General features: G+C 72.3%; 182 protein-coding genes, 2 tRNA genes and 2 pseudogenes (2 of these 186 only partly in view). 79 read left to right on the forward strand and 107 right to left on the reverse strand.

Features of this window, described 5'->3' with window-relative positions:
- Positions 1-182, reverse strand: partial view of an XRE family transcriptional regulator gene (locus ACLJQE_RS28750; RefSeq protein WP_410642542.1) — the beginning only. Its footprint begins 253 nt before the window's first position; only the first 182 of its 435 coding nucleotides appear in the window; it begins with the start codon at positions 180-182; the stop codon falls past the left edge of the window.
- A gap of 352 nt (positions 183-534) precedes the next feature.
- Between ACLJQE_RS28750 and ACLJQE_RS28755 the strand changes: the two genes are divergently transcribed.
- Positions 535-1,647 carry a DUF4037 domain-containing protein gene (locus tag ACLJQE_RS28755; protein WP_410642543.1) on the forward strand — a complete coding sequence of 371 codons (1,113 nt, stop codon included), beginning with the start codon at positions 535-537 and terminating at the stop codon, positions 1,645-1,647.
- A gap of 39 nt (positions 1,648-1,686) precedes the next feature.
- Here ACLJQE_RS28755 and ACLJQE_RS28760 read toward each other — a convergent pair whose 3' ends face one another.
- From ACLJQE_RS28760 to ACLJQE_RS28810, 11 genes are all read right to left on the reverse strand, one after another.
- The gene (locus tag ACLJQE_RS28760) at positions 1,687-4,911 is read right to left on the reverse strand and encodes a TIM-barrel domain-containing protein (RefSeq protein ID WP_410642544.1); all 3,225 of its coding nucleotides are present in this window, start codon (positions 4,909-4,911) and stop codon (positions 1,687-1,689) included.
- Positions 4,912-5,054: 143 nt separating this feature from the next.
- On the reverse strand, positions 5,055-5,381 hold the full coding sequence (locus ACLJQE_RS28765) for a hypothetical protein (protein WP_410642545.1): 327 nt from the start codon (positions 5,379-5,381) through the stop codon (positions 5,055-5,057).
- A gap of 556 nt (positions 5,382-5,937) precedes the next feature.
- On the reverse strand, positions 5,938-7,296 hold the full coding sequence (locus ACLJQE_RS28770; RefSeq protein ID WP_410642828.1) for a rhamnulokinase: 1,359 nt from the start codon (positions 7,294-7,296) through the stop codon (positions 5,938-5,940).
- Positions 7,297-7,340: 44 nt separating this feature from the next.
- A complete protein-coding gene (locus tag ACLJQE_RS28775) occupies positions 7,341-8,762 on the reverse strand; it encodes an arabinose isomerase (RefSeq protein ID WP_410642546.1) in 1,422 nt (473 codons plus the stop codon).
- A 16-nt stretch (positions 8,763-8,778) separates the two neighbouring features.
- On the reverse strand, positions 8,779-10,809 hold the full coding sequence (locus tag ACLJQE_RS28780) for a bifunctional aldolase/short-chain dehydrogenase (protein WP_410642547.1): 2,031 nt from the start codon (positions 10,807-10,809) through the stop codon (positions 8,779-8,781).
- A 2-nt stretch (positions 10,810-10,811) separates the two neighbouring features.
- Complete coding sequence (gene rhaI, locus ACLJQE_RS28785; protein WP_410642548.1) at positions 10,812-11,987, reverse strand: L-rhamnose isomerase; 1,176 nt, start codon at positions 11,985-11,987, stop codon at positions 10,812-10,814.
- The gene (locus ACLJQE_RS28790; protein ID WP_410642549.1) at positions 11,984-12,328 is read right to left on the reverse strand and encodes an L-rhamnose mutarotase; all 345 of its coding nucleotides are present in this window, start codon (positions 12,326-12,328) and stop codon (positions 11,984-11,986) included. Before ACLJQE_RS28790 ends, rhaI begins: the two co-directional genes overlap by 4 nt.
- Before the next feature lie 89 nt (positions 12,329-12,417).
- Positions 12,418-13,479, reverse strand: coding sequence for a rhamnose ABC transporter substrate-binding protein (gene rhaS, locus ACLJQE_RS28795; protein WP_410642550.1), 1,062 nt, complete (start codon positions 13,477-13,479; stop codon positions 12,418-12,420).
- A gap of 108 nt (positions 13,480-13,587) precedes the next feature.
- Positions 13,588-14,583 carry an ABC transporter permease gene (locus tag ACLJQE_RS28800; protein WP_410642551.1) on the reverse strand — a complete coding sequence of 332 codons (996 nt, stop codon included), beginning with the start codon at positions 14,581-14,583 and terminating at the stop codon, positions 13,588-13,590.
- Positions 14,576-15,616, reverse strand: coding sequence for an ABC transporter permease (locus ACLJQE_RS28805; RefSeq protein ID WP_410642553.1), 1,041 nt, complete (start codon positions 15,614-15,616; stop codon positions 14,576-14,578). The genes ACLJQE_RS28800 and ACLJQE_RS28805 overlap by 8 nt, the downstream gene beginning before the upstream one ends.
- Entirely contained in the window at positions 15,613-17,130 is a 1,518-nt protein-coding gene (locus ACLJQE_RS28810) for a sugar ABC transporter ATP-binding protein (protein ID WP_410642554.1), read from the reverse strand. The genes ACLJQE_RS28805 and ACLJQE_RS28810 overlap by 4 nt, the downstream gene beginning before the upstream one ends.
- A 162-nt stretch (positions 17,131-17,292) precedes the next feature.
- Between ACLJQE_RS28810 and ACLJQE_RS28815 the strand changes: the two genes are divergently transcribed.
- Positions 17,293-18,351: a LacI family DNA-binding transcriptional regulator gene (locus ACLJQE_RS28815; RefSeq protein ID WP_410642555.1), complete on the forward strand. Its 1,059-nt coding sequence runs from the start codon at positions 17,293-17,295 to the stop codon at positions 18,349-18,351.
- 112 nt (positions 18,352-18,463) lie between these two features.
- Here ACLJQE_RS28815 and ACLJQE_RS28820 read toward each other — a convergent pair whose 3' ends face one another.
- Entirely contained in the window at positions 18,464-18,826 is a 363-nt protein-coding gene (locus ACLJQE_RS28820; protein WP_410642556.1) for a DUF488 domain-containing protein, read from the reverse strand.
- 341 nt (positions 18,827-19,167) lie between these two features.
- Here ACLJQE_RS28820 and ACLJQE_RS28825 point away from each other — a divergent pair, with 341 nt between their 5' ends.
- Positions 19,168-22,149 (forward strand): BTAD domain-containing putative transcriptional regulator, encoded by a 2,982-nt coding sequence (locus ACLJQE_RS28825; protein ID WP_410642557.1) that lies wholly within the window; start codon positions 19,168-19,170, stop codon positions 22,147-22,149.
- 3 nt (positions 22,150-22,152) lie between these two features.
- On the opposite strand, the gene ACLJQE_RS28830 is transcribed toward ACLJQE_RS28825, so the two are convergent.
- Both ACLJQE_RS28830 and ACLJQE_RS28835 read right to left on the reverse strand, forming a co-directional pair.
- Positions 22,153-23,358: a phospholipase D-like domain-containing protein gene (locus tag ACLJQE_RS28830; RefSeq protein WP_410642558.1), complete on the reverse strand. Its 1,206-nt coding sequence runs from the start codon at positions 23,356-23,358 to the stop codon at positions 22,153-22,155.
- A gap of 185 nt (positions 23,359-23,543) precedes the next feature.
- Positions 23,544-23,900 carry an MmcQ/YjbR family DNA-binding protein gene (locus ACLJQE_RS28835; RefSeq protein ID WP_410642559.1) on the reverse strand — a complete coding sequence of 119 codons (357 nt, stop codon included), beginning with the start codon at positions 23,898-23,900 and terminating at the stop codon, positions 23,544-23,546.
- A gap of 55 nt (positions 23,901-23,955) precedes the next feature.
- Between ACLJQE_RS28835 and ACLJQE_RS28840 the strand changes: the two genes are divergently transcribed.
- A complete protein-coding gene (locus ACLJQE_RS28840; protein WP_410642560.1) occupies positions 23,956-24,732 on the forward strand; it encodes a fructosamine kinase family protein in 777 nt (258 codons plus the stop codon).
- On the opposite strand, the gene ACLJQE_RS28845 is transcribed toward ACLJQE_RS28840, so the two are convergent.
- Positions 24,729-25,397, reverse strand: coding sequence for an HNH endonuclease family protein (locus tag ACLJQE_RS28845; protein WP_410642561.1), 669 nt, complete (start codon positions 25,395-25,397; stop codon positions 24,729-24,731). The two genes, ACLJQE_RS28840 and ACLJQE_RS28845, sit on opposite strands and share 4 nt — an antisense overlap.
- 94 nt (positions 25,398-25,491) lie before the next feature.
- Complete coding sequence (locus tag ACLJQE_RS28850; protein WP_410642562.1) at positions 25,492-26,358, reverse strand: hypothetical protein; 867 nt, start codon at positions 26,356-26,358, stop codon at positions 25,492-25,494.
- 147 nt (positions 26,359-26,505) lie between these two features.
- On the opposite strand from ACLJQE_RS28850, the gene ACLJQE_RS28855 reads away from it, so the two are divergent.
- Both ACLJQE_RS28855 and ACLJQE_RS28860 read left to right on the forward strand, forming a co-directional pair.
- Complete coding sequence (locus tag ACLJQE_RS28855; RefSeq protein ID WP_410642563.1) at positions 26,506-27,348, forward strand: urea carboxylase-associated family protein; 843 nt, start codon at positions 26,506-26,508, stop codon at positions 27,346-27,348.
- Positions 27,349-27,574: 226 nt separating this feature from the next.
- Complete coding sequence (locus ACLJQE_RS28860; protein ID WP_410642564.1) at positions 27,575-28,672, forward strand: calcium:proton antiporter; 1,098 nt, start codon at positions 27,575-27,577, stop codon at positions 28,670-28,672.
- Here the strand turns inward: ACLJQE_RS28860 and ACLJQE_RS28865 are convergent.
- On the reverse strand, positions 28,662-31,058 hold the full coding sequence (locus ACLJQE_RS28865) for a SpoIIE family protein phosphatase (RefSeq protein ID WP_410642565.1): 2,397 nt from the start codon (positions 31,056-31,058) through the stop codon (positions 28,662-28,664). The two genes, ACLJQE_RS28860 and ACLJQE_RS28865, sit on opposite strands and share 11 nt — an antisense overlap.
- Positions 31,055-35,605, reverse strand: coding sequence for a HAMP domain-containing protein (locus ACLJQE_RS28870; RefSeq protein ID WP_410642830.1), 4,551 nt, complete (start codon positions 35,603-35,605; stop codon positions 31,055-31,057). The genes ACLJQE_RS28865 and ACLJQE_RS28870 overlap by 4 nt, the downstream gene beginning before the upstream one ends.
- Positions 35,606-36,106: 501 nt before the next feature.
- On the opposite strand from ACLJQE_RS28870, the gene ACLJQE_RS28875 reads away from it, so the two are divergent.
- Entirely contained in the window at positions 36,107-36,565 is a 459-nt protein-coding gene (locus tag ACLJQE_RS28875) for a MarR family winged helix-turn-helix transcriptional regulator (RefSeq protein ID WP_410642566.1), read from the forward strand.
- Between the two features lie 88 nt (positions 36,566-36,653).
- A complete protein-coding gene (locus ACLJQE_RS28880) occupies positions 36,654-36,950 on the forward strand; it encodes a DUF1330 domain-containing protein (RefSeq protein WP_410642568.1) in 297 nt (98 codons plus the stop codon).
- Between the two features lie 53 nt (positions 36,951-37,003).
- Here the strand turns inward: ACLJQE_RS28880 and ACLJQE_RS28885 are convergent, their stop codons facing one another.
- Positions 37,004-38,857: a S9 family peptidase gene (locus ACLJQE_RS28885; protein ID WP_410642570.1), complete on the reverse strand. Its 1,854-nt coding sequence runs from the start codon at positions 38,855-38,857 to the stop codon at positions 37,004-37,006.
- A gap of 13 nt (positions 38,858-38,870) precedes the next feature.
- Positions 38,871-39,290, reverse strand: coding sequence for a DUF6292 family protein (locus ACLJQE_RS28890; protein WP_410642572.1), 420 nt, complete (start codon positions 39,288-39,290; stop codon positions 38,871-38,873).
- Between the two features lie 307 nt (positions 39,291-39,597).
- Here ACLJQE_RS28890 and ACLJQE_RS28895 point away from each other — a divergent pair, with 307 nt between their 5' ends.
- The 7 genes from ACLJQE_RS28895 to ACLJQE_RS28925 all read left to right on the forward strand — a co-directional run bounded on the left by ACLJQE_RS28895 (position 39,598) and on the right by ACLJQE_RS28925 (position 45,524).
- Positions 39,598-40,035 carry a DUF6292 family protein gene (locus ACLJQE_RS28895; RefSeq protein WP_410642574.1) on the forward strand — a complete coding sequence of 146 codons (438 nt, stop codon included), beginning with the start codon at positions 39,598-39,600 and terminating at the stop codon, positions 40,033-40,035.
- Positions 40,036-40,246: 211 nt separating this feature from the next.
- Complete coding sequence (locus ACLJQE_RS28900; RefSeq protein WP_410642576.1) at positions 40,247-40,570, forward strand: hypothetical protein; 324 nt, start codon at positions 40,247-40,249, stop codon at positions 40,568-40,570.
- 113 nt (positions 40,571-40,683) lie between these two features.
- On the forward strand, positions 40,684-42,090 hold the full coding sequence (locus ACLJQE_RS28905) for an FAD-binding oxidoreductase (protein ID WP_410642577.1): 1,407 nt from the start codon (positions 40,684-40,686) through the stop codon (positions 42,088-42,090).
- Positions 42,072-43,367, forward strand: a complete 1,296-nt coding sequence (locus tag ACLJQE_RS28910; RefSeq protein ID WP_410642579.1) for a class I SAM-dependent methyltransferase — start codon at positions 42,072-42,074, stop codon at positions 43,365-43,367. Before ACLJQE_RS28905 ends, ACLJQE_RS28910 begins: the two co-directional genes overlap by 19 nt.
- A gap of 99 nt (positions 43,368-43,466) precedes the next feature.
- Complete coding sequence (locus tag ACLJQE_RS28915; protein WP_093947269.1) at positions 43,467-43,670, forward strand: cold-shock protein; 204 nt, start codon at positions 43,467-43,469, stop codon at positions 43,668-43,670.
- A 286-nt stretch (positions 43,671-43,956) separates the two neighbouring features.
- Positions 43,957-44,895 carry an acyl-CoA desaturase gene (locus ACLJQE_RS28920; RefSeq protein ID WP_410642581.1) on the forward strand — a complete coding sequence of 313 codons (939 nt, stop codon included), beginning with the start codon at positions 43,957-43,959 and terminating at the stop codon, positions 44,893-44,895.
- A gap of 86 nt (positions 44,896-44,981) precedes the next feature.
- The gene (locus ACLJQE_RS28925) at positions 44,982-45,524 is read left to right on the forward strand and encodes a polysaccharide deacetylase family protein (protein WP_410642583.1); all 543 of its coding nucleotides are present in this window, start codon (positions 44,982-44,984) and stop codon (positions 45,522-45,524) included.
- On the opposite strand, the gene ACLJQE_RS28930 is transcribed toward ACLJQE_RS28925, so the two are convergent.
- Entirely contained in the window at positions 45,514-46,479 is a 966-nt protein-coding gene (locus ACLJQE_RS28930) for an endo-1,4-beta-xylanase (protein WP_410642585.1), read from the reverse strand. The genes ACLJQE_RS28925 and ACLJQE_RS28930 overlap by 11 nt on opposite strands.
- A 131-nt stretch (positions 46,480-46,610) precedes the next feature.
- Between ACLJQE_RS28930 and ACLJQE_RS28935 the strand changes: the two genes are divergently transcribed.
- On the forward strand, positions 46,611-47,681 hold the full coding sequence (locus ACLJQE_RS28935; protein ID WP_410642586.1) for a LacI family DNA-binding transcriptional regulator: 1,071 nt from the start codon (positions 46,611-46,613) through the stop codon (positions 47,679-47,681).
- Between the two features lie 71 nt (positions 47,682-47,752).
- Here the strand turns inward: ACLJQE_RS28935 and ACLJQE_RS28940 are convergent, their stop codons facing one another.
- From ACLJQE_RS28940 to ACLJQE_RS28955, 4 genes are read right to left on the reverse strand one after another with little or no spacing between them, the layout of a single operon-like run.
- Entirely contained in the window at positions 47,753-50,812 is a 3,060-nt protein-coding gene (locus ACLJQE_RS28940; RefSeq protein WP_410642588.1) for a glycosyl hydrolase 115 family protein, read from the reverse strand.
- A gap of 15 nt (positions 50,813-50,827) precedes the next feature.
- Positions 50,828-51,652: a carbohydrate ABC transporter permease gene (locus ACLJQE_RS28945; protein ID WP_410642590.1), complete on the reverse strand. Its 825-nt coding sequence runs from the start codon at positions 51,650-51,652 to the stop codon at positions 50,828-50,830.
- Positions 51,652-52,620, reverse strand: coding sequence for a carbohydrate ABC transporter permease (locus tag ACLJQE_RS28950; RefSeq protein ID WP_410642592.1), 969 nt, complete (start codon positions 52,618-52,620; stop codon positions 51,652-51,654). Before ACLJQE_RS28950 ends, ACLJQE_RS28945 begins: the two co-directional genes overlap by 1 nt.
- On the reverse strand, positions 52,617-53,912 hold the full coding sequence (locus tag ACLJQE_RS28955) for an extracellular solute-binding protein (protein WP_410642593.1): 1,296 nt from the start codon (positions 53,910-53,912) through the stop codon (positions 52,617-52,619). Before ACLJQE_RS28955 ends, ACLJQE_RS28950 begins: the two co-directional genes overlap by 4 nt.
- Before the next feature lie 134 nt (positions 53,913-54,046).
- Here ACLJQE_RS28955 and ACLJQE_RS28960 point away from each other — a divergent pair, with 134 nt between their 5' ends.
- From ACLJQE_RS28960 to ACLJQE_RS28975, 4 genes are all read left to right on the forward strand, one after another.
- A complete protein-coding gene (locus tag ACLJQE_RS28960) occupies positions 54,047-55,057 on the forward strand; it encodes a LacI family DNA-binding transcriptional regulator (protein ID WP_410642594.1) in 1,011 nt (336 codons plus the stop codon).
- Between the two features lie 47 nt (positions 55,058-55,104).
- Complete coding sequence (locus tag ACLJQE_RS28965; RefSeq protein WP_410642595.1) at positions 55,105-57,402, forward strand: beta-glucosidase family protein; 2,298 nt, start codon at positions 55,105-55,107, stop codon at positions 57,400-57,402.
- Positions 57,399-58,628: an SGNH/GDSL hydrolase family protein gene (locus ACLJQE_RS28970; RefSeq protein WP_410642596.1), complete on the forward strand. Its 1,230-nt coding sequence runs from the start codon at positions 57,399-57,401 to the stop codon at positions 58,626-58,628. Before ACLJQE_RS28965 ends, ACLJQE_RS28970 begins: the two co-directional genes overlap by 4 nt.
- A 218-nt stretch (positions 58,629-58,846) precedes the next feature.
- Positions 58,847-59,584 (forward strand): Asp23/Gls24 family envelope stress response protein, encoded by a 738-nt coding sequence (locus ACLJQE_RS28975; RefSeq protein ID WP_410642597.1) that lies wholly within the window; start codon positions 58,847-58,849, stop codon positions 59,582-59,584.
- 83 nt (positions 59,585-59,667) lie between these two features.
- Here ACLJQE_RS28975 and ACLJQE_RS28980 read toward each other — a convergent pair whose 3' ends face one another.
- The 4 genes from ACLJQE_RS28980 to ACLJQE_RS28995 are packed head-to-tail and all read right to left on the reverse strand — an operon-like array spanning position 59,668 to position 65,827.
- A complete protein-coding gene (locus ACLJQE_RS28980; RefSeq protein ID WP_410642598.1) occupies positions 59,668-62,778 on the reverse strand; it encodes a helicase HerA domain-containing protein in 3,111 nt (1,036 codons plus the stop codon).
- Positions 62,778-63,443, reverse strand: coding sequence for a hypothetical protein (locus ACLJQE_RS28985; RefSeq protein WP_410642599.1), 666 nt, complete (start codon positions 63,441-63,443; stop codon positions 62,778-62,780). Before ACLJQE_RS28985 ends, ACLJQE_RS28980 begins: the two co-directional genes overlap by 1 nt.
- Positions 63,440-65,071 carry a KGGVGR-motif variant AAA ATPase gene (locus ACLJQE_RS28990; protein WP_410642601.1) on the reverse strand — a complete coding sequence of 544 codons (1,632 nt, stop codon included), beginning with the start codon at positions 65,069-65,071 and terminating at the stop codon, positions 63,440-63,442. The genes ACLJQE_RS28985 and ACLJQE_RS28990 overlap by 4 nt, the downstream gene beginning before the upstream one ends.
- 3 nt (positions 65,072-65,074) lie before the next feature.
- The gene (locus ACLJQE_RS28995; RefSeq protein ID WP_410642602.1) at positions 65,075-65,827 is read right to left on the reverse strand and encodes a TIR domain-containing protein; all 753 of its coding nucleotides are present in this window, start codon (positions 65,825-65,827) and stop codon (positions 65,075-65,077) included.
- A gap of 81 nt (positions 65,828-65,908) precedes the next feature.
- Here ACLJQE_RS28995 and ACLJQE_RS29000 point away from each other — a divergent pair, with 81 nt between their 5' ends.
- Positions 65,909-66,883, forward strand: coding sequence for an SEFIR domain-containing protein (locus ACLJQE_RS29000; RefSeq protein ID WP_410642603.1), 975 nt, complete (start codon positions 65,909-65,911; stop codon positions 66,881-66,883).
- A 141-nt stretch (positions 66,884-67,024) separates the two neighbouring features.
- On the opposite strand, the gene ACLJQE_RS29005 is transcribed toward ACLJQE_RS29000, so the two are convergent.
- Positions 67,025-67,612, reverse strand: a complete 588-nt coding sequence (locus ACLJQE_RS29005) for a TetR/AcrR family transcriptional regulator (protein WP_410642604.1) — start codon at positions 67,610-67,612, stop codon at positions 67,025-67,027.
- Positions 67,613-67,696: 84 nt separating this feature from the next.
- Between ACLJQE_RS29005 and ACLJQE_RS29010 the strand changes: the two genes are divergently transcribed.
- From ACLJQE_RS29010 to ACLJQE_RS29040, 7 genes are all read left to right on the forward strand, one after another.
- Positions 67,697-69,001 carry a cytochrome P450 gene (locus ACLJQE_RS29010; RefSeq protein ID WP_410642605.1) on the forward strand — a complete coding sequence of 435 codons (1,305 nt, stop codon included), beginning with the start codon at positions 67,697-67,699 and terminating at the stop codon, positions 68,999-69,001.
- The gene (locus ACLJQE_RS29015) at positions 68,998-69,888 is read left to right on the forward strand and encodes an alpha/beta fold hydrolase (RefSeq protein ID WP_410642606.1); all 891 of its coding nucleotides are present in this window, start codon (positions 68,998-69,000) and stop codon (positions 69,886-69,888) included. Before ACLJQE_RS29010 ends, ACLJQE_RS29015 begins: the two co-directional genes overlap by 4 nt.
- The gene (locus tag ACLJQE_RS29020; RefSeq protein ID WP_410642608.1) at positions 69,872-70,714 is read left to right on the forward strand and encodes an SDR family NAD(P)-dependent oxidoreductase; all 843 of its coding nucleotides are present in this window, start codon (positions 69,872-69,874) and stop codon (positions 70,712-70,714) included. The genes ACLJQE_RS29015 and ACLJQE_RS29020 overlap by 17 nt, the downstream gene beginning before the upstream one ends.
- 1 nt (position 70,715) lies before the next feature.
- Positions 70,716-72,194 (forward strand): flavin-containing monooxygenase, encoded by a 1,479-nt coding sequence (locus ACLJQE_RS29025; protein WP_410642609.1) that lies wholly within the window; start codon positions 70,716-70,718, stop codon positions 72,192-72,194.
- Positions 72,195-72,227: 33 nt separating this feature from the next.
- Complete coding sequence (locus ACLJQE_RS29030) at positions 72,228-73,094, forward strand: NAD(+)/NADH kinase (RefSeq protein WP_410642610.1); 867 nt, start codon at positions 72,228-72,230, stop codon at positions 73,092-73,094.
- 110 nt (positions 73,095-73,204) lie between these two features.
- On the forward strand, positions 73,205-73,903 hold the full coding sequence (locus ACLJQE_RS29035) for a DUF998 domain-containing protein (RefSeq protein ID WP_410642611.1): 699 nt from the start codon (positions 73,205-73,207) through the stop codon (positions 73,901-73,903).
- Between the two features lie 232 nt (positions 73,904-74,135).
- Positions 74,136-75,125, forward strand: coding sequence for a YdcF family protein (locus ACLJQE_RS29040; RefSeq protein WP_410642612.1), 990 nt, complete (start codon positions 74,136-74,138; stop codon positions 75,123-75,125).
- Between the two features lie 2 nt (positions 75,126-75,127).
- Here ACLJQE_RS29040 and ACLJQE_RS29045 read toward each other — a convergent pair whose 3' ends face one another.
- The 3 genes from ACLJQE_RS29045 to ACLJQE_RS29055 form a co-directional block, all read right to left on the reverse strand.
- Positions 75,128-76,342, reverse strand: coding sequence for a glycosyltransferase (locus ACLJQE_RS29045; protein WP_410642613.1), 1,215 nt, complete (start codon positions 76,340-76,342; stop codon positions 75,128-75,130).
- Between the two features lie 88 nt (positions 76,343-76,430).
- Complete coding sequence (locus tag ACLJQE_RS29050) at positions 76,431-77,261, reverse strand: SDR family NAD(P)-dependent oxidoreductase (protein ID WP_410642614.1); 831 nt, start codon at positions 77,259-77,261, stop codon at positions 76,431-76,433.
- Positions 77,258-78,262 (reverse strand): alpha/beta hydrolase, encoded by a 1,005-nt coding sequence (locus ACLJQE_RS29055; RefSeq protein ID WP_410642615.1) that lies wholly within the window; start codon positions 78,260-78,262, stop codon positions 77,258-77,260. Before ACLJQE_RS29055 ends, ACLJQE_RS29050 begins: the two co-directional genes overlap by 4 nt.
- A 387-nt stretch (positions 78,263-78,649) precedes the next feature.
- Here ACLJQE_RS29055 and ACLJQE_RS29060 point away from each other — a divergent pair, with 387 nt between their 5' ends.
- The 4 genes from ACLJQE_RS29060 to ACLJQE_RS29075 are packed head-to-tail and all read left to right on the forward strand — an operon-like array spanning position 78,650 to position 87,335.
- The gene (locus ACLJQE_RS29060; RefSeq protein WP_410642616.1) at positions 78,650-79,330 is read left to right on the forward strand and encodes a hypothetical protein; all 681 of its coding nucleotides are present in this window, start codon (positions 78,650-78,652) and stop codon (positions 79,328-79,330) included.
- A gap of 18 nt (positions 79,331-79,348) precedes the next feature.
- A complete protein-coding gene (locus ACLJQE_RS29065; RefSeq protein ID WP_410642617.1) occupies positions 79,349-81,076 on the forward strand; it encodes a fatty acyl-AMP ligase in 1,728 nt (575 codons plus the stop codon).
- Positions 81,073-85,875: a beta-ketoacyl synthase N-terminal-like domain-containing protein gene (locus tag ACLJQE_RS29070; RefSeq protein WP_410642618.1), complete on the forward strand. Its 4,803-nt coding sequence runs from the start codon at positions 81,073-81,075 to the stop codon at positions 85,873-85,875. The genes ACLJQE_RS29065 and ACLJQE_RS29070 overlap by 4 nt, the downstream gene beginning before the upstream one ends.
- Positions 85,866-87,335 carry an MFS transporter gene (locus tag ACLJQE_RS29075; RefSeq protein WP_410642619.1) on the forward strand — a complete coding sequence of 490 codons (1,470 nt, stop codon included), beginning with the start codon at positions 85,866-85,868 and terminating at the stop codon, positions 87,333-87,335. Before ACLJQE_RS29070 ends, ACLJQE_RS29075 begins: the two co-directional genes overlap by 10 nt.
- A 21-nt stretch (positions 87,336-87,356) precedes the next feature.
- Here the strand turns inward: ACLJQE_RS29075 and ACLJQE_RS29080 are convergent, their stop codons facing one another.
- A complete protein-coding gene (locus ACLJQE_RS29080) occupies positions 87,357-87,809 on the reverse strand; it encodes an SRPBCC family protein (protein WP_410642620.1) in 453 nt (150 codons plus the stop codon).
- 104 nt (positions 87,810-87,913) lie between these two features.
- Here ACLJQE_RS29080 and ACLJQE_RS29085 point away from each other — a divergent pair, with 104 nt between their 5' ends.
- Positions 87,914-88,348: a DUF4383 domain-containing protein gene (locus ACLJQE_RS29085; protein ID WP_410642621.1), complete on the forward strand. Its 435-nt coding sequence runs from the start codon at positions 87,914-87,916 to the stop codon at positions 88,346-88,348.
- Here the strand turns inward: ACLJQE_RS29085 and ACLJQE_RS29090 are convergent.
- Entirely contained in the window at positions 88,299-89,528 is a 1,230-nt protein-coding gene (locus ACLJQE_RS29090; protein WP_410642622.1) for a glycosyltransferase 87 family protein, read from the reverse strand. The genes ACLJQE_RS29085 and ACLJQE_RS29090 overlap by 50 nt on opposite strands.
- Before the next feature lie 117 nt (positions 89,529-89,645).
- On the opposite strand from ACLJQE_RS29090, the gene ACLJQE_RS29095 reads away from it, so the two are divergent.
- Positions 89,646-89,864, forward strand: coding sequence for a hypothetical protein (locus tag ACLJQE_RS29095; protein WP_410642623.1), 219 nt, complete (start codon positions 89,646-89,648; stop codon positions 89,862-89,864).
- A 63-nt stretch (positions 89,865-89,927) separates the two neighbouring features.
- The gene (locus tag ACLJQE_RS29100; RefSeq protein WP_410642624.1) at positions 89,928-91,127 is read left to right on the forward strand and encodes a cysteine desulfurase-like protein; all 1,200 of its coding nucleotides are present in this window, start codon (positions 89,928-89,930) and stop codon (positions 91,125-91,127) included.
- A 137-nt stretch (positions 91,128-91,264) separates the two neighbouring features.
- Here ACLJQE_RS29100 and fusA read toward each other — a convergent pair whose 3' ends face one another.
- The 5 genes from fusA to ACLJQE_RS29125 form a co-directional block, all read right to left on the reverse strand.
- Entirely contained in the window at positions 91,265-93,214 is a 1,950-nt protein-coding gene (gene fusA, locus ACLJQE_RS29105) for an elongation factor G (RefSeq protein ID WP_410642625.1), read from the reverse strand.
- Positions 93,215-93,661: 447 nt separating this feature from the next.
- Positions 93,662-93,871: an MbtH family protein gene (locus ACLJQE_RS29110; RefSeq protein ID WP_410642627.1), complete on the reverse strand. Its 210-nt coding sequence runs from the start codon at positions 93,869-93,871 to the stop codon at positions 93,662-93,664.
- A gap of 11 nt (positions 93,872-93,882) precedes the next feature.
- Entirely contained in the window at positions 93,883-94,911 is a 1,029-nt protein-coding gene (locus ACLJQE_RS29115; protein ID WP_410642629.1) for an ABC transporter substrate-binding protein, read from the reverse strand.
- A 67-nt stretch (positions 94,912-94,978) separates the two neighbouring features.
- Positions 94,979-95,392, reverse strand: coding sequence for an aspartate 1-decarboxylase (gene panD / locus ACLJQE_RS29120; protein ID WP_410642631.1), 414 nt, complete (start codon positions 95,390-95,392; stop codon positions 94,979-94,981).
- A gap of 2 nt (positions 95,393-95,394) precedes the next feature.
- Positions 95,395-113,535, reverse strand: coding sequence for an amino acid adenylation domain-containing protein (locus tag ACLJQE_RS29125; RefSeq protein WP_410642633.1), 18,141 nt, complete (start codon positions 113,533-113,535; stop codon positions 95,395-95,397).
- Between the two features lie 154 nt (positions 113,536-113,689).
- On the opposite strand from ACLJQE_RS29125, the gene ACLJQE_RS29130 reads away from it, so the two are divergent.
- From ACLJQE_RS29130 to ACLJQE_RS29145, 4 genes are all read left to right on the forward strand, one after another.
- Positions 113,690-114,727, forward strand: coding sequence for a FecCD family ABC transporter permease (locus ACLJQE_RS29130; RefSeq protein ID WP_410642635.1), 1,038 nt, complete (start codon positions 113,690-113,692; stop codon positions 114,725-114,727).
- Entirely contained in the window at positions 114,727-115,785 is a 1,059-nt protein-coding gene (locus tag ACLJQE_RS29135) for a FecCD family ABC transporter permease (protein ID WP_410642637.1), read from the forward strand. The genes ACLJQE_RS29130 and ACLJQE_RS29135 overlap by 1 nt, the downstream gene beginning before the upstream one ends.
- A 4-nt stretch (positions 115,786-115,789) precedes the next feature.
- Positions 115,790-116,593, forward strand: a complete 804-nt coding sequence (locus ACLJQE_RS29140; RefSeq protein WP_410642639.1) for an ABC transporter ATP-binding protein — start codon at positions 115,790-115,792, stop codon at positions 116,591-116,593.
- A 79-nt stretch (positions 116,594-116,672) separates the two neighbouring features.
- On the forward strand, positions 116,673-117,158 hold the full coding sequence (locus ACLJQE_RS29145) for a DinB family protein (RefSeq protein ID WP_410642641.1): 486 nt from the start codon (positions 116,673-116,675) through the stop codon (positions 117,156-117,158).
- Here ACLJQE_RS29145 and ACLJQE_RS29150 read toward each other — a convergent pair.
- Positions 117,145-118,446 (reverse strand): lysine N(6)-hydroxylase/L-ornithine N(5)-oxygenase family protein, encoded by a 1,302-nt coding sequence (locus ACLJQE_RS29150; RefSeq protein ID WP_410642642.1) that lies wholly within the window; start codon positions 118,444-118,446, stop codon positions 117,145-117,147. The genes ACLJQE_RS29145 and ACLJQE_RS29150 overlap by 14 nt on opposite strands.
- A 114-nt stretch (positions 118,447-118,560) precedes the next feature.
- Here ACLJQE_RS29150 and ACLJQE_RS29155 point away from each other — a divergent pair, with 114 nt between their 5' ends.
- Positions 118,561-119,505 (forward strand): methionyl-tRNA formyltransferase, encoded by a 945-nt coding sequence (locus tag ACLJQE_RS29155; protein ID WP_410642644.1) that lies wholly within the window; start codon positions 118,561-118,563, stop codon positions 119,503-119,505.
- A 128-nt stretch (positions 119,506-119,633) separates the two neighbouring features.
- On the opposite strand, the gene ACLJQE_RS29160 is transcribed toward ACLJQE_RS29155, so the two are convergent.
- Complete coding sequence (locus ACLJQE_RS29160; protein WP_410642646.1) at positions 119,634-121,271, reverse strand: ABC-F family ATP-binding cassette domain-containing protein; 1,638 nt, start codon at positions 121,269-121,271, stop codon at positions 119,634-119,636.
- Between the two features lie 146 nt (positions 121,272-121,417).
- On the opposite strand from ACLJQE_RS29160, the gene ACLJQE_RS29165 reads away from it, so the two are divergent.
- From ACLJQE_RS29165 to ACLJQE_RS29180, 4 genes are all read left to right on the forward strand, one after another.
- On the forward strand, positions 121,418-122,329 hold the full coding sequence (locus ACLJQE_RS29165) for a PaaX family transcriptional regulator C-terminal domain-containing protein (protein WP_410642648.1): 912 nt from the start codon (positions 121,418-121,420) through the stop codon (positions 122,327-122,329).
- Between the two features lie 2 nt (positions 122,330-122,331).
- The gene (locus tag ACLJQE_RS29170; RefSeq protein WP_410642650.1) at positions 122,332-123,111 is read left to right on the forward strand and encodes an enoyl-CoA hydratase/isomerase family protein; all 780 of its coding nucleotides are present in this window, start codon (positions 122,332-122,334) and stop codon (positions 123,109-123,111) included.
- Between the two features lie 189 nt (positions 123,112-123,300).
- Entirely contained in the window at positions 123,301-124,464 is a 1,164-nt protein-coding gene (locus tag ACLJQE_RS29175) for an alginate lyase family protein (RefSeq protein ID WP_410642652.1), read from the forward strand.
- A gap of 118 nt (positions 124,465-124,582) precedes the next feature.
- A tRNA-Pro gene (locus tag ACLJQE_RS29180) sits at positions 124,583-124,656 on the forward strand.
- Positions 124,657-124,773: 117 nt separating this feature from the next.
- On the opposite strand, the gene ACLJQE_RS29185 is transcribed toward ACLJQE_RS29180, so the two are convergent.
- The 16 genes from ACLJQE_RS29185 to ACLJQE_RS29260 all read right to left on the reverse strand — a co-directional run bounded on the left by ACLJQE_RS29185 (position 124,774) and on the right by ACLJQE_RS29260 (position 133,236).
- Positions 124,774-125,979 (reverse strand): tyrosine-type recombinase/integrase, encoded by a 1,206-nt coding sequence (locus ACLJQE_RS29185; protein ID WP_410642654.1) that lies wholly within the window; start codon positions 125,977-125,979, stop codon positions 124,774-124,776.
- Positions 125,979-126,155: a helix-turn-helix transcriptional regulator gene (locus ACLJQE_RS29190; RefSeq protein ID WP_410642656.1), complete on the reverse strand. Its 177-nt coding sequence runs from the start codon at positions 126,153-126,155 to the stop codon at positions 125,979-125,981. The genes ACLJQE_RS29185 and ACLJQE_RS29190 overlap by 1 nt, the downstream gene beginning before the upstream one ends.
- Positions 126,148-127,497: a replication initiator gene (locus tag ACLJQE_RS29195; RefSeq protein WP_410642658.1), complete on the reverse strand. Its 1,350-nt coding sequence runs from the start codon at positions 127,495-127,497 to the stop codon at positions 126,148-126,150. Before ACLJQE_RS29195 ends, ACLJQE_RS29190 begins: the two co-directional genes overlap by 8 nt.
- Before the next feature lie 101 nt (positions 127,498-127,598).
- Complete coding sequence (locus tag ACLJQE_RS29200) at positions 127,599-127,817, reverse strand: hypothetical protein (protein ID WP_410642660.1); 219 nt, start codon at positions 127,815-127,817, stop codon at positions 127,599-127,601.
- Positions 127,818-127,836: 19 nt separating this feature from the next.
- Positions 127,837-128,505, reverse strand: a complete 669-nt coding sequence (locus tag ACLJQE_RS29205; protein WP_410642662.1) for a DUF2637 domain-containing protein — start codon at positions 128,503-128,505, stop codon at positions 127,837-127,839.
- Positions 128,506-128,522: 17 nt separating this feature from the next.
- A complete protein-coding gene (locus tag ACLJQE_RS29210; protein WP_410642663.1) occupies positions 128,523-128,936 on the reverse strand; it encodes a hypothetical protein in 414 nt (137 codons plus the stop codon).
- On the reverse strand, positions 128,933-129,154 hold the full coding sequence (locus tag ACLJQE_RS29215; RefSeq protein WP_410642665.1) for a hypothetical protein: 222 nt from the start codon (positions 129,152-129,154) through the stop codon (positions 128,933-128,935). Before ACLJQE_RS29215 ends, ACLJQE_RS29210 begins: the two co-directional genes overlap by 4 nt.
- 2 nt (positions 129,155-129,156) lie before the next feature.
- Positions 129,157-129,507 carry a hypothetical protein gene (locus tag ACLJQE_RS29220; RefSeq protein ID WP_410642667.1) on the reverse strand — a complete coding sequence of 117 codons (351 nt, stop codon included), beginning with the start codon at positions 129,505-129,507 and terminating at the stop codon, positions 129,157-129,159.
- Positions 129,504-129,872 (reverse strand): hypothetical protein, encoded by a 369-nt coding sequence (locus ACLJQE_RS29225; protein WP_410642669.1) that lies wholly within the window; start codon positions 129,870-129,872, stop codon positions 129,504-129,506. The genes ACLJQE_RS29220 and ACLJQE_RS29225 overlap by 4 nt, the downstream gene beginning before the upstream one ends.
- Positions 129,872-131,239 carry an FtsK/SpoIIIE domain-containing protein gene (locus tag ACLJQE_RS29230; RefSeq protein ID WP_410642671.1) on the reverse strand — a complete coding sequence of 456 codons (1,368 nt, stop codon included), beginning with the start codon at positions 131,237-131,239 and terminating at the stop codon, positions 129,872-129,874. The genes ACLJQE_RS29225 and ACLJQE_RS29230 overlap by 1 nt, the downstream gene beginning before the upstream one ends.
- Positions 131,240-131,338: 99 nt before the next feature.
- The gene (locus ACLJQE_RS29235; RefSeq protein ID WP_410642672.1) at positions 131,339-131,521 is read right to left on the reverse strand and encodes a hypothetical protein; all 183 of its coding nucleotides are present in this window, start codon (positions 131,519-131,521) and stop codon (positions 131,339-131,341) included.
- A 1-nt stretch (position 131,522) separates the two neighbouring features.
- Entirely contained in the window at positions 131,523-131,786 is a 264-nt protein-coding gene (locus tag ACLJQE_RS29240; RefSeq protein ID WP_410642673.1) for a hypothetical protein, read from the reverse strand.
- Between the two features lies 1 nt (position 131,787).
- Positions 131,788-131,961: a hypothetical protein gene (locus ACLJQE_RS29245; protein WP_410642674.1), complete on the reverse strand. Its 174-nt coding sequence runs from the start codon at positions 131,959-131,961 to the stop codon at positions 131,788-131,790.
- 6 nt (positions 131,962-131,967) lie between these two features.
- Entirely contained in the window at positions 131,968-132,135 is a 168-nt protein-coding gene (locus tag ACLJQE_RS29250) for a hypothetical protein (RefSeq protein ID WP_410642675.1), read from the reverse strand.
- Between the two features lies 1 nt (position 132,136).
- Positions 132,137-132,301, reverse strand: a complete 165-nt coding sequence (locus ACLJQE_RS29255; protein ID WP_410642676.1) for a hypothetical protein — start codon at positions 132,299-132,301, stop codon at positions 132,137-132,139.
- Positions 132,302-132,858: 557 nt separating this feature from the next.
- The gene (locus tag ACLJQE_RS29260; RefSeq protein ID WP_410642677.1) at positions 132,859-133,236 is read right to left on the reverse strand and encodes a hypothetical protein; all 378 of its coding nucleotides are present in this window, start codon (positions 133,234-133,236) and stop codon (positions 132,859-132,861) included.
- A 140-nt stretch (positions 133,237-133,376) separates the two neighbouring features.
- On the opposite strand from ACLJQE_RS29260, the gene ACLJQE_RS29265 reads away from it, so the two are divergent.
- A complete protein-coding gene (locus ACLJQE_RS29265) occupies positions 133,377-134,141 on the forward strand; it encodes a GntR family transcriptional regulator (protein ID WP_410642679.1) in 765 nt (254 codons plus the stop codon).
- Positions 134,142-134,157: 16 nt separating this feature from the next.
- Positions 134,158-134,823, forward strand: a complete 666-nt coding sequence (locus ACLJQE_RS29270) for a YdcF family protein (RefSeq protein ID WP_410642680.1) — start codon at positions 134,158-134,160, stop codon at positions 134,821-134,823.
- Between the two features lie 832 nt (positions 134,824-135,655).
- Here the strand turns inward: ACLJQE_RS29270 and ACLJQE_RS29275 are convergent.
- Genes ACLJQE_RS29275 through ACLJQE_RS29290 form a run of 4 tightly spaced genes read right to left on the reverse strand, consistent with a single transcriptional unit; the run spans position 135,656 to position 139,428 of the window.
- Positions 135,656-136,309, reverse strand: coding sequence for a hypothetical protein (locus ACLJQE_RS29275; protein ID WP_410642681.1), 654 nt, complete (start codon positions 136,307-136,309; stop codon positions 135,656-135,658).
- A 36-nt stretch (positions 136,310-136,345) separates the two neighbouring features.
- Positions 136,346-137,785, reverse strand: coding sequence for an alpha/beta hydrolase (locus ACLJQE_RS29280; RefSeq protein WP_410642682.1), 1,440 nt, complete (start codon positions 137,783-137,785; stop codon positions 136,346-136,348).
- A 26-nt stretch (positions 137,786-137,811) separates the two neighbouring features.
- A complete protein-coding gene (locus ACLJQE_RS29285) occupies positions 137,812-138,531 on the reverse strand; it encodes an ABC transporter permease (protein WP_410642683.1) in 720 nt (239 codons plus the stop codon).
- A 12-nt stretch (positions 138,532-138,543) separates the two neighbouring features.
- The gene (locus tag ACLJQE_RS29290; RefSeq protein ID WP_410642684.1) at positions 138,544-139,428 is read right to left on the reverse strand and encodes an ABC transporter ATP-binding protein; all 885 of its coding nucleotides are present in this window, start codon (positions 139,426-139,428) and stop codon (positions 138,544-138,546) included.
- Positions 139,429-139,585: 157 nt separating this feature from the next.
- On the opposite strand from ACLJQE_RS29290, the gene ACLJQE_RS29295 reads away from it, so the two are divergent.
- Positions 139,586-140,707, forward strand: coding sequence for a sensor histidine kinase (locus ACLJQE_RS29295; RefSeq protein ID WP_410642685.1), 1,122 nt, complete (start codon positions 139,586-139,588; stop codon positions 140,705-140,707).
- A complete protein-coding gene (locus ACLJQE_RS29300) occupies positions 140,704-141,306 on the forward strand; it encodes a response regulator (RefSeq protein ID WP_410642686.1) in 603 nt (200 codons plus the stop codon). Before ACLJQE_RS29295 ends, ACLJQE_RS29300 begins: the two co-directional genes overlap by 4 nt.
- Positions 141,307-141,447: 141 nt before the next feature.
- Here ACLJQE_RS29300 and ACLJQE_RS29305 read toward each other — a convergent pair whose 3' ends face one another.
- Positions 141,448-142,491 (reverse strand): LacI family DNA-binding transcriptional regulator, encoded by a 1,044-nt coding sequence (locus ACLJQE_RS29305; RefSeq protein ID WP_410642687.1) that lies wholly within the window; start codon positions 142,489-142,491, stop codon positions 141,448-141,450.
- 177 nt (positions 142,492-142,668) lie between these two features.
- Between ACLJQE_RS29305 and ACLJQE_RS29310 the strand changes: the two genes are divergently transcribed.
- The 7 genes and pseudogenes from ACLJQE_RS29310 to ACLJQE_RS29340 form a co-directional block, all read left to right on the forward strand.
- Complete coding sequence (locus tag ACLJQE_RS29310) at positions 142,669-143,967, forward strand: ABC transporter substrate-binding protein (RefSeq protein WP_410642688.1); 1,299 nt, start codon at positions 142,669-142,671, stop codon at positions 143,965-143,967.
- Between the two features lie 33 nt (positions 143,968-144,000).
- A complete protein-coding gene (locus ACLJQE_RS29315; RefSeq protein WP_410642689.1) occupies positions 144,001-144,945 on the forward strand; it encodes a carbohydrate ABC transporter permease in 945 nt (314 codons plus the stop codon).
- Positions 144,929-145,822: a carbohydrate ABC transporter permease gene (locus tag ACLJQE_RS29320; RefSeq protein ID WP_410642690.1), complete on the forward strand. Its 894-nt coding sequence runs from the start codon at positions 144,929-144,931 to the stop codon at positions 145,820-145,822. The genes ACLJQE_RS29315 and ACLJQE_RS29320 overlap by 17 nt, the downstream gene beginning before the upstream one ends.
- A 39-nt stretch (positions 145,823-145,861) precedes the next feature.
- On the forward strand, positions 145,862-147,499 hold the full coding sequence (locus tag ACLJQE_RS29325) for a GH39 family glycosyl hydrolase (protein ID WP_410642691.1): 1,638 nt from the start codon (positions 145,862-145,864) through the stop codon (positions 147,497-147,499).
- A gap of 28 nt (positions 147,500-147,527) precedes the next feature.
- The gene (locus tag ACLJQE_RS29330; protein ID WP_410642692.1) at positions 147,528-149,015 is read left to right on the forward strand and encodes an alpha-N-arabinofuranosidase; all 1,488 of its coding nucleotides are present in this window, start codon (positions 147,528-147,530) and stop codon (positions 149,013-149,015) included.
- Positions 149,016-149,241: 226 nt separating this feature from the next.
- A complete protein-coding gene (locus ACLJQE_RS29335) occupies positions 149,242-150,831 on the forward strand; it encodes an ATP-binding cassette domain-containing protein (protein WP_410642693.1) in 1,590 nt (529 codons plus the stop codon).
- Positions 150,832-151,132: 301 nt separating this feature from the next.
- Positions 151,133-151,759 (forward strand): annotated as a pseudogene (locus ACLJQE_RS29340) (SDR family oxidoreductase); the annotation flags it as partial.
- 145 nt (positions 151,760-151,904) lie between these two features.
- Here the strand turns inward: ACLJQE_RS29340 and ACLJQE_RS29345 are convergent.
- Positions 151,905-152,654 (reverse strand): DUF899 domain-containing protein, encoded by a 750-nt coding sequence (locus ACLJQE_RS29345; protein WP_410642694.1) that lies wholly within the window; start codon positions 152,652-152,654, stop codon positions 151,905-151,907.
- Positions 152,655-152,832: 178 nt separating this feature from the next.
- Between ACLJQE_RS29345 and ACLJQE_RS29350 the strand changes: the two genes are divergently transcribed.
- On the forward strand, positions 152,833-153,591 hold the full coding sequence (locus tag ACLJQE_RS29350; protein ID WP_410642695.1) for a GAF and ANTAR domain-containing protein: 759 nt from the start codon (positions 152,833-152,835) through the stop codon (positions 153,589-153,591).
- 96 nt (positions 153,592-153,687) lie between these two features.
- The gene (locus ACLJQE_RS29355; RefSeq protein ID WP_410642696.1) at positions 153,688-154,116 is read left to right on the forward strand and encodes an ATP-binding protein; all 429 of its coding nucleotides are present in this window, start codon (positions 153,688-153,690) and stop codon (positions 154,114-154,116) included.
- A gap of 27 nt (positions 154,117-154,143) precedes the next feature.
- On the opposite strand, the gene ACLJQE_RS29360 is transcribed toward ACLJQE_RS29355, so the two are convergent.
- Both ACLJQE_RS29360 and ACLJQE_RS29365 read right to left on the reverse strand, forming a co-directional pair.
- Positions 154,144-154,542 (reverse strand): hypothetical protein, encoded by a 399-nt coding sequence (locus ACLJQE_RS29360; RefSeq protein WP_410642831.1) that lies wholly within the window; start codon positions 154,540-154,542, stop codon positions 154,144-154,146.
- A 56-nt stretch (positions 154,543-154,598) separates the two neighbouring features.
- Positions 154,599-155,846, reverse strand: a complete 1,248-nt coding sequence (locus ACLJQE_RS29365) for a GDSL-type esterase/lipase family protein (protein WP_410642697.1) — start codon at positions 155,844-155,846, stop codon at positions 154,599-154,601.
- A gap of 118 nt (positions 155,847-155,964) precedes the next feature.
- On the opposite strand from ACLJQE_RS29365, the gene ACLJQE_RS29370 reads away from it, so the two are divergent.
- Entirely contained in the window at positions 155,965-156,204 is a 240-nt protein-coding gene (locus ACLJQE_RS29370; protein WP_410642698.1) for a hypothetical protein, read from the forward strand.
- Here the strand turns inward: ACLJQE_RS29370 and ACLJQE_RS29375 are convergent.
- The 3 genes from ACLJQE_RS29375 to ACLJQE_RS29385 form a co-directional block, all read right to left on the reverse strand.
- The gene (locus tag ACLJQE_RS29375; protein WP_410642699.1) at positions 156,201-156,989 is read right to left on the reverse strand and encodes a GH25 family lysozyme; all 789 of its coding nucleotides are present in this window, start codon (positions 156,987-156,989) and stop codon (positions 156,201-156,203) included. The genes ACLJQE_RS29370 and ACLJQE_RS29375 overlap by 4 nt on opposite strands.
- Positions 156,990-157,081: 92 nt before the next feature.
- Entirely contained in the window at positions 157,082-158,512 is a 1,431-nt protein-coding gene (locus ACLJQE_RS29380) for a radical SAM protein (protein WP_410642700.1), read from the reverse strand.
- Positions 158,512-161,097 (reverse strand): glycosyltransferase, encoded by a 2,586-nt coding sequence (locus ACLJQE_RS29385; protein ID WP_410642701.1) that lies wholly within the window; start codon positions 161,095-161,097, stop codon positions 158,512-158,514. The genes ACLJQE_RS29380 and ACLJQE_RS29385 overlap by 1 nt, the downstream gene beginning before the upstream one ends.
- 120 nt (positions 161,098-161,217) lie before the next feature.
- Here ACLJQE_RS29385 and ACLJQE_RS29390 point away from each other — a divergent pair, with 120 nt between their 5' ends.
- The 4 genes from ACLJQE_RS29390 to ACLJQE_RS29405 all read left to right on the forward strand — a co-directional run bounded on the left by ACLJQE_RS29390 (position 161,218) and on the right by ACLJQE_RS29405 (position 164,752).
- The gene (locus ACLJQE_RS29390) at positions 161,218-162,312 is read left to right on the forward strand and encodes a sensor histidine kinase (protein ID WP_410642703.1); all 1,095 of its coding nucleotides are present in this window, start codon (positions 161,218-161,220) and stop codon (positions 162,310-162,312) included.
- Positions 162,309-162,968: a response regulator gene (locus tag ACLJQE_RS29395; protein ID WP_410642704.1), complete on the forward strand. Its 660-nt coding sequence runs from the start codon at positions 162,309-162,311 to the stop codon at positions 162,966-162,968. The genes ACLJQE_RS29390 and ACLJQE_RS29395 overlap by 4 nt, the downstream gene beginning before the upstream one ends.
- Before the next feature lie 78 nt (positions 162,969-163,046).
- The gene (locus ACLJQE_RS29400) at positions 163,047-163,436 is read left to right on the forward strand and encodes a hypothetical protein (protein WP_410642705.1); all 390 of its coding nucleotides are present in this window, start codon (positions 163,047-163,049) and stop codon (positions 163,434-163,436) included.
- Positions 163,437-163,438: 2 nt separating this feature from the next.
- On the forward strand, positions 163,439-164,752 hold the full coding sequence (locus ACLJQE_RS29405; protein WP_410642706.1) for a DJ-1/PfpI family protein: 1,314 nt from the start codon (positions 163,439-163,441) through the stop codon (positions 164,750-164,752).
- On the opposite strand, the gene ACLJQE_RS29410 is transcribed toward ACLJQE_RS29405, so the two are convergent.
- Together ACLJQE_RS29410 and ACLJQE_RS29415 are read right to left on the reverse strand one after the other, a co-directional pair.
- Positions 164,736-166,049, reverse strand: coding sequence for a cytochrome P450 (locus tag ACLJQE_RS29410; protein WP_410642707.1), 1,314 nt, complete (start codon positions 166,047-166,049; stop codon positions 164,736-164,738). The genes ACLJQE_RS29405 and ACLJQE_RS29410 overlap by 17 nt on opposite strands.
- A gap of 39 nt (positions 166,050-166,088) precedes the next feature.
- Positions 166,089-166,559 carry a hypothetical protein gene (locus ACLJQE_RS29415; protein ID WP_410642708.1) on the reverse strand — a complete coding sequence of 157 codons (471 nt, stop codon included), beginning with the start codon at positions 166,557-166,559 and terminating at the stop codon, positions 166,089-166,091.
- Between the two features lie 55 nt (positions 166,560-166,614).
- On the opposite strand from ACLJQE_RS29415, the gene ACLJQE_RS29420 reads away from it, so the two are divergent.
- From ACLJQE_RS29420 to ACLJQE_RS29430, 3 genes are all read left to right on the forward strand, one after another.
- Complete coding sequence (locus tag ACLJQE_RS29420) at positions 166,615-167,880, forward strand: cation:proton antiporter (protein WP_410642833.1); 1,266 nt, start codon at positions 166,615-166,617, stop codon at positions 167,878-167,880.
- An 87-nt stretch (positions 167,881-167,967) separates the two neighbouring features.
- Positions 167,968-168,150 (forward strand): CsbD family protein, encoded by a 183-nt coding sequence (locus tag ACLJQE_RS29425; protein ID WP_308670772.1) that lies wholly within the window; start codon positions 167,968-167,970, stop codon positions 168,148-168,150.
- A gap of 89 nt (positions 168,151-168,239) precedes the next feature.
- Entirely contained in the window at positions 168,240-169,118 is an 879-nt protein-coding gene (locus ACLJQE_RS29430; RefSeq protein WP_410642709.1) for an alpha/beta fold hydrolase, read from the forward strand.
- A 20-nt stretch (positions 169,119-169,138) separates the two neighbouring features.
- Here the strand turns inward: ACLJQE_RS29430 and selB are convergent, their stop codons facing one another.
- The 3 genes from selB to ACLJQE_RS29445 all read right to left on the reverse strand — a co-directional run bounded on the left by selB (position 169,139) and on the right by ACLJQE_RS29445 (position 172,231).
- Positions 169,139-170,863, reverse strand: coding sequence for a selenocysteine-specific translation elongation factor (selB, locus tag ACLJQE_RS29435; RefSeq protein WP_410642710.1), 1,725 nt, complete (start codon positions 170,861-170,863; stop codon positions 169,139-169,141).
- Positions 170,854-172,137 carry an L-seryl-tRNA(Sec) selenium transferase gene (gene selA, locus ACLJQE_RS29440; protein WP_410642711.1) on the reverse strand — a complete coding sequence of 428 codons (1,284 nt, stop codon included), beginning with the start codon at positions 172,135-172,137 and terminating at the stop codon, positions 170,854-170,856. Before selA ends, selB begins: the two co-directional genes overlap by 10 nt.
- Positions 172,137-172,231 (reverse strand) — tRNA-Sec (locus tag ACLJQE_RS29445). Before ACLJQE_RS29445 ends, selA begins: the two co-directional genes overlap by 1 nt.
- A 54-nt stretch (positions 172,232-172,285) precedes the next feature.
- On the opposite strand from ACLJQE_RS29445, the gene selD reads away from it, so the two are divergent.
- Together selD and ACLJQE_RS29455 are read left to right on the forward strand one after the other, a co-directional pair.
- On the forward strand, positions 172,286-173,278 hold the full coding sequence (gene selD, locus ACLJQE_RS29450) for a selenide, water dikinase SelD (protein WP_410642712.1): 993 nt from the start codon (positions 172,286-172,288) through the stop codon (positions 173,276-173,278).
- Between the two features lie 58 nt (positions 173,279-173,336).
- Positions 173,337-173,549, forward strand: coding sequence for a DUF2795 domain-containing protein (locus ACLJQE_RS29455; RefSeq protein WP_410642713.1), 213 nt, complete (start codon positions 173,337-173,339; stop codon positions 173,547-173,549).
- On the opposite strand, the gene ACLJQE_RS29460 is transcribed toward ACLJQE_RS29455, so the two are convergent.
- Positions 173,546-173,836, reverse strand: a complete 291-nt coding sequence (locus ACLJQE_RS29460; RefSeq protein ID WP_410642714.1) for a hypothetical protein — start codon at positions 173,834-173,836, stop codon at positions 173,546-173,548. The genes ACLJQE_RS29455 and ACLJQE_RS29460 overlap by 4 nt on opposite strands.
- Before the next feature lie 52 nt (positions 173,837-173,888).
- Here ACLJQE_RS29460 and ACLJQE_RS29465 point away from each other — a divergent pair, with 52 nt between their 5' ends.
- Positions 173,889-174,455, forward strand: a complete 567-nt coding sequence (locus ACLJQE_RS29465; RefSeq protein WP_410642715.1) for a cysteine hydrolase family protein — start codon at positions 173,889-173,891, stop codon at positions 174,453-174,455.
- A gap of 22 nt (positions 174,456-174,477) precedes the next feature.
- Here ACLJQE_RS29465 and ACLJQE_RS29470 read toward each other — a convergent pair whose 3' ends face one another.
- From ACLJQE_RS29470 to ACLJQE_RS29480, 3 genes and pseudogenes are all read right to left on the reverse strand, one after another.
- The gene (locus ACLJQE_RS29470; protein WP_410642716.1) at positions 174,478-174,807 is read right to left on the reverse strand and encodes an antibiotic biosynthesis monooxygenase family protein; all 330 of its coding nucleotides are present in this window, start codon (positions 174,805-174,807) and stop codon (positions 174,478-174,480) included.
- A 44-nt stretch (positions 174,808-174,851) separates the two neighbouring features.
- Positions 174,852-175,746 (reverse strand): annotated as a pseudogene (locus ACLJQE_RS29475) (serine hydrolase).
- Positions 175,747-176,092: 346 nt separating this feature from the next.
- Complete coding sequence (locus ACLJQE_RS29480) at positions 176,093-176,962, reverse strand: LysR family transcriptional regulator (protein ID WP_410642717.1); 870 nt, start codon at positions 176,960-176,962, stop codon at positions 176,093-176,095.
- A 54-nt stretch (positions 176,963-177,016) separates the two neighbouring features.
- On the opposite strand from ACLJQE_RS29480, the gene bla reads away from it, so the two are divergent.
- Positions 177,017-177,982: a class A beta-lactamase gene (bla, locus tag ACLJQE_RS29485; protein WP_410642718.1), complete on the forward strand. Its 966-nt coding sequence runs from the start codon at positions 177,017-177,019 to the stop codon at positions 177,980-177,982.
- A gap of 207 nt (positions 177,983-178,189) precedes the next feature.
- Here the strand turns inward: bla and ACLJQE_RS29490 are convergent, their stop codons facing one another.
- The 10 genes from ACLJQE_RS29490 to ACLJQE_RS29535 form a co-directional block, all read right to left on the reverse strand.
- Positions 178,190-179,122, reverse strand: coding sequence for a TauD/TfdA family dioxygenase (locus tag ACLJQE_RS29490; RefSeq protein ID WP_410642719.1), 933 nt, complete (start codon positions 179,120-179,122; stop codon positions 178,190-178,192).
- On the reverse strand, positions 179,119-180,390 hold the full coding sequence (locus tag ACLJQE_RS29495; RefSeq protein ID WP_410642720.1) for an ATP-grasp domain-containing protein: 1,272 nt from the start codon (positions 180,388-180,390) through the stop codon (positions 179,119-179,121). Before ACLJQE_RS29495 ends, ACLJQE_RS29490 begins: the two co-directional genes overlap by 4 nt.
- Complete coding sequence (locus tag ACLJQE_RS29500; RefSeq protein ID WP_410642722.1) at positions 180,387-181,649, reverse strand: ATP-grasp domain-containing protein; 1,263 nt, start codon at positions 181,647-181,649, stop codon at positions 180,387-180,389. Before ACLJQE_RS29500 ends, ACLJQE_RS29495 begins: the two co-directional genes overlap by 4 nt.
- Positions 181,650-181,722: 73 nt before the next feature.
- Complete coding sequence (locus ACLJQE_RS29505; protein WP_410642723.1) at positions 181,723-187,140, reverse strand: amino acid adenylation domain-containing protein; 5,418 nt, start codon at positions 187,138-187,140, stop codon at positions 181,723-181,725.
- The gene (locus ACLJQE_RS29510; RefSeq protein WP_410642724.1) at positions 187,137-190,142 is read right to left on the reverse strand and encodes a non-ribosomal peptide synthetase; all 3,006 of its coding nucleotides are present in this window, start codon (positions 190,140-190,142) and stop codon (positions 187,137-187,139) included. Before ACLJQE_RS29510 ends, ACLJQE_RS29505 begins: the two co-directional genes overlap by 4 nt.
- Positions 190,143-190,152: 10 nt before the next feature.
- Positions 190,153-195,456: an SDR family NAD(P)-dependent oxidoreductase gene (locus ACLJQE_RS29515; RefSeq protein WP_410642725.1), complete on the reverse strand. Its 5,304-nt coding sequence runs from the start codon at positions 195,454-195,456 to the stop codon at positions 190,153-190,155.
- Positions 195,453-198,986, reverse strand: a complete 3,534-nt coding sequence (locus tag ACLJQE_RS29520; RefSeq protein WP_410642727.1) for an amino acid adenylation domain-containing protein — start codon at positions 198,984-198,986, stop codon at positions 195,453-195,455. Before ACLJQE_RS29520 ends, ACLJQE_RS29515 begins: the two co-directional genes overlap by 4 nt.
- 57 nt (positions 198,987-199,043) lie before the next feature.
- Positions 199,044-202,502, reverse strand: a complete 3,459-nt coding sequence (locus ACLJQE_RS29525; RefSeq protein ID WP_410642728.1) for an AMP-binding protein — start codon at positions 202,500-202,502, stop codon at positions 199,044-199,046.
- Between the two features lie 483 nt (positions 202,503-202,985).
- Positions 202,986-203,234, reverse strand: a complete 249-nt coding sequence (locus tag ACLJQE_RS29530) for a hypothetical protein (protein WP_410642729.1) — start codon at positions 203,232-203,234, stop codon at positions 202,986-202,988.
- Positions 203,235-203,319: 85 nt separating this feature from the next.
- Positions 203,320-204,585 carry a PucR family transcriptional regulator gene (locus ACLJQE_RS29535; protein WP_410642730.1) on the reverse strand — a complete coding sequence of 422 codons (1,266 nt, stop codon included), beginning with the start codon at positions 204,583-204,585 and terminating at the stop codon, positions 203,320-203,322.
- A 487-nt stretch (positions 204,586-205,072) separates the two neighbouring features.
- On the opposite strand from ACLJQE_RS29535, the gene ACLJQE_RS29540 reads away from it, so the two are divergent.
- Positions 205,073-205,498: a DoxX family protein gene (locus ACLJQE_RS29540; protein WP_410642731.1), complete on the forward strand. Its 426-nt coding sequence runs from the start codon at positions 205,073-205,075 to the stop codon at positions 205,496-205,498.
- Here ACLJQE_RS29540 and ACLJQE_RS29545 read toward each other — a convergent pair.
- Positions 205,495-206,013 carry a VOC family protein gene (locus tag ACLJQE_RS29545; RefSeq protein ID WP_410642732.1) on the reverse strand — a complete coding sequence of 173 codons (519 nt, stop codon included), beginning with the start codon at positions 206,011-206,013 and terminating at the stop codon, positions 205,495-205,497. The genes ACLJQE_RS29540 and ACLJQE_RS29545 overlap by 4 nt on opposite strands.
- 339 nt (positions 206,014-206,352) lie before the next feature.
- Here ACLJQE_RS29545 and ACLJQE_RS29550 point away from each other — a divergent pair, with 339 nt between their 5' ends.
- Positions 206,353-207,222: an alpha/beta fold hydrolase gene (locus tag ACLJQE_RS29550; protein WP_410642733.1), complete on the forward strand. Its 870-nt coding sequence runs from the start codon at positions 206,353-206,355 to the stop codon at positions 207,220-207,222.
- Between the two features lie 4 nt (positions 207,223-207,226).
- A complete protein-coding gene (locus ACLJQE_RS29555; RefSeq protein WP_410642734.1) occupies positions 207,227-207,820 on the forward strand; it encodes a TetR/AcrR family transcriptional regulator in 594 nt (197 codons plus the stop codon).
- Positions 207,821-207,834: 14 nt separating this feature from the next.
- Here ACLJQE_RS29555 and ACLJQE_RS29560 read toward each other — a convergent pair whose 3' ends face one another.
- The 5 genes from ACLJQE_RS29560 to ACLJQE_RS29580 all read right to left on the reverse strand — a co-directional run bounded on the left by ACLJQE_RS29560 (position 207,835) and on the right by ACLJQE_RS29580 (position 212,604).
- Positions 207,835-208,959, reverse strand: a complete 1,125-nt coding sequence (locus ACLJQE_RS29560) for a S1 family peptidase (RefSeq protein ID WP_410642735.1) — start codon at positions 208,957-208,959, stop codon at positions 207,835-207,837.
- Positions 208,960-209,363: 404 nt separating this feature from the next.
- A complete protein-coding gene (locus ACLJQE_RS29565; RefSeq protein WP_410642834.1) occupies positions 209,364-209,693 on the reverse strand; it encodes a hypothetical protein in 330 nt (109 codons plus the stop codon).
- Positions 209,694-209,909: 216 nt separating this feature from the next.
- Positions 209,910-211,625, reverse strand: coding sequence for a sulfatase (locus tag ACLJQE_RS29570; protein ID WP_410642737.1), 1,716 nt, complete (start codon positions 211,623-211,625; stop codon positions 209,910-209,912).
- Positions 211,626-211,739: 114 nt separating this feature from the next.
- On the reverse strand, positions 211,740-212,135 hold the full coding sequence (locus tag ACLJQE_RS29575) for a PPOX class F420-dependent oxidoreductase (protein ID WP_410642738.1): 396 nt from the start codon (positions 212,133-212,135) through the stop codon (positions 211,740-211,742).
- Between the two features lie 43 nt (positions 212,136-212,178).
- Positions 212,179-212,604 carry an NmrA family NAD(P)-binding protein gene (locus ACLJQE_RS29580; RefSeq protein WP_410642835.1) on the reverse strand — a complete coding sequence of 142 codons (426 nt, stop codon included), beginning with the start codon at positions 212,602-212,604 and terminating at the stop codon, positions 212,179-212,181.
- A gap of 200 nt (positions 212,605-212,804) precedes the next feature.
- Between ACLJQE_RS29580 and ACLJQE_RS29585 the strand changes: the two genes are divergently transcribed.
- The 3 genes from ACLJQE_RS29585 to ACLJQE_RS29595 all read left to right on the forward strand — a co-directional run bounded on the left by ACLJQE_RS29585 (position 212,805) and on the right by ACLJQE_RS29595 (position 214,940).
- Positions 212,805-212,999 (forward strand): antitoxin, encoded by a 195-nt coding sequence (locus ACLJQE_RS29585; protein ID WP_410642739.1) that lies wholly within the window; start codon positions 212,805-212,807, stop codon positions 212,997-212,999.
- Positions 213,000-213,074: 75 nt separating this feature from the next.
- Positions 213,075-214,241 (forward strand): VanZ family protein, encoded by a 1,167-nt coding sequence (locus ACLJQE_RS29590; RefSeq protein WP_410642740.1) that lies wholly within the window; start codon positions 213,075-213,077, stop codon positions 214,239-214,241.
- A 300-nt stretch (positions 214,242-214,541) separates the two neighbouring features.
- Complete coding sequence (locus tag ACLJQE_RS29595; RefSeq protein ID WP_410642741.1) at positions 214,542-214,940, forward strand: ATP-binding protein; 399 nt, start codon at positions 214,542-214,544, stop codon at positions 214,938-214,940.
- Between the two features lie 450 nt (positions 214,941-215,390).
- Here ACLJQE_RS29595 and ACLJQE_RS29600 read toward each other — a convergent pair whose 3' ends face one another.
- Positions 215,391-215,549: a hypothetical protein gene (locus tag ACLJQE_RS29600; protein WP_410642742.1), complete on the reverse strand. Its 159-nt coding sequence runs from the start codon at positions 215,547-215,549 to the stop codon at positions 215,391-215,393.
- Between the two features lie 9 nt (positions 215,550-215,558).
- Here ACLJQE_RS29600 and ACLJQE_RS29605 point away from each other — a divergent pair, with 9 nt between their 5' ends.
- Positions 215,559-216,605 (forward strand): hypothetical protein, encoded by a 1,047-nt coding sequence (locus ACLJQE_RS29605; protein WP_410642743.1) that lies wholly within the window; start codon positions 215,559-215,561, stop codon positions 216,603-216,605.
- 5 nt (positions 216,606-216,610) lie between these two features.
- Here the strand turns inward: ACLJQE_RS29605 and ACLJQE_RS29610 are convergent, their stop codons facing one another.
- On the reverse strand, positions 216,611-218,674 hold the full coding sequence (locus tag ACLJQE_RS29610) for an MMPL family transporter (RefSeq protein ID WP_410642744.1): 2,064 nt from the start codon (positions 218,672-218,674) through the stop codon (positions 216,611-216,613).
- 84 nt (positions 218,675-218,758) lie between these two features.
- Here ACLJQE_RS29610 and ACLJQE_RS29615 point away from each other — a divergent pair, with 84 nt between their 5' ends.
- Entirely contained in the window at positions 218,759-219,208 is a 450-nt protein-coding gene (locus ACLJQE_RS29615) for a MarR family winged helix-turn-helix transcriptional regulator (RefSeq protein ID WP_410642745.1), read from the forward strand.
- Between the two features lie 266 nt (positions 219,209-219,474).
- Here the strand turns inward: ACLJQE_RS29615 and ACLJQE_RS29620 are convergent, their stop codons facing one another.
- The 8 genes from ACLJQE_RS29620 to ACLJQE_RS29655 form a co-directional block, all read right to left on the reverse strand.
- On the reverse strand, positions 219,475-220,101 hold the full coding sequence (locus tag ACLJQE_RS29620) for a DUF4360 domain-containing protein (RefSeq protein ID WP_410642746.1): 627 nt from the start codon (positions 220,099-220,101) through the stop codon (positions 219,475-219,477).
- Between the two features lie 182 nt (positions 220,102-220,283).
- Positions 220,284-221,156 (reverse strand): spermidine synthase, encoded by an 873-nt coding sequence (locus ACLJQE_RS29625; protein WP_410642747.1) that lies wholly within the window; start codon positions 221,154-221,156, stop codon positions 220,284-220,286.
- On the reverse strand, positions 221,156-221,515 hold the full coding sequence (speD, locus tag ACLJQE_RS29630; protein ID WP_091311046.1) for an adenosylmethionine decarboxylase: 360 nt from the start codon (positions 221,513-221,515) through the stop codon (positions 221,156-221,158). The genes ACLJQE_RS29625 and speD overlap by 1 nt, the downstream gene beginning before the upstream one ends.
- A complete protein-coding gene (locus tag ACLJQE_RS29635) occupies positions 221,508-222,656 on the reverse strand; it encodes a type III PLP-dependent enzyme (RefSeq protein WP_410642748.1) in 1,149 nt (382 codons plus the stop codon). Before ACLJQE_RS29635 ends, speD begins: the two co-directional genes overlap by 8 nt.
- A gap of 72 nt (positions 222,657-222,728) precedes the next feature.
- Entirely contained in the window at positions 222,729-223,205 is a 477-nt protein-coding gene (locus ACLJQE_RS29640; protein ID WP_410642749.1) for an MSMEG_6728 family protein, read from the reverse strand.
- 135 nt (positions 223,206-223,340) lie between these two features.
- Positions 223,341-223,646, reverse strand: a complete 306-nt coding sequence (locus tag ACLJQE_RS29645; RefSeq protein WP_410614937.1) for a DUF1883 domain-containing protein — start codon at positions 223,644-223,646, stop codon at positions 223,341-223,343.
- Between the two features lie 104 nt (positions 223,647-223,750).
- The gene (locus tag ACLJQE_RS29650) at positions 223,751-224,953 is read right to left on the reverse strand and encodes a hypothetical protein (protein WP_410642750.1); all 1,203 of its coding nucleotides are present in this window, start codon (positions 224,951-224,953) and stop codon (positions 223,751-223,753) included.
- Between the two features lie 190 nt (positions 224,954-225,143).
- Entirely contained in the window at positions 225,144-225,632 is a 489-nt protein-coding gene (locus ACLJQE_RS29655; protein ID WP_410642751.1) for a MarR family winged helix-turn-helix transcriptional regulator, read from the reverse strand.
- A gap of 28 nt (positions 225,633-225,660) precedes the next feature.
- Between ACLJQE_RS29655 and ACLJQE_RS29660 the strand changes: the two genes are divergently transcribed.
- On the forward strand, positions 225,661-227,106 hold the full coding sequence (locus ACLJQE_RS29660; RefSeq protein WP_410642752.1) for a phenylacetate--CoA ligase family protein: 1,446 nt from the start codon (positions 225,661-225,663) through the stop codon (positions 227,104-227,106).
- Here the strand turns inward: ACLJQE_RS29660 and ACLJQE_RS29665 are convergent.
- The gene (locus ACLJQE_RS29665) at positions 227,103-229,673 is read right to left on the reverse strand and encodes a hypothetical protein (RefSeq protein WP_410642753.1); all 2,571 of its coding nucleotides are present in this window, start codon (positions 229,671-229,673) and stop codon (positions 227,103-227,105) included. The two genes, ACLJQE_RS29660 and ACLJQE_RS29665, sit on opposite strands and share 4 nt — an antisense overlap.
- 337 nt (positions 229,674-230,010) lie before the next feature.
- On the opposite strand from ACLJQE_RS29665, the gene ACLJQE_RS29670 reads away from it, so the two are divergent.
- Positions 230,011-230,403 (forward strand): STAS domain-containing protein, encoded by a 393-nt coding sequence (locus ACLJQE_RS29670; protein WP_410642754.1) that lies wholly within the window; start codon positions 230,011-230,013, stop codon positions 230,401-230,403.
- Positions 230,404-230,407: 4 nt separating this feature from the next.
- On the opposite strand, the gene ACLJQE_RS29675 is transcribed toward ACLJQE_RS29670, so the two are convergent.
- Positions 230,408-230,686: the 3' portion of a response regulator transcription factor gene (locus tag ACLJQE_RS29675; RefSeq protein ID WP_410642755.1), read on the reverse strand. It continues 102 nt past the right edge of the window; the window shows 279 of its 381 coding nt (coding positions 103-381); its start codon lies beyond the right edge, outside the window; the stop codon is at positions 230,408-230,410.

Below are 230,686 nucleotides of genomic sequence, written 5' to 3' on the forward strand. Positions count from 1 at the left end.
CGCTTCGGATCCTTCCGCGCGCCCACGGCCAGCTGCTGGACGTGGGTCGCCGACATCGAGACGCCGGTCTGCTCGGCGACGCCGTGCGCGATCTCCCGGTACGAGTACGGCTTGCGGTCGGGCGGGTGCACGGTCGCGATCAGGTGCGCCAGCCGTTCGGCGAAACTGCGCTCTTCGCTCACCACACACCACCTGCAGCCATGAAACGTGACATCGGACAGCCTAGCTGTTCCGAAAACTTGACACACCCTGTGCCGGAAAGACTACGATACCCCTATCCGGTGTTTCGGAAACGTGACACCGGCCCGGGGTGGCGCAGCGGCCCACGGGTGACTCACGTGGCCGCTGGGGGTGGCCACGCGCCTAACCCGCCCGCCGCGCCGCCCCTTCTCATCCTTGCGCCGGATGGCGGATTCCCCGGCGTGAACGGCCGCCGGGCCCGGTGAATCGCGGCGCGAGTCCCGGTCCGCCTCACCACGACGCCCCGCGATATCCGGTCGCGTCGTTCGCCGCCGACGGGGCACCATGCCGTTCATGGCCACCTCGTTCATCCCCGGCTTGGAGCTGTCACGCCGCCTCTACGAGGAGGCGGTACACCCGCTGATCCGCGCGCGGTTCGGGGACCTGCCCCACGCGGCCGCCCGGATCGGCACCGGCTCGGAAGTCCTCGGGTTCGACACCGCCCGCTCCGCCGATCACGAATGGGGGCCGCGCCTGCAGTTGTTCCTGAGCCGCCACGACGCCGGCCGGCACGCCCAGGACATCGTCTCGGCGCTGAGCGACGAGCTTCCCAAGACGTTCCACGGATTTCCCACGAACTTCGCCCCCACCGAGAACGAGCACGTGCGCCGGATGGAAGTCACCGCCGGGCCGGTCTTCCACCGCGTCGACGTGGCGAGCCTCGACGGGTGGCTCACCGATCACCTGGGATTCGATCCACGCGACGTCGTCACCCCATTCGACTGGCTTGCCACCCCGACCCAGACCCTGGCCGAATTCACCGGCGGCGCGGTCTTTCACGACCGGACCGGTGAACTCACCGCCGCTCGTTCCCGGCTCGCCTGGTACCCGGAGCCGGTCTGGCGCTACGTCCTGGCCTGCCAATGGCAGCGGATCGCCCAGGAAGAGGCCTTCGCAGGACGCTGCGGAGAGGTCGGCGACGAACTCGGCTCGGCCGTCGTCTCCGCACGTCTCGTGCGCGACCTCATGCGGCTGAGCCTGCTGCTGCACCGCCGCTATCCGCCCTACGGCAAGTGGCTCGGCAGCGCCTTCGCCCGGCTCCCGTTCGCAGCCACGGTGACTCCGGCACTCACCGGCGCGCTCGCCGCCACCACGTGGCGGGACCGGGAAGCTCACCTTGCCACGGCCTACTCGGCCGTCGCCGGGCTGCACAACCGGCTCGGGCTCACCGAGCCGCTCGACCCCGGCACCCGCCCCTACCACGACCGGCCGTTCCAGGTCCTGCGCGCCGAGCGATTCAGTCAGGCGCTTCTCGCCGGCATCAGCGACCCCCGGCTTCGCGGGCTGCCGCCGACCGGCGCCATCGACCAGTTCGCCGACAACACCGATCTGCTCGGCGACCGCGCGGCAACTCGTGCCGTGACCGCGGCGACGTGTTGCCGTCCGTCTGTCCACGGACCTGGCTGAGCGGAGCCGGGGCGACGCCCCGGCTCCGCCCGCCGGAGCTCAGTACGTGACCGTCACCGGTGCCCGTCCCGGGTGGGCCGGCGCCGTCACCGTCAACGTCTTCGTCGCCGCGTCCCACTTCCACGCCGTCGGCGGTGCCCAGCCGTTGCCGATCTTCACCCGGCTCGGAGCCGCCGCCACGCCGAGGAACTTCACCGTCCACTCGCGAGGCGCCACCCGGAACGAGCCCTGCGCAGGCGCCACCGTCACCGTGTGCGCCCCGAAGCGCTCGTTGTAGGTGATCTTCGTCGACGACGAACGCGACGACGACACGCCGTTGTCCTCGTACAGGGAGAACGTCCCCGAGCCACCCGGCGCCACCGTCACGGTCACCCGGTTCAGCGGGTTCTGGACGTCGTTGGTGACGTCGGCCGTCCGCGTGGCCGTGATGCCGCCCGCGCGGAGGAACACCGGCATCGTGCCCAGGTCGGACGTGACCTGCTGCGTCGTCCCGCCCGCGTACGTCTTGCCCGTGAAGTAGTCCGTCCACTGGCCGGGCGGGAACCAGACCGACGTCGTCGCCGACGTGCCCGGGGACGTCACCGGCGCCACCAGCAGGTCCGGCCCGTAGAAGTACTCGCTCTGGGCCGCCGCGTACGCGCCCGGCTCCTCCGGGTACTCCAGGTACGTCGGGCGCACCACCGGCACGCCGGTCGTCGCGGCTTCCTGTGCCAGCGTGTAGGTGTAGGGAACCAGGTTCTCGCGCAGGTTCAGGAACTTCGTCGCCGACGCCTTCGCCGCGTCGCCGTACTGCCAGGGCAGCCGGTCGCCGTGGTTGCTGTGCAGGCGGTCGATCGGCTGGAACGTGCCCAGCTGCACCCACCGCGCGTACAGGTCGTCCGGCAGCTTGGACGTCTGACGCTGCTGGCCGCCGGAGGTGTAGGTCTCGCTGCCGGGCAGGCCCGTCGTGTCGTTGTGGCCGCCGATGTCGTGGCTGATCGCCGACATGCCCGTCGCCGCCGACTCCGCCGGCGTCACGCCGACCTCCATGCGCAGTGTTCCCCACGTCGAGGACGTGTCACCGGTGAAGTGCAGCGTGCTGCGCTTGTCCGCCCACGGCCCGGTCGCCAGCCCCGTCGGGCCGCCGTAGCCGCCCGCCTGCAGCGACCCGTACGCCCGGGAGATGACGAACCCGCGGCCGGTCGCGGGTGCGGCGAGGTCGGCGTACTGCTGGTTGATCCAGGCGTCCGGGGTCACGCCGGGCAGGCTCGAGCGCGAGGCGTCACAACACCAGTCGAGCCACCAGAAGTCGTTGCCCTGGCGCATCATCCCGGCGTGCAGGTCGAGGTAGGCCTTGAGCTGGTCCGGGTCGCCCCAGTCGAAGACGTAGCAGTCGGTGCCGCAGCCGGACTTGACCAGCTTGCCCTTCGCCGTCGCCTGGGCACGGGCGAACTGCGGGTCCGAACCCATGATGCTGGGGTGGATGTTGAGGTTGTTGTGCAGGCCCTGGGCCTTCGACCAGGCGAAGAAGCCGGCCGGGTCGGGGAACTTGGCCGTGTCGACCTGCCAGCCGTTCCAGGTGTCCGGTGCCTTGAAGTCGGTGTCGGTCACCAGGACGTCCAGCGGGACGCCTTCGCTGCGGAACCGGGGCAGGATCGTGTCGCGGTAGTCGGCCGCGGTGCGGTCGATGTACTCGGAGTACCAGACGCCGTAGGCCCAGCGCGGCAGCAGCTGCGGCGGCCCGGTCAGGGTCGCCAGGTCGCGCAGGCCCGTCTTGTAGTCGTGGCCGAAGGCGAAGAGGTAGCCGTCCTGGTAGGGGTTTCCGCCGTGGGACGGCCGCTGCGTCACCGCGCGGGTCCGCGTGTCGTACAGCGCCGAGGGGGTGTCGTCGAGCAGGTACCAGCCGTCCTGGTGCAGGAGCCCTTCGGTCATCGACGGTGTGCCGTTGTCGCCGTTGACGCCGTCCAGGCCACGCCGGTAGCCGCCGAGCGCGAGGTGCGGCGACGGGGCGGTGCCCCCGGCCGGGGTGACGGCGACGGTGTCGACGTTGACGTGGCAGCTGGTGTCCTCGGGGCAGGCGAGGACGACGTCGTTCGTGCCTGCCTTGAGGTCGACCGGCACGGACGCGCTCTTCCAGGCGTCCCAGCCGTCGGTGACCGGGAGGCTCAGCGTGCGGGTGACGCCGTTCGCGGTGACCGCGGCAGTGCGCGTTTCGTGCCGGCCGTCGCCGCCGGTGCCGTTGGCGTACCGGACGTGCAGCAGGTAGGTGCCGTCGGCCGGGACGTCCGCCACGCGGTGGGTCAGCGTCGAGCCGCGGTTGAGCTCGGCGACGAATCCTCGCCCGGCGTACCCGGTGTGGTCGGCCGCCACGACGGCGGACCCGGTGCGGAGCCCGGCTTCCGCCTCGCAGCTCACCCCGGCCGGGCAGCCGGTGAACGCGCGCGCCGAAGCCGGCGGGAACGGCGCACCGGCGGCCAGGACGGCCAGTGCGTCGAGGTTGACGTTGCCGGAGTCGGCCGCGGTCCGTTCGACGCGGACGTTGTGGCGTCCGGCGCCGAGGGTGACCGGGACCGAGGCCAGGGCCCAGGCGTTCCAGTCGGCCGTCACGGGCAGCGTGAGCTTGTGCGCCGCGCCGCCGTCGACCGAGACGCTCAGGGTGCGCGTGACGTGCTGGTTGTCGCCGCCTTGTCCGTTGGCGTAGCGGGCGGTCAGCGAGTACGTCCCCGCGGTGGGCGCGAGGACGTCCGCCGTCACCGAGTTGCCGGTGCTTTCGAAGCCGGCGAGGAAGCCTTCGCCGGTGTAACCGGAGTGGTCGGTGGCGACGCCGAGCCCGTCGGTCGTGAGGTCTTCGGCTTCGCACAGCGAACCGGTCGCGCAGGTCAGGTGGCGCCAAGGGGCCGCCGGCACCGGGGTCGCCCCGGCGGTCGTGCGGAGCTGGAGGTTGCCGCCGTCGAACGGGCCGGAGTTCAGCCGGTAGGTCAGCGTCGCCGCGCTCGTCCGGATGGTCAGCACGCCACCGGAAACCGTGCTCGTGTACGGCGTCGGCGTGAACGCACCGCGGCCGACGGCGTTGAAGGTGGCGGCGTCGGTGAACCGGCCGTCGCCCGCGTATTCGGTGCGGATCAGGGTCGGGGACAGCACCTGGAAGCGGGCGTTCCCGGCGGTGACGGCCTGGCGCACGGGCCCGGCCACGGCGGGCGTCGCGACGGTCACCGCCGCGACGGCACTCCCGGCGACGACGAGCGCACAGGCCCGCCGGATGGTTCTCGCTGTTCTGGTCCGCACGGCGGAACTCCGTTCCGGTGAAGGGGACTCGGCGGCGTTACAACGTTGGAAATCTGAGCACAGCGGATCGGCTGATGTCCAGACCACTGAGCGGACCTGTCCCGGACAGATCAGCGGCCGGTCGGCCACCGGGTGGCCGGCTCTCACGCCGAGTGCCCGCCGGGCCCGCGATCGTCGCGACCCGTTGGCAGCCGCGCGAGACGAGCCTGTCCGCCGCGAGCCGGGCGCCGTCCTGGTGGGCGACGTCGACGTAGCAGACCGGCGCCGGGCGGGCCGGCCACGAGAACAGTGCCGTGGGGGGCGCCCGCGCCGGTCAGCAGGTGCGGGAGCGGGTCCTCCGGGTGCAGGGAAATCAGCAGCACCCCGCTCACCTGCTCCTGGCGCAGCTCCGGCACCAGCTTTTCGCGCTCTTCGTCGCTGTCGACGAGCATCAGCAGCGGGTGCAGCCCCTGCGGGCGCAGGTGCGCCACCACGCCTTCGGCGAGCCGGCCGTGACCGCAGCGGGGGTGCGCTCACCGCGATCACGGTGAAGAGCACCCTGGCGCGGCAGGCGCTGACCGACGTCCGCGCGGCGGTGTCGGGCTACCGCGAGGTCACGCTGGCCGACGAGCTCGCCCGTGGCCGCGAGCTGCTGTGCGCGTGCGGGGGTCGCCGCGGACCTGTCGACGGCCACCGACGTCGTGGGCCCGGCCCACCAGGAACTCTTCGGGTGGGTGGTGCGCGAAGGGCTCACCAACGTGGCCCGGCACGCGCGGGCGACGCGGTGTGCGGTGACGCTCTCGGCGTCCACGGTGGAGGTCGTCGACGACGGCGTCGGCGGGGCGGCGAACGGCGGTCCCGGGCTGGCCGGGTCGCGCGTCGTTCGTCGACGCTCGCCACACCGGCCGAAGGCAGCGGCTCAGAGCGCCCCAATGTGGCCTTCGGTGCGCTCAACGCACCCAATGTGGCCTTCGGTGCGCTCAACGCAACCAAGGCCACCTTGGGGCGCTCGGGCCGCTGTCGACGAATCTTGGGTTGCCAGGACCTTCAGTCGCGCAAGCGGGCCTCCGCGGCCGCCCAGTCGGCGGTCCCCGACGGCTCGTAGCGGCGGATCTCCTGCGTCTCGCGCACCAACGCCCGCATTGCCGCCAGGTCCGGCAGGTCCTCCCCCAGCGCACGGGCCTGGACCAGCACGTTCCCCAGCGCCGCCGCTTCGACCGGGCCCGCCAGGACCGGGACTCCGCAGGCGTCCGCCGTCGACTGGCACAGCAGCTCGTTGCGGGCGCCGCCGCCCACCAGGTGGATCACCTCGACCTTCCGGCGCGTCAAGCGGGATGCAGAGTGGATCGCCCGGCGGTGGGCCAGTGCCAGGCTGTCCACGATGCAGCGGACCACCGCCGCGCGGTCGGACGGCGGGCGCTGGCCGGTGGCCCGGCAGGCCGCCGCGAGCCGGGCCGGCATGTCGCCCGGGGGCAGGAACGAAGGGGCGTCGATGTCCACCACCGCCGCCAAGGCCGGCGACGAAGCCGCGGCGGCCAGCAGCCCGGGCAGGTCCGATGTGGACCACGTGCGGAGCGTCTCCGACAGCACCCACAGGCCCATCACGTTGCGCAGGAACCGGATGGTGCCGTCGACGCCGCCCTCGTTCGTGAAGTTCGCCGCCAGTGCCTCGTCGCTCAGCTCCGGCGCCGTCAGTTCCAGGCCGGCCAGCGACCACGTGCCCGCCGAGATGTACGCGAAGTTGGTACCCGGGGACGCGGGCACCGCGACCACCGCCGACGCGGTGTCGTGGGACCCGACCGCCACCACCGGCAGGCCGGCCAGTTCGTCCGCCGTGCCCACCACCGTGCCGGGGTCGCGCAGCGGCGGCAGCAGCCGCGGCGGGATCCCGACCCGCGAAGCGAGCGAGGTGGCCCACGTCCGCTCGCGGACGTCGTACAGCTGCGTGGTCGACGCGTTCGTGCGCTCGGCCCCGATCGACCCCGTGAGCCAGTGGTTCAGCAGGTCCGGGATGAGCAGCATCGTCGACGCCGCGTCGAGCCGATCGCCTTCGGACACCAGCTGGTACAGCGTGTTGAACGGCAGCTGCTGCAGGCCCGTCACGTCGTAGAGCTCACGCGCGGAGACAACCGCAGCCACCGAAGCCGGCACGCCGTCGGTGCGCGAGTCGCGGTAGCAGACGGGGTTCCCGAGCAGCGCGCCGCGGTCGTCCAGCAGCCCGTAGTCGACGGCCCAGGAGTCGATGCCGACGCCGTCCAGGCGCCCGGCGTCCCGGATCCCCGCCAGGGTCTCGCGGTACAGCCCCAGGATGTCCCAGTACAGCGACGGCCCGGCGCGGACGCCGCCGTTCGGGAAGCGCCGCACCTCCTCGACGGTCAGCAGCGACGGCCCGGCCGTCCCGGCCATCACCCGCCCGCTGGACGCGCCGAGGTCGACGGCCGCGACTCGCTTCACGGACGCACCACCGTCAGTTCCAGGCCGAGCAGGTCCGCGACGGCCGTCAGCTCGGCGACGCGGTGGCCGGTGCCGAGCGCCCAGTGGTGCGCGATGCCGCTCGCGGACCAGGCGTCGGTCCACTCCCCCGGGTCGCAGCCGAAGTCGACGCGGGAGGTCGTGTTGCCGATCCGCAGCAGCGGCCCCGGCACGACCGTGCCTTCCGACGCGATGAGCGTGAACGTCCCGTCGCGGCGCTGGCCGAGCCCGCACAGCGTCACCGGCCCGTGCTTGACGTCGAACTCCACCGACACCCCCCAGCCGCGCTTGCCGTGGTAGACGCCCAGGCCGCGCAGCAGCGGCTTGCGGGCACTGATCCCGAGGTGCGCCGGGCCGTCGTGGCCCATCTCGACCACACGATCGCGGAAGTTCAGCGCCTGCAGCTCGGTGAACGAGCCGCCGGCGCCGAGCCGGTCCATGACCAGCATGGCCAGTGACGTCCGCAGCTCGTACTCGCCGACCGCCGGGATGCCGCGCGCGGTGAGCAGGGACGCGCCGAGGATGAACCCGGCGCCGACGCGTTCGTGGGTCTCCCCGTCGAGGCCGCGGTGGTAGTAGGCCAGCGAGTCGAGCGAGAAGTCGTCGACGAGCCGGTCGAGGGCCACCGAGACCCGGGCACCCCACGCGAAGTCTTCGTCCACAACGGACTCGTCCACAGTGAACACTTCGCGGGCCAGCGCGACGCGTGCGCCGGTTTCGTCGTCGGTGACCTTCTCCACGCGCACCCGCAGGTCATCGACCTCCAGGATTTCGACGTGCCCGCCGAGCTGGGCCGAGACCAGCGTCGGGTCGGTGGCGACGTCCATCATGCCCGGGTAGAGGTGCCCGAGCAGGCCGTGCCGCCCGTGCCGCAGCGCCGCCCGGACGCCCGCGGCCTTGATCCACCGTTCGATCCGCGTCCACGCCCGCGGGTCCTCCAGGTACCCGGACACCGAGCGGAACTCGACGCCGAGGCGGCGGAAGGCGTTGGCCATCTCCGGCAGCGGGCAGGCACCGCAGTAGGCCAGCCACGCGCCGGTGTCGAAGGACTCGTGGTCCATCGCCTCGGTGGGCTGCAGGTTCAGCAGCAGCACCGGCGCGCCCGAGCGCTGCGCGACCGGGGCCAGCATGCTCGACGTCAGGTACGTCGTGAGGAAGCCGATGATCAGGTCGCACCCGGCCACCCGCAGTTTCTCGGCCGCGGCCGCGCCTTCGTGGGCGTCCGAGACGAACCCCGCGTCGACCACCTCACAGTCCATGGTGGACAGCCGCTCGGTGACGCGCCGGGCCGAAGCCTGCAGCTGGGGCAGCAGCGAAGGGAACTGCGGCCAGTACGCCCCGAGCCCACCGGAAACCAGGCCGACGCGGGTGCGCCGCGGGGTGATGCGATCCAAAGTCATCGGTTTCCTCCGGAACTCAGCGCAGGAACGCGGCCGCCACCCCGGCGTCCACCGGTACGTGCAGGCCGGTGGTGTGGGTGAGCTCGCCGCCGGTCAGCGCGAACACCGCCGCCGCCACGTGCTCGGGCAGCACTTCGCGCTTGAGGATGGTCCGCTGGGCGTAGAACTCGCCGAGCTTCGCCTCCTCGACGCCGTAGACGGCGGCCCGCTGGGCGCCCCAGCCGCCGGCGAAGATGCCGGAGCCCTGGACGACGCCGTCGGGGTTGACGCCGTTGACCCGGATGCCGTGCGCGCCGAGCTCGGCGGCCAGCAACCGGACCTGGTGGGCCTGGTCGGCCTTCGCGGCACCGTAGGCGACGTTGTTGGGGCCCGCGAACACCGAGTTCTTCGACGAGATGTAGACGATGTCGCCGCCGATGCCCTGCGCCACCATGGCTTTCGCCGCGGCCTGCGAGACCAGGAACGACCCCTTGGCCATCACGTCGTGCTGCAGGTCCCAGTCGCGTTCGGTCGTCTCCAGCAGCGGCTTCGAGATGGACAGCCCGGCGTTGTTGACGACGAGGTCGATGCCGCCGAAGGCGAGCACGGTGGCGTCGACCGCGGCCCGCACGGCGTCGGGGTGGGTGACGTCGGCGAGGAACGAGATCGCCTTGTCGGCGTTCCCGATTCCGGCGGCCACCTCGGCGGCGGCGTCGAGGTTCAGGTCGGCGATGGCGACGCAGGCACCCTCGGCGGCGAGCCGCTGCGCGATGGCCTTGCCGATGCCGGAGCCCGCCCCGGTGACCAGGGCGATCCGCCCGGCCAGCGGCTTGGGCTTCGGCATCCGCTGCAGCTTCGCCTCTTCCAGCGACCAGTACTCGATCCGGAACTTCTCGCTTTCCGGGATGGGCGCGTAGGTGGACACCGCCTCGGCGCCGCGCATCACGTTGATCGCGTTGACGTAGAACTCGCCCGCCACCCGCGCGGTCTGCTTGTCCTTGCCGAAGGAGAACATCCCGACCCCGGGCACCAGGACGATCGCCGGGTCGGCCCCGCGCATCGCCGGCGAACCGGCCTCGGCGTGCCGCTCGTAGTAGGCGCGGTATTCGTCGCGGTACTCCGCGTGCAGTTCCTTCAGCCGCGCGACGACGTCCTCGAGGGGCGCGGTCGCGGGCAGGTCCACGACCAGGGGCCGCACCTTCGTGCGCAGGAAGTGGTCCGGGCACGACGTGCCCAGCGCGGCGAGCGGCGCGAGCTTCTCGCGGGACAGGAACTCCAGCACGACGTCACTGTCGGTGTAGTGGCCGATCTGCCGCTGGTCGGTCGAGGCCAGCCCGCGGATCACCGGCGCCAAAGCGGCCGCCCGCGCCCGGCGCTCGGCCGCGGGCAGCGCCTCGAACCCCGGGACGACCGGCCCGAACGGCTCCGGAGCACCCCGGGACGCGAGGAACTCTTCGGCGGTCCGGATGATCTCCAGGGAGTTCCGCTCGCACTCGTCGGAGGTCGCGCCCCACGCGGTGATGCCGTGCCCGCCGAGGATCACGCCGATGGCCTGCGGGTTCGCCGCCTTGACCGCGGCGATGTCGAGGCCGAGCTGGAACCCGGGCCGCCGCCAGTCGACCCACGCGACGCGGTCGCCGAAGCATTCCTTGGTCAGTCCCGGCCCGTCGGCCGCCGTGGCCAGCGCGATGCCGGAGTCGGGGTGCAGGTGGTCGACGTGCGGAGCCTCGACGAGACCGTGCATCGCGGTGTCGATCGACGGTGCCGCCCCGCCTCGCCCGTGCAGGCAGTAGTCGAACGCGGCGACCATCTCGTCCTCACGCTCGACACCCGGGTAGACCTCGACCAGCGAACGCAGCCGGTCCAGCCGCAGCACCGCCAGCCCCGCCTCGGTGAGCGTGCCGAGGTCTCCGCCGGACCCCTTGACCCACAGCACGTCGGTGGGCGAGCCGGTGACCGGGTCGGTCACCGAACCCTTGGCCGAGGTGTTGCCGCCGGCGTAGTTGGTGTTGCGCGGGTCGGCCCCGAGCGCGTTGCTGCGCGCGATGAGCTGCTCCGGCACGGTCATCCTCATGCTCCCCATCCGGCCTGCGTGCCACCGGCCCGCTCGGCCACGATCTTTTCCTGGTACCCGCTGCGGTGGTAGGCCGCGATCGGGTCCGGGTCGAGCCCGGCTTCCGTGCGCAGCTCGGCCAGCAGCGGCCGGACGTCGGTGTTGTAGGCGTCCATCAGCACGGCGTTCGCCTCGAGGACGTGGCCCGCCTGCTGGGCGGCCCGCAGCGCGGCACGGTCGACGAGCAGGGCCTTGGCGGTGGCTTCCTGGACGTTCATCACCGACCGGATGATCGCCGGGATCTTCGCCTCGATGTTGTGGCACTGGTCGAGCATGAACGCGATCCCGTACGACGGGTCCAGCGCGTCGGCGCGGACGATCTCGTACATGATCCGGAACAGCTGGAACGGGTCCGCCGCCCCGACCATCAGGTCGTCGTCGGCGTAGAACCGCGAGTTGAAGTCGAACGCGCCCAGCTTCCCGGCCCGCAGCAGGAACGCCACGATGAACTCGATGTTCGTCCCGGGGGCGTGGTGGCCGGTGTCGATGCACACCGTCGCCCGCTCCCCCAGCTCGATGCAGTGGGCGTAGGACGTGCCCCAGTCCGGGACGTCGGTGGCGTAGAACGCGGGCTCGAACAGCTTGTACTCCAGCAGCATCCGCTGGTCCGGGCCCAGCCGGTCGTAGGTCTCCTTCAGCGCGGCCGCCAGGCGGTCCTGCCGGTCGCGGATGTCGTCCTGACCGGGGTAGTTGATCCCGTCGGAGAACCACAGCTTCAGGTCCCGCGACCCGGTCGCGGCCATGATGCCGATGGCTTCCAGGAGGTGGTCGGTCGCCTTGCGGCGGATGCCCGGGTCCGGGTTGGTCACCGAACCGAGCTTGTAGTCCTCGTCCTGGAAGACGTTGGTGTTGATCGCACCGATCTCGACCCCGAGGTCCCGCGCGTACGCGGTCAGGGCGCCGTAGTCGTCGACCTTGTCCCACGGGATGTGCAGCGCCACGCTCGGCGCGACCCCGGTGAGCTCGTGCACCACGGCGGCGTCGGCGATCTTCTCCTCGGGCGTGCGCGGCACCCCCGGTTGCGGGAACACCTTGAACCGGGTGCCCGAATTCGCATACGCCCACGACGGCGTCTCGATGCGCTGGGCCCGCAAGGCCTGCTTCACGGCCGTCAAGTCGCCCACGGCGATCACTGTCCTTCCGCGACGGTGGGGGGTTCGAGGTGGAAGACCTCGGGCACGAGCTGGAAGCCCTCGTCGGGCGGCCCGCCGTCGAGGCCGGTGAAGAACTCCGCCATCTCCGCCTGCCAGCGGGTGTTGACGTCGGTCTTCGCCATCGCGGCCTGCGCGGCGGCGAGGTCGTCCGCCTCGACGTAGCCGATCAGCAGGCCGTCCTCGCGCAGGAAGAGCGAGTAGTTGCGCCAGCCGGTGTCGTGCAGGGCCTGCCGCATCTCCGGCCAGACGGCGCGGTGACGCTCGGCGTACTCGGCCGCCCGGTCCGGCTTGACCTGCAGGCAGAAGCAGTATCGGGGCACAGTCCGTCCTTGGTGGAACCCGGCCGGGCCGCCCGTCGCGACCCGGCCGGGAGTCTTGAAAGTTGACCGGTCCTGAAAGTTGAACAGTCTCAGAAGTTGAACTTGTCGATGTTGTTCGCGTCGAACGTCGTCGGCGGGCCGAGCACGATCTCGCCGTTCTCGCCGATCGTGTAGTCGCCGAGCTTGCCCGCCTTGAACTTCTCGCCCGGCTTGCCGGTGATCTGGCCGGACTTGAGCGCGACGCCGGCGTAGGCGGCGAGGTAGCCGATGTCGGCCGGGTTCCACAGCGCGAACTGCTTCACCGTGCCGTCCTTGACGAAGGCGCGCATCTGGTTCGGCGTGCCCAGCCCGGTCACCGCGACCTTGCCCTTGTAGCTCGACGAGCTGACGTACCGCGCGGCGGCCGCGATGCCGACCGTGGTCGGCGAAACGATCACCTTGAGGTTCGGGAACGACTGCAGCAGGCCCTGCGCCTCCTGGAACGACTTCTGGTCGTCGTCGTTGCCGTAGGCGATCTTCACCAGCTTCAGGCCCGCGTACTCCGGCTTGGCCAGCTCCTTCTTGAGCACCTCGATCCAGGCGTTCTGGTTGGTGGCGTTCGGCGTCGCGGACAGGACCGCGATCTCGCCCGACCCGCCGGACAGGTCCTTCGCCTGCTTGGCCAGCGCCTCGCCGATGCCCTGCGTGGTGGCCTGGTTGATGAAGACGTCCCGGCAGTCCTTGGCGGCGTCGGAGTCGAACGCGACGACCTTGATGCCGGCGCTGCGGGCCTGGTTGAGCGACGGGCACACCGCGTTCGGGTCGTTCGCGGCGATGCCGATGACGTCCTGCTGCTGCTGGATCAGCGTGTTGATGTAGCTGACCTGCGACGACGCGCTGGCGTCGTTCGGCCCGACCAGCTTGTACTCGCCCTTCAGCTCACCGAGGGCCTCCTTGCCGCCGCTGACCTCGATGTCGCTGTAGGGGTTGTTGAGCTGCTTGGGCAGGAACGCCATCTTGACGCCCTCCTTCGCCGCAGCGTTCGGGTCCGCCGCGGCGGTGGACTGCTGGGCGCCCGATCCGGCGTTGTCGTTCTTGGTCGTACCGCCACAGGCGGCCAGGACCAGCACCAGCCCGGCCGAGACTGCGCCGGTGAGGAACCGTCGGGACATCTTCGTCACCTTTCCGAGTTACCAATCTGACCGAAAGTAGGCGGACGCTGTCCGCAGCCAATCCGCACGAAGCAACGGTTTACGCCGTGACTGCCGTCGGATTGGTAACTAATGGCGCAGTACCGCTTGCCGACGGCGACGCACTGCCGTGCGGGCCGAAGTCACGATGTTGGGGAGCAGGACCGACACGATCAGGAGCACGCCGGTCACGATGTTGAGCGCCTCGTTCGAGACGTCCTGCAGGCGCAGGGCGTTCTGCAGCGAAGCCAGCAGGACCACCCCGGCGAGCACGCCGGGCAGCGTGCCCTTGCCGCCGAAGATGGACACGCCGCCGAGCAGCACGGCGGCCACGACGGCCAGTTCGAGCCCGAACCCGTTGTCGGCACGGGCGCTGGAGTACCGCAGCGTCCACAGCACCCCCGCGAGGCCGGCGACCGCGCCGCTCACGACGTACAGCCAGAACTTGAGCCGCCCGGTGCGGATGCCGGCGAACCGGGCCGCCTGCTCGCCCGCCCCGGCCGCGAAGACGCCGCGGCCGATCGGCGTCGCGTGGAGCACGACACCGAAGATCAGGGCGACGACGACCAGCGGGATCAGGACGTTCGGGACCGGGCCGTCGCCGATCGTCCCGGTGACCCAGCTCGTGTAATCGCGCGGGAAGTCGGCGACCGCGCCGTCGCCCAGCACCACGAACGCGAGCCCGCGGTAGAGCGCCAGGGTGCCGATCGTGACGGCCAGCGACGGCAGTTTCAGCACGGTGACGAAGAAGCCGTTCAACGCGCCGAGGACCGCGCCGAGCACGACGCAGAGCGGGATGATCGTCTCGATCGACAGTCCCGCGTCCCACAGCGAGCCCATCACCGCCGACGTCAGCCCGAGCGTGCTCGCCACCGACAGGTCGATCTCGCCGGTGACGATGATGAACGTCATCGGCAGCGCGACCAGCGCGATCGGCAGCAGGTCGAGCAGCAGGAAGGTGAAGTTGCGGCTGGTGCCGAAGTTCTCGACGGCCCCGGAGGCGACGACCAGGACGATCACCGTCACGAGCACGACGGCGGCGTCCCAGCTGAGCAGCCTGCCGAGCCGGTTCCCCTGGTCAGACATGGGAGTCCTTCTTCTTCAGTGCTTTCGCCACGCGGACGGCGACGAGCCGGTCGGCGCCGATGGCGAGCAGGATCAGCGCGCCGACGATCGCCTGCTGCCAGAACTGGTTGATGTCGAGCACGGCCAAGGCGCTGCCGATGACGGTCAGCAGCAGCGCGCCGAGGCCCGCGCCCCAGACCGAGCCGCTGCCGCCGAACACGGCGACCCCGCCGACGACGGCCGCGGCGACGACGTTGAGCTCGTAGCCGGTGCCGGCGGCGGCGTCCACGGTGCCGAACCGGGCCGCGAACAGCACCCCGGCCAGCCCGGCGAGCGCACCGCTGACCAGGAACGCCACGATGGTGTTGCGGCCGACCCGGATACCGGCCAGCTGCGCCGCCTGCGGGCTCGACCCCATCGCGTACAGCTCGCGCCCGGCGCGGTAGCTCCGCAGCACGATCCCGGCGGCGACCAGGACCAGCACCGCGATCACCACCAGCCACGGCACGCCGAGCACCGACGCGGTGCCGAAGTCCAGGAAGGACGCCGGCAGCTTGTCGGCGTTGATCTGACTGCCACCGGCCCAGAAGTAGCTGACGCCGCGGAAGGCGTAGAGCGTGCCGAGCGTGACGACCAGCGCCGGCACCTGGCCGAAGCGCACCAAAGCGCCGTTGACCAGCCCGCACACCGCGCCGACGGCGAGCCCGGCCAGGATGGCGACGAGCACCGGCAGGCCCGGGTTGTCCTTCATCAGCGTGCCCACGGCGAACGCCGACAGGCCGAGCACCGAGCCGACCGACAGGTCGATGTTGCGGGTGATCATCACGATCGCCTGCCCGACGGCGAGCACCGCCAGGATGGCCGTGCCGAGCAGGATGTCGCGGATGCTCTGCCCGGACAGGAACCGGGAGTTCTGCGTCGCGGTGACCGCGACCAGGACGACGAGCGCGAGGATGATCCCGGATTCGCGGGCCCTGAACACGTTCGCGGTCCACGACCGTCCGGAGTGGACGGACGGTGGCCCGGCCACGGGTGCCTCCTTGGTCGCGGTCATGCGGCGGCTCCCTGCCCCATCGCGGCGAACATCACCGAGTCTTCGGTCGCCTCGGCGCGCGGGAGCTCGGCCACGATCCGGCCCTCCCGCATCACCAGCACGCGGTCGGCCATGCCCAGCACCTCCGGCAGCTCCGAGGACACCATCACGACCGCGACGCCCTCGGCGGCCAGCGCGGACATCAGCCGGTGGACCTCGGCCTTCGTGCCGACGTCGATGCCGCGCGTCGGCTCGTCCACGATCAGCACCTTCGGCGCCATCGCCAGCCACTTGGCCAAGACGACCTTCTGCTGGTTCCCGCCCGAGAGCGTGCCGACGGGGTCGCCGAGCCGGCGGTACTTGGTGCGCAGCCGCTCGGTCCAGCGCCGCGCCTCCTGCCGTTCGCTCGCACCGGTCAGGAAGCCGAGTTTCGCCAGCGCCCGCGACCGCGGCAGCGTCACGTTCCGCTCGATCGAGAGATCCATGATCAGGCCCTGCTGGCGCCGGTCCTCGGGAACCAGGGCCACCCCGGCGGCCATCGCGGCCCGCGACGAGTGCGGCTTGAGCTTCTTGCCGCTCACCTTCACGATCCCGGCGTCGCGCTCGTCGACGCCGAAGACGGCCTGGACGACCTCCGAGCGGCCGGACCCGACCAGCCCGGCGAACGCGACGATCTCCCCGGCGCGCACGGAGAAGGAGATGTCGCGGAACACGCCCTCCCGGGCGAGGCCCTCGACCTCCAGCACGACCGCGCCGGGCTCGACGTCCTGCTTGGGGAACAGCGCGTCCAGGTCGCGGCCGACCATGCGCTTCACCATCTCTTCGACGGTGACCTCGTCGATCGCGTCGGTCGAGACGTGCCGTCCGTCGCGCATGATCGTCACGCGCTGGCAGAGCTCGGTGATCTCCTCGAAGCGGTGGGAGATGAACATGATCGCCGCGCCTTCCCGGCGCAGCGTCCCGGCGACGGTGAACAGCCGCTCGACCTCGACCCCGGTCAGGGCGGCGGTCGGCTCGTCCATCACCAGCACCCGCGCGTCGGCGCTGAGCGCCTTGGCGATCTCGACGATCTGCTGGTCGGCGATGGACAGCCCGCGGGCCGGGCGGGCCGGGTCGATCCGGACGCCGAGGCGGGCGAAGAGCCGCTCGGCCTCGGCGCGGATCGCCGCCCGGTCGATCCGGCCGAGGCTCTTGCGCGGGTGGCGGCCCATCACGATGTTCTCTGCGACGCTCAGGTCGGGGAACAGCGTGGGTTCCTGGTAGATGACCGCGATGCCGGCCGCCTTCGCATCGGCGGGTGAGCCGAACTCGATCGCCTCGCCGTCCAGCAGCAGCGTGCCGTCGTCGGGCTTGTGCACCCCGGCCAGCATCTTGACGATCGTGGACTTGCCGGCGCCGTTCTCCCCGACCAGCGCGTGGGCCTCCCCGGCGTGCAGCGCGAAGCTCACGCCGGCGACGGCCGCGACCGCGCCGAACGACTTCGTCACGCCGCGTACCTCCAGCAGAGGAGCCCGGCCGGCGTCCTGCCGCGTCATCGCGACCTCCGGATTGAAAGGTTTCACAAATCTGGTGCGGTGAAGCTACTATGCGACGGAACGAGAAGTCAATGCATCGGCCGAGGCGTGGCCAAATGGCATCTTCACCAGGTCATTCGCGGTGATGTTACGTTTCAACCGTTCTGCTGAAAAGGGGGCCGGATGGTCGTCAGGGAGCCCGGTACCGAGCCGCGCGCGGCCGGTATGAAGGAGGTCGCGGCGGCCGCCGGCGTCTCCCTCGGCACGGTGTCCAACGTGCTCAACCGGCCCGACCGGGTCAGCCCGGCGACCCGGGCCAGGGTCGAGGCCGCGATGGCCGAACTCCGCTTCGTGCGCAACGAATCCGCGCGGCAGCTGCGGGCCGGGCGCAGCCGGGTGCTGGCCTACGTGATGCTCGACGGCAGCAACCCGTTCTTCACCGACGTCGCGGCCGGCATGGAAGACGCCGCGGACGCCGCCGGTGAGGGCGACCTTTCGCTGTTCCTCTGCAACAGCGCGCACCAGCCCTCGCGGGAGGCGGCCTACCTCGGGCGCCTCGAACAGCAGCGCGTCCAGGGCGTCCTCATCACGCCGGTCGACCCGGACGCCCCGCTGCTGGGCGAGATCGCGCGCCGCGGCACACCGGTGGTCGTCGTCGACCGGACCCCCGCGGGCACCACGCACTGCTCGGTCGCGGTCGACGACGTCTACGGCGGCGAGATCGCCGTGCGGCACCTGGTCGAACAGGGCCACGAGCGGATCGCCTTCATCGGCAACCACACGACGGTCGGCCAGGTCCGCGACCGGCGGCTCGGCGCGTTGCAGGCCCTGGAAGCCGCCGGGCTCGGCCCGGACCACCTGGTCGACCTGACGACGCCGGCGCTCACGGTGGCCGACGGCCGCGGCGCCGGCGAGCGGCTGGCGGGGCTGCCGGCGTCGATCCGCCCGACCGCGGCGTTCTGCGCCAACGACCTCGTCGCCCTCGGCCTGCTCCAGACCTGCGCGAACCTCCGCATGAGCGTCCCGGACGACCTGGCGATCGTCGGCTACGACGACATCGAGTTCGCCGCGGCGGCCGCGGTGCCGCTGACCTCGGTCCGCCAGCCCCGGCGGCGCCTGGGCCGCACGGCCGTGGAGCTGCTGCTGGCGGAAGCGACCGAAACCGGCCACGAACACCGCAAGGTCGTGTTCACCCCGGAGCTGGTGGTCCGCGCCTCGACCCTGCGCGGAGCAACCCGCTGATCGTCTGTGCCGGCGGGCTGCCGTGTCGCCCCTCCAATCACGCGAGATGGCTCCCAATCACGCGAGATGGCCCCCCGATCACGCGGGAGGCGACCGGCCCCGGGCCGGTCGCTCACTCTCCGGTGAGCACCGCCGCCAGCACGGCCGCCTGGCTGATCGAGGGGGATCCGCTGGCCGTCAGCAGGGTCACCGGGCCGTCTCCGGCGAGCTCGCGCAACCGTTCCAGCGCCGCCTGCCGCTCGGGTTCGCGCAGCTCGGCGCGGTAGCGCTCGGCGAACTCCGCGAACCGGCCGGGGTCGTGGCCGTACCAGGTGCGCAGCTCGTCGGACGGGGCCAGGCCGCGGTACCAGCCGTCGAGGACCACCGCCGTGCGGGCGGTGCCGCGGGGCCAGAGCCGCTCGACGAGCACGCGGACGCCGTCGGCGGGCCCGGCCGGGTCGGACAGGCGCGCCACCCGGACGACCGTCGGCTGCATGCGCGCATTCTGCGTCGAGCCGGGACGGGCCGCCACCGGAGCGCGGTGGTGGTCACGGTCCGCGACCAGCTCCCGGAGTTACCGCACCCGGCGGAAGCTGCCCCGGGCAGCAACCGCACAAGGGCCACCACGGCGACCGTGGAGGGATCGCCGTGGTGGTCCTACCCCCAGCTCGTGCCGCGCGTGAACCAACGACAGCCGAATCCGCCGGTTTCCCGGCGGCCGAGCCGGCCGCGGACATCGTCGGGGCGTGTCCGCAGCCCCGCCAGGATGGCGGACCGGGCCTGCACCACGCTTGCAGTACGCTTGCACGCCACGATCGGGTGAACGGAGGTGACCGGGTGGAGTTCCGCGTCCTCGGCGCCGTCGAGGCGACCGCGGACGGTGCCCCGGTCGATCTCGGCTCCCGCAAGCAGCGGCTGGTGCTCGCCGTCCTGCTCCTCGAGACCCCGCGCCCGGTCACCCTGGAGAACCTCGTCGACCTGCTCTGGCCCGACGATCCCCCGGCCAGCGCGCGCAACACCGTCCAGGCCCTGGTCTCGCGGCTGCGTGCGGTGTTCCGCGCCGCCGGCGGCCCCGAGCTCGTCACCGAGGGGCACGGGTACGTCCTGCGCGCCGACCCGGCCACGATCGACGCCCACCGCTTCACCGCCCTCGTCCGCCGGGCCCGTGCGGCCGGCGACGAGACCGCCGTCGAGCTGTTCGACGAAGCCCTCGCGCTCTGGCGGGGCGACGCTCTCGCCGGGGCCGCCTCCGCCGACGTCGCCGGCGTCCTGCTCGCCGGGCTCACCGAAGCCCGCTCGAGCGCGCTGGAAGACCGCATCGACGCGCAGCTGCGGCTCGGCCGGGGCCGTGCCGTGCTCGCCGAGCTGACGACGCTGGTCGCCGCGCACCCGTTGCGGCAGCGGTTCGTCGGCCAGCTCATGCTGGCCCTGCACCGCGAGGGCCGCACCGACGCCGCCCTCGCCGCGTTCCGCGGCCTGCGCGCCCGGCTCGTCGCCGAGCTCGGGCTCGACCCGTCGCCGGAGCTGTCCCGGCTCGAAGCCGCGATCCTCGCCGCCGACCCGGCGCTCGACTCGACGCCGGAGCCGGCACCCGAACCGGTGCGGCCGGCCCAGCTGCCCCACGACGTCCGCGGCTTCACCGGCCGCGCCGCCGAGCTGGCCCGGCTCGACGAGCCGGCCGACGCCGGTCCCGGGCCGGACATCCGCGTGGTCACCGGCACCGCGGGTGTCGGGAAGACCGCGCTCGCCGTCCGCTGGGCGCACCGCGTCCGCGACCGGTTCGCCGACGGCCAGCTCTACCTCGACCTGCGCGGGTTCGACCCGGACCACGAGCCGCTCACCCCGGCCGTCGCGGCCGCGCAGCTGCTGCGGGCGCTGGGCACCGACCCACGCGCGATCCCGCCGGACCCGGACGGCCGCACCGCGCTGTGGCGCTCGCTGCTGGCCGACCGGCAGGTGCTCGTCCTGCTCGACAACGCCCGCGACAGCGCCCAGGTGACGCCGCTGCTGCCGCCGTCGGGCACGGTGCTGGTCACCAGCCGCCAGCGGCTCGGCGACCTGATCGCCCGCACCGGCGCGCGGGCGGTGCCGCTGTCCGTGCTGCCCGCCGAGGATTCCCGGCAGCTGCTGGAAACCGTGCTCGGGCCGCCCGCGGTCGCCGCCGAGCCGGCCGCGGCGGCGGAGCTGGCCCGGCTGTGCGGGCACCTCCCGCTGGCGCTGCGGCTGGCCGCGGCGAACCTCGCCGCCGGCGACGTGTCCGGCATCGCCGAGCTGGCCAGGGAACTCGGCGACGGCGATCCCCTCGCCGGGTTCAGCGTCGACGGTGCCGAAGAAAGCGCGGTCACCACGGCGTTCTCCGTGTCGTACCGGGCCTTGCCCGCCGAGCACCGCCTGCTGTTCCGGCGGCTCGCGCTGGTCCCGGGCCAGACGTTCACCGCGACGGCGGCCGCGCGGCTCGCCGCGGTCGCCGAGGGCCGCGCGGGCCGGCAGCTCAAGGCCCTCGCCGCGGCCAACCTCGTCGAACGGCACCTGCCCGGCCGCTACCGCTTCCACGACCTGCTGCGCAGCTACGCGGGCGGGCGGGTCGCGGCCGACGACACCGCCGCCGACGGGGACGCGGCGCGGCGACGGCTGTTCGACCACTACCTCGCGACGGCCGACGCGGCCGGGCGGCTGCTGATCCCCCACTTCCTCCGGCTCCCCCGGCCCGAACCGGAGCAGGTGTTCGAGGGCACCGAGGACGCGCTGGCCTGGCTGGACACGGAGTGGCCGAACCTCGCCGCCGCCGTCGAGCACGCGGCGGACCGCGGCCCGCACGAGTACGCGTGGCACCTGGCCGACGCGCTGCGGGCGTTCTTCCACCACCGCGGCCACCACACGGAGTGGGTCGACACGGCCACGACGGCGCTCACCGCCGCACTGGCCGCCGGGGATCGCCAGGCCCAGGCGGCGATGCGGCTGTCGATCGCGCTCGCCGGGGTCAACAGCGGCCGCTACGCCGAAGCCCGGCAGCACCTGACGACGGTACTGGCCGACGGGCTGGCGGCGGAGTGGCCGGCCGGCCGCGCCGCGGCGCTCAACAACCTCAGCGCCGTGCACCAGCGCCTCGGCGACGCGCACGAGGCGATCGCGTGCGGCCTGGAAGCGTTGCGGCTGTGCGAAGAAGCCGCCATGCCGGGCATCACGATGGCACTGGCCAACCTCGGGTTCGCCTGCGGCCAGATCGGCGACTTCGACGCCGCGCTCGGCCACTTCGGCCGCGCGCTCGAGATCGCCGAACGCGACGGCGCGCGGTTCAGCGTGGCCGTGCTGCTGGTCGACCTCGGGCACGTCCACCGCGACCTCGGGAACGCCGTCGCGGCAGAGTTCTACGAGCGGGCCCTGACGGCCAACCGGGAACTCGGCTACCAGTACGGCGAAGCGGCGGCGTTGTCCGGCCGCGCGGTCATGGAGGCCAGGGCGGGCGACGGCACCCGTGCTCTCGCCGACGCGGGCGAAGCGGTGGAACTGACCCGCCGCATCGGCGACCGCGGCACCGAGGCGTCGGCGCTGGCCGCACTCGGGGAAACCTGTCTCCGGCTGGACCGCGCCGCGGACGCGGCCACGCACCTGACGGCCGCACTGGACATCGCCCGCGAAACGAGCTTCACGTGGTGCGAAGCCGCGGCGCTGACCGGCCTCGCCGAAGCGGCACTCGCCGTGGGTGACGCCGAACTGGCGCGCACCCACGGCGAAGCGGCGGTCAAGCTCGCCGCCCAGGCGGGCTACCGCCCCCTGGAAACCCGGGCGGCACGCACCCTCGCGAGCTCGGCGGGCTGAGCGTCAGCAGGCGGCCGGGGCCGAGCACCTGGCGCGGGCCAGGATGGTGCCGAAGTTGTCCTGGTAGGCTGCGCTGATCCCGGCGTTCTCCACCTTGATCAGGATCTCGTCGTTGTCGCGAAGGGCCGCGCCGGAGATGTTGTGCGAGCCGGTGAAGACGAGCGAACGGCCGGCCTTCTCGCTGTAGTTGCCCGTGTAGAGCATGTACTTCGAGTGCACGGTGATCTCGCGGTCGGTCGCGATCGTGCGGTACCGCTTGAGCGTCACGTTCGCCTTGCCCTTGAGGGCGGCCAGCGCCGCGGTGCCCATGTCGTCGTAGACGATCCGGACCTGGCAGCCCAGCTTGGCGATGCGGACCAGCTCGGTGACGACCGGGGTGCGCGAGTCGGCGATGTTGGCCTGCACGACGTTGAGCGAGCAGCCCGCCTCGTACTTCGTGATGTACTTCAGCAGCTGCGCCCACGTGTCGGTGGCGAACTCCTCCGAAGCACCGCCCTTGGAGTCGGCGCGCGGCGAAAGGTAGCTGGTGACCATGGTGGTCAAGGTCTTGTGGTAGCCGGCGTTGTCGAAGTAGTTGTTGTCCTTCTTCTGCGCCAGCATCTTCTGCACGTGCCCGCGGTAGAAGCCGTACAGGCCGGCGTCGCCGTGGACGAGCAGGGCGTTGTTGAACATGTTGCCCTGCACCGAGGTCAGGTTGTGCGAGCCGATGACGACGACGTCCTTCTTGCCCTCGGTCTCGGAGAACATCCACAGCTTGTCGTGGTTGATCGAGTGCGGGCTGCCGTCGTGGGCGATGCACCCGGTGTTGAGGCCGCCGGTGCCGCAGAAGACCAGCTGGGTGAGCCCGGCGGACTTGAGGATCGGCATCGCGGTGTTGGCCGGGTCGTCGTCCGCGGCGCCGTCGAGCGCGATCCGCACCTTGACGCCGCGGGCCTGCGCCGCCTTGATCGCCTCGGCGAGCGCGGGCCGGGTCCAGCTGAAGAGGGAGATGTGGATCTCCGCGCCGGCCGGGGTGCCGTTGGCCAGCTGGACCAGCCGCGTTTCGATCGAGTGGTCGCGGTCGCCGTTCTCGGGCGGGTTGTTGAAGATCGCTTCCATGCCGGTGGCGTCGGCGGTCACCGCCGACGGCGCCGCGTGCGCGACGCCGCTGCCGGCCAGCGCGAGCAACGCGCCGATGGCCGCGGTGAGCGCCTTGAACTTCGGGGCCATGTCGTCCTCCCTGTCGGAAGGACCACGCTCGCAAGGCGCCGTACAAGATCCGTACACCCGGACGTTGCCGCGCGCACTCCTCACGAGCGCCCCAAGGTGGCCTTGGTTGCGTTCAACGCATCCAAGGTGGCCTTCGGTGCGTTGAACGCACCGAAGGCCACCTTGGGGCGCTTCAGGGACCCGCGTTACGCGCGGGCGATCCTGGTGAAGGGCACTTCCACGGCGAGCTCCTCCGGGGCCGAGAGCCGCCAGGCCTCGTAGAGGAGCTCGGCGAGTTCGTCGGCGTCGATGCCGTCGAGGTGGACCACCACCCAGCCGAAGCCGCCGGCGGTGAACTGCACCTCGAACACGTCCGGGCGTTCCGAGACCAGCGCGAGCTGCTCAGAGACGGTCTGCTTGAGACCGACGGTCCGGGTCCGCGGCCAGAAGTAGCCGAACCGCTTGCCGCGCACGCTGAACGACGAGTAGTCGCGCGCCTCCGCGCGCTGGACCTCCGCCAGCGCGCCGAGCAGCTGGTCGAATTCCCGGACCTGCACCGTCACCGTCGTTCCCCCTTGTTCACGGCGACCACCGTAGCGCGCCGGTACCGTGCGGAACATGAGCGAGTCCGGAGACGTCCGTGAAGCCGTCCTCGACGACGGCCGCGAGGTGGTGGTCAAGCGCGGTCACGCTCCCGGCGCGGCGGCGGCCGAGGCGGCCGGCCTGCGCTGGCTGGCTGCCGCGGGCACGGTGGCGGTGCCCGCGGTGCACCGCCACGACCGGGACCGGCTCGTCCTCGATCGCGTCCCGGCCGGTCGTCCGTCGGCCCCGGCGGCGGAACGGTTCGGCCGCGGGCTGGCCGGCTTGCACGCCGCGGGCGCTCCGGCGTTCGGCGCGCCGCCGCCGGACGGACCCGCGGACGCGTGGATCGGCCGGGCGCCGATGGCGAACGTCCCGGCCGGCGACTGGGCGTCCTGGTACGCCTCCGACCGCGTGCTGCCCTACGTCCGGCTGGCGGTGGACGCGGGGACGTTCGGGCCGTCCGAAGCGACGTTGTTCGAGCGGGCCTGCGCACGGATCCCGGCGTCGGCCGAGCCGCCCGCCCGGCTGCACGGCGACCTCTGGAACGGCAACGTCCTGTGGGACGGGCGCGAGGCGTGGCTGATCGACCCGGCCGCCCACGGCGGGCACCGCGAGACGGACCTGGCGATGCTGCACCTGTTCGGCTGCCCGCACCTCGACCGCGTCATAGCCGCCTACGAAGAGGCGACGCCCCTGGCGGACGGCTGGCGCGACCGGATCGGGCTGCACCAGCTGTTCCCGCTGCTGGTGCACACCGTCCTGTTCGGACAGTCCTACACCGGGCAGGCGGTCGCGGCGGCCCGCTCGTTCTAGCAGCGCTGCAGCATCGACTCCAGCGCCGTCTTCTCCGGCACGGTGATCGTCAGGCCGTAGTTGCGCTTGACGACGATCCAGTCCGTGGCGTAGGCGCACCAGTACGACACCAGCGGCGGCTTCCACGCGTCGGGAGCCTTGTCGCTCTTCTGCACGTTGACGTTGTCGGTGACCGCCCTCAGCTGCGGGCGGACGAGGTCGTTCGCGAACTGCTCACGCCGCTCCCGGGTCCAGCTCTTCGCGCCGCTGATCCAGGCCTGGCCGAGCGGGACCATGTGGTCGATGTCCACATCGGACGCCTTGTGCCAGGTCTCGCCGTCGTAGGGGCTGACCCAGGTACCGGACTTCGCGGCGCACTGCGCATCGGTCTGGACGTCCTTGCCGTCGCGCTTGAGCACCTGCTCCCGGACGTCGCAGTTCGCGTCGACCTTGTCCCAGTGCGGGAACTCGTCGCGGCTGTAGCCGTCCATCGTGCCACGCACGGCGACCTTCAGCGCCGCCAGTTCGCTGCGCGCCTCGGCGGGCGCGACCCGCGGGGCGGCGACCGTGCCGGGCGCCTGCGTCACGGGTCCGGCCCCGGACGCCAGTTCGTCGGCGAGCTTGCACCCGGTGAGGGAGGCACCGGCGAGGACGGCGAGCAGGACAAGCGCTCGGGTGCGCGGCATCGTGAACCCCTTTCACGTCTACCGGGAGGTGCCCAGCGGACGCGCCGGGGAAACGGTGCAGATGGCCTAGCTGACGCGAAAGGATCGTGGCAGCTCAGGAGCCGTGGAAGACCTGGTTGACGAACACCGCGGCGACCACCCCGGCCGCGACGAGCACCGTGAGCACGAAGAGCAGGCCCCAGGGAACCTGCCGGATCGGCCGTTGCCGCGGGAAGACCGCCGATCCCGGCCCGCGCGGCGCCGGGATCCAGGGGCCCGGATCGTCGTCGGCCGCCACGGGCGGCGCGGGGTCGGGCGGCACCGGCACGACGGCGGGCAGTTCGGGCAGCCGGGACGGCGCCGGAAGCCGCGCCGGGAACCCGTCGGCGATCAGCGCCGACCGCGGCGGGGCGAGGTGCGCCAGGGACAGCGCGTAGCAGGCGTCGAGCACGTCGTCGGCCGACCAGACGGTCCGCCACCGGTTGTGCTGGGCGATGATCCGCCGCAGGCCACGGGAGTCGGCGAGGACGACGGCCACGCCGGGGACGGCCGCCGGCTCGGGCCAGTGCAGTGCCGGTGCCGTCGGGCTGCCGGGCGGTTCTGCCCCCGGCGTGTCCGGTTCCCGCGGTCCCGCCGGCGGGACGACCGCGACCAGGCCTGTCACGTGCCGGCCACCCTCGTGCGCGGCGAGCGCGCCTTTCGTCGCCGACACCACCGCGCCGGTCCGGTGCCCGGGACCCGGCCACTCCGCCGGGCCCGGTTCGTGCGCGGCGATCACCACCACTCCGTACCGCGTGAACACCAGCGCGTCGACGGACCGGGGACCCAGCCGGCTGGGCAGCGTGATGCCCGCCAGCGCCAGCCCCGTCAGGTGCTCCGGGCCCGGTCCCCACGATCGCAGCAACGCCACCAGGTGCTCCGCCGCCGGAGGGAGCGGCCGGCCTTCGCCGGTTTGCTGGAGGGCCACGAGCACGCCGGTCACACCTCCCACGACGGTACGGCGAGCATTCCCTCGACGGTAGGAGGCAACCCCACCGCCGCCCCAGCAGCCGAACGAGTGGTCGATCACCACCGTGCGTAGCCGGGGCATCCTGAAGCGGCACCCGCCCACCGACCAGGGAGACCGCCGATGGCTTCACCCCCAGCCGCGTACCAGGGCCGCGCCCTCGACGTCGACCGGCCCTTCTACCGGCGGCTCGCCGGCGAAGCCGGCCGGGAGCTCGTCGAGGCGTTCGAGGTCCCGATCCGTTCGGGACGCGCGTGGCGGGTGCCGCGCGGGCACCTCTGCCGCCTGCGCACCGTCGACGGACCGCAGGTCGGCGACCTCAACCTGTGGCACGCCGACGACCCGCGCGAACGGTTCTGGGCCGCGCGGACCCGCCAGCTGCAGCGCGCCCACGTCAGCACGTTCGACCGGCTGTGGTCGACCCTGCCGTTCCTGCGCCCGCTGGCCACGATCACCGCCGACACCCTCGCCGGCCACGGCGAAGACGGTGACGGCGGCCGCGTCCACGACCTGCTGGGCACCCGCTGCGACCCGTACGTGAACCGGCTGCTCACCGGCGAGGACTTCGACTTCTGCTGCCACTCGAACCTGGTCCGCGCGGTCGCCCCGTTCGGGCTGACCGAGTTCGACGTGCACGATGTCCTCAACGTCTTCCAGTGCACCGGCCTCAACGACGAGGACCGGTACTTCATGAAGGCCAGCCCCGCCCGCCCGGGCGACCACTTCGAGTTCTTCGCCGAGGTCGACCTGCTGTGCGCGTTGTCCACCTGCCCGGGCGGCGACCTGTCGGTGCCGCTGTGGGGCCCGGACGCCCGCGACCCGCTCGAGACGTGCCACCCGATCGGCGTCGAGGTCTTCAGGCCACGGGCGGAGCTCCTCACGGGCTGGACCCCGCCGGAGCGCGCGGCCTACCGCGGCCTGCACGGCGTCCGGCGGCCGGAGTGGACCGGCCATACCGTGCCGTGACGGCGCAAGCGGATGCGGTCCACAATGGACCGCACCTGCTCTCGCTACGGCCGTGGGGTGTTGCGCAGGTTGGCGCGCGCCAGGTCGACCGCCGCTGAGCGAAACCTTCCGGCGGCACGTCCTGGACACCGCACCCGCACTGGTGCCGACCGACCGTCCACAAGGGATGATGTGAGCATCGCCTTACGGGACAGCGCAAGCCGCGATCGTGTGTCAGGGTGGAGGCATGGTCGCCGCGCTGAGATCCTTCCTGCTGTCCTGGACCTCCGTCACCCCGGTGCTCGGCGTGCTCGTGCTCGCGCTCGCCTGGGGCCGCGACCTCGGCCCGGTCTTCGTCGCCGTCGTCGCCGTCGCGCTGGGGGCGACCGTGCTGGCCGCGGTGCACCACGCGGAGGTCGTCGCCCACCGCGTCGGGGAACCGTTCGGCTCACTGGTGCTCGCGGTGGCGGTCACCGTCATCGAGGTCGCGCTGATCGTCACGATGATGGTTTCCGGCGGCCCGGAGGCCGGCTCGCTCGCCCGCGACACGGTGTTCGCCGCCGTCATGATCACGACCAACGGCATCGTCGGCATCTCGCTGCTGGTCGGCGCCCGCCGCTACGGCTCGACGTTGTTCAACTCCGAAGGCAGCGGGGCCGCGCTGGCGACGGTCGCGACGCTGGCCACGCTGAGCCTGGTGCTGCCGGCGTTCACCTCCAGCACCCCCGGGCCGGTGTTCTCCCCCACCCAGCTGACGTTCGCGGCGCTGGCGTCCCTCGCGCTGTACGGGACGTTCGTGCTCACGCAGACGGTGCGCCACCGCGACTTCTTCCTCCCGGTCGCGGCCGACGGCGCGGTCAAGGAGGACGACCACGCCGACCCGCCGTCGAACCGCGCGGCGCTGGGCAGCCTCGCACTGCTGGTCGTGGCGCTGGTCGCGGTGGTCGGGCTGGCGAAGGTGGAGTCGCCGGCGATCGAAGCCGGCGTGCGCGCCGCCGGGTTCCCGCAGTCGTTCGTCGGCGTGGTGATCGCGCTGCTGGTCCTGCTGCCGGAGACCCTCGCCGCGGTCCGCGCGGCCCAGCGCGACCGGATGCAGATCAGCCTCAACCTCGCGTACGGCTCGGCGATCGCGAGCATCGGCCTGACCATCCCGGCGATCGCGCTGGCGTCGGTGTGGCTGCCGGGTCAGCTCCTGCTCGGCCTGGGCTCGACGCAGATCGTCCTGCTGGCCCTGACGGTGGTGGTGAGCGTCCTGACGGTGGTACCGGGCCGCGCAACCCGCCTCCAGGGCGGCGTGCACCTGGTGCTGCTGGCCGGCTTCCTCGTCCTGGCCATCAACCCGTGACCGGGCCCGTCGTCGTGACCTCGATGCCGACGACGCAGGTGTCGTCGTCCGTGTCGGCCGTGCTGTAGGTCAGCAGCCGGTCCAGCTGGTGCTCGAGGCCGCCGTCGTGGCCGTCGACCAAGGTGACCAGGCGGGACACCGAATCCTGGACCGGGCGGTCGCGGCGCTCGATCAGGCCGTCGGTGTAGATCAGCAGGATGTCGCCCTCCGCCAGCTGGATCTCCTCCTCTTCGTAGGTCACGTCGCGGACCGCGCCGAGGAGCGAGCCGCCGATCAGGGGCAACGTCGTCGCCGTGCCGTCGCGGTGGCGGACGATCGGGGGCAGGTGGCCCGCCCGCGCCCACCGGAGCTTCCGGTGGGCCGGGTCGTAGACCGCCGCGACCGCCGTGGCCGTGACGTGGTCGGTCAGGTGGTAGGCCACCAGGTTCAGCCAGGTGAGCAGCTGGGCCGGGCCGGCGCCGGTCGCCGCGAGACCACGCAGGGCGTTGCGCAGGCTCACCATCCCCGTCGCCGCGTCGATGCCGTGGCCGGCCACGTCGCCGACGCACAGCAGGACCTCGCCGGTCGGCAACGCGACCGCGTCGTACCAGTCGCCGCCGACCAGGTGCTCCTTCTCCGCCGGGCGGTAGCGGACCGCCGCGCGCAGGCCCGGCATGTCGATCGGGCCCTTGGCCGGCGGCATGATCGCGTGCTGCAGCTGCAGCGCGAGCCGGTTGCGCTCCCTCGCTTCCTGCTCGGTCTCGGCCAGCCTGTCCCGCGTCGCGGCCAGCGCCACCTCGGTCCAGTGCTGCGACGAAACGTCCTGGTAGGCACCGCGGACCGCGACCAGCGCGCCGCGGCCGTCGACGACCGGCTCGGCGACCACCCGGATGTGCCGGGCGACGCCGTCGGAGCGCTGCAGCCGGAACGCCGTCGACGACGGGCGCTTGTGGTGCAGCACCGCCCGCAGGAACCGGCCGATCGCCGGCGCGTCGTCGGGGTGCGCGTGCTTGGGCAGCTCGTGCAGCGAAAGCGGCGCGGCGTTCGGCGGCAGCCCGTACAACGCGAACAGCTCGGTGTTCCAGGTGATCGCGCCGGTGACGACGTTCTCCTCGAAGCCGCCGATCCGCCCGAGCCGCTGGGCGTGCTGCAGCAGCGCGGCGAGCTTCGCCGCGTCGTCCTGGATGCGCAGGATCAGCAGCACGTTCCCGGCGAAGCGCGTGACGCTGATGTCGGTGAGCACGGTCAGCGGCACCTGGTCGACCAGGGTGGTGAGCGCCATGCTGTCGGCCCGGAACGGCTCGCCGGTGGCGTAGACGCGCTGGATCTTGTCGAGCAGCCCGCTTTCTTCGGCGGCGAGCGGGTACGTCTCCAGCAGCCGGGTGCCGACGATCCGGCTGCGCGGCCGCCCGCCCGGGTCGGCGAACCGGACGTTGGCGTGGTGGATGCGGAAGTCGCTGAGCCGGTCGCCGCCGTCGACGCACGGCGACAGCAGCACGGCCGGGTCGTGCAGGCCGTCGATGAAGTCGGCCAGCTCGCCGAGGAAGTCGCCGGAACCGCCGGCGGCCACCGGCGCGACCACGCCGTCCCACGTGTCGAGGGTGTGCGCGCACAGCTCGGCCAGCGCCTCCAGCTGACGTCGCGGCCGCCCCGGTTCCGCGGGCAGCGGTTCCGGCCAGCACATCTCGACGACGCCGATGATCCGCCCGCCGGTGCCGGTCGGCACCGTCACCCGCCCGCCGGACAGGGTGTGCTGCCCGATCGACGGCAGCCCGCCACCCGCGAGCGCGGGGAGCCAGACGAGGTCGCGTTCGATCAACGCGCTGCGGGCGGGGGTGGCCACGCCGGGCGGGACGTAGCACCAGCGAGCCGCCTCCTCGGCGGAGAAACCGGCCGAACCGGCCAGCGTCAGCGACCCGTCGGGCCCGGCGAGCCACACCGCGACGGCGGTCGCGCCGAGCGGCCGCAGCGCGTGCTCCAAAATGGACTCCGCGACGCGCTGGGTGTCCCCCGCCGCGAGCACGCCGCTTTCGGCCGTCCGCAGCCGCACCGCGACCGACTCTTCGCCTTCGGCACGGGCCAGGAACTCCTGCGTCACTTCGGTGATGCGGTCCTCGGCGGCCTCGCCGACGACGTCCGCGGCGAACTCCAGCAGCGTCATCCCGGCGCGCCCGGCGAGGGACTCGAGCTGCTTCGCCGCGTCCGACGGCGTGCAGTGCAGGCGTTCCATCAGCACGCCCTTGGCCAGCTCGATCAGCCCGCGGCCGTCGGCGACGGCGTGCGCGTGGTCGACCTCGCCGCGCAGGCGGGCGACGGTGTCGGCGAGCCGCGCGAGGTTGGCCGACACGTCGGCGGGCGGGGGCAGCGCCGGCCGGTCGCCACCGGGCGGCCGCTCGTCCCCGATCACGCCGTCACGTGCCGCTTGATGCGGGTGATCAGGTCGTCCGCATCGACCGGTTTCGTGACGTAGTCGGTCGCGCCCGAGGCCAGGCTCTTCTCGCGGTCGCCCGGCATCGCCTTCGCCGTCACCGCGACGATCGGGATCCCGGCGTGCTCCGGCATCGCGCGGATCTTCGCGGTGGCGGTGTAGCCGTCCATCTCCGGCATCATCACGTCCATCAGGATCAGGTCGATGCCGGGGTGCGAAGCGACCGTCTCGACGCCCTTGCGGCCGTCCTCGGCGTGCAGCACGTGCATCCCGTGCAGTTCCAGGATCCCGGTCAGCGCGTAGACGTTGCGCGGGTCGTCGTCGACGATCAGCACCGTCCGCCCGGCCAGCGTGGTGTCGACGTCGGCCGCGGGCACCGGCGTGGCCGGCTCGTCCGGGCGGACCAGCGGCAGCACGGCGCCGGGCTCCTCCGCCGACAGGTGCAGCGCGATCCGCTCGCGCAGTTCGTCCAGCCCGGACAGCACCTCCAGCGACGGCACGTCCGCGCGGGACTGCACCAGCTGTTCGAGCTCGCCGTCGAGCCGGCGGCTGTTGTGCGCGAGCACCGGGACCAGCCGCAGTGCGCTGTCGCCCTGCATCGCGTCGAGGAAGGTGAACGCGGTCCGGTCCGGCAGGTCCAGGTCGAGCACCACGCAGTGGTAAGCGTCGTTGGCGAGCGCAGCGGCCGCCTCCTCCGTGCCGACCGCCGTCACGACCACGACGTCGGCGGGCGAGAGGCCGATGTCCCGGCTGTCGGCCAGGTCCGCCGCCGCGCTTTCGGCGACGAGCGTCAACAGCCCGTGCTGGCGTTCCTCGACGACCAGCAGCCGCCGGTGCGTCCGCGGTCCGGCCGCCGGGAGGGCGGCACCGGGCTCGGTCGTCGCGACGGCGGTGCCGGGGTGGTCTCCCGCGGGCAGCTGCGCGAAGTCCGGGCGCGCGACCGGCAGCGCGAAGGTGAAGGTGCTGCCCTCGCCGAGCGTGCTCTCGGCGGTGATCGCGCCGCCCAGCAGCTGGGCGATCTCGCGGCTGATCGACAGGCCGAGCCCGGTGCCGCCGTACTTGCGGCTGGTCGTGCCGTCGGCCTGCTGGAACGCGCCGAAGATCGATTCGAGCTGGTGCTCGGCGATCCCGATGCCGGTGTCGGTGACCCGGAACGCGACGGCGGGCCCGTGCACGCGCAGCGGCCGCGGCAGGGTTTCCGCGTCCACCGGCTGGATGTGCAGCTCGATCCCGCCGACCTCGGTGAACTTGACCGCGTTGGACAGCAGGTTGCGCAGCACCTGCCGCAGCCGCGAGTCGTCGGTGAGCAGTTCGGACGGCGAGCCGGGGGCCACGGTGATCCGGAAGTCCAGGTTGCGCTGCGAGGTCATCGGCCGGAACGTCGCCTCGACGTAGTCGATGAGCTGGCGCAGCGACACCTGCTCCGGGGTGACGTCCATCTTCCCGGCCTCGACCTTCGACAGGTCGAGGATGTCGTTGATCAGCTGCAGCAGGTCCGAGCCCGCGGAGTGGATGATGCCCGCGTATTCGACCTGCTTCGCGGTGAGGTTGCGGGTCGGGTTCTGCGCGAGCAGCTGGGCGAGGATCAGCAGGCTGTTGAGCGGGGTGCGCAGCTCGTGGCTCATGTTGGCCAGGAACTCCGACTTGTACTTCGACGCGATCGTCAGCTGCTGGGCGCGCGCCTCCAGCTCCTGGCGCGCCTGCTCGATCTCGAGGTTCTTCGTCTCGATGTCGCGGTTCTGCGTGACCAGCAGCGCCGCCTTCTCCTCCAGCTCGGCGTTCGAGGACTGGAGTTCTTCCTGCCGCGCCTGCAGTTCCTCCGAACGGGCCTGCAGTTCCGCGGTCAGCCGCTGCGACTCGCCGAGCAGCTCGTCGGTGCGGGCGTTGGCGACGATGTTGTTGACGTTGACGCCGATCTGTTCCATCAGCAGCTCGAGGAACGCCCGGTGCACCGGGGTGAAGCCGTGCACCGAAGCCAGCTCGATGACGCCGAGCACCTGGTCCTCGACCATGATCGGCAGCACGATCAGGCTGGCCGGCGTGGTGCTGCCGAGGCTGGAGGAAATCGTCGCGTAGCCCGGCGGCACGTCGTCGACCGCGATCGCGCGCCGGCTGCGGGCGGCCTGCCCGACCAGCGACTGGCCGACCCGGAACCGGGCCACCGGGCCGTCCCCGTCGTCCGGGTGGCCGTAGGCGCCGACCAGCCGCAGTTCGGGGACTTCGGCGGTGTCGTCGGCCAGGTAGAACGCCCCGTACTGGGCGTTGACCAGCGGGACCAGCTCGTCCATCACCGCGGCCGCGACGACCGCGAGGTCGCGGCGGCCCTGCATCAGCCCGGTGATCGTGGCCAGGTTCGACTTCAGCCAGTCCTGCTCCTGGTTCGCCCGCGTCGTCTCGCGCAGCGACTCCACCATCGAGTTGATGTTGTCCTTCAGCTCGGCGACCTCGCCGGAGGCGTCGACGGTGATCGAGCGGGTCAGGTCGCCCTCGGCGACCGCGCTGGTCACCTCGGCGATCGCTCGGACCTGCCGGGTGAGGTTCCCGGCCAGCTCGTTGACGTTCTCGGTCAGCCGCTTCCAGGTGCCCGACACGCCCTCGACCTCGGCCTGGCCGCCGAGGCGTCCTTCGCTGCCGACCTCGCGCGCGACGCGCGTGACCTCCGCGGCGAACGCCGAGAGCTGGTCGACCATCGTGTTGATCGTCGTCTTGAGCTCGAGGATCTCGCCGCGGGCGTCGACGTCGATCTTGCGGGTCAGGTCGCCCTGCGCGACGGCAGTGGTCACCTGGGCGATGTTGCGGACCTGCCCGGTGAGGTTGTTCGCCATCGAGTTGACGTTGTCGGTGAGGTCCTTCCACGTGCCGGCCACGTTCGGCACCCGCGCCTGGCCGCCGAGCATGCCCTCGGTGCCCACCTCGCGGGCAACCCGGGTGACCTCGTCCGCGAACGCCGACAGCGTGTCGACCATCGTGTTGATGACGTCGGCCAGTGCCGCGACCTCGCCCTTGGCCTCGACGGTGATCTTGCCCGACAGGTCACCGCGCGCGACCGCCGTCGCGACCTGCGCGATCGAGCGCACCTGGCCGGTCAGGTTGGACGCCATGACGTTGACGTTGTCGGTGAGGTTCTTCCACGTCCCGGACACGCCGCGGACGGTCGCCTGGCCGCCGAGGTTGCCCTCGGTGCCGACCTCGCGCGCCACCCGGGTGACCTCGTCCGCGAACGCGGACAGCTGATCCACCATCGTGTTGATGGTGTCCTTCAGTTCGAGGATCTCGCCGCGGGCGTCGACGCGGATCTTCTGGGACAGGTCGCCGCGGGCGACCGCGGTGGTGACCTGGGCGATCGAGCGGACCTGCGCGGTGAGGTTGTCGGCCATGACGTTGACCGACTCGGTGAGGTCCTTCCAGGTGCCGGAGACCCCCTTGACGTCGGCCTGGCCGCCCAGCCGGCCCTCCGTGCCCACCTCGCGGGCCACTCTCGTGACTTCGTCGGCGAACGCGGACAGCTGATCCACCATCGTGTTCAGCGTGTCCTTGAGCTCCAGGACCTCGCCGCGGGCGGTCACGTTGATCTTCTGCGAGAGATCGCCCTTGGCCACCGCGGTGGCGACCTGGGCGATGTTGCGGACCTGGTCGGTCAGGTTGCCCGCCATGAAGTTCACCGAATCGGTGAGGTCGCGCCAGGTGCCGGAGACCCCCTTCACGTCGGCCTGGCCGCCCAGCCGACCCTCCGTGCCCACTTCGCGCGCCACCCGGGTGACCTCGTCCGCGAAGGACGACAGCTGGTCCACCATCGTGTTGATCGTGCTCTTGAGCTCGAGGATCTCACCCCGGGCGTCGACCGTGATCTTCTGCGAAAGATCGCCCTTCGCGACCGCCGTGGTCACCTGGGCGACGTTGCGGACCTGGTCGGTCAGGTTGCCCGCCATGAAGTTCACCGAATCGGTGAGGTCGCGCCACACGCCGCCGACGCCGGGCACCTGGGCCTGGCCGCCGAGGCGGCCTTCGCTGCCCACTTCGCGCGCCACCCGGGTGACCTCGTCCGCGAACGAGGACAGCTGGTCCACCATCGTGTTGACGGTGTCCTTCAGTTCGAGGATTTCCCCGCGGGCGTCGACGTCGATCTTCTGCGACAGGTCGCCCTTGGCCACCGCGGTCGCCACCTGGGCGATGTCGCGGACCTGGGTGGTCAGGTTGCCGGCCATCGCGTTCACCGAGTCGGTGAGGTCCTTCCAGGTGCCGGACACGCCGGGGACCTTCGCCTGCCCGCCCAGCTGCCCTTCGCTGCCGACCTCCCGCGCGACGCGGGTGACCTCGGAGGTGAACAGCGAGAGCTGGTCGGCCATGCCGTTGAACACCGTGGCGATCTCGCCGAGCAGGCCGTCGGCCCCGCCCGGCAGCCGGATGCCGAAGTCGCCGTCGCGGACGGCGGTGAGGCCGGCCAGCAGCCGGCGCAGCTCCTGCTCCCCGGCCTCGCCCACGCCCGAAGCGTCCGCTCCCGCACCCGGGCGCGTCCCTTCGACCATTGCCCCACTCATCCGTCACCTGTTTCTCGTTCGCCGGCACCGCGGTGCTGTCCCACCGTGTGCACATCGGATGGCTCAGCATAGTGCAGCTGCACTATGCTGAGCGGCAACGGTTGAGCAACCAGCCGCGCCGGTGTCCACGTGCGCTCCCAGGCGGTGCTCGAAAGCCTTTCCTTCTCTCCCAGGCCATCCGGCCACATTGACCCGTTCGGCTGAATGCCGCGCCGGGGTTCGGCGGCCTGCGCCCCGGCGCCGTCGCCGCGCTTCGCCGCGCCCGAATCAGGTGTCCGATGTAGACACTCCACTGTGGAATCAACGACACGCGGGGAACAAACGGCGTGCGGGCACGCCCACGGAACCGAGCCGGCAGACAGGACCACCGCCCTCCCGCAACGGCCCGGCAAGATCATCGCGCTCCACCTCAACACTGGCCCAGCACCGGCAACCCCGGTCTATCGGGAGATGCATAAAGAGTTCATATAAACCTGCTATGCTTCACGAGTGAGTCGCCGAGACGCCGCGCACGGCGCTTCCGAAGCCATCGGGTCAGTCCTCTACGGTCTGGCCACCAGGGCGGTGAGACGCCTTCCCCGCGACATGAGCCTGACGTCCGCCACCACCTTGGCCACTCTGGACAAGACCGGCCCGCGACGGATCACCGATCTGGCGGTGGCCGAGGGCGTCACCCAGCCCGCGATGACCGTCCTGGTCCGGGTGATGGAGGAATCCGGGCTGGTCGAGCGGAAGGGTGATCCGTCCGACAAGCGGGTCACGCTGGTGTGCCTGACCGAGGCCGGCACGTCGTACGTCCGGACGCGACGCCAGGCGGGCGTCGACGCGTACGCGCGGTTGATCGACGAACTCACCGGCGACGAGATCGAGGCCTTGACAGCAGCCCTTCCGGCGCTGCTGCATTTGGCGGAGCTCGAAAGCCGTGCCCGAGAGGGGTCGGACCGGTGACCGCGGCCCAGGCTCACGACCGGGCCGAACATCGCCATGTTCGCCGGCGGAAATGCCCGCCGGCACTCATCCCAACACTGGAGGTTCCATGCCCAAGGGCTACTGGGTCAGCGTCTACCCCACCATCACGGACCCTGAAGGGCTTGATGTCTACAACGCACTGGCCGGCCTGGCCGTCAAGGCCGCAGGCGGGCGGGTGCTCGCCGGCATCGGCAGCCGGATCGTCGCACACGAAGCCGGAATCGCCGAGCGCGTCGTCCTGATCGAGTTCGACAGCTTCGAACAGGCGGCCGCCGCATACGAGAGTGCGGCCTACCAGAAGGCACTGGCCGCGCTCCCCGACGGCTTCGAGCGCGACTTCCGCATCATCGAAGGCCTCGGCTGACGATCGAGGCTCCGACCGACGGCTTCTCGTTCACCGGCGAGGCGGAGTTCAAGTCAGGCGAGCAGGCGTGAGAACCAGGCTCGGGTCCGGTGCAGGAAGTCGACCTGGTGGCCGCGTTCGAGGATCGAGTGGCCCTCCCGCGGGTAGACGACGAACTCGTGTTCCCGGTCCCCGAGGGCGTGGTGCAGGAGCTCGGCCTGCGAGAGCGGGACGTTCGTGTCGTCCTCGCCGTGGAGGATGAGGACGGGGGTGGCGATCCGGTCCGCGTGGGTGATCGGGCTGTTCTCCCGGCCGCCGAGGGCGAGGTCGAACCGGCCCCACTCCCCGGTCGCGGCGAGCAGGGGCCAGTCGACCACGCCCGCGGAGACGACGGCCGCCTTGAAGCGGTCCGTCTGGGTGACGGCCCAAGCGGCCATGAAGCCGCCGTGGCTCCCGCCGCCGATCCCGAGCCGGTTCCCGTCGGCGACGCCCGCCTCGACGAGCAGGTCGATCCCGGTGAGCAGGTCGGTGAACTCCGGGCCGCCGACGTCCCCGGCGACGCTCACCGCGAAAGCGTGACCGTGGCCGAGGCCGCCGCGCGGGTTCGGGAGGAACACCGCGAACCCGGCCGCGGCCAGCCACTGGCCGCAGCGGAACCAGCCGACCTGGGCCCGGTCGGCCCAGCGGTCTTTCGGGCCGCCGTGGACCACGGTGACCAGCGGGAAGGGCCCGTCCGCGCGGGTCTGGCCGGGCGGGAGGATCAGGAGGCCGTCGAGCTCCAGGCCGTCTTCGGCGCGGTAGGACAGACGTTCCTGGGTGCCCCATCGGACCCCGCTCAGCTGCCGTTCGCCCAACCGGGTGAGCGAACCGCCGGCTGGTCCACAGTGGACGGCTTCGGGCTCGGTGGCGGTGCTGCCGACGACGGCGATCCGGCCACCGCACGCGTTCAGGTACTGCAGGCTGCCGGTCGCGCCGTGGAGTTCGGTGAAGGTGCCGGTGGCGGGGTCGAGGCGCCGGATCGTCGTGTCGAGCCCTTCGGCGAACAAGGCCAGCAGCGCGCCGTCACCGGACCCGGCCAGGCCTACCGGGCAGACGCTCATCCCGGCGGTGAGGTTGCGGTGGTCGCCGGCGTCGAAGATGGCGTCGCCGCCGATCGGGCCGGGCGGCGTGATGCCGAGGTAGGCCAAGCGCCAGCCGGTTTCGTCGCGCCACCAGGTGAGCGACTCGGCCTCCAACGCCGGGACGCCGAGATCCTGCCGGGCACCGGTGGCGGGGTCGACGAAATGGAGGCCGGGTTCGAAGAGCCCGGGCTCCAGATCGGCGACGGACCAGGTGAGCACGGCGAGGGTTCCGCCATCCGGCCGCACGGCGGCTTCGACGACGTGCCGGGGACCGAAGTCGCCGAGGGGACGGACAGCGCGAGTTCGCGGGTCGAGCAGCCAGAGCCGATCGGGCCGGGCGACCGTGTCCCAGGTGGGTGTCTCGGCCCCGGCCGGCCGGACCACCCGGACCCGGGGATCGGCCGCCGTTTCCTTCTCCTCCGCCGCGACGAGCACCACCGCACCGAGGTCCGGCATCAGCACGTAGGCGCTGACGCCCGCGTTCCGGTCCGTCAGCTGTTCCGGCGCGCCACCCTCCCGGTCCACCCGGTGCAGCTGCGCGGTCCCGCGATCAGCACGGTCGGAAAGGAAGTACACCCACGCGGAATCGGCCGACCACCTCGGCTCCTCGTCCTCCGCCGCAGCGGGGGCGAGCTCCCGAGGCGGTTCACTCCCGTCCGCGGGCCCCACCCACAGCCCGCTCTCCGGATGCTCCCCGGCACGAGCCGCCGGCGCGCCAACGAACACGACCCACCGGCCATCGGGCGACAACCGCGGCGTCCGCGGCACCATCCGGTCGACCACGGCCTCCGCCGTCAGTTCCCCCATGTCCCCCAGTCTGTCAGACGGGCACCATGGCCAGCAGGCGCTCGTGGTCACCCGCTTCGCGCAGGACCGGGGCCTCCAGCGTGCCCGCGTCCGGGTCGTCCGCACGGACCGCCGCCAGGAAGCGGACCACCGCGCGGGGTCCCGGGAGGACCTCGCCACCCAGGTAGGTCAGGACCGTCGTCGCCTCGCCGTTGACGTCTTCGATCGCCGCTCCCCAGCCGTGGACTTCGTCCCAGACCAGGGCCAGGTCGTGGCCGGGGAAGCGGGACAGGCGCCAGTCGAGCGCGATGTAGGCCGCCGCGGGGGTGCCCACGTCGAGCGTGCAGGACTCCAGTCCCACGCCCACCGCCCGGGCCACCGCTCCCACATAACCGCGCAACCCCCGCTCGAACGAGAACTCCGTGTCGCGCCCGAAGTCGATCAGAATGCTCAACGCCGCCTCGCTTTCCCCAACCCGCCGCGGGATCCTCCGCGGTCCGGGAAGCGGATACCCCGCCGGCACGCTGCTCAATCCCGGCGAACCGGACAGCGCCCCAATGTGGCCTTCGGTGCGTCCAACGCACCCAATGTGGCCTTCGGTGCGTTGAACGCACCCAAGGCCACCTTGGGGCGCTTGGGAGCCGGGGCTAGCTGGGGCACGTCGTCCGGAGAGATGTCGTCTATCCGGCGACATCCTGCTTGTCATCCTTTCGATGACATGTTAGAACGGAAGCACCCGACAGAGAAAGGCATCCGACCCCGTGACCGCATCGATCGAACTCCCGACCGGTTACCAGCACCCCGCCGTCCCCGCGCTGCTCGGCTACCTCCGCGACGTCACCGCCGAGCTCGGCATCGGCCTCGAGTCCTGCACCCTCGACCACGACGGCCCGGTCTCGGCCTACGTCGCCCTCGACACCCGGCTGCCGCACTACCCCGACCGCGACGTGGCCCTGCTGTGGGACGAAGAACGCGGCTGGGCCGCGGCGATCGAGACGCACTCCGGCGAGGACCTGATCGTCCTGCGCTACCTCGGCGGCCGCACGATCGCCCCGCCGCCGCTCCGGGTCGCGCGGTTCGTGACCGCGCTGCACGAAGACGACCACTCCGTGGGACGGCCCGACCCGGTGAAACTCCGGACCGCGGGCGACGCCGCCGAGCTCGCCGCGCTGCTGCGCCGGCCGTCCGTCGCCCGATGACGGCGCCGCTGCCCCTGCCCGAGAGCTTCGCGCTGACCTTCCGCGGCTACGACCGCGAGCAGGTCGACGAGCGGATCGACGAGCTGCTCGCCGAGATCCGCCTGCTCACCACCGACCGCGACGCGGCCGTCGCCGAGGCCGGGCACCTGGCGCGGCAGCTCGAACGGGCCCGCGCCGACCAGGCCGAGCTGAGTGCCCGCACCGACCGGCTGTGCCGCACCCCGCCGACCCGGCCGCCGTCGGCGACCGCGTCCGGCACCTGCTCGAACTGGCGCACGCGGAAGCCGACGGGATCGTCGCGGCCGCCCGGGAGCGGGCCGCCGCGATCGTCCGGGACGCGGAGGAAGCCGCGGACCGGCGCTCCGCCGACGCCCGTGCCCAGGCCTACCGGATCGTCGACGACGCCCGGCGCCGCGCCGACCGGCTGGCCGCGATCGAGCGGCGCACCGCCGACCGGCTGCGGCGGATCGACGCCTTCCTGGCCGACGCGGAATCGCTCCTGGACGAGCAGACCCCGCTGCGCGCCGTCGCCTGACACGCCGCCGCGGGGGGTCCGCCCGGCCCGTTCGCCATTCTCGAAGACGGGAATGAGTCTTTTCACGGCTCTCGACGAGCCACCCGGGCCCCCGGTGAGGCAGGATCAAGGGCGTGACCATCGATCAGGCCGGGGTGCCCGAAGCCCGTCCGGGCCCGGCGTTCCCCGAGCACGAAGCCCGCGTCGACGCCCTGAGACGACAGCTCGCCGCGATCAGCGGCGAAGCGACCGTCCGGCTCGCCAAACGAACGTCGAACCTCTTCCGCTCCCGCGCCGCGGCGAAGCACCCGGGACTCGACGTCTCCGGGTTCAGCCACGTCCTGCGCGTCGACCCGGAGACCCGCACCGCCGACGTCGAAGGCATGGTCACCTACGAGCAGCTCGTCGACGCCACGCTGCCGCACGGCCTGATGCCCCTGGTCGTGCCGCAGCTGAAGACGATCACCCTCGGCGGTGCGGTGACCGGCCTCGGCATCGAGTCCTCGTCGTTCCGCAACGGCATGCCGCACGAATCGGTGCTCGAACTGGAGGTGCTCACCGGGGACGGCCGGATCGTCGTCGCCACGCCGGACAACGAGCACCGCGACCTGTTCCGCGGCTTCCCCAACTCCTACGGCACGCTCGGCTACGCCCTGCGGCTGCGGATCCACCTGGAGCCGGTGAAGCCGTTCGTGAAGCTGCGCCACGTCCGGCACCACGACCGCGGGAAGTTCTTCGAGGCGCTCGGCGAGATCTGCGCGAAGAGCGAGCACGACGGCGAGCGGGTCGATTTCGTCGACGGCACCGTCTTCGGCCCGGACGAGCTGTACCTGACGCTCGGGACGTTCACCGACACCGCGCCCGCGACGAGCGACTACACCTGGCTGGACATCTACTACCGCTCCATCCAGCGCCGCGAAACCGACCACCTGACCGTCCGGGACTACCTCTGGCGCTGGGACACCGACTGGTTCTGGTGCTCGCGCGCGTTCGGCGTCCAGCACCGGCTGCCCCGGCTGCTGCTCGGCCGCCGGTTCCTGCGGTCCTCGGTGTACTGGAAGGCCGTCGCGCTCGACCGCCGGTTCCGGATCGCCGAGCGGCTGCTGAAACTCCGGCGCCTGCCGCCGGAGGAGACGATCGTGCAGGACATCGAGGTCCCGGTCGGCCGCGCCGCGGAGTTCCTCGAGTTCTTCGAACGGGAGATCCCGATCAGTCCCGTCTGGGTCTGCCCGCTGCGCCAGCGGCCCGGCGGCGTCCGCTGGCCGCTGTACGAACTGGACCCCGAAGAGCTGTACGTCAACTTCGGGTTCTGGTCGTCCGTGCCCCTCGACCCCGGCGAGCGCGACGGCGTGCACAACCGGATGATCGAGGCCGAAGTCACCCGCCTCGGCGGGCACAAATCGCTCTACTCGGACAGCTTCTACACCGAGGACGAGTTCTGGCGGCTCTACAACGGTGACACCTACCGGGAGCTCAAGCGAGCTTACGACCCTCGCGAGCGCCTGCTCGGCCTCTACGAGAAATGCGTCCGCCGTCGGTGAAAGGAACGAACGTGACCCAGGAAAACATCACCGTCGGCGCGGTCTTCGAACGGCTGCTCGGCCCCCGCGCCGAAGTCTCGATCACCGCCTACGACGGCAGCCGCAGCGGCCCGGCCGACGCGCCGGTGGGCATCGAGGTGCGCTCGCCACTGGCGCTGGACTACCTGATGTCCTCGCCCGGCGACCTCGGCCTCGCCCGCGCGTACGTCGCCGGCGCCCTCGACGTCACCGGCGACCTCTACACGGCGCTGCGCGCGCTGTCGACGCAGGTCGACCAGCTGACCCCGGCCGACCGGCTGTGGTTGCTGCGCAAGCTCGGCCCGCGCCACCTCCGGGTGGTCAAGCCGCCCGCCGAGGAACACCCGAGCCGGTTCCGGCGCGGGATGACGGCGCTGCGGCACTCGAAGGAGCGTGACAGCGAGGCCATCGCCAGCCACTACGACGTGTCCAACCGGTTCTACGAGCTGGTCCTCGGCCCGTCGATGGCCTACACGTGCGCGGTGTTCCCGCACGAAGGCGCCTCGCTGGAGGAGGCGCAGGCGCACAAGTTCGACCTGGTCTGCAAGAAGCTCGGCCTCAAGCCGGGCATGCGGCTGCTCGACGTCGGCTGCGGCTGGGGCGGCATGGTCGCGCACGCCGTCCGGCACTACGGCGTCGAGGCCATCGGCGTCACGCTCTCCCGCGAGCAGGCCCAGTGGGCGCAGAAGAACATCGTCGCGCTCGGGATCGCCGACCGCGCCGAGATCCGCCACCAGGACTACCGGGACGTCGCCGAGACCGGGTTCGACGCGATCTCGTCGATCGGCCTGACCGAGCACATCGGGGCCCGCAACGTCCCCGGCTACTTCCGGTTCCTGGCCGGCAAGCTCAAGGCACACGGTCGGCTGCTCAACCACTGCATCACCAACCCGGACACGACCGTCGCGCACCGCTCGCGCGGGTTCATCGACCGCTACGTCTTCCCGGACGGCGAGCTCGAGGCCCCCGGCGAGCTGATGACGGCCATGCACGACGCCGGCCTGGAGGTGCGGCACGCGGAGAACTTCCGCGAGCACTACGCGAAGACGCTGGCCGGGTGGTGCGCCAACCTCGACGAACACTGGGACGAAGCCGTCGCCGAGGCCGGCGCCGGGCGCAGCCGGGTGTGGGCCCTGTACCTGGCGGCCTGCCGGCTCGCCTTCGAACGCCGCGAGATCGAACTGCACCACATCCTGGGCGTCCGGACCGACAGCGAGGGCGGGATGAGCATGCCGTTGCGCCCCGATTGGGGAATTTGACCACCGGGTCTGGCCTCCGCGGCCCGGCAATGGAAGGATGTACCCGAGACCGGGTGTCGAACGGGGCGCCCAGGCTCACTACAAAGAGTAGGTATTGGTATGGCTCAGGGCAGTGTCAAGTGGTTCAACGGCGAAAAGGGCTTCGGCTTCATCGCGCAGGACGGCGGGGGTCCGGACGTGTTCGTCCACTACTCCGAGATCCAGGGCAGCGGCTTCAAGTCGCTTGACGAGGGTCAGCGCGTGGAGTTCGAAATCGGCCAGGGCCAGAAGGGCCCCCAGGCCCAGCGCGTCAACGTCATCTGAGCCACGAGGCACCCTAAGGCCCTCGCCCCTCACCAGGGGCGGGGGCCTTACTCGTCCGGTCACACGGCGGGTTCACCGCAATCGGGTAACCTGGGTGGAGTCGAGAGCACCTCGGATGCCGGCGTCCCGCCGGTCTCACTCTCGCCCCGTGACCCTCGAGGCAGATCACCGGCAGGAGCGGTGACGCACCCCGGGTCACCCGCAGACCGTTCACCGCCGGGTGTGTCCGCTCCCCGGCGTCCCGCGAGGCTCAGTCCGGCGCGGCGAAGACTCGAAACGAGATTGCATGACCACCTCCACCCCGGTCAAACCCGCGCGTCCGGCACCGAAGCCCGTGCTCGACGGCAAGCAGACGATCCCCGAGCTCATCACGATCCGCACGTTCCTGCTCGTCCCGTTCCTCGCGCTGGCCGTCGCCATCCCGGTGTTCTGGGGCTGGGGCATCGGCTGGGTCGACCTCGCGATCGGCGGCGCCTTCTTCGTGGTGTCGACGCTCGGGATCACCGTCGGCTACCACCGCTACTTCACCCACGGCTCGTTCCGCGCGAAGCGGGCCCTGCGGATCGCGCTGGCCATCGCCGGCGGCCTCGCGGCACAGGGCCCGGTGATCGGCTGGGTCGCCGACCACCGCCGCCACCACGCCTTTTCCGACCGGGACGGCGACCCGCACTCGCCGTGGCTGTTCGGCACGTCCCCGGTGGCGCTGGCCCGCGGCTTCTGGCACGCCCACATGGGCTGGCTCTTCGGCCGCGACAAGACCAACGTCGACCGGTTCGCCCCGGACCTGGCCGCCGACCGCGACCTGCGCGTCATCGACCGGCTCTTCCCGGTGTGGGTGCTGGTGAGCCTGCTGCTCCCGCCGCTGCTCGGCGGCCTGATCACGCTCTCGTGGTGGGGCGCGCTGACCGCGTTCCTGTGGGCCGGCCTGGCACGCATCTCGTTCCAGCACCACGTGACGTGGTCGGTCAACTCGATCTGCCACATGATCGGCGAACGCCCGTTCGCCAGCCGCGACAAGTCCGCGAACTTCTGGCCGCTGGCCATCCTGTCGATGGGCGAGTCCTGGCACAACACCCACCACGCCGACCCGACGTCGGCCCGCCACGGCGTGCTGCGGGGCCAGCTCGACATCTCCGCCCGGGTGATCTGGGTGTTCGAGAAGCTCGGCTGGGCGTGGAACGTCCGCTGGCCGACGGCCAAGCGGATCGCGGCGATGACCCGCTGATCCTCTGATCCGCTGAGCCGCCGGCCCGCGGCGAAACAGGCCGAAAGTCCTTGCCGCCGCGCCCGTGGCCGGGTGATCTTGGAGCGATGGACACGGTCGCGCTGACCTTCGACGACGGCCCGTACCCCGAGACGACGCCCGCGCTGCTGGCCGCTCTCGGCAGCACGCGTGCAACGTTCTTCCTGTGGGGCGAGCACGCCGCGGCCCACCCGGACCTGGTCCGGGCGATCGCCGCGGCGGGGCACGCGATCGGCAACCACACGTGGAGCCACCCGCACCTGACCACGCTGCCGTCGGCCGGCCGTGACCAGGAGGTCCGGCGCACGCAGGACCTCCTGACCCGGTTGACCGGGCTCCGGCCGGCCCTGTTCCGGCCGCCCTACGGCGACACGGACGCCTCGGTCGCCCGGACGCTGGCGGCGCACGGGCTGACCGAGGTGCTGTGGAGCGTCGACACCCGCGACTGGGCGGGCTGCTCCGCGGACGAGATCGTCGCGGCGGCCGCGGAGGTGCAGCCGGGCGGCATCGTGCTGATGCACGAAGGCCGCCCGGCCACCCTGGACGCGGTCCCCCGCATCCTCGCCGCGCTCGCCGAGCGCGGACTGCGCCCCGGTCCGATCAGGGGTTGAGCCGGAAGTACGCCGGCTTCGGGCGCAGGTTCTCGTCGAAGAGGCAGGCCGCGCCTTCGCCGGGGAAGACGTCCGGCACCCACGAGTGCCGGTCCGTGAAGCCCCACGTCGTGAACTCGACGCACTTGCGGACGGCGTGGCAGCCGTCCCACAGCTGCCCGAAGTAATCGGCCTGGGTGGCGAGCTTGGCGGCGTCGGGCGGGGTCGGGATCCGGACGTCCGCTTCGGTGATCGCCACGTCCACGCCGAGCTTGGCGAACCGGGCGAGGTTTTCGCGGTACTGGCCCGGGAACCCGTACTGGGTCGACAGGTGCGCCTGGACGCCGACGCCGCCGATCGGCACGCCCTGCCGGCGCAGCGTCTTCACCAGGTCGTACACCGCGTCGCTCTTCGGGTTGATCCCCTCGATGTTGTAGTCGTTGATGTACAGCTTCGCCGCCGGGTCGGCCGCGTGCGCCCAGCGGAAGACGTCGGCGACGAAGCCGTCGCCGAGCTTCTGCCGGAAGACCGTGTCACGCCGGGTGCCGTCCTCGTTGAAGATCTCGTTGACGACGTCCCAGGCCCGGATCTTTCCCTTGTACCGCTTGACCTCCGTGGTGACGTGGTCGCGCAGGACCCGGCGGAGCTCGTCGGCGGGCAGCGCGGCGACCCAGTCCGGGAGCTGGGAGTGCCAGACCAGCGTGTGCCCGCGGATGGTCTTGTGGTGCTTCTGCGCGTACATGACGATCGCGTCCGCGCCGGACCAGTCGTACTGGCCGCGGACGGCTTCGATCGTGCCCCACTTCATCTCGTTCTCGGGCGTCACGTTGTCGAATTCCCGGGTGAGCACCGCCCGGTAATCGGTTTCCGAGGCCAGGTACTCCGCGGCCACCGCACTGCCTACGTAACGGTTCGTGGTGTATTGCAGCGGCACCGACGCCGAAGCCGCGGGCGCCTGCCATACGGCAATACCCATGACAGCCGCGACCGCCAACAGGACACGTTTCTTAGGAATTCTTCCCAGCATCTTCATCCTCCGCGAGACAATGGTGCTCCGAAACTTTCCAACCGTTTCAAATCAGGTTTCGATGACCTAGAATCTCCTTCATGACAACGAAGTCTGACGAGCTCGAACCCACCGAGACCCGGGTGACCATCGCCCGGATCGCCGCCGAGACCGGTGTCTCCGTTCCGACAGTTTCGAAAGTCCTGAACGGCCGCCCCGACGTCGCCGAAAGCACGCGAGCCCGCGTCGAAGCGGTCATCGGAAAATACGGGTACCGGCGCCGCGCCGACGAACGTTCCCGCCGTTCCCGGCTGCTGGAACTGATGTTCCACGAACTTGAAAGCACGTGGGCCCTCGAAATCATCCGTGGGGTGGAGTGCGTCGCCCGCGAAAACGGAATGGCGGTCGTGCTGGCGGAATCTTCGGGCCGGCACACCCCGGGGCAGAGCTGGCTGGAGAGCGTCCTCGCCCGGCGGCCCGTCGGCATCGTTTCGGTGTGCTCGGACTTCACCGGCGGGCAGCTGGCGAAGCTCCGGGCCCGGGACATCCCGCTGGTCGTGGTCGACCCGGCCGGCGCCCCGGGGCCGGAGACGCCCTCGATCGGGGCCACGAACTGGCAGGGCGGGCTGACGGCCACCCGGCACCTCGTGGAGCTGGGTCACCGCCGGATCGCGATGATCGGCGGGCCGGAAGGGGTGCTGTGCAGCCGGGCCCGGATCGACGGGTACCGCACGGCGCTGGAGACGGCCGGGCTGGCGTTCGACCCGGCGCTGGTGCGCCGCGGCGACTTCCACGTCCGGGCCGGCTACCGCGAACTGGCTTCACTGCTCACCCTCCCCGACCGGCCGACGGCGGTCTTCGCCGGCAGCGACCTGCAGGCACTCGGTGTGTACGAGGCGGCGCGCGACGCGGGGCTGCGCATCCCGGACGACCTCTCGGTGGTGGGCTTCGACGACCTGCCGATCGCCCGCTGGCTGACCCCGGAGCTGACGACGGTCCGCCAGCCCCTGCAGGAGATGGCGGCCGCCGGCGCCCGGCTGGCGATTTCGCTGGCCCGCGGGGTGGCCCCGGAGAGCCACCGCCTCGAGCTGGCGACCAGCCTGGTGGTCCGCCACAGCACGGCGGCACCGGCTCACCGGGGCTACCGGGTGCTGACCGGCGGAGCGAGGTAAGGCACAGGTTCGGGGCCGACCCACGGCCGGCGGGCGCGGCGCCGGCACGAGGGGCCGGCCCGGCCCACCCCTCACCACGGCCACCGCAGGCTTTCCGGCGGGCCCAGGTAGCTCGCCCGCAGCCCACCGGTGTCGATCACCAGCTTCTGCACGATCACCGCCGGATCGACCATCCAGAACTTCAGCACGTGCGGCCCCGGCGCCCCGATCACGTGCCGCGTCGCGGTCAGGTTCACGTTGTCCGAAGTGGTCCGCTCCCACTGGCGGTTCATGGACGTGTCGTCGGCCCCCGTCGCCTTGGTGATGTTCACGACCTGCGGATCCGCGTCGTCGAACGAGACCGCGTACCGCAGCCCGTCGCCCGAGAGCACGTTGCTGCGCGGGGACAGGTACGCCCACACCGTCACCGGCCCGGTCGTGAACAGCGTCATCCGGTACTCCAGGCGTGGCCCCGTTCCCGGTGCGCGGCTGCCCGCCGTCACCGGGAACGGGGTCATCCCCGCGCCGGTCCGTCCGATGTCCGGGATGCGCCGCCACCCGATCCCGGCCGCGGCGACGTTCGCGCTGCAGTGCTCGGCCTCCATCGACACGTACCCGCCGGCCTCGACGAAGCCGCGCCGCCACGAAGGCGGCAGCCGGGGGTTGCGCACCACCGCGTCCACCACCACCGAACCACCCGCGCCCGACACCGTGATCGGGACCGTCGTGGTGCCCTTCGGAGCCCGGGCCCAGTCGATCCGGACGGTCATCCGCAGCTCCTCGGTCACCCGGCCGCCGCGTGGCTCGACCAGCACCCACGGTGCTCCGGTGGAGACCGTGCAGCGGAACGGTTCCCGGCCGCGGTTGAAGACGTCGACGTACTGCGGCGGCGCGCTCTGGTACGGGCTGAACTCCGGCAGCACCGGCCGGCCTCCGGCTGCGGGCCACCACTGCTCGGAGCCGTCGACGGCGACGCCGAGGGAAGCCGCGGACGGCAGCTCGATCCGTTTCACCGCCGGGAAGATCACGTCCGGCAGGGCGACGTTGTCCTTCTCCGGTTGCTGCCACGGTGCGTTCGGGCCGTAGCGCTCGACATCGCCGTAGCCGATGTGCGGCTGGGTCTGGAACCCCTTCCACTTGCCGCCCGCGATGCCGGTGTTGTACTTCTCCGCCAGCGCCAGGTCGTCGGCGAACCGGGCCTCCGTGACGGCGGCCAGCGCGTTCGCCGATGCGCGGCCCTGTGCCGCGTAGTGCAGGTTGGTGAACTCGGCCCGCCGCAGCGCGTACAGGTTCGCCGTCGCCTGGGTCGCGTACTGCACCAGCTCGTAGAAGGCGTCGCGGTACGCGGCCGGGATCCGCGCCTCGATCTTCGCCGCCCGGGCCGCCAGGTCCTGCCACTCCTGGGTGACCGTGTCCAGCTCGCGGTAGTTGACCAGGCTGAACGGCGTCATCTGGTCGTCGTAGGAGATCGCCGCGGCGGTGGCCGGGTCCTTCGCCGGGTCGACGGTGATCCGCCGGTTCAGCAGTTCCGGCTTGCGCCGCGACTGCAGGCGCCCGTAGTCGTGCAGGACGCCCGCGATCGCCGCGGCGGTGGCCGCGCCGAAGTTCGTCTCGGCGAACTGACGCTCCCACGCGGACAGCCGCTCCATCGGCAGGGCCGTGGGATCCCAGGCGTAGTCGAGGAAGAACTGCAGCGGCAGCTCGTTGCCCTTCATGTCCCCGACGTTGGCCACCCACAGCCGGTCGTTGCCGTAGGCGAAGGTCTGGTGCAGCTGTTCCCAGGTGTTGGCCAGCAGTGCGGTGTCGACCCACTTGTAGTTGCGGCCGCCGCCGACGTAGTCGAAGTGGTAGTACAGCCCGTAGCCGCCGGGGTGCGGCGGCAGCGCCAGGTCGGGCATCTTGCGGATGTTGCCCCAGTTGTCGTCGGTGAACACGACGATGACGTCCTCCGGCGGGCGCAGGCCCTTCGCCCAGTACCGCTGGACTTCCTTGTACAGCGTCCAGACCTGCGGCACCGTGGTCAGGTCCCGGCCGGTCTCGCGGGCGAGGATCTCGCGTTCGGTGGCGATGATCTCGCGCATCAGCTCGATGCCGTCGCCGTCGGGCAGGCTGACGTCGCCGTTGCCGCGCATGCCGAGCGTGACGACGCCTTCGAAGTCCTCGCGGACCATCCGGCGGATCCCGTCGGTCCAGTAGGCCTTGATCGCCTCGCCGTTGCGGCGGAAGCTCCACTCCCCCGTGCCGCCGTACGGGTCGTGCCCCGGGGTGGTGATGTTCCCGGCCGCGTCGCGGACCGCGGGCACCGCGTGCCGGTTCCACTCCTCGATCCCGCGCATCATCGGGGCCTCGTGCGAGGTGCCCATGACGATGCCGTACTCCTTCGCCGTGGCGTGGTTGAGCGGGTCGTCCTCGGCGAACGCGCGCCCCCACACGGCCGGCCACAGGTAGTTGGCCCGCAGCCGGAGCATGGTCTCGAAGACCTTGGCGAAGAACAGGTGGTTGAAGCCGTTCGGGAAACCGGGCGCCTTGCCGGGCCCGAAGTAGGCCGGAGCCCAGGTGCCGAGCGCCGGGTTCTCGTCGTTGATGAAGAAGCCGCGGTACTTCACGTGCGGGGTGCCGAGGCTGAACCGCTCGCGCGGCAGGTGCAGTTCGGTGCTGCGCCGCGGCGGCACGTCCGCCCACCAGTACCAGGGCGAGACGCCGATGCGCCGGGAGACCTCGTAGACGCCGTAGATCACCCCGCGCTGGTCACTGCCGGTGAGCACCAGGCGGCCGTCGACGACCTGGCTCAGCGACGTCTCCCACTGGCCGGCGATCCCGGTGACGTCGAGCTTGCCCGCCGCGACCAGGTCGTCGACCAGCCGGCTGTGGCCGAGGGTGCCGACCAGCACCACCGGTCCGTGGGCGGGAACGACGTCGAACGACACCGCGGGCCGCACGCCGGTGACGCGTTCGACGTCGGCGGCCAGGTCGCCCACGACCCGCCGGACGCCGGGGAAGTCACCCGAACCGACCACGATGGTCGCGGCCTTTCCCCGCGACACCAACGGGAATCCGGTCCCGGCTTCGGCCAGGCCCGGTAGGGCGACGGACCCCGCCCCGGCCAGGGCGAGCAGTTGCAGGAAGGCACGACGGTGGACCTCGGACGGCACGGCAGACCTCCTGAGTCAGCCCTTCACGGATCCGGTCAGCCCGCCGACGATGCGTCGTTCGGCGAGCACGAAGAACGCGAGCGCCGGGATCGCCGACAAGGCGGTGAACGCGAGCACCCGGGCGGTGTCCTGGGAAAACTGGGACTGGAACATCGCGACGCCGAGCGGGAGCGTGAAGTTCCCGGAGTCGTTGAACACCAGCAGCGGCAGCAGGTAGGCGTTCCAGCTGGTGACGAAGGCCAGCACGGCGACCGTGGTCAGCGCGGGCGTCGAGAGCGGCAGCAGGATCCGCCAGAAGAACCCCAGCCTGGTGGTGCCGTCGAGCACGGCGGCGTCCTCGATCTCGCCGGGGATCGCGTGCATGAACGGGCGCAGGATCACGATCGTCACCGGCAGCGAGAACGCCGCCTCCGGGATCGCCACGCCCCAGAAGCTCTCGAGCAGGCCCAGCTGGCGCAGCCACAGGTACAGCGGCAGCGTCGCCACGCCGAGCGGGAACAGCAGGCCGAGGGTGAACAGCGTGTAGAACGCCTCCCGGCCCTTGAACTGGTAGCGCGAGAGCGCATACCCCGCCATCGAGCCGAGCCCGACCGCGAGCGCCGTGGCGATCACGGCGATCAGCGCGCTGTTGCCGAGGAACGTCCAGAACGCGCTCGATCCGAGCACCGAGGCGTAGTTGTCCAGCACCCACGGTCCCGGCAGCCCGGCCGGGTCGGTGTTGATCTGCGCGTTGGTGCGGAACCCGCCGAGCGCCACGAACAGCAGCGGCACGACGGTCACGCCGACCACCGCGATCGCCGCGAGGTAGCCCATCGACAGGCCGAACTTGCCCGAGCGCATCAGCCCACCATCCTGGTCAGGGCCCCCTGGGTGTCGCGGCGGAGCGCGAACCGCTGGTACAGCAGGGCGAACACGAAGCAGATGACGAACAGGATCACCGCCACGGCGGAGCCGAACCCGAACTCGTAGCGCTTGAAGCCGTGGTCGATCAGGTAGGTCGCCATCGTCGTCGACGCGTTCGCCGGGCCGCCCATGGTCATGATCCAGACGACGTCGAACAGCTGGAGCGAACCGATCACCGACAGGAAGATCCAGATCCGGATGGTCGGCCCGAGCAGCGGCAGCACCACGTGCCGGGTGGTCTGCCACGCCGAAGCACCGTCGAGCGCCGCGGCTTCGCGCAGTTCGGCCGGCACGCCCTGCAGCCCGGCGAGCAGCAGGATGATGCCGAACCCGATGTACTTCCAGGTGATCACCGCGAACAGCGTGTAGAGCACGATGCCAGGGTCGGCCAGCCACTGCTGGACCAGCCCGCCGAGCCCGGCGGCCCGGAGCGTCTGGTCGGCGAACCCGTTGGGCTGCAGCATGAGCGCCCAGATCACCGCGGTGATCGCCTCGGAGAGCACGTACGGCGCGAACACCAGTGCCCGCAGCACCGCGCGTCCCCGCAGCTTCCGGTTGAGCAGCAGCGCCAGCCCGATCGACAGCGGCAGCTGCACCGCGATCGACAGGCCGGCGATGATCAGGTTGTGCCCGATGGCGCCCTGGAACACCTCGCCGGCGAAGGCGTCGGCGTAGTTGTCGAAGCCGACGAAGTCGTCCAGCGGCCCGAAGCCGTTCCACTCGAACAGGCTGTAGAACGCGGCGATCCCGATCGGCACCAGGACGAACCCGGCGAACAGCAGCAGAGCCGGCCCGAGCAGCAGTGCCAGCTCGAGCCGCTTCCGCAGCCCGGGCCGGTGGGCCCGGGTCCGGACCGCCGGTGCAGGCGGCCGCGCCGCCGCCCGCACCGGAGACGTCGTGGTCACTTGTTGCCCGCCGCGGCCTGGTTGACGGCGGCCACGATGCCTTCGGGGGTGCCCTGGCCGGCGAACATGTTGGCCACCGCGTCGTTCAGCGCGGCGCCGACCGCCGTCGGGAACGCCCGGTCGAAGTACATCTGCAGGTACGGCGCCTTCGTGCCGTAGTCGTAGACCTGCCGGAGCGTCTCGGTCTTCAGCGACTTCGCGGCCACGATGTTCACGGGCAGGCCGGTCCCCTGCGCGGCGAGCTGCGTCTGCACCGGCTCGCTGACCAGGTACTGCAGGAAGTCCACGCACGCCTTCGACGCGCGGGTGGTGCAGGCGAAGCCGTCACCGCCGCCGAGCACCGCGTTCGGGTCGCCTTGACCTCCCGCCACGGTCGGGAACGGGAACCAGCCGACCTTGGATTCCAGGTCCTTGTCCTCGGTCAGCGACGACATCGTGCCGGGCTCCCAGTCGCCCTGCAGCTCCATCGCGGCCTTGCCGTTGGCGAGCAGACCGGCGGAGCTGCCCGCGCCCTGCTGGGCGGGCGTGCCCGCGAACCCGGTCTGGAACGGCTGCGTGGCGAGGAAGTTCTTGAGGTCCTGCCCGGCCCTCGTCCAGCACGGGTCCTCGAGCTTGACCGCCTTCACCGACTGCTTGAGCACGTCGATCGAGCATTCGCGGATGGCGAAGTAGTTGAAGTAGAAGGCATCCGGCCAGCGGTCCTTGCCGCCGACGGAGATCGGCGCGATGCCCTTGGCCTTCAGCTGGCCGACGGCGGCGTTCAGCTCGTCCATGGTCTTCGGCGGGGTGGTGATCCCCGCCTGCTGGAACAGGTCCTTGCGGTACCAGAACCCGACGGTGTGCTGCGCGAACGGCACGCCGTACTGCTTGTCGTCGACCTTCCAGTTCTCGCCGAACTTGCCGGTGGCCTGCTCGATCCACGGCTTCGTGGCGTCGGTGATGTCGGCGACCTTGCCCGAGGTGATCTGCGAGGCCAGGTCACCCGCGCCCCAGGACTGGTAGACGTCCGGCGGCTCGGCCGACTGCAGGGCGAGCGGGACCTTCGTGCTGAAGTCCTCGTTCTGCAGCGGCTGGGCCTTGATCGTGACGTCGGGGTGCGCCTTCTGGTAGTCGGCGACGACCTGCGCCCAGATCGACTTGATGGGATCGGTGGTGCCGTTGTGCCACCAGGTCAAGGTGACCGGTCCGCTCGGCTGAGCGGGGGGTTCGCTCCCCCCGCTGCACGCCGACAGCGCGAGCGGGACGAGGGCCGCCATGGCGGCGAGAACGGTGATGCGGCGTTTCCCAAACATCGTGGGTCCACTCCTGACGACTTCGGCCGAGTTGGACGGGGCGGCTCAGCGCCCGGGTTGGCGAAGAGTCTGCTCCCGGGACAAATGGGATGTCAATCGTTGTCGATAACGTTTTCTATGGCTAGTCTGAGCCGATGCAGCCCAGTTCCAGGGTGACCATCCGTGACGTCGCCGCCCGGGCCGGCGTCTCGGTGGCCACGGTTTCGAAGGTGATCAACGATCGCTACGGCGTCTCCGCCGCAACGCTCGCGCGGGTCCGCGCCGTGATCGAAGAACTCGGTTACGAAGCGAGCCTGGTGGCGCAAAGCCTGAGAAACCACCGGACGAACGTCATCGGCATCCTGGTCGCCGACCTCGAACCGTTCTCGACCGAGCTGCTCAAGGGCGCGGCCGACGCCATTCGCGGCAGCGGCTTCGAACTCGTCGTCTACTCCGCGGGCGGACGCACCGGAGACCCGGTGGGCTGGGAAAAGCGCTACCTTTCCCGGCTGAGCGGCACCCTCGTCGACGGCGCCGTGCTGGTCACCCCCGCGGTCTCCCTGGAAGCCGTGCCGGGCACGCCGGTCGTGGCGGTCGACCCGCACACCGGGCCGTCGCACCTGCCGACCATCGACTCCGACAACCTGCGCGGCGCGCAGCTGGCCACCGAGCACCTGCTGGAGCTGGGGCACCGGCGGATCGCGTTCCTCTCCGGCCGGCCCGACCTGCAGTCGGCCGAGCTGCGGAAGACGGGGTACCTGCGGGCGCTGACCGCCGCGGGCATCACGCCGGACGAAGACCTGATCCGGATCGGTGCCTACGACCCGGAGGTCTCCGCGGCCTCGGCGCACGCCCTGCTGACCAGCCAGGACCGGCCGACCGCGGTGTTCGCCGCGAACGACATCTCGGCCATCGCGACCGTGAGCGCGGCCCGCGAACTCGGGCTGGCCGTGCCCGACGACCTTTCCGTGGTGGGCTTCGACAACGTGCCCGAGTCGGCGCTCTGCCGCCCGCCACTGACCACTGTGGACCAGCCGATCCGCGAGATGGGGCACCGGGCCATCCGCATGCTCATCGCGCTGATCAACGGCGACGAAGTCGAGCGGACCCACGTCACGCTCGACACCGGCCTGGTGGTGCGCCACTCCACCCGCGCCCTCCCCTGAATCGTTTCCCCTCCTCATCTCCTCCCCCAGACGAAGGGCGGACAGCCTTGACCACGCAGCCCACCACGGCCGGAGAGCCGTGGCGCGACCCCGCCGCGGACCCGGGCGAACGCGTCCGGGCCCTGATGGCCCGGATGACCCTGCGCGAGAAGCTCGCCCAGCTCTACGGAGTCTGGGTCGGCATCGACTCCGGCGGCGAAATGGCGCCGCACCAGCACGACTTCGTGGACGCGGCGGTCGATTTCGACGACCTGGTCCGGCACGGCATCGGGCAGCTGACCCGCGCGTTCGGCACCCGGCCGGTCGACCCGGTGATCGGGGCGCACAGCCTCGCCCGCACCCAGCGGCAGATCGTCGCCAGCAGCCGGTTCGGCATTCCCGCCGTGGTGCACGAAGAATGCCTGACCGGGCTGGCCGCGTGGCAGGCGACGATCTACCCGGCCCCGCTGTCCTGGGGTGCCACCTTCGACCCGGACCTGGTGCGCCGGATGGCGGCGCGGATCGGCCGGACCATGCGCGGGCTCGGGGTGCACCAGGGCCTCGCGCCGGTCCTCGACGTGGCCCGCGACCTGCGCTGGGGGCGGGTCGAGGAGACCATCGGCGAGGACCCGTACCTGGTCGGGACGATCGGCAGCGCGTACGTCGCCGGCCTCGAGTCGGCCGGCGTGGTCGCCACGCTGAAGCACTTCGTCGGGTACTCCGCCTCGCGTGCCGGCCGCAACCTCGCGCCGGTCTCGGTGGGCCCGCGCGAAATCGCCGACGTCCTGCTCCCGCCCTTCGAACACGCGCTGCGCGCCGGCGCCCGCTCGGTGATGAACACCTACACCGACGTCGACGGCGTGCCGGGCGCCGCCGACCCGGCGCTGCTGACGGAGCTGCTGCGGGACACCTACGGGTTCGAGGGCACGGTGGTCGCCGACTACTTCTCGGTGGCGTTCCTGCACCGCCTGCACGGCGTCGCGGCCGACCGCGCCGACGCCGCCCGGCAGGCGCTCACCGCGGGCATCGACGTCGAACTGCCGACCATGGACTGCTACGGCGAGCCGCTGCTCGCCGCGGTCGAAGAGGGTGCGGTCGAGGTCGCCGCCGTCGACCGCGCCCTCGAACGGGTGCTGCGGCAGAAGTGCGAACTGGGCCTGCTCGACGCCGATTGGGCGCCGGAGGTCCCCGAGGAGATCGACCTCGACGACGCCGAATCGCGGGCGCTGGCCCGCGAGGTCGCCGAGCGCTCGATCGTGCTGCTGCACAACGACGGGACGCTCCCGCTGTCGCCCGGTACCCGCGTCGCGGTGGTGGGGCCGCGCGCGGACACGCCCGGCGCGATGCTCGGCTGCTACTCCTTCCCGCTGCACGTCGGCGTCCACCACCCCGACGTGCCGTTCGGTGTCTCGGTGCCGACCCTGCTCGAGGCACTGAGCCCGATCTACGACGTGGCGTACGCCCTCGGCTGCCCGGTCACCGGCGGCGACGACGAAGGGATCGCCCAGGCCGTGGCCGCCTGCGCGGAGGCCTCGGTCTGCGTGGCCGTGCTGGGCGACCGGGCCGGGCTGTTCGGCGGCGGGACGTCCGGCGAAGGCTGCGACGCGGCCGACCTGCGGCTTCCGGGCCGCCAGGAGGAACTGCTCGACGCCCTGCTGGACACCGGCAAGCCGGTGGTGCTCGTCCTGCTCTCGGGGCGGCCGTACGAGCTGTCCCGGCAGCTCCCCCGGCTGGCCGCGGTGGTCTGCGGGTTCTACCCCGGTGAAGAGGGGGCCGGCGCGCTGGCCGACGTCCTCAGCGGACGGCTCAACCCGGCCGGCCGGCTGCCGGTGAGCTTCCCGGCGGCCGGGGCGAGCCAGCCGTCGACGTACCTCGCCGCCCCGCTCGGCCGGCGCAGCGAGGTGTCCACAGTGGATCCTTCGCCGCTGTTCCCGTTCGGGCACGGGCTGTCCTACGCCCCCGCGACCTGGCTGGACGTCAGCGCGACCGGCTCCCTCTGGCCGACCGACGGTGTCTGCCGGGTCCGGGTGACGCTGCGCAACGACCACGCGCGCGAGGCCTCCGAAGTCGTCCAGGTCTACCTGCACGACCCGGTGGCCGAGGTGGCGCGGCCGGAGCGGCAGCTCATCGCGGCCCGCCGGGTTTCCCTGCCGCCCGGCGAAACCTGCGTCCTGGAGATCGGCCTGCACGCCGACCTGACGTCCTACACCGGCCGCGCGCGGCAGCGCCAGGTCGATCCCGGCGACGTCGAGCTGCGGGTCGGCACCTCGAGTGAGCAGATCGTCACGACCCTGCACTGCACGCTGACCGGGCCGCGCCGCGTCGTCGGCTTCGACCGGGTCCTGACCCCGGAGTTCTCGCTGTGAGACGTCCTCTGGTGATCTTCTTCCTGGCCGTGCTGACCGTCCTCTTCGTGGGCGCGTCCGCCCGCCCCGCGCCTTCGCACTGGGTGGCGACGTGGACGGCCATGCCCCAGCTGACCGAACCGGGCAACCTGCCGCCGGCGCCCTTCACCGGACCCGACCGGGTGCTCGACAACGCGTCCCTGCGCGAGACGGCGCAGGTGACGGTCGGCGGCCCGCGGATCCGGCTGCGGTTCTCCAACGCCTTCGGCGGCGCGCCGCTGCCGCTGACCGCGGTGTCGGCGGCGCGCCCGGTGGCCGGTGCCGCCGGCGTCTCCGCGGTGGTTCCGGGCAGCGTCGTCCCGGTAACCTTCCACGGCAAGCCGTCGACGGTGGTCCCGCAGGGCGCGCAGGTGGTCTCGGACCCGCTGCCCTTCCCGGTGCGGCCGCTGGAGAACATCGCGGTGACGGCGTACCTGGCGCACGGCCAGGCTTCGACGTCGATCACCTCGCACCCCGGTTCGCGCACGACGTCGTACCTGCTGGCGGGCAACCACGTCGCCGCCACCGAACTGCCGGGCGCGACCCCGGTCGACCACTGGTACTTCCTCAGTGGCATCGAGGTGCTGTCCCCGGCGTCCGCGGTCGCGGTCATCGGCGACTCCATCTCCGACGGCCGCGGCTCGACGACGAACGGCAACAACCGCTGGCCGAACGTGCTGGCTTCGCGCCTGCACGGCGTGTCCGTGGTGAACCAGGCGGCGGGCGGCAACCGCGTCCTGCAGGACGGCCTCGGCCCGAACGTGCTGGCCCGCCTGGACCGCGACCTGCTGTCCACGAGCGGGGTTTCGTGGGCGATCGTCTTCGAGGGCGTGAACGACATCGGCACGGCCACCCCGGCGGCCGCGGCGGACGTGGCGGCGCAGCTGATCGACGCGTACGACCAGATCCTGGTCCGGGCGCACGCCCAGGACATCCGCGTGTACGGCGCGACGATCACCCCGTTCGGCGGCAACGCCGGTTACGACGACCCGTTGCGGGAAGAAGCGCGCCAGCAGGTGAACGCGTGGATCCGCCAGCCGGGCCACTTCGACGGGCTGCTGGACTTCGACAAGGTGGTCCGCGACCCCGAGGCGCCGTCCCGGCTGCTGCCGGCCTACGACACCGGCGACCACCTGCACCTCAACCCGGCGGGGTACCAGGCGCTCGGCTCGAGCGTTCCGGCTCACCTTTTCCGGAACGACAGGTAAAAACGTCAAGCGCCAAAAAGAAGACAATTCCAGGACGTGGTTTCCCGCGTGATCACCGACCGCCGAACGCGGCCTGACAGACGGTGATCGCTCGGATATCTGTTGGGACACAAGCGAGTCTCGAAGGCGGGGGCCCGTGACGCACGTCACGGGCCGTCCCCTAGCATATCGCCGTCTGCTGTCCCCACAGGTAGTCGTCGCTCCCGGAAAGGGAAACCATGTCCGACGTCATGAACGGCATCTTCGGCCGTCCCAAGAACGAAAACACCGTGGAGGGCGGGTACGCCTACGGCACCGCCCAGCCCGCCCCGGAGGTCGCCGACGCGCCCGCCGCCGAGAGCGTTCCGGAGGAGGCGGTCGTCGTCGAGGAAGCGGATTCCGCGCCGGAGGCCGAGACCACGACGGAAACCGCCGAGGACGCAACCGAAGACGACGCGGCCGAAACCGCGGACGCCGCGGAAGACACGGCCGACGCCGAAGACGCCGCGGACTCCGAAGACGCCGTGGACTCCGCGGAAGAGGTCGCCGAGACCGAAGACGACGACACGGACCCGAACGCCACCGAGGACCCGGCCGAGCCGGTCGCGGTGGCCGAAGCCGACCCGGTCGCCGAGACCGAGCCGGTCGCCGAAGCCGCGCCGGCCGCGGCCCGCCCGGCCGCGGGTTCCCGCGGCAGCACCACGATCGCGGACGGCGTGGTCGGCAAGATCGTCCTGCGGATCGCCGGCCGCACCGAGGGCGTGCACAGCGTCGCCGAGGACGGCATCAAGGTCGAGCTCGCCGACGAGGTCGCCTGGGTCACCATCCCGCTGGTGATCGAGTTCGGCCACGCGGTCAAGGCGCTGGGCGAGCAGCTCCGCGTCGCGGTGATCGACGCCGTCGAGCAGTACCTGGGCCTCGACGTCGAGGTCGTCGACGTCCACATCACCGACATCCACTTCCCCGAAGCGGACTGACCCGCGCGTCCGCCGTGCGCCGCCACCGTCCGATCAGGACGGATCAGCGGCGCACGGCGGACCGCGGGTGGAGCCGGCCGCGCTCACCCTCCGGTTTCCCGGGCCCGGGCGATCACCTCTTCCAGCCGCAGCGGGCTGGCCGGGTGGTGGGACAGGCACAGCGGCGTCGCCACCTGGCGGAAGCCGAACGCCTCCCCCGCGACGTAGAACTGCGCGCGTTCGAGCCGGGAGATGTCCGCGACCGGGCTTCCTTTCGCGCGGGCCAGTTCGTTGGCCGCGGCGATCTGGGCCGGGCTGTTGAGGCGGCCGAAGAACTGGGTCATCGCGTTGCCGGCCACCTGGTTGTGCAGCCCCTTCGGCGCCTGCGTCGCGAACAACAGGCCCAGACCGTACTTGCGGGCCTGGGAAGCGAGCACGATCGTGCTGCGCGTGCTCGCCGTGAGGCTCCCGGAGGAGGCCAGCGTCTGGGCTTCGTCCATGACGAACAAGGCGCCCAGCGGCCGGTCGCCCGCCGGGTGGCGTTTGATCCAGGCGAACAGTTCCATCTGCAGCTGGTTGACGAAGTTCTGGCGCTGTTCTTCCGCCGGCAGCCCGACGAAGCTGATCACGGAGACGCGGGCCCGTCTGCCGCCGGACGGCGTCAGCAGCGTGCCCGGGTCGACCGGCTCGCCGCCGCCGGCGAAGAGCGGGTCGTTGACCATCGCGGCCTTGAGGACTTCGGCGAGGTCGGCGGCGATCCGCTTGGCGTCGTTGAGGTTGCTGACGTCCGCCGGCAGGTCCGCCATGAGCTCGACCAGGTCCGGCAGGCTGCGCGACCCGGTCCGCGCGTGGTGGACGACGGCCTGCCGGAGCACGGCCAGGCCGATGCCGGCTTTCGCGGTGGAGCCGGTGAGCCGCGCCTGAGGCGCCAGCGTCGCGACGGCCACCTCGACGGCGGCGGTGAACTCGTCGATGTCGTCGAGCACGCCGGCGAAGTCGGGCAAGGGCCGGAAGGCCAGGGGCCGCCCGGTGGCCCGCCCGGGCGTCCAGACGACGACGTCGGTTCCGGCGAGGTACTGCTCGGCCAGCTCGGCGTCACCGGGCGCCCAGCCGCCGGGCGGCGCGGGCCAGGCGTCCCCGAGCCGGGCGAGGTCGTTGTTGGGGTCCAGGACGATCGCGGAGACCCCGCGCAGGGCACATTCCTCGACGATCCGCCGGAGCAGCACGGTCTTCCCCGAACCGGACCCGGCGAAGACGGCGGCGTGCTTGCGCAGCGCGGAGAGTTCGAGCCGCACGGGCTCCCCCGAGCCGACGACGGTCCCGAGCGTGAATTCGTCTTCGGCGGGCGGGGGGTGCGTGACTCCGGCGGGCGGCCCGGACGCCTTCTCGGCGCCGACGCCGGCCGGCGTTTCGGACGGCTTCCCGGGCAGAACGGCGGACAGCAGATCCGACCGGCTGGCGGGCCGCCGGTCGATCAGCCACTCGTGCAGCTCGCGGCCGCCGTTGCCGAGCATCTTCTGCAACGCCCAGAAGGTCCGCACGTCGGCATCCGAAAGCCGGATCGTCCGGCCGCCCGCGGCGGTGAACTTCTCGACCTCTTCGCGGGTCTTGGCCCCGCGGCCCCAGGCGTCCCGGAGGATGACCAGGTGCCGGTTGTCCGCCCCGTGCAATTGGCCCGCCGCGGAGCGTGCCTTCCGGAACCGGCTCAGCGCCGCCCGGGGATCGCGGGCAGCGATCGCCCGGAACGCCCAGTGCTCCTGCAGATCAGCGGCCTCGTCGAGGGTCCGGGACAGCCAGGCGTGCACCTCGCTGCGCCCGTTCTGGCGCTCACAGGACCATTCGAGTTCATCGTCCCCGACCTCGGTGACCCAGCAGCGCAAAGCTGCAGAGAGGAGGTGCGGCATGGCCCTGTCCACGGTCTTCTCCGCGAGCAACGTGCCCGGATCCGCCTCCGCCTGCAACTTCTCGAAGTCGGCGTCAAGGTCGGCGAACTGGTCGTGCTCGACCGCGATGCGCACCGGGACAACCGGCACCACGGCCTTCTCGTCGAAAGAGCTGAGTTCCTGCACCTGACCGGCGCGCAGGCACAGTTCGATGTGCGCGCCGATGCGTTTCAGCAGCTGCCGCGGCGTCCACTGTTCCCAAGGTTCCGCGAACGCCACGGGCGCGACGGGCCAGGTCGCGTGCGGAGGGGTGAAGCCCATCGATTCGTAAGCGACCCCGAGCCGCTTGGCCACGAGCGTACGGCCGACCTCGGCGTCGAGGATCCGGCCGAGGGTGACCGATGTGCGGAACCGGTCGGGCACGGTCCCGGCCGCCTTGGAGCTGATCTGGTCCCAGGTGCTGGGCAAGCAAGTCAGCACGGTGAGGGTCTTGTGAGTGACTTCGCGCAGCCCCATAAGCCCGTCGGCGATCCGGGCCACGAGCAGGTTTTCCTCGTCGCTGTTCCCGATTTCCTGCGTGCGCTGAGCGGATTCGGCGACGAGGGTGTCGAGCTGGTCCACGGCGATCACGACCGGTCCTGTGAGCGCCAGCAGCCGGGTGATCTCCCGCACGAGGACACGGGCGGGCTTCGGCCGCGAGTAGATGTTCCACTGCCGGGCTTCCGGCGTGATCTGCTCGTCCCCGTCGAGAAAGTCTTCGCCAATGTACTTGGTACCAGGATTCTTGCTGGCAATGAGCACGAGGGCCCGCGCGGTGTCCCCGCATTCGTCCGCGACCATCTCATCGAGGGCCTCCACGCCTTCGATGAAGGCTTCGACGTCGTCCACCGTCAGGCCGCGCCCGCGTCGGATCCTCGCCTCGACGCCGGCATCGACGTGAGCGCGAAGGCACACGCGCAGCAAGAACCGCTTCAGCTGCGACTCGCCCGAATCATCCGGGTGGGCCAGGCCGCGGCGCAGCGCCTCCGCCGTGTTCTCCCAGAACGCTTCCGCCGCCGTGACGTCGTCGAGGAAGAAGTATCCCCGCGCGCGGTGGACCTGACGCCGGACGAGGCCCAGCAGGTGGGTCTTGCCGACGCCCTTCGGCCCGCGCAGGACGAGCCCGATCGGGCTGGGTCCGTCGCTGGCCGCGGCATCGCGGATGCCCGTGTCGATCGCAGCGAGTGCGTCGCCATGCAGGCCGTCGACGTGGTAGGGGGAGTCGCGCCAGACGTGATCTGGCGCGTCCGCCCAGTCGAAACTCAGCGTTGCCAGTGCCTTCAACTGGTCCATCACAAAGCCTCGATCGAGAGCAGGTGGTTGTCCTCACCGCCGATGCGGATCGCCGCCTCGTGGTCGGCGGCGGTGAGCGCCTTGCGGTTGTCCTCCGGGACGAGGTGGACCTTCCCGGCGCGGCTCAGCTCCTTGAGCAGGGCATCGACCTCCGCGGCCGGCGCGCTGAGCTTCGGTCGCAGGTCGACCAGCCCCACCCAGCCTCGGGGTTCGCGTACGAGCTCGCGATAAGCGACACGGATGCGGGTTTCAAGGTCGGCTTCCGGCTCCTCCTCGGCCACGGACGTCACAGGGTCGGCCTGGCTCTCCTCCGGCAAAGGGAAGACATCGGCCAATCGCAGGTTCCGGCGATGGAGAAACTCGTCGAGAACGCCCAGAACCACATAGAGGGCAGAGCACACCCGGCTCTGCGGTCGCGGCGGCGGTGGTGTCTTCGCCGCGATCTCCTTTTCGCACCAGGCCCACCCCGCATCGGTCAGCTCGTTCACGTAGGAACTTCCGACCTTCTTGCTGCTGATGTACCCCATGGCCTCCAGCTCATTGCGTTCCGGCTTGATGAGCGTGAAGCCCACCAGCTTCTTCAGCTCCGAATTAGGCACTTCCCGGCCCAGCACCATCAGCGTGAACATTGCCGCGGTCTGGGTGTGGCCCAAGCGGTCGGTCATCCGAGATCCTTCCGGTGGTTCGGCTTCGTCGTGGTCTGGGCGCGGGTGGCGAGTGTCCGCAGGAGCCAGTCGATCGACCGGCTGATCCTCGGTGGCGCCGCGTGGTGGTCGTGGCCGTTCGCGGAACGGGGCTTCACCGCTACCTCGAGGTCCGCGGCCAAGTCGCGGGTTCGCCCGCCGTCGCTCGCGCCGACGGCCGTCTGCAACGCCGTGATCAGCTCGTCTACAAGGTCCCAGCGGGATGGGCGCAGCCGGCTGCCGCGGACCTGGGCGAGCAGCGCGGGAAGATCGAACTCGTCGTCCGCGTCGACCAGCGCAGACTGGCCCCGCAGCTGACCGACCAAGTCGCGGGCCACGCCGGCCGGGCCCCGGGCGCCCAAGCGCAGGTACCGGAGATTGCCCACGTACCCCGGCAGCCCCGCGGCCTCCGTGCCTTGCGTCAGGATCGGGATCACGCGGCGGTTCTGGCCCAGCGTGCGGTGCAGGAACAGCTCGACCTCGGCCGACTGCCAGCGGCTCACCTTGCCGTCGACGATCAGGCACAGGTGCCGTGCGTCGTCCTCCGCCCGGGCCAGGAGGGAACGGTCGCCGGAAAGGGATTTCACCACCCGGACGTCGAGCTTCTTCAGTTCCTCGACCAGGTCGCCGGCCGGGCCGAACGCCGCCCTCGGGATGCTGACGCGCAGTTCGTGCTTGAACTCCTGGCGGCTCGCGCGCACCACTGCCACATACGCATCGCGGTTTTCCGCCAGCAGGTCCGTGCGGTCGAGGCGGCAGGCGATCACCGCCGCGACCGTCTCGAGGGCGAAGCCGATCTGGTCCGCGCTCGGCGTCTGTTCCGACAGCACCGGCAGCTGCTCGCCGAAACTCCAGTACGACACGTACGGCAACGTGAGGTGACGGGCCATCGTTGCCGGCTCCACCGTCTGGTCGACCCACGTGCGGTACAGCTCGGCCGTCTCGTCGACGACGATGCGGCGCCACGCCTCCGACCGGTCGTACTCTTCCCGGTTGTCGAACCTCGACAGCACCGGCAGGACGGTCAGCCGCGCGCGGTCGAAGGGCAGGAGGTTGCGGGCCGCGTCGGCGCGCCGGGCCGCCTCCAGCGCGCCGAGGATGCTCTGCCGGTTGGCGGTGAACAGCAGGACGAGGTAGTCCGGCAGGTGCGCCGTGCAGATCCCGCCGATGTCGGAGATCCCGGTCCGGCTGTCGATGAGGACGAAGTCGTAGTGCGCGGTCCAGTGCTCGCGGCACTGCTCGAGGTATTCGCCGAACCCGTCGTCGTACAGCTCGTCCCAGTCGATTTCCTGCACCTGCCCGACGTAGCCGCCGTCTTCGCGGCCGGAGGCGATGAAGTCCAGCACACCGACGTCGATCAGCCGCTGGACGTGAGCTTCCGGCGCGAACCGGCCGTGCCGGAAGTCGTCGACGATGTCGACCACGCCCCCGCTCGGCCGCGCCGGAAGCTGCGGCCGGAAGTAGTCGGCGAGCCCCGGGGCCTCGAGGTCCCAGTCCAGGCAGAGGACGCGGTGACCCCACCGGGCAAGCAGCACGGCGATGTTGGCCAGCGTGAAACTGCGGCCGACGCCGCCCTTGTAGGAGTAGAAGGTGAACACCGACCCTGGCATCCGTCAGAACCTCGGCTTCTGCGCCCGCTTCGGCGGCTCGGGAGCCGGTGTGCGCACCGGCCAGTCGGCTCGCCAGTCCGGGGCTCGTTCGATGAGTTCTTCGAGCTCCGCGGCGATCTGCTTGATCTGCTGGTGGAAGTCGAGATACGCCGGCGCGGTCTGGAAGTGCTCGAAGGGGAGGTTCCACTGCTGGAGGTCCCGCAAGCGCCGCTCATGGGCCCACTCCGGGAAGTTCCGCGAGTCGCAGAAGATCACGGGGTAGATCAACGGTCGTGTGCGTGCGGTCAGCGCTTCCCGTTCGGCCATGGAATGCCACTCCGCCAGGCACCATTCGTCCCGGAAGTACTTCGGCGAACACACCGGCACCAGCACCCGGGTGCGCAGCAGCGCGGTGCGCACCTCCCCCGCCCAGCTCGCGCCGGTGCGGACCTGGTCGTCGCAGAAAATCCGGACATCCCGGTAGAAGTTGTTGTCGAGCACTTCGGCCAACCGTGGGCGAAAATGGTTTTTCACCCACGCCGAAATGTCCTGGCCGGCTCGTTGGTAGCTGATGAACACGTCGTACTCGTACACGCGTGCCTTCGCTCCTTCACCGCTCCCCACCAGGCAACGGCCCATCCTAGGCCGGTCGAGCGCGGCGGGGAAAGGCGGGAAACTGGACAGAATGATGCCAATACCTGGCCACTGTCGGAGAATCCCGCCATCCTGCTCGAAAAGCTTGACAAATGCAGGGACGGCGGATAAATGACAGGGCAACGCACCCAGCGTGCGAAATTGCTTTCCGAATGGCCGATCGGCAGGATCGGTGATTCACCGACTCGACGGGGAGGGGCGCCGATGCCCGACCGTGCAGCGCCCCGGGTGTTCGTGACCTACTCGCACGACACTCCGGAACACAAAGGGCTCGTGGAGCGGTTCGCCGCCTTCCTGCGCACCCGGATCGGCTTGGACGTGCACCTCGACGCCTGGTACGACAACGTGCGCCGGGACTGGTCGGCATGGGCCACCGAGCAGCTGACCAAAGCGGACTTCATCCTGGTCGTCGCCTCTCCCGACTACAAGCGCCGGGCCGACGGCAGCGCGCTGCCCCACGAGGGGCGGGGCGCCCAGTTCGAGGCGGCGATCCTCCGGAACAACCTGACCCGGGACCTGCGCCGCGAGACCGAACGGGTGCTGCCGGTCGTGCTGCCCGGCCGCTCGGTCGACGAGATCCCGGTCTTCCTCAACGCCCACTCGACGACGCGGTACCACGTCGACGAATTCACCGAAACCGGCGTGGCCGACCTCCTCGCCGCGATCACCGGGCAAGGCCAGTACCCGATGCCCCGGCGCGGAACGTGGCGCGGTGGCGCCGTGGAAGAGCAGTTGGTGCCCGCGAGCGAGCTGCCGTGGCTCTGCTCCAGCAACGGAGTCCGCCGCGAAGCGGCGTCGATCGGCGGCCAGGAGTACGAGCAGAGCATCGTCCTGCGGCCCGCGTCACCGTCGGCCACCGGGCCGGGGTTCGTCGAACTGGACCTCGGCGGCAACTACCGGCGGTTCACCACCGTCGCCGGGGTGCTCGACGACGCCGCGGACCCGTTCCAGGTCGGCCGGGTCCGCGTGGTCCTGGACGGGACCCCGCGGTCCGAACACGACGTCTCGGCCGGGAAACCGGCCGCCATCGACCTGGACGTGACGGGCGCACGCCTGCTGCGGCTGGAGCTGTCCCGGCCGGGCGCGCCGACGTCACCGTTCGCTTCCTCGGCGGTCGTCGTGACCCGGCGGGGTGGCCGGCCACCCGAGCTCGGGCTCGGAGATCCGACGATGACCTAGCACCGCCGCCGGCACGAGCCGATCGCCCAGGACCTGGACGCCCAGCGACAAGCACCCCAAGGCGGCCTTGGTTGCGTTCAACGCACCGAAGGCGGCCTTGGTTGCGTTCAACGCACCGAAGGCCACCTTGGGGCGCTCGGGTCAGGCCGGGCCGAGCAGGGCGATCGACGCGCGCACCGCGACCTCGGTGACGTCGACGGCCCGGCCGCCGTCCTCCACGGTTGTCGCGATCAGCTCGCGCAAGCCGCCCAGCAGCATGATCGACAGCTGGCGGGACGGTGGGCTGATCCCCGCCGCGCGCAGTGCCGGCGTGTCCGTCAGGCGCTGGGTCATCGCGATGAACCCCTCCATCGCGTCGCGCTGCAGCTCGCGGGCCGGGGCGCCGAGGGCCGGCACGTCGCGGATCCAGCTCACCGTGATCGCCGGCTCGGACTCCGCGCACGCGATCCACGTCTCGATCGCCTGGCGCACCTGGACTTTCCACGGCGCCTGGGGGTCCACCGCCTCGGAGATCCGCTGGATCATCGACCGGTTCGCCTCGGCCAGCAACGCGATCAAACACTCTTCGCGGCTGGAGAAGTGCTCGTAGAACGTCCGGCGCGAAGTGCGGGCGCGGCGGACGACGTCGGCCACGGTCGTGTCGCGGAAGCCGGTCTCGGTGATCGACTCGGCCAGCCCGTCCAGGAGCCGCTGCCGGTGCCGGCGGGTGTCGACGTCCACGGAAGTCACGCTATACCTCCCTCTTGAAACCGGATGGTACACCGGCGTACCGTACCGACGGTACGTTCGCGTACCACTTTTCCGGGAGGGTCGATGACGACCATGACACGCCTCGCGACGCTGCCACCGGGGCCCACCGCGCCACGGGCCGTCCAGGGCGCCTACGCGCTGACTCGCCCCCTGCGCGGCATGCAGCGGCTCAAGGACCGCTACGGGGACGCCTTCACGGTGAACGTGCCGATCTTCGGCAACGCCGTGGTGATCAGCGGCCCCGCCGAGATCAAGCAGCTGTTCACGTCCGGGCCCGAGCTCGTCGACAACCTCGAGGTCAACCTCGGGCGCGTGCTCGGGCCGCGGTCGATGTTCGCGTTGTCGGGCGCGGAGCACAAACGGCAGCGCAAGCTCCTGGTCCCGCCGTTCCACGGGCGGCGGCTGGCGGCGTACGAGAAGATCGTCGAAGAGGAGACGGTCCGCGAGCTGGCGACCTGGCCGGAGGGGAAAGCTTTCGCCACGCTGCCGTCGATGATGCGGATCACCCTCAACGCCATCCTCCGCGCCGTCTTCGGCGCCGAAGGGGCCGAGTTCGCCGAGCTGCGCGAACTCCTCCCGCCGTTCGTCACCCTCGGCTCCCGGCTGGCCGTGCTGCCGATCCCGAAACGCGGCCGCTTCAACCCGTGGCGCCGCTTCGAGCGGATGCGGCGCGAGTACGACGCCATCGTCGACCGCCTGATCGCGAAGGCCCGCGCCGACGACAAGGACCGCGACGACGTCCTGTCGATGATGCTGCAGACCCGCTACGACGACGGGTCCGGGCTGAGCCGAGAAGAGATCTCCGACCAGCTCCTCACCCTGCTCACCGCCGGGCACGAAACCACGGCGACCACGCTGGCCTGGGCCGTCGAACGGCTGCGCCGCCACCCCGCGCTGCTGGCGGAACTCACCGAAGCGGACGACACCAAGCTCCTCGACGCCACGATCCTCGAGGTCCAGCGCACCCGCCCGGTCATCGACCTCACCGCCCGGCAGGTCAAGCAGGACGGCTTCCGGCTCGGCCGGTGGACGCTGCCGAAGGGGTACGCGGTGCTCGTCAGCATCGCGCTCATCCACGACGACGACCGCGTCTTCCCGCACGCGGCCACCTTCGACCCGCACCGCTTCGAAGGCGCGCGGCCCGACCTCTACCAGTGGATCCCGTTCGGCGGCGGGACCCGCCGCTGCCTCGGCGCCGCCTTCGCGACCATGGAAATGACCGTCGTGCTGCGGACGCTGCTGCGGGACTTCACGCTGGTACCGACCGAAGAGCCCGGCGAACGCTGGCACTCGCGGGGCGTGGCCTACGCCCCGGCCAAGGGCGGCCGCGCGGTCGTGCGCCGCCGGATGACCGGAGGGAATCCATGACCGAACAGATCGCCGACGTCGGCCGGGGGATTTCCCTGGCCTGCGAACGGATCGGGGACGCCGGTGCCGAGCCGCTCGTCCTCGTCGCCGGGCTCGGGCAGCAGCTGCACAGCTGGCCCGACGCCTTCTGCGCGAAGCTCGCCGAGCGCGGCTACGAGGTCATCCGGTTCGACAACCGCGACACCGGGCGATCGACGCACCCGCGCTTCCGGCCGCCGAGCCTCCCCGGCATGCTCGCGGGCCGGTTCCCCGCCCAGCAGTACGACCTGACGGACATGGCCGCCGACACCATCGGCCTGTTCGACGCACTGGACCTCGAGACCGCCCACATCGCCGGCGTCTCCATGGGCGGCATGATCTCCCAGACCGTCGCGGCGCTGCACCCGGACCGGATCCGCACACTGACGTCGATCATGTCGACGACCGGATCGCGCCTGCTCGGCCGCCCCGCGCTCTCGACGTTGCGGATGATGGGCGCGAAGCCGCCCAGGTCCCGCGAAGAGGCGGCCGAAAGCGCCGTCCGGATGTTCCGCCACATCGGCTCGCACGGCTTCCCGTTCGACGAGGCGTTCGTGCGCGAGCTGGCCGGCACGGGCTGGGACCGCGACCCGACCTCCGGCGGCGTCGGCCGCCAGCTCGCCGCGATCATGAAGTCCGGCAACCGGACGCCGCTGCTGCGGAAGATCACCGCGCCGACGCTGGTGATCCACGGCGACCGCGACCGGATGGTCCACCCCACCGGCGGCGCCGCGACCGCCCGTGCGATTCGCGGCGCCCGCCTGGAAACCGTCCGCGGCATGGGGCACGACCTGCCCGAAGGCGCGTGGCCCACGATCCTCGACCTCATCGACGAGCACGTGCGGAGCAGCGATGTCCCGGCCTCGTAGCATTTCCGGCCGCCCGGTGGTCATCACCGGTGCAGCCTCCGGCATCGGCCGCGCGCTGGCCACCCGGCTGTCGCGGCTGGGCTCGCCGGTCGCCCTCGCCGACGTCGACGAAGACGGGCTCAGGGCCACCGCGGCCGCGCTCCCGGGCCGGGTGCTGACCCGCGTCCTCGACGTCCGCGACGCGGCGGACCAGCTGCGGTTCGCCGGCGAGGTCCGCGAGTGGCTCCCGGCACCCCTGGCCGCGGTGTTCAACAACGCCGGCGTCGCGGTGACCTCGTCCGTGCTCGACGCGGTGCCCGAAGACGACGACTGGCTGCACGACATCAACTTCCGCGGCGTGGTGCACGGGACGCGGGCGTTCCTGCCGATCCTCGTCGAGCAGGGCGAAGGCGCGATCGTGAACACCTCCAGCGTGTACGGCCTGCTCGGGATGCCGTACCAGAGCGCCTACTGCGCGGCGAAGTTCGCGGTCCGCGGCTTCACCGAGTCGCTGCGGCAGGAACTGCGCGACACCGACGTCCGCGCGGTGACCGTGCACCCGGGCGGCGTCACCACGAACATCGCCCGCAACGCCCGGGTGCGCCGGGACCCCCAGGGGCGCGGGCGCACCCACGAGCAGATGGCCGCGCAGTTCGAGGCGATGACGATGACGTCGCCGGACAAGGCGGCGGCGATCATCCACGCCGGCGTCGACCGCGGGAAGGCCCGCATCCTGGTCGGCCCGGACGCCTACCTGTTCGACGCGCTCGCCCGCATCACCCCCACCCACTACAACGCCGTGCTGACGCGCGTGCTGCAGCGTGCGCGGCGGACGGAGGCCGTGTGACATGACCGAACACCTCGACGTGCTGATCGTCGGCGCCGGGCTGTCCGGCGTCGGGGCGGCCCACCACCTGCGGACGGCGTTCCCGCGCAAGGACTACGCGATCCTCGAAGCCCGCGAGGCGATCGGCGGCACCTGGGACCTGTTCCGCTACCCGGGCGTGCGGTCCGATTCGGACATGCAGACCCTCGGTTACCGGTTCCGCCCGTGGACCGACGCGAAGGCCATCGCGGACGGGCCGTCGATCCTGCGGTACGTCCGGGACACCGCGGCCGACGCGGGAATCGACCGGCACATCCGGCTCGGGCACAGGGTGGTCCGCGCCGCCTGGTCCACCGAGGACGCGGTGTGGACGGTCGAGGCCGAGCACGACGGGAACCCGGTGGAGTTCACCGCCAAGTTCCTGTACCTGTGCAGCGGCTACTACGACTACGCGGCCGGGCACACGCCGGACTTCCCCGGCCTCGAGAACTTCGGCGGCACCGTCGTCCACCCGCAGCACTGGCCGGAAGACCTGGACTACGCGGGCAAGAAGGTCGTCGTCATCGGCAGCGGCGCGACCGCGGTGACGCTCGTGCCGGCGATGACCGACCGCGCCGCGCACGTGACGATGCTGCAGCGCTCCCCCACCTACATCCTGTCGCTGCCGTCGGAGGACGCGCTGGCCAACCGGCTGCGCGGGCTGCTCGGCCCCCGGCTGGCGTACCCGATCGCGCGCTGGAAGAACGTCGCGGTGAGCACGCTGATCTACCAGCTCAGCCGGCGCCGCCCGGGCGTGGTGAAGGCGCTGATCCGCAAGGCCACGGCGAAGCAGCTGCCGCCCGGGTACGCCGTCGACACCCACTTCAAGCCGCGGTACCAGCCGTGGGACCAGCGCCTGTGCCTGGTCCCGGACGGCGACCTGTTCCGCTCGATCCGCCGCGGTGACGCCTCCGTCGTCACCGACCGGATCGCCGAGTTCACCGAGCGGGGCATCCGGCTCGAGTCGGGTGCCGAGCTCGAGGCGGACGTCGTCGTCACCGCGACCGGGCTGCGTCTGCTGGCCTTCGGCGGCATCGAGCTGTCCGTGGACGGCGACCCGGTGAAGCTGCCGGAAACCATGGCCTACAAGGGCATGATGCTCAGCGGCGTGCCGAACTTCGCCTTCACGATCGGCTACACGAACGCGTCGTGGACGCTCAAGGCCGACCTCGTCGGCGAGTACGTCGTCCGGCTGCTGCGGCACCTCGACCGGCACGGCTACGACCAGTGCGTGCCGGTCAACGACGACCCGGCGGTCACCGAGCGGCCGTTGCTGGACTTCGACGCCGGGTACGTCCTGCGGGCGATCGACGAGTTCCCGAAGGCCGGTTCGCGGGCGCCGTGGCAGCTGGGCATGAGCTACGCGCACGACGTCGTCAAGCTCCGGCACGGCCGGATCGACGACGGCGCCCTGCGGTTCTCGCGGCGGCGCGAGGCGGGAGCGGGCAGACTGAGCGCATGACGTCCGGTACCTCGCCCGCCCGGAGCCGCTGACATGCACGCCGCGGGACTCGTGCTGCACCCCCGCCGCGATTCCGCGGCCGCCGTCGAAGCCGTGCTCGGCTGGGCGAGCAACCGGAACATCGAGATCCTCGGCATCGAGGACGAGATCGTCCGGCTGAACTGCGCCGCGGTGGGGGTGACGGCCGAGGAGCTCGGGCGCCGCTCCGACCTGGTGGTCAGCCTGGGCGGCGACGGCACGATGCTGCGGGCCATGCGGCTGGCCGACGGGCAGCGCGCGCCGGTGCTCGGGGTGAACCTCGGCAAGCTCGGCTTCCTGGCCGAGGTCGACGTCCCCGACCTGCCCGGCGCGCTCTCGGCCATCGACGCACACCAGTTCACGGTGGAGCCGCGGCTGGCCGTGGACGCGGTTCTCCAGGGCCGCCGGATCACGGCGTTCAACGACATCGCGGTGGTGCGCGTGCCCGGCAACGGCAGCGCGGTCGTCGCCCTGCGCGTCGGCGGCCAGCCGTTCGTCAGCTACTCGGCCGACGCGGTGGTGGTGGCGACCCCGACCGGATCGACGGCGTACAGCTTCTCGGCCGGCGGCCCGATCACCAGCCCCTCCGTGGAGGCCCTGCTGGTCACGCCGGCGGCGCCGCACTCGGCGTACAGCCGGGGCGTGGTGCTCTCGGTGCACGACGAGGTCAGCCTGGAGCTGCTGCCGACCAGCGGCCGGCTCGCGGTGGAGGTCGACGGTCAGGTCGAGGGGTACGTCTCCCCCGGCGACCGGCTCGACCTGCGGGCCCGGCCGAGCGCGGCGCGGGTGGTCCGGCTCGGGATGACGACGTTCTACCAGCGGGCGCGGCGCAAGCTGCGGCTCACCGATTCGGCCGAAATCCCGCAGGACGGCGACCACTGACGGTGGCCTGCGTCACAGCGCGGGCGCGTCGGCAATGGTCACGGAAAGGTCACGGGTAGCGTCCGCGGCTGCGCCTGAACCAGCCGAACCGTCCCGGAGTGTTTCCCTGCATGCTGTGTCCCGCACCCGTCCGCCCCCGCCTGCGCGCCCGCCTGCTCGTGCCCGGGGCCCTCGCCGCCTTCGCCGGCGCCGTCGTCCTGCTCGCCGTGCTGCACATCGACCGCACGCTCGCACCTCTCGACCCGGTCAGCACGATGCTCAGCGACTACGCGCTGAGTCCCGGCCGGCGGCTGTGGGACGGCGCGCTGCTGCTCACCAGCACGGGCTCGGCGCTGTTGCTGGTCGCGCTCTACCGCCGTGGCCTGCTGGCCGGCCCGGTGCTCGTCGCGGCGAAGGCGCTGTGGTGCGTCAGCCTCCTGGCGGTGGCCGTGTTCGCCAAGGACCCGCAGGGCGGCGCGATCACGGCGACGGGCAAGATCCACCTGTACGCCTCGGCGGTGACGTGCCTGAGCCTGCCGGTCGTCGGCTGGGCGCTGGGCCGCCGCCACCGCGACGACCCGCACTGGCGGCGCATCGCCACCTGGTCCCGCCGGCTGGCCCTGGCGGCAATCCCGTTCTACCTGCCGTTCATCGTCCCGTTCGCGGTCAACGTCCTCGGCGGCCACCTGCCGACCGTCGCGACCGGCCTGATCGAACGGCTGATGATGGTCCTGGAGATCGCCCTGCTCGGCGTCCTGGGTTGCTGGGCGCACCGCGCGATGCCGACCGGAGTCCGCTTCCGCCCCCGCGCTCAGGTCTCGCCCGGCTGATCGCGCGTGATCAGAGCCGGAACTCGCGTGATCCGACCCGTCATCCGCGTGATTGAAGCCGGAACTCGCGAGTTACGGCTTCAATCACGCGAGTTCCGGCCTTGATCACGCGAGTTACGGCTTGGATCACGCGAATTGCGGGTTCGGTTACCCCTCGTTCACCCTGCCAGATCACCCGTCCGGGCAACTGCGGCTAGGTTGGACCGCGCATGGGGAATCCAGGGAGGCCGGGGTGAACGTCGCCGGTGCGGTGCTGCCGGTCGCCGCCGGGGCGGCCCTCGTCGTGTTCGCCGTCCGGCTGGCGCGCGAACCGCGGCGGCTGGGCAACGCCGTCTGGCTCGGTGTGGCGCTGCTGCTGACCGCGTTGTGGCTGTTGCGCACGGCACTGGACCTGGCGTGGCTGACGCCGGTGCTGCTGGGGTCGCTCGGTGTCGTGGCGGTGCTCGTCGCCCTCGTGCTGCCGGCCGCGCTGATCGCCAACGGCGTCCGGATGTGGCGGCGGGAAGGGCGCAGCGCGGGGAACCTGCTGTCACTCGGCCTCGGCGCCGGACTGGTCACGCTGGAGGCGCTGGCCTTCGCGCCACTCGGCCGGTGGGGTTCGGCGCTGGTGGCCGTGGCGGCCGTGCTGGCCGGCTACTTCGGGTTCCTGTTCTTGTCGCTGCTCGGCTATTCCGTGGTGTACAGCCGGATCGGCCGCCGCAGCGGGTTCGACGCGATCATCGTGCTCGGCTGCGGCCTGGACGGCGAGCGCGTGCCGCCGCTGCTCGCCGCGCGGCTCGAGCGTGCGATCCGGCTCCACGACCGGGAGGCGACGCCGCCGCTGCTGGTCGTCTCCGGCGGGCGGGGTCCCGGCGAGCGGGTCAGCGAAGCCGAAGCGATGCAGGCCTACCTGCGGGACCGCGGTGTGCCGGACGACCGGATCCGGCGGGAGGACCAGGCCCGCACCACGGAGGAGAATCTCCGGTTCTCGGCCGCGCTCCTGCCCGCCGACGCGCGGCGGGTCGTGGCCGTGACCAGCAACTACCACGTGTTCCGGACGGCGGTGGAGTGCCGGCGGCTCGGGTTGCCGTTCCACGCGACGGGTTCGCCGACGGCCCGGTACTTCCTGCCGAGCGCGCTGCTGCGCGAGTTCGCGGCGCTGATCCTGCACTACCGCCGGACGACGCTCGCGGCGTGCGTGGTGATCGCCGGCACCGGGCTCGCACTGGCGATCTTCGCCTGACCCTATGGCTCCCGGAGCACCGAGCACGCGCGGGCCACGCCGTCCTCGCCCCGCAGGCGCGCGGCGACGTACTGCGCGCCGCGCCGGAACAACGGGTTCTCCGTCAGCTCCCGCAGCCGCGCGGTCAGCGTGTCGACGTCGAACTGCGCGAGCGGCAGCGGTTTGGGGCCGGCGCTCAGCCGCGAGACGCGTTCGCCCCAGTAGGGCTGGTCGGAGAAGACCGGGCAGACCAGCGACGGCACCCCGGCCCGCAACCCGGCGGCGGTGGTCCCGGCCCCGCCGTGGTGGACGACGGCGGCCATCCGCGGGAACAGCCACTCGTGCGGGACGTCCCCGACGGTCGGCAGATCATCGGTATCGGGGCCGGCGCCGAGGATTCCGCGCAGCCCGGCCCGGCGCAACGCCGTCCGGACGACGGCGAAGGTGGCTTCGGCGTCGGCGGGCCGCATGCTGCCGAAGCCGACGTACACCGGCGGCGGTCCCGCGGCGAGGAAGTCACGCAGCCGCGGATCCGCGCGGTAGCCGGCGGCGCCGAGGAACCAGTAACCGGTGACGTGCACGCGGGCGGGCCAGTCGGGCGGCCGCGGCACGACGGCGTCGGAGAACCCGCACAGCACGGCCGACCGTCGCCGCGGGCCGCGTGGCCCGGCCGGGGGCAGGCCGAGCGTTTCGACGCGCCAGCGGTCGATCTCGGGCCGCAGAACCTGCCAGGCGACGGCGTCGACGGCGGTGAAGCTGAGCTGCCGCCCCCACGGGCCGAGCCGGCCGGCCCCGGGCAGCAGCGGGTGCGCGAAGGCCCGCGTCGGCACGCTGGGCTGGTAGTGCAGTTCGACGTCGGGAACGCCGAGGTGGGCGCCCAGGTGCGCGCCGAGGAAGCCGAGTGAGGGCGCGAGCACGAGGTCGGCCCCGGCGGCACCGGCGTGGACATCGGCGAGCAGCCGGTCGAGCACCGGCCGGAGCACCGCCCGCATCCCGGAGAGGAAGGCGCGACGGCGGCCGGCGGTCCACGCCTGCCCGGCGGCCGAGCCGAGGATGGTGGCCGGATCCGCCGAGAGGGGCGCGAAGGAAAGGCCGTGGGATTCGACGAGCGCCCGGAAGCCGGGAGCGGCGAGCACCCGGACGCGATCCCCCTCGGCGGCAAGCCCCCGGCCGAGCGCCACGCACGGTTGCACATCACCCCGCGAGCCCGGGGCGACGATGACGACCAGGCGGCTCATCGCATCGCTCCGGCACGGGCCCGGCGAGGGGTTCCTTCGGCAACCGGTTCGTCGCCGCCCTCGCGCAACCGACCACTGTGTGACCCGTTCATCGCTTCGCCGCCGTCAGGCGGTACCTCAACCGGAACGGCAGTCTCGCCAGCACCGCCGCCAGCCGGGCGTCCGGGCCCACCAGATAGCGCGGTGCGGGACGGCGGGCCGTCAGGGCTCGGACCACCGTTTCGGCCGCCCGGCGCGGGGGCACGCCGGTCCGGGCCGAGCGGGCCGCGCTGTGCTCCGCCGCCGCCAGCTGGTGTCCGTACCTTTCCAGTGCCGCCGGCGACAGGGCCGCGCGGACCTCCTCCGCCGCCGCGCGGGCGCGGGGCCAGATCGGGGTGGCCACCGCTCCCGGCTCGACCAGCACGACCCGGATGCCCTCCGGGGCCAGCTCCGCGCGCAGGCTGTCCGTCAAGCCGACCAGCGCGAACTTCGACGTGTGGTAGGGCCCGACCATCGGCCCCGCGATGCGGCCGCCGATCGAGCCGATCGTCACCACCCGCGCCGATTCCGCGCGCCGCAGGGCCGGCAGCATCGCGCGCGTCACCGCCAGCTGCCCGGTGACGTTCACCTCCAGCTGCTCCCGGAACGCCGCCAGCGGCACGTGCTCGAGCGGCCCCGGCCGCGCCAGGCCGGCGTTGTTCACCAAGCCCCGCAGCGGTCCCGCCGCCGCCACGCGCTGCCCGCACCGGGCGATCGACTCCGCGTCGCGCAAGTCCATCCGCAGCACCGTGACCGCGTCGCCGTACGCGCGCACGAGTTCCGCTTCGTCCCCGTCGGTGCGTACGCTCGCCCACACGTGGGCGCCCCGCCTGACCAGCTCCGCCACGCAGGCGCGGCCGATCCCGCCCGCCGCCCCGGTGACCACATAGGACGGTTTCACGACGCCAGCACCTGCAGCATCCGAGGCCACGTCTTGTGCAACTGGTCCTGCCAGTACGCCCACTGGTGCGTGCCCGGCCCGTACAGGTCCACCGTCGCCGGGACGCCGAGGGCGCGCAGCCGGGCGGCCATCGCCGTGGTCTGGGCGCCGCACAGGAACTCCAGGAGCATGGCGCCGGGCAGGACGTCGATCGGGAGCTTGGCGTCGAGCGGGCCCGGCAGCCCGTTGCCCGCCGAGAGGTACAGCTCGGTGCCGCGCAGGCGGTCCGCGTTCACCAGCGGGTCGTGCGCTTCCCAGCGCGCGGCTTCCCGGCGCCGGTCGCCCCACAGGGCTTCGGGGTCGAGGCGGGCCGACGTGACGATGGCGTTCGTCAGCAGATCGCCGCCCGGGCCGGCCGGGTTGAGGTTGCCGCTGTAGGAGGCGGCGTAGCGAAACACGCCCGGGCGCCGCGCGGCGAGCTCGAGCGCGCCGTACCCGCCGAGGGACAGGCCGGCGGCCGCGCGACGGCCGTCCCCGCGGTAACCGCGGTCGATCAGCTGCGGCAGTTCGACCGCGGTGAAGGTCTCCCACTGGTTGAGTGCCAGGTCCTTGCCGTAGTTCCACCAGTCGCTGAAGAAGCCCGCGGATCCCGAGCCCGGCATGACGACCAGGACGCCGGCGTCGTCGGCGAGCCGCCGGACGTCGGTGTTGGCGCTCCAGCCGCGGTAGTCCTGCAGCCGGGTCTCGCCGGCCAGCAGGTAGATCGCCGCCCAGCGCCGGTCCGGCTCGGCCGCCCAGGCCCGCGGCAGGATCAGCCGCACCATCGCGTAGCCCCCGACACGCGCCGAGCGCACGGTCAGGTCGAGCACCCGCGCGTCACCGTCCACAGTGGTCTGGGCGACGACGTGCGAGCCGTCGTCGGCCCGGGCGTCCGGTACCCCGGCCGCAGCCGGCACGGCCGTGCCGGGCAGCGCGCACGCCGCCGCCGTCAAGGCCGTGAACCACCTCACGAAAGGGCGCATGCGTTTCCTTTCCCGGTCATTCGAAGAGTGCGGCCAAGCTAAAGGAAAGGCGCCCGCGAGCGCAATTGTCCCGTCCAGCATGTGAGCGGACAATGTGAATGACAGGGAAACAAACTCCCCCACGCGGGTGAGTCGTCGATCGCGCAGCGTCACCGATCTCGGACGCCCGTGCCACAACGCCGTGCCGAACTCGCCAGTAACCTGCAAAGCAGCAGCTCACCGGCTGTACACGACGATGTTTACGCCATCTTGAGGTGCTTCCGGTAACCGATTTCCCAGCGTAGCCTTCGTCGTGCCGCCGGATCGGTCGTCACTCGGACCGTCCCGGCGATGGGTTCCAGCGCAGGGGCCGCACCTCCCCCGAGAATGCTCCCGGAAGGGTTCTTCATGCCTGCCCGAATTCGCTTTCCCCCGGCCCGCGTCGCCCTTCTCCTGATCGCCGCGGCCGCCGTGGCCACCATTTCACCCGCCAAACCGGCGACGGCGGTCCCGGTCCCCGGGCCACCCGCGGTGCCGCCGGCCGCGCTGCTGCCCACCGAGGCGATCCCCGGTCCGCCCGCGGTCCGCGACGTGTTCGACGTCGCCACCGCACTGTCCACCGCACTGTCCACTGCGGACCGGAGGGACACCGCGGGGTGCGCCGACGTCGTCCACGGGCGGCTGCTGCGGCCCGGCGCGGTCACCGGACAGGGCTTCCAGACGGCGGTTCCCGGCGGGCAGCTCTCCGAACTCGTCGCCCGCACGCCGCACCCGCCGGACCTCACCGCATGGGCCGCGCAGGCGCGCCGCTGCGCCCGCGTCACCGTCGGCGACCAGGCCGTGCCCACGGTCTCGACGACGACCGTCGGGCCCGCTCCGGTCGTCCCCGGCGCGGAAACCCTGTCCTACCAGCAGGTTCTCACCCTGCCCGGACAGCCCGCCGGGCTGCCCGGCCTGCGCCTGCGCACCGTCGCCATCGCCGCCGACGGCGTGCTGGTCCTGCTCCGCGACGCCGGAGCGACCGACCTCGACCTCGACACCCTGGCCGTCGCCGCGTGGCAGCACGCGGCGCCGCGGCTGGGCCGCTAGCACCCGCAAGGAGAACCCATGTCCCAGGAGAACTTCCCGGCGGTGGGCGGCGACACCCTGACCGCGTGCCTGCGCCACTGGGCGACGGCCACCCCCGACGCCCCGGCACTGACCTTCGCCGACTTCGCCACCGATCCCGCCGGACGGCGGCGCACGCTCACTTGGCGGCAGCTGGCCGAGCGCGTCGACGCCGCCGCGGGCGCGCTGCCGGTGTCGCCGGGCGACCGGGTCGCCGTGCTCTGCCCGCAGGGCCCGGACTACGTCGCCGGGTTCCTCGCCGCGATCGCCGCGGGCGCGATCGCGGTGCCGCTGTTCGACCCGGGCCTGCCCGGCCACGCCGGGCGGCTCGCCGCGGTCCTCGCCGACTGCGCGCCGTCGGCCGTCGTCACCACGGCGGCCGCCCGGCCGAGCGTCGAAGCATTCCTCGGTCACGACGCCGACGACGCCGACGACGTCGCCGTCGTCGCGGTGGACCGCCCGGAACCGGCACGGTCGTGGCCCGCCCCCACCGCGGCCCCGGACGACGTCGCGTACCTGCAGTACACCTCGGGCTCGACCCGCAACCCGGCCGGCGTGGTGCTGACCCACGCGAACGTGCTCGCCAACGTCGCGCAGGCCGTGCGCGGCCTCGGCCTCGACCCCGCCGCGGCCACCACGGTGTCCTGGCTGCCGCTGTTCCACGACATGGGGCTCGTCCTCGGCCTGATCACACCGCTGGCGCTGGGCCTGCGGTCGGTGCTGATGGACCCGCTCGCCTTCGTCGAACGGCCGGTCCGCTGGCTGGAACTGCTCGGCGACCACGCCGGCAGCTGGAGCGCGGCCCCGAACTTCGCCTTCCACTACTGCGCGAGCCGGATCCGGGAGGCCGACCGCGCGCGGCTGCGGCTCGGCCGCGTCGCCGCGATCGTCAACGGCGCGGAGCCGATCAACCCGGACGTCCTCGACCGGTTCCACGCCGCCTTCGCCGCATCCGGGTACCGGCCGGAAATGACCCGCCCGGCGTACGGGCTGGCCGAGGCCACCGTCTTCGTCAGCACCGGCCCCGCCGCGACCCCGCGCGTCACCACCTTCGACCGCGACGCCCTCGCGACGGGCACCGCGCGGCCGGCCGGGGACGGCGTCCGGCTCGTCGCGTGCGGCACCCCGGCCGGGCAGCTCGTCGCCGTCGTCGACCCGGAAACCGCCGTCGTGCTGCCCGACGGCTCGGTCGGCGAAATCTGGGTGCACGGCCCGAACGTCGGCGACGGCTACTGGCGGAAACCCCTGGAGAGCACCGAAACGTTCGGTGCCCGCCTGGCCGGCGGCCTGCCCGAGGGGCCGTGGCTGCGGACCGGCGACCTCGGGTTCCGCCACGACGGCAGGCTCCACATCGCGGGCCGGATCAAGGATCTGATCATCGTCGACGGCCGCAACCACTACCCGCAGGACGTCGAAGCGACCGCGGCGGGGGCCGACGCCGCGATCCGCCCCGGCAGCGTCGCCGCCTTCGCCGTCGCGGGCACCGACACCGAGGCCGTCGTCGTGGTCGCCGAACACCGCGGCCACGCGGACCTGGCCGAACCCGTCGAGCGTGCGCTCGCTGCCGCGATCCGGCGGCTGGTCTCCGACGCGCACGGGCTCGCACTGCGGGACGTGCTGCTCGTGCCGCCCGGGCGGGTCCCGCGCACGTCGAGCGGCAAGATCGCCCGCGGCGCCTGCCGCGACCGCTACCTCGCCGGCGACTACCGGAAGGCATTGGCGCGATGAGCGAGCCCACCACCGAAGCCCTCCGCCGCTGGCTCCTGGACACCGTCGCCGAGCACACCGGCATCACCGCGGAGCCCGACCACCCGCTCGGCGACTACGGCCTGTCCTCCCGTCAGGCCGTCGGCATTGCCGCCGACCTCGAGGAACGGCTCGGCCGACGGCTGCCGCCGACGCTGCTGTGGGAAAGCCCGACCATCGACCACCTCGTCCGGAGCCTCACCGGCGGGGACGAGCCGGCGGTCCGGCCGGGCACGGACCGCCGGCGGACCGACCCGGTCGCCGTCGTCGGCCTCGGCTGCCGGTTTCCCGGCGCGGACGGGCCCGGCGAGTTCTGGGACCTGCTGTGCGATGGACGCGACGCCGTCCGCACCGCGCCCCCGGGTCGTTGGAGCGCCGAGGCCGCCCCGGTGCTCGGCGGGTTCCTCGACGACGTCGCCGGGTTCGACGCCGAGCACTTCGGCATCACGCCGCGCGAAGCGGCGACGATGGACCCGCAGCAGCGGATGCTCCTGGAGGTCACCTGGGCGGCGCTGGAGCACGCCGGCATCGCGCCGTCGTCCCTGCGCGGCAGCCGGACCGGCGTGTTCACCGGGATCGCGACCCACGACTACGGCCACCTCACGATGACCGGCGGCGAGCCGGACCTGTGGACGGCCACCGGCGCGGCGGGCAGCATCGCGGCCAACCGGCTGTCGTACGTCTACGACCTGCGCGGGCCGAGCATGGCGGTGGACACGGCGTGCTCGTCTTCGCTGGTCGCGGTGCACCACGCGGTGCGCGCGCTGCGCGACGGCGAAGCGGACCTGGCGCTGGCGGCGGGGGTCAACCTCATGCTGCTGCCGGGCCCGACGGCGGCGTTCGCGGCGGCGGGCCTGCTCGCCGGGGACGGCCGCTGCAAGACGTTCTCGGCGGCCGCGGACGGCATCGCGCGGGCCGAGGGCTGCGGCGTCGTGGTGCTCAAGCGCCTGGCCGACGCCGAATGCGACGGCGACCGGGTGCTCGCGGTGATCCGGGCCTCGGTGGTCAACTCCGACGGACGGTCGAACGGCCTGGCCGCGCCGAACCCGCCGGCCCAGCAGGCGATGCTGCGGGAGGCGTACCGGGACGTCGATCCGTCCACTGTGGATTACGTGGAGGCGCACGGGACGGGGACGCTGCTCGGCGACCCGATCGAGGCGGGCGCCCTGGGCGCGGTGCTCGGCGCGGGCCGGGCGGCGGACGCACCCCTGCTGATCGGCTCGGTGAAGACGAACATCGCCCACGCCGAAGCGGCGGCGGGGATCGCCGGGCTGATCAAGGTGGTCCTGGCCCTGCAGCACGGAACACTGCCGCCGCAGCTGCACTTCACGGCCCCGAACCCGCACATCGCGTTCGGCGCACTGGGCTTGCAGGTGGTGACGGAGCCGACACCCTGGCCCCGCCACACCGGCCGCGCGACGGCGGGGGTATCGGCGTTCGGCTTCGGCGGCACGAACGCGCACGTGGTACTGGAGGAACCAGCGACCCCCGCCGCGGCTCGCGAAGGCGGACGGCCGCTCGGCGGCGCGCCTGCGGCAAGCCCTGCAAACCACGGCCGGCGGCCGCTAGGCGGCGCGCCCGCGGCAAGCCCTGCACACCACGACCGGCAGCCGCTCGGCAACGCCCCCACCACAAGCCCCACACACCACGACCGGCAGCCGCTCGGCAACGCCCCCACCACAAGCCCCACACACCACGACCGGCAGCCGCTCGGCAACGCCCCCGCCACGACCCCGGCAGAGCGCGACCGGCGGCGCGCCGACCGCACCACCGGCCAACCGCCCTGCGTCGGCGGCGTCCGGATCGGCCTGCTCTCCGCCCGGACCCGCGATCGCCTCACCGAACGAGCCACCCAGCTGGCCGCGTGGCTCGACTCGCCCGCCGGGCGCCGGAGCTCGCTCGCCGACGTCACCCACACCCTCTTCCGCCGCGACAACTCCGGCCGGCACCGCGCTGCCCTCGTCGCCGCCGATCACCGGGAACTCGCGGCACTGCTGCGGGCCGTCGGGGACGGCGCCGATCCGTTGCCCGCCGGTGCTTTCACCGGTGCTGCCGTCGCCGGGGAAGGGCCCGTCTTCGTCTTCTCCGGCCACGGGTCGCAGTGGACCGGGATGGGCCGGCAGCTCCTGGCCACCGAACCGGCCTTCGCCGCTCAGGTCGACAAGCTCGGCGATCCCTTCACCGAGCACACCGGGCGGTCGCTGCGCTCGCTCCTCGCCGGTGCCGGTCCCCGGTCGCTGGCGGAAACGCAGCCGGCGATCTTCGGGACGCAGGTCGCGCTGGCCGCGCGGTGGGAGGCGCTCGGGGTCCGGCCCGCCGCCGTCATCGGGCACTCGCTCGGGTCCGCGGCCGCCGCCGTGGTGGCCGGGGTGCTGACCGCCGACGAGGCCGTCCACCTGGTCGCCACCCGCGCCCGCCTGCTGGACACCGTCGGGTCCGGCGGTGCCATGGCCGCGGTGGAACTGGCGCCCGGCGAGCTCGCCGGGCACCCCGGCGTCGAGCTCGCCGTGGACTCCGCGCCGGGACAGGTGACCGTCGCCGGGGACGCTCTCGTGCTCGATCGGCTCGTCGCCGAACTGGAGGCCGCCGGCCGGGCCGCGCGGCGGCTGCCCGTCGGGGTCGCCGGGCATTCGGCCGGGGTCGAGCCGGTCCTCGGCGCCCTGCGTGACGCACTGGCCGAGCTCGGCGGGCGGCGGCCGCTGGTGCCCTGGTACGACACGGTGCTGACCGACCCACGCGAGCTCCCGGACTTCGACGCCGGCTACTGGGCCGCGCACCTGCGCCGCCCGGTCCGGTTCCGGCAGGCGGTCACCGCGGCGGCCGCGGACGGGCACCGCGTGTTCGTCGAGGTCTCCCCGCACCCGATCCTGGGCGGCTCGCTGGCCCGGACGCTGGCAGCCGCCGGCATCACGGACGCGGTGGTGACCGGCACCCTGCGCCGAGGCCGGGACGAGGTCCGGGCGTTCGCCGCCGCGGCGGCGGCGCTGTACTGCGCGGGCACCCGCATCACCCTGACCACCCCGGACGACAGCGCCCGGCTGACGGACGTACCGCCGATGCCCTGGCGCCACGAGCGGCACTGGTACACGGACACGGCCGGGATTCGCCACCCGGCCCCCGCCGGGGCGGCGACCGCCCACGCCGACGGCGGCGCACCCGAGGCGGCAGCCGAGCTCGCCACACCTCCCGCCGAGGCAACCCGGCCGGCCGCAACGCCCGACGGCACCCCCGGACCCGCCGCAACTCCAGGCCAAGCCATCCAACCCCCGGCAACCCCAGGCGACGCCTCCCTACCCACCGCAACGCCAAGCGGCACCCCCGAACCCGCCGCAACCCCAGGCCAAGCCATCCAACCCCCGGCAACGCCAAGCAACGCCTCCCTACCCACCGCAACGCCGGGCGGGGCGGCCGAACCCGCCGCAACCCCAGGCCAGACCTCCCACCCCGCGGCCACGATGACCACCGGACCGGCGACACCCGCCACACCGCCCACCTCCGGCGACCGGCTCACCGGCATCGTCGCCGCCGTCATGGGTCTTGCCCCGGACCGCCTCGACCCCGACGTCCCCCTCGTCGAACTCGGGCTCGACTCGCTCATGGCGAACCGGATCCGGGAAGCCGTCCGGCGGGAGCTCGGCGCCGAGCCCGACGCCGCCGCGGTCCTCCGCGGCGCCACCCTCGCCGACCTCACCCGGGACCTCGTCCCCCGAGGCGACGAACCCCCGGCCCGCGGCCGGGCCTGGGACGCCGCCGACCGCCTCGTCCTCCGGCTCTGGCGGCAGCACACCGGCACCGACGCCGCCGGCCCGCACGTCCGCCTCACCGGCACCGGCCACCCCGGGCACCTGGCCCGGCTGCTCGCCGACGGCCTCACCGCCGAACTCGACACCCCCGTCGACCCGGCGGACCTGCTCCGGCACGACTCCCTCGCCGCCGTCGCCGACATCGCGCGGGCTCTCCTCGACACGCGCGAAGAACGCGGGCCGGTCCACGTCCTCAAGCCGGGCGACGCCGGCACCGCTCCCCTGCTGCTGTTCCACCCCGGTGGCAGCACGTGCACCGTCTACCGCCCGCTCCTGGACCGGCTCCCCGCCGGCGTCCCCTGCGTCGGCTTCGAACGCGTGCCCGGCGCCGGCATCGAGGAACGCGTCGAACGGCTGCTGCCGCTGGTCCGGGCCCGCCTGCCCCACGGGCCCTACCGCCTCGCCGGGTGGTCCTTCGGCGGCGCCCTCGCCTACGGCGTCGCCACGCGGCTCGCGGACGAAGGCGAGCCGGTCGAGCTCGTGGCGCTCATCGACACGATGCTGCCGCTGCCCGAACCGGACCTCGACCCGCGCGCGTCGTCGGCCCGGCGGTTCCTGCGCTTCACCGGCTACGTCGAAGGCACCTACGGCCGGACCGTCCGGCTCGGCCACGACGAACTCGCGGCCCTGCCCGAAGAAGAGCAGATCGAGCTCACCATGCGGCGGGTCGCCGAAGCCGGGTTGCTGAGCCCCGGCGTGCTGCGGCACCAGCGTCAGTCCTTTTCGGACACTCTCGCCGCGGAACGCGGGACACCGCGCCCCTACGACGGCCGCGTGGTGCTGTACCGGGCGACCGAGCCGTACGCCGCCGGGCTCGCGATGGAACCGCGCTACTCCCGCACGGACCTCGCCGCCGGCTGGGCCGGGCTGTGCCCCCGGCTCGAAGTCGTCCCGGTGGCCGCGCACCACCTGTCGGTGATCGATCCGCCGCACGTCGACGTCGTCGCGCACCACTTGGCCGACCTGCTGTGGCCGTGACACGGGCCGGCGTCCGGGCGTGGCCGCTGCTGGCCGTGCTCGGCGCCGGGCTCTTCCTGGTCGCGGTGGACGCGACCGTGCTGCACGTGGCCCTGCCCGACCTCGTCCGGCAGCTGCGGCCCGGCGCGGCCGCCCAGGTGTGGATCGTGGCGATCTACCCGCTCACCGCGGCACCGCTGCTCCTGCCGTGCGGCACGCTCGCCGACCGCTTCGGACGGCGGCGCGTGCTCGTCACCGGCTACGCCGTGTTCGGGATCGCGTCGCTCGGCTGCGCCCTCGCCCCCGGCGTCCCGGCCCTCCTCGCCGCCCGCGCGGCACTCGGCGTCGGCGGCGCGTTGATCATGCCGGTGACGATGTCGCTGCTGCGGGCGCTGTTCCCGGACCGGCGGCAGCGCCGCACGGCGATCGCGGTGTGCAGCGGCATCGCCGGAACCGGCTCGGTGTTCGGGCCGGTCCTCGGCGGGCTGCTCGTCCAGCTGTGGGGCTGGCGGGCGACGTTCCTGGTCAACCCGCCGGTGATACTGGCCGCGGTGGTGGCGGCGCTGCGGTGGCTGCCGCGGAGCCCGCCGGGGCGCGAGCCGTGGGACGCGCTCAGCGCCATCCTCGCGGCCGGCGGCGTGCTCGGGATCGCCGCCGCCGTCGGGCCGTCGGGGGGCGGCTTCGCGGCGGGGGCGGCCGGGTGCGTCCTGCTCGCCCTGTTCGTGCGTCGCCAGCGGCGGGCCGAAACCCCCCTGCTGGACCTCGCGCTGTTCCGGCGGCCGGGCGTGCCGGCCGCGGCCGCCGGGGTGCTGCTGGTGATGAGCACGCTGGTCGGGCTCGGCCTGCTGCTCGCCCAGTACCTGCAGGTGGTGCTCGGCCTTTCCCCGACCGCCGCGGCGGCGCGGCTGCTGCTCGTGCTCGGCGCGTCCGCGGCGGGCAGCGTGGTGGCGCCGGCGCTGCTGGAACGGTTCGGCAACACCCACGTCCGCACGGCGGGATTCGCCTTGGCGGCGGTGTCTCTCGGCATCCCGGCGGCGGGCGGGCTGACGTCGCCGTGGTGGCTGGGCGGCGCGCTCACGGGCGCGGGCCTGGGCATGGCCCTCGCACTGACGTCGAGCACGGACACGCTCCTGTCGGCGGCCCCGGCGGACCGGGCGGGTGGGGCCGCCGCGGTCGAGAAGACCGGTTACGAACTGGGTGCGGGCCTGGGCACGACGGCGTTCGGCTCGCTGGCGGCCACGGTCTACGCGACCCACCTCGTGGTGCCGCCCGGCGTGCCGGCCGCGGCAGCGCGCCTGGCCGCCGCCGGACCGGCACAGGCCGAAGCCGCAGCCCACGGCTTGGCGGCGGCCCCCGCACTGCTCGCGGCCGCCCGAGCGGCCTGCACACTCTCGGTGCAGACCGCGGCGGCGGTCGCCTGCGCGCTCTTCGCGGTTGCGGTTCTGGCTTCGATATGGCGTCGCGAAAGAGCCGCCGTATAGGTCGTTATACAACCAATTCGTTCACGACCTCTTGTCGTCGTAGGAGGTCCAGCCGCCCTCACCTTCGGCCGCCTCGACGTCGGCGTCGGCGGACGCGGTGTGCGTCATCGCGGCGACCGTGCGCTCGAGGCCCTGCTGGACCTCGTCCCCGGCGGCTTCGCGGACGCTGTGCAGGGTCACGGTGATCTCCGAAGACGCCGGGCCGTCGTCGCGGATCCGCAGCTCGCCGTGGTAGTCGTCCGGCCCCTCCGCTCCCCACTTCAGCGACCGGGTCGCCGGGTCGGTCTGCAGCCAGGCCTCGCCGGCGACGCGCTCGCCGTGCACCTCGGCCTCGACGTGGACGCTGTCGCCGCCCCTCGGCTCGACGACCTTCATCTCCGGGAAGTACCGGGGCAGGTTCTCCGGGTGGCTCAAGAACGCGAACAGCTCGTCCGCGGGGATGTCGGCGGTCACGCTGTGGCGGTACTCGGTCATCGCTTCACTCCTCATCACCGGTCCGAACCGTCACCGGTCCGAATCGTGGCCGGATACCCCTGATGCGGTGCATTAAAAGGGTTCGGACGGGGAACTCCGAAGGCATGACGGCCACCGAACCCGAGACCCGGGCGCCCCGGCGGGGCCCCGCCCCCGTGCAGGGCATGGGCATGCTGATCGGGCTGCTGTTCCTCGTCCTCGCCGCGCTGGAGCTGATGGCCGGGGTCCCGGACGGCGGCGGTCCGCGCGTGCTGTTCGGCGTGCTCGCCGTGTCCGGGGTGTGGACGCTGGTGCACCTGGTGACCGGCGCCGCCGCGGTGTTCTGCACCCGTTCTTCGCGCTGGGCGGCCCGGTTCCTGGTCGTCGCCGGTGCCTGCTACGCCCTGGTGGGGCTCGCCGGGCTGCTCCCGCTGCCGTCGGCGATCACCGACGCGCTGCCGTTGAACACCGCGGGGATTTGCTTCGACCTGGCGCTCGGCACGGCGATGCTCATCCTGGGAGCGGGCTGGCTCCGGCGCGGGCCGGCACCGCGCCGCTGAGCAGGCCGTCCCGCCGCGGGAACCGCACCAGCACCGCCGTGAGCAGCACCGCGAGTCCGAAAAGGACATAGCCGTTGCCGGTGAGCTGCTGGACGAAGTTCCAGTGCCGTTCCACCTCCCCACCGCGCGGCCACCACCACTGCGGCCCCGCGACGAAGAGCACCGCACCCGTCCCGGCCAGCACCGCGAACCCGCGCCGTCGCGTGCGGCGGGCCAGTTCCGCCCAGCCGAGCAGGACCACCACGGCCCAGACCCAGTGGTGCGTCCAGGAAATCGGCGAGACCAGGAGCCCGCCGATCGCGTTGAGGCCGAGCGCGACGGCCGGCTCCCCCGCGGCCAGCGCGCGCCGCACGCCCCACGCCGTCAGCAGGACCACCACCGCCACCAGCGGCAGCCACCACGCCGTCCGCGCCTCCGCCGGCACCCCGGCCCTGGCCAGCAGCCCGAGCAGTGACTGGTTGCCGGCGTAGGTCGGCTCGCCGACGCGGCCGGTGTCCCACAGCGCACCCGTCCAGTACCGCACCGAGTCGGCGCCGGCGACCAGGAAACCCAGTGCCGTCGCGGCCAGGAACGTCACGACGGCGGTCACCGCGGCCCGCCCGTCCCGGCGGAGCAGGAAGTACAGCAGGAACACCGCCGGGGTCAGCTTGACCGCGGCGGCGAGGCCGATCAGCAGGCCACGCGGCCACCGCGGGGTGTCCACCAGGACGTCCAGCACGACCAGGACCAGCAGCAGCAAGTCGATCTGGCCGGCGTACAGGGTGCGCAGCACCGGCTCCAGCACCTCGGCGGCCAGCAGCAACGCCGCCACCCGCCGCCAGTCGCACCGCGCGCCGAGCGCGCGCAGCACCGTCACCAGGACCACCGCCAGCACGCCGAGCGTGAGCAGGGTCAGCGCGAGGCAGGCGGCCCAGTACGGCAGCACCGCCAGCGGGGCCAGCAGGATCGCCGCGAACGGCGGGTAGGTGAAGAGCAGGAACTGGCCGTCCCCGGTCGGTGGCAGCGTCCCGTACAGCGCCTGGCCGTGCAGCAACGCCGTCGAGCCGAGCCGGTAGACGTCGAGGTCGACGCGGTAGGCCGGGAACCACCACCGGCCGCCGTTGTACGACACGAGGACCGCCACCAGCACCAGCAGCTGCGCCCCGAGCAGCACGTATTTGTTCCCCAGCCTCGCCCGCACCCCTGCTCCCCCTCCGGTCACCCCACGCATTCTGTCGGCTCCCGTCCCGGGCACCATCCGGGAAACCCCCGAAGCACCCCGGGGAAAACCGGTTGCCGCCCGTGCCACCCTGGGCGCATGGGGACACCGGAGGGCTTCGCCTACCGCGACGAACGCGGCACCGTGACGATCACCCACCACGGGCGCCCCGCCGGGACGCTGCGCGGGGCCGCCGCCACCCGGTTCCTGGCCGCCGTGGCGCGGGGTGACGACCAGCAGCTGCTGATGGCGCGGGTGACCGGCAACTACAAGCACGGCAACGAACGCCGGGCGCGGCAGCACCCGCGCAACCGCTGACTCCGGGAGCCGTCCGCCGCGGGGATCTTGAGGCGGGTGGCCGGGGTTGGGCATGCTGGCGCCGTGACCTACGACGTTCAGACGATCCGAGCGCACTTCCCCGCCCTCGACGGCGGCGCCGCCCACTTCGACGGACCGGGTGGCTCGCAGGTCCCCGCCGTCGTCGGGGAAGCGGTGGCCGGCACGCTGTGCGCGGCGATCGCCAACCGCGGCGTCGTCACGGCGGCCGAGCGCCGGGCGAGCGCGGTCGTCGCCGAAGCCCGCCAGGCCGTCGCCGACCTGCTCGCCGCCGACCCGGCCGGCGTCGTCTTCGGCCGCAGCATGACGCAGCTGACCTACGACTTCTCCCGCACGCTGGCCCAGAAGTGGGGCCCCGGCGACGAGGTCGTCGTGACCCGCCTCGACCACGACGCCAACATCCGCCCGTGGGTCCAGGCCGCGGCGGCAGCCGGCGCCACCGTGCGCTGGGCCGAGTTCGACCCCGGCACGGGCGAACTCGCGCCGATCGGGGGGCTGCTGTCGGAGCGGACGCGGCTGGTCGCGGTGACGGCGGCGTCGAACCTGCTGGGCACCCGCCCGGACATCCCGGCGATCGCGGCGCAGGTGCACGACGCGGGCGCGCTGCTGTACGTCGACGGCGTCCACCTGACCCCGCACGCGGCGGTCGACGTCACCGCGCTCGGGGCCGATTTCTACGCGTGCTCGCCGTACAAGTTCCTCGGGCCCCACCTCGGGGTGGTCGCGGCGGCGCCGGCGTTGCTCGAGACGCTGCACCCGGACAAGCTGCTGCCGTCGACCGACGCGGTCCCGGAGCGGTTCGAGCTGGGCACGCTGCCGTACGAGCTGCTGGCGGGCACGACCGCGGCGATCGGCTTCCTCGCCGGGCTGGTGCCGGGGACGGGTTCGCGCCGGACGCGGTTGCTGCGGTCCATGGCGGAGCTGGAGGCGCACGAGAACGCGCTGCTGGCCCGGCTCGACGCGGGCCTGGGCGCACTTCCGGGCGTGACGCGGTACGGCGCGCCGGGGCGGCACCGGACGCCGACGGTGCTGTTCTCCGTGGCGGGGATTTCCCCGCGGGCGGTGTACGAGCACCTCGGGGCGCAGGGGGTGAACGCCCCGGCGGGGAGTTTCTACGCGATCGAGTGTTCGCGGCGGCTGGGGCTGGGCGACCAGGGGGCGGTCCGCGCGGGGATAGCGCCGTACACGACGGAGGACGACGTGGACCGGCTGCTCGCCGGAGTGGACTCGCTCCCGCGCGGTTGAGTGCGCTCGCGGCCGCCACCGTGATGGGACGGTCGACACGCGTGATCAAGGAGCCGACACGCGTGATCGGGGGGTCGACACTCCAGGCGACCTCGAAGGTGGCGAGCCGGGGTTTCCCGGCTCGCCACCCTCGTCCGTCACGGCACCGGCGCGAACCCCGCCGGCCGGGCGGTGAACGTGCCCCGGCCCTGCGTACGGCTCCGCAGCCGGTTCGCGTAGCCGAACAGCTCCGCCACCGGCACCGTCGCCGTCACCACCGCCGTCCCCGTCCGCACCGCCGAACCGGCCACGCGGCCGCGCCGGGCGGCGAGGTCGCCGAGCACGCCGCCGACCGCGTCGGGCGGGACCGTCACCACGACCTCGGCCACCGGTTCGAGCAGGCGCAGGACCGACCGCCGCAGGGCTTCCCGCAGCCCGAGACGGCCCGCCGTGCGGAACGCCAGGTCCGACGAGTCCTTCGGGTGCGTCGCCCCGTCGGTCAGCGTCACGCGCAGGCCCGTCACCGGGTGCCCGCCCAGCGGTCCCTCGGCCAGCGCGTCCCGGCAGCCCGCCTCGACCGCGCGGACGTACTCCCGCGGCACCCGGCCGCCGACGACCGCCGAGGCGAACTCGAAGCCCTCGGGCGCCGGTGCGACGTCCAGGACCACGTGGGCGAACTGGCCCGCCCCGCCGTCCTGCTTGACGTGCCGGTAGACCAGCCCGGACACGCCGCCGACCACCGTTTCGCGGTGCGCCACCGACGGGCGGCCCACCGCGACCTCGAGGCCGCGGTCCCGCCGCAGCTTCTCCACCGCCACTTCCAGGTGCAGCTCGCCCAGCCCGGACAGCACCGTCTGCCCGGTCTCCGGGTCGACCCGCACGACCAGCGACGGATCCTCCTCGGCCAGCCTGGCCAGTGCCGACGTCAGCCGCTCGCCGTCACCGGCCCGCCGCGGTTCGACGGCCACCGACACCACCGGGTCCGCCGTCACCGGCGGTTCCAGCAGCACCGGGTCGCCGGGCGCGCAGAGGGTGGCGCCGACGCGCGCCGCCTTCGGCCCGGCCACCGCGACGATGTCACCGGCGACCGCACTGTCCACTTCGGAATGACGGTCGGCCTGCACGCGCAGCACGCGGGCGATGCGCTCGGTGCGTCCCGCGTCCCGGACCTGGTCTCCCTTCCGCAGCGTTCCCGAGTACACCCGCAGGTACGTCAGCCGTCCCGTGGCCGTCGAGACGACCTTGAACACCAGTGCGGCCAGCGGCGCCGCCGGGTCGGCGGGCCGGTCGGCTCGCACCGGCGGGACGTCGGCCGGTGACGGCAGGTACGCGACGACGGCGTCGAGCAGCGGCTCGATCCCGCGGTCGCGGTAGGCCGCCCCGCACAGCACGACGAGCCCTTCGCCGCTGAGGGTCAGCTCCCGCAGCGCGTTCTCCAGCGTCTCGGCCGAAACCGTGCCGGTGGCGCAGAACTCGTCGAGGGCCACCGGGTGCAGCTCGGCGACGGCTTCCTCCAGCACCCGGCGCCGGCGCCGGACCTCGGCGACGAGGCCGTCCGGCACGTCCCGCGGACGCAGCAGGTCGACGACGCCGGTGAAGCCGTCCTCCCGCCCGATCGGCAGCTGCACGACCAGCGGCGCCGGGTGCAGCCGCGCCCGGATCGAGGCGACGGCGGCGTCGAGGTCGGCGCCCGCGCGGTCGAGCTTGTTGACGAACGCGATCCGCGGCACGCCGTGCCGGTCGGCCTGCCGCCACACGGTTTCGCTCTGCGGTTCGACCCCGGCCACGGCGTCGAACACGGCGACGGCGCCGTCGAGCACCCGCAGCGACCGCTCGACCTCGGCGGTGAAGTCGACGTGACCCGGCGTGTCGATCAGGGTGAGCCGGTGGCCGTCCCAAGTGCAGCTGACGGCGGCGGCGAAGATGGTGATGCCGCGGTCGCGTTCCTGCGGGTCGAAGTCGGTGACGGTGGTGCCGTCGTGGACCTCGCCGGTCTTGTGGGTGGCACCGGTGCGGTGCAGGATCCGTTCGGTGACGGTGGTTTTGCCCGCGTCGACGTGGGCGAGGATGCCCAGGTTGCGGACGGTGGTCAGGGGTTGGCAGCGCACGACACGGTCCTTTGTGGACGAAGTGATCGGGACGGCGCGATTCCCCGCGACGGGTGTTCAGGAACGCGTCACGGAGTCCGGTGCCGGCCGCGCGGCAGGCACCGGGGACGCGAAGACACGAGGATCACCTCGGACCACGAGCGGGGAGCAACGGCAACGCGAAAGCGCACGGCCGGCTCCCTTCGTTCGACGCGGCGGGCGAGTTCCGGAGAAGGGTAGCGAGGGGCGCCGCCGCGGCCAACGCAATTTCCGCGGGCAGCACGGGGGCGCAGAGGGTATTTCGCGCACCCAGAGGGTCGGGGCGCGTACCCGGACGGTCGGGGCGCGTACCCAGAGGTCGACTCGCGTGATTGGAGGGTCGGGGCGCGTGACTGGAGGGTCGGAGCGCGTGATTGGGAGACGACACGCCGGGAGCGGTGGCTCCCGGCGTGTCGTGCGGGAGGGAGGTCAGGCGTCCATGGCGTCGGCCAGGGACTTGGGGCGCATGTCCGTCCAGTTCGCTTCCACGAAGTCGAGGCACTCCTGGCGGCCCGACGGGCCGAAGGCGACCGTCCAGCCGGCGGGCACCTCCGCGAACTCCGGCCACAGGCTGTGCTGGTTCTCGGCGTTGACCAGCACCAGGTACGTCCCGGCGGGGTCTTCGAACGGGTTGGTCACGGCAGGCCTCCTCAGGCGGTGATGTCCGTGCGGGCACCCTTCACCAGCGCGGTCAGCTTCTGGATGACCGGCGTGGCGAGCAGGTGGTTGAAGCGCGGTTCGGCCGACCAGTCGCCCAGCTGGTTCGCCTTGACCGCGGGCAGCTGGTTCCACGTCGGGAACTGCGTCATCTGGGCGCGCGGCAGCGCGTACGAGCGCGAGTCGGTCAGGATCAGGTCCGCCGGGTACTTGCCGGCCTGCTCCCAGGACAGCTGCTCCCAGTAGTCCTCGCTGCCGCCGCCCGAGACGATGTCCAGGCCGAGCTCGCGGTAGTAGGCGAGGTCGGCGAAGAAGTCCGGCTTCGCGATGTACAGGCCGTCCTTGTCGCCGTACAGCACGAGCACCTTCAGCCCGGCCTTCTCCTTGGCCGCCGCACGCAGGTCCTCGGAGGCCTTGTCGAAGTCCGCCTTGGCCTTCTTCATCGTCTCCGAGTTCGCGTCGCCGCCCAGCGCGACGGCCAGCTGCGAGTAGCGCTCGATCACCTTCGGCAGCGTGACCTTGTACTCCGAGAGCGCGACGATCGGCGCGACCTGCTGCACCTTGGGGCCGAGGTCGTCGGTGAGCACCCACAGGTCCGTCGGCTTGGTGCCGGTCAGGCCGGTGACGACCAGGTCGGGCTTGAGCGCGGCGAACTTCTCCATGCTGAAGTCGTCCCAGGCGTTGCCGATCGACGTGACGGCGTTCAGGTCGATGTTGCCGGCCTGGACCTCCTTGCCGCCGTCGGCCGTCTTCTGCGGGCCGAACACGCCGATCGGGCGGACACCGTAGTCCCAGAGCGCGGCGGCCGAGCTGGCGTAGGCCACCACGCGCGCCGGACGCTGGTCGCGGGTCGCCTTCTGGCCGCGGTCGTCGGTGAACTCCCAGGGGCCGGTGGCGGCACCGGCCTGCTTGTCGTCACCGCTGCTGCCGCACGCGGTGAGGGCCGCGGTGGCGACGACGCCACCCGCCCCGATCAGGAATCCACGCCGGCTGAGCCCGGCAGCGCCTTGGAACACGGACATGAGAACCTCTCGCCAACCTTTAGGATAGGCACACCTTATTTAGGGCAGCCTCTCAAAAGCAACTGTGTCAACGCCCACGGCCCGACAGCTGGGCCTCGGCGCCGGGCACCGGCTCGGCCGGGTCGTGGCCGAGGTGGACCTGCCGGTTGTCGGCGTCCACGTGCACCACCCGCGGCCGGTGCGCCGCGCGCTCGGCCTCCTCCACCTGCGCGTAAGTGATGATGATGACGAGGTCGCCGGGGTGCACCAGGTGCGCGGCCGCGCCGTTGACGCCGATCACGCCGGACCCCGGCTCGCCGGTGATGGCGTAGGTCTCCAGCCTGGCGCCGTTGGTGATGTCGACGACCTGGACCTTCTCCCCCTCGACGATGTCCGCGGCGGCCATCAGCTCCGCGTCGATGGTCAGAGAACCGACGTAGTGCAGGTCGGCCTGGGTGACGGTGGCGCGGTGGATCTTGGCGTTCATCAGGGTGCGGTGCACGTCTACTCCGTGTCTCGGGTCAACAACGCGGCGAGCCCCGCCGCAGTGGGGGTACGGAAGAACTCGGCGATGGGGAGCTCCGTTCCGAGCCGCTCGGTGATCCGGTTGCGCAGGACCACCAGCAGCATCGAATGGCCGCCGAGGGTGAACAGGTCGTCGTCGGCGCCGACGGCGGCGACGCCCAGCACCTCCGCGAAGATCTCGCAGAGAGCCTTCTCCGTGGCCGTTTCGGGGGCCCGCCCGCGGGCGGCGAACTCGGGCACCGGCAACGCCGCCCGGTCCAGCTTCCCGTTGGGCGTCACCGGGAACCCGTCCAGGGGAACGATCGCCGCGGGCACCATGTACTCCGGCAGCGACCGGGCGAGGAACTCCCGCAGCCGCACCGGATCCGCGGTCGACGGCGTCGTGTAGGCGACCAGCCGCTTGTCCCGGTCCTCGCGGACGACGACCAGGGCCTGCGCGACGTCTTCGTGCCGCGCCAGCGCCGTCTCGATCTCGCCCGGTTCGATCCGGAAGCCGCGGATCTTGACCTGGTCGTCGGTGCGGCCGAGGTACTCCAGCTGCCCGTCGGGCCGCCAGCGCACGAGGTCGCCGGTGCGGTACATCCGCTCTCCCGCCGTCCCGAACGGATCGGCGACGAACCGGTCCGCGGTGAGCGCCGGACGGCCGTGGTAACCGCGGGCCAGCCCGGCGCCGGCCAGGTACAGCTCACCCGGCACCCCGGACGGCACGGGCGAGAGACCGCCGTCGAGGACGTAGGCCCGCGTGTTGTGCACCGGACGGCCGACCACCGGCCGGCCGGCGTCGCCGATGCGGCCGACCAGAGCGTCCACAGTGGCCTCGGTCGGGCCGTAGAGGTTGTACGCCTCCGTGCCCGGCATCGACGCAAGCGTCTCCCACAGCGTCTGCGAGACGGCTTCGCCGCCGACGCCGACCACGCCGAGGGCACACCGGCCGTCCGAGATCACCCCGGCCGCGGCCAGCTGGGCGAAGTGCGACGGCGTGAGTTCGAGGAAGTCGAGTTCACGCTCGCGCACCACCGCGGCCAGCCGGTCCGGGTCGCGGCGGGTGTCGTCGTCGACGACGTGCACCTCGTGCCCGTCGAGCAGCCACAGCTGCGGCTGCCACGACGCGTCGAAGAAGAACGCCCACGCGTGCCCGACCCGCAGCCGCCGCCCACCCGCGGCGGCGACCGCCGGGCGGTACAGCGTCTCCCGGTGGCTGTGGAAGAGGTTCACCAGCCCGGAGTGCGGGACGACCACACCCTTGGGCTTGCCGGTGGACCCGGACGTGTAGAGCACGTATGCCGGGTTCGCGGGCGAAGGCGGGGTGAGCACAACGGAACTCTCCACCGTGTCCTCGAGTGCGTCCTCGATGGCCAGCGCACCCGGAACGAGCGAAGCCAGCGAACGGCTCGTGAGCACCAGCGCGGCACCGGCGTCGGCGAGGATCGCCGCGATCCGCTCCACCGGCTGGTCCGGATCCACCGGCAGGTACGCCGCCCCCGTCTTGAAGACGCCGAAGATCGCCTCGACGACCGCCGCCGACCGCGGCAGCACGAGCGCCACAACCTGCTCCGGACCCGCCCCGCGGGACGCCAGCCACCGCGCGAGCCGGTCGGTGCGCGCGGCGAACTCCGCGAAGGTGACGCTGGACTCCGCGTCGCTCAGCGCGGTCGCGTCCGGCGTCGCAGCGACCTGGGCGGCCAGCCGGTCGACGACCGTCGGCGCCGAAAGCGTCAGCGGCGCCCCGGCACCCCAGTCCCGCAGGATCAGGTCCCGCTCGGCGGGTTCGAGGACGTCGATCCGGCTCAACGGCCGGTCCGGGTCCGCGACGACCGCCGCCAGCACCCGGACCAGGCGCTCGGTGAGCGTCCGCGCGGTCGGCTCGTCGAACAGGTCGAGGCTGTATTCGAGGTCGCCGTCGATGCCGCCGTCCGTCTCGACCAGGTCGAACGAGAGGTCGAACTTCGCCTGGCGCAGCCCGGTGTCCCGGTAGGCCGCGGACCGCCCGAGCAGCTGCTCCGGCTCCGCACCCGAGTGGTAGACCGCGAGCATGACCTGGAACAGCGGGTGCCGGGCCAGCGACCGGGGCGGGTTGAGCAGTTCGACGAGGTGCTCGAACGGCAGGTCCTGGTGGGCGTACGCCGCCAGGTCGGCCTCGCGGACGCGCCCGAGGAGCTCCCGGAACGTCGGGTCGCCGCCGGTGTCGGTCCGCAGGACCAGCGTGTTGACGAAGAACCCGGCGAGGTCTTCCAGTGCGTGGTCGGAGCGGCCGGCCACCGGGGTGCCCAGCGGGATGTCGGTGCCCGCGCCGATCCGGGTCAGCAACGCGGCGAGCGCGGCCTGCAGGACCATGAACGTGCTGGTGTCGCTGCGGTGGGCCAGCTCCCGCAGGCCCCGGTGGACGGCGGCGGGCACGGTGAACGGCACGGCGGCGCCGCGGTTCGTCGACCGCGCCGGACGTGGCCGGTCGGCCGGGAGCGCCAGCTCGTCGGGGATCCCGGCCAGTGCGTCCCGCCAGAACGCCGCCTGGCGGCCGAGGAGGCTGTCCGGGTCGTCGGCGCGGCCGAACATCTCCCGCTGCCACAGCGTGTAGTCCGCGTACTGCACCGGCAACGGCGTCCACTGTGGACGCTCTCCGCGCAGCCGGGCCGCGTACGCGGTGTCGAGGTCCCGCTTCAGGGGCGGCAGCGACCAGCCGTCACCCGCGATGTGGTGCACCAGCAGCACGAACACGTGCCGGTCGGGCCCGGCCGAAACCAGGGTGGCCCGGATCGGGATCTCGGCGTCGAGGGTGAAGCAGTACGACGCGGCGGCGGTGACGCGCTCGTCGAGGTCCGCCGCGGCGACGGTTTCGGTGACCAGCAGCGGGCGAGCCTGGTCGAGCACGACCTGCCGCGGGACACCCTGCTCCTCGACCAGGAGCGTCCGGAGGACCTCGTGGCGCGCCACGAGGTCCTCCAACGCGGCCTGCAGCGCGTCGGCGTCGACCGGGCCGGTCAGTTCCCACGCCCACGGGATGTTGTAGGTCGCGTTCAGCCCGTCGAGGCGGTCGAGGAACCACAGCCGCTGCTGCGCGAACGACAGCGGCAGGACGTCCGGCCGCTCGGCCGCGACCAGCGCCGGACGGCTGCGACGGCCCGGGTCCAGTGCTTCGGCGAGCCGGGCCGGGGTCGGCGCGTCGAACACCGCCCGGATCGGCACCTCGACGCCGAGCAGCGCGCGGATCCGGCTGACCAGCCGCGTCGCCAGCAGCGAATGCCCGCCGAGGGTGAAGAACCCGTCGTCCGGGCCGACCGACGGCACACCGAGGACGTCGGCGAACAGTTCGCACAGCGCCTGTTCGGCCGGGGTCCGCGCGACCCGGGCGGACGTGCGCACCTGCGGGTCGGGCAGGGCGGCGCGGTCGAGCTTGCCGTTGGCGTTGACCGGCAGTTCCGGCAGCACGACGACGGCCGAGGGCACGAGGTGGTCCGGCAGGCGCTCGGCCACCAGAGCCCGGAGCGCCACCGGGTCACCCGACGGCGCCACGTAGGCGATCAGCCGGTTGTCCCGGGCGATCACGGCCGCGCGCGCCACCGAGGCGTCCGTCGTCAGCACGGCCTCGACTTCGCCCGGCTCGACGCGGAAACCGCGGATCTTGAGCTGCTGGTCGGCGCGGCCGAGGAACTCCAGTGCCCCGTCGGCGCGGCGGCGGACGAGGTCGCCGGTCCGGTACATCCGCTCCCCCGGCTCGAACGGCGAGGCGACGAACCGTTCGGCGGTGAGCGCCGGACGCCCGAGGTAGCCCCGCGCGAGCCCGGCGCCGGCCAGGTACAGCTCACCGCGCACACCCGGCGGCACCGGCCGCAACGCCGCGTCGAGGACGTGCGCACGGGTGTTCGCGATCGGCCGCCCGATCGCCACCGGACCGCAGACCTGGGCGAGGCTGTCGCCCGCGACTTCCGAACAGCCGTAGAGGTTGATCAGCTCCGCCGACGGCCAGCGCTGCGCGACCTTCTCGGCGAGGGCGTCCGAGAGCGGTTCGCCGCTGGTGATCCAGGTGGTCACCGAGTCGAACGCACCGGCCGGGGCGTCCTCGGCGAAGCTGTCGAGCAGGCTCGGGACCACGGTGAGCACCTGAGCGCCGGAGTCGCGGACGAATCCGGCCAGTGCCACCGGGTCGGTGGCCGTCGCGTCGTCGGCGAGGACCACCTCCTCGCCCGCGACGAGGCCGCCGAGCAGCTCGGTCGAGCCGTCGATGAACGTCAGCGCGCTCTTGGCCACGCGCACGCCCTGGGCGATGTCCCGGCCCCAGTGCAGGCGGTTGGCCAGCGCCCGCTGGGTTCCCGCGACCGCCTTCGGTCGTCCGGTGGAGCCCGACGTGAAGATCACGTACGCCGGGTGGTCCGGGCTGATCGACGGCCAGGCCGGTTCCGGCCCGGTGTCACCGGGCCGGACGAGCCGGTCCTCGAAGCCCGCCAGGGCGATGACCAGGTGCGGATCGGCGTCGGTGAGCATCAGCTCGATGCGCTCGGCCGGGTGGTTCAGGTCGAGGGGCAGGTAGGCGGCACCGGTCTTGAGCACCGCCAGGAGCGCGACGACCAGGTCCACCGACCGCGGCAGGGCAACCGCCACCACCCGCTCCGGGCCCGCGCCCCGGGCGAGCAACGCCCGGGCGAGGACAGTGGCCCGCGTGTCCAGCTCGGCACAGGTCAGCCGCTCGGAACCGAACACCAGGGCGGGGGCGTCCGGCGTCCGCGCGACCTGGGCGGCGAACAGCCCGGCGGCCGTCTCCGCGGGCAGGGGGGTCGCGGGGTCGGCGGCGAGCTGGTCGCGTTCGGCGTCGGTGAGCAGGTCGACGGCGCCGATCCGGGTGTCCGGGTCGGCGACGACGGCGGTCAGGAGCGTCCGGAGCCGGTCCAGGACCGCCTCGACGGTCGCGCGGTCGAAGACGTCGCTGTTGTACTCGGCCGTGCCGCGGATCCCCGCCCGGTGGCCGGGCCGCTCGCCGACGAAGAACGTCAGGTCGGCCCGTGCGGTACCGGTGCGGACGGGCTCCTCCGCGACGGCGAGCCCCGGCAGGGCGAGGTCGGCGACGGCGTTGTTCTGCCAGGCCAGCATGGTCTGGAACAGCGGGTGGTAGGCGAGCGACCGGGCCGGGTTCAGCGCTTCGACGAGCCGCTCGAACGGCACGTCCTGGTGGGCGTAGGCGTCGAGGCTGCGGTCCCGCACCCGGGCCACGAGGTCGCGGAACGACGGGTCGCCGCCCGTGTCCACGCGCAGGACCAGGGTGTTGACGAAGAAGCCGACGAGGTCGTCGAGCGCGGCGTCGGTGCGGCCGGCGATGGACGTGCCGAGCGGGACGTCGGTGCCCGCGCCGAGCCGGGTGAGCACCGCGGTGAGCCCGGCGTGCACGACCATGAACACGCTCGCCCCGCAGGCCCGGGCCAGCTCGACGAGTCCACTGTGGAGTTCGGCGTCCCAGCCGAAGGCGAACTGCTCGCCGCGGTAGGACGCTTCCGCCGGGTGCGGCCGGTCGGTCGGCAGCTCGATCCGCTCGGGCAGCCCGGCCAGTGCTTCGCGCCAGTAGGCCAGCTGCGGTTCGATCACCGGCTCGCCGAGGACGTCCCGCTGCCAGAGCGTGTAGTCCGCGTACTGCACCGGCAACGGTGTCCACTGGGGAGCTTCACCGGCCTGACGGGCGGTGTAGGCCGTCGCCAGGTCCCGCCACAGCGGCGCGGTCGACCAGCCGTCCGAGGCGATGTGGTGGAACACCAGCACCAGGACGTGCTCGCGGGCGCCCAGGCGCAGCAGCCGCGCCCGCAGCGGGATCTCCGCCTCCAGCTCGAACACCGTGCCCGCCGCCGCCGACACCGCGTCGGCGAGCGCGGCTTCGGTGACCGGGTGGACCGGCAGCGGGATCGTGACGTCTTCGAGGACGAGCTGCCGGGCTTCCCCGTCGATCTCGGGGAAGACCGTGCGCAGGGCTTCGTGCCGCTCGACGACGTCGGAGAGGGCGGTACGCAGCGCGTCGACATCGAGGTCGCCGGTCAGCCGGACCGCCGTCGGCATGTTGTACGTCGCCGACGGCCCTTCCAGCCGGTGCAGGAACCACAGCCGCTGCTGGGCGAACGACAGCGGCAGCACGTCCGGGCGCGGGTCGGCGCGCACCAGCGCGGGCCGGGCGGGCGAGGAGCCCGACGTGGCCAGCAGGGCGGCCAGCCCGGCAACGGTCGGCGTCTCGAACACCGACCGCACCTGCAGTTCGACGCCGAACACCGCGCGCAGCCGCGCGACCAGGCGGGTCGCCATCAGCGAATGCCCGCCGAGGGCGAAGAAGTCGTCGTCGACGCCGATCGACGCCGCGTCGAGGACCTCGGCGAAGAGCCCGCAGAGGACTTCTTCGACCGGCGTCCGCGGGGCCCGGCCGGCGGTGGCCGCCTGCTTGTCCGGGCTCGGCAGGGCACGCCGGTCCAGCTTGCCCGACGCCAGCAGTGGCAGCCGGTCCAGCAGCACGAACGCCGACGGCACCATGTACTGCGGCAGCCGGTCGCGGACGTGCGCCCGCAGCGCCGCCACCAGCGCGCCGGTGTCGCGCTGCCCGGCCGGGTGGTTGCCCAGCGCTTCGAGGGCGGCGCGGACCGGGCGGCCGCGGTGGATCCGCTGCGGCTCACCGGTGGTGAACACGGCTTCGAGCACGCCTTCCTGCGCGGTCGGCGTCGCGTACACCCGGTAGCCCAGGCGTTCACCCAGTGCGTGCAGATCTTCCGGATCCACTCCGGACGGCTCGCTGTCCAATGCGGACAGAGCCGCGTCGGCGTCCCCGGCGGCCAGCGCGGTGACGGCGGCGAGCTCGCCCGACAGCCGGGCGTCCGGCACCCCGGTGACGCGCAGCCGGGCCGGGCCGTCCGCCAAGAGCCGTTCCAGCTCGGCCGGCGCGGTGAACGCGACGACCTGCTCGGCGGCCACGGCGGGCTTCGGGGCTTTCCGCAGCACGACGTCGTAGCGGTGCCGCGTCAGCTCGTTGTGGGCGTGGCCGCGCTTGCCCCACAGGTCGACGTCGCCGAAGCCGTCGAGTTCCCGGGCCAGTGCCGGGAAGAAGTCCGGGTCGAGGACCAGCTCGCCCTCGCGGGCGATCGCCTGGTCCACCGCGGCGACGTCACGGCGCCCGTGGCGCAGCTCGGTCGCCGTCCGGAAGGCCCGCAGCGAACGGAGGTTCCGGATGTCGCCGAGGAAGATCACGCCGCCGGGCCGGACGTGCGCCGCGGCCGTGCGGACGACTTCGGCGAGGTAGCCGACGCTCGGGAAGTACTGGGCGACCGAGTTGATGACCACCGTGTCGAAGTCCGGCAGTTCGCCCAGGTCGTGGGCGGGCCGCGCGGCCAGGTGGACCTTGCTCGCGAACGGCGTCCCCGCGAGCTCCCGCCGCAGGTTGGCGATGGCCTTCTCGGACAGGTCGACGCCCCAGTACTCCTCGGCGTCCGGCGCGATCCGCGACAGGATCAGCCCGCTGCCGACCCCGATCTCCAGCACCCGCTTCGGCCGCAGCGAACGGATCCGCTCGATCGTCGCCGCGTGCCACTCCCGCATCTCGTCGCGGGGGATCTCCGAGCCGTCGTAGCTGGAGTTCCAGCCGGTGAAGTTCTCCTCCAGCCCGCCGGACGCGGCTTCGGTGAAGACGTTCTCGTGCAGCTCGCGCCACTCGCCGACGTGCTCCAGTTCCGCTTCTTCGTCCCGCCCCGCCGACGGCACGGCGTAGGCGATGAGCCGCCCGTCCTGGGCGACGACGACGGACTGCCCGACGGCCGGGTGCTCGGCGAGCACCGACTCGATCTCGCCCAGCTCGATCCGGTAACCGCGGATCTTGACCTGGTCGTCGGCCCGGCCGAGGAACACCAGCCGCCCGTCGGGCAGCCACTTGACGAGGTCACCCGTGCGGTACAGGCGGCCACCGGAACCGAACGGGTCCGCCACGAACCGCTCCGCCGTCAGCGCCGGGCGGCCGAGGTACCCGCGGGCCAGGCCGGAGCCCGCGAGGTACAGCTCCCCCACCACACCGGGCGGGACCGGCCGCAGCCCGGCGTCGAGCACGTACGCGCGGGTGCCGGGGTCGGGGATGCCGATCGGGACGACCGTCGCGTCCGCCAGCTCGGCCGGGTCGCTCTCCCCCAGCGTCGAGTTGGTGGTCGCCTCGGTCGGGCCGTAGGCGTTGAACATCCGCCGTCCCGGCGCCCAGCGGCGCACCAGCTCCGGCGACACGCGTTCGGTGCCCGCGAGCAGCACGCTGTCCCGCGGCAGGTCGAGGCCGGCCGGCATGGCGTCGAGCAAGGCGGGCGGCAGGATCATGAAGTCGACGCCGTGGGCGTGCGCGTACTCGGTGAGCGCCGGGCCCGCGACCCGCCGCTCGGCCGGGACGACGACCAGCCGGCCGCCCGAGAGCAGGCCGAGGCACAGGTCCCAGAAGGCGACGTCGAAACTCGGTGACGCGAACTGCAGCACCCGGCTGTGCGGGCCGATGCCGAAGCGTTCGACCTGGGTGGCGACCAGCTTCGCGACGCCGGAGTGCTGGAGGACGACGCCCTTCGGCCGCCCGGACGAGCCGGACGTGTAGATCACGTACGCCGCGTTCTCCGGCGTGATCGTGACTTGCGGGTCCACTGTGGACGCGGCATCGAGTGCCGGGTCGTCCAGGAGGATCCGCGGCAGCGCCGCGGGCAGCTTCGCTTCGACGTCCCGGGTCGTCACCACGCAGACCGGGGCCGCGTCCTCGGCCATGTAGGCGATCCGGTCGCCGGGGTAGTCGACGTCGATCGGCAGGTACGCGGCCCCGGCCTTGAGCACCGCCAGCTCCGCGATGATCATGTCCGGTGAGCGCGGCACGGCCAGCACGACCACCCGCTCGGGCCCCGCGCCGCGGTCGCCCAGCAGGTGCGCGAGGCGGTTGGCGCGGGCGTTCACCTCGGCGTAGGTGAGCTCGACGTCCTCGAAGACGAGCGCCACCGCGTCGGGTGCTTCGGCGACGCGCCGGGCGAACATCCCGGGGAAGGTCTCGGTGCCCGCCGGCTCGAGGCACCCGGCCCACTGCGTGAGCACCCGGTCGCGCTCGTCCCCTTCGAGCAGGTCGAGGGAACCGACGGGGCGGTCGGGCTCGGCCAGCGCCGCCCGCAGCAGCACTTCGAGGCGGCGCAGGATCGCGTTCGCGCCCGCGTGGTCGAAGACGTCGGCGTTGAACTCCAGCACCCCGGCGATCCCGGCGTCGCGCTCGGTCAGCGAGATCGACAGGTCGAACTTCGACGTCCCGGTCGTCACCGGGATTTCGGTCACGGCCAGTCCGGGCAGGGTCACCTCGGCGCGGGCGTTGTTCTGCCCGGCGATCATCACCTGGAACAGCGGGTGGTACGACAGCGACCGCGCCGGGTTGAGCACCTCGACCAGCCGCTCGAACGGCACGTCCTGGTGCGCGTACGCGTCGAGGTTGCGCTCGCGGACCCGGGCGAGGAGCTCGCGGAACGACGGCTCGCCGCCGGTGTCCACGCGCAGGACCAGGGTGTTGACGAAGAACCCGACGAGGTCGTCGAGCGCCGGGTCGGTGCGGCCGGCGATGGGTGAGCCGATCGGCACGTCGGTGCCCGCGCCGAGGCGCGTGAGCAGGGCGGCGAGGGCCGCGTGCACGACCATGAACACGCTGGCGCCGCTCTCGCGGGCCAGCTCGGCCAGCCGCGCGTGGAGGCCGGCGTCCCAGGTGAAGGTGTGCAGCTCGCCGCGGAACGTCGCGGTCGCCGGGTGCGGCCGGTCCAGCGGCAGCTCGATCCGGTCCGGCAGGCCGTTCAGCGCCGTCCGCCAGTAGTCCAGCTGCGCGCTCAGCACGCTGTCCGGGTCGTCTTCGCGGCCGAGCAGGTCCTGCTGCCACAGCGTGTAGTCCGCGTACTGCACCGGCAGTGGTGTCCACTTCGGACGTTCACCGGCGCACCGGGCGGCGTAGGCGGTGGCGATGTCGCGCCACAGCGGAGCCATCGACCAGCCGTCGGAGGCGATGTGGTGGAACACCAGCGCGAAGACGTGCTCGCGGGCGCCGAGGCGCAGCAGTTCCGCGCGCACCGGCGCCTGCCGCTCGAGGTCGAACGAACCGCGGACCAGCCCGGTCAGCGCTTCGTCGAGGACGGCGACCTCGCGCACGGGCAGGTCGACCTCCCCGGCCGGGAGGATGTCCTGGTAGGGCACGCCGTCCCGCTGCGGGAACCGGGTGCGCAGGGCCTCGTGGCGGGCCACCACGTCCGAGAGCGCGCTGCGCAGCGCTGCGACGTCGAGGTCGCCTTCGAGGCGCATGATCAGCGGGACGTTGTAGGTGGCCGAGGGCCCTTCGAGGTGGTGCAGGAACCACAGCCGCTGCTGGGCGCCGGACAGCGGGACGAGGTCCGGGCGGCGGGTGGCGACCAGCGGCGGCCGCGCGCTCCCGTCTGCGGTGGCGAGCACCCCGGCCAGGCCCGCCGGGGTCGGCGTCTCGAAGACCGCCCGCACTTCGAGCTCGGCGTTCAGGGCGGCGCGGACGCGGGCGATCAGCCGGGTGGCCAGCAGCGAGTGCCCGCCGAGGACGAAGAAGCTGTCGTCCGGGCCGACCCGTGGCAGGCCGAGGACGTCGGCGAACAGCTCGCACAGCTGCCGTTCGACCGGCGTGCGGGGCTCGCGCGCCGAGACCGGCGCGCTCGTGTCCGGCGCCGGCAGCGCGCGGCGGTCGAGCTTGCCGTTCGCCGTCACCGGCAGCGCGTCGAGGACGACGATCGCCGACGGCACCATGTGCTCGGGCAGCCGTTCGGCGGCCAGGGCCCGCAGGTCCGCGGGCAGGGCGGTGCTGCGGCGCGAGCGCCGGGGGTTGCCGGTGCAGGCCAGGATCTCCTCGCGACCGGGCCGGAACGCGCCGGCCGGGTCGCCGCTGGTGAACAGGACGTCGACCGAGCCGTCACCGGCGGCGGACCAGGTGACGACCGCACCCAGTTCATACCAGTCGTCGGGGTTCACGCCTTCGGTGATCCGCCCGTTGGGGACGCCCTCGACGCGCAGGCCGTCGCGCAGCCGCGCCGCCACCTCGTCCACAGTGGACACATCGGTGCCCCACGTCAGCGTCTCGACCGGGTGCGGCTCAGCGGTTCCCGGGCGCAGGACCACGTCGTAGCGGTACTGGGTGAGCTCGTTGACCGCCCGGCCGCGCTTGACCCGGATGTCCGCGGCGACCCCGTCGAGGCCGGCGAAGAACTCCGGCGCGACGAGCAGCTCCTTCTCCCGCAGCAGCCGCTCCTCGACGTCACCGCCGCGTGCCTCGACCACGGCCGTGTGGAACGCCCGGGCCTGGCGCAGGTCGCGGACGTCCCCGACGAACAGCGCCCCGCCCGGGGCCAGCAGCGCCAGTGCCTTGCGCACGACGTCGAGCAGGTACGTCCCGCTCGGGAAGTACTGGACGACGGAGTTGAGGACGATGGTGTCGAAGAACTCCCGCGGCAGGCCGCCGAGGTCGGCGGCTTCGCCGGTGCGCAGTTCGACGCGCCCGGCGAGCGCGGGATCGGCCGCGACCCGTGCCCCCAGCGACGCGATGGCCTCGGCGGAGAAGTCCGTGCCCCAGTACGCGTCGCACTGCGGGGCCAGCTCGGTCAGCAGCAGGCCGCTGCCGACGCCGATCTCGAGCACGCGCCGCGGCGCCAGCTCGCGGATCCGGCCGACGATGGCGTCCCGCCACTCGAGCATCTCCTCGCGCGGGAGCGGCTCGCCGGTGTAGCTGGAGTGCCAGCCGGCGAACTCGTCACGGACGCTCGAGTACATCGAGTCGTACAGTTCGCGCCACTCGCCGACCTGCTCGACCTCCTCCTCGGCCGAACCGGCGGTGTCGGTGGGGACGACGTACCCGACCAGGCGGACGTCACCGGGCCGGTCTTCGCGGGCGACGACGACGGCGTGGGCGACGTCGTCGTGCGCGGAGAGGGTCGCGGCGATCTCGCCGGGCTCGACGCGGAACCCGCGGATCTTGACCTGCTCGTCGCCGCGGCCGAGGAATTCGAGGACGCCGTCGGGGCGGAAGCGGGCGAGGTCGCCGGTGCGGTACATCCGGGTGCCGGGGGCACCGAACGGGTCGGCGACGAACCGCTCGGCGGTGAGCCCGGCCCGGCCGAGGTAGCCGCGGGCGAGCTGGACGCCGGCCAGGTACAGCTCGCCGGGGGTGCCCGGCGGCACCGGGCGCAAGCCGGCGTCGAGGACGTAGGTGCGGGTGTTCCACACCGGACGGCCGATCGGGACCGAAGTGTCCTCGGTGGACGTCCGCCACGCCGTGACGTCGACCGAAGCCTCGGTCGGGCCGTAGAGGTTGTGCAGTTCGGCGTCGAGGACCCGGCCGAACTGCACGACGGCGTCCGGCGGCAGGGCCTCCCCGCTGCACAGCACCCGGCGCAGGCTCGTGCACTCCCCCGCGGCCGGCTCCTGCAGGAAGACCTGGAGCATCGACGGGACGAAGTGGACGGTCGTGACGCCGCGGTCGCGGATCAGCCGGGCGAGGTAGGCGGGGTCCTTGTGCCCGTCCGGCCGGGCGATCACCTCGGTGGCGCCGGTGATGAGCGGCCAGAGGAACTCCCACACCGACACGTCGAAGCTGGACGGCGTCTTCTGCAGCACGCGGTCGCCGTCGGCGAGGCCGTACTCGGCCTGCATCCAGAGCAGCCGGTTGACGATGCCGGCGTGCGGGACGACGACGCCCTTCGGACGGCCGGTCGACCCGGAGGTGTAGATGACGTATGCCGGGTTCTCCGGCCTCAGCACGACGTCCGGTGGCGTGTCCGGAACTCCGGCCAAGGTGTCCGGGTCGTCCAGGAGCACGGCACCCGGGACGGCGGTCTCCGCGACGGCCAGCACCAGCGCCGGGCCGGCGTCGTCGAGCATGAACGCGATCCGGTCGGCCGGGTAGCCGGGGTCGAGCGGCAGGTAGGCCGCGCCCGTCTTGAGCACCGCGAGGATCGCCGTGACCAGGTGAGTCGAGCGGGGCAGCGCCAAGGCGACGACCCGTTCGGGCCCGGCGCCGCGGGCGGCCAGCACGCGGGCCAGGCGGTTGGAGACGGCGTCGAGCTCGGCGTAGCTGAGTTCTTCGTCCTCGAAGACCAGAGCCGGCTGATCGGGGGTCCGCGCGACCTGGGCGGCGAACAGCTGCGGCACGGTGACCGCGGGAACCTCCTCGACGGCACCCGACCAGGTCTTTTCGAGACCGTCGCGTTCGGCCGCGGTGAGCACGTCCAGGGTGCCGAGCCGGCGGTCCGGCGCGTCGACGACCTGCCGGAGCAGGGTTTCGAGGCGGCCGAGGAGGCCGGTCACGGTGGCCCGGTCGAACACCTCGGCGTTGAACTCGGCCTGTCCGTGCAGGCCGTCGGCCCGCTCGGTGAAGGAGAACCAGAGGTCGAACTTGGCCGTGCCGGTGCCGACGGGCTGCTCGGTCACGGTCAGGCCGGGCAGCTCGACGCCGGTGCCGGGGGTGTTCTGCCAGGCCAGCATGGTCTGGAACAGCGGGTGGTGCGCCAGCGACCGGGCCGGGTTCAGCGCTTCGACGAGCCGCTCGAACGGCACGTCCTGGTGGGCGTAGGCGTCGAGGCCGCGCTCGCGCACCCGGGCCACGAGGTCGCGGAACGACGGGTCGCCGCCCGTGTCGACCCGCAGGACCAGGGTGTTGACGAAGAACCCGATGAGGTCGTCGAGCGCGGCGTCGGCGCGGCCGGCGATCGGGGTGCCGATCGGGATGTCGGTGCCCGCGCCGAGCCGCGACAGCAGCGCGGTCAGGCCCGCGTGCACGACCATGAACGGGCTGGCCCCGCAGGCGCGCGCGAGGTCGGTGAGCCCGGCCTGGAGCCCGGCGTCCCAGGTGAAGGTGAAGAACCCGCCGCGGTAGGCGGACATCGCCGGGTGCGGCCGGTCGAGCGGGAGCGCGATCCGGTCGGGCAGGCCGTCCAGGGTTTCCCGCCAGTAAGCGAGCTGGGCCGCCTCCTCGGTGGCCAGGAGATCGCGCTGCCAGAGCGTGTAGTCCGCGTACTGCACCGGCAACGGCGTCCACTGGGGAGCTTCGCCGCGCAGCCGGGCGCGGTAGGCCGTGGCGATGTCCCGCCACAGCGGCGAAAGCGACCATCCGTCGGCGGCGATGTGGTGCACGACCAGGACCAGCACGTGCCGCCGCGGGTCGGCGGTGAGCAGTTCCGCACGCACCGGCACCCCGGCGCCGAGGTCGAACACCCCGCGCACGAGTGCGTCCACTTCGGCGTCCACATCGGACACCGCGCGGACGGTGAGGTCCACCGTCGGTTCGGGGAGGATCTGCTGGTACGGGACGCCGTCGACGACCGGGAAGACCGTCCGCAGCGCCTCGTGCCGGGCCACGACGTCGCCGAGCGCCGAGCGCAGCGCGTCGACGTCCAGTTCCCCGGCCAGGCGCATGACGAGCGGGACGTTGTAGGTCGCCGACCCGCCTTCGAGCCCGTGCAGGAACCACAGGCGCTGCTGCGCGAACGACAGCGGCAGCCGCTCGGGCCGTTCGGTGACGCGGGTGAGCGGACGCCGCTCGGTCGCGGTGACGGCCCCGGCGAGCAGCTCCGCGAGCGCGGCCGGCGTCGGGGCGTCGAACACCGCCCGCACCGGCACCTCGGCGCCGACGGCGGCGCGGATCCGCTGGATGAGCCGGGTGGCCAGCAGCGAATGCCCGCCGAGCGCGAAGAAGTCGTCGTCCGGTCCGGCCTGCGGGACCCCGAGGACGCCGGCGAACATCTCGCACAGCAGCTGCTCGACGGGGTTGCGCGGCGCGCGGCCGGGCCCGGCGGTGAACCGCTCGGGGCTCGGCAGGGCCTTGCGGTCCAGCTTGCCGGAGGCGAGCACCGGGAGCTTGTCGAGCACGACGAAGGCCGACGGCACCATGTACAGCGGCAGCCGGTCCCGCACGTGCGCCCGCAGCGACGCCACGAGAGCACCGGTTTCCCGGCGGGCCGCGGGGTTGTTGGCGTAGGACCCCGGCGTACCCGTCTGCCGCACCGGCCGGTAGGCGGCTCCCCCCAAGCGCCCCAAGGTGGCCTTGGGTGCGTCCAACGCACCGAAGGCCACCTTGGGTGCGTTCAACGCACCGAAGGCCACATTGGGGCGCATGAAGACGGCTTCCAGCTCGCCGCCCTCGGCCGCCAAGGTGACGGCCACGTGGTAGCCGGCGCGCTCGCCGAGCCGGTGGAGGGCTTCCGGGTCGACGCCGTCCCGGCGGTCGAGGGCGGCCACGGCCGCCTCGGCGTCGCCGGTGTCCAGTGCGCGGACCGCCGCCAGCTCGCCGGCCAGCCGGGCGTCCGGGATCGCGGTGACGCGCAGCCGCTCCGGCGTCTCGGCGGTCAGGAACCGCTCCACCGCACCGAGGTCGCCGAACGCGACGACCTGCTCTTCGGCCGCTTCCGGCCGGGGTGCCTTCCGCAGGACGACGTCGTAGCGGTGCCGCGTCAGCTCGTTGTGCGCGGTGCCGCGCTTGACCCACAGGTCGACGTCGCCGAAGCCGTCGAGCTCCCGGGCGAGTGCCGGGAAGAAGTCCGGGTCGAGGACCAGCTCGCCCTCGCGGGCGATCGCCTGGTCCACCGCGGCGACGTCGGTCCGGCCGCGGTGCAGCTCGACGGCGGTCCGGAAGGCCCGCAGCGAACGCAGGTTGCGGATGTCGCCGAGGAAGATCGTCCCGCCCGGCGCCAGCAGGCCCGCGGCGGTCCGGACGACCTCGGCGAGGTAGTCCGCGCTGGGGAAGTACTGGGCGACGGAGTTGATGATCACGGTGTCGAACGGTTCGTCCGGCAGTTCACCGAGGTCGTGGGCGGGCCGCGCGGCGAGGTGCACCTTGCTCGCGAACGGCCTCGCCGCGACCTCGCGCCGGACGTTCTCGACGGCGCTCTCGGACAGGTCGACGCCCCAGTAGGTTTCGGCGTCCGGCGCGATCCGCGACAGGATCAGCCCGCTGCCGACCCCGATCTCCAGCACCCGCCTCGGCTGCAGCGCGCGGATCCGGTCGATCGTCGCCGCGTGCCATTCGCGCATCTCGTCGAGGGGGATCTCCGAGCCGTCGTAGCTGGAGTTCCAGCCCGCGAAGTTCTCCTCGATGCCGTGGGACCCGGCGAGCATCTCCTCGTGGACGTCGTGCCATTCGTCGACGTGCCCCTGCTCGGCCGCCTGGTCGCGGTCCGGCACCGGCACGGCGTAGGCGATCAGCTGCCCGTCCTGCGCGACGACGACCGACTGGCCGACGCGCGGGTGTTCGGCCAGCACGGACTCGATCTCGCCGAGTTCGATGCGGTAGCCGCGGATCTTGACCTGGTCGTCGGCCCGGCCCAGGAACACCAGCCGGCCGTCCGGCAGCCACTTGACGAGGTCACCGGTCCGGTAGAGCCGGCCACCGGAGCCGAACGGGTCCGCGACGAACCGTTCCGCCGTCAGCCCCGGGCGCCCGAGGTAGCCCCGCGCCAGACCGCTTCCGGCGAGGTACAGCTCGCCGACGACCCCGACCGGGACCGGCGCGAGGGCCGCGTCGAGGACGTACGCGCGGGTGCCGGGGTCGGGCACGCCGATCGGCACGGCCGAGCCGGGGGTGATCTCCGGATCGCAGAGACCGAGCGTGGAGTTGGTCGTGGCCTCGGTGGGGCCGTAGGCGTTGAACATCCGCCGTCCGGGCGCCCACCGGCGCACCAGCTCCGGCGACACCCGCTCGGTTCCCGCGAGCAGCACGCTGTCCCGCGGCAGGTCGCAGTCCTCGGGGAACTCGGCGAGCAGGGCGGGCGGCAGGATCATGAAGTCGACGCCGTGGGCGTGCGCGTACTCGGCCAGTTCGGGGCCGGGCACCCGGCGTTCGGCCGGGACGATCACCAGCCGGCCACCCGAGAGGAGCCCGAGGCAGAGGTCCCAGAAGGCGACGTCGAAACTCGGCGACGCGAACTGCAGCACCCGGCTCTGCGGGCCGACGCCGAACCGTTCGGACTGCGTCGCGACCAGCTTCGCGACGCCCGCGTGGGAAACCACGACACCCTTGGGCCGTCCGGTCGAGCCGGACGTGTAGATGACGTAGGCGGCGTTGGCCGGGACGATCGCGGCGGCCGGGTCCGTCGCCGGCTCGTCGTCCAGGGTCAGCTCGTCGAGGAGCAGGACGTCGCCGTCGAAGCGATCGGCGAGGTCGCCGGTGGTCACCACACACACCGGGCGTGCGTCGCCGACCATGAACGCGATGCGCTCGGCCGGGTAGTCCTGGTCGAGCGGCAGGTACGCGGCACCGGCCTTGAGCACCGCCAATTCGGCGACGATCATCTCGGGCGAGCGCGGCACGGCGAGGGCGACGACCCGCTCGGGACCGGCCCCGCGGCGGACGAGGACGTGGGCGAGCCGGTTCGCGCGGGCGTCGAGTTCGGCGTAGGTGAGTTCCTCGTCCTCGAAGACGAGGGCCACCGCGTCCGGCGCCTCCCGGACGCGGGCGGCGAACAGCTCGGGCAGCGTCGCCAGTGGCGCCGCGAGGTCCGTGTCGTTCCACTCCTCGAGGATGCGGTGCAGTTCCGGCGCCGTCATCAGGCCGAGCCGGGTCACCGGCCACTGTGGACGTTCCTGCGCCTCGGCGAGGAGGTGCCCGAGGTGGTCCAGCATGCGGTCCACAGTGGATTCGTCGAGGACGTCGGTGCGGTAGTCCGCGACGAGCACGTCGCCGTCGAGGGTCAGGTTCAGGTCGAGCGGCAGCTCGGTTTCCGCACCGAAGCCGACGTTGACGAGCACCGCTCCCCCGCGGCCGGGCTCGGGCGCCACCTCGGCGACCAGGTCCTCGAACGGGACTTCGTGCGCCAGCGCCTCTTCCCGGGCTTCGCGCACGCGGGCGACGACGTCGGCGAACCCGGGCGCACCGTCGAGATCCACCCGGAGCGGCACCAGCGCGCCGATGCCGAGCACGACGTCCGCGGTGCCCGCATAGCGGGACAGCAGCACGGTGAACGCCGCCAGGAGCGCCGGCTCCGCGGCCTCGGGCCGGGGCCGGGTGACCCGCGCCCGCACCGCGCCGGGCTCCGCCGGGTACGGCCGGTCGACCGGCAGCGGCAGCTCCTTGGGCGCCGAGGCGAGGCGGTCACGCCAAAAGCCGAGCCTCGACACCTGCTGCTGCACAGCGTCACCGTTGCTCACCGGTAGACCAGCCTCCCGCTGCTCAAAGCGCCCCGATCGGGGCGCAAACTTAGGTGACCCTAACAAACGGATGGTGAGGATGCACTCCTGTACCATCGGTTAGCCTTACCTAAAATGAGTACCAGTCGGAGGTGCGGTGCGAACAGACCCCGGAGGGATCGCTCTCAAGCGACGCCCGCCACACACGGGCCGCGCGCTCGGTCTGCTGGCCGCTCTCGGTGTCCTGGTTTTCCTGTGTCTGCTGAGCGTCTGGCTGGGGTCGAAGGAGATCTCGTTCGGCGCCGTCTGGCAGGTGCTCTGGCACGACGACGGCTCGGCCGACGCCGTGATCATCCACAGTGTCCGGATGCCGCGGACCGTCCTGGCCGTGCTGGTCGGCGCCGCGCTGGGCCTGGCGGGCACCCTGATGCAGGCGCTGACCCGCAACCCGCTCGCCGATCCGGGCCTGCTCGGCATCAGCGCCGGCGCCGCGTTCGCCATCGTCTTCTCCATCACGGTGCTCGGCGTCGGCTCCCTCTACGGCTACATCTGGTTCGCCTTCGCCGGCGCGCTGGCCGCGACGGCGGTCGTCTACTTCCTCGGCACCCGCGGCCGCAGTGGCTCCAGCCCGGTCAAGCTGGCCCTCGCCGGGGCCGCCGTGACGGCCCTGCTCGGCTCGTTCACCAGCGCGATGGTGCTGTCGGACCCGGTGGCGCTCAACCGCTACCGGTTCTGGTCGGCCGGTTCGCTGGCCGGCGTCGACGGCGGTTCGCTGCTGCGGGTCCTGCCGTTCCTCGTCGCCGGCGTGGTGCTGGCGATCGCGAGCGGGCCCGCGCTGAACAGCCTCGCCCTCGGCGACGACGTCGCGGTCGCACTCGGACGGCGGCTGGGCCCGCTGCGGCTGCGCGGCGCGCTGGCCATCACGCTCCTGACCGGCGCTTCCGTGGCGGTCGCCGGCCCGATCGTGTTCCTCGGCCTGATCGTCCCGCACGCCGTGCGGTTCGTCGTCGGGCCCGACCACCGGTGGCTGCTGCCCTACACCGCCGTCCTCGCGCCGTGCCTGCTGCTGGCCGCGGACATCCTCGGCCGGGTCATGGCGCGCCCCGGCGAGGTCCGCGCCGGCGTGATCGTCGCCTTCCTCGGCGCGCCGTTCTTCATCTACCTGGTCCGCCGCCGCAAGCTGGTGGAGGCCTGATGAGCCTGCTGCAGGTGCGGCGCGACCGCGTCACCTTCCGCCTCGCGAAACCCTCGGTGTCGGGGCAGATCCGGCCCCGGCTGGTGGCCGTGTCGCTCGTCCTCGCCGTACTGGCCTTCGCGTTGTTCTGCGTGGGGATGACGATCGGTGACGTGCCGCTGAGCGTGTCCGACGTCCTGGCCGCCGTGTTCGGCGGGGGCGACAGCGGCACCGGCTACATCGTGCAGGAACTGCGGCTGCCGCGGGCGCTGACCGGGCTGCTGGCCGGGCTCGCGTTCGGCGCGTCCGGCGCGGTGTTCCAGACCATCACGCGCAACCCGCTGGCCAGCCCGGACATGATCGGCATCAACGCGGGCGCCGCCACCGCCGTCGTCGCCGGGATCTCCTTCGGTTTCGGCGGCGGCCTCGGCACCACCACGCTCGGCCTGCTGGGCGGGCTGGGCACCGGGCTGCTCGTGTATGTCCTGGCGTGGCGGCGCGGCACCACCGGCTACCGGATCATCCTGGTGGGCATCGGGATCTTCGCGATGTGCACCAGCCTGACCGACTACCTGCTCAGCCGCGCGCAGATCACCGAGGCCCAGGCCTCGATCGGCTGGCTGGTCGGCAACCTGAACAACCGCGGCTGGGAGCACGTCGTCCCGCTGGCCGGCGCGCTGGCGGTGCTGCTGCCGCTGGTGCTGGCCCTGTCGCGGTGGATGCGCACCCTGCAGCTCGGCGACGACGTGGCGGCCGGGCTCGGCACGCCGGTGCAACCGGTGCGGCTGGGGCTGTTGCTGGCCGGCGCCGGGCTGGTGGCCTTCGCGACGGCGTCCGCGGGCCCGGTCGCGTTCGTCGCGCTGACCGCGCCGCAGATCGCGCAACGCCTGGCGCGTCAGGTGTCCCCGCCGCTGATGGCGTCCGCGCTCACCGGTGCGGTCGTGGTGCTGGGCAGCGACATCCTGGCCCGCACCGTCACGGCGTCGCCGCTGCCGGTCGGCATCGTGACCGGCGCGCTCGGCGCACCGCTGCTGCTCTGGCTGCTGGCCAGGGCCAACCGATCCGGCTCCGGAGGCTGAGAACATGACACCGTCCTTGCGGGTGCAGGATCTGCGCGTCGCCTACGACGACCGGGTCGTCATCGACGGCCTGGACCTCGACATCCCACCCGGGAAGATCACCGCGATCGTCGGGGCGAACGCGTGCGGGAAGTCGACGCTGCTGCGCACGCTGGCCCGGCTGCTGACGCCGAAGTCGGGCGCGGTGTACCTCGACGGCCGCTCGATCCAGGACCTCCCCACCCGCCAGGTCGCCCAGCGGCTCGGCATCCTGCCGCAGTCCCCGGTGGCGCCCGAGGGCATGACGGTGGCCGACCTCGTCGGCCGCGGCCGCGCCCCGCACCAGAGCTGGTGGCGGCAGTGGTCCACCTCGGACGAAGGCGCGGTGCAGGCCGCGCTGGCCGCGACTTCGATGACCGACCTCGCCGACCGCCCGGTGGACGAGCTCTCCGGCGGCCAGCGCCAGCGCGCGTGGATCGCGATGGCGGTCGCCCAGGGCACGCCGGTGCTGCTGCTCGACGAGCCGACGACGTACCTGGACCTGGCCCACCAGATCGACGTGCTCGACCTGGTCGTCGACCTCAACCGCGCCGAGGGCCGCACGGTGGTGATGGTGCTGCACGACCTCCCCCAGGCGTGCCGCTACGCCGACCACGTGATCGCGATGAAGGCGGGCCGCGTGGTGGCCTCCGGCGAGCCGGCGTCGGTGATCACGGAGGCCCTGGTGGAGGAGGTCTTCGACATCCGCTGCCAGGTGAGCCCGGACCCGGTGAGCGGTACCCCGATGGTCATCCCGATCAGCCGCCACCACCCGGCACCGGTGCACTAGCGCTATCCTGGGGCCCGGCCTTCCTCACCGTCTCCGAGGACCGTTCCGGCCGGATCCCCTGCCAAGGAAGCTGACTGCCGTGTATGTGCTGCCCGAAAAGACCACCGGCCCCGAGCGTGCGCTGCTGGAGGCCATGCTCGACCGCAACCGGCTCGCGCTCGTCGAGAACGCGCGCGGTCTGTCGGAAGCGGACGCCCGCCGCCGGCTGGTTCCGTCCCTGACCACGCCGATCGCCTTGGTCAAGCACGCCGCCGTCGCCGAACGCCGCTGGTTCCAGTGGCTGGTGGCCGGGCTCGACGAGGCCGAGATCGACGGCCCCTCGACCCCCGGGGACCCCAGTTTCGTGGTCGCCGACGACGAAACGGTCGAGGACGTGATCGCCGAGTACGAGCGCACCAGCGCGCGCTCGCGGGAAATCGCGGCGGGTCACTCGCTCGACGACCGGTGGACGCACCCGGTCGTCGGCGAGGTCACCCTCCGCTTCATCTACCTGTTCCTGATCGAGGAATTCGCCCGGCACACCGGCCACGGCGACATCCTCCGGGAGCAGCTCAGCGCGCGCTGACCGCGAACTCCCCGGCCGGCTCCGCGACCACCCGGCGGTCCACGACGGACTGCAGGATCTCGCCCACCCGCACGGCGGTGTTCGACAGCAGCGACGACGTGATGCCGTGCGTGTGTTCGGTGCCGCCCTGCAGGTAGATCCCGCCGCGCAGGGGCGGTTCGGTCGCCAGCCGGTAGTCGCGCTCGACGCGGAGCCGTCCTTCTTCGTCACGCAGGCAGCGCCGGCCCAGTTCGCCGAGCAGCGGCGTCGGGTCCGCGGGCCGGTAACCGGTGGCGTAGACGACCGCGTCGGCCTCCAGGACCGTGCGTTCCCCGGTGGTCAGGGATTCGACCGTGACCGTTCCGGTGCCGGTCACTTCGACGGGACGCGAAACGTTGAACAGCCGCAGCCGTTCCACGCCCAGCACCTTCTCGCGGTAGACCCGCCGGTAGAGCTCGTCGATCAGCTCGATGTCGACGGCCGAGTAGTTCGTCGCGCCGTGGTAGCGCATCAGGCGGTCCTTCACCGGCTCGCCCGCGCGGTAGAACTGGTCGACGGCCTCCGGGTCGAAGATCCGGTTCGCGAACGAGCTGTCGTCGGCCGGGCTGTAGCCGTAGCGGGCGAACACCGCGCACACCTCGGCGCGGGGGAACTCGTCGTGCAGCAACGCGGCGACCTCGGCCGCGCTCTGGCCGGCCCCGACCACGACGAACCGCTTCGGGTCGGCACCGCGCAGGGCCTCGACGCGGAACAGCAGTTCGCTGTTGTGCCAGACCCGGTCGCCGGCGGTGATGCCTTCGGGCAGCTGGGGCCGCAGACCCGTGCCCATCACCAGGTTCCGGGCACGCAGCGACGACCCGTCCGAGATCCGGACGTCGAAGTACACGACTTCGGAGCCGTCGTACACCGGCGTCACCGAGACGACCTCGGTGCCGTAGGACACGACGTCGTCGACCTTCGCGGCGGCCCACTCGAAGTAGTCGTGGAACTCGACCCGCAGCGGGAAGAGGTTCTTGTGGTTGATGAAGTCGACCAGCCGCCCGGCGGCGTGCAGGTAGTTGAGGAAGCTGAACTCGCTGGTCGGGTTCCGCATGGTGACCAGGTCCTTCAGGAACGACACCTGCATGGTCGCGGTGTCGATCAGCATCCCGCGGTGCCAGCCGAAGCACGGCTGCCGCTCGAGGAAGTGCGCGGTCACCGGCTCGCCCGAGCCCGAGTTGTTGTGCTCGGCGAGGGCGATCGCGAGAGCGAGGTTCGATGGCCCGAAGCCCACGCCGACGATGTCGTAGATCGGGACCTCTGCAGTCATGTTGCTCCCTCGCGCGCTCCGGTACGGTTCAGGGAACCCTAACCTAACTTAGGCGAGCCTCGCCTAGTACGTTCGTGGTGATGTTCGTCCCCCGACCATGAAAGGCACTCTCGAATGCGCGTGGCGATGTTCGGCTACCAGACCTGGGGGCACCGGACCCTCCAGGCGCTCATCGACGCCGGCCACGAGGTCGCCCTCGTGGTCACCCACCCGAAGAGCGACCACGCCTACGAGCGGATCTGGGCCGACTCGGTCGCCGACCTCGCCGAGTCGCACGGCATCCGGGTCCTGCTGCGCAACCGCCCGGACGACGCCGAACTGCTGGCCGAGCTCAAGGCCGCCGACCTCGACCTGATCGTGGCGAACAACTGGCGCACCTGGCTGCCGCCGGAGATCTTCGAGCTGCCGCGGCACGGCACGCTGAACATCCACGACTCGCTGCTGCCCGCGTACGCGGGCTTCTCGCCGCTCATCTGGGCCATGATCAACGGTGAGCCGGAAGTCGGCGTCACCGCCCACATGATGGACGGCGAACTCGACGCCGGCGACATCGTGCTGCAGCGCGCGATCCCGGTCGGGCCGTCCGACACCACGACCGACCTGTTCCACCGCACGGTCGACCTCATCGCGCCGATCACCGCCGAAGCCATCTCGATGATCGAGACGGGCTACACCCCGGTGCCGCAGGACCGGTCGAAGGCCAGCTTCTTCCACAAGCGGGCCAAGCGGGACAGCCTGATCGACTGGACACTGCCGCCCGCGGACATCGAGCGGTTCGTGCGCGCGCTGTCGGACCCGTACCCGAACGCGTTCGCCTACCACCGCGGCCAGGAGCTGCGGATCACCAAGGCGTCGGTGTCGCAGGGCCACTACGGCGGCACACCGGGCCGGATCTTCATCCGGGAAGGCGACGGCGTGGTGATCGTGGCCGGGCCGGACGCCCGCCGCGGCCGGGCCCCGGGCCTGCTGGTCGAGCGCGTCCGCACCGCCGACGGCACGGATCTGCCCGCGCACGAGTACTTCAAGACGATGGGCGGGTACCTCACCGACCGCCCGTGACCGGCGAGCGGGACATCCCTCGGCGGCGGCCACGCCGGTGAGGGATGTCCCGCTCGCCCGGGATCAGGCCTGCCGGCTCTGCATCCAGCCGATCCTCGCGGCAACCGAAAACCGGGAATCACCGCAGATCACAGCTCGCCGACCTTGCCCTCGTCGACCACCAGCCGGCGCGTCACCTGCACGGCGTCGAGCATCCGGCGGTCGTGCGTCACCAGCAGCAGCGTCCCCGGGTAGGTCTCCAGCGCCGCCTCGAGCTGCTCGATCGCCGGCAGGTCCAAGTGGTTGGTCGGCTCGTCCAGCACCAGCAGGTTCACCCCGCGCGCCTGCAGCAACGCCAGCGCCGCCCGCGTGCGCTCCCCCGGCGAGAGCGTCGCCGCCGAGCGCAGGACGTGGGCGGCCTTCAGGCCGTACTTCGCCAGCAGCGTGCGCACCTCGGCGTCGGCGAGCTCCGGCACCTCTGCCGCGAACGCCGAAGCGAGCGGGACGTCGCCCAGGAACAGCCGCCGTGCCTGGTCGACCTCGCCGACCACGACGCCCGGCCCCAGTGCCGCGGCGCCCGACTCCAACGCAACCCGGCCCAGCAGCGCCGCCAGGAGGGTCGACTTGCCCGACCCGTTCGCGCCCGTGATGGCGACCTTGTCCGCCCAGTCGATCTGCAGGTCGACCGGCCCGAGCGTGAACCCGCCGCGCCGGACCACCGCGCCGCGCAGGGTGGCGACCACCGCGCCCGCCCGCGGGGCCGCGGCGATCTCCATCCGCAGCTCCCACTCCTTGCGCGGCTCCTCGACGACGTCCAGCCGCTCGATCATCCGGTCGGTCTGCCGCGCCTTCGACGCCTGCTTCTCGGTCGCTTCGGTGCGGAACTTGCGAGCCGCCTTGTCGTTGTCGGGCTGCTTCCGGCGGGCGTTCTTGACGCCCTTCTCCATCCACGCCCGCTGCATCCGCCCCCGCGCCTCCAGGGAAGCCTTCGTGTCGGCGTACTCGTCGTACTCCTCGCGCGCGTGCCGCCGGGCGACTTCGCGTTCCTCGAGGTACGCCTCGTACCCGCCGCCGTAGACGTTCACCTGCTGCTGGACCAGGTCCAGCTCGACGACCCGGTCCACCGTCCTGGCCAGGAACTCCCGGTCGTGGCTGACCAGCACGGTCGCCGCGCGCAGGCCGGACACGAACCGCTCCAGCCGGGCCAGGCCGTCCAGGTCGAGGTCGTTCGTCGGCTCGTCGAGCAGGAAGACGTCGTAGCGGCTCAGCAGCAGCGAAGCGAGCCCCGCGCGTGCCGCCTGGCCGCCCGACAGCGACGTCATCGGCTGGTCCAGGTCCACGGCGAGGCCGAGGTCGGCGGCCACTTCGGCGGCTCGTTCGTCGAGGTCGGCGCCGCCGAGGTCGAGCCAGCGGTCGAGCGCCGCGGCGTACCGGTCGTCCGAGCCCGCCACGCCCGCGGTGAGGGCTTCGGTCGCGTCGTCGAGGTCGGCCTGGGCCGCCGAGACGCCGGTGCGCCGCGCCAGGAAGGCCCGCACCGATTCGCCTTCGCGCCGTTCCGGTTCCTGGGGCAGGTGCCCGACGGTCGCGGCCGGCGGGTTCAGCCGGACCTCGCCGCTGTCCGGCTTCGCGAGCCCGGCGAGGGTCCGCAGGAGGGTGGATTTGCCGGCGCCGTTGACCCCGACCAGGCCGACGACGTCCCCGGGTGCGACGACGAGATCGAGGCCGGAGAAGAGGGTGCGGTCACCGTGGCCCGCGGCCAGGTCCTTCGCGACGAGAGTTGCGCTCATGAGGCAACCGAGTCTACGACCTCGTCGCGAACGGTCAGATCAAGGTCAAAACCACCGGGTGTGTGTGTCCCGTGGCGCTTTGATCACTCAGTGTGGGTACCCTGTTCGGTTGTCAGTCCCGCAGCGCAGTGAGGTCGGTGAACAGCATGGGCGAGCCCGCTCCCCCGGTCACCCTCGGCCGCAGGCCGAAGCCGAGGGAAAGCCGCCTGTCCGCGCCCCGGCCCACGGTGAGCCGGCGCCGCGAGGTCAGTCACGCCAGCGCGCGGTCGCTGCTGATGACCGTCCTCGGCGAGTACGCGCTGCCGCGGGACAAGCCGGTCTGGACGTCGATGCTCGTCGAGGTGCTGGGCATCCTCGACATCGAGGAGAAGTCGGCGCGGCAGGCACTGGCCCGCTCCGCCGCCGAAGGCTGGGTGGTCTCCGAGCGCGTCGGGCGCCGCGTGCGCTGGTCGCTGACCCCGCCGGGGCGCCGCCTGCTGACCGAGGGCGCCGACCGGATCTACGCGTTCGGCCGCGAGGAACGCTGCTGGAACGGGCAGTGGCTGATGCTGATCGTCTCCGTCCCCGAGGCCAAGCGCGACCTGCGGCACCGGCTGCGCACGCGGCTGACCTGGGCGGGCTTCGGCTCGCCGGTCGCCGGCGTGTGGGTCAGCCCCGACCTGTCCCGGCAGCGGGAGGCCCAGCAGATCGTCAACGAGCTCGGCCTCGACGCGCAGGCGATGTCCTTCACCGCCGCGTACGGCGAGGTCGGCGAGCAGGAGTCCATGGTCGCCCGGTCCTGGGACCTGACCGACCTGAAAGACCGCTACGAGGACTTCATCGACCGCTTCACCGGCCTGCACCCGACCGGCGGCCGCGCGGTGCTGCGGGCGCAGACCGAGCTGGTCCACGAGTGGCGGCGGTTCCCGTTCCTCGACCCGCAGTTGCCCGCCGAGCTCCTTCCGGCGAAGTGGAGCGGCACGAAAGCGGCGGAACTGTTCCATCACAAACACGTCGACTGGCGCCCGGAGGCCCAGCAGTATTGGGACGACATCGTCGAAGCCGAAGAAGCAGGGTGAACATGACTGAGCAGGTCCGCCTCGATCGTGACGGCGGGCTCGCCGTCCTGACCGTCGACGCTCCGCCGCTGAACCTTTACACGGCTTCGCTGCAGTCCGCGCTCGCCTCGGCGATCGGCGAGCTGGAGGCCGAACCCGCGCGGGCGCTGCTGGTCCGCGCCGAAGGCAAGATCGTCAGCGGCGGCGTGGACGTCTCGCTGTTCGACGCCCAGGGTTCGCCCGCCGAGGCCAAGGTGCTCTTCGACGAGATGCTCGCCGTGCCGGACCGGATCGCGGCCCTGCCGTTCCCGACGGTGTTCGCCGCGCACGGCCTGTGCCTGACCTGGGCGTTCGAGGTCGCCGTGGCCTGTGACGTCATCCTCGCCGCCGAGCGCGCCAAGTTCGGCCTGGTCGAGAAGGTCGTCGGCTTGACGCCGACCATGGGCGGCACCCAGCGGCTCGCCGCGCGGGCCGGCGTCGGGCGCGCCAAGGAGTTCGTGATGACCGGCGACACCTACGACGCCGCGACGCTGGAGCGCTGGAACGTCGTCAACCGCGTCCTGCCGGACGAAGGCTTCGACGACGCGGCACGAGCGTTCACGCGGCGGCTGGCCGAGGGGCCGACCCGCGCCCACGCGGCGACCAAGCGCGTCCTCGACCACTTCTCCGCCGGCGGCGTCCCCGAAGCCAACGCGCACATCACGACGATCGCGGCCGGGCTCTTCGAGACCGAGGACCTCCGCAACGCCGTGAAGTCGTTCCTCGCCGACGGTCCGGGGAAGGCGACCTTCTCCGGACGTTGACCGTCCGTCCGGAGACCGGTTGCCGCCGGCGCCGGGGCTCGGGCCGAGGTTCCGTTCAGCCCGCTGAACAGTCCCGTTCAGCGGGCTGACACTTTCTTTGGGGCACAAAGAAAAGCTTGACCGGCGATGGTCTGGACCATGACACTGAGCCGGCGCGCGCCCCCAGACACCGTCGTCTCGAGGAGAGCCATGTCCCGCTTCCGCAAGGTCCTCGCGCTGATCCCCCTGCTGCTGGGATTGCTCGCCACCCCGGCCCCGGCGGCCCCGGCGGCGTTCACCCACCCGGGTGTACTGGTGAGCCGCCCGCAGCTGGACTTCGTCAAGGCCAAGGTGAAGGCCGGCGCCCAGCCGTGGAAAGCCGCGTACGACCAGGCATCCGCCAGTCCGTACGCATCCCTTTCGCGGACGCCGAAACCACGCGCGGTGGTCGAATGCGGCCCCTATTCGAACCCGAACTACGGCTGCACGGACGAGCGCGAAGACGCCATAGCGGCGTACACGGACGCACTGATCTGGTACATCACGGGCGACGCGCGTTACGCGCAGAAGGCGATCGCGCTGATGGACGCGTGGTCGGCGGTGCTCACGAGCCACACGAACAGCAACGCCCCGCTGCAGACGGGCTGGGCGGGCTCGTCCTGGCCGCGCGCGGCGGAGATCATCAAGTACACGTATTCGAGCTGGCCGAACGCGGGCCGGTTCGCGACGATGCTGCGCAACGTCTACCTGAACAGGGTGATCAACGGCGCCAACAGCAACGGCGACTGGGAACTGTCCATGATGGAGGCCGCGGTCGGCATCTCGGTGTTCCTGGAGGACAAGACGAGCTACGACAAGGCTGTCACCCGCTACCGCAACCGCGTCGCGGCCTACGTGTACCTGACTTCGGACGGCGCTCTCCCGAAGACGGTCCCCGGCAGCGGCCTCGACACCCGCGCGGAAATCGTCGGCTACTGGCAGGGCCAGTCGACGTTCGTGGACGGCCTGACCCAGGAAACCTGCCGCGACTTCACCCACACGGGCTACGGCATCGCGGCGATCGCGGACGTGGCGGAGACGCTCCGCATCCAGGGCGAGGACGTGTACGGAACGGACGTCGGCGCGCGCCTGCGCCAGGCATTGGGCTTCCAGTCGAAGTACCAGCTGGGCGCGACGGTGCCGTCGTGGCTGTGTTCGGGCCACCTCAACCTCGGCCTCGGCCCGGTGACGGAGGTGGGCTTCAACGCACTCAACACGCGCATGGGCATCGCGATGACGAACACGCAGACGTTGACCGAGCGCCAGCGCCCGGCGGGCTCGAACAACCTGTTCGTGGCGTGGCAGACGCTGACCCACGCTAGCAACCCGGCATGATCGAGGGACCCGGTCCTCTTGGCGTGTTTTCGCAGGTCAGGAGGACCGGGGACCCTGCTTGCGGAGACGTTCGAAGGGCACGCTAGAGTACTTCTCACGCACTCGGGAAGTGCGGGTCCGGGCTGTGGCGCAGTTTGGTAGCGCACTTGACTGGGGGTCAAGGGGTCGCAGGTTCGAATCCTGTCAGCCCGACGGACAGGCCACGTCTACGCAGGTAGACGTGGCCTTTTTCATGCCCAGGGTCCGCCCAAACGCCGGATGCCCCGGCCCATGCAACATATGTGCAACACGGGTCCCGGGGCATCCAGGTCAGGCCGCCATGCTCGCCAGGGCTTCGGTCCGGCGCAGGTCGACGACGTCCGCGACCTCGTCCAGTCGGTCAGGCCACAGGTGACCGTAGATGTTGAGCGTCATCGCGGCGTCGGCGTGCCCGAGCATGAGCTGAACGACCTTCACGTCTGCGCCGGCCGCGATGGCGAGGGAGGCTGCCGTGTGGCGGAGCTTATGTGGCGTGAGGCCGGGCACCTTCAGCCCGGACGCCTTGAGCGCTGCGTTGAACTCTCGCACCCGCCAGTTGTTCGCCCGCAGCGACTGGCCACGCGCGGTCGTGAACACGAGCTCGTCATCCGCCCGGCCGGCGACCAGCGGGCGAAGTTCCGGCACTAGCGACGCCGGAAACGCGACGGTCCGTTTCTTTCCTGTCTTCGGCAGACCTTCGTGCTGCACTCCCCCGACCTCGTAGAAGGTCGTTGCGACTCGGATGCGGCGGGTGTCCAGGTCGACCCGGCCCACCCGGAGCGCGGCTGCCTCGCCCCAGCGGAGCCCTGTGTATGCGAGCAGCAGGATCAAGGCCTTGTTCACGGCCGCGCCCGCTGTCGGGCGGTTGTACTTCGTGCGCAGGGTCCCTGCCGCGTCCGCTAGCCGCTCGATCTGCGGGCACTTCAGGTAGACGTGCTCCGCTTCCGGTGGGATCGGGAGCTTGACGCCACGTGCCGGGTTCGTGAGCAGTCGTGTCGGGACGCACCACTCCATCACCATGGCCAACACTCGGTAGGCGTGCCGGGTCTGCGACGCACCGAGCCCCGAGCCCCCATCCTCTTTGGACCGAATCAACTTAGCCACCCACACCGCGACATCTTCGTGGTCTACTGCGCTCAAACTCTTGTCTCCCCACGCGGGTAAGACGTGATTGTCGAGTAGCGCACGGTACTTCCACCAGGTGGACGGCTTCAGGTCGTGCCGGGCGGACAGCCACTTCTCGGCCATTTCGGACACGTTTACTTTGGACAGTGCGGGGTCTCGGTATGTCCCGGCTGCGAGCGATTCGGCCAGCTTGTCCCGGCGAGCTTCCGCTTTGTTCTTATTCGCTGCGACTTCGGACCGCAGTTTCCCGGACTGGTCGTAGTACTGAACCATCCAGCGGCCAGGCGGCTTGCGTCCGGCGGCTTTGGCCTTCCTGACCCTCTCGGCAAAGTCCTCCGTAGTGGCTCGGTCGTAGACCCATGCGCGCGCCATCAGGTGGTCACCTGCCCGTCGATCCAGGCGTCGACGTCGGCGCGCCGGTAGCGGACGTACTTGCCGACCCGGAACCCCGTCGGGCCCTTGTCCGTCTTGCGCCACTGGTAGAGCGTATTGACGGGGACTTGGAGGTAGGAGGATAGGTCTTCGATGCTGAGGAGACGGTCATTCATGGCGGTTTTCCTTGCTGTACTTGTGTTTGCGGTCGTCTCGGATGCGTTCGGCGATGCCGGCGGCGAGTTCGCGTTCGGCGTCGTCGCGGTAGCCGGCGCCGTCGAAGCGCCAGTCGTTGACCACGGCGATCGAGTCGGCCCGGTCGTCGAGGCCGAGGCGTTCGAACGTCTCCGCCAGGCGGAAGGCCCGGCGGTCCCCGCGAATGGCCTTGAAGGTGGTCGAGTAGGCCAGCGACTTGGTGAGGAAGTGGCCGCGGAAGGCGAGCATGTGCGCCCATCGCCGGAGCTTCAGGTCCTCATACGCGGGCAGGTCTCCGAGGTCCCAGGCGGTTTGGATGATGCGGCGGTGGTGCGCGGTGACCTTCAGGTGGTCGATGTCGAGCTGGGAGCGGATCGGCCGGTCAGCGGCTTCGCTCTTGCCGGTGCCTTTCGTGGCGTACTTCGCGATGTAGGCGGCGAGCCGTGCTTCGGAGATCTGGCCGTTCTCGTCTTCCAGCTCTGCCGATCCGGCGGGCTCGATCCGGCGGACGTCGACCTGGGTGCCCCAGGTGAGCGGCAGCTCGGTGCCGTCCGGGTAGGCGGCGCGCACGAGCACGGCCCCAGCAGCGGCGTAGACGGCGTCCTCGAGCAAGTCCGGGTGCGCCCACCCGGGAGCGGGCGAGACCGCGCCGTCGGGGCCGTCGAGCCGGACGACGGCATGGAAGTGCACGAGGCCGCGCCGCTGATATTCGGCAACCTTGCCGTAGGAGAGCCGGGCCTGTTCGGCGAACTCGCGGGCCTTGAGCCCGGCGCGGCGGGCGATCTCCCGGCGCAGCCGCATCGTGAACCGCTGCCACAGCACGCCGGCATGGGCCTGCCAGAGCACCGACCCGACGTAGTCGTAACTCTCGGGGTTCAGCGGCGAGCCGAGGCGGGTGTCGTCATCGTGGTGGTACTCCCCGCAGCCACACGGCCGCCGCTTCCCGTTCCGGGTGATGTGCGCGGTGTGGACCGGGCCGAAGGACGGCGCAGTGAGGGTGACGAACGCGCGGGGCCGGTCGGAGACGGTCTCGGGGATGCCCTTGTGACCGCCGATCAGTCCGGCGCGGATGAGGTGGAAGGCGTCGGCGGCGTAGCGGTCGGAGCAGGCCGGGCAGACCCCGGAGCGGCGGTTGCCGCAGGGAGCGAAGATGTCGCCGCCGTGGTGGTGCAGCACGTGACCGGTGGCAGCGTCCTGGAGCTGGTGGGCGCCGGAGAGCCGGATCGGGCGGGCGCAGCCGTTGACGGCGCGGACCTTGTTGCGCCAGTCCTGGTAGTCGCGGGCCTGGACGCGGGCGGCAAGGCGGTCGTCCAACGTCAGCATGACGGAGCCTTTCAGTCGGGCGGGCATGAAAGCGGCGCGGGAGCCGGGCCGGGGGGTTGGTGGCCGGGCTCCCGCGCCGTGGCGGAAGGGATCGCGAAAGGCTATTTGCCGAGGTACAAGTCCTCGGCGGCGTCAGCCACTCGCCGCATCTCCGCTGCCTCCTCTTCGTGGATGCGGGCCATCTGGCTCGCCACAGCGGACATACGGCGCAGGGCATCGCGGTTGCGGCCGCCGTTCTCGTCGATCACCGACCCGTTGGCGGCGTCGAACTCCTCCTGTAGGCGGGTGAGCTTGTCCAGGTTGGACGTCGGTTTCTTCATGCTGAGCGCCTCCCGTTTGTCAGGTGGTGAGGTCGTGCAGGATTTGGGCGGCCATCGGTTCGGGGACGCGGACGACGCGACGGATCTCCTCGATGGTCAGCTCCCGCCCTTCGCTGCGGGCGACCTCAGCGGCAGTGTGGATCCGGCTCGTCAGTTCGGCCGGGAGCTTGAGGCGAGGTCGGGCCGGTTCGACGGCAGCCGGTGGCCGGGCGGGTTCGGTCGTGATGTCGGTGCGGGCGGCGGTCACGGTGACCGGCTCCGGATCCGGACCTGCCTCCGGGAGCTCTGGAGCCGGGGCGCGGCGCATGAGCAGCTTCACCACGACCAGGAACCCGAGAGCGGGCATCGCGGCGACGAGCCATCCGGCCGGCGTGGGTTCGGCGAGCGCGACCTGTGCGGCCATCTGCACCCCGAACCCGGCCACCAGCACGGCCACCGGGAACGTGAGCTTGCGGGTGCCTCCGGCGCGGTGATCGCGTTGGATCTCGAACCCGGCGACGAGGACGATGCCCTCGATCACCACCGCGTCGGCCCAGGCGATCCAGCCGACCTGTCCGTGGTGGACAGCCCAGTCGTGGGTGTGGGTGAACCCGGCCGCCGCGCCGATCGTGCCGAGGACCACGGCGACCAGAGTGCGGATGGTGTCCACCAGTCGACGGGTCCGGTTAGTACTGTCCGCAGTGGACATGTCAGCCTCCTTTCGGTCTAGAACGGGGTGAGGTTGGACCAGCGCTGGAGCATGTCCCGGCCGCGTCGGGTGAGGCGTAGCGGGAGGACGGGTTTGCGGACAACGCCGTGCAAGCACGAGATGGTCTCGCGGGCCGGGCCGCGCTCCACGTAGCCAACCGACATCAAGTGCATGACGATGTCCTCTTCTCCGGCGGCGCGGCAGTGTCCGTCGCCGTCGAGGACCATGACGCGGTCGGTGTCGTCCAGGAGCCCGAACTTGCCCTCGCGGACGTCGGCGAGCACGTCCTTGGCCACCAGCGGGTTAGCGGGCGAGCCAGTCGCCTTGCGACGTCCCCGGGCGGGCGGACAGGCGCGGCCGGCGGTCGGTTCGGGCGCCGGGGCCGGAAGGTCGAACAGGCCGGGCTGTCCCGAATCGGTGCGGCGCGTCATCGGATGCGCCCCCGTCCGAGGTCCCCCAGCTCGCGGTTGCGGAACTCCGAGACAGCGAGCGCCATCCCGAGGCCGACGCAGCCGATCACCGCGGCCACGATCCAGAACAGCACCGACCAGCCCTGCGCGAGGTAGATCAGCCAGAGCACGAGCGCGGCCGGGCCGCCGTACTTGGTGAACAGCCACGCCCGCCACACCACGAAACCGAGAATCCACATGACTATTCCTCTCTAGACGGTCGGTGGTTCGGGCAGAACACGAGCTGTTCGGAGGTGCAGCACCAGCCCGGTTCGTGCGTCAGGTACAGCACCAGGTCCGGCCAGTCGATGAAACACATCCGGTCCTCGTTGGAGAACTCGCCGCACACGACGCAGCGGGCGTAGTAGGCGACCTGATACTCCCCGATGAGGACCACGTCGCCCGGCTCCCGCAGCACACTTGCCCAGATGCTGGCGTCCTCGCGGGAGGAGTACAGGCGATCACTCAGCCGCTCCAACCCCTTGTTGGTCACCTTGTCAACGGCGAAGTGCGGGGCGTGGACCACGGCCGGGTAGTTGACCTCTGCCATCACGCCACCACCTCTCCGGACGGCTGATGGCGGGGACAGAAGACATTCGGGTACTCAGTGACCCAGGTCGGGCACCAGGTGCGGAGCGTCTCCTGCAGGGTGTCCCAGTACTCGAACAAGTCCGGCTTGTCCCCAGGTAACTCGGCGCACACCCCGCAGCGCGCGAGGTACACCTCGTCCAGCGACGCGATATGGGGCTCGTACAGTTCGATCCCACGTTCAGCGAACTGTTCCACCGCAACCCGCATCTCCCACACCGCGCGGGACCTGTCGCGGTGAATCCGGCCGCTGAGGGGACGAGGATAGGGCCCCACGGCGACGTAGTAGTGCCGCTGGTGAAGTAGGGCCGGGTAGTTGATCGTCATCATCACGCCACCACCGACAGCCCCGGCATCGGCCGGCCGGAACGGATGAAGGCGATCAGTTCGTCGATCTCACGGTCGTCGACGTAGGCGGCCCGGACGCGCTGCGGGACGCGGGTGCGCTGCCGGATGACGTAGCCGATGCCGGCGGTGTCCGGGACGTTCGGGATCTCGTCGGCGAGTGCGCCGCGCAGCCGGGCGCCGTCTCCGAGGACCATGTCCACATGCGACTGTGCGGTCACCCGCAAGCACACCCGAGTCGGGAACAGTTCCCGGACCGGAACGGTGTCCTTGCTCGGTTCCTGCACCAACGCGGTCATGAAATGTCCCGTGGCGCGGCCCTGTGAGCCGACGATGGCAAGCAGTTTTCGCAGGTTGCGGGCAATGGTGCCGTCGCCGTAGGCCAGCAGTGCGCCGATCTCGTCGATGATCAGCAGGTTCAGGGGGGTTTCGCGGGAGACCTCGATCTTGCGGCGGCCGGTGCGGGCGAAGTCCTGCTGTACGGCGCGCAGGTCTTCGATGTACTCGTCGACCAGCGCAGCGCAGGTCTCTTCCGTGTCGGCGTAGCGGTAGGCGGCGTTTGCGTCCCCGAACTTGCGGAACTCCAGTTGCTTGGGGTCGCAGATCCACAGCCGGACCAGCCCGTCCCGGATCATCGGAGCCAACGCGCGAAGCTCGGAGAAAACGATCGAGTTCTTGCCGGCGCCGGTCGCTCCCGCGATGAACAGGTGCGACCGGAGCCCGAGCCGCCAGTCGGTGCCGTACTCGGTCTCGCCGACGTAGATGTCGTCGATGTCGACCGCGTCGGCCTCTTCGGGCATTTCCGGGGCCGGGATGGTGTCGGTGAACGGCTCCGTGCGTTCGATGATCAGAGCGACGTAGCCGGGCTTCGGGTGCTCGAACGCGATGCGCTGCACCTTCAGCGTGTCGGCGAGCCGTTCGAGGTTGTCCTCGATGGAACGGCGGCCCTGTCCGCGCGCCAGGGCCAGGGTGACCACGTCGACCGACGGGGAGTAGGAGCGCAGCTGGGTGATGCGCGGGAACAGGTCTTCGCCGGTTTTGCGGTCGGTGACGTACATGTCGCAGGCCCGAAGCGCGCGGGTGAAGCGCGGCCCGAGGTACACCGACCAGCGGCGGCGCCAGGCCCGAAGTCGCGGGGCGGCGTAGTGGTCGAAGGTGTCCGGGTGCGCCCGGTACCAGCATGTCAACGCGCCGACCGTGCCGCCGGCGATACCGCCCGTGGCGCTCCAGCCCAGGTGTACACCGGAGCCGAGGACGGTCGCCGGTGCGAGGGTGGCGCCGGGGTGGCGGGCGAGCCACTTCAGCGCCTTGACTTCGGTCCCGATCTTGCGGGACGACTTGGGGGTGTTCATGGTTTGGTGGTCCTCTCGAACAGCACAAGACCGGCCCCGCATCCCGTAATGGGAGGTAGCGGGGCCGGTCTCGTGCGAAACGGTTCATGTGTGGTTGGGTCAGAGTTTGATGGCGGTGCGGGCGTCGGTCAGCTCGGTGGTGAGCGTGCCCATCGCGCGGGCCATGCGGTCGTGTGTGGCCTTGAACCCGTTCTTGTGTAGCGGCATCCCGCGCATCGAGTCCTTGAGCTGGGTCAGCGTGGAGCCGAGGTCGTCGACGACTCGGTCGACCTGGTGTGCCATGTCAGAACCTCCAGTCCCGCGAGACCAGCTCGGCCTCGTGCTTCTTGCCGAGGATGCGCAGGCGGTCCAGTTCGTCGAACGCCTTGGTCCGCAGGGCCTTGAGTTCGTCCTGGGTGGCGATGGTCCACGATCCGGCCATCGCGTCTTCGTCGTAGCGGTCGATCAGCTTGTCGACCTCGACGAGGACTTCGGCGACCTGGTCCATGTTGTTCACGAACGTGGCGTAACGCTCCTGCGCACGCCGATTGAGTACCGCGATCTGCATGTCAGCTCCACCTCTCCGGGTTGTGCTCCAGCGACCACGCCAGACCGGACAGGTCGCCGATCAGCCCGCGGATCGACCGACCGGCCTGCACCTTCGCCTCTTCCGGCGCGTCAGTCGCCCGGAACTTCTCGAACGCGACGGTTACCGCGTTCGTGATCTCGTGGATCTCCTGCATTGCGCTCTACCCTTCGCGTGTCGTGGCGACCAGCTCGGCCGCCGAAGTGAGGTCTGCTGCCAGGAAGCGCACCGCGTTCCCGACCGCGACCTTGATCTCCCGATCCGGGCTGGTGGCCACGAACGCGCGGTACGCCTCGTTCACCGCCGCGACGATCGCCAGAATCTCCGGCATGTCAGTCTCCGTTCCGGATCACGTGCTGCGCGTGCTTCAGGCCCTCACAGAAGCCCGCCTGCCAGCCCAGGTCTTCGGTCTGCTCCGCCAACGCGGTAGCCCGTTCCCGTTCCAGCCGCGCGGCGAGCATCCGGATCACCACGCCGACCTTCACCGGGCGGCTCACCGGCCGGCCCGCCATGCCAGCGTCAGCCCCGAGACCAGCGCGAGAACCCCGAACACCGGGGAAGCCACGATCAGCAGCCCCACCAGCACGAGCCACACCAGGTACGTAAACACCGCTTTTCTCCTCCTCACATCTGCCACTGGGCGCCGCACACGGTGCACGTGGCAATCCGTGTCGGCGATAGCCAGAAACTCGCGGAACACACGTGGTCAGCCATCGCTAGCCCCGCTTCGGGCCGTGCGGGTCATACGACGACAACCCACCCCGAACCGCGTTCATCCCACCCATTCGCCTCTCCTCTCCACTCGCAAACTCCGTGGTAGAACCCCAGGACTCCCGGACGGCTTGCCCGGCCGGGAATCGAGGCGCGCCACCACAAACAGCGCGGATTTAGGCATGGATCGGCCCACTCTGTAATTGTCAAAGAACAGAAAGTGCCCTCGCCCGACTCGAAAACGGGCCGCCAACCTATTTGGGAAGGGCTCCAGGGTGGTGATAACGCCACGGCCGGGGAGGTAGCCGCGCGAACCGGTCACCCACCGGTCATGAAACCGAGATCAGGCGGCGCGCTGCGAAGCACCCGACCCGGCAGGCTTGAGTCCCAGCGCCTTGAACCACAGACCCGAGCCGGTGATCCGGTTGTCCTCGCCCGTCGTCTGCCACGTGTTCAACACCGGGTCGATCAACTCCACATAGGTGCCCTCCTCGAACCCCTCCCCCGGGTCTGCCGCGAGCGTCACCTTGATCTCCTCGCCCTTGCCCGGCCGGCGTCCCTCCACCTGACGCGGCTTCGCGAACAGCATCACCACGAACGCCGGGTTGCCCTCGCGGTCCGTCGCGGGCTGAAGCTCCCCCTTGACCTCGCGCATCTTCATCGTGGGGGCCTCCGTGACCATGAACCGGTAGCCCGAGCTGACGAACGGGATGTCCTGCATGCCGCCTCCTAGGTCGTCGTTAGAACTATCTCTATTAGACTCCGGTGGTCGCCGGTTGTCAATAGAACTATCTCTATTGGACCGCGAGGACGGTAGACTGCAGGTAGAGATAGGGTTATCGCCCATCGAGAGGAGGCGGCTTGACGATCGGCTACCGCGACCTGGCCTCGCTGCTCAGGGACGCCATCAAGGCAGGCGACTACCCGCCGGACAGCACGCTTCCCAAGCAAGATGACCTCGCCGACCAGTACGACATCAACGTCAACACGGTGCGCAAGGCCATTAGCGTTCTCGAATCTGAAGGACTCGTGACGTCTGTCCGCCGGCGCGGCACGGTGGTCCGAGCTCGGCCACCCATGAAGCGCCTGGGGGTCGAGCGCTACGCGAAGAGCAAGTGGAAGTTCGGACTCGTGGCGTTCGCCGCCGACCGCGAAGCTTCAGGACAAGCCTGGAACCGCAACGACCAGACCAACCAGGTGCGCAAAGTCGATGCGGACGCGGACGTCGCGAGTGCGTTGGGCATCGAACCCGGGAGTCCCGTGTACGAGCGCGCGCGACTGGTCAAACAGGACGGGCACCCGACTCACACGCTCACCAGCTACTACCGTCTCGAGCACGTCGAGGGCACGCCGATCGTGGACCCCAAGCCGGGGACTGCAACCCCTGGTGGCGGCTTCGCGGTGCTCACGCTGAAGGGACTGGAGCCCGACAGCATGACCGAGACCTTTCACTCCCGGATGCCGACGCCCGAGGAGATCGACGAGCTGGAGCTGCCCGCTGGCGAGCCGGTGATGATCCTCGAACGTACGACGCGAACGGCAGACGGCACCCCGGTCGAGTTCGCACGCGGCGTTCACGCGGCGTCCCGGTTCGCCTGGTCCTACACATTCGAAATCCCCGAGTAGTCCCGAGGAGACACCCGTGACGACGACGGTAATTCCTGACGAGCTTCGCGAAGACGTCGAGACACTGTGGAACTTCCACCGCATCGACGACCCGTTACGCCCGGTCGACGTCGCCATCGGACTCGGAAGTCATGACCCGAGCGTCGCGGTCTACGCGGCCGAGCTCTACCACGAACACCTCTTCCCACTGATCGCGTTCACCGGTGCCAACGCTCCGACAACCGTCAACCGGTTCCCCCGGGGCGAGGCCGTCCACTACCGCGAGATCGCCATGGACAAGGGCGTCCCGGACTCCGCCATCCTCGTCGAACCGAAGGCCACGAACACAGCCGAGAACTTCGAGTTGACGCGGGACCTACTCCGCAGGCGTGCCATCGACGTCGCTAGCGCCTTGATCCTCAGTCGGCCGTATCAGCAGCGCAGGGCCTACACGACGGCGAAGAAGCTGTGGCCGGAGGTCGACTTCCTCTGCTCCGCGATCCAGCAGTCCCTAGCCGACTACGTCGAGAGCATCGGTGACCCCAAGCGGGTGATTGACATGCTCGTCGGCGACACCCAACGGCTGACCGTGTACGCCCAGGCCGGGTACGCCATCCCACAGGAGATCCCTGCCGGTGTCGAAGCCGCCTACAACCGCCTGATCGCCGCGGGCTACGACAGCCGTCTCATCCCAACGACTTAGGCCACGCCGTCCACGTCGGACCGTGTGTTCAGAGTTTCTTTTCTTGTTCAAGGCGGCCCCTCCGGGGCCGCGCCGCTATCGGCCGGCACGCGCGGGGCCCGCCTCCGGCACCCACGCGACCGGCCGGCGGCCGCACCGGAGACCGCAGCTCAAGAAGAAGAACATCACCGCACGAGTGGCCGGTCTCCACGATGGCCGACGGAGACTGCCAGTCGCGTCCGCAGACAGCAGTGGTCCCGTCCGTGCTCCCCCCTTCCCGCTCGCCACAGGCTCAAACACGCATCCGGCCCCGTCAAGGCTGAAATGTACCTGCGGGCCTTGACGGGGCCGGATACGAGCTCGGGCGGCTTAGGATCGGGAAGGCGGAGGACTGGCAGGCTGATCACTGGCTCCTTGACGCGGGAGCGATCGGGCTGTGCCAAGTCGACAAGATGCCGAAGGCCACCCACTTGCAAGCGGAGATGCTCCCGGCGCGTGCAACATATGTGCAACATGGCACCACCCAGCGACAACAAACGACCACGATCAACAACAGCATTGTTCCTTACACAGCAACGGATCTACGCATGATCGGCAGGTCAGCGGATCGGAGCGTAAGGTCAAGGGGTCGCAGGTTCGAATCCTGTCAGCCCGACGGACAAGCCACGTTCACGCAGGTGAACGTGGCTTTTTTCATGCCCGAGGCACCTCCGGACGCGACTCGGCCCCGAGGCTGCCCACATACCCCGGGGCCGATTGTCACGCCGCCACGCTCGCGAATACCTGAGTACGCCGGGCGTCGAGTCGGCAACTGGGTCTGCCGGCGCGTCGCGGCGGCCGCGAGACTTCGGCCCTAGCCGATCGTGTCCAGGAAGGGGTTGTGCCGTAAGCGGAGTGCGCGTTCGACACTGGCCAGCACGGCGCCGATGCCGAGCAGGGAGTTGAGCCACGCCGGCAGGGAGACAGGCGAGACGAAGGCTCCGAAGCGGGCCGCGACGGGCGGCAGTTTGAAGGCGACCTCGATCAGCTGCGGGATGAGCAGGAGCACCGAGATCAGAAGCAGGACCACCGACGTGACACTGATCGCGCGGCTCAGCGCGGGGTGCCGGCGGGCGAGGTGCGCACGGCGCCCTTCGGCCGAGGTGTGCTCCGGAACCAGCGGACGCTCATCCCCCGCCGCCGTGACGTAGTGGCAGCGCTTCAGCCCGAACGGGGATTCTGCGACCTCGATCGTGCCGCCCGGGACGGGAAAGACGGCGGGGAGCTTGGCTGCGGCCTGATGACGGCCGTCGAGGTAGAGGTCGGCGGTGCCCTTGCCGTCGTTCGCCCAGAACCGCCGGCGATGAGGTACGTCGACGACGTACACCGCCTGATGCCCGTCGTCGCGGCCGAGGACGAGCGAGTACAGCGATCGCGAGAAAGGCTGCCACCAGCGGAACGGCTTCAGCTCCCGCCCGGTGCCGGGCTCCACCCGCTTCGCCGCGCGACGTCGGCGCCACTCGTGCATGGCAACTTCTCCCTCTCGTCTGCTTTCCGGCATTGCTCAGGAACCGTCGCCGGGCTGGGCCGCGCAGTGCACGTCGTTCGCGGGCCGCTCCCCGGTCACCAGGAAGTTCGTCACCGCCGTGTTGCCGCACTGGTTGGGCGCCAGGTACGCGCCGTGGCCGCCCTGGTCGACAGTCACCATCCTGGCGCGTTCGCCGAACGCCGAACGCAGCTTGCGGGCGTTCACCAACGGCGTTCCCGGGTCGCGATCGTTCTGCACCATCAGCACGTTCGCCGGGCCGTGGCCGGTGATCCGCACCGGCGGCTCCTTCGGGGGCGCCCAGTAGGCGCACGCCGAGATGTTCGCCGTGGCCGCGCCGAGCAGCGGGTAGCGGACGCGGTCGACCGCCACGTTCACCTGGTACGTCCCCACCGAACGCGGCCACGCCGAGTCTCCGCAGATGACCGCGAACCGGGACGCGAACAAGTTCTCGACCGAGCCCGTCTCGGCCGGTGGCTGCGGCGCGCGGCCGTGGTCGAGGGCCTGCCAGTCCTCCGCCAGGTGCGTCAGGTCCGGCGCGTACAGGCCGCTGAACGTCAAGCCGCGGAAGATCGAGCCCGTCACGTCCGCCACCGGGGCCCGGTCCAGGCGTGCCGCCAGCTCGTGGAACTTGGCCGTCACCTCGGCCGGCGTGCGGCCGAGGCCGTACTCCGGGTGCGCCGCGGCGAACTTCGCGAAGTCCGGGAAGCGGTCTTCCATGCCCCGTGCGAAGGCGCGCATCGCCGTGATGTCGTAGCCACCCGGGCCGAGATTGCTGTCCAGCACGATGCGGTCGCCGCGGTCCGGGAACATCGTCGTGTACACCGCGCCCAGATACGTGCCGTAGGAACCACCGAGGTAGGACACCGTGGATTCGCCGAGCGCCGCCCGGAGGCGGTCCATGTCCCGGGCGGTGTTCGCGGTGGTGACGTAGGGCAGCATCGGCCCCGTCGCGGCGTCCCGGCACTGCTGCGCCTCGGTTTTCGCCAGCTTCGCCTGCTTCACCACGTCAGCTGGGCCGTCGGCGTAGGGCAGGTTGCCGATCGCCAGCTGCGCGGGGGTGAGGTCGCACGTCACCGGCGTGCTGCGGCCGACGCCCCGCGGGTCGAACCCGATGAGGTCGTAGGCATCGAGCACGCTCTGCGGCAGCTTCAAGTACTTCAGCAGCTGCGGGTAGTCCAACCCGGTACCGCCGGGGCCACCCGGGTTGGTGAACAGCACGCCCCGCCGCTTCTCCGGGTGCTTGCTCGGCAGGCGCGACACGGCGACGTCGATCGTCCGGCCGCCCGGGTCACCGTAGTCCAGCGGCACCTTCATCGTCGTGCACTGCAGGTCCGGGACCGGGAAGGCGCCGGCCGGGCACGGTCCCCAGGCCGGGCCGGCCGCGGCGGACGCCGGGGACACGGCCGTCGCGCCGAGCACGGCGACCGCGGCGGTGAGCAGAGCTTTGCGCAGCATCGTGGTTCCTTTCATCCGGCCGCGCCTCAACGGCGCGGCTCCCAGCGGAAGAGCCGCGTGGCCAGCGCGACCGCGACGACGACCCAGGCCAGGGTGGGGCCGAACAGGACGAGCGAATCGGCGAGCGGGACACCGCCGTTCCAGGCGTTCAGCACCAGCTCGGTCGCCGAACCACCGGGCAGCAAGCGCTTGAGCAACGTCAGGTCGCCGGTGCCGGTGAGACCGACCCAGCCCGACACGGCGAGCACGCCGACGCTGACCGGCAGCGTCGTCACCTGCGCGTGCTCGGGCGAGTTCGTCAGGCCGGCCGTGGCCAGTCCCAGCGCGGCCATCATGGCCACGACGGACACCACCGCCGCGACCAGCAGCAGCGGATCCGCGGGGGTGCCGGCGACCGCGGCCAGCGCGCCGAGGATGACGGCGATCTGGACCACCGACAGCACGGTGATCGGCAGCAGCAGCCCGGCGAGGATGCCCGCGTCCCCCGCCGCGGTGGAACGCAGGCGCTTGAGGAACAGGTTCTGGCGGCGGGAGGCGAGCGTGGTCACCGTCGTGGTGTACAGGCCGATGCTCGCCACGAAGAACAGGGCGAGGGTGGCGATGTAGCCGAGACTGCCCCCATCGGCGAAGATGTCGCGCTTCGTGATGAAGAACGCGCTGAGCGCCGCCGGCAGTACCAGGGCGGTGACCAGCACCAGGCGGTTGCGGAAGATCTGGATCAGCTCGCCACGAGCGATCGTGAGCATGGAATTCCCTTCTCAGGAGTGTTCGATGGCGCGGAAGACGTCGTCGAGCCGTGTCGGCCCGGCCTGCAGGTCCTGCAGCTCGACGGCGTGGTTCTGGGCCCAGCCGAGCAGCGTGTGCAGGTCCTTCTGCAGCTCGAAGGTCTCGACGAGGAACTTGCCGTCCGCACCTGGTGAAGCCAGCAACGGCGGCGCCGGCGCGTGCGGCGGCAGACCGAAGTGGACGGTCGCCGGCAGGGTCCGGGTCAGCTCGGTGACGGTGCCCTCGCGGTGGAAGGCGCCCTGGTGCATCAGCCCGATGCGGTCGGCGCGCTGCTGGGCTTCCTCGAGGTAGTGGGTGGTGAGCACGATCGTCGCGCCGTCTTCGCGCAGCCGGTCCACCGCGTCCCACAATGCGTCGCGGGACTGGATGTCCAGGCCGGTGGTGGGCTCGTCGAGGAAGACCAGCTCGGGCGTGCCGTAGACGGCGGTGGCGAAGTCCAGCCGCCGCTTCTCACCGCCGGAGAGCCGGCCGACCTTTGTGCCGGCCTTGCGGGTGAGGTCGACGACGCCGAGCACGCGTCCGGCGTCGTCGGACCGTCCGGTGAGCCGCCCGACCAGGCTGACGGTCTCGCGCACCGTCAGGTCCGGGGAGAAGCCGCTTTCCTGCAGCATGATCCCCATCCGCGGGCGGACGGCGGCGCGGTCGCGGGGGTTCTTCCCGAACACCCGCACGGCACCCGAGGTCGGCGCGCGGTGACCTTCGACCGTTTCCAGGGTCGAGGTCTTCCCGGCGCCGTTGGTGCCGAGCAGGGCGTACAGCTCTCCGCGTTCCACTTGGAACGAAAGCTCCTTCACGGCGGTGAACTCGCCGTAGGTGAGGTTCAGGCGATCGACGTCGATGACCGGTGTCGTGGACATGCCCCGAATTCCAGCGCCGATCGCGGCCGGGCGGCAGTGCGCCCACGTCACCACCGCACCGTGACGTTCCTGCCCCGGAAGCATGACGTGGCGTCACTGGTGGGGCTCCCGGCCGGTGCGGCATGCTGGCGGGAGACCGCGCCGACCCCGGAGGACCATGACCGAGACCCGCCGGAGGTGGTCCGGCGGAGCCGTGCAGGACCGGCTGCGCCGGCTCAACCTCATCACGACGGTGCCGCCGCTGGCGTTCGTCGGCGTGTTGCTGCTGGCGATCAACGCCCGGTCCTGGTGGCACGCCGGCATCCAGGTGGTCGGGCTCGTCGCGGCGCTGGTGACGGCCGAACGCTGGACGGCGGGCGACTACCTCCGCGTCGCGCGGCCGAGCCTGGCCGTCACCGCGGTGGTCTGGCTGGCCGGGGCACTGACGAACGACACCGCCGCGTTCTTCGGCGTGTCCGTCGTCGGGTCGTTCCTCGTCCCGCCGCTGCGGCGTCACCGGCTCGCGGCCCTCTTCGGGCTCGCCGCGCTGGTCGCGGTCCTGGGCCTGACCAACGTGCTCGTGCACCCCGATCACACCGGGCCGCGGCTGCTGCAGTACGTCGCCGTCCCGGCGATCGCCGTGCTGATCTCGACCGGGTTCATGTTCGCCACCCAGCGGCTGTTCGACCTGGTCGCCGAGCTCGAGCAGTCGCGCGAGCGGGAGGCGGAACTGGCCGTCGCCCGCGAACGCGTCCGCTTCGCGAGCGACCTGCACGACATCCAGGGGCACACGCTGCACGTGGTGAAGCTGAAGGTGGCGCTCGCGGAGAAGCTCATGGACGCCGACCCCGCCCGCGCGCGGGAGGAGCTGCGGGAGGTGCACACGCTCGTCGGCGAGACGATCGTGCAGACCAAGGAGCTCGCCTACGCGCAACGGCGGCTCAACCTGTCCGCGGAACTGGAGAACGCGAAGAACCTGTTCGAGGCCGCGGGCATCCACGTGCGCCTCGACCGGGAAGCCGAACCGGACACCCGCGTCGGCGAGCTGCTCGGCCAGGTCCTGCGCGAGACGACGACGAACATCCTGCGCCACGCCGAGGCCCGGCACGTCCGGATCACGCTCGGCCGCACCGGGATGGCCATCGCCAACGACGGCGCGGCCGAGCCCGGCCCGCTCGGCGGGCTTTCGGCGCTGCGGCAACGGCTGGCGGAGGACGGAGGAGAGCTCGAGGTGTCGCACGCGGACGGCCGGTTCCGGACAGCGGTGGCGTTCCCGGAACTCGACGGGGCCGCTCGATGACGACCGTGGTGCTCGCCGACGACGAAGCCCTGCTGCGCAAAGCCCTGGCGGCGCTGCTGCCGCTCGAGGGCGAGATCACCGTGCTCGCCGAGGCCGAAGACGGCGAACAGGCGGTGGCCGCCACCCTGCGGCACCGGCCGGACGTGCTCGTGATCGACCTCGAAATGCCCACAGTGGACGGTCTCGGCGCGGTCGCCGAAATTCGGCGGGCGCGGCCGGAGCAGGTCATCCTCATGCTGACCCGGCACGCCCGCCCCGGCGTGCTGCGGAAGGCGCTGAAGCTGGGCGTCCAGGGGTTCGTCAGCAAGGCGGCGGAACCCGCGCACATCACCACGGTGATCCAGACCCTGCACGCGGGCAAGCGCTGGATCGACCCGGACGTCTCGGCACTCGCCGTCGTCGACGACTGCCCGCTGACCGAACGCGAGCTCGACGTCCTGCGCGCGACGCGGGAGGGGTATTCGGTGGCCGAGATCGCGGGCCGGCTGCACCTGGCCGAGGGCACGGTGCGCAACTACCTGTCCAACGCGATGCAGAAGACCCAGACCCGCACCCGCCACGAAGCGGCCCGCTACGCCCGCGAGCACGACTGGCTGTAACCACCTCGGCCGGCAGTTCCGTCCCACGAAGTTCGCTGGTTGTCCACCCTGGGGAACAACGGGTCGTTTCGCGTCGCGCCGCGGTGGAAACCGCGGACTCCTGGGGACCTGCGGGCAGCGTGAGCCGGCCGGGCCGCGTGCTCAGGCCGGTGCCGCGGGACCGGTGGAGTCGCGGACGTTGAGCGTCGTCGCCAGCTCGAGGTGACGGGAGGCGGGCCGGACGCCGGACGCCATGCCGAGGACCGTCTCGACGGCCATCCGGCCCATCCCGGCGAGCGGCTGGCCGACGGAGGTCAGCCGGGGCGTGGTCCACTGGGCCTGCGGGGTGTCGTCGAACCCGGTGACCGACAGCTCCGCCGGCACGGCGACGCGGAGTTCGCGGGCCGCGGCGAGCACGCCGACGGCGATTTCGTCGTTGCCCGCGACGATCGCGGTGGGCCGCTCGGCGAGCGCCAGCACGGCGCGGCCGTGCCGGAGTCCCGCTTCGACCGAAAACGTGTCGTGGCGGATCAGCGCGTGCTCCAGCGCGAGGCCCGCGGCGTGCAGGGCGGCCTGGTACCCGTGGAAGCGTTCCGCCGAGGGGGCCGACCCGGGTGGACCGCCGATCCAGCCGATCCGGCGGTGGCCCAGCCGGAGGACGTGTTCGGTCGCCGAGCGGCCGCCCGCCCAGTTGGTGGAGCCGATGCTCACGACCCGGGAGTCGGTCGTGTCGATCGGGTCGATGGTCACCACCGGCAGCTCCGCCTCTTCCGCGGCGAGGAGCACCGAGTCGGGCACGGCGACGGCGAGCGCGACCACCCCGGCGACGCCGGACGCCTGCAGCTCCGCGACCCACGCCCGGGCGGCGGTCCGGCTCGTCCCGGTCCAGTCCGGGGGCGGCAGGCGCAGCAGGAGCTCGGCCCGCGCGGCCGTCGCGGCGACGAGGATGCCTTGGAGCACCGTCCCGGCGTAGCGCGACTCGACGATGTCGAGCACGGTGACGAGTGTCCGCTCCCGCTGCAGGTCCCGCCGGGCCGTCGTCGGCTTGTAGCCGAGCTCGGCGATGGCCGAGAGGACGACGTCGCGCGTGCCCGCGCCCACGTCGCTGCGGCCGTTGAGGACCTTGGAGGCGGTCGCCGGGGAGACGCCGGCCAGCCGGGCGACATCCGCCAGGGTGGCCCGCTCGGACCGAGATCGCCCGCTCATCAGAACTCCATTTCTCGAAACTTTTTCGAACTGCGGGCCAGCGTACACACGGGCGTTCCCGGGGGCACCTGGAGGCTCGCAAACCCTTGACGCAGCCGGAAAGCGCCCAGTAGCTTCCCTCCAGCATCCGAAAAAGGTGCGAAACATTTTCGAGTCATCTCAAGGAGGAGGCGGCTCATGCGGGTCCCCACGAAAGCCAGGTTCCTGGCCGCGACGCTCGTGCCGATGCTCGTCCTCGGTGCCTGCTCGAGCGGCCCGGCGGACGGCGGCGGCGAAGGTCCGGTGAACCTCACGGTCTGGAGCTGGGACGACACCGTCGCGAAGACCGTGCCCGGGTTCGAGGCGGCGAACCCGGGCGTCAAGGTCAAGGTGGTCAACGCCGGCTCGTCGTTCGACGAGTACACCGCGCTCGACAACGCGATCCAGGCCGGTTCGGGGGTGCCCGACCTCGCGATGTTCGAGTACTTCGCGATCCCCTACTTCGCCATTCCGGGCAAGCTCGAAGACCTCGGGGGCCTCGGCGCCGAAAACCTCAAGAAGGACTACGTCGAGGCCGCGTGGAACGACGTCACGGTCGAAGGCAAGGTCTTCGCGCTGCCTTCCGACTACGGTCCCTCGGTCCTGTTCTACAACCAGGCCACCTTCGAAAAGGCCGGTGTGCCCCGGCCCCCGGCCACGTGGGACGAGTACTACGAGGCCGCCAAGAAGGTCCGCGCGCTCGGCGGCGACCACTACATCGCCCAGGACACCGGGGACCTCTTCCTCCTGCTCTCGCTCATCTGGCAGGCCGGGGGGCGCCCGTTCCGGGTGGACGGGACCAAGGTGCACATCGACTTCACCCAGCCCGCCACGACCAAAGCCGTCGCGTTCTGGCAGAAGCTGCTCGACGAACGCCTGCTCAACACCAAGGTCACGGCGTGGTCCGACGACTGGAACCGCACGCTCAACGACGGGAGCCTCGCCACGCAGACCATGGGCGGCTGGCTGACCTCGTCACTGCCGCAGCGGGCGCCCGAGGCGGCCGGTGACTTCAAGGTCGCGCTGATGCCGCAGTGGCAACCGGGCGAGAAGGTCGGCGCCGAGAACGGCGGAAGCGGTTTCGGGATTCCGGCCGCGTCCGGGAACAAGCAGGCGGCGTTCAAGTTCCTCGAGTACTTCACGCACGGCGGCGGTCTCGCGCCCCGCGTCGACGCCGGCGCCTTCGTGCCGAACACCGCGGTGCTGGCCTCGGAAACCCCGGGCAAGGTCGACCAGTACTTCGGCGGCCAGAAGGTCGGCCCGGTGCTGGCCGAAGCCTCGAAGATCGTCGCGACCGGCTGGCAGTACCCGCCGTTCTTCGAGTGGGCCCGGTCGGTCTACACCGACCTCGTCGCGCCGCTCTACACCACGGGCCGGGGCTCACTGGCCGGAATCCTCGACGAGTGGAAGAAACGCATGGTCGCCTACGGCAACGAGCAGGGTTTCCAGGTGGACTGACGGCTTCGACGGACCGAAAGGAGCGCCGCGGTCATGGTGCAGGCAAGCCGGACCGGTGCCGCCGTGCTGCCGCCGGACGCGACCCGAAACCGCGTACCGGACCGGAAACGCGGCAAGAAGCAGATCGGGTTGGTGTTCATCGCGCCCTTCGCGCTGTTGTTCACCCTCGTGTACGTCATCCCGGTCATCTATGCCGCTTTCCTCAGTCTCTTCCAGCGGAAGCTGGTCGGCGGCACCCGGTTCACCGGATTCGCCAACTACACCAAGCTGTTCCGGGACGCGCAGTTCTGGGACAGCGTGGGGCGGGTGCTGGCGTTCACGCTCGTCCAGGTGCCGCTCATGCTCATCTTCGCCATGGCGCTGGCGCTGGCCCTGGACTCCCGGCGGTTGCACGGTTCGCGGTTCCTGCGGGTGTCGATCTTCCTCCCGTACGCGGTGCCGGCGGTCGTGTCCACGCTGATGTGGGGATTCCTGCTGGGCGTCAAGTACGGCCTCTTCGGCAGCCTCAACAGAGCGCTGGGCACGGACGTCGACCCCTTCACGCCGGGCACCACGCTCATCTCCATCGGGGTGATGGTCACCTGGGCGTTCACCGGCTTCAACATGCTGATCTTCCACGCGGTGCTCAAGGCCGTCCCGCGCGAGCTGTACGAGGCCGCCGCACTGGACGGGGCGAACGAGTTCCAGGTGGTGTGGCGGATCAAGCTGCCCGCGCTGCGCCAGTCCCTGGTCATCGCGATCGTCTTCTCGATCATCGGCACGTTCCAGATCTTCAGCGAACCGCAGATCCTGCCGTCCATGGTGGCCAACAGCGGCATCACCACCCACTACACCCCCAACCTCTACGCGTACAACCTGGCGTTCACCGGATCCCAGCAGGGCTACGCGGCCGCGCTCGCGCTCGTCATGGCCGCGCTCACGATCGCGGTCGCCTACGTCGTCCAGATCAGAGGACTGAGGAATGCCTTCGACAACTAGCCCGGCGACCCGGCGGCTGTCCACCGTCGAGAACCCCAAGAAGAGCGTGACCCTGACCGCCGTGACCGGGCTGTTCGCCCTGTACAGCCTGCTCCCGCTGGTGTGGCTGATCGTCAACGCGACGAAGTCCCAGGCCGACTTCGTCTCCTCGTTCGGGCTCGCGCCCGGCCGCGGGTTCGCCCTGTGGGACAACATCAGCGAGGTTTTCCGCTACCAGGACGGCATTTTCGTCCGCTGGCTGCTCAACACCGTGCTCTACGTCGTGGCCGGCGCGGTCGTCTCGACCTTCCTGGCGGCCCTCGGCGGGTACGCGCTGGCGAAACTGCACTTCCGCGGCAAGCGCCTGCTCCTGTTCGTCATCCTGGGCTCGATCGCGGTGCCCGGCATCGCCCTGGCGATCCCGCAGTTCCTGCTGTTCGCGCGGCTCGGCCTCACCAACACCCCGTGGGCCGTGCTGGTCCCGAGTTTCGTGAACCCGTTCGGGTTGTACCTGATGTGGGTGTTCACCGCGGAAGCCGTACCGAAGGACCTGCTCGAAGCCGCGAAGGTCGACGGCGCCGGGGAGTTCCGGACGTTCCTGCGGATCGCGCTGCCGTTGCTCGCCCCGGCGAGCGTCACGGTTCTGCTGTTTTCGTTCGTGTCCATCTGGAACAACTACTTCCTGCCCTTGATCATGCTGAAGGATCCCGACTGGTACCCGCTGACCATCGGGCTCAACGAGTGGAACAAGCTCGGCTCGACGGCCGGGAACGGCGCGCTCATCCAGAACCTCGTGATCACGGCCGCGTTGCTGACGATCATCCCGCTGATCATCGCCTTCCTGAGCCTGCAGCGGTATTGGCAGTCGGGCGTGGCGCTCGGCGCGGTCAAGGGCTAGCACGTCTCACCACCGACCTCGAGAAAGAAAAGTGAGGCCATGACCAACGATCTCCCGCCCGGCTCCCGCCACCAGATCGACGGACACCTGCCCGAAGAGACCGCGCTCCCCCACGTCTGGGCGGAGTGCGTCGGCGCCGGGCGGGCGAACGAAGCGCTGCGGGCGGACTGGCAGCGGCAGTTCGGCGAGGTCGTCGACGCCTGCGGGTTCCGCTACCTCCGCTTCCACGGCGTCTTCCACGACGACATGTTCGTGTACCGGGAAAGCTACGGTGGCGGGTTCGGCCGGAACGCGCCCCTGCCCGAGCCGGCGTACACCTTCAGCTACGTGGACAAGGTGTTCGACTTCATCCTCGAGACCGGCGCCCGCCCGTTCGTCGAGCTGGGTTTCATGCCGCGCGAGCTGGCGACGGTACCCGAGACGGTGTTCTGGTGGGGTGCGCACTGCAGCCCGCCCAAGGACATGGCGCGCTGGGTCGAGCTGGTCACGCGGGCGGTCGAGCACTGGATCGACCGGTACGGCCTCGCCGAGGTGCGCGAGTGGCGGTTCGAGGTGTGGAACGAGCCGAACCTGGTTCCGCACTTCTGGACCGGGACGAAGACGGAGTACTTCGAGCTCTACGAGCACACCGTGACGGCGATCCGGACCATCGATCCGGGACTGAAGGTGGGCGGGCCCGCGACGAGCGTCTTCGTGCCCGACGACCGCTACCGGGGCGAAACCGAGGACCGCGCGGCGATGCACGCGACCGCCACCGCGTCCGATGTGGACGCACTCGACTGGCGGCCGGTGTGGATCGAGGACTTCGTCGACTGGTGCGCCAAGCGCGACCTGCCCGTCGACTTCATCTCGACGCACCTGTACCCGACCGACTTCGCCTACGGCGCCGACGGCGACGCCGTCCACATCTCCCGGTACGCCGACGCCACGTTCGACGACCTGACCCGGCTGCGCGAGCTCGTGGCGAACAGCGCGTACCCGGACGCGGAGATCCACATCAGCGAGTGGTCGACGTCGCCGTCGGCCCGCGACTTCGTCCACGACACGCTGTTCGCGGCGACGTTCATCACGCGGGCGTACCTGAAGTGCGCCACCCTCGCCGATTCGATCTCCTACTGGACCTTCACCGACGTGTTCGAGGAGGGCGGCGCGGGACTGGGGCCGTTCCACGGCGGCTTCGGCATCGTGAACGAGAACGGCATCCCCAAGCCGACGTTCCACGCGTTCCGGATGCTCGAGCGGCTCGGTGACCGGCTGCTCCTCGCGACGGCCGACGGCGTGGTGACCCGGGACAGCCGGACCTCGGCCGTGTCGGCGCTGTTCTTCAACTACCCGGACGAGATGGCGATGAAGTCCGTCGGCTCGGCCGGCTCGTACCCGGCCACCCGCGCGCTGGCGGACCGCGGCCCGGCCCGGCGCATCCGGCACTCGATCAGCGGGTTCAAGCCCGGCACCGCCTTCCTGGCCGAGGTCCTGGATTGGACGCACGGGAACGTCGCGGAAGCCTGGTACCAGCTCGGTTCCCCGCTCAACCTCTCCCGCGCGCAGAGCGAACACCTGCGCGGCGTCGCCGGCTCGCTCCGCCGGTTCACCCTCACCGCGGCCGGCGACGGGACGCTCGAGCTCGACGTCGAACTCCCGCCGTGGGCGGTGCTGTCGGTGCGGCAAGCGGCCTGAGCCGGTCGTCCTCCCCGAAAGGAAATCGATGTCCCAAGCCCGTCTCGTGGTCGATCCCGCCTTCGCCGTCGGCGAAACCGACCCGCGGCTGTACGGCTCGTTCGTCGAACACCTCGGCCGCTGCGTCTACACCGGAATCCACGAGCCGGGGCACCCGACCGCCGACGAGCACGGTTTCCGCGGCGACGTGGCGGAACTCGTCACGGAGCTGGGAGTGCCGATCCTGCGGTACCCCGGCGGCAACTTCGTGTCCGGGTACCATTGGGAGGACGGCGTCGGCCCGAAGGAGCTCCGGCCCACCCGGCTCGACCTGGCGTGGCGGTCGGTGGAAACCAACGCGGTGGGCACCGACGAGTTCTGCGCCTGGAGCCGCCGGGTCGGCGCGGAGCCGATGCTCGCGGTGAACCTCGGCACCCGCGGACCGGAGGCGGCGGCGAACCTCGTCGAGTACTGCAACCACCCCGGCGGGACGTACTGGTCGGACCGGCGGCGCGCGAACGGGGTGGCCGGCCCGCACGCGGTGAAGGTGTGGTGCCTGGGCAACGAACTGGACGGCCCGTGGCAGCTGGGACACAAGACGGCCGAGGAGTACGCGCGGCTGGCCGCCCGGACCGCGCAGGCGATGCGGCTGGTGGACCCGGACATCGAACTCGTCGCGTGCGGTTCGTCCGACGCGCGGATGCCGACGTTCCCCGAGTGGGACGCCACGGTGCTCGAGCACTGCTACGAGCAGGTCGACTACCTTTCGCTGCACTCCTACAGCCAGGAGCGGAACGCCGATCGTGCGAGCTTCCTGGCCTGCGCGACCGAACTGGACGGCTACCTCGACGCGGCCATCGCCACCGCGGACTACGTGCGGGCGAAGGGCCGCCACGGGAAACGCATGAACTTCGCCTTCGACGAGTGGAACGTCTGGTACACGCAGAACGCCCCCGTCGAACGCGGCTGGGAGCAGGCGCCGCGGATGCTCGAAGACCAGTACACCGTGGTCGACGCCGTCGTCGTCGGCAGCATGCTGATCAGTCTCCTGCGCCACGCCGACCGGGTGCGCATCGCCTGCCTGGCCCAGCTGGTCAACGCGATCGGCGCGATCCGCACCGAACCGGCCGGTCCCGCCTGGCGGCAGACGATCTTCCACCCGTTCGCCCTGACGAGCCGCTACGGCCGTGGCCTCGTGTTGCGGCCGATGATCACGTCGCCGCGGTATGAGACCACGGAGTTCGGCGAGGTGCCGGTCCTGGACGCCGTGGCGATCCGCGACGAGGACGGAATCGTGGTCTTCGCGATCAACCGCGACCAGCACGCGGCCCTGCAGCTGACGGTGGAGGTGCGCGCCATCCCGGGACTGTCCCGTGCCACCCACACCTACGTCGGCGGCGGCGATCCCCGGGCCGCGAACACCGAAGCGGACCCAGCTCGGGTCCTCCCCCGCACGGGCGAATCGACCGCCGTCGACGGCGGTGCGCTGACGATCGCGCTACCGCCGTTGTCGTGGAACCTGGTCCGGATCACCTGAGTGGTCCGCCGCGTCGGCGGTGGCAGCCGCCGGACCCGGAATTCGGTTGGCCGCGCTCGTCCGCGCGGTAAACCTGGTGATCATGTACTCCTGCCCGGCTTTCATGAGGTTGTGGACCCGCCGCTGACGGCGGCGCACCGAAGACCTTTCCCTGCCCGCCGTTCCGGCCATCGCCGGGCGGCCGCTTCCGTGCTGCCCCGCTCCCACCAGAGCTGCGGAGCATCCCTTGAATTCCCTTCTGACCGAACACGCCCACCTGCGCGCGGACGGTATCGGCGTCACGCTCGGCGCCCGCCGGATCCTGCACGACGTGAGCGTCACGGTGTCCACCCGGACCCGGTTGGCGATCGTCGGCGAGAACGGCCGCGGCAAGACGACACTGCTGCACGTCCTCGCCGGTCTCCGCGCCCCCGACCACGGCACCGTCCACCGGGCGGGCACCGTCGGCCTCGCCCGGCAGGCGCTGCCGTTCCGGTCCGGCGAGACCGTCGGCACGGTGACCGTGGAGGCGTTGCGGGACGTCCACGCCGCCTTGCGCGCCCTCGACGCGGCGGCCGAAGATCTCGCACTGGCGGCCGAAGGCGCCGAAGACCGTTACGCCGTCGCGCTGGACGCGTCCACGCGCCTCGACGCGTGGGACGCCGAGCGCCGCGTCGACGTCGCGCTCGAAGCGCTCTCCGCGTGTCCCGACCGGACCCGCGAGCTGAGCACGCTCTCGGTGGGCCAGCGCTACCGGGTGCGCCTGGCCTGCCTGCTCGGCGCGCGGTACGACTTCCTGCTGCTCGACGAGCCCGGCAACCACCTCGACGCCGACGGCCTGACGTTCCTCACCGAGCGCCTGCGCGGCCACGACGGCGGTGTCGCGCTGGTCAGCCACGACCGGGCGCTGCTGAGCGACGTCGCGTCCGAGTTCCTCGACCTCGATCCCAGCCAGGACGGCCGCCCGCGCCGCTACGCCGGCGGTTACGACGCCTGGCAGGACGATCGCCGCCGCGACCGCGAACGGTGGGAGCAGGACTTCGAGGAGCAGCAGGAAACCCACCGGCAGCTCACCGCGGCGGTGGGGCGAGCCCGCGACCGGCTCAGCACGGGCTGGCGACCGGACAAGGGCACCGCACGGCACCAGCGGCAGTCCCGCGCCCCCGGCGTCGTCCAGGCCCTCAACCGGGAACGGGCGGCGTTGGAGGCGCACCGCGTCACCGTGCCCGAGCCGCCGCTGTCGTTGCGCTGGCCCGATCTCGGCGGCCGGCCCCGGACGTCGTTGCTCCACGCCGACGACGTCCGCGTCGACGGCCGGCTCCCCGGCCCGGTCACCCTGACCCTCGCCCGCGGCGACCGGCTGCTCGTGACCGGCGGCAACGGCGCGGGCAAGTCGACGCTGTTGTCGGTTCTCGCGGACAGCCTCACCCCGACGAGCGGCTCGGTCCGGCGGGCTCCCGGCGTGCGGATCGCGTTGGTCGCCCAGGAAGTCCCGGCCTGGCCCGCGAACCACACCGCCTGGCAGGTCTACGAGGAACACGTCGCCCACGAGCGTGACGCCGTCCCGCTTTCGGCGACGGGGCTGCTCGACGCCGAGACGCTCCGGACTCCGGTGGGGCGCCTGTCCCAGGGTCAGCAGCGACGGCTCGACCTGGCCCGGTGCCTGGCCGTCCGGCCCGACCTGATCGTCTTCGACGAGCCGACGAACCACCTGTCGGCGACCCTGGTCGAGGAGCTGACCGAGGCCCTGCTCAGCACCCCGGCCGCGGTGGTCGTCGCGACGCACGACCGCCGGATGCGGCGCGACCTCGCAGCCTGGCCACGGCTGGACCTCTGACGCGCGAAGGCCTCCCCGGTCGCCCGGGGAGGCCTTTCGCCGTTTCGGTGGTCAGCGGCGGCCCCGCCGGGCACGCATACTTTTTTGTGCGTACTTGCCGGGAAATTGACCTCGAACTACGGTCGAATCAGCACGAAGACGCCCGGTGCCGCCGATCCGGCGAGGTTACGCACCGGCTGACGGAAATACTCTCGAACATTTTTCCGAACACGAACAAAGCGGCCTCGTCCACATTCATGAGGGAGTAGTTGTGGAAAGTTACGCCGGTAATAAGGCCGTGGTCATCGGCGGTACGCACGGCATGGGCCTCGCGGTCGTCAGGAAGCTGCTCAAGGGCGGCGCCGAGGTGCTGCTGACGGGCAACAACGAGAAGAACGTCGAGACCGCCATGCGGGAGCTCGCGTCCGAGGCCGCTCACGTGGTCCGCTCCGACGTCCGCAGCCTCGCGCAGATCGAGCAGCTCGCGGCCACCGTCGCGGACGAGTTCGGCACCGTCGACTTCGTGCACTACAACGCGGGCCTCGCCGCCCTCGAACCGTTCGAGCTGGTCACCGAGGAGTCGTACGACCTTGCGTTCGACATCAACACCAAGGGCGCGTTCTTCACCGTGCAGAAGCTCGCGCCGATCATCAACGAGGGCGGCGGTGTAGTGTTCACCTCGTCCGTCGCGGACGTCGGCGGCACTTCGGCGCTGGTCACGTACTCGGGCGCCAAGGCGGCGGTGATGGCCCTCGCCCGTGGCATCGCCGGAGCGCTGATCCCGCGCAAGATCCGCGTCAACGTCGTCTGCCCCGGCTTCATCGAGACGCCGACCATGGGCATCGCCGGCCTGAGCGACGAAGAGCGCGCGGCCTTCATGGAGACCGGCGACTCGATCACCCCGATGAAGCGCCACGGCTCGGTCGACGAGGTGGCGGACGCGGTGCTGTTCCTCGGCTTCGACGCCACCTACACGACGGGCGAGCGCCTCACGGTCGACGGAGGCATCAGCCAGAGCATCGAGGTTCCGCCTGAGGTGCGGCCGGGGCGCGGTGACACCTTGACTGCAGGCGTCACCGCGCCCCGGCCGGTGGTCAGGTCGCCTCGCCCGCCGACGTGCGGGCGTGTGCCTTGGTGGCGGCCACCTTCTCGGCGAGGCGGCCGTCCCAGGGGTCGGTGCCCGTTTCGTACTCGTCGTGCTGTCGCCACCACTCGTACGCCCTGGTCCGGGGATAGCCGTCCGGCGAGTCCTCCCAGTCCTCCTGGCGCCCGAACGCGGTCAGGTCGAGGTAGCTCCACGTGCTGCCCAGTGCCTCGTCACCGCGGTGGTTGACGAAGTACGTGCGGAACACCCGCTCGCCGTCCCGCACGAACGCGTTGGTTCCGTGCCACTCGTCCACGCCGAAATCGGCGTCGAAGCCGTCGGTGAGGGTGTACCAGGGGCTGTCCCAGCCCATCTGCGTCTTCAACCGCCGGATGTCCGGCTGCGGCGCGCGCGACACCCGCGCGTACGTCGTGCCACGAGCGTTCAGGTGCGCGAGGTGGGCGACTTGGTCGGCCATCATCGAACAACCGGCACAGCCACGCTCCGGCCAGCCGTGCACACCCGGCTCGAAGAAGAACCGGTAAACGATCAACTGGCGGCGGCCCTCGAACAGATCGAGCAGGCGCACGGGCCCGTCCGGACCGTCGAACCGGTAGTCCTTCTCCACGGCCGTCCACGGCATCCGGCGGCGTTCCGCGGCCAGCGCATCGCGGGCGCGGGTCTGCTCCTTCTCCTTCACCAGCAGCTTCCGACGGGCAGCCTCCCATTCCTGGGCAGGCACAACCGGTGGCACGTCCATGGCGTCTTCCTCTCGGCTTCCGGGGTGGGTCCGGGCTTCTCTTGGACTCCTCCGGCGGGCGAAAGGAATCTCCGCGGCGGTGACGGACCCGTGGCGGCCGCACGGTCCGGCGGGCTACCTTGGTCGTCGCGATGGTTGAGCAGGCAGCCGTCTTCCACCGCAACTCAGGGAGCGCGGCATGAGCAGTGACCAGGACAAAGCGGAGCTCGTCGCCGACTTCGAGGCCGAGCGGTTCGCGCGGCTGACGCGCGACCTGCTGACCGCCCCCACCGTCGAAGAGGTGCTGCGCCGCGTCCTCGAGGCCACGACGGTGATGGTTCCCGCCGCCGACCTGGCCAGCTTCACCCTGCTCGACGCCGATGGCCACTTCCACACCCCCGCCGAGACCGACGAGGTCGCCATCGAACTCGACCGGCTGCAGTACCGGTTCCGGGAAGGTCCCTGCGTCGAAGCGGCCGACCCCGGCGGCCCGGCCGTGGCGATCGCGCCGGACCTCACGGCCGAACCGCGCTGGCCCAGGTGGGCGCCGGCCGCCACGCGGCTCGGGATGGGTTCCGTTCTCTCCACCGCCCTCATCAGCGGGCCGCCCACCGGCGAGTCCAGCGGGGCCCTCAACGTGTACTCGCGGGCCCGGCACGGGCTGGACGCGGCCGACCGCGACGTCCTGCTGCTGCTGGCCACCCACGCCTCGCTCGCCCTGGCCGCCACCGACGCCGTGACGCGGGCGGGACTCCAGGCCGCGCACCTGCGCAAGGCCATCGACAGCCGCGACGTGATCGGCCAGGCCAAGGGCATCATCATGGCGCGGCGCGGCATCTCCGCGGACGCGGCCTTCGGCATCCTGCGGCGGACGTCCCAGGACCTCAACGTCAAGCTCGCCGACCTGGCCCGGACGCTCGCGGACCGCCAGAGCGAGATCGACTTGCCCGCCCGCTGACCATCGGGTTCACCGCCTCGGCAACCGGGTAACCACCCCCGACACCGGCTCCTCGAACAGCCCTGGAGCCGCGGACCAGGAAGGGGTCCCGCCCCGATGCCGACCGAACAACAGGCGACGCACCTCGACGACTCGCTGCGCGTGATCGCCCTCGAGGTCGCCGACGACCTCGCCGAGCTGGCCACCGTGCGAGCCTGGGCCGACCGGCTGCTGCAGGACCTGCCCGAAGACCAGCGGGTCGACGCACTCATGGTGGTCAACGAGCTGACGTCGAACGCCCTCCGGCACGGGAAGCCGCCCCGTCAGGTCCGCCTGCTGCGCAAACGCGGCCGGCTCTCGGTGGAAGTCGACGACACGTGCATCGATCCCGCCTGCCCACGGCCACCCTCGTCCGACGGAGGCCACGGGCTCAAACTGGTCGCCGCCATGAGCGTGACGTGGGGACAGTGGCAACGTCCCACCGGGAAGACCGTGTGGGCCGAGCTCGACCTCACCCGCCCCGCCGCCCCCGATCACCCGCGCTGAGCGGGCCGGCCGGCGAACACCGCACGGTCAGGCGCGACCGGACAGGCGCAACGGTGCCTCCGACGACAGAAAGGCCGCCGTCCAGCCGGCGAGTTCGGTCAGCCGGGTCGTCAGCTCCTCGATCTCCGCCCAGCGGCGGTGTTCCCGCTCCAGGTCCGGCACCAGGAAGTCCTCCACCAGCAGCAGGAGCGTCGCGATCTCGTACGCGACGTCGGCGAGCTGCAGGAACGGCCGGTACTGCGCTTCCGTGCCCGTCCCGTGGCGCGCGGCCCAGTCGCGGGCGCCGTGACCCGCGGTGCGGCACGCCGCCACCACCGTGCGGCGCAGGTCGCCGCGGCGGGAGCCCGGGCTTCCTTCGGCCAGCGGGGCGACGTTCCAGGCCACCGACAGCAGGCAGCACCCGGCGTCGTCCATCGACTCGTTCATCACCGGACGTACTCTGCTGACCGGCACGCACAGTCCGGGCGCTCCGACTCGCGAGGTCACCCCATCGTGTGATCACCGGGCCCGGAACGGGTGAGCATCGGCACCGAGACGAAGTCGGACAGGGCCTGCTGGCCGGCGGCGTTCGCGTGGATGCCGTCGCCGTTGTCGTACTCCGGCCGGATGCTGTTCGGCTTCAGCGGGTCCTTCAGCACCGTGTCGAAGTCCACCACACCCGAGCACGTGCCGCCGCAGGTGTTCCAGCGCTGGACGAACAGCGCGATCTCGTGCCGGGCCAGGTTCGCCTGATCGCCGTACCCCGGCCGCGGCGTGCTCGGCGTGACGTACACGGAGATCCCGGCCGCCCGCAACGGCGCGAACACCGCGCGGTAGCTGTCGAGGATCGTCGCCGCGTCGCAGCCGTACGCCAGGTCGTTGGTTCCGTAGTAGTAGATGACGGCCGTGACGCCGTGCAGCGCCAAGACGTCCCGGTCCAGCCGGCTCGCCGCGTCCAGGCCCGCGACCGACGGCGGCATCGCCGGGCACGACCGGGCGCTCGTCGTGCCCGAGACGCCGGCGTTGGCGACGGCGAGCTGTGCGGACGAGGCGACGATCCGCCGCGCGAGGTCGTCGGTCCACCGCCGGTTCGCGCCGAGCCGGGTGCAGCCCGGTCCGCAGTTGGTGCTGCCGATGCCGTCGACGACCGAGCTGCCGAACGGGACGACCACCCCCCGCAACGCCGTGTTGTGCACGTCGACGGCGCTGACGACGTACGTCGACCCGACCGTGGCCGTGAACGCGCCACCCGTGACGTCGGTGGTGTGATCGCCGGAGCCCGCCGGGGTGAGGTAGTTGTCCCGCAACGCCGCGCCGTGGCGGCCGGGTACGGCGGTGCCTTCGACCGACATGCTCACCGCGAGGTCGGAGTCCGGGCGCGTGACGAGCCTGGCCTCGTCGCTCCAGACCTCCCCACCTGCGGGAATCGTGACGGCGCGCCGTCCGCCGAAGGTCAGTTCACGCACCGAGGAGACGGCCGCGCCGCCTGCGCTCGGCCCGGCGGTGGCGTGCCCGATGGTCAGCGGCCCGGTGCCGAAGGTGTTCTGGAACCGGACGCGCACGGCGTCGCCGCCCTGGCTGAGGTGGGTGATCATCCGCAGTGACCGGCCGCCGACCGCGGCGTCGGCCCGGCCGTCCTGCGACTGCGCCCACGACGTGAACCACGCCCGGCCGGCCCCGGCGGCGCCCGGAGCGGAGACGACGACGGCCGCGGCCACGGAAACCGCAGCGAGAAGGGCGATCCTGCGCACGGCGCCTCCCGAGTCCACAGAGGACGAACGAAGACTTCGATCGTAGGCAGCCGGTCACGCAGCCGACAAGGTTTTGTCCGATCTTGTCAGCGGCGGCGGTTTTCGGTTCGATGGCCTCATGACCGCACCCCGCACCTTCGGCGATCCGTACGACACCCCGGACGGAACCACGGTGATCCCGGTCCACCGGCCGGTCGGGGTGTTCACCGTCCGCGAGGGCCGGGCCAGGTGGGAACCGGCGATCGACGCCACGCGCGTCGCGCTGCTGGGAATCTGCGTCGCGCTGGTCAGCGCGACTCTCACCGGTCTCGCCGTGGTGCACCGGCCGCCGTGGCCGGACCTGCGCCGGCGGCTCTAACCCTTCGCCAGCGCCTGCACCCGGCCCATCGGGCCGTTGTAGTAGTTCTGGTCCCCCGGCAGGCCGCCGCCGCGGGCGAACTGCCAGATGCTCTGCTTCGCCCACCCCGCCGGCAGCTCGCCGACCTCGGGCCCGTACCGCGCCAGCCACAGCGGGTCCGTGTTCCCGAAGCGGGCGGTGTTGCCGGTGCAGCGCTTCCACCACGTCGTGCTCGTGTAGATCAGCGCGCTGCGCTTGACCTTCGCCAGGTACGTGCGGGTGAAGTCCGCGATCCACGCGGTGAGGTCGGCCGGGTTCTTGCCGTAGCAGACTTCGCCGTACGGGTTGTACTCGACGTCCAGCGCGCCGGGCAGCGTGGTGCCGTCCGGGCGCCAGCCGCCGCCGCGGGCGATGAAGTACTCCGCCTGCTCGGCGCCGCCCGAGACGTCCGGGCGGGCGAAGTGGTAGGCGCCGCGGATGATGCCCGCCGCGTGCGCGCCGTCGTACTGCTGCCGGAACTGCGGGTTGACGAACCCGGTGCCCTCGGTCGCCTTGACGTAGGCGAACTTCGCCCCGGCGCCGGCCGCGGCGGCCCAGTCGACCGGGCCCTGGTGCCCGCTGACGTCGTGCCCGAGCGTCTGCCCCGCCACGTCGGCGCGAGGAGTTCCCTGGACGCCTTCGTGGCGCGCGATCTGGGTGCCCGCGTAGTTCGTGTCCGCCTGGGAATAGTCGGCCCGGGCAGGCGTCGCGACCACCACGGCCGCGAACACCGCCAACGTGGCCGCGCCCGCCAGGGTTCGGTTCATCCGGGCTCCGATCTCGGGAGGAGCAGATCGGAACCCATGCTGCCCGCCCGGCGCGTTCCCCGCGAGGCGGGTGTCACCCGATGCAGTGATCTTCAGAGTTCGGTGGTGATGATCGCCTCGACGAGCACCTCGCCGGCCGCGGTCAGCTCGACGACGTCCGGGCCCAGCCGGACCAGCCCCCGGTCGGCCAGTGCGCGGAACTTGCCGAGCCACGGGTCCGCGAACAGCGAGCGGCCGGGAAAGCGTTCCCGGTGCAGGGAATCCCGCAACGGCTGCAACGTCGTCAGCGCCATCTTCACCGCACGCGCTTCCTGCGCTTCCGGGGTGAACCGCGTCGCCGACCCCAGCGGGATCCGGCCGGCGGTCACGGTTTCGGTGTAGCGGCGGGAGTTCACGTCGGTGATCGCCTCGGACGCGCGGCAGCTCGAGCTGCCGCCCAGCCCGATCGCGACCTCGGCCTCCTGCTTGTCCTGGTCGACCATGATGGACTTCCACTTCTCCGGCCCGAGGCCGTCGCGCGCGAAGTACATCGTCGGGTGTTCGGTGTACCCGGCCGCGCGCAGGCCTTCGGTGAGCAGCTCCCGCATCTGGTACTGCTCGCCGAGCGTCGGCCAGCGGTGCCCGTCGCGCACGAGCTTGTCCCGGTAGGACGGCAGCTGCCACGCCGCGGGCTTCTCGCCGGTGACGCCGGTGCGGGTGTCGCTGTAGGACGCCAGGTGCAGCTTGGTGCACACCACGGCGGTGACTTCGTTCTCCAGCACGACGTCCAGGTCCCGGCGGACGCTGTCGAGCGTCTGGTCGAGCAGGCCGTACATGAGGTCGATGCTGACCCACTCGAAGCCCGCCGCGGTGGCGCCCGAGACGAAGTCGACGCACATCTGCGCGGTGTGCTCGCGCCCGCAGAGCGCCAGCACGTGGTCGTCGAACGACTGGACGCCACTGGACAGCTTGGTGCAGCCCAGTTCCCGCAGCAGCTCGAGCTTGGCCGGGGTGAACGTGCTCGGGTCGCCCTCGAAGCGGATCGTCGTCTCGGCGGTGAAACCGAAGTTCGACCGGTAGAAGTCCAGGAGCCGGCGGATCTCCGGCTCCGGCAGCAGCGACGGCGTCCCGCCGAAGACGTTGAACTCCCCCACCTCGGCGCCGGCCAGGTGGGGCACGGCGTCGAGCCACAGCCGCGCCTCGCGGATGTTGAGGTCGACCCAGTCCGCCGCCTTCTCGATCTTGCCCTTGACCAGCACCACCGGGTACTGGCAGAACCGGCAGCGGTAGGCGCACGTCGGGATGTAGGACCACAGGTGGATCGGCCCGGCCGAAGCCAGCTGCGCGTCCAGGTCGCGCAGGAACTCCGACGGCGAGCCGGGGACGTTGCCCGGGAACACGTGCGCCCCGAACGGGTCCTCCTGCACGAAGTCGAGCAGGTGCCGGTTCTCGGGTGCTTCGAGGACGTCGAGCACGGCGGGACGCGGCCACGCGGGATCGATCGTGTGCAACGAGCCGATCGCCGCTTCATAGCCCAGTGTCATCAGAACACCCCTCCGTTGCCGAAGTAGTCGTGGGCTTCGCCCGACTCACGGTCTTCGCAGTAGTAGCGGACGAATTCCGCGAACCGCTCGGCCGGCACCTCCGCCAGGCACGGCGGCAGCGGCGGCGGGTGGCCGATGTCCTCGCCGACGTGCCGCCGCAGGCACGCGAAGAGCTCGTCGGCGAACTCGAAGTACAGCCGGTACGACGGCGTCTTGTAGGCGTGGATCGGCGTGAAGTCGACGACGCGCATTTCGTGCCGGATCTCGCCGATCCGCCGGGCCAGCCGCGCGGCGAGCTCGGACCCGAAGAACGCGATGACGGCGTCGTCCTCCAGCAGCGCGGGGGTCAGGAGCACCGGCAGGATGGTGTTCTTCGGCGTGAAGTCCTTGATCGAGAACTCCCACGCCTGCCGCGCCTCGGCCTCGGTGAGGTCGGCGGACACCGGCGGCGCCGACGGCCGGATGTCGCGCATGACGATGATGCCTCCCGCGCCGTAGGCCCGGCCGGCGATGACCTCGTCGATGGCGTGGTCGACGCGCCGCGGGTTGATCTCGACGCGCGAGCGCGGCGCGTAGGTGATCGCGTCGCCGCCGCTGGCGACCTTGATGCCGAAGTCCCAGTCGTCGGAGAGGTGGTTGACGAACTTCCCGTCCTGCAGCTGGTAGAAGATCTCGATGCCACCGGCGCGCTCGTAGGCGTCGCGCTCGACGGCGAAGCCCTTGCCGTCGGGGAAGCCGCCGAAGAGCGCGAAGGTGACGGCGCGGCACCGCAGCGTCCGCTGGATCGCGTCCCACAACCGCGGCCGCCCGGTGAAGTGCTCGGCGTTGTAGTAGTAGTCGCAGACGCCGATGGCGGCCTTGCTCGACTCCATCGCGGCGAACAGTTCGCTCAGCCAGCCGGGGTCGACCCGGCAGTCCGCGTCGGCGGAGACGAGGTAGAACCGCTCCCCCGGATCGCTGTCGGGCCGATTCCGGCTGCGGGCCGCGGCGAAGTCCATCCCCGCCCGCCGCGCGCACGAAACACCCTGCTCGGGTTCGTGGATGACGTGCAGGGCCAGCTCCGGGTGCGCGGCCGCGAAGGCGCGGGCGACGGCCACGGTGTCGTCCGTCGAGTTGTTGTCGACGAGCACGACCTCGTACCGGCTCTTGTCCAGCGGCGCGTCGCCGTCGCGCTGGTCGTGCAGTGTCCGCAGCACCTCCGGGAGGTTCGCGGCTTCGTTGTACACCGGCAGCACCACGCTCAGCCGCGTCGCCGCCCCCATCGGCGGCGGGTACAGCCGGTCGACCAGGTCGTCGACGACCCGCGCGCCGAACCGCGCCTGCCCGAGTTCGGAGTTCACCCGCACCACTTCCGCCCGTTTCCCTTCGTCGGTGATCAGCTCGGCGACTTCGCGCGCGAAGGCCGCGTCCGGCAGGTCGCGGGCCCGGATGTCCAGCACCGGGGCCCGGAAGCCCTGGCTGCCGTAGACGACGTCGTACAGCTCGTACCCGCTGGTGATGTACGGCGTCCCGGACGCGATCGCCTCGCTGACCGGGTTGCCGTAGCTCTCGTAGTCGTAGGAGGTCAGGAACGACACGATCGACGCGTGCGCGAGGAGGTCGCGCACGGAGTAGCGGCCGGGGACGGCCGTGTCGTACGGGGTCAGCCAGCCGCCGAACACGACGCGGTCCCGCACGCCGAGGTCCGTGGCCAGCTCGACGAGCCGGGCGTGCTCGGCAGGCGTCTCGCCGACGTCGCCGGCGACGAACAGCCACGCGTCCGGCAGCAGGGCCAGCAGGTGGAGGTCCCGGTCGATGCGCTTCTGCGGGATGATCCGGGTGATCCGGGCCAGCAGCGGGACGTTTTCGGGAATTCCGTGGTCACGCCGGAAGGCCGCGTTGCGGTCGTCGATCCGCGCGGGGGCGATGGTGAAGGAGTTGGGCAGGACGTCGAGGGCGGCCAGCTCCGGCACCCACTCCAGCGTCCGCGCCTTCGCCTGCTCGTGCAGGGCGAAGTAGTGGATGTGCGGCGAGTTCCGCGGCGCGGGGACACCCGGGTACGGGAAGGTGCCGTACTTGGCGATCCCGGGCTCGCTCTGCCACATCAGGTCGTGGTCGCGCCAGAACACGAACCGGCCGAGCCGGTGGCGGGCGCCGTAGCGGCCGATCGCGGAGTACAGCGCCTCGGTGTAGGCGAGGTTTTCCGGCAGGGTCCCGTTCTCCACCATCACCACGGTCACGCCGAGGCGTTCCCAGGTGGCGACGATCCGGTCCGCCAGTTCGCCGGCGATCCGGTCGCTCTCGGGCCGCAGCGTCTCGTCGCCGTCCTGGACGACCCGGGTGAGCACCCGGTCGACGAACTCCTCGTCGTAGCCCCGGATCTGCTCGACCCCTTCGACGCGGTCGAGCGTGACCCACTCCGGCAGGAGCCGGCCCTCGTCGCGGTAGGGCCGGAAGAACGCGCCCTTGTCGGCCTTGATGTCGTACCCGAGGTCCAGGTGGACGCGGTGCCCGCGCGCGGCGAAGCGGTGCGCGGTTTTGAGGAACTCGACCACGACCCCGGACAGCGGCGTGGCGTCGAAGGAAACGCCCCAGAGCACTGACATCGATGTCAAACCCCCGAATCGGCGGTGCCGTCGGTTCCAGCGTAAGCGCCCGGGTGTCGAACGGCCGTGTGAACGCTTTCGTGGTTGACCGCGGGGCGCCGCAGCCTCCACAGTGACCGCATGAACCGGGCCCTCGGGGCGCTGACCTGCGGCGCCCTCCTCTCGATCGTGCTCGGGGTCCTCGGGTCCGGGGAACCCCGGCTCGCCCTCGTGCTCGGCGCGGTCTTCGCCGGTCTCGCCACGGCCGGCTTCGGCTGGGTGCGCGGCCGCGAGCGGCTCGCGTGGAGCGCGGCCTACGTCGCCGTCCAGCTGCCGCTGGCCTTCGTGCTCTTCACGATCGACGCCGGGGTCGGGACGACGCTGTTCCTCGTCGTGCTGGTCAGCCAGTGCGTGCTGCTGCGCCTGCCGCCGCCCGCGATCGCCCTCGTCATCGCCGTGGTCCCGCTCGTGCACCTCGGGATGTCGCTGGGCGAGGGCCTGCGCGAAGGGATCGGCACGCTCATCTCGGTGCTGTTCGCCGCGATCATCACCGAACTGCTGCTGCGCGAACAGCGCTCGCGCCGCGAACTCGCCGAAGCGCACGCGAAACTCCGTGACCACGCCGCCCAGGCGGAGCGGCTGGCGACGGCGCAGGAGCGCAACCGGGTCGCCCGCGACATCCACGACGGGCTCGGGCATTCGCTCACCGTCGTCCAGATGCAGGTGAAGGCCGCGCGGGCGGTGCTGCCGACCGATCCCGGCAAGGCCGACGCGGTGCTGGCGAAAGCCCAGGAGCAGGCCGAAACCGCGCTGGCCGAGGTGCGCCGTTCGGTGCGGACGCTGCGTGTACCGCGGGTGGTGCCGCCGCTGCCGGAGGCGCTGAAGGCCCTCACCGAAGAGACGTCGGCGACCGGGGTCACGGCCCGGCTCACGGTGGCCGGTCCCGAACGCCCGCTGCCGGACGAGCAGCGCGAGGCGCTCTTCCGGGCCGCGCAAGAAGGCCTGACGAACGTCCGCAAGCACGCCGGCGCCGACACCGTGGACGTGGTGCTCGGCTACGCCGCCACGGCGGTCCGGGTCGAGGTCCGCGACGACGGCCGCGGCAGGGACGGCGGTACGTCGCCCGGCTTCGGCCTGATCGGGCTCCGGGAACGGGCCGAACACCTCGGCGGCGAGCTCGCCTTCACCTCGACCCCCGGCCGCGGCAGCGCCCTGACCATGGAGATCCCCGGATGACGCCGGTTCGTGTCCTGCTCGTCGACGACCAGGCGCTGTTCCGCGAAGCCCTCGCCACCCTGCTCGCCACCCACGACGGCATCGACGTCGTCGGCGAGGCCGGGAACGGCGACGACGCCCTGCGCGAGGCGGCTTCGCGGACACCGGACGTCGTCCTGATGGACCTGCGCATGCCGGTCCTCGACGGCGTGGCCGCGACCCGGCGGCTGCGGGCGGAGCACCCGGACGTCCGGGTCATCGCGCTGACCACGTTCGACGACGACGAGGACGTCTTCGCCGCCCTGCGTGCGGGCGCCGTCGGCTACCTGCTGAAGGACGTCTCCTCGGCGCGCCTGGTGGAGGCGGTGCTGGCCGCGGCCCGCGGGGAATCCGTGCTGCAGCCTTCGGTGGCGGCGAAGGTCCTCGCGCGGTTCGCGCAGCTGCCCGACGCGCCGCCGCCGCGGCCCCAGCCACTGGTGGTGCCGCTGTCGGAGCGCGAACTCGAGGTGCTGCGGCTGCTCGCCGACGGCCGCAGCAACCGCGAGATCGCCGCGGCGCTGTTCCTGGCCGAAGGCACGGTCAAGAACCACGTCACGAACGTGCTGGGCAAGCTCGGGGCACGCGACCGCACCCAGGCCGCCCTGCGCGCGAGGGACCTCGGCCTGCTCCGGCCGTGACCCCGGTCATGACTTCCGGCACGTGGCAGCACAGCCGGAAGCGGCGATCCTCGTCCGGGTACCGACCTGGAGGGAACCATGACCACCACCGAAACCACCCGGACCACCGCCCGCAAGCTCGCCCGGTTCACCGGCCACTACGTCGAAATGGTCGTCGCCATGCTCATCGGCATGGTGGCGCTCGCCCCGCTGTGGCCGTCCACCTGGCTGGCACGCCCGGACGTCGGCGCGCTCGTGATGGCCACGAACATGACCGTCGCGATGGTGCTCGCCATGGCGTTGCGCCGCCACTCGTGGCCGCGGATCGCCGAGATGGCCGCGGTGATGTACCTGCCGTTCGTGGCGTTGCTCGTGCCGTACTGGCTGGGGGCCATCTCCGGCGGCGCGCTGATGGCCGCCGGCCACGTGATCATGTTCCCGCTGATGCTCGCCGCCATGGTGTGGCGCCGCGCCGAGTACTGGCACTGACCGTGCTGAAGCGCCTCGCCCTCCTCCTCGCCGCGGTGGCCGCCGTGCTGGTGGTCCCCGCCGTGGGCGCGACCGTCGCCGCGACCGGCGCGTTCGACGCCCTCTACGCCGCCGGCCCGCCGCGGCCCGTGCCCGCCGCGGCGCCGGTGGCCCACGACCCGGCCAAGCCGACCGCGGTGGTCGTCGTCGGCGACCGCGGTGCCGTCGTCTCCGACGCACTCGCCCCCTACGAGGTCCTGGCCGCGACCGGCCGGTTCAACGTCTACACGGTCGCACCGCACCGCGAGCCGAAACCGCTGACCGGCGGGCTCGACCTGGTGCCCGACCTCGACTTCGCCGGCCTCGCCGCCCGGTTGGGACCGAAGGCGCCGGACCTCGTCGTCGTTCCGGCGTTCCCCGATGTCGGCGAGGCGACGACCGAGCCGGTCAACGCCTGGCTGCGGGCCCAGGCCGCGCACGGCTCGAAGCTGCTGAGCGTCTGCAACGGCGGTGCGGTGCTCGCCTCCGCGGGGTTGCTCGACGGGCGGCCGGCCACCGCGCACTGGCTGAAGGTCGACGACTGGGCCGCCGAGTACCCGGCGGTGCGGTGGGTGCGCGGCGAGCGGTTCGTCGACGACGGCACCGTCGTCACCACCGCCGGGATCCTCTCCGGCATCGACGGCACGCTGCACTGGGTCGAGCGGCTGGCCGGGCGCGCGGTGGCCGCGGACGCCGCGGCGGCCATCGGCTGGCGGCACTACGGCACCGCGGTGCCGGTGACCCCGCCGGCCGGGATGCCGGACGCGGCGGCGATCGTCAACGCCGGGTTCCGCTGGAACCCCGACACCATCGGCGTCCTGCTCGCGAACGGCGTCGGCGAGGTCGAACTGGCCTCGGTGTTCGACACCGAGGGCCAGTCGCTGTCCTCGCGCACCCTTGCCGTGAGCACCGGCGGTGGCCCGATCCGGTCCCGGCACGGGCTGACGTTCCTGCCCCGGGCGGACCTCACCGCCGCGCCCGGCCTCGACCGGCTGCTCGTGCCGGGCGCGACGCGCGGGGTCACGCCGCCACCCGGCGGACCGGCACCCGAGTACGTCCACGACCGGCCGGGCTTCCCCTACGACACGGCGGTGAGCGGGCTTTCCCGCCGCACCGACGTCGCCACCGCACGCTGGACGGCGAAGGTGCTGGAACTGCCCACCGACGGGGTCGTCTTCGAAGGCCACGCGTGGCCCTGGCTGCCGACGGCGCTGCCGGTCGCGCTGGTCCTGCTCGGCGCGGCGGCCGTCACCGCCGTCACCCGGCTCCGGCGGACGCGGCTCAAGCGACCGGCTTGAGCTTCAGGTGGAAGTTGTCGAGGGTGGCCGGCAGCGGGCGCTCCGGGGACAGCACCGGTCCCGACGCCTGCTCGTACCCGTGCTCGCGCAGCAGGTTCGCCAGCATCGTGCTCGCGCAGAACTGGACCAGGTCGCGGCCCGGGCAGACGGCCGGGCCCGCGCTGAACGGGACCAGGGCCGGGTTCTCCGCGGCCCGGCCGTCGAGCCAGAGATCCGGCTCGAACCGGTCGGCGTAGGACAGGTCCGGGTCGCGGTGGAAGAAGGGCGTGAAGATCAGCACCGTCGTTCCCGCCGGGCCCCAGGACGTCTCCTCGGTGGTCTCCCGCAGGATCATCGGCGTGGTCGGCCACAGCCGGACCGCCTCCAGCAGGCACGCGCGCAGGTAGCCCAGCTGGTGCGGCTCGGCGAGGTCGATGCCTTCGAGATCCGTGCGGGCGCGGTCCAGGGCCGCCGGGTGGCTCGCCAGCAACGCCAGCGTCCGGTACGTCGCCATGCCCGCCGCGTCGAAGGCGAACAGCCAGTGCGCCACCTGGTCGGGTGCGGTGTCCTCGCCGGTTTCGGCGATCACCGCGGCGAGGCTGCCGGGCTCGGCGCGGCCGAGGTGCGCGGTGAGCCGCTCGCGGAACTGCGCGCGCAGTTGCTTGCGTTGCGGGTGCAGGTACGCCCAGTTCGCGTCGAGCCGCAGGCGTTCGAGCTGGTCGGTGAGCGTGGTGTCGTCACGCGCACCCGAACCGAGCACGACGCGCCGGACCAGCCGCCACCAGGCGACGTCGAAGGTGTCCCAGTCGAGCTCGCCGGTGGCTTCGCCCAGCAGGACGGCCGCCTCTTCGGCGATGGCGGCGGCGAACGGCGTCGCGAGCTCGTGCAGCGGGCGGCCGGGTTCGAGCACGGCCTCGGTGAACCGGCGGCGGGCCGGGCGATCGGCCGCGTCCGAGATCAACACGCCGTGCGGCTGGAAGTGGCCCAGCGCGGCGCGTTTCTCCATTGTGGACGGGCTGAACGGTGTTGGCGCGCCGGCCAGCAGCCGCTGCACGTCCGCGCCGGACAACGCCAGTTCCACCGACCGGCCGGGCACCCGCAGCTTCAGCGGGTGGCCGTGGTGGCGGTCGCGCAGCCGGCGCAGCAAGCGCACGGCGGGACGGTCGAACTGCAGCTTCCCGACCATCGCCATCGCCGCGGGACGGCGCTTGATGACGCCGCCGGCCAGCGTGGGCAGGGCGACCTCGACCGCGACGCGCAGGGTTTCGGCGACCGAGGCGGTCTCCGGTCGCGTGCGCTGTTCCCGAGTGGACGTCATGGCGCCCGGCTACCCGCGGGCGCCGGGCGGGAAACGCCGTCAGCCGCGCAGGGCGACGTTCAGCACATCACCGGCGTGGTCCAGGCAGTCCACGCAGATCACCGCGTCCCGCGCGGCGCAGTCCACGCGCAGCAGCGGGCGCCGGAGCCCGAGGAACGTCCGGCGCTCGCGGCGGCCGCAGAAGTCGCACACCGCGGCCAGCGGCGACGTCACCGCCGCCAGCACGTCGCCCGCGCCGCTCTCCCGGTCCGCGCCGTCGCGCACCACCCGCAGGCCGGCGCGGACGCAGTCCACGCAGATCGGCCCGTTCCGGCCGGGCACCCGGGGGTCGCGCTGCCTGCCGCAGAACCGGCACGGCCCGCCTGCCCCGTTCGTCGCCGTCACCGCGGCCTCCTCGGTTTCGCCGCCCGCACGCCGGGAATCCGGGCCGCGGCGCGCCTCTTCCTGCCACGCTACCCGGCCCCCGGGTGCCCGGCCGATCGCGGTGCGCCCGGTGGAACCCGGGCTCACGCTCGACCGGGTCTCCTGGCCGCGGTGTGCGGGTACGAGCGGGCAGGAGGAGACTTTGTCGTCGTTGACGGTGTTGTTCGGGGTGGCGGGCGTGCTCGCGCTCGCCGCGGCGATCGTGCCGAAGCTGGTCGCCGACCGGCCGTTCTCGGTGCCGCTGGTGATGCTGGTCGCCGGCATCGTGCTCGGCATGCTGCCGCTGCCGGCCCCCTACGGCAACGGCTGGAGCGATCCGGCCGCCCACCTGCACGGCGTGGAATCCTTCGCCCAGCTGGGCATTCTGGTGGCGCTCGCCGGGGCGGGGCTGTCCGTCGACCGCCCGTTCGGGCTGCGCCGGTGGGGCTCGACGTGGCGGCTGCTCGCCATCACCATGCCGGTGTCGATCCTCGCGATCGCCTTGCTCGGGTACTGGTGGCTCGCGCTCGCCCCCGGCGTGGCGCTGCTGCTGGCCGCGGCGCTGGCCCCGACCGACCCGGTGCTGGCGGGCGACATCGGCGTCCCGCACCCCGACGTCGAGCCGGAACTGGCCAGGAACAACGAAATCCGCTTCACGCTGACGACGGAGGCCGGGCTCAACGACGGTCTCACCATGCCGTTCGTCCTGCTCGGTTTAGCACTGGCGAGCGGGCAGCCCCGCCTGGAGCTCTCCTGGGTGCTGGTGGACCTGCTGCTGCCACTGGTCATCGGCGTCGTGACCGGCCTGCTCACCGGCCGGGTGCTCGGCTGGGCGATCTTCCGGACGCCGTCGGACCGGCTGCGGCTGGCCGAATACGCCGACGGGCTGGTCCTGCTCGCCCTCGCCTTCGTGCCCTACGCGCTCGCGGAAGCAGCCCACGGCAACGGGTTCGTCGCCGTGTTCGTCGCGGCCGTCGCGGTGCGCACGCAGGAACGCGAGCACGAGTACCACGGCGTCCTGCACGCCTTCGGCCACCAGCTGGAACGGCTGTTCGTCCCGCTCGCCCTGCTGGGACTGGGCCTGGCGATCGGCGACGGCCTGCTGCGCGGGCTGCAGCCCCTCGAAGTGGTGCTCGCCGTCGTGGCCGTGCTGGTGGTCCGGCCGCTGGTGGGCTGGCTTTCCCTGCTCGGCGCGTCGTCGCCGGGACGGCCCGCCACCGCGGCGATCGCCTTCTTCGGTGTGCGGGGCATCGGCACGCTCTATTACCTGGCCTACACGCTCAACCGGCTTCCGGTGCCGCAGCAGGACGTGCTGTGGCGCGTCGGCGCCCTCGCCATCGCCGTGTCGGTGATCGTGCACGGCATCCTCGCGGAGCCGGCGATCCAGCGGATCGAGCGGATGGGCGGGCACCTGCCGGCCGATGTGTAGCCCCGCGATGAGTGGGTACCTGTTTGTCAAGGCCCTTTTGGCGACTGGCCGATCCGGAAATGTCGCCGCGACGGAAGGTGCACTCCGATGAACGACAAGCTGGAAAACAAGGGCGAAGAGCTCAAGGGCCGGGCCAAGGAAGCCGTCGGCGACGCCACCGGCAACGAGCAGTGGCAGGCCGAGGGCAAGTCCGACCAGGCCAAGGGCTCGCTGAAGCAGGCCGGCGAGAAGATCAAGGACGCCGTGAAGGGCGTCACGGACAAGAAGTGACCTGGTTTTCAAGGTCACAACGATGACCCAGCCGCTGCCGCACCCCGGACGCCGGGGTGCGGCAGCGGCGTCCTGTCTGGGGGCAGCGCGTGTTCGACGGCTTCACACTGGACCGCATCGACGTCGGTGAGGTCACCCTGCGGGTGCGCCACGGCGGCTCGGGGCCGCCGGTCCTGCTGGTGCACGGGCACCCGCGCACGCACACGACGTGGCACCGCGTCGCCCCGCGGCTCGCGGAGCGGTTCACCGTGGTGTGCGCGGACACCCGCGGCTACGGCGAGTCCACCAAGCCGCCGACCGACGAAGACCACACGCCCTACAGCAAACGCGTCATGGCGGCGGACTGCGTCGCGTTGATGCGCCACCTCGGGCACGAGGAGTTCTTCGTGGCGGGCCACGACCGCGGCGCGTACGTGGCCACGCGCCTGGCGCTCGACCACCCGTCGGCGGTCCGGGGTGCGGCGATCCTCGACGCCGTCCCGATCGGCGAGGCCCTCGCCCGCTGCGACGCGCGGTTCGCGCGGGAGTGGTACCACTGGTTCTTCTTCGCCCAGCCCGAAAAACCGGAACGGGTGATCACCGCCGACCCCGACGCCTGGTACAACGTCGCCACGAAGAACACCCCCGAACGGCTCGGCGAGGAGAACTTCGCCGACTTCCACCGCGCGATCCACGACCCGGCCACGGTGACCGCGATGCTCGAGGACTACCGCGCGGGCCTGGGCGTCGACCGCGCCCACGACAACGCCGACCGCGCCACCGGACGGCGGATCACCTGCCCCACGCTGGTGCTCTGGTCCAGCGACGACGACCTGGAAGACCTCTACGGCGACGTCCTGGCCGTCTGGCGTCCGTGGACGACCGATCTGCGCGGGCACGCGATCAAGTCCGGGCACCACGTGGCCGAGGAGAACCCCGAGGCACTCGCCGCCGCGCTGGGTGAGTTCTTCGGCGGGCTTCGGCGGTAGCGGACGCCAGACGTGCGGAGCTAGCCCGTCGTGCGGCGGGTGCCGTCGCCGAGGGGTTCGGTCCGCCCCGCCGCGTCCAGGCGCTCCAGCAGCGGGATCATCACCCGGCGCGTGCTGGCGAGGGCCTTGCGTGCCTCCGACACCGTGAACGGCTGCCGCAACCGCCGCAGCTCGGCCACCGCCCGTTCTTCCGCGTCCGGGCCGAGCACGACGCCTTCCGCGACCGCCGTCAGCCGGCCGAGGCGGACCGCGGCCGCCAGTTCGCGCCGGCCGAGGCCCAGCGCTCGCAGGTCGTCGGCCTCCGGTGCGCGGAACGGGTGCTCGGCGAGCCGGTGTGCCGCCGTTTCCACGGCCTTCTCGACGGCGGGGGCGAGCCCGGCGCCGGGACGGCGGACCAGCCCGCCCGCCGCCGCGAACCCGGTGCCCCGCAGCACGGGGACGACCAGCTCCGGAGCGGGCAGCCCGAGCCGCTGCCGCAACGCCTCCACCGGCACGCCCGCGGCCGTGCTGTCCCACCCGCCCACGATCCCGGCCGCCTGCGCGCGCAGCGCCACGAGCCGGTCCGGGTCCGCACACCACTCGCCCAGCCGCTCCCCCGGCTCCGGCAGGCCCATCGCGGCGAAGTCCGCCGCGCGCACGAACCCGTTGCGGCGCAAGTAACTCCGAGCGAGGTCGGGTTCGGTCAGCTCGCGGCCGCGGGCCCGCGCCGCGCCGCGGCGGGTCAGCGCGGGCGGGTCGACGTCGAGGACGTCGAAGCCGGCGGCGATCCGGTGCTCGCCGGGATCGCGCACCAGGCCGCGGTCTCCGGTGCGCAGCGGCAGCGCCGCCGCCGTGGTGAGCCGCGCGGTGTCGGTCCCGAGTGGACGGACCCGCACCGGCACAGCCGCCGTGCCCAGGTGCAGCACCAGTTCGCGGTGCAGGTCCGCGGCGGCCGCGCCGCGCAGCCGGACGTCGAACTCGGCCGTGGTGCGCCACCGGCCGGGGGTGAGCAGGACGTCGCCGCGGCCGACGTCGCCGCGTGCGGTGCCGCGCAGGTTCACCGCGACCCTGGCCACGGCGGCGACGCGGTCGCGGGGTTCGCCGAGCGCCTGCAGGGCGCGGACCTTCACCCGCGCCGGCCCCAGCAGCAGCTCGTCGCCCGCGGCGATCGTGCCGGCGGAGAGGGTGCCGGTGACGACCGTGCCGGCCCCGGAAACCGTGAAGGCGCGGTCGATCCACAGCCGGACGTCGGCGGCCGGATCGGGTACCGCCAGCTCGGCGGTCAGTTCGCCGATCGCCGAGCGCAGCCGGTCGAGGCCCGCGCCCGTGGTGCCGCTGACGACGACGCTCGGGACCGCACCCAAGGATGTTTTCGCGATCTCGTCCCGTGCGAGGGCCGTCGCGGCGGCCGGGTCGGCGCGGTCGGCCTTGGTGACGACCAGCAGGCCGCGCCGGACGCCGAACGCGTCCAGTGCGGCGAGGTGCTCGGCCGACTGCGGCATCCAGCCCTCGTCCGCGGCGACGACGAACAGCACGGCCGGAGCCGGCCCGGCGCCCGCGAGCATGTTCGGCACGAACCGTTCGTGGCCCGGCACGTCCACGAACGCGACGTCGTCGTCGCCGATCCGGGTCCACGCGAAGCCGAGGTCGATGGTGAGGCCGCGGCGACGCTCCTCGGCCCACCGGTCGGGCTCCATCCCGGTCAGGCGCCGCACGAGCGTGGACTTCCCGTGGTCGACGTGCCCGGCGGTGACGATCACCCGCATCGGCGGACGGCTTCCCGCAGCTTCGCGTCTTCTTCCGGCCGCACGGTCCGCAGGTCGAGCAGGCAGCGGTCCCGGACGACCCGGCAGGCCACCGCGGGCTCGCCCGTGCGCAACGCGGCCGCGTACCGGGCGGGCAGGCTCACCGCGACGCTGGGGAGTTCGACGCCGGGCGCGCCTCCGCCGCCGACGGCCGCCACCGACGCGACCACGTGGGCGTCCCGGGTTCCCAGGGCCTCGACCAGCGCTTCCGCCCGTTCCCGCAGGCTCGCGACGGACGCTCCGAGTGCGGCGCGCACCGGGGGTTCCGGCCCGCGCAACGTCGCTTCGAGGGCGGCGAGGGTGAGCTTGTCGACGCGCAGGGCCCGCGCGGCCGGGTGCCGTCGCAGCCGTTCGACGACGTCCGCGGCGCCGAGCAGCAGGCCGGCCTGCGGGCCGCCGAGCAGTTTGTCGCCGCTGGCGGTGACGATCGTGGCGCCCGCCCGCAGCGCGCTCGCCGCGTCCGGCTCGGCCGGCAGCAGGGGGTGCGGGGCGAGCAGGCCGGAGCCGATGTCGGCGACCAACGGCACGCCGAGGCCGGCCAGCTCACCGAGCGCCGCTTCCGCGGTGAACCCGGTGACGCGGTAGTTCGACGGGTGGACCTTGAGCACGAACCCGGTGTCCGGGCCGATCGCGGCGGCGTAGTCCCGGGCCGACGTCCGGTTCGTGGTTCCGACCTCGCGCAACCGTGCGCCCGCCGATTCGAGCAGGTCCGGGATGCGGAAGCCGTCGCCGATCTCCACCAGTTCGCCCCGGCTGACGACGATCTCGCGGCCCGGGGCCAGCGTGAGCGCGCAGAGCAGCAGGGCGGCGGCGTTGTTGTTGACCACGTGCACCGCGCCGGCGTCCGGCACGGCGGCGTGCAGGGCGGAGACGGCGCCGCGGCCGCGGCGGGCCCGGTCGCCGGTCGCGAGGTCGTATTCGACGTCGGTGGCGCCGCCGGCCGCGGCGAGGGCCTCGAGCGCGGCGGCCGAAAGTGGCGCCCGGCCGAGGTTGGTGTGCACGACGACGCCGGTCGCATTGATCACCGGCCGCAGCGAGGACGCGCCCGCCGGGAGCCGCGCGAGCACGGTCTCGGCGACGTCTCCGGGCGCGATCTCGCCGGCCCTGGCGGCCCGCTGGACCTCGTTGACCACCGATTTCACCAGGTCACGTCCGAGCGTCCCGGCGGCCTTGGCGATCCGGGGCTCGGCCAGGACCGCGTCGGTCCGCGGGATCGCGCGGCGGGGGTCAGGCATGGCGGAGGCGGACGGGAATCGAACCCGCCAGCGGCAGTACCTGCCGTTCGCCGGTTTTGAAGACCGCGCCGGTCACCAGGCCGGATACGCCTCCCTGCACCATGGTGGCCATCCTGCCAAGGTCGCGGCGGGCGGGCAGGATGAACCCGTGGGTTTCCGACTGACGCAGTACGCGCACGGTGGCGGCTGCGCGTGCAAGATCCCGCCCGGCGAACTGGAAGCGGCCGTGCGCGGCCTGGCCGGCGCCGTGCCCGCCGATCCGCCGGGCGAGCTGCTCGTCGGCCTCGAAACCGGCGACGACGCGGCTGCGGTCCGGATTTCCGGGGACACCGCGCTGATCGTCACCACGGACTTCTTCACCCCGGTCGTCGACGACGCCTACGACTGGGGCCGGATCGCCGCGGCCAACGCACTGTCCGACGTCTACGCCATGGGCGGCACGCCGGTGGTGGCGGTCAACCTGCTCGGCTGGCCGCGGGAAACGCTGCCGTTCGAGCTCGCCGCCGAGGTCCTGCGCGGCGGTCTCGACGTCTGCGGCGAGGCCGGCTGCCACCTGGCGGGCGGGCACAGCATCGACGACCCGGAGCCGAAGTACGGCCTCGCGGTGACCGGCCTCGCGGATCCGGCGCGGCTGCTGCGCAACGACGCCGGCCGCGCGGGCGTGCCGCTGACGTTGACCAAGCCGCTCGGCATCGGCGTGCTCAACTCGCGGCACAAGGCCACCGGCGAGCGGTTCGAGCAGGCGATCGACGCGATGACGACGTTGAACGCGCCGGCGTCCCGTGCCGCGCTGGCCGCCGGGGTCACCTGCGCCACCGACGTGACCGGGTTCGGTCTGCTCGGCCACCTGCACAAGCTGGCCCGCGCGAGCGGCGTGACGGCTCGAATAGATCCGGCCGCGGTGCCGTACCTCGACGGCGCGCGGGAGGCGCTGCGCGACGGGTACGTCAGCGGGGGCACCCGGCGGAACCTCGACTGGGTGCGTCCGCACGCCGAGCTGTCCCGGATTTCGGCGGGCGAGGCGCTGCTGCTGGCGGACGCGCAGACGTCCGGCGGCCTGCTGGTCGCCGGCGAACTGCCGGGCCACCCGGTGATCGGGTCCCTGGAACCGCGGTCGGACCACACGATCGTCGTGGGCTGAGTTTCCGCCCCGGCCGCCCCGGGTACGCGGAGGTGGAGCAACGATCAGGAGGTGTGCGATGTCCGCTCCGGACCGGACCGGCCTCGAGCAGCACCTGTCCGAGACCGAGTACCCCTGCGGCCGCGACGAGCTCCTGCGCCGGGCCGCCGCGGCGGGCGGCGGCGACTCGGTGCTGGGCTCGCTCGGCGGGCTGCCGGACAGCGACCGGTACGACAACTTCGACGCGGTGTGGGAAGCGGTGTCCGCCAAGCACATCGGCGGGGCGCCTTAGCCGAGCCGCTCCACGGCGTCGCGGGCTTCCTTGAGGTCGGCGCCGGTGCTGTCGCGGTAGGCCTTGATCGCCTGGATCTTCTTGCCCTGCCGCAGCAACGCGGCCACCTCCACGAGTTCCGGCTCCGCGACGGACACCCCGAGCCGGTCGGCGATCGCGTCGAGCTTCCGTTCCACCCGCGCGAGGCGGCGGTCGACCCGGCCGAGCCTGCGGTCCGTGGCCGAGGAACCCAGTCCGACGACCGCGACCAGCACGACGACACCGAGCAAGAGCATCCCGTAGTCCATACCCGGCATGCTACGTCCGAAAATTGTCGGTGCCGGCGGTTAAGGTGACGCCATGACCACGCTGACCGGCCGCCCGCACACCGCCCTGCTCGTCGTCGACGTGCAGAACGGGGTGATGGAGACGGCTCACGACCGCGAGACCGTCCTCGCCAACCTCGTCGCACTGGTGGGGAAAGCCCGCGCGGCGGGCACCGAGGTGGTGTGGGTGCAGCACTCCAGCGACGAGCTGCCGCAAGGCAGCGAAGCCTGGGAGTACGTACCGGAACTGGTGCGCCGCGAACCGGAACCCCTGGTGCACAAGAGATACGGCGACTCCTTCGAGGACACCGACCTGGAGGAGACCCTGGCGGCCCGCGGCATCGGGGCGCTGCTGGTGGCGGGCGCGCAGACGGACGCGTGCATCCGCTCGACGTTGCACGGAGCGCTGGCCCGGGGCTACGACACGACACTGGTGGCCGACGCACACACGACGGAGGATCTGTCGGCGTACGGCGCACCACCGCCGGGACAGGTCATCGCCCACACGAACCTGTATTGGACGTACCAGACGGCGCCGGGCCGGACGGCGGGCACGGTGGCGACGGCCGAGGTGGAGTTCGGGGTGAAGGCACCGGCTTGAGCCGAGGAGGCCGGACTGCTGGCTACTCGCGCTCGAAGCCGTACGCGCGCTCCACCCGGGCCACCTCGATGTGGTAGTCCGCGTACCACTGGTCCCGGCCGCGGCGCTGGGCCTCCAGGTGCTCCGGGTGCTGCTGCCACGCCGCGATCGACTCGGCGTCCCGGTAGTACAGCACCGTCAGCTCGCGGCCGTCCGGGTCCGTTTTCGACTCCCGGCCCAGGTAGCCCGGTTGCGCGCGGCCCAGCTCGCCCATGCGTGCGTCCATGGCCGCGTAACCGTCCAGGTTGTCCGCGTCCAAGGCGCTCGTGATGATCACCGCGTAGTACGGGGGTTCGGGTCTGGTGAACGTCACCGCCGGAGCCTAGGTCGCCGGAGTCCGCGTCCCAAGTGGTTTTCTCAGCCTCCGCGCAGGTGGTCGCGCAGGGCTCGCGCGGCGCGGGCCATCAGGATCTCCGCCTCCGGCTGGATGGCCGCCGGGACACTCGACTCCGTCAGCGCCACGACCGCGAACACGCCTCCGTCCACGTGCTCGACCACGCCCATCTCGTGCCGCAGGTTCAGCAGCGTTCCCGTCTTCGACGACCAGCGGGCCGCGTCCGAGGCGAAGTCCGGGGTCAGGCGGTGGCGGATCATGTTGTTCGCCATCAGTTCCCGCACGTCACCGGCCACCGACGGGTCGATCTTCGACGGCGTCCACAGGGCCTGCAGCAGCTCCATCAGCGCCCGCGCCGACGCCGAGTTCGCGCGCGTGACGTCCAGCTGCGGGAGGCGGTGGCCCCGGCCTGCCGTCGACGCGCCGATGGCGAGAGCCTGGGCCAGGTCGGCTTCGCCCGCGTCGAACCGCTCGGCCGGGGTCTCGACGAGGTCGCGCATCAGGTGGCGCACCGCGATCCCGGCCAGCCCCCAGCATCCGCGTGACGTCGGGCGGCGGGGTCAGTCCGAACAGGACGTCGGCGGCCGTCCCGTCGCTCAGGGACGTGCTCAGGTACAGCAGGTCGCCCAGCGCTACCCGGGCCGGGTGGCGGAAGCGGGTCAGGCCGATCGGCCCGGGCGTGGTGACGCCACCGGGCGCGACCTCCAGCTGCGTCGCCGCATCGAGCTCACCGCGGCGGATGCGCTCCAGGGTGGCTGCCGCCAGCGGCACCTTGACCAGGGAGGCGATCGGGTACTCGCGATCCGGGTCGATCCCGGGCTCGGCGCCCGACCGCAGGTCCCGGACCAGGAACGACCCGCGCAGGCCACCTTCGGCCAACGCCGCGCGCAGGTCCCGGACCAGCGCTTCGTCGCTCATCGGACACCCCCGAGCCCAAGAGCGGCGACCGGCCGCCGCCGCGCCCCCGCTGCTTCGGGCATCACCCGGCCACCAAACCCACACACCCGGCCCACCCCCTGCCACGCCCCCGATGCCTCGGCAATCGCCGGGCCACCAAACCCGCGAACCCAGCCCGGCCGCGCCCCCGATGCCTCAAGCATCGCCAGGCCACCGAACCCACACACCAAACCCAACCCCCGCCACGCCCCCGACACCTCCGGGCTCACCCGGCCACCAAACCCGCGAACCCGCCGCGCCCCCGATGCCTCAGACATCACCCGGCCACCGAACCCACACACCAAACCCAACCCCGGCTCTTCCGCGGTCATCCAGCGACTCCCAGGCACCGGCCGACCGCCGCGCTCAGGGTCGTCCGCAAGCGGTCCGCGTCTTCGGCCAGTGGCGCCGCTATGCCGTAGCCGCGCGCCAGGTCGAGGTCGCCGATCGGTCGCCAGGACAGCGCGAGTTCGCCGGCCTGCGCCGGTGAGCACAGCAGCAGGTCCGCCGAGGCGAACACCTCCGCGGCCGCCGACGTGAGGGAATCGGCCACCGTCACCTGGGCCGGGGACAAGCCCACCGCGTCCCGGACCCGCAGCAGCCGGTCGCGCAGGTGCGGGACGTCGTCCTCCGGCTGGATCCAGACACGACGGCGCGCGGCGGCCGAACGGCCCGTCCGCAGCGTCTTCAGGCGCACGACCCGGCTCGGCGCCGGCGCGACCCCGGCCACCCCCAGCGGCACGGACCACACGGCTTCCTCGGCCGGGACGGCGGTGAGCGCGGCCCGCACCTCACTCGTGCGGACGAGCTCGGCGCGCTCGCCCGGCCCCGCCGTGCGGAACTCCAGGTGGATCTCCAGCGCCCGGGCTTCGGCGGCGAGGACGGCGAGCTCCCCCACCCCGCAGGTGGCGGGCACGGCCAGCCGCACCGGCCGCAGCCGGGCGCGCTTCGCGTCGTGTTCCATCGCCTCGGCCAGCTGCACCAGCCGCCGGGCCGAGGGCAGCACCTCCCGGCCGAACGGCGTCAGCCGCGCCCGGCGGGTCGAGCGGTCGAAGAGCCGCTCCCCGAAGTGGCGTTCGAGCGCGGCGATGCGCCGGCTGGCGACCGGCTGCGGAATCCGCGCGAGCGCCGCGCCCGCCGTGAAACTCCCCGTCTCGCTCACGCTCACGAACGCCCTGCAGCCGCCGACCAGGTCCACGACCTCATCTCATGCCGGATCCGCATCGAACCGTGTACTTCCGTCTTGGACAGCATGAACGAACGCCGTGAGACTGCGGAGGACGATCAAGACCGGAAGGAAGTCCCCGTGCCGTTCCCCCGAGCCCGGCGGGCCGCGCTCGCCGCGCTGCTCCTCGTTCCGTTGACCGCCTGCGCAGCGGAAGCACCCCAGCCGGCAGCGACGTCGGCGACAGCAACAGCGACACCCGCACCGGCGCCGCAGCCGGACTTCGCCCCGCTCGAGCGCAGCTTCGACGCCCGCCTCGGCGTGTACGCGATCGACACCGGCTCCGGCCGCGAAATCACCCACCGCGCCGACGAGCGCTTCGGCTACGCCTCGGCGCACAAGGCGTTCTCCGCCGCCGCCGTCCTGCAGCGCACCAGCCTCGACGGGCTCGCGAAACACCTGACCTACACCCGTGCCGACCTGCAGGCGAACTCCCCCGTCACCGAAAAGAGCGTCACCACCGGCATTTCGCTGCGCGACGCCATCGACGCGGCGTTGCGCTACAGCGACAACACCGCCGCGAACCTGCTGTTCCGGGAACTCGGCGGGCCGCCGGGACTCGCCGCGGCGTTGCGCGAGATCGGCGACACGACCACCCACGTCGACCGGATCGAACCCGACCTCAACGACCTCGCGCCGGGCGACGTCCGGGACACGAGCACCCCGCGCGCGATGGCCGGCAGCCTCCGCGCCTTCGCCCTCGGCGACGCCCTGCCGCCGGAGAAGCGAACCCTGTACACGGACATGATGCGCGCCAACAAGACCGGCGCGACCGTGATCCGGGCGGGTACGCCGGTGGGCTGGGCCGTCGCCGACAAGACCGGTACCGGCGAATACGCCACCCGCAACGACATCGCGGTCGTCTGGCCGCCGGGGCGGGCGCCGATCGTGCTGGCGGTCATGTCCAGCCGCCAGGCCGAGAACGCCGAGCACGACGACCGGCTGATCGCGCAGGCGGCGAAGCTGGTCCTCGACGCTTACCGCGGAAGCTGACCGAAGAGCCGCAGCACCTCCGCTTCGACCTCGTCCAGCCACGCTGCCCGCCGGGTCTCGTCGGCGTCCGCCACGACCCGCAGCACCAGCCGGCTCCCCGAGGTAGGGCGCCGTGTCGGACGTGTTGACCACCAGCAGCCGCGACTCGGGTGCGCCGCCGGCGTCGTCGAGGCGGTAGTGCGCGAGCAGCACCACCACCCCGCGCGGTCATCCCGTCATCGCCACCAGGATGCGCCGCCGGCCGGTGAACGGCTCGCGGCCGTGGGCCATCAGCATGTTGTTGATCACCATGACGTCGCCGGCCTGCCACGGGAACGCGTAGCTGACTTCGTCGTAGACCTCACGGATCTTCTCGATGTCCGCGACCGGGATCGGGCTGCCGTCGGCGAAGTAGGCGTTGCGCGGCAGGTCTTCCTCCGGGTACAGCTCCAGCAGTGCCTCGCTCACCTCTTCACCGAGGCTGGAAACGTGGAAGAGGTTGGCCTGGTTGAACCACACGGTGTCCCCGGTGTGCGGCTCCGCCACGAAGGACGGCCGGACGTGCCGGGTGCGCAGTCCTTCCTCGGTCCATTCGAAGGTCTGGCCGTGGCGCGCGCAGTAGTCCTCGACGACCGCGCGGTCGTCGGTCTGGAACGCTTCCTGCCAGGTCAGCCCGAGCCCTTCGCGGAACGCGCGCGTGTAGGCGACGCCACCCGCGAAGCGCTCCCGCAGGTCTTCGGGCAGCAGGCGGTACATCGCCCGGCTGTCCGCGATCGGCGTGGCCCCGCCGGTCTCCGCGGCGGTGTCGCACAGGAAGAACAGCCGTGCCGGCCAGCTCGCCGAGTACGAGTTCTCGTTGTGCATCGGGATCGACTCGGCGGGCGGGTATTCGGTCGAGGTGTAGATGTTGCCCGCCACCGCCGACCGCGGGGTCGACCGCTCGGTGTAGGTGAGCAGCGCCCCGCCGATCGTCTCGGTCACCCGGTTGAACAGGCCGAGGTCGGTGGGCAGGCCGCGCAGCAGGATCGCGCCGTGGTCGCGCAGGTGGTCCTGCAGCCGCGGCAGCTGCGCTTCCACCGCCGCGAAGTCGGCGGCCGGGAAGACGGCGATCCCGGTGTGCTCGTTGCCCTGCAGCTGGCCCTCGGATGTCACGGCGGTCATGCTTCCTCCAGTTCGAAACGGACGAGCTTGGTGGCCTCCGCGTGCAGCGCGGCCAGGTCGTCGGCGTCGGCGAACCCGGCGACGAACGCGTTCACGGCGTAGGTTTCGTGGTCGTCGCTGAGCAGCTGGCCGGGTGACACGGTGGTGATCACCGAGAACACCTCGGGCAGGTCTTCGAGCTCGTCGAGGCCGTGGATGCGGACCAGCCGGCCGGTGCCCGACGCGTAGAGGATCAGCTCCCCCACCGGGACGGGCAGCGCGGCGGGTTCGCGCGGCGGCGGTGGGGTGCCGAGGCCCAGTGCCACCGTCTCGGCGAAGACGTCGACGCCGGTCCGCAGCTTGAGCAGCAGGGCGGTGGCCCCGCCGACCGGACGGCCGGCGTTGACCTCGACGATCGTCGGCCCCGCGACGGCGTCGTCGATCACCTCGACGTGGGCGCTGGTGTTGTCCAGCCCCAGCGCCCGCACGGCGTCGGCCACCGCCTGCGTGACGAGCCCGGCCCGCTCCGGGGCCATCCCGAACGGCGGGCTGACCATGACGAGCTCGAACTTGCGCTCGTCGACCAGCGGTTTGCCGACGATCTCGACCGGTTCCACCACGCCGTCGCGGACCAGGACGTCCACCGCGTACTCCGGGCCGTCGAGCAGGCCCTCGACGAGGAACACCCGCAAGGGGTCGAGGCCGCCGGGCAGCGGGCGGTGGTAGCGCGCGTCCGGGTTCTCCGGCAGCCGGGTGGCCAGCAGCTCGTAGGCGGCCACCAGTTCGTCCACAGTGGACACGGTGCGGACCAGGGTGCTGGCCGCGCCGTTCACGGGCTTGACGATCGCCGGGAGGCCGACCTCCTCGGCGATCTTCGCGGCTTCGGCCGGGTCGGCGAACAACGCACAGCGCGGGCCCGGCAGCCCCGCTTCGGCGAGCCGCCGGCGGACGGCGAACTTGTTGTGCGCCAGCGTGAACACCGACGCCGGGCAGCGCGCGACCCCGAGCAGCTCGGCGACCCGGGCGGTGCTCGCGATGATGCCTTCGGCGGCGGTGAGCACCCCGGCCGGCCCGGGATCGCGGGCCCGGATCGCCTCGGCGACCGCGGACACGTCCCGGACGTCCTCGACGACGACGAACCCGTCCACGAGCGGGCCCAGCTCGGCTCGCTCGGCGTCGTCGAGGGGCTCGGTGACGAGCTCGGCCCGCAGCCCGGCCGTCCGGACCGCGGCGGCGAAGTCGCGGATCCAGTGGCCGCGCGTCTCGCGGACGATGAACGCGGTCTTCACGCGACCTCCAGGCGGATCAGCTTGCTCGCTTCGGCGTGCAGGGCCACGAGATCATCGTGGTCGGCGAACCCGGCGACGACGAGGTTGACCGCGTACGTCTCCTGTTCGTCGGTGAGCACCTGGCCGGGCGAGACCGTCGTGACGACGTCGACGACCTCGGGCAGCGCGGCGACCTCGTCGAGACCACCGATGCCGGTCAGGGTGCCGGATCCGGCCGCGTAGAGGATCAGCATCGCCAGGGGAATCGGCAGTTTCGCCGGTTCCCGCGTGGGTGGCGGCGCGCCCAGGGCGAGGGCCGTCAGCTCGGCGAACACGTCGACGCCGGTGCGCAGCTTGGCCAGCAGCGGCATGATCGAGCCCGCCGGGCGGCCCGCGTTGACCTCGACGATCGTCGGGCCGCGCCGCTCGTCGTCGATCACCTCGACGTGCGCGACCGTGTTGTCCAGCCCCAGCGCGAGCACCGCCGCGGACGCCGCCGCCGTGACCGATGCCGCCCGCTCGGCCGAGAGGCCGGCCGGCGGGCAGGACAGGACCAGCTCGAACTTGCGTTCGTCGATCAGCGGCTTGTCGAGGATCTCGACCGGCTCGGCGACGCCGTCGCGGACCAGCACGTCCACGGCGTATTCCGGGCCGGTCAGGAAGCCCTCGACCAGGAACGTCGCCGACGGGTCCACCGTCCCCACCGGCCGGTGGTAGCGCGGGTCCGCCGACTCGGGCAGGCGCGCGGCCAGCAGCTCGTACGCGGCCGCCAGCTCGTCCACTGTGGACACCGTGCGCACCAGGTTGCTCCCGGCGCCGTTGACCGGCTTGACGATGGCCGGGAACCCGACGTGTCCGGCCACCGACGCCGCTTCGGAGGCCGAAGAGATCAGCGCGAAGGCGGGTCCCGGCAGTCCGGCCGCGGCCAGTGCTTCCCGGACGGCGAACTTGTTCGCGCACCGGGTGAACACCGCGGCCGGGCACCGGGCGACGCCGAGCAGCTCGGCGACCCGGGCGGTGCTCGCGATGGCCCCGTCCGATCCGGTCAGCACGGCGGCGGGCACCCCGACGGCCGCGCGGATCTTCGCGGCGACGGCTTCGGCGTCGTAGACGTCGTCGACGGCCACCACCTCGTCCACCGCCGCGGCCAGTGCCGTGCCTTCGGCCTCGTCGACCGGCGGCGCGAGCAGCACCGCGCGGTGGCCCGCCGCGTGCACCGCGGCGGCGACCTCGCCGACCCAGTGCCCGCGGGCCTCCCTGATCAGCACCACGGTGCTCACGCCGCCTCCTCGCTGGCGCTCGGCGGCGCCGCGAGCGGCGCTGCTGTGTTGAATGGTGACCTCGCAGGCTCGGTCACGTGGCCTCCTTCCCGGCGAGCTTGCGCTCCCGTTCCTGCGCGCCGACGAGATCGTCCGGCAGCGAATCGGGTACTTCGGTGTCGAACCGGCGCAGCAGCCGCACGCTGAACCCGCCGGCGTTGATCAGCAGCAGAACCAGCGCGTACACGACGTAGGCGAGCCCGACGCCGCGGCCTTCGCCGGTGCCGAGCACCGTGCCCACCGATCCGGCGAGGGCGCCGCCGGGCGCGAGCAGCGGCGAGAACCACCCGACAGCCAGCGGCGCCAGCACGGCGAACCCGATCGGCAGCGTGGACCAGGTGATCGTCTGGTTGATCGCGAACACCCGGCCGTGGTACCGCTGCGGCACCTTGACCTGCACCAGCGTCGCGTAGATGCCCTGGGACACGGCCATCGCGGCGGCCAGCAGGAACACCCCGGCCGCGACGACGACCAGCGACGGCCGCAGGCCCATCACCAGGCAGCCGAGCGCGATGCCGACGTTGCCGAACAGGACGCCGACCATGCGCCGCTTGCGCGGGCCGCCCCACAGCGCCATGCCGATGCCGCCGGCGACCGCGCCGATCGCCTCGGCCAGCGCGACCTGGGCGACGTCGGTGACCGAGCCGAAGGACAGCACCAGCGGCGAGACGAGCACCAGCGCCGGCGCCAGGAAGACGTTGGCCAGCGCGAAGTACAGGAGCATGGTGCGGAAGCCGCGGTGGTTCCAGGAGTACTTCAGCCCGCCCGCGATCGCCGTCAGCAGCGGCTCGCGCGGGCGCCAGCCCAGCAGGTCGGGGAACCGGACGAACAGCAGGCTGACGACGGCGAACACGTAGCTCACCATGTCGAGGACCAGGATGCCGGACAGCTCGATCGCCGCGAGCAGCCCGGCCGCGATCACCGGCATCAACAGCAGCGCGAAGCCGTTGGACAGCTGCGCGAGGCCCATCGCGTGGCCGAGGTACTGCTTCGGCACGAGCTGCGCCACCGACGACTGGTAGGCGATCCGCTGGATGGACCCCGCGACCGAACCGAGCGGGATCAGCACGTAGAGGAACCACAGCTGCAGGTTCCCCGCCGTGAGCAGCAGGGCCAGCGCGAGCTGGATGACGCCGGCGATCACGCTGGCCGCGATCATGATCCGGCGCCGGTCGCCGCGGTCGACCAGCGCGCCCGCCACCGGCAGGACCAGTACCCCGCACAGCAGTGCCAGCGCCCAGAGCAGGCCGAGGTCGGTGACCGAGCCGGTCTTCGTGTAGAGCCAGATCGGCACGGCGAACGACGTCAGCGCGGAGCCGGTCGAGGAGACCAGCTGCCCGACGGTGACCGTGACGAACCGGGCCATGCTCGGCCGCACCGCGGGTTTCTCGTCCGCTGCTGCCCGGTGGGTGTCGTGCACCGCCCAGCCGGCGTCTTCGCCACGGGCCGAGACGTGCAGGTCACCGGGCTCGTCGAGGGCGGGGTGGACGCGGGTGAGGATCTCCGCCAGCTCCTGCGCGCGGTAGCGGAGGAAGAAGTGCCCCGCCTGGTCCAGCACGACCAGTGCCGTGTGGTCGGTGAGGAACTCCCATTCGCGGTAGCGCTCGGCGTAGTAGTCGGTGACCGGGTCCTCGGAGCCGACGATCGAGATGATCGGCGCGCGCAGCTTGGCGACGCGGGCGTCGAGCAGGCCGCTGAAGTACTCCTCGGCGGCGCGGCTGTCGGCCCGCATGTTGCTGATGATCCGGTCGGCCTGCGCCGGGTCGAGGTCGTCGGTGTCGACGCCCATGCCCTTGAGCCAGTTCGCGTAGTAGCGGTTGCTGCGCAGTTTCTCCAGCCGCGTGCGCAGCGTCCCGACCGCGCCCTTGATCCGCGCGAACGGGAAGATCGCGCCGATGTGGACGACTTCCAGCTGCCGTCCGCGTTCTTCGAGACGCCGGGCCACGCCGACCGCGAGCGCGTTGCCGACGCCGCAGTGGCCGTAGATACCCAGGGGGCCGTCGACGCGCTCGAGGACCTCGTCCGCCAGCCGTTCGACGAGCTCGTCGAACGGCACCGCCTCTTCGGAGAGACCGACGTCGTGGCCGGGAATCGCCACCGAGAACAGCGAATACCCGCTCGGCAGCGCGTCCGCGAGGGGCTGGTAGACGATCGCGCTGCCGCCGCCGTACGGGAAGCAGACGTAGGTCAGCGTCGGCTTCGCGACCGGTTTGGTCAGCTCGTAGAGCAGGTGCCCAGAGTCGTCGCGGTCGCCGTCGAGGAACACCGCCAGCTCGCGGATCGTGCGGTGCTGGAACAGGTCCATCACGCCGGCCTGGTGCCCGGCCTTGGCGATCCGCGCGACGACCTGGGTGGCGAGCATCGAGTGGCCGCCGAGGTCGAAGAAGTCGTCGTCGACGCCGAGTTCCGCGACCTTGAGCACGTCCCGCCAGATCTCGGCGAGCAGCAGCTCCAGAGGCGTCGACGGTTCGACCAGCGCCGTGGTCGCGTCGCGGGCGGCGACCGGCGCGGGCAGCGCCTTGCGGTCGAGCTTCCCGTTCGGCGCCAGCGGCAGCTCGTCGAGGGTGACGAACGACGGCGGCACCATGTAGTCCGGCAGGCTCCGCTTCAGCGCCGTGCGCAGCGTGCCGGGGTCCGCGTCGCCGACGACGTACCCGACCAGGCGCTTGTCCCCCGGGGTGTCCTCGCGGACGAGCACCGCCGCGTCCCGGACGCCGTGCTGCTCGCGCAGTGCCGTCTCGATCTCGCCGAGCTCGATGCGCAGGCCGCGCAGTTTGACCTGGTGGTCGAGCCGGCCGAGGAACGCGATGGTGCCGTCGGACCGCCAGTGCGCGAGGTCGCCGGTGCGGTACATGCGGCCGCCGTGGAACGGGTCGGCCACGAACCGCTCCGCCGTCAGCTCCGGCCGGTTGTGGTAGCCCAGGGCCAGCCCGGCGCCGGCGATGTGCAGCTCACCGGGAACGCCGGCCGGGCAGGGGTGGCCGTGCCGGTCGAGGATGTGGATCCGGGTGTTGCGGATCGGCGCCCCGATCGGCACCGAGGCGACCTCGGCCAGCGCGTCCGGCGTGCAGTGCCAGGCGGTGACGTCGATCGCGGCCTCGGTCGGGCCGTAGAGGTTGTGCAGTTCGCAGTGCGGCAGCCGCCGGACGAACTCGCGCGCGGTGTCCAGCGGCAGCTCCTCACCACTGCAGACGACCCGCCGCAGCGCGGGGATCACCTCGCTGCCCGGTTCGGCCAGGCTCAGCTCATTCAAAAACAGACTCAGCATCGAGGGCACGAAGTGCGCGGTCGTGATGCCTTCGCCGGCGAGGAGTTCCCGCAGGTAGGCGGCGTCCTTGTGGCCGCCCGGCTCGGCCAGCACCAGCCGGGCGCCGGTGATCAGCGGCCAGAAGAACTCCCACACCGAGACGTCGAAGCTCGCCGGTGTCTTCTGCAGCACCGAGTCCGCCCCGTCGAGGCCGTAGGCGCGTTGCATCCAGTCGAGCCGGTTGACGATGCCGCGGTGGCCGTTCGGCACGCCCTTCGGCCGTCCGGTGGAGCCGGAGGTGTAGATGACGTACGCGGGATCGTCCGCGCTCGCCAGGGGTTCCAGGGGCGTGGACGATCCGGTCAGGTCGTCGAGGACGACCACGGCCGCGTCGCTCGGCGGCAGTGTGTCGCGCAGGGCGGCCTGGGTCAGCACGACCGGCGCGGCCGCGTCCTCGAGCATGAACGCGAGCCGGTCGGCCGGGTACTCCGGATCGAGCGGCACGTACGCGCCCCCGGCCTTGAGCACCCCGAGCAGCGCGACCACCAGCTCGAACGACCGCTGCGCGAAGACGCCGACCAGGATCCCCGGCCCGACACCGAGCTCACGGAGGTGGTGCGCGAGCCCGTTGGCGCGCTCGTCCAGCTCGCGGTAGCTCAGGGACGCCCCGCGGAAGGTCACCGCGGGCGCGTCCGGCGTGCGGGCGACCTGGTCCTCGACGAGCGAGTGGAGCGTGCCCGGCGGGATTTCGCCCGCGGTGTCGTTCCACCGGTTCACGACCAGGTCGCGGTGGGCGTCGCCGAGGATGTCCAGTTCGGACACCGGCCGCGTCGCGTCGGCGACGATCGAGCGCAGCAGCGTCACCAGGCGATCGGCCATGCCGGCGACGGTTCCGGTGCCGAACAGGGCGGTGTTGTGCACGAATTTGCCGATGAGCCCGGAGGAGACCTCGATCGCGTGGAACTCGAAGTCGAACCGGGTGGCGGGCAGGTCCATCGGCAGCCAGCGGAAGTCCACCTCGGACTCCCCCACGGCCCGCATCCGGCCCATTTCGTAGTTCTGCAGCACGAACATCGCCTGGAACACCGGCGAGCGGCTCACGTCCCGCGGCACGCCGAGGGCGTTGACCAGCCGCTCGAACGGGACGTCGGCGTGCTCGAACGCGTCGAGCACGTGCCGCCGGGTCCGGGCCAGCAGCTCGGCGAAGGTCGGATCGCCGCCCAGCTGGGCGCGCAGCGGCAGCATGTTGATGAACATGCCGACCACGCCTTCGAGTTCGGGCAGCCCGCGCCCGGCCGACGAGGAACCGACGGCGAAGTCGTCCTGCCCGGAGTACCGGGAAAGAAGCACCTGGTAGGCGGCCAGCAGCGTCATGAACAGCGTGACGCCGTGCTCGCGGCTCAGTGCGCCGAGGGCGTCGGCGAGGTCCTTCTCGACGAAGAACTCGTGGATCGCGCCGTCGAACGTCTGGGTCGCCGGCCGCGGGTGGTCGGCCGGCAGCTCCAGGGGCTCGACGCCGTCGAGCGCGGCCCGCCAGTGGTCCAGCTGCCGGTCCAGTTCGGCCCCGGTCAGCGTCCGGCGCTGCCAGTGCGCGAAGTCGCCGTAGCCGATGGGCAACGGCGGCAAGGCGGCCGCCGTGCCGTGGTAGTGCGCCGCGAGGTCGCGCAGCAGCAGGTCGACCGACCAGCCGTCGCCGACGATGTGGTGCGTGCACACGGCCAGCAGGTGCTCGTCGTCGGAGATCCGGGCCAGGGTGGCACGCAGCAGCGGCCCGGCGGCCAGGTCGAACGGCTCGGCCGCGGCGGCGTCGACCGCCGCCCGGGCCGCCTCTTCGCTACCCGAGTCCACGATGGACAGCGGCACGGTGACGACCGGTTCGCAGTGGACGGACGGCTGCCCGTCCTCCCCGGCCGGGAACCGCATCCGCAGCGCCTCGTGCCGCGCCGGGAGGGCGTCGAGCGCCGCCTGCAGCACGCCGAGGTCGACGCGGCCGGTGAGCCGGATCGGCACGGGGATGTTGTACGACGTGGTGCCCGGAGCGAACTGCTCCATGAACCAGACGCGTTCCTGCTGGTAGGACAGCGGAACGGGGTCGCCGTCCGGCCGCCGGGTGATGGTCGCGGCCGGCTCGGCGCGCCGCCGGAGCCGCCGTTCCAGCAACGCGCGGCGAGCGGCCGCGCTGCCGGTTTCGTCGATCGTCGTCACGCCGGACCGCCTTCGGCCAGCTGCGCCCGGACCTCTTCGTCGCTGAGCTGGTCGAGGTCCGCCTCCAGGCGACGCTCGACCTCGGCGGCCAGCTCGGCCACCGTGGTGAACGAGAACAGCCCGCGGACCGGCAGGTCGACGCCGACCTGCTTGCGGATCCGGACCATCGCACGGATCGCCAGCAGCGAGTTGCCGCCGTGGGCGAAGAAGTCGTCGTGCACCCCGAGCTTCTCCACGCCCAGCAGCTCGCCGAGGACTTCGGCGACCAGCTCTTCGGCCGCGGTCGACGGCGCCACGTACTCCGTGCCGCCGCCGAGCTGCGGATCCGGCAGGGCGGCCCGGTCGAGCTTGCCGCTCGCCGCGACCGGCAGGGCGGCCAGCGTCACGAACACCGTGGGCACCAGGTACTCCGGCAGGGTGGCCCGCAGGGCGTCGGCCGCGCCGTCCGCGCTGCCGACGACGTACCCGACGAGGGTCCCTTCGCGGACCGCGACCGCCGCGTCCCGGATCTCCGGCAGCTCCCGCAGGGCGGCCTCCACCTCCCCCGGCTCGATCCGGAACCCGCGCAGCTTGACCTGGTCGTCGGTCCGGCCGAGGTATTCGAGCGTCCCGTCCCGGCGCCAGCGGGCGAGGTCGCCGGTGGCGTACATCCGCCCGAACGGGCCGTCGGGGAACCGTTCGGCGGTCAGCTCCGGCAGCCCGAGGTAGCCGTCGGCGAGCTGGGCGCCGGCGAGGTGGAGCTGCCCGGCGACCCCCGGCGGGACCGGCCGCAGCTCCTCGTCGAGGACGTAGGCGCGGGTGCCGGGGATCGGGCGGCCGATCGGCACCGGCCCGGTGACGGGCCCGTCGAGCCGGTGGACGACACAGCCGACCGTCGCCTCCGTCGGCCCGTACTCGTTGGTGACGGCGATCCCGGAGAACGGCCGCACGGCTTCGCCCAGCAGCGCTTCGCCGCCGAGCACCAGGTCACCGGTGGGGTGGGACTCTGCCGGCAGCACGGCGAGGTGGGTCGGCGTCGCCTTGACGAAGTCGGGCCGTCCGGAGTCCACAATGGAGCCGCCGGCGACGAGCGGCCCGAGCAGCGTCGTGACCGTCAGGTCGAACGACGGCGACGTGTGCAGCAGCGCGCGGCCCGCGAGGCTCGGGTACGCCTGGCGCGCCCAGCCGAGGTAGGTGGCGAGGGCGCGGTGCCCGACCTCGACGCCCTTCGGCCGCCCGGTCGAGCCGGACGTGTAGATGACGTAGGCGAGGTCGTCCGGGCCGGGTGGCGCGGGGTTCTCGCCGGGCTCCTCCGCCCACACCGCCGGATCTCCCAGGTCCAGGGTCTCGGCGTCGAGGGTCACGCTGTGGGGAGTCACGGCCCCGGCGGTGAGCACCACCCGGGCCCCGGCGTCGGCGAGGATCAGCGCCTGCCGCTGGGCGGGGTTCGCGGGATCCAGGGGGACGTAGGCCGCGCCGCTCTTGAGCGCACCGAGGATGCCCACGACGAGGTCCGCCGAGTTCGGCACGCAGATCCCGACCACGCCACCACCACCGCCGAGGCGGTGCGCGACGCGGTTGGCCCGCGTGTTCAGCTCGGCGTAGGTCAGCCGGACACCGCCGAGATCGACGGCGACGGCGCCGGGCGTCGCGCGCACCTGGTCTTCGAACCGGGTGACGACCAGCGGAGCGTCCTCGGTGGCCGAACCGCTCCACTCCTCCAGGATCTGGACGCGCTCGGCGTCCGACAGCAGCGGCAGGTCCGCCATCGCGACGGCCGGGGCTTCGACCGCCGCGGTCAGCAGCTGCCGGAACCGCTCCACCATGGACTCCGCGGTGGCCCGGTCGAACAGGTCGGTGCGGTACAGCAGCCGGCCGCCGGTCGCGGTGAGGTCGATGGCGACGTCGTCCTTGGCCGTGGCGTAGCGGACCGGCTCGATGCCCGAGTCCGGGATGAAGTTGAAGCCGAGCTGGTAGAGCGCCTGAACGCGCCCGTCGCGTTCCGGGCGGACCTCGTCGGCGACGAGCTGGAACGGCACCTGGCCGTGCTCGATGGCGTCCAGCACCGCGGTCCGGACCCGGCCCACCAGCTCGGCGAACGACGGCGAGCCCCCGCAGTCGACGCGGATGGCGAGCTGGTTGACGAACATGCCGATCAGCGGCGCCAGCTCCGGCAGGTCCCGGCCGGCGACCGGGACGCCCACCACGACGTCCGCCGAGCCGGACAGCCGGGACAGCAGCGCGGTGTACCCGGCGAGCAGCACCATGAACGGCGACGCCGACAGCTCGCGGCCCACTTCACCGACGCGGTCGAGGAAGCCGCCGGGCAAGGTGAAGTCGACCTGGTCGCCGTCGAACCCGAAGTCCGCGGGCCGCGGCCGGTCGGTGGGCAGGCTGTGCACGGGCGGGAGCCCGGCCAGCCGCTCGCGCCAGTAGTCCAGCTGGGCCCGGACCTCCGGCAGCCGGCCGCGCTGCCAGGCCGAGTAGTCGGCGTACTGGATGGCGAGCTCGGGCAGCTTCGGCAGCCGCCCCTCGGCGACCGCGTTGCACGCCTCGTCGAGCTCCGCGGCCAGGACGACCGCCGATCCGGCGTCGAACACCGTGTGGTGGACGACGAAGGTCAGCAGCCAGCCGGCGTCGGCGAGCCGGCACAGCTGCGCCCGCCACGGCGGGGCGGTGTCCAGGGGGATGGGGCGGCGGGCGATCGCTTCGGAGAGTTCCGTCGCCTTCGCTTCCGGGTCCGCGAGGTCACGCAGGTCGTGCACTTCGACGTCGATCGGGACGTCGGCGTGCACCACCTGGACGAGGTCGGCGCCGTCCATCCGGAACGCCGTCCGCAGGGCCTCGTGCCGCCCGACGACCACGCCGAGCGCGGCCCGCCACTGCGCGACCGTGAGCGGCAGGTCCTGCCGCACCTGGCAGGGGAGGTTGTACACCGGGGACGCCGGGTCCAGCTGGTTGGACAGCCAGATCCGCTCCTGCCCGAACGAGGCCGGGAACGTCCATTCCTTCGTGTCGGTCATGTCTCCTGCTTCAGCGCTCGAGCTTGGGGATGGTGGTCGCGGCCGGTTCCGCCGGAGGGGCACTTTCACGTGAAAGTGCCGCGCCACGGAGTTCCTCGATCCGCTCGGCGAGGGTCGCCACCGTGGAGGATTCGAACAGCGTCTTCATGGCCAGCCGGGCGCCGGTGGTCTTGCGGACCTGGGCGATGAGCTGGATGGCGACCAGCGAGTTGCCGCCGAGGGCGAAGAAGTCGTCGTGCACGCCGACGCGCTCGACGCCGAGCACTTCGGCCCACTGCCGGGCGATCTCCGCTTCGAGGTCGGTGCGCGGGGCGAGGTAGTCGTCCTGCGCCTGCGCCTGCACCGTCTGCGTGACCTCTTCGGTCTCTTCGAGGCGTTCCGCGGTCACCCGGCGGTCGAACAGGTCGCGCACCGGGCGGGTGCTGATCACCACCTGGCCGCCGAGGCCGGGAGTCAGTGCCCGCAGGAACGCCTCGGCGCCGTCGACCGGCCGGATGCCCGCGGAATCCCCCGAGGGACCGGACACCGTGGACCTCGGCGTGGCCGCCGCGAGCCCGCCGCTCACCGCGCCTTCGTCGACCTGCCGCAGGACGAAGTCCTCGATTTCGACCAGGACGCGCCCGGTGTCGTCGCACAGCGTCAGGTCGGCGGAGATCACCTGGTCGCCGCCGGCGTCGCGGTAGCGCAGGTGGCTGTGGAAGCTCGCCGGGAGCGGGGCGTGCACGACCACCCGCCCGTAGCTCATCGGCAGGTAGGTGCCGCTCCCCCGGCCGCGGCCGAACGCGGTCGCGACGTCGAGCAGCGCCGGGTGCAGCCCCCAGCCCCGGTCGCCCGCCGCCGCGTCCGGTGCGACGAGCGACGCCAGTTCCTCGTGCTCGCCGACGTGGTGGGTGCGCAGCGCGGCCCAGCGCGGGCCGAAGGTGACCATGCTGGTGCGGCCGGTGCCGAAGGCGTTGCCGTCGTCGAGCACTGCGGTCCGGCCCCGCACCGCGTCGAGGTCCACAGTGGACGTGACCGGCGCCGGGATCCAGCCCGCCGAGCCGCGGACGTGCACCTTGCTCACCCCGGCCACGCGGCTGGTCACCGTGAAGCCGTCGCCGTCGAAGCCGACCCGGTACTCCGCGACGGCGCCTTCCGGCACGGAGAACGGCTCCAGGAACGCCACGTCCTGCAGTTCGACGACGTGGCCGTCGCCGGGGCGCGGCAGGGCCGCCTCGACCGCGGCCCGCACGGTTTCCAGGTGCCCGGTGCCCGGGACGACCGGCACGCCGGCGATCCGGTGCTCGGCCAGCAGCCAGTGCCCGGCCGCCGAGACGAGGCCGTGGCAGCTCTCGCCGGTGCGGGTGGTGAGCACCGGGTGGTCGACCGGGCCGTCCGCCTTGGTCCGGGTGGACCGGATCGTCGTCGGCGCGGCCACCTCGGCGGCCATGCCGACCTCGTCCCAGCCGCCCCAGTCGTGCGAGACGACGCGGGCCTGCCAGCCGTGGTCGCCGCGGGCGTAGGCGTCGAGGAAGTTGTTGGCCGCGCAGTAGTCGACCTGCCCGAAGTCGCCGGAGACCGCGGTGACCGACGAGCACAGCGCGACGAAATCCATCGGCAGGTCGGCGAACGCTTCGGCGAGGGCCAGGGTGCCGCCGATCTTCGGCGCCAGCACCGCGTGCGCGGCCGCCCGCTGCTTGACTTCGGCGACGCCGCCGCCGGGGAGCCCGGCCGCGTGCACGATCCCGTCGAGCCCGCCGAACTCGCGCTCGGCCAGCTCGCGGACTTCCCGCAGCCGGGCGGGGTCGGTGACGTCGGCGGCGAGGACGTGCACCACCGACCCGGCGGCCTCCATCCGCCGGATGGCGCGGATCGCCCGGCCCGCCCGGTCGGTTCCGCCGTGCTCATCCCACTCCTCCCGCGGCGGCAGGCCCCCGCGCGTCAGCAGGATCAGCTTCGCCCGGACGCGCAGGGCGAAGTCCTCGGCGAGGGTGATCCCGATCCCGCCGGTACCGCCGGTGATCAGGTACCGGCCGCCGTCCCGCAGCGCCGGCGCCGCCTCGGGGACGGTGAGCTGCGTGTACTCCAGGACCCAGCGCCGGCCTCCCCGCAGGGCGACCTCGGCTTCGGCCGGCCGGAACAGCTCGGCGACGACCTCCTCGGTCACGGCTTCGACGTCGATCCGCCGCACGACCGTGCCGGGGACCTCCAGCGGCAGGACCCGCGCGATGCCCGCGAGGGTCGCGTGTTCGGGCCGGGTCAGCTCGGTCCCCGTGACGTCGGCGGTGCCGATGCTCAGCACGTCGATCCGCATCGGCTCGCCCCAGGCCTGGACCAGGTTGAGGACGCTGAAGAACCCGCGCTCCTGGGCGGCCATCCCGGTTTCGGTGCCGTCGAGGGCCCACGCGTGGACCACCCGCTCCGGACGGTCACCCAGGGCGGCGACGAGTTCGTCGTAGTCCTCGCGCACCCCCGGCCGCAGGGTGAACCCCGCCGAGGTAACCGCGAACGCGGCGCCCGGCCGGACTTCGGTGACCGCGACCCCGGCGGCGCGCAGCAGGCCCGGGAGGACATCGCCGTCGACGAACGCGAGGCAGGAGGCGAACGGCTCACGCCGCAGGTCCGGCCCGGCCTGGCGCCAGGAAGGCACGGCGAACCACTCGTCGAGCGGCAGCGGCCCGCTCGGCCGCGCCGGTTCGGCGACCGTCCCGGCCGGGTCGGGATCGACCCAGTAGCGCTTGCGGGCGTAGGGGTAGCCCGGGAGGGGCACGCGGTACCCGGAAGCCGTGGGCTCGACGGGTACTCCGTGTGTCCACAAGAGACCGGCCGCGGCGTGGAGCGTTTCGACGTCGCCTTCGCGGTCGGTGCGGCCGGGCAGGCTCGGCCGGGGCGCGGGCAGGCCCTTCGGCACCTGGCCGCGGGCGAGCCCGGCCAGCTGGTGGCCCGGACCGCATTCGACGAGCGCCCAGCGGTCTCCGCCGTCGAACAGCGTCCGCACGCAGTCGCCGAACCGGACGGCCTGGCGCAGGTGCGCGGCCCAGTAGCCCGGATCGGTGGCCTGGGCGTCGGTGATCCAGCCGCCGGTCAGGTTCGACAGGAACGGCAGCGACGGCGCGGACCGCGGTACCGCGGCGACGGCCTCGGTGAACTCCGCCAGGATCGGGTCCATCATCGGCGAGTGGAAGGCGTGCGAGGTCACCAGCTCACGGCACTGCACGTCACTCGACCTGAGCAGCGCCGCGAAGTCCGCGACCGCGCCGGACGGCCCGGCGACGACGCAGGTGCCCGGGCCGTTGACGCCCGCGACGGCCAAGCCTTCGGGCAGCCGCTTCGTCACGGCCTCTTCGTCGAGCTGGACGGCGAGCATCGCACCGGACGGCACGCCCTGCATCAGCTCGCCCCGCCGGACGACCAGCCGCACGGCGTCGGCCAGGGTGAACACCCCGGCGACGGTCGCGGCGACGTACTCGCCGACGGAGTGCCCGACCATCGCCCCCGGCCGCACGCCCCAGCTGCGCCACAGCACGGCGAGGGCGTACTCGACGACGAACAGCGCGGGCTGGGTGTAGCGGGTTTCCCGCAGCTGGGCGTCCCCGCCGCGGTCGAAGATCAGCTCCTTCAGGCCCGGCAGGCCCGCCAGCTCGCAGCACTCGTCGACGGCCGCGGCGAAGACGGGCTCGCTGCGGTACAGCTCGGCGCCCATCCCGGCGTACTGCGCACCCTGCCCGGAGAACAGGAACGCCACCTTGAGCTCGTCCGCCCGCGCGGTCAGCAGCCGCCGCGGGTCGCGCAGGCCGTCGACCGCGTCTTCGGGGTCTCGGGCGACGAGGACCGCGCGGTGCGGGTACTCGGTGCGCCCGGCCGCGAGGGTGTGCGCGACGTCGGCGAGGTCGAGGTCGACGTCCCCGGCCAGCCGGTCGGCGAGGCGCTCCACCGCGGTGGCCAGGGTCTCCGGCGACTTCGCGGACACCCGCAGCAGGTGCGCCGGGTGCGGCCGCCGGTACCGCTGCGGCGCCGGTGCCTCCTCCAGGACGAGGTGGGCGTTGGTGCCGCCGACGCCGAACGAGCTGACGCCCGCCCGGCGCGGGCTGTCGGCCGCCTCCCACTTGGTCACCGTCCGCGCCGGGTAGAACGGGCTGCGCGGGAAGTCGATGCCCGGGTTCGGCTCTTCGTAGTTGATCGTCGGCGGGATCAGCCCGTGCTCCATCGCCAGCACGGTCTTGATGAGCGCCACCACGCCGGCCGCCTGGGACAGGTGGCCGATGTTCGACTTCACCGAGCCGATGGCGCACCAGCCGGTGTCCGCGGCGCCGTGTCCGTACACAGTGGACAAAGAGGTGATCTCGATCGGGTCGCCCAGCGCGGTGCCGGTGCCGTGCGCCTCGACGTAGGAGATGGTGCGCGGGTTCACCCCGGCCATGCCGACCGCCTGCGCGATCGCCTCGGTCTGCCCCGCGACGCTCGGCGCGGAGAAGCCGACCTTCGTGGCGCCGTCGTTGTTGATCGCGTTGCCGAGCACGACCGCCCGGATGTGGTCGCCGTCCTCCAGGGCTTGGGAGAGCCGCTTGACCAGGACGACGCCGACGCCGCTGCTCCACACCGTGCCGTTGGCACCGGCGTCGAACGCGCGCACGTGCCCGTCCGGCGAGGTGAAGCCCTCGACACCCATGTACCCGATGCCGTGCGGCATCTCCAGGTTCACGCCACCGGCCAGGGCCATGTCGCATTCGCCGTTGCGCAGGGCCTCGCACGCCAGGTGCACCGCGACCAGCGACGTCGAGCACGCCGTGTGGATCGCGAGGCTCGGCCCGCGCAGGTTCAGCTTGTAGGACACCGACGTCGTCAGGTAGCTCGGCTGGTTGCCGGTCGACATCCCGATGCCGCCGTGCTGGGACGCCATGACGCGCTCGTTGCGCAGCAGGTTCTCGACCAGGTAGCCGGTCCGCCCGGTGCCGCCGTAGACCCCGATCGCCCCGCGGTAGCGGGCCGGGTCGTAGCCGCCGTCGGTCAGCGCCGAGTGGCAGGCCTCGAGGAACACGCGGTGCTGCGGGTCGGTGATCTCGGCCTCGCGGCTGGTCATGCCGAACAGGTCGGCGTCGAACTCGTCGAAGCCGTCGACCACCGTCGTGGCGTTGACCCAGCTGGGATCGTCCAAAGTGGCCGGATCCGCCCCGCGGGCGAGCAGTTCTTCCCGCGTGGCGGGCTTGATGGACTCGACGCCGTCGACGAGGTTGCGCCAGAACTGCCGCAGGTCGGCGGCGCCCGGGACACGGGCGGCCATCCCGACGATCGCGATCGGCTCGGTGCCGGGGTCGGGTTCGAGGTCGTGGGTCACAGCGGTCGCTCCTGTTCCTGGCCGGTCGTGCCGGCACTGCGGCGGGGTCTTCTGGACGGGGTGCGCCCCCGGCGGGCGGCGACCCGCTCGGCGGCGCGGGCGAGCTCCGGGCTGGGGGCGGCCCCGGCGTGCAGGTGGGTCGCGAGGGCGCGGACGGTGGGGTGGGTGAACAGGTCCACCATCGGGATGCGGCGGCCGAGCCGGGTGGTGACTTCGGCGTGGACGCGGGCCAGTGCCAGCGAATGCCCGCCGATGTCGAAGAAGTTCTCGGTCACGCCCACGGCGTCGAGGCCGAGCACCTCCCGCCAGACCGCCGCGATGAGCGCCTCGGTGGCGGCCACGGCGGCGGCCACGGCGGCGGTGTCCGCCGTGGCCGTCGTGTCCACGGCGGGGGCCGGTTCCACCCGGACCGGGGCCCGGCCGGCGGCGCCCGGCGCGGCAGTCCGGACGGCCGCCCGCGGGAGCTCCGGCGCGCACGTCGCGGCCGGCCGGTCCGGCTCCGCGGCGAGCGCCGCGAGGAGCGCCGTGAAGTCCGCGGCCAGCGCGGCCATCCGGCCGGCGTCGAACAGGTCCGGGTTGTAGAGCAGCTCCACCCCGTGCTCGAGGACGTAGACGGTCAGGTCGAACGGCGAGCCGGGTTTCCCGACCGGCAGCCACGTCCCCCGCAGCCCGGGCAGGTCGAGCCGGGGTTCGGTGAAGTTCAGGACGTTGACCATCACCTGCACCAGCGGCGCCCGCGACGGGTCGCGCGGCACGCCGAGCGCGGCCACGAGCCGGTCGATCGGCGCCGCCGGGTGCGCGGTGGCGGCCAGGAGTTCCGCGCCGCCGGCCCGGACCTGCGTGGTGAAGTCCGCGTCCCCGGTGCGCAGCCGCACCGGGACGATGTCCACGAAGAACCCGGCCACGTCCTGGGTCTCGGGCAGCTGCCGGTCCGCGACGACGGTGGCGACCAGGTGGTCGTCCCCGCCGGTGAGCCGGCGCAGCAGCTGCCCGAACGCCGCCAGCACCACGCCGGCGCGGGTGGTCCCGGTGCGCCGGGCGAGCTCCCCGACGGCCTCGGCGACGCCGGCCGGGAACGCCTGGTGGTGGCTCGCCCCGCGGTAGGTCTGCACGGCCGGGCGCGGCCGGTCCCGCGGCAGGTCCACAGTGGACGGCGCGCCCGCCAGGTGCCCGGTCCACCAGGCCAGGTCGACGGCTTCGCGGCGCCGGTCGCGGTCGGCGCGCCAGACCGCGTAGTCCGCAAAGGACACCGGCAGGGGCGGCAGCGCCTCGCCGCGGTAGGCCGCGGTCAGGTCGGCGCAGAGGAGTTCCTGCGACCAGCCGTCGAACACCGCGTGGTGCAGCGTGAACCCGAGGACGTGCTCGCCGGGCCCCAGCTCGTAGAGCCGCACGCGCCACGGCGGTTCGCGGTCGAGCCGCACCGGTGCCGCCGCGTCGGCGGCCAGCCGGTCGCCCACGGCCTCGGCGGCCACCGGGATGACCGGCAGGGCGACGTCGTCCGGGGGCAGGCACTCGGCCCGCGGGACGCCGCCGACCGGCCGGATGCGCCAGCGCAGCACGTCGTGCCGTTCGGCCACCGCACGCAACGCCCTCCGCAGCGCACCGACGTCGAGGGGGCCGGTCAGCCGGAACGCCATCGCGATGTTGTACGGCGCCGCGTCCGGCGCGAGCTGGTCGAGGAACCACAACCGCCGCTGGGGCGGGGACAACACCGGTGCGTGCCCGGTCGTCAGGCCCGCCCCGGTGAGCGGGGCGGCCGCGGCCACCCGCCGGGTCAGCTCGGCCAGGGTCCGCCCGGCGAGGACGTCTTCCACGGACACGTCGGCGGCGAGCTCCGCCCGCAGCGCCGCGACCAGCCGCATCGCGGAGATCGAATCGCCGCCGGAGCGCAGGAAGTCGGTCCCGGCACCCGGCCCGAGCACCTTCCGCCACACCGCTTCCACCGGCGACCCGGGCGCGGCGGGCTCGGCGAGCTGGCCGGGCTCGGGCTCGGTTTCGGCGAGCGCCCGCAGGGCGGGCCGGTCGATCTTGCCGGTGCCGCTGTCGACGGGCAGCTCGGCCAGGCGCCGGATCGCGGCCGGGCGCATCGCTTCGGTCAGCCGGTCCCCCGCGTACGCGTGGATCTCCTCGTCGGACGGGGCCGACGCCGGGGTGAGGAACGCGACCAGCCGGGTGCCGCCGGGGGCCGGTACGGCTTCGACCGCGACGGCGTCGACGCCGGGGTGCGCGCCGAGCGCCGCCTCGACCTCGCCGAGCTCGATCCGCTGGCCGCGGACCTTCACCTGGCGGTCGGCCCGGCCGGCGAACTCCAGCCTGCCGTCGGGGCGGAGCCGGGCCAGGTCGCCGGTGCGGTAGCGCCGCTCCCCCGGCGTGACCGGGTCGTCGACGAACTTCCGGGCGGTCAGCTCGGGGCGGTTCAGGTAGCCCGCGGCCACGCCGGGGCCGCCGATGACCAGCTCACCCACCTCGCCCGGCGGGACGGGCCGCAGTGCGGCGTCGACGACGTACGCGCGGTGGTTCGGCGTCGGGGTGCCCAGCGGCAGCGGATCGGCCGGGATGCCGGTCACCTCGTCGGTGACCACGACGACGGTCGTCTCGGTCGGGCCGTAGGCGTTGAAGAACCGGCGGCCGGGCAGCCAGCGGGCGGCCAGCCCGGCGGGCACCGGCTCGCCACCGCACGCGATGGTCCGCCAGCCGGGCACGTCCGCGGGGTCCAGCAGCGACAGCAGCGTCGGGGTGATGAAACCCCAGTTCACGTCGTGCTCGACGACGAACCGGCGCAGCCGTTCCGGGTCGGCCCGGTCGGCCGAACCGACCAGCTGCACCGACCCGCCTGCCATCAGCGGCACGAACACGTCCATGGTGAACGCGTCGAACCCGGGTGAGGCGATGCCGAGTGTGCGGGTGCCCGGGCCGACCCCCAGCCGCCCGGCGAACCCGGTGGCGAACGCGACGATGTTGCGGTGGGTGGTGAGCACCCCCTTCGGCCGCCCGGTCGAGCCGGAGGTGTAGAGCACGTGCGCGGTGTTGCCCGGCGTGGCCGGGCAGACCCCGGGCGTGGCGGGCGGCGGGACGCCGATGCCGTGCGCGGGCCCGAACTCGGCGGCCGCGGCGTCGCCGATCACCAGCGACACTCCGGCGTCGGCGACGATCCCGGACCGCCGGGCCCGCGGCCCGCCCGGTTCGAGCGGGACGTAACAGCCGCCGGAGAACAGGACGCCGAGGACGGTGGTCACCAGTGCGGGTGTCCGGTGCGCGCACACCCCGACCCGGGATTCCGGGCCCACCCCGCGCTCCCGCAGGGCAGCCGCCACGCCCCAGGCCGCGGCGGTGAGCTCAGCGTAGGTGAGCCGGGTGGCGCCCTGCTGCACGGCGAGCGCGTCCGGCGTCCGCTCGGCCTGCGCCAGGACCAGGCCGGCGACCGTCATGTCCGAAGTGGACAGCTCCGGGGAGAACAGTGCTGGACAAGGCGGTGCTGGACAAGGCAAGGCCGGGCCGTCGATGCCCGTGCCGGGCAACGTGTCGGTCAACGTGAGCTCCCCAGTTCGGCACGGCCGCGGTGGCGGGCGTGCGGTTGTGCGTGCGGCTCACGGGTGGTGTCCCCGAGCCGGCGGGTCGATCCAGAACCTGCTGCGCTGGAACGGGTGGCCGGGCAGCGGCACCCGGCCCGGGCGGGCGCCGTCGTGCCGGGCGGCCCAGTCCACGCCGGCGCCGCCGACCCAGCGGGCGGCCAGTTCCCGGGCGGCACCGGGCGGGCCGGCCAGGTCGGTCCCGTCCGCCAGCAGCGCCTCGAGGGCTTCGACGGCCTCGGCCGCGGTCGTCGCGACCACGGCCGCGCGTGCGGCGAGCTCCCGGCGTCCGACGGCGAGGGTGTAGGCGACGTCGGCCAGGTCCGGCGGGTCGGCGGCGAGCCGGTCCCGCAACGCCGCGAGCGTCGCCCGCAGAGCTGTCCGGTCCCGCGCGGACACCGGCAGGACGTGCGGCCCGTCGGCCGTCACCCGCGGGCCGGGTGCCGGAGCCTCTTCGACGAGCACGTGGACGTTGGTCCCGCCCATGCCGAAGGCACTCACCCCGGCCACCCGCCGCGGGACCTCCGGCCAGTCGGCGGCCTTGACGGGCACGTAACACGGCCCGCCGGCCAGGTCGACCTCCGGGTGCGGCGCGGTGAAGTGCAGGTTCGGCGGGATCACGCCGTGGCGCACGGAAAGCACGGCCTTGAGCAGCCCGGCCACCCCCGCGGCCGCGTCGAGGTGGCCGATGTTCGTCTTGACCGAGCCGAGCGCGCAGGTGCCGGCCGGGACGTCCCGGTACACCCGGTTGACCGCGGCCACCTCGATGGCGTCACCCAGCGGGGTGCCGCTGCCGTGCGCTTCGATCAGCCGCACTTCGGCCGGGTCGACCTCGGCCACGGCCAGCGCCTCGGCGATCGCGGCGGCCTGGCCGGCCGGGCTCGGCACGGCGTACCCGGCGCGGTCGCCGCCGTCGTTGGTCATCGCCCAGCCCGGCAGCACGGCGTGGATGTGGTCGGCGTCGGCGAGCGCGTCGGACAGCCGCCGCAGCACCACGACCCCGGCGCCCGAGCCGAACCCGGCGCCGTCGGCCGCCGCGTCGAACGACCGGCAGCGGCCGTCCGGCGAAGCCATCCCGCCGGCGCGGTAGCGCGGCCACGTGACGCTCACGCCCCCGGCGATCGCCAGGTCGCAGCGGTACTCGGCGAGGCTCTGGGCGGCCAGGCCGACCGCGGCGAGCGAACTGGAGCAGGCACTCTGGACGGCGATCGCGGGTCCGGTGAGGCCGAGCCGGTAGGCGACCTGGCCGGGCAGGTGGTCGGTCAGCTGGCGGCCGGGCAGCCGGCCTTCCCAGTCGTCGGGGTCGACGTCACCGGTGACGGCCGGGTTGCCGAACAGGTGGAACAGGAAGTACCGGTTCACCCCCGTGGAGGTGAACACGCCGACCGGGCCGTGTTCCCGCGCCGGGTCGCGGCCGGCGTCCTCCAGCGCCCGCCACGCCGTCTCCAGGAAGAGCCGGTGCTGCGGGTCGGTCAGCGCGGCCTCCTCCGCGGTGAACCCGAAGAACCCGGCGTCGAAGTCCTCGACACCGTCGAGCCGGCCCCCGGCACGCACGTGCCCGGGGTCCGCGCGCAGGCCCGGGCCGATGCCGAGGGCGGCCAGCTCGTCGTCGGTGTAGTCGTGGATCGCGTCGGCCCCCGCGCAGAGGTTCCACCAGAACGCGTCGGCGTCCGGCGCGCCGGGGAACCGGCAGGCGAGCCCGACGACGGCGATCAGGTCGCTGCCGGGTTCATCCGCTCCCGGCTCCTCGCCCACCGCACGCAAGTCGTCCGAAGTGGACTCGGCCAGGTACGCCGCCTGCGCTGCGACCGTCGGGTGCTCCAGCAGGCTCAGCAGCGGGAGCTCGGCGCCGAACTCGGCGGCCAGCCGCTGCTGGACCCGGCCCAGCAGCAGGGAATGGCCACCGACGTCGAAGAACGCGTCCGTGGTGCCGATCCGGTCGTGCCCGAGCACCGCACACCAGATCGCGTGCACCCGGCGCTCCGCCGGAGTCATCGGCCCGGCCTCGACGGGTGCGGGCGGGCGCGGATCCGGAAGCGCTTCTTCGTCGAGCTTGCCGCTGACGGTGAGCGGGAACGCCGGGACCACGGTCACGGCCGCGGGCACCGCGTGCCCGGGCAGCACCCCGGCCAGCGCGGCCCGCAGCGCCGTCCCGTCCGCCCGGACCCCCGCCGCCGGGACGACGTAGGCGAGCAGCTCCCCGTCGCGGACGATGGCGCGCGCTTCGGCCACTTCGGGCCGTTCGCCGAGCCGGGCCTCGATCTCGGTCAGCTCGATCCGGAACCCGCGCACCTTGACCTGCCGGTCGAGCCGGCCGAGGCAGACGAGATTCCCGTCCGGGAGGACCCGCCCGAGATCGCCGGTGCGGTAGCTGCGGACGCCGCCGGCGGTGGTGCCGAAGGCCGGGCTCGGCCCGCCGAAGTAGCCGTCGACCAGGTACTCGCCGCTGACCTCGAGCTCACCGCCGTCGAGCACGGTGAGCGCGTACCCCGGCAGCGCCGTCCCGATCGGCAGCGGACCGGTGGCGTCCGCGTCGACGTCCGCGGCGGTCAGCCGGTACTGGGCGGCGAAGGTCACTTCGGTCGCGCCGTAGCCGTTGACGAACACGCAACCGGGCGCGAACCGGCCGCGGCGGACGTCGGCGTAGGTGGCCTGCTCGCCACCCAGCAGGACGATCCGCACCGAGGGCAGGCCGCCCTCGAGGGCGTCGAGCAGGTAGCGGTAGACCGTGGGCGTCGAGTGGTAGACGGTCACCTCGTGCCGCGCGAGTGCGCGGGCCGCGTGGGCCACGCCGTGGGCGCGGACGTCGACCGGCACCACGGCGGCGCCGGTCAGCAGCGCCGGGTAGAGGTCGGGGATCGCCGCGTCGAACCCGAAGGAGGCCAGCAGGCTGACCCGGTCGGCGCCGGTGATGCCGAGCGCCGTGATCTGGTTGTCCACCACGTGCAGCAGGTTGCGGTGGGTCTGCGCGACCGCCTTCGGCGTCCCGGTGGAACCGGAGGTGAACAGCACGTAGGCCGGCGAGTCCGGGTGCGGGCCGGGCACCGGCAGCGGCGCGGTGTCACCCTCGCCGTCCTTTCCGTCCTTTCCCGACCGCACGACACGAGCGGATCCGGCGCGGCACAGGGCTTCCGCCGGCTCGAGGTGCTCGGGGTCGGCCAGCACGGCCGACACCCGGGCGGCCGCGACCTGGTGGGCCAGCCGGTCCCGCGGGAACGTCGGGTCCAGGGGGACGTAGGCACACCCCGCGGCCAGCGTGCCGAGGATCGCCGCGACGGCGGACGTGCCGTGCCCGGTGACCAGGCCGACGAACTCGCCCGGCCGCACCCCGGCGTCGAGCAGCCGGGCGGCGTGCCCGCCGGCCAGCGCGGCCAGCCTGCCGTAGCTGACCGCCTCGCCGTCGCCGAGGACCGCGATCCGATCGGGCGTCCGCCGGGCGATTTCCGCGAAACGTCCGAGAATTCCGCCTTGCGTCATCGCCGGCCGTCGACTCCCGACGGCGAATAGGCGCGCGAAAACCAAGGTGGTGACGTGGACTTCATCTCACTCCCCAGTGCGTTTGACGAAGAATCACGCAAGGTTAAGCGTCACGACACGGTCTGGGGGTACGCAATCCGCAGAGTTCAGCCGAATGCCCTATCGATCCTGGACCGGTTGCTCCATTTTCCCACGTCATCCACAGGCCAGACGCGGTCATTGGCCACTGTGGACATTCGCCCGACTACTGCCGGTAATCACGAAACCTGAATTCGGACGCGGCATCGGTCGGATATTCACCGACAACCGATTCGATCGCTTTGTTTCACGACGATACGGGTGGCGTTTTCACGAGATCGATTCAGCCGGTGGCGCGCGGCAGCCGGCCGAGGCGCGACCGGGCGCCGTCCTGTAGTGAGCGCAGCTTGCCGTGAGCCCGGCCTGAAGTGAGCCCGGCCTGCAGGGAGATCAGCTGTGGCGAGCTCAGCCCGCGTTGGCCAGGAAGCCCCGGCCCGATGGCGCGCTGCGCATGAGGCACCCGTGGCACGGCATGCCGCGCAGCCCGTCCAGCACCTCGGCTTCGCCCGGGAAGATCGACTCACCGCACAACGCCGTCAGGCGCTCCGGCACGGGGCCGGTGGGCACGGGGATCAGGTGGCAGACGCGTCTGCTCTCGCCGACGACGCCTCGGCGTAGCCGCACCAGTGCGAGCATCCCACCGTTCTCACCCATGGGAGCAAGGTAAGTGAAGATCGGCCCAACGGCTTCGTGCCATCGGCCCAACGATCTTGGAACCCGGTGGTCCGGGACACCAAAGTCACGCCGGGGTGAGCACCGCCGAGCCCAGCCGGCGGCACAGGGCGAGCGCCAGCTCGACGTCCAGGCGTCCCTCGCCGAGCCCGCGCGGCAGCAGTTCCTGCGCCTTGCGGACCCGGTACTGCACCGAGTTCTTGTGCATCGTCAGCTCGGCGGCCGCCGCGGTGTAGCTGCCGCCGGTGGCCAGGAAGACCCGCAGTGTCTCGCGCAGGCGGCTGCCGTTCTCGTCGTCGGCGGCCAGCGGGCCGAGCGTGCTCGCGACCCACAGGCGGGCCGCGTTCAGGTCGCTCGTCATCAGCGCCACCGTGCCGACCTCGCGGAAGGTCAGCACGTGGTCGCAGTGCTCGCCGGCGGCCAGCGCCAGCGCGTGCACCCGCCGGGCCTGCTGGTGGGTGTCGCGGAAGCCGGCCACCCCGGTGCCGGGGTCGCCGACGGTCACGCGCACGCCGGCTTCGGCTCCGGCGAGCGCCGCGTCGAGGTGCTCCCGGCCGACCGTCGCGCCCGGCGCGAGCGGGAGCCACACCCAGGCGCTGGCCTCGTCGCGGGGCACGAACAGCGGACGGCCCTGCCCGCGGACGCGCTCGAACACCGCGCCCGCGACCGACTCCAGCGACGACAGCGCATCGTCGACGAAGGCCGCCGACGCGTGCCAGACGATCATGCCCACGTGCGTGCCGCGCAGCCGGTAGCCGATCACCGCCTCCGCCGCGTCGACGTCGGGCGGGCCGCCGTTCCCGTCGAGCAGGTCCGCCACCTTCGCCGCCCGCGCGGCACTGCGGTTGAGCAGCCAGCGGTCGCGTTCGTCCTGGTAGACGCCGACGAGCTGGCGGACGACGCGGGTGATGAACTCGTAGGCGACCCGGAGCAGCCGTCGCATCATGGCCCCGAGCAGGGCTGCGTCGTCGACCAGCCGGGTGCACTCCTGGAACCCGAAGTCGAGCATCGCGGCCTGCCCGAGGTCGTAGGCGCGGATCAGGTCGAACACCGGCGTGCCGCGCTGCGCCAGCCGGCGCGCGTACTCGATCGCCGCGGCCGGCGGCTCGACGCCGGCCGGGTCGATGCCGTGCCGGAAGATCTGCAGCGCGGTTTCGATGTTCTGGTACACGCTCGCCGACAGCAGGCTCACCATGCGCTCGTCGTCGTTGACCAGCTGCGGCAGATCGGCGGCGTACAGCTGGACCAGCTCGCCGGTGAGCTCGCTCGCCCGGCCCTCGAGGGTGGCGGCGATCTGCTGGATGCGCTCCGAGACGACTTCTTCGTCCACCATGGAGCCACCTTAGGGGGTCGCGCCTCAAGCCGGCCGAGGAACTCGTCGATCATGTCGAACGTCGCGCCCGCCCGGCCGGCGCGGCCCGGCGGCCGCACGGCGCGCAGTGCCCGGCAACCCGGCTCAACCCAGCATTCGGACGCGGGGAATACGACATTCGGATCCACCATTTTGTTAAGTCGTCGTTAAGCAGAACATCGAAAGACTCGAAAATTTCGCGAAAGAGCGGACCGCTTTCCCCGTAAAGGTCTGGACCATGGCCGACCACAAGGGAAAGATCACCCGTACGGCGGCTTCTCCTTGTCCTGCAACGATGCTGGATCGGCGCCGTCGCCGGCTCCCGGGGTTTGGGAAATTCGCTTACACGACATTTGGCGCTTGTGGCCACTGTCCATGACCGGTATATCTGTTTGACCGGAATTCGCACGCGGCCGGCCGCACCACCGGCCGGTTCGCTGCCGTCCTCTCCCCGCTCACCGGAGGCACCATGCACCGCCTGGACCCGGCCCGCGAACACTTCATCGGGCTCTACCGCATCGTCATCGGCTTCCTCTTCGCCTGCCACGGCCTCAAGACGCTCTTCGGCTTGTTCGGCGCGAAGTCCACCGCCGCCGTCGGCGCCTGGCCCGGCTGGTGGGCCGCGGTCATCCAGCTCGTGTGCGGCGTGCTGGTCTGCGTCGGCCTCGGCGCCCGGGTCGCCGCCGTGCTCGGCTCCGGCTCGATGGCTTACGCGTACTTCGTCGTCCACCTGCCGACCGGGCTGTTCCCGATCCAGAACGGCGGCGAGCTCTCCGCCCTGTTCTGCTGGTCGCTGCTCCTCATCGCGTTCGTCGGCGCGGGCCGCTTCGCGCTGGGCAACCTGGCGGTCCGGCAGCGGTCGTCCGAGCCGACCCGGGCCGGCGCCGCAATCTAGGCGGAGCGCGAGATCCCGACGCCGCTGCGCGCGTCGGGACCGTACTTCGCCAGCTCCGCCGCGAGGTCGAGCCGTCCGGTCGACGCGGCCTTCGCGCGGTCCTCGTCGGCCAGCAGGTCGCGGGGGATGATCCAGACGACCTCGAACTCCAGCCCGCTGGGATCCTTGGCGTACAAGGATTTCGTGGTTCCGTGGTCGGACGAGCCGACCAGCGCGCCCGCTTCGGTGAGCCGGGCGGCGAGCCGCTCGAGGTCGCCGAGGGTGTCGACCTCCCAGGCGAGGTGGTACAGCCCGGCCGAGGTCCGCCCGGCCCCGGAGTCCGCGGCGTCCGCGCCGATCTCGAAGAGGCCGAGATCGTGGTCGTTGGCCGACCCGGGCGCCCGCAGGAACGCCGCACCGCGGTGCGCGTCGCCGCCGTCGATGTACCCGAAGCCGAGCACGTCCCGGTAGAACGCCACGCTTTCGGCGAGGTTCCGGACGTAGAGCACGGCGTGGTTCAGGCGGAAGATCGACATCGGGGACTCCGTGCTGCGCGCAGATCGGTTGAAGTTTCAACTGAATCGTAGGCGCGCCTTCCGGACCGGTCAAGCAGACCCACTCTCGGTACGTCCGGTGACCGACCGGGCGACAAACCTTCGACACCGCATCGAGGCCCTGGTCAGGGGCGCCGGCGGTTCGTAGGGTGGGTTCACCGCAGGACACCGTGTCAGCTGTCCCGCGGGCGGTGGTGCCCCCGGAGCCGACCTTTCCCCGAAGCCAAGTCCCGGGGCACCACCGCATCATCCCGCCGATCGCGCCGACCCGGCCTCCGTGCGCTCATTTACATACATACACCATGTATGTAACCTCCTCGTATGACGAAGCGCAGCGAATCACTGGGCCGGGAGCACCGCGTCCGGCTGCCCGCCGGCGAAGTCCGGTACTGCGAGCGGGGCGCCGGAGCCCCGGTGGTGTTCGTGCACGGGGTGCTGACGAACGCCGAGCTGTGGCGGAAGGTCGTGCCGGACGTCGCCGCGGCCGGATTCCGGTGCCTGGCGCCGGACCTGCCGCTCGGCTCGCACGACGTCCCGATGCACCCGGACGCCGACCTCTCCCCCACCGGCAACGCCGATCTCATCGCGGACTTCCTCGAAGCGCTCGACCTGCGGGACGTCACCCTCGTCGCGAACGACACCGGAGGTGCGCTGACGCAGATCCTGCTCAGCCGGCGTCCCGAGCGGGTCGGCCGGGTCGTGCTCACGCCGTCCGACTGCTTCGAGTACTTCTTCCCCCCGATCTTCAAGGCCCTGCCGCCGCTCGCCCGGATCCCCGGGTCGATGGCCGTGCTCGGGCAGCTGCTGCGGATCCGGGCCCTGTACCCACTGCCGGTCCTGTTCGGCTGGGTGGTCAAGCGACCACTGCCGGACGCCGTCGCGCAGGCCTACCTCGCGCCGCTGCGGAAGTCCGCCGGAGTACGCCGGGACCTGCGGAAACTCCTGCGGGAGGTACATCCGCGGCACACGCTCGCCGCCGCCGGGGCACTGCGGACCTTCGACCGGCCGGTGCTGCTCGCGTGGGCGACGGAGGACCGGCTGTTCCCGATCCGGCTGGCCCACCGGCTCGCCGCGCTGTTGCCGGACGCGAAGCTCGTGGAGGTGCCGGACGCCTACACCTTCCTGTCCGAGGACCAGCCCGCGGTGCTGGCCCGCCACGTCGTCGAGTTCGCGGGTGTCATGGCAGATTAGGCGGGTGCGACGTACCCAGCAGGACCGTTCCGCCGGCACGAAGGCCGCCCTGGTCGCCGCCGCGCGCGAACTGTTCGCCACCCGCGGCTACCAGTCGGTGCCCGCCGACGAGATCACCCGCGCCGCCGGGGTGACCCGCGGCGCGCTGTACCACCACTACGGCGACAAGCAGGGCTTGTTCCGCGCCGTCGTCGAGGAACTGGAACGCGAGCTCACCGAAGAGGTCCGGGCCGCGTTCGCCGTCGGCCCGGACCCGCTCACCGGCATGCTGCAGGGCCTCGGCGTCTTCCTCGACGCCTGTCTGCGCGAAGAGGTCCGGCGCATTTCGCTCACCGACGCCCCCGCCGTGCTCGGCTGGGACGTCTGGCGTGAGATCGAGGCGGAGTACGGCCTCGGCCTGATCATCGCCGTGCTGGAGCAGGCCCGCGCGGACGGGCTGATCGTCGAACTGCCCGTCCGCGCCCTGGCGCAGCTGGTGCTCAGCGCGGTGATGGAGGCGGCGCGGATGATCGCCGCGGCCGACGACCCGGCGCGGACCCGCGCCGAAGTCCAGCAGGTTCTCGGCGGCTGGCTCGGCAGCCTCCTGCGGACCGCCTAGCGCGACCGCACCGGCTACGCCGTCACGAGCGACAGGCCGTAGGTCTGCAGGATCTCGTTGACCGGCTGGAACCACGTCTCGCCGCCGGAGCGGCAGTTGCCCCAGCCGCCGGAGGTGACACCCTGGGCCTGGTCACCGGTGATGAACGAACCACCGGAGTCGCCGGGCTCGGCGCAGACGCTGGTGCGGGTCATCTGGTGGACCGCGCCCTGTGCGTAGTTGACGGTCTCGTTCTGGCCCAGCACCGTGCCGCAGTGCCAGTGCGTGGTCGAGCCCGAGCGGCACACCGACGTGCCGACCGGCGCGACCCAGGATCCGCGGACGAGCGCGTCGCTCACCGTGCCCCAGCCGAGCACGACCGGCGCGGTCCACCAGCCGCCGCCGATGCGGATGAACGAATAGTCGTTGCCGGGGAAGGAAGAGCCGGCGAAGGTACCCATCCACGAGCCGTCCCAGCCGACGACCGAGCTGCCCGTGCCACCGCAGTGCCCGGCGCTGACGAACCCGCCCTGCACGGAGAAACCGATCGAGCAGCGGGTGTTGCCGTTGATGTAGTACGGGTCGCCGCCGACGGTGCCGGCCGCGAAGGGCTCCGCCGCCGGCGCGGTCGCCACCGTAACCGGCCCGGCCTTGGCCGCCCGGGCCAGGAAGGCGTCCACGTCCGCGCCGCGGGCGCCCGGCCGCACGGTGACCACGACGCTGCCGGCCCGCGGGTCGGCGCGCCAGCCGGTGACGGCGGCCGGGGCCGGATCTGCCTTGGCCGACGCGTCGATGGCGGCCTTCGCGGCGTCGAGCGCCGCGGCACTGGTCCGGGCCGCGACGGGTTCGGCTCCCGCCCGCCGGACGGCGGCGGCCGCGGCCGGGTCGGTCACGCCGACGACCAGCTTGCCCCGCGCGGGATCGAACCACGCGCCGCCGAACGCGGGGCCGGCCGCCTGCTGCGCGACGGGCAGCACCCGGGCGGCGGACATTTCCCGGGTGAGCCGGGCCGACGCCTGGGTGGCGGTGAGCCCGAGGTCCCGCTGCATGGCGGCGAGCAGCCCGGGTGACGCCTGGGCGGCCGCGGGGGTGAGGGCGGTCAGGGACGCGGCGAGGACGGCGGTGGCGCTGCCGAGGGTCAGGGCGATTCTTCGACGCATGGGAACTCCTCCAAGGCCGGGGGAAAGAAACACACCGTCCGCAGAGTGTGCGGGCCGAGCCCTCGCCAGGTCCAGATTTGTCCGGTCTTCTGTCCCGAAACCACCGGCTGCTTGTGCACTGTGGACACCGGGAACTCCTTCGGGGGCAAGGGTTTCCCGCGCACGACCGAAATGCGGACCAGGCCACCGGCCCGCCCGCGCCGTGCCACCACCCCTTCGTCGCGGCGTTGCAGAAAGGTCTGAACCAAGTAGAACACGGCGCCGCGGCCGAGGAGCCCGAACCCGAGTCTGCCGGGCACCGGACGTGCCCGGCCGTCCCCCGCCGGGCCCGAACTGCGCCGGAACACCGGCACGACGCCGCCCGGCCACCGAAAGGCCGGCAGCCGGGCGGTTCCGTGCGCGAATCAGATTTCGTGGACCCGGTAGGCGACCACCTGGGCGGGCACGAACAGCACACCGGCGCACTCCGCGACCGCCGGGCCGAATCCGTAAGGCACCGGAAGGCCGGCCACCAGCCAGAACGCGCTGCCGTTCGCGCAGTGCGCGATCACGCGGTATCCGTAGCTCTCACCGGGAAAGCAGCTGACGGAGACGCCTTGTCCGAACAGAATCCCGTAGCGCTCGGCGAAGCAACCGGGTGGCGCGAAATCGCCGGTCCCCGCGGCCGCCGGCACGGCCGACAGACCGAGCAGGGAAAACACAGCGATCGCAAAAACCGAGCATTTCCTTCGCATGAACACTCCCTAACACCGAGAACCCGACATCACGAGCGTAGAAGCGCACGAGAATTACCGGCAATTCATCGGGCCAGTGAATCGGCGCAGCGGAAAGTCACCCCGCTGCTCCATCCGGGCTAGTCCGAGCCCCTGGACGGGACGGATGGCGCATTCCCGCCGTCGCGGCCGTCGCGCGCCGTGGACCGGACGGCCACCGGTGTCCGAAGAGGACGGTCAGCGGGCGAAGGCGGTGAGGAACCGGTCGCGGAAGGAGTCCATTTTCCAGACCGGCGCCTGCGCGCCGGGGTGCAACCCGTCCTGCCAGCCCCAGCCGGCGATGCGGTCGAGGACCTTCGGGTCCCTGGCCACGATGGTGATCGGCACGTCGTGGACCGCGCCCTGCGGGGTGACCACCGGCGGCTGGTGGTCACCGAGGAACACCAGCACCAGGTCGTCGCCGCCGTAGTGCCGGACGAACGAGATCACCGTCTTCAGCGAGTAGTCGGTCGCGTCGCGGTAGGCGTCGCGGATCTTCGCCGGGTCCTTCCAGACCGATTCCGGCGCTTCGCCCGCCGCGGGCTGCGGGTTGAAGACCGAGCCGTCGCCGACCTGGTTCCAGTCGACCAGCCACGGCCGCGGCGACCACGGTGCGTGGCTGGAGACGAGGTCGACCTCGGCCATCACCGGCCGCTGCGGCGACGCCTTCGCCAGCTCCGTGCGCTGCAGCATCGAGAGCGAAAACTGGTCGGGCATGGTGGCGTAGGCGAAGCCCGGCCCGTGGTACCCGACGGAACGGGCGTCGTAGTAGGCGTCCGGGTGGTAGAACTTCTGCCCCTCCGGCCAGTCCTTGGTGTGCGCGGGCACGTCCCAGACCGTCCGCCAGCCCGCCCGCTGGAACGCCCCGCCGAGGGTCAGCCGGTCGCCGGCGAGCAGGTCGTTGTACCGCTGCTGGTTGTCGATCCACATCCCCGACTGCACGGTCGAGTGCGCCAGCCAGCTGCCGCCGCCGAACGTCGAGGAGGACAGGAACGCGCTCTTCGCGCCGATGCCGGCCGCGCGCAGCTCGGCCGTGCCCGCGTCGAGCGTCGGGCCGATCTTCGCCGCGATGGCCGGGTCGTCGAGCGCGATCCGCCCGTAGCTCTCCACGAAGGTCAGCACGACGTTCTTGCCGCGCAGCCCGTTCAGCAGCCGGTCGCCCGGGGTGGCCCGGAACGCGTCCTCGGCGGCCACCTCCTCGAACGGCCGCTGGTCGCGCAGGTCGGCACTCACCTGGCGCAGGTCGCCGTAGGCCAGCGCGGCGGCGCTCTGCGCGGCGACCGGCTGCCCCGGCGCGATCTCGACGCCGAACACCGAGGCGACGATCCAGACCACCGCGAGCACGGCCACCACCCGCGTCGCGCCCGTCCGCCGTCCGGCGGCGACCCGGCTCAGCCGCAGCATCGCCAGCACCATGAGCACCACGACGGCGATCGCGAGCAGGCCGGCGCCGGCCAGCACGGCGATCGTGGCCGCGTTGCCGATCTGGCCGGCCAGGAACTCGACGCCGGCGTGGAAGAAGCTCCAGTCGTAGATCGGGTCGAACGGCTTCTCCAGCGTGGCGTAGAACCCGGTGTCGAGGACCTTCATCAGGGTGAGCAGCCCGAGGCCCAGCCCCACGAGCACGGCGGCGACGCGGCGGGCCCGCGGCGGCAGGACCAGCAGGAACGCGCCGATGACGAGCCCCTCGACCGGCACGCGCACCAGCCCCGCGGCGGAGAACGAACCGAGGTCGTCCGGGGAGAGGAGCCCGAACAGCACGAGCAGCGCGGCCAGCGCGGTGAGGACCCGGCTCGCGACGACGTGGCGCCGCCGTCCCGGCCGGGGCAGCCCGAAGTCGGGCAGGGCCACCCCCGGGACCGGGGTGCGGCGGCGGGCGCGCCGCGCCGGCGGCAGACCGATGTTTCCGACCATGGCGAGCCTCACGTCGTGGTACAGGTGGTGACCGCCTGCCCGTGCGGCCGGGCGGCGATCGTCACCCCGGTATACGGGCCACGGCGGCGCGTGGTTCACGCGCCGCCGGGTACATCACGCCGCCGGGGGCCAGAGGTACTCCTTTTCCGGGACGATCCGGACGATCAGCCGCTCGGCGTCCGGTTCCGGTGGCGGCGTCACCCCGCCCATGTACCGCGCGTACATTTCGTGCAGCAGCACCTTGTCCGGATCCGGGGTGAGCTCGACCCGCCCCCGGATCTCGACGTACCGGCCGGGGTTGCCCGCCACCAGCAGGCTGACCCGCGAGTCGCGCCGCATGTTGCGGGTCTTCAGCCTGCCCTCGATGGTGCTGAACACGACGCTGTCGCCGTCTCGCTTGACGAAGATCACCGACGACTGCGGCCGTCCGTCGGCGTTCGAGGTGGCCAGCACGGCCGTGTGGGGCCCGTCGAGGACTTCGCGGGCGGCTTCGGTCAGGGACAGGGTCATCGGGGATTCCTTTCGAGTGCGGTGGAAAGCCATTGCCGGAAGGTCAGCAGGCCGGGGTGCAGTTCGCGCACACGCGGAGTCGCGAGCGCACGGGTTCGCCGAGGACCCCGGCGAACCCGGCCGCGAGGTCCCGGCCGGTGAGGTTCTCGCCGGTGACGCTCACCGTCTCCCCCACCAGGTCCGGACGGCGCAGGATCACGTGGGCACAGCGGCCGATGTCCGCCACGGCGATGCCGGGCAGCCGCGCGGACCCCAGCGGCAACGCCAGGCGGAGAACGCCGTCCTCGCCGCGGCTCGGACCGCCGCCGTCGAGGAGGTTCTCCCAGTAGAACGCCGTGCGCAGGAACGTCGACGGCACGGCCCGGAACTCCGCGTCGGCCGCGCCCTTGGCGTCGTAGTGCGGGACGCGGTAGGCCCTGCCGCCCGGTGGCGCCGACCACGGCGACCACCCGGGTTTCTCCGTCGACAGTGCTCATGCCCGTACCGACCGGGCCCGCGCCGCAAAGGAATCGCCGGTACCCGCGCCCGGCCGCCGCAAACCCCCGTGCACCGTCTTTCACCCGCGAAAACGCCGGAATCCCCATACCAGGGGACGGAGCGTTGCGGGCCGGGGCCGCCGGTGTTCTCCTCGGGGAGTCCGAAGATCGGATTCCGCAACGGAGGCCAGCGATGAATTTGTTCGACAAGGCCAAGGAAGCGCTCGGGAAGCACCCGGACCAGGCCGACCAGGGCGTCGACAAGGCCGCCGAGGCCGCCAAGCAGCGCTTCGGCCAGCACGCCGACAAGATCGACCAGGGCTCGGACAAGGCGAAGGACTTCCTGCGCAAGCAGGGCGGCGGGCAGCAGGAGGCACCCCCGCAGTGAGCCCGGCCCGGTGCTCGCCCAGCCGTCGGGGGGAAGCACGCTTCGCCGCCCCCGCGGCTGGGTACCACCGGGTCCGTGGTCGCCACCTACCTCGTCCCCGTCCGGACCGCCCTGCTCCTCTTCCCGCTCGTCGCGCTGGCCGTGATGCTGCCGGCCGCCTTCGTCAGCTACCGCCGGCGCGGTCGCGCCGGCGGGTGGCCGACGTTCGTCTTCTACGCGTTCCTGTTCTACCTGCTGGCGATCGCCATGCAGACGGTCCTGCCCCTGCCGGCCGACCCGGCGTACTGCGCGGGCCACACGTACGCGAGTTCTCCGCAGCTGCGGCCGTTCTACTTCGTCGAAGTGGTCTCGCAGCGGGCCCGCGGCCACTGGAGCCCCGGTGCGGTGCTGCGCAACCCGGCGGTCTGGACCACCGCGCTCAACGTCGTGATGCTGGCGCCGCTGGGCTTCTACGCCCGGTACGCCCGGCGGATGCGGCTGGTCCCGGCCACCTTGATCGGCTTCGGCGTGTCGTTGTTCTTCGAGCTGACGCAGCTGACCGGCCTGTGGTTCGTCTACCCGTGCCCGTACCGGCTCTTCAGCGTCGACGACCTGCTGCTCAACACCGCGGGCGTCGCGGCGGGCTGGCTGCTGGCCGGTCCGCTCGGGCGCCTGCTCCCGTCGGTCGAGCCCGAGCGCGACCGGCGCCGCTACGCCGCGAAGGTCACCTTCACCCGGCGGCTGTTCGCCCTGGTCACCGACCTGCTCGGGTTCGCCGCGCTGCTCGGGTTCCTCTTCGGCCTGCTGACCCTGTTCGGCGAGGACCTGCGCCACCGCGACACGCCGGTCGTCGTCCTCGCCCTCGTCTGGTTCGTGGTGCTGCCCGCCGTCACCGGGTCGACGCCCGGCAAGCGGGCGATGCTGCTGCGGGTGGCCCGCCGCGGCGGGCGGCGCGCCGGACCGGTCGCGCTGCTGGTCCGCAACGGCGTCCTGCTCTCGCCGCTGTGGCTCACCTGGCTGCTGCTGGACCTGGACCGCTGGGACCTGGCCGGCCACCCCGAGCAGCTGCTCCTGCCGGTCGCGCTGGCCGCGTCGGTGTTCGTCGTCGGCGTCTGGACGCCACTGGCGGTGCTGCTCGACAACGAACACCGGGCGCCCTACGAGCGGCTGACCCGCACCGTGAACGTCGCCGTCGTGCCGCCGTCGGCCGCGGAACCGGTGCCGGGACCCGCCCCGCGGGAGAAAGTCCTCAAAGGACGGTGACGGGGCACCGTGCTGCCCGGGGTCGACAGCGCTGGTAAATTCCGTCCGGAACGGGTTGAGCCGCCAGCCCGTGTCCCGCATCCCCGCCCTGGAGCTTTCGATGACCACCGATGCAGCGCGGCCACGGCAGCGGTACCCGGGTGACGGCGACGTCACACCCGTGGATCCCGCGCGCGAGGCGGTCGAAACTTCCCGGGGTGCGGCATGACGACCTCGGATCCCCGTGTCGCCGGGCCCGGTTCCGGGCATGAAGAAGGGGAGGGCTTCCCCGCCGGGGACGGCCCGGCGAAGGAGGCGGACGTGAAACTCCGATTTGCCCGGCACGAAATCGGTATCTCCCCCGAGCTGTCCGAGCTGGCCCGGGTCCGCCACTGGGTCCGGACGGTCCTGCGCGGGTTCCCGGCGCACGTCGTCGGCACGGCGGTCATGGTGGTGGACGAACTGACGTCGAACGCGCTGCGCCACGGCCGTGCGCCCTACCACGTCCGCCTGCTGCCCGGCGCCGCCAAGGTGCGGATCGAGGTCGACGACAGCGGGGGCGAGCCCGCCCGGCGCCGGACGCCGTCCGACCACGGCGGACGCGGGCTCCTGCTGGTGGAACGCTGCGCCGCGGCCTGGGGGCAGCTCCGCCGTCCCAGCGGCAAGACCCTGTGGGCGGAGCTGGCCACCGACCCGGATCCGGCCGGTGCCTGTGGCTGATCCGGCGCACAGCGCGCCCGCCGTCGCGATCGACGGCACCGGGGCCGGGCGGCCGTGGTGCTCGACCGTGCCGGGACGATCACGAGCTCGACGACGCCGCCTGCCTGCTGTTCCGGTCGGCAGTGCCGGCCGCCCGCCGCCCACGACACCGGTTCCGGCGAGGTCGTCCGCGGCGAGGCGGCGAGCGCGCGTTCGCCGCGCACCCGGTCCCGCACGGCGAGGCCGTGACCCGGTGGCTGGTCGGCGCGCGAGGCGCCGTACCGGCACGGCGGCGTACCTCACCGGCGAAGCGCCGGATTCCCGCGCCCGGCGCCGCCGCCACCTGGCGGTTGCCCGACCGGGCAATGATCTCTGCTCTCGGCCCTTCCCGGCCGTGTGTTCCGCTTGCTCGTCCCGGCTGGGATACCGGATTGACGGACTGAGGAGCGGGCGATGGACCACAGCGAGCGGCTACGGGTGCATCGGCACCATCTCGACGAGCACCCGGTCACCCGGCCGGCGGACCGGAGTCCTGATCTCCTCGTTCCGGAGCAGCTGCTCTTCGAGCTGCAGGCGCACGCCGGCAACCGGGCAGTCCAGCGTGTCGTCGCCGAAAGCCGGCCGCCGCACGCCCCCGTCGTGCAACGGACCACCGGGCTGGCCGCCGACGTCGGCGGCTTCGTCGGTGGCCTCGGCGACGTGTTCCGCGAGTGGTCGGCTCCCGGAGCCGGCCCCGGCACCCGCATCGCAGCACTCCGGTCCGCCATCAACACCCAGCTCGGCCTGCTGAACGTCCCGAAGATCGGCCTGTTCCCCGGGATGACCGGGACCGGCGGCAGCGTTTACGGCATGTTCAAGCCGGACTTCTGGATCATGGACATCTCGCCCGAACTGCTTCGGCTGCCCACGCTGGACGTGACCCAGCGCGCCAAACTCGCGGACACCGTGATCCACGAAAGCCGGCACGCCGAGCAGTTCTTCCGCGTGGCGAGGCTGCTCTGCGTCCAGGAACGCAAAGCCGGCTCGCGGAAGAAGAAGGGCGAAAGACGGGACGCCGCCACGATCGCCACCGCGGTGGCGGCCACCATCGGCATGGACTTGGCCGTGGTGGAGCTGGCCCGGCAACAGGGGGCCGAGCTCAGCCCCGAGGAAGCGGCCGAGGCGGACCGATGGTCCCAGTCCATTCCGTTCAACGCCTGGGTCCACGAGGACCTGAAGAAGAAATCCGCGGCCTGGAAGGAGAGCTGCAAGAAGCTCCAGAGGTTCCAGCAGGACCTCGCCGCGGCCCCGAAGCGGCCGGGCCTGCCGCACTTGCCGGTGCACGTCACGCACTTCCGGGAGCGGCTGTCGACCCTGAGGGAAGAGTTCAATTCGACGTTCGTGCGGTACGGCCAAGCTTACAAGGCCTACCAGCTGGGTCTGGCCTTCGAGGCCGACGCGTGGCAGACCGGCCAAGCCGCGTACGAGGCCGTGTCCGGGCGGAGCCCGGCGGACCTGGCCACGAAGCTCGCCGGCGTCCGGGCGCCCTGGGACGGCCTCTTGTCCGGGTGGCACGGACAACTCTTCACCCCGCCGCCCCGGCCCTACCGGGATCCGTCGACGATCCGGCAGGTGCAGACGGTCCAGCGCCACGCGATACCCCCCGAACTCGACCACCTGCCGGAGGGCGTCGAGCCGATCCCCTGACCGGCCTAGGCCGCCTGGCGGGCCAGCTTCGACGGCCACCAGATCCGCCGCCCGACGTCGACCGTCAGTGCCGGTACCAGCAGCGAGCGCACCAGCAGGGTGTCCAGCAGCACCCCGAACGCGACGATGAACGCGATCTGCGCCAGGAACAGGATCGGGATCACCGCCAGCGCCGAGAACGTCGCCGCCAGGACCACCCCGGCCGACGTGATCACCCCGCCCGTCAAGGACAACCCGCGCAACGTCCCCTCGCGCGTCCCCCGCGTCAACGCCTCTTCACGCACCCGGGTCATCAGGAAGATGTTGTAGTCGATCCCCAGCGCCACCAGGAAGACGAACCCGAACAGCGGCACCACCGGGTCCGCCCCCGGGAAACCGAGCACGTGGTTGAACACCAGTGCCGACACGCCCATCGTCGCCGCGAACGAGAGCACCACCGTCGCGATCAGCAGCAGCGGGGCCAGCAACGACCGCAACAGCAACGCCAGCACCAGGAAGATCACCAGCAACACGATGGGGATGATCAGCGCCCGGTCGCGCTTCGACGTCTCCTGCGTGTCCAGCTGGATCGCCGTCGGGCCGCCCACGTGCGCGTTCGCCGCCGGGACCGCGTGCACCGCGGCACGCAGGCGGGCCACCGTCGCGACCGCCGCCTCCGAGTCCGCCGGATCCGTCAGCACGGACAGGATCTGGACGCGGCCGCCGACGACCTTGGGGGCGCCGTCGGGGCCCGGCAACGGGAACGACTGCGCCACTCCGGCGGTTTTGGCCGCCTCCAGGACCGCCGGCAGCGCGCCGGCGTCGGCGATCGTGACCGCCGGCGCGCCGAGGCCGCCCGGGAAGTGCCTGCCGAGGACCTCCTGCCCCGTCCCGGATTCGACCTCGGTCAGGAACACGTCCGACTGCGCGGTCCCGGACGCCTTCAGCTGCGGCAGGAACGCGACGCCGATCCCGAGCACCAGCGCCGTCACCACCCAGACCGTGCGCGGGCGGCGGCCGACCAGGCGCGCCACCCGGCCCCAGCTGCCCGACGTCTCCGGGTGCGGCGAGCCCAGCGCCGGTTTGAACGGCCAGAACGCGCCGCGTCCGCACAGGGCCAGCGCGGCCGGCAGGAACGTGGTGGCCGCCAGCAGCGCGGCGCCGATGCCGATCGCCGCGACCGGGCCGAGGCCCTTGTTCGAGTTGAGGTCGCTGAACAGCAGGCACAGCACGCCGAGCACGACCGTGCCCGCCGACGCCGCGATCGGTTCGAGCGTCGCGCGCCAGGCGAGCTTGACCGCGTCGAACCGGCTCGGCGTGTCGCGCAGCTGCTCGCGGAACCGCGCGACCAGCAGCAGCGCGTAGTCGGTCGCCGCGCCGAAGACGAGGATCGAGAGGATGCCCTGGCTCTGGCCGTTGAGCGCGAGGACGTCGTGCTTGGCCAGCAGGTAGACGACGAGGCTGGCGAGCCCGAGGGCGAACACCGCCGACAGCAGTACCAGGACCGGCAGCAGCGGGCTGCGGTAGACCGCGACGAGGATCAGCGCGACCACGCCGCCCGCGACGAGCAGCAGGATGCCGTCGATGCCGCCGAACGCCTCGACCAGGTCGGCGATCTGCCCGGCCGGACCGGTGACGAGCACGGTGAGCCCGTCCGGCGCGCCGGCGAGGCGCGCCCGGACCTCCTTGACGACGTCGGCGGGGTTGCCGTCGGCGGCGATCGGCACGGCGAGCTGCGCGGCCTGGTCGTCCCGCGGTGCCCGCTCCGGCTTGCCCAGGGGGCCGGCCACCCCGGGCACGTCACCCAGTTCCCGCGCCTTGGCCTCGAGGAACCGCCGGTCTTCGGCGGTCAGGCCGCTCGTGCGCTCGGCGACGACGGTCGCGGGCAGCACCTGGCGCGTGCTGAACGCCTTCTGCTCGGCGGAGACCTCGGTGGCTTCGGCCGAGCGCGGCAGGAAGGCGGCGTTGTCGTTCTTCGCGACCTCGCCGAGCTTCCCGGCGAACGGCCCGCCGAACCCGCCCAGCCCGAGCCAGGCGATCACCAGGAGGGCCGGAACCAGCCAGCGGCGGCGGCGCGGGTTGTCGTTCATGGTCGCTAAGCTCCTTCCGAGCGTGAACACGCCAATTGTTCAGCAAGCTGAACATTCTGCACGACGACCCCGGACGATCCCCGAGTGACGGTGAGCACAGCGACGGTGAGCACAACCCCCGAACCCGACCTGAGCACGTGGCCGACCGGACGGCTGCTCGCCGCGGCCGCGCGCATGGTGGAACAACGCTGGGTGGCCGTGCTCGACGGCATGGGTCTCACCCACGCGGGCCTGATCGCGCTGCACACCCTGCGCGACGGGCCACTGCCCCAGCGGACGCTGGCCCGGCGCTGCCAGGTCACCGACCAGACGATGAGCCGCACGCTCGACCGGCTGGCCAAGGCCGGGTTCGTCGCCCGGGCCGCGGACCCCGCCGACGGCCGCCGCCAGCTGACGCGGCTGACCGCGCGCGGCCGGGCGGTGCACGACGAGGCCGTGCGCGCCGAGCCCGCGCTGCTCGGCGGCCTCGGCGACGACGACGCGTTCCGCGCGCGCCTGCTGGACCTGATCACCCGGATGTCCGCGCGCGATTGAGAGCGCGCCCGGCTGGGTAGCACTCCCTACATGTGGATCGCGGTGAGCACCCCAGTGGCCGTCCTGATCGCTACCGTCCTGATGGAGCGGTTCGAACGACGGTGCCGCCTGGTGCCCAGCCCCGACACCGAACGCGGTCCCGCCCGCAGCTGACGCTGTTCGCGTGAACCGTGTTCAACGAATTTCCGCGGTCCGCGCGGGCACGGCAAACCCGCTCACCGGCCGGGGTTCCGGTGAGCGGGCGCCGTGACAATGCCCGCCGGAATTCAGCAGGTCTTCCACGCGAAGTGGTAAATGGTGTCCACGCTCGCGTGTTCGGAGTCCATTTCGATGTAACTGGAACCGGGTGAAGAACCCGCGTCGGCCCGCAGTTCCGCATTGATGTTCAGGTTGCGGCTCTCCCCGCACGGTGCGAACACCAGCTCGGCCACGTCGGCGGTGTCGGTGGCCCGCCACACGCCGTGGAACGGGCCGGGGAAGGTGTGCCGCACCCGGGCGGTCGGCGCCGTCCCGGTGAAGTAGTAGTTGGCTTGCTGGAGCGCGCTCGCCCCGCTCTCGATGTGCGCGAAGCCGCGGTACTCGGCCTTGGCGACCGCGTAGGTGAACCCTTGCGGCACGTGGACGAGCACGTTGATCTGGCAGTTCCGCCTGGCTTCGAGCGCGGACGCGCCGCCGCCGGCCTTCGCGGTGAAGTTCGTGTAGTGCACCGTGAACGAGGTGTTGTCGGAGGCGACGTCGGCCGACGCGGTGGCCGTGCCCGCCGGGCAGCCGGAACCGTTGATCGTCTTGATGTCCAGCGTGATCTTTCCGGCCGGAGCCGAAGCCGCCGGTGAATCGACGGGGGCGACGAGAGCGGACAGAATCATTGCGCCTACGACCGACATACCGAGCATGATGCTCCTCCAAATGGGCCACGGTGCCTGGTGGTGATGATGATCGCGCGCGGAGAGGATCGTAGCGCGATCGCAACCTTTTCGACGGCCACTGAACGGAGTAACACGACAAGCCGGGCCGCGGGAAATCCATTTCCCGCCATTTCACCTTTCCCGGGGCGAAATATTCGGGGAATCGAAGGTCAAGACGTCCGGTCCGGACCACCGATGCGGAGGGACCGCGGCGGGGTGCAGCCGCCGAGCAGCGCTTCGGCGTCCAGCGTCGCCGCCCAGCTCGCCCGCTCCGCGAACCGCCGCGCCACCAGTGCGCCCGGGTCCTCGACCGGGTCCGCGCGGCCGGACAGGAACGCCCACTCGTGTTCGTCGGAACCGAAGTACAGCACCGACGGGAACACCTCGCGGAACCGCCGCCAGGACGCGCGCAGGGTTTCGTTGCGCCACAGCGTCGGGCAGCCCGCCTGGCAGGTCACCACCCCGCCCGGCGCCAGCAGGCGCGCGCAGCGGGCGAGGAAGTCCGTGCCGTACAAGCGGTTGTGCTGCGCGTCCGGATCGGTGTTCTCGTCCGGCAGGTCGATCACCACCACGTCGTAGGTCTCGCCACGGCTCTCGGCGCCCGCCAGGAAGGCCCAGCCGTCCGCATAGGACACCCGGATCGGGCCGTCCCCGTGCTCGGCCCGTGCCAGCTCCGCCGGGGTGTAGCCGTAGGGCAGGTGCTCGGCGCAGGCGCGGACGGCCTGGGCATCGATGTCGACGTGGTCGACCACCGAAGCGCCCGCGGCGACCGCCAGCTCGCTCGCGACCCCCTCGCTCGACCCGACGACGAGCACCCGCCGCACCCGCTCGGCCAGCAGCAGGGCGGGCACCATCAACGCCTCGTGGTACACCAGCTGGCTCGCCTCGGTGCTCTGGCGTTCGCCGTCGCAGAACAGCGAAACCCCTTGCGCGGTCGTCCCGATCAGCACCTCCTGGTACGGCGTGCGCTCGTGGAACCGCAGGTCACCGACTTCCCAGACGCGGGTGAGGCCGTCGCCGACCGGTTCGTGGATCAGGGGCATCAGCGTTCTCCCCGGTGGAGGACCGACAGGTGGACCGAAGCGGCGTGCAGCGACGTCGCCAGCAACCGCAGGGCGTGCTCGGGATCGGCGCGCTCCCCGCAGGTGAACACGTCGGCGAAGAGCGACCCGTGCTCCGGGTAGGTGTGGACGGAGGCGTGCGACTCGGCCAGCAACGCGATCACCGTGGCGCCCTGCGGCGCGAACCGCTGCGCCACGACGTCGAGGACCGTCGCGCCCGCCTCCGTCACCGCGGCCCGCAGCAGTTCCCCGAGACGCACCGGGTCGTCGAGCAGGCCCGGGTCGACGCCGTGCAGCTCGGCGAGCACGTGCCGCCCGGTGAACCGGCCCACGTCAGGCATCTCCCCACCGCCCGAGGCAGTAGGTGCGCAGGGGCTCGATCCCGTTGAACCCCACGGACGCGTAGCTCGCGGTGTAGGCCCCGGTGCCCGGCAGGTCGAGCCGGTCACCACAGCGCAACGACCGCGGCAGCCGGTACGGCGTCCGCTGGTAGAGGACGTCGTCGCCGTCGCAGGTGGGCCCGGCGAGCACCACCGGTCCGTCCGGGCCGTCGTGCGTGCCCACCGGTTCGAACCGGTAGGCGATGGCTTCGTTCTCGGCCTCGGCGAGCCCGTTGTAGCGGCCGATGTCGAGGTACACCCAGCGCCGCTCGTCCCGCTGCGCGACCAGCACGACCTCGGTCCGCAGCAGGCCGGCGTCCGCGACGAGCACCCGGCCGGGTTCGAGCAGCAGCTCGGGCCGCCCGGCCGGGAAGGAGGTGCGCAGCGCCGTCGCGATCGTCGAGGCGTACGCGGCCAGCGGCGGGACGGCGGTGCGGTGGGTGGTCGCGAAGCCGCCACCGAGGTTGAGCCGGGTCAGCTCGACACCGTGTGCCGCGGCTTCGCCGAACAGCTTCGCCGCCGTGGCGATGCCGATCTCCCAGGCGGTGACGTCGGGCTGCTGCGAGCCGACGTGGAAGGCGATGCCGGGCCGCAGGCCGAGTGCGGCCGCGCGCAGCACCAGGTCGAGGGCCTCGGCCGGGGCGCAGCCGAACTTCCGCCCGAACGGCGTCGCCGAGTCCGGCGCGTCGAGCACGATGCGGATCGACACGGCCGAGCCCGGCGCGTACCGGCCCAGGTGGTCGACGTCGGCGGGAGCGTCCGAGGTGAACTCCCGGACCCCGCGCTCGAACGCGAAGGCGATGTCCCGCGGCTTCTTGATCGGGTTGCCGTAGGCGATCTGCGCGGGGTCGGCACCGCGGCCGAGGCACGACTCCAGTTCGGCGGGCCCGGCGACGTCGAAGCCGATCCCGGACGCCACCAGCGCGTCGAGCACCGGCGGCGCCGGGTTGGCCTTGACCGCGTACCGGATCAGCGCGCCGGGGAACGCCGCGCCGAACTCCCGCGCCCGGGCCGCGACGACGTCGGTGTCGACGACCAGGCACGGCGTCGGCGGGTCGCGCTCCTCGAGGAAGCGGCGGATCCGGGTGAAGTCGGCGCACACGGGCGCCAGTGTCGCAAACCGGGGTCAGGCGAACCGCCACCGGTGGTCCGGCGTCCCGGGCGGGGCGGCGGCTCACGCCGTTCGGCTCGGCCGGTCCGAGGCCGGCCACACGTACGGCAGGTCCGGCGGTACCCCCGGGAACCGCGCGCCGTAGTGCTCCGGGTCCTTCCGCACCAGCGCCGACTGGTGGCTGCGGTGGAGCGCCCCGTCGCCCAGCCACGGCGGCACGTCCCCCGCCGCCGTGAGTTCGGCCTGGGTGCGGATCTCGGCGCTGCTCACCGATCGGGTGAACTCGTCCGTCAGCTTCACCGCGCACGTGTCCGCCGCGCCCAGCTCGCACCACACCGCGCAGACCTCGAGGCCGTAGCGCGTCAACGCCTCTTCGTACCCCGTCCACATCTTCGCCGCCGGGTGGTGGCGCCAGCCGTAGCCGGGGATCACGAGCGCGCGCAACACCTGGAGTGCCTCCACCCGCTGCTTGCCGAGGCGGCGGCGGTCGAGCGCGCGGGCGCTGGCGGTGAAGTCGGCGCACGGCAGGAACGTCTGCATCCCGGCCGGGTACCCGGCATCCGCCCGCCGATGCGGGAAGATCGGCCACGCGCACCGGCCTCGTCTTGGCCGGTGGTGCCGGCGCACCGCGCGCCCCTCGCGGCCCCGACCGGGAGATCGGGGCCGCGAAGGTGGTTACCGGGGGCCGCTGCGTCCACGGGTCGTGACGGCCGCTTCCGGTTCGACGCTCACCCGGGGCCGCAGGGGCCGGGCTTCGAGGCCCTCGACGTCGATCACCAGGAACCAGTGGGCGTTGGCCGGGATGTGGATCTTGAACATCGGTGCGGTGGCCACCCCGCCGTGCATCCGGTAGTACTGCCGGCGCCGGTAGGCCTGGAAGTTGACCGCGGTCAGCAGCCTGACGTTGGCCATCGCGTCCAGGCGGACGGTGACCACCGCGTCTCTTCGCACCTTCCCGAGGTCGAACACGCTCGCTTCCATTTCGTCCCTCTTCCACGCGTGGGTTTTTCGATTCGAGTTCGGCTGGTCGCGGGCAGCGCGGATCGCGCCGCGGAGCACACGACGGGCGGAAGATCGGAACGGGACTAGCCGGGCCCGGTGCCCGGTTCGCACGCCCGCCAGAGCGGGACGAAGTCGCCGTGCGCCCAGGGGGACGCCCGGAAGTGGTGCGGAACGTGGCCGCCGGTCAGGAAGGCGGGCGGCTGGCCGGAGCCGGTACCGGTGGCGACGTCGGAAGACGACACGGGCGCCGGCGTGGGTGCGGGTGCGGGTGCGCCGGGAGGCGCGGAGGCGGTCCCGGGAAGGTGGCCGCGGTGACGGCGGAGTTGCGCGCCGGAGTGGCGTTCCGGCGCGGCGGCACAGGCGCGGCCGGACGCGACCGGGGCTTTCTCGAAGACCGGGGTGCCGCCGGGCCGGGCGGATGGCGGTACGGGTGCCGCAGCCGGCATCACGACCCGGACGCCGGAGCCGGTCGCGGGCCGTTCGACGAGATCGGCCACCGGAACGACGACGGACGGTCCGGCACCGCCGCCGACGGGAGTGAGGAGGTCCCCGAGGACGGGAGCGGTGACCGGCTTGACGACGCCGGTCACGGCCCCGACGAGGCCGGCAACGGGCAGCGCGGCGACGATCGGCTCGACGAGCGTGCCGACGCTGCCGGTCAGCGGCGAGAGCAACGCCTCGGCGGCGCCGGAAACGGGAGCGGTCGCCTTCACCACGGGCGCTACAACGGCGGAGGCGGCCTCGCCCACCGGCGACACCACAGCCCCCACGGCCCGCCCCAGCGGCTCGGCCGACCGCACGACCCCAGCCACCGGCACCACAACCGCAGCCGCGCCCGTGGCCACAGGCGAAACCGCCGCCCCCACAGCCCGCCCCACCGGCTCGACCGAACCCACAACCCCAGCCACACCCGAGGCCGCAGGCGAGCCGGCCGCCGCGGTTGCGCCCGCTGCCGCCACGCCCGGACCCATGACCGCAGCGGCGGCACGCGAAACCGGCGGCCGAACCGCGTGCGCGGCTCCAGCCGCGTCCGATCGCGGTGTCTGCGTGGCGCCCCGCGGTGGCTCGGCCGCCGGCCGGGCCGTGCTCTTCGGCGGCTGGGCCACCGCTGCCGGTACCAGGGCGCCGACCACCGTCCCGATCGGATCGTCGCCCGGTGCCGCTGCCGCTTCGGCGGTGCCGGACGTCAGCCAGGTCGCCAGCCACAGACCCGCCACGGCACCCGCCAGCGCCAGCAGCCGGCGCGCGGCGATGGACGCGCCGCCCACCTCGCGAGCCCGGGTCACGTCGGCGAACCTCCACGGTGAGAGCTGGCCTGGACGTACCCTCCAACGCCGCAGGCCACACCCCTGCTACGGGCCGTCCGACGCTTCCACTCGGTCGGCCTAGTGCATAGGTCTCAGCAAGCCTGACTTGAGACTCCAGTCGGGTGAGATCGATGGACCAGGTGTCCGCTTGGGGATACGTCCGCCGAAGTCAGGCTTCCTGCGCCCGCCGCTGCCCCGAGAGGGCACCCAGGGCCGTGACGCCGTGCTGCAGCCCCTCGCGGAACGTCGCGCGCTGGCCCGGGCTCAGGTCGGCCAGGAGCGCGTTCTCCAGCTCCGCGACCGCCGGCGCGCACCCGGCGAGCAGCTCGCGTCCGGCGTCGGTGAGGCCGGCCAGCAGGACCCGCTTGTTGCCCGCCTTCGGGGTCCGCGCGATCAGGCCGCGCTTCTCCAGCGTCAGCACCATTTCGTGCATGGTCTGCGGACGCAGGAACGACCGGCGCGCCAGCTGCGCCGACGACAGCGCGCCGCTGGCCTCGAGCACGCTCAGCGCCGTGTACTGCAGGGTGGTCAGCCCGAGCGGCCGCAGGGCGTCGTCGAGCAGTGCCCTGATCACCAGCTCGAGCCGTTTGACCAGGTAAAGGGTCAACGGCGCGCCGGCGGGCTGCTCCTGGGCCGAGGTGCTCACGGCGCCCATCATGGCACGCGCCCGCCGCTATGCTCCGATCATGGACCTCGGCCGGCAGACCCGCGTGCGGCAGGCGTTCGACACCCTCTTCGGGGCTCCGGAACCGCCGCCGGAAAACCACGTCCTCAAGCTCTTCCACCGCACCGCGGAATCCGTGCCCGCGTACCGGAAGTTCCTGCGAGAACACGGCATCGAACCGCAGGCCATCGCCACGATGGCCGATTTCCGCACGCTGCCGCTGACCGGCAAGGCCGGCTACCACCGGAAGTATCCGCTGCCCGAGCTGTGCCGGGACGGCACGTTCGACGGGCTCGACATGATCGCCGTCTCCTCGGGCTCCAGTGGCCGCCCGGCGATCTGGCCGCGCGCGCTCGAAGACGAACTGCACGTCGCCCGCCGGTTCGAAACCGTACTGGCCGGCGCCTTCGGCGCCGATCGGCGCAGCACGCTGGCCGTCGTCTGCTTCCCGCTCGGCACCTGGGTCGGCGGCCTGTTCACCACGGCGTGCGTGCGCCACCTCGCCGCCAAGGGCTGCCCGATCACCGTGGTCGCGCCCGGCAACAACAAGGCGGAGATCCTGCGGGTGCTGCCCGAGCTCGCGCCGCACTTCGACCAGGTGGTGCTGCTGGGTTACCCGCCGTTCGTCAAGGACGTCGTCGACACCGGCCTGGCCGAGGGCGTCGACTGGCCCGCGTACGCGATCAAGCTCGTGCTGGCGGGCGAAGTGTTCAGCGAGCAGTGGCGCGAGCTGGTGGCCGGGCGGGCCGGGATCGCCGACCCGGTCCGCGACATCGCGTCGCTGTACGGCACGGCCGACGCCGGCGTGCTCGGCACCGAGACCCCGGTGTCGGCGGGCATCCGCCGGTTCTTCGCCGGCCGCCCGGAGCTGGCCCGCGAGGTCTTCGGCGACGCGCGGCTGCCGACGCTGGTGCAGTACGACCCGGCGAGCCGCTTCTTCGAGGTGCACGACGGCACGCTGGTCTTCACGGCCGACGGCGGCATCCCGCTGATCCGCTACCACATCGCCGACGAGGGCGGGCTCCTGCCGCACGCCGAGCTGCTGGCCCACTGCGCCCGGCACGGCTTCACGCCGCCACCGGGTCCCGAGCTGCCGTTCGTGTACGTGTTCGGCCGGTCGCTGTTCACGGTGTCGTTCTTCGGCGCGAACGTCTACCCGGAGAACGTGACCGTCGGCTTGGAGCAGCCGGGCATCAGCGACACGGTGACCGGCAAGTTCGTCATCGAGCCGGTCGAGGACGCCGACCGCGACCGGCGGCTGCGCATCACGGTCGAGACGGCACCGGGCGCCACCGCCGACGCCGGCCGGATCGCGGCGGCCGTGCGCACCCAGCTGGTGCGGCTGAACAGCGAATTCGCCCACTACGTCCCGGCGGAGCGGCAGCTGCCGGACGTCGTCCTGCGCCCGGCGGGCGATCCCGAGTACTTCCCGGCCGGGGTCAAGCACCGCTACACGCGGCAGGCCTAGGGACGGGCGAGTTTGCGGAACCGTTCGCGGCGTTCCTCGGCCGACGAGCCGTCGGCGATGTCGTCGTCGAACCACGAACACAGCGCCGCCCACAGGTCCGCGCGGGCGGCGAAGTCGTCCGCGGTCACCGGGGTCTGCTCGAGCTCCGCGACGTCGGCCACCAGGTGGTCCAGGCGGCGGTCGCAGAGGCGGACGTACTCGCGGACGACGATGTTCGCGTCGAGGCCCGTCTTCGCGCGCGGGCCCGCGGCCCCGCGCAGCTGGGCGTGCAGGCTTTCCTCGCAGTAGCGCGGGAAACCGGAGATCGAACCCGGGTAGCCGCACTCGGCCGCCCACTCGCGGAACGCGCAGATCGCCTGGTAGCGCGTGTACCAGTCCTGCTTCCCGGCCGCCAGGCTCGCCAGCTTCCGCCAGGCGTCGCGGTCGGCCGAACGCCAGCGGTCGAGGGTGCGGCCGTCCGGGCCCGGGCCCTCGTCGAGGGCGCGGACACGCCAGAAGTGCGCCCGGCAGCCCGCGATCTCGGCGACCAGCAGGCGGACGTAGCCGACCTGCTCCCAGACGTGGGCGCGCTGCGGGCGCAGCGGCGCCGCGCGGTCCGGCGAGAACGTCACCATCTCGAACACGCGGAACAGCTCGTGGCCCCGCAGGGCCGCGAGGTCGGGGTCCTCCCCCATCACCCAGGAACGCCGTTCCGGCAGCCGTCCGCTGTGGCTGATCGTCGCCGCGTGGTAGAGCTCGCGGACCGCGCGGCGGGCCACCTCGTCCCGCGCTTCGCCGAGCAGACGCGGGTTGCGTGCCCGGTCGCGCAGGTCGCGCTCGCCGCGGGGGCCGACTTCGAGCATCGCGACCGCGTACACGCTCGCCGCGTTGTAGCACTCCTCCCACGACCGGCGGGGCCCCGCGGCTTCGACGGTGTCGTCGAGGGCCTGCGGGTCCGGCGGCCAGCGCCGGCCCGGGCAGACGTCGGCCAGCCGGACGCGGCTGCCGGGGTAGGCGGGCTGGGGCTCGGGTACCGCGCCGGTGACCGGCTCGACGTCCGCCATCGCGCGCCGCAGCACCGACCAGACCAGGGACAGGTCGAGCGCCCGGTTCGTCAGCTGCTGCCAGCTGCGGCGCCAGCGCCGTCCGAACCGGCGGTAGTCCTCGATGAGCCGTTCGATCTCGTACTGCGAGAGCGCGCCGAAGTACGAGCGCATCTCCGCGGCGCGCTGGTTGTACTCGGCCAGCTGCGCCGGGGTCGCCTCCTTGACCACGAGCTCCTCGACCGCCACCTTCAGCACGCGCCGGTGCAGCTCGAGCCGCTTCTCCCGCGGGATCGCGTACGGGCGGGTCCGGACGTCGAGTTCGACGTACCGGCGGAACCGCAGCTCGATCGCCGCCCGCAGTTCGGCGCGGCGCTGGGCCCGCGCGTCGCCGGGAGCGCCCGCGGTGGTGCGCCGCACCCACCAGGACCCGGCCACGGAGTCGCCGTGGCCGAGGACGAGCGCGTGCCGGTAGCGGGCGATGAGCAGGGCGACCTCGCGGCCGCGGCCGGCGTGGCGGGGCTGGCGCGCGAAGTCGGCGCCGATCCACCAGCGGGCCAGCCGCGGGTGCCCCCGGCTGCAGAGGGTGATCACGTCGTCGTAGGTGGCGAGCGCGTCGAGGTGCAGATCGAGCTGTTCCTGCAGCGCGGCGATCTCGAGCCTGAGGTAGACGTTCGCCGGGTCGAGGCTGACCGCGCGGTAGTACTCGGCCAGTGCCTCGTCGTAGCGGCGGTAGGCGATGAAGTGGTTGGCGCGCTGGTAGGCGTCGAAGAGCTCGTACGGGATCTTCGCGCCGCGCCAGGCGGCCCAGTGGATGTTCGTGCGGACGTACGCGCTGCGCGGGATGACCAGCGCGGCCACCGCGTTCGCGGCGCGGTGCAGCACGCGCGACCAGTTCGCGTCCTCGATCACCAGCGGGCTCGCGGCGAAGCGCGGGACGCGGACGAGTTCCAGGATGAGCTGGTGGCGGCCGGGGGTGTTGCCGGGCCGGACGGTGCCGGTGACGGTGAACGCGGCCGGCGGCTGGGCGAGCCGGATCACCTTGGTGACGGCCTTCCACCAGCCCTCCGCGGAGTCGCCGGCGTGCTCGACGATCTGGAGGAAGTCGTACGAGCTGCCGGCGCCGGGGACCGGCGTCGGGGTGTAGAGGCGGGAGTCGTTGAGGAACCGCTTGAAGGTGGCGGTCAGCTCGACGGCGGAATCGATCTCGCGGTCGTGGCTGCCTTCGGGCCGTTCGTCGACGAACACCCGGATGTCGATCTGGTTGGCCCGGTAGGCGGCGGCTTCCAGCCTCGCCTTGCCGACGAAGTACAGCGTCAGGACGGCGGAGACGAGCACCACGGACGTCTGCAGCACGGTCCAGGTGATCACCGTGGCGACCTTCGGATCCCGCACGAACGTCCAGGCCTGGAAGAACGGCAGGTAGGGCACGACGGCGAAGCCGGCCGCGACGAGCCCGGCCGCCACCGCCGCCAGCCACCACCGGACCCGGTGGGCCGCGGGCAGTTCGGCTTGGTCGAAGCCCCCGAATCGGCGCGCGTGCACCGTCGATCACCCCCTCGTGTCAGATTACTCGCGGAGGGGGTGCGTTGCGTTACGGCCCGTTAGCCGAGTTCGGCGATGACCTGGCCGGTACCCGGCTCGGGGACGCGCCGGCGGGTGTCCGTCCGTGACGCCGGTCGCCGACCGTCCACCGGTTCGCTCTCCATCCGGTTACGCCGATGGTCCGCCTAGTGCAGATGCACTATGCTGGAGGCTCACGGTTGAGCCGTCAGCCGCTGCCGGACGTTCCGCGCCCGGACCGGCAGGCTGCCCCCGTCAGTCATCCCCGTCCGTCCCGTTGCGTCCGGTCCGCCCCGCTGTCCGACGAAAGGGTGCCGTGATGGTCCCGGAACCACGCTCGGCCGACCACCCGCTCACCGCTGCCGACTGGTTGAACGCCGACGGCCACATGTCGTTGCGCGTGCACTCCCCCGGCACCCGCACGCTGCTGGTCGAGGTGACCGGCGAAGTCGACCTCAGCACCGCCCGCCGCTTGGACGCGGTCCTGCAGGAGCGCGTCCACGGCGAACTCGGCGAGGTGGTCATCGACCTCGACGGCGTCACGTTCTTCTCGGTCGCCGGGCTGAACTCGCTGCTGCGCGCCCAGCTGCTCGCCGACACGGCCGGGGCGTGCCTCACCGTGGACGCCGGGCGGTCCCGCGCGGTGCGGCGGCTGTTCACGCTCCTGCCGACCGACTTCGACAGCGTGGCGAACGTCCGGCCGGTCCGCTGACCGCTCACCCGGCCGCCGGACGGCCCAGCCGCCGGACGGCTTCGACGATCGCCGTGTTCGGTGCGCCTTTCACCAGGTACTCGGTGACGCCCGCCGCGGCCAGCCCGGCGATCGAGGTCCGGTCGGCGTAGGCGGAGAAGGCCAGGATGGCGGTCTCCGGGCTGCGCCGGGCGATCTCGCGGGCCGCCCGCGCCCCGCCGCCGCCCGGCATCCGGACGTCGAGGACGGCCACCGCGGGCCGGTGCCGCTCGGCGAGCCGGATCGCCTCGTCGGCGTCGCCGGC

It is taken from the genome of Amycolatopsis sp. lyj-346 (assembly GCF_046548975.1).
Classification (GTDB): domain Bacteria; phylum Actinomycetota; class Actinomycetes; order Mycobacteriales; family Pseudonocardiaceae; genus Amycolatopsis.

Excerpts from the sequence above, each read along its gene's own strand:
- ACLJQE_RS28920 (WP_410642581.1), top strand. The coding sequence starts at position 43,957 with ATGACCACCTCCACCCCGGTCAAACCCGCGCGTCCGGCACCGAAGCCC.
- ACLJQE_RS29285 (WP_410642683.1), bottom strand. The coding sequence starts at position 138,531 with ATGCTCACGATCGCTCGTGGCGAGCTGATCCAGATCTTCCGCAACCGC.
- ACLJQE_RS29385 (WP_410642701.1), bottom strand. The coding sequence starts at position 161,097 with ATGTCAGTGCTCTGGGGCGTTTCCTTCGACGCCACGCCGCTGTCCGGG.
- ACLJQE_RS28840 (WP_410642560.1), top strand. The coding sequence starts at position 23,956 with ATGAGCGAGTCCGGAGACGTCCGTGAAGCCGTCCTCGACGACGGCCGC.
- ACLJQE_RS29080 (WP_410642620.1), bottom strand. The coding sequence starts at position 87,809 with ATGACCGAGTACCGCCACAGCGTGACCGCCGACATCCCCGCGGACGAG.
- ACLJQE_RS28810 (WP_410642554.1), bottom strand. The coding sequence starts at position 17,130 with ATGACGCGGCAGGACGCCGGCCGGGCTCCTCTGCTGGAGGTACGCGGC.
- ACLJQE_RS28930 (WP_410642585.1), bottom strand. The coding sequence starts at position 46,479 with ATGGGTATTGCCGTATGGCAGGCGCCCGCGGCTTCGGCGTCGGTGCCG.
- ACLJQE_RS29095 (WP_410642623.1), top strand. The coding sequence starts at position 89,646 with ATGGGGACACCGGAGGGCTTCGCCTACCGCGACGAACGCGGCACCGTG.
- ACLJQE_RS28780 (WP_410642547.1), bottom strand. The coding sequence starts at position 10,809 with ATGACCGTGCCGGAGCAGCTCATCGCGCGCAGCAACGCGCTCGGGGCC.
- ACLJQE_RS28815 (WP_410642555.1), top strand. The coding sequence starts at position 17,293 with ATGGTCGTCAGGGAGCCCGGTACCGAGCCGCGCGCGGCCGGTATGAAG.
- ACLJQE_RS29280 (WP_410642682.1), bottom strand. The coding sequence starts at position 137,785 with ATGCTGCGCAAAGCTCTGCTCACCGCCGCGGTCGCCGTGCTCGGCGCG.
- ACLJQE_RS29375 (WP_410642699.1), bottom strand. The coding sequence starts at position 156,989 with ATGAACCGAACCCTGGCGGGCGCGGCCACGTTGGCGGTGTTCGCGGCC.
- ACLJQE_RS29330 (WP_410642692.1), top strand. The coding sequence starts at position 147,528 with ATGTCCCAAGCCCGTCTCGTGGTCGATCCCGCCTTCGCCGTCGGCGAA.
- ACLJQE_RS29020 (WP_410642608.1), top strand. The coding sequence starts at position 69,872 with ATGTCCCGGCCTCGTAGCATTTCCGGCCGCCCGGTGGTCATCACCGGT.
- ACLJQE_RS29140 (WP_410642639.1), top strand. The coding sequence starts at position 115,790 with ATGACACCGTCCTTGCGGGTGCAGGATCTGCGCGTCGCCTACGACGAC.
- ACLJQE_RS29530 (WP_410642729.1), bottom strand. The coding sequence starts at position 203,234 with ATGGGTGAGAACGGTGGGATGCTCGCACTGGTGCGGCTACGCCGAGGC.
- ACLJQE_RS29660 (WP_410642752.1), top strand. The coding sequence starts at position 225,661 with ATGGACCTCGGCCGGCAGACCCGCGTGCGGCAGGCGTTCGACACCCTC.
- ACLJQE_RS29390 (WP_410642703.1), top strand. The coding sequence starts at position 161,218 with ATGAACCGGGCCCTCGGGGCGCTGACCTGCGGCGCCCTCCTCTCGATC.
- ACLJQE_RS28880 (WP_410642568.1), top strand. The coding sequence starts at position 36,654 with ATGCCCAAGGGCTACTGGGTCAGCGTCTACCCCACCATCACGGACCCT.
- ACLJQE_RS28855 (WP_410642563.1), top strand. The coding sequence starts at position 26,506 with ATGGCTTCACCCCCAGCCGCGTACCAGGGCCGCGCCCTCGACGTCGAC.
- ACLJQE_RS29310 (WP_410642688.1), top strand. The coding sequence starts at position 142,669 with ATGCGGGTCCCCACGAAAGCCAGGTTCCTGGCCGCGACGCTCGTGCCG.
- ACLJQE_RS29465 (WP_410642715.1), top strand. The coding sequence starts at position 173,889 with ATGACCACGCTGACCGGCCGCCCGCACACCGCCCTGCTCGTCGTCGAC.
- ACLJQE_RS29395 (WP_410642704.1), top strand. The coding sequence starts at position 162,309 with ATGACGCCGGTTCGTGTCCTGCTCGTCGACGACCAGGCGCTGTTCCGC.
- ACLJQE_RS28975 (WP_410642597.1), top strand. The coding sequence starts at position 58,847 with ATGTCCGACGTCATGAACGGCATCTTCGGCCGTCCCAAGAACGAAAAC.
- ACLJQE_RS29200 (WP_410642660.1), bottom strand. The coding sequence starts at position 127,817 with ATGAAGAAACCGACGTCCAACCTGGACAAGCTCACCCGCCTACAGGAG.
- ACLJQE_RS28955 (WP_410642593.1), bottom strand. The coding sequence starts at position 53,912 with ATGTTTGGGAAACGCCGCATCACCGTTCTCGCCGCCATGGCGGCCCTC.
- ACLJQE_RS28820 (WP_410642556.1), bottom strand. The coding sequence starts at position 18,826 with ATGCAGCCGACGGTCGTCCGGGTGGCGCGCCTGTCCGACCCGGCCGGG.
- ACLJQE_RS28915 (WP_093947269.1), top strand. The coding sequence starts at position 43,467 with ATGGCTCAGGGCAGTGTCAAGTGGTTCAACGGCGAAAAGGGCTTCGGC.
- ACLJQE_RS29035 (WP_410642611.1), top strand. The coding sequence starts at position 73,205 with ATGCTGTGTCCCGCACCCGTCCGCCCCCGCCTGCGCGCCCGCCTGCTC.
- ACLJQE_RS29565 (WP_410642834.1), bottom strand. The coding sequence starts at position 209,693 with ATGCGAAGGAAATGCTCGGTTTTTGCGATCGCTGTGTTTTCCCTGCTC.
- ACLJQE_RS28960 (WP_410642594.1), top strand. The coding sequence starts at position 54,047 with ATGCAGCCCAGTTCCAGGGTGACCATCCGTGACGTCGCCGCCCGGGCC.
- ACLJQE_RS29215 (WP_410642665.1), bottom strand. The coding sequence starts at position 129,154 with ATGTGGATTCTCGGTTTCGTGGTGTGGCGGGCGTGGCTGTTCACCAAG.
- ACLJQE_RS28805 (WP_410642553.1), bottom strand. The coding sequence starts at position 15,616 with ATGACCGCGACCAAGGAGGCACCCGTGGCCGGGCCACCGTCCGTCCAC.
- ACLJQE_RS28935 (WP_410642586.1), top strand. The coding sequence starts at position 46,611 with ATGACAACGAAGTCTGACGAGCTCGAACCCACCGAGACCCGGGTGACC.
- ACLJQE_RS29210 (WP_410642663.1), bottom strand. The coding sequence starts at position 128,936 with ATGACGCGCCGCACCGATTCGGGACAGCCCGGCCTGTTCGACCTTCCG.
- selA (WP_410642711.1), bottom strand. The coding sequence starts at position 172,137 with ATGCCTGACCCCCGCCGCGCGATCCCGCGGACCGACGCGGTCCTGGCC.
- ACLJQE_RS29165 (WP_410642648.1), top strand. The coding sequence starts at position 121,418 with ATGGGCGAGCCCGCTCCCCCGGTCACCCTCGGCCGCAGGCCGAAGCCG.
- ACLJQE_RS29455 (WP_410642713.1), top strand. The coding sequence starts at position 173,337 with ATGTCCGCTCCGGACCGGACCGGCCTCGAGCAGCACCTGTCCGAGACC.
- rhaS (WP_410642550.1), bottom strand. The coding sequence starts at position 13,479 with ATGTCCCGACGGTTCCTCACCGGCGCAGTCTCGGCCGGGCTGGTGCTG.
- ACLJQE_RS29185 (WP_410642654.1), bottom strand. The coding sequence starts at position 125,979 with ATGGCGCGCGCATGGGTCTACGACCGAGCCACTACGGAGGACTTTGCC.
- speD (WP_091311046.1), bottom strand. The coding sequence starts at position 221,515 with ATGCCTGACGTGGGCCGGTTCACCGGGCGGCACGTGCTCGCCGAGCTG.
- ACLJQE_RS29400 (WP_410642705.1), top strand. The coding sequence starts at position 163,047 with ATGACCACCACCGAAACCACCCGGACCACCGCCCGCAAGCTCGCCCGG.
- ACLJQE_RS29380 (WP_410642700.1), bottom strand. The coding sequence starts at position 158,512 with ATGACACTGGGCTATGAAGCGGCGATCGGCTCGTTGCACACGATCGAT.
- ACLJQE_RS29065 (WP_410642617.1), top strand. The coding sequence starts at position 79,349 with ATGTCCCAGGAGAACTTCCCGGCGGTGGGCGGCGACACCCTGACCGCG.
- ACLJQE_RS29225 (WP_410642669.1), bottom strand. The coding sequence starts at position 129,872 with ATGATGACGATCAACTACCCGGCCCTACTTCACCAGCGGCACTACTAC.
- ACLJQE_RS29045 (WP_410642613.1), bottom strand. The coding sequence starts at position 76,342 with ATGAGCCGCCTGGTCGTCATCGTCGCCCCGGGCTCGCGGGGTGATGTG.
- ACLJQE_RS29155 (WP_410642644.1), top strand. The coding sequence starts at position 118,561 with ATGCGCGTGGCGATGTTCGGCTACCAGACCTGGGGGCACCGGACCCTC.
- ACLJQE_RS28775 (WP_410642546.1), bottom strand. The coding sequence starts at position 8,762 with ATGACTTTGGATCGCATCACCCCGCGGCGCACCCGCGTCGGCCTGGTT.
- ACLJQE_RS29575 (WP_410642738.1), bottom strand. The coding sequence starts at position 212,135 with ATGACCCTGTCCCTGACCGAAGCCGCCCGCGAAGTCCTCGACGGGCCC.
- ACLJQE_RS29300 (WP_410642686.1), top strand. The coding sequence starts at position 140,704 with ATGACGACCGTGGTGCTCGCCGACGACGAAGCCCTGCTGCGCAAAGCC.
- ACLJQE_RS29250 (WP_410642675.1), bottom strand. The coding sequence starts at position 132,135 with ATGCCGGAGATTCTGGCGATCGTCGCGGCGGTGAACGAGGCGTACCGC.
- ACLJQE_RS29000 (WP_410642603.1), top strand. The coding sequence starts at position 65,909 with ATGCCCGACCGTGCAGCGCCCCGGGTGTTCGTGACCTACTCGCACGAC.
- ACLJQE_RS28870 (WP_410642830.1), bottom strand. The coding sequence starts at position 35,605 with ATGGTCGAAGGGACGCGCCCGGGTGCGGGAGCGGACGCTTCGGGCGTG.
- ACLJQE_RS28945 (WP_410642590.1), bottom strand. The coding sequence starts at position 51,652 with ATGCGCTCGGGCAAGTTCGGCCTGTCGATGGGCTACCTCGCGGCGATC.
- ACLJQE_RS28860 (WP_410642564.1), top strand. The coding sequence starts at position 27,575 with ATGGTCGCCGCGCTGAGATCCTTCCTGCTGTCCTGGACCTCCGTCACC.
- ACLJQE_RS29025 (WP_410642609.1), top strand. The coding sequence starts at position 70,716 with ATGACCGAACACCTCGACGTGCTGATCGTCGGCGCCGGGCTGTCCGGC.
- ACLJQE_RS29085 (WP_410642621.1), top strand. The coding sequence starts at position 87,914 with ATGACGGCCACCGAACCCGAGACCCGGGCGCCCCGGCGGGGCCCCGCC.
- ACLJQE_RS29645 (WP_410614937.1), bottom strand. The coding sequence starts at position 223,646 with ATGGAAGCGAGCGTGTTCGACCTCGGGAAGGTGCGAAGAGACGCGGTG.
- ACLJQE_RS29545 (WP_410642732.1), bottom strand. The coding sequence starts at position 206,013 with ATGTCGATCTTCCGCCTGAACCACGCCGTGCTCTACGTCCGGAACCTC.
- ACLJQE_RS29135 (WP_410642637.1), top strand. The coding sequence starts at position 114,727 with ATGAGCCTGCTGCAGGTGCGGCGCGACCGCGTCACCTTCCGCCTCGCG.
- ACLJQE_RS29535 (WP_410642730.1), bottom strand. The coding sequence starts at position 204,585 with ATGGTGGACGAAGAAGTCGTCTCGGAGCGCATCCAGCAGATCGCCGCC.
- ACLJQE_RS29235 (WP_410642672.1), bottom strand. The coding sequence starts at position 131,521 with ATGGCACACCAGGTCGACCGAGTCGTCGACGACCTCGGCTCCACGCTG.
- ACLJQE_RS29345 (WP_410642694.1), bottom strand. The coding sequence starts at position 152,654 with ATGGACGTGCCACCGGTTGTGCCTGCCCAGGAATGGGAGGCTGCCCGT.
- ACLJQE_RS28800 (WP_410642551.1), bottom strand. The coding sequence starts at position 14,583 with ATGTCTGACCAGGGGAACCGGCTCGGCAGGCTGCTCAGCTGGGACGCC.
- ACLJQE_RS29030 (WP_410642610.1), top strand. The coding sequence starts at position 72,228 with ATGCACGCCGCGGGACTCGTGCTGCACCCCCGCCGCGATTCCGCGGCC.
- ACLJQE_RS29550 (WP_410642733.1), top strand. The coding sequence starts at position 206,353 with ATGACGAAGCGCAGCGAATCACTGGGCCGGGAGCACCGCGTCCGGCTG.
- ACLJQE_RS28990 (WP_410642601.1), bottom strand. The coding sequence starts at position 65,071 with ATGCCAGGGTCGGTGTTCACCTTCTACTCCTACAAGGGCGGCGTCGGC.
- ACLJQE_RS29570 (WP_410642737.1), bottom strand. The coding sequence starts at position 211,625 with ATGGTCGGAAACATCGGTCTGCCGCCGGCGCGGCGCGCCCGCCGCCGC.
- ACLJQE_RS29230 (WP_410642671.1), bottom strand. The coding sequence starts at position 131,239 with ATGAACACCCCCAAGTCGTCCCGCAAGATCGGGACCGAAGTCAAGGCG.
- ACLJQE_RS28980 (WP_410642598.1), bottom strand. The coding sequence starts at position 62,778 with ATGGACCAGTTGAAGGCACTGGCAACGCTGAGTTTCGACTGGGCGGAC.
- ACLJQE_RS29625 (WP_410642747.1), bottom strand. The coding sequence starts at position 221,156 with ATGCCCCTGATCCACGAACCGGTCGGCGACGGCCTCACCCGCGTCTGG.
- ACLJQE_RS29410 (WP_410642707.1), bottom strand. The coding sequence starts at position 166,049 with ATGACGTCCACTCGGGAACAGCGCACGCGACCGGAGACCGCCTCGGTC.
- ACLJQE_RS29640 (WP_410642749.1), bottom strand. The coding sequence starts at position 223,205 with ATGCAGACGTTCCTGCCGTGCGCCGACTTCACCGCCAGCGCCCGCGCG.
- ACLJQE_RS29305 (WP_410642687.1), bottom strand. The coding sequence starts at position 142,491 with ATGAGCGGGCGATCTCGGTCCGAGCGGGCCACCCTGGCGGATGTCGCC.
- ACLJQE_RS29195 (WP_410642658.1), bottom strand. The coding sequence starts at position 127,497 with ATGCTGACGTTGGACGACCGCCTTGCCGCCCGCGTCCAGGCCCGCGAC.
- ACLJQE_RS29355 (WP_410642696.1), top strand. The coding sequence starts at position 153,688 with ATGCCGACCGAACAACAGGCGACGCACCTCGACGACTCGCTGCGCGTG.
- ACLJQE_RS28830 (WP_410642558.1), bottom strand. The coding sequence starts at position 23,358 with ATGGCCCCGAAGTTCAAGGCGCTCACCGCGGCCATCGGCGCGTTGCTC.
- selB (WP_410642710.1), bottom strand. The coding sequence starts at position 170,863 with ATGCGGGTGATCGTCACCGCCGGGCACGTCGACCACGGGAAGTCCACG.
- ACLJQE_RS29360 (WP_410642831.1), bottom strand. The coding sequence starts at position 154,542 with ATGAACGAGTCGATGGACGACGCCGGGTGCTGCCTGCTGTCGGTGGCC.
- ACLJQE_RS29370 (WP_410642698.1), top strand. The coding sequence starts at position 155,965 with ATGACCGCACCCCGCACCTTCGGCGATCCGTACGACACCCCGGACGGA.
- ACLJQE_RS28755 (WP_410642543.1), top strand. The coding sequence starts at position 535 with ATGGCCACCTCGTTCATCCCCGGCTTGGAGCTGTCACGCCGCCTCTAC.
- bla (WP_410642718.1), top strand. The coding sequence starts at position 177,017 with ATGAACGAACGCCGTGAGACTGCGGAGGACGATCAAGACCGGAAGGAA.
- ACLJQE_RS28845 (WP_410642561.1), bottom strand. The coding sequence starts at position 25,397 with ATGCCGCGCACCCGAGCGCTTGTCCTGCTCGCCGTCCTCGCCGGTGCC.
- ACLJQE_RS29290 (WP_410642684.1), bottom strand. The coding sequence starts at position 139,428 with ATGTCCACGACACCGGTCATCGACGTCGATCGCCTGAACCTCACCTAC.
- ACLJQE_RS29560 (WP_410642735.1), bottom strand. The coding sequence starts at position 208,959 with ATGCGTCGAAGAATCGCCCTGACCCTCGGCAGCGCCACCGCCGTCCTC.
- ACLJQE_RS29060 (WP_410642616.1), top strand. The coding sequence starts at position 78,650 with ATGCCTGCCCGAATTCGCTTTCCCCCGGCCCGCGTCGCCCTTCTCCTG.
- ACLJQE_RS29540 (WP_410642731.1), top strand. The coding sequence starts at position 205,073 with ATGCACCGCCTGGACCCGGCCCGCGAACACTTCATCGGGCTCTACCGC.
- ACLJQE_RS29205 (WP_410642662.1), bottom strand. The coding sequence starts at position 128,505 with ATGTCCACTGCGGACAGTACTAACCGGACCCGTCGACTGGTGGACACC.
- ACLJQE_RS29010 (WP_410642605.1), top strand. The coding sequence starts at position 67,697 with ATGACGACCATGACACGCCTCGCGACGCTGCCACCGGGGCCCACCGCG.
- ACLJQE_RS29115 (WP_410642629.1), bottom strand. The coding sequence starts at position 94,911 with ATGTCCGTGTTCCAAGGCGCTGCCGGGCTCAGCCGGCGTGGATTCCTG.
- ACLJQE_RS28985 (WP_410642599.1), bottom strand. The coding sequence starts at position 63,443 with ATGACCGACCGCTTGGGCCACACCCAGACCGCGGCAATGTTCACGCTG.
- ACLJQE_RS29160 (WP_410642646.1), bottom strand. The coding sequence starts at position 121,271 with ATGAGCGCAACTCTCGTCGCGAAGGACCTGGCCGCGGGCCACGGTGAC.
- ACLJQE_RS29245 (WP_410642674.1), bottom strand. The coding sequence starts at position 131,961 with ATGCAGGAGATCCACGAGATCACGAACGCGGTAACCGTCGCGTTCGAG.
- ACLJQE_RS29015 (WP_410642606.1), top strand. The coding sequence starts at position 68,998 with ATGACCGAACAGATCGCCGACGTCGGCCGGGGGATTTCCCTGGCCTGC.
- ACLJQE_RS29170 (WP_410642650.1), top strand. The coding sequence starts at position 122,332 with ATGACTGAGCAGGTCCGCCTCGATCGTGACGGCGGGCTCGCCGTCCTG.
- ACLJQE_RS29490 (WP_410642719.1), bottom strand. The coding sequence starts at position 179,122 with ATGACCGCCGTGACATCCGAGGGCCAGCTGCAGGGCAACGAGCACACC.
- ACLJQE_RS29240 (WP_410642673.1), bottom strand. The coding sequence starts at position 131,786 with ATGCAGATCGCGGTACTCAATCGGCGTGCGCAGGAGCGTTACGCCACG.
- ACLJQE_RS29655 (WP_410642751.1), bottom strand. The coding sequence starts at position 225,632 with ATGATGGGCGCCGTGAGCACCTCGGCCCAGGAGCAGCCCGCCGGCGCG.
- ACLJQE_RS29610 (WP_410642744.1), bottom strand. The coding sequence starts at position 218,674 with ATGAACGACAACCCGCGCCGCCGCCGCTGGCTGGTTCCGGCCCTCCTG.
- ACLJQE_RS29620 (WP_410642746.1), bottom strand. The coding sequence starts at position 220,101 with ATGCTCGGTATGTCGGTCGTAGGCGCAATGATTCTGTCCGCTCTCGTC.
- ACLJQE_RS29425 (WP_308670772.1), top strand. The coding sequence starts at position 167,968 with ATGAACGACAAGCTGGAAAACAAGGGCGAAGAGCTCAAGGGCCGGGCC.
- ACLJQE_RS29070 (WP_410642618.1), top strand. The coding sequence starts at position 81,073 with ATGAGCGAGCCCACCACCGAAGCCCTCCGCCGCTGGCTCCTGGACACC.
- ACLJQE_RS29525 (WP_410642728.1), bottom strand. The coding sequence starts at position 202,502 with ATGACGCAAGGCGGAATTCTCGGACGTTTCGCGGAAATCGCCCGGCGG.
- ACLJQE_RS29320 (WP_410642690.1), top strand. The coding sequence starts at position 144,929 with ATGCCTTCGACAACTAGCCCGGCGACCCGGCGGCTGTCCACCGTCGAG.
- ACLJQE_RS29460 (WP_410642714.1), bottom strand. The coding sequence starts at position 173,836 with ATGGACTACGGGATGCTCTTGCTCGGTGTCGTCGTGCTGGTCGCGGTC.
- ACLJQE_RS28925 (WP_410642583.1), top strand. The coding sequence starts at position 44,982 with ATGGACACGGTCGCGCTGACCTTCGACGACGGCCCGTACCCCGAGACG.
- ACLJQE_RS28885 (WP_410642570.1), bottom strand. The coding sequence starts at position 38,857 with ATGGGGGAACTGACGGCGGAGGCCGTGGTCGACCGGATGGTGCCGCGG.
- ACLJQE_RS29055 (WP_410642615.1), bottom strand. The coding sequence starts at position 78,262 with ATGCGCCCTTTCGTGAGGTGGTTCACGGCCTTGACGGCGGCGGCGTGC.
- ACLJQE_RS29260 (WP_410642677.1), bottom strand. The coding sequence starts at position 133,236 with ATGCAGGACATCCCGTTCGTCAGCTCGGGCTACCGGTTCATGGTCACG.
- ACLJQE_RS29510 (WP_410642724.1), bottom strand. The coding sequence starts at position 190,142 with ATGACCGACACGAAGGAATGGACGTTCCCGGCCTCGTTCGGGCAGGAG.
- ACLJQE_RS29275 (WP_410642681.1), bottom strand. The coding sequence starts at position 136,309 with ATGCACGAGTGGCGCCGACGTCGCGCGGCGAAGCGGGTGGAGCCCGGC.
- ACLJQE_RS29315 (WP_410642689.1), top strand. The coding sequence starts at position 144,001 with ATGGTGCAGGCAAGCCGGACCGGTGCCGCCGTGCTGCCGCCGGACGCG.
- ACLJQE_RS29585 (WP_410642739.1), top strand. The coding sequence starts at position 212,805 with ATGAATTTGTTCGACAAGGCCAAGGAAGCGCTCGGGAAGCACCCGGAC.
- ACLJQE_RS29190 (WP_410642656.1), bottom strand. The coding sequence starts at position 126,155 with ATGAATGACCGTCTCCTCAGCATCGAAGACCTATCCTCCTACCTCCAA.
- ACLJQE_RS29175 (WP_410642652.1), top strand. The coding sequence starts at position 123,301 with ATGTCCCGCTTCCGCAAGGTCCTCGCGCTGATCCCCCTGCTGCTGGGA.
- ACLJQE_RS29670 (WP_410642754.1), top strand. The coding sequence starts at position 230,011 with ATGGTCCCGGAACCACGCTCGGCCGACCACCCGCTCACCGCTGCCGAC.
- ACLJQE_RS29295 (WP_410642685.1), top strand. The coding sequence starts at position 139,586 with ATGACCGAGACCCGCCGGAGGTGGTCCGGCGGAGCCGTGCAGGACCGG.
- ACLJQE_RS28770 (WP_410642828.1), bottom strand. The coding sequence starts at position 7,296 with ATGGCCGGGACGGCCGGGCCGTCGCTGCTGACCGTCGAGGAGGTGCGG.
- ACLJQE_RS29325 (WP_410642691.1), top strand. The coding sequence starts at position 145,862 with ATGACCAACGATCTCCCGCCCGGCTCCCGCCACCAGATCGACGGACAC.
- ACLJQE_RS29350 (WP_410642695.1), top strand. The coding sequence starts at position 152,833 with ATGAGCAGTGACCAGGACAAAGCGGAGCTCGTCGCCGACTTCGAGGCC.
- ACLJQE_RS29150 (WP_410642642.1), bottom strand. The coding sequence starts at position 118,446 with ATGACTGCAGAGGTCCCGATCTACGACATCGTCGGCGTGGGCTTCGGG.
- ACLJQE_RS28910 (WP_410642579.1), top strand. The coding sequence starts at position 42,072 with ATGCGTCCGCCGTCGGTGAAAGGAACGAACGTGACCCAGGAAAACATC.